The sequence below is a fragment of the Priestia sp. P1_B12_1 genome, assembly GCF_056406695.1.
This window is the reverse complement of sequence record NZ_JBFTZR010000001.1, coordinates 396,901-627,586: the sequence shown is the minus strand read 5'-3', so window position 1 is coordinate 627,586 and position 230,686 is coordinate 396,901. Positions and strand designations below refer to the sequence as shown.

The 230,686-nt window shown below is 39.2% G+C and carries 239 protein-coding genes, 1 riboswitch and 1 other annotated feature (2 of these 241 running past the window's edge); of the genes, 218 read left to right on the top strand and 21 right to left on the bottom strand.

Annotated elements, in window-relative coordinates:
- The 9 genes from AC1D0Y_RS03270 to rnz form a co-directional block, all read left to right on the top strand.
- Nucleotides 1–903 carry the 3' portion of an NAD(P)-dependent oxidoreductase gene (locus AC1D0Y_RS03270; RefSeq protein WP_028410679.1) on the top strand. The gene continues 459 nt to the left of window position 1, outside the view, so the window shows 903 of its 1,362 coding nt (coding positions 460–1,362); the start codon falls outside the window, past its left edge; the stop codon is at nt 901–903.
- 21 nt (nt 904–924) lie between these two features.
- Nucleotides 925–2,205 (top strand): NAD-dependent dihydropyrimidine dehydrogenase subunit PreA, encoded by a 1,281-nt coding sequence (preA, locus tag AC1D0Y_RS03265; protein ID WP_013084960.1) that lies wholly within the window; start codon nt 925–927, stop codon nt 2,203–2,205.
- A 19-nt stretch (nt 2,206–2,224) separates the two neighbouring features.
- Nucleotides 2,225–3,643: a dihydropyrimidinase gene (hydA, locus tag AC1D0Y_RS03260; RefSeq protein WP_028410681.1), complete on the top strand. Its 1,419-nt coding sequence runs from the start codon at nt 2,225–2,227 to the stop codon at nt 3,641–3,643.
- 33 nt (nt 3,644–3,676) lie between these two features.
- Entirely contained in the window at nt 3,677–3,889 is a 213-nt protein-coding gene (locus AC1D0Y_RS03255; protein WP_028410682.1) for a hypothetical protein, read from the top strand.
- Between the two features lie 395 nt (nt 3,890–4,284).
- Nucleotides 4,285–4,476 (top strand): hypothetical protein, encoded by a 192-nt coding sequence (locus AC1D0Y_RS03250; protein WP_013059103.1) that lies wholly within the window; start codon nt 4,285–4,287, stop codon nt 4,474–4,476.
- Nucleotides 4,477–4,615: 139 nt separating this feature from the next.
- Nucleotides 4,616–6,247, top strand: a complete 1,632-nt coding sequence (locus AC1D0Y_RS03245; RefSeq protein WP_221840783.1) for a PucR family transcriptional regulator — start codon at nt 4,616–4,618, stop codon at nt 6,245–6,247.
- A 207-nt stretch (nt 6,248–6,454) separates the two neighbouring features.
- Nucleotides 6,455–7,924 (top strand): CoA-acylating methylmalonate-semialdehyde dehydrogenase, encoded by a 1,470-nt coding sequence (locus tag AC1D0Y_RS03240; protein ID WP_028410684.1) that lies wholly within the window; start codon nt 6,455–6,457, stop codon nt 7,922–7,924.
- A gap of 93 nt (nt 7,925–8,017) precedes the next feature.
- Nucleotides 8,018–9,376, top strand: a complete 1,359-nt coding sequence (locus AC1D0Y_RS03235; protein WP_098331869.1) for an aspartate aminotransferase family protein — start codon at nt 8,018–8,020, stop codon at nt 9,374–9,376.
- A gap of 68 nt (nt 9,377–9,444) precedes the next feature.
- Entirely contained in the window at nt 9,445–10,374 is a 930-nt protein-coding gene (rnz, locus tag AC1D0Y_RS03230) for a ribonuclease Z (RefSeq protein WP_060746996.1), read from the top strand.
- A gap of 27 nt (nt 10,375–10,401) precedes the next feature.
- On the opposite strand, the gene namA is transcribed toward rnz, so the two are convergent.
- On the bottom strand, nt 10,402–11,418 hold the full coding sequence (namA, locus tag AC1D0Y_RS03225; RefSeq protein WP_028410687.1) for an NADPH dehydrogenase NamA: 1,017 nt from the start codon (nt 11,416–11,418) through the stop codon (nt 10,402–10,404).
- A gap of 136 nt (nt 11,419–11,554) precedes the next feature.
- On the bottom strand, nt 11,555–12,403 hold the full coding sequence (gene proI / locus AC1D0Y_RS03220) for a pyrroline-5-carboxylate reductase ProI (RefSeq protein ID WP_477707335.1): 849 nt from the start codon (nt 12,401–12,403) through the stop codon (nt 11,555–11,557).
- A 268-nt stretch (nt 12,404–12,671) separates the two neighbouring features.
- Between proI and AC1D0Y_RS03215 the strand changes: the two genes are divergently transcribed.
- Both AC1D0Y_RS03215 and AC1D0Y_RS03210 read left to right on the top strand, forming a co-directional pair.
- The gene (locus AC1D0Y_RS03215) at nt 12,672–13,628 is read left to right on the top strand and encodes an MBL fold metallo-hydrolase (RefSeq protein WP_477707334.1); all 957 of its coding nucleotides are present in this window, start codon (nt 12,672–12,674) and stop codon (nt 13,626–13,628) included.
- Between the two features lie 23 nt (nt 13,629–13,651).
- A complete protein-coding gene (locus tag AC1D0Y_RS03210; RefSeq protein WP_060746998.1) occupies nt 13,652–14,446 on the top strand; it encodes an SDR family NAD(P)-dependent oxidoreductase in 795 nt (264 codons plus the stop codon).
- A 73-nt stretch (nt 14,447–14,519) separates the two neighbouring features.
- Here AC1D0Y_RS03210 and AC1D0Y_RS03205 read toward each other — a convergent pair whose 3' ends face one another.
- The gene (locus AC1D0Y_RS03205; protein ID WP_028410691.1) at nt 14,520–14,735 is read right to left on the bottom strand and encodes a CDGSH iron-sulfur domain-containing protein; all 216 of its coding nucleotides are present in this window, start codon (nt 14,733–14,735) and stop codon (nt 14,520–14,522) included.
- A gap of 130 nt (nt 14,736–14,865) precedes the next feature.
- On the opposite strand from AC1D0Y_RS03205, the gene AC1D0Y_RS03200 reads away from it, so the two are divergent.
- Complete coding sequence (locus AC1D0Y_RS03200; RefSeq protein ID WP_028410692.1) at nt 14,866–15,204, top strand: iron-sulfur cluster biosynthesis family protein; 339 nt, start codon at nt 14,866–14,868, stop codon at nt 15,202–15,204.
- Here the strand turns inward: AC1D0Y_RS03200 and AC1D0Y_RS03195 are convergent.
- The gene (locus AC1D0Y_RS03195) at nt 15,201–16,112 is read right to left on the bottom strand and encodes an alpha/beta hydrolase (RefSeq protein WP_028410693.1); all 912 of its coding nucleotides are present in this window, start codon (nt 16,110–16,112) and stop codon (nt 15,201–15,203) included. The genes AC1D0Y_RS03200 and AC1D0Y_RS03195 overlap by 4 nt on opposite strands.
- 68 nt (nt 16,113–16,180) lie before the next feature.
- Nucleotides 16,181–17,077: a hydroxymethylglutaryl-CoA lyase gene (locus AC1D0Y_RS03190; protein ID WP_028410694.1), complete on the bottom strand. Its 897-nt coding sequence runs from the start codon at nt 17,075–17,077 to the stop codon at nt 16,181–16,183.
- Nucleotides 17,078–17,254: 177 nt separating this feature from the next.
- Here AC1D0Y_RS03190 and AC1D0Y_RS03185 point away from each other — a divergent pair, with 177 nt between their 5' ends.
- The 4 genes from AC1D0Y_RS03185 (at nt 17,255) to AC1D0Y_RS03170 (ending at nt 20,369) form a co-directional block, all read left to right on the top strand.
- The gene (locus AC1D0Y_RS03185) at nt 17,255–18,442 is read left to right on the top strand and encodes an acetyl-CoA C-acetyltransferase (RefSeq protein WP_028410695.1); all 1,188 of its coding nucleotides are present in this window, start codon (nt 17,255–17,257) and stop codon (nt 18,440–18,442) included.
- Between the two features lie 235 nt (nt 18,443–18,677).
- Complete coding sequence (locus AC1D0Y_RS03180; RefSeq protein ID WP_025750456.1) at nt 18,678–19,367, top strand: CoA transferase subunit A; 690 nt, start codon at nt 18,678–18,680, stop codon at nt 19,365–19,367.
- 20 nt (nt 19,368–19,387) lie between these two features.
- On the top strand, nt 19,388–20,056 hold the full coding sequence (locus AC1D0Y_RS03175) for a 3-oxoacid CoA-transferase subunit B (protein ID WP_098333967.1): 669 nt from the start codon (nt 19,388–19,390) through the stop codon (nt 20,054–20,056).
- A gap of 64 nt (nt 20,057–20,120) precedes the next feature.
- Complete coding sequence (locus AC1D0Y_RS03170; protein ID WP_016765509.1) at nt 20,121–20,369, top strand: YqkE family protein; 249 nt, start codon at nt 20,121–20,123, stop codon at nt 20,367–20,369.
- A gap of 27 nt (nt 20,370–20,396) precedes the next feature.
- Here the strand turns inward: AC1D0Y_RS03170 and AC1D0Y_RS03165 are convergent, their stop codons facing one another.
- Both AC1D0Y_RS03165 and mciZ read right to left on the bottom strand, forming a co-directional pair.
- Nucleotides 20,397–21,314: an aldo/keto reductase gene (locus AC1D0Y_RS03165; RefSeq protein WP_098433330.1), complete on the bottom strand. Its 918-nt coding sequence runs from the start codon at nt 21,312–21,314 to the stop codon at nt 20,397–20,399.
- 93 nt (nt 21,315–21,407) lie between these two features.
- Nucleotides 21,408–21,572, bottom strand: coding sequence for a Z-ring formation inhibitor MciZ (mciZ, locus tag AC1D0Y_RS03160; protein ID WP_013059085.1), 165 nt, complete (start codon nt 21,570–21,572; stop codon nt 21,408–21,410).
- A 71-nt stretch (nt 21,573–21,643) separates the two neighbouring features.
- Here mciZ and AC1D0Y_RS03155 point away from each other — a divergent pair, with 71 nt between their 5' ends.
- The 19 genes from AC1D0Y_RS03155 (at nt 21,644) to lysA (ending at nt 36,798) form a co-directional block, all read left to right on the top strand.
- Nucleotides 21,644–22,195, top strand: coding sequence for an NUDIX hydrolase (locus AC1D0Y_RS03155; protein ID WP_013059084.1), 552 nt, complete (start codon nt 21,644–21,646; stop codon nt 22,193–22,195).
- A gap of 327 nt (nt 22,196–22,522) precedes the next feature.
- A complete protein-coding gene (gene spoIIM / locus AC1D0Y_RS03150; RefSeq protein WP_477707333.1) occupies nt 22,523–23,167 on the top strand; it encodes a stage II sporulation protein M in 645 nt (214 codons plus the stop codon).
- A 112-nt stretch (nt 23,168–23,279) separates the two neighbouring features.
- Nucleotides 23,280–23,732, top strand: coding sequence for a ferric iron uptake transcriptional regulator (gene fur, locus AC1D0Y_RS03145; RefSeq protein ID WP_013059082.1), 453 nt, complete (start codon nt 23,280–23,282; stop codon nt 23,730–23,732).
- A gap of 196 nt (nt 23,733–23,928) precedes the next feature.
- Nucleotides 23,929–24,156 carry a YqzK family protein gene (locus AC1D0Y_RS03140; RefSeq protein ID WP_013059081.1) on the top strand — a complete coding sequence of 76 codons (228 nt, stop codon included), beginning with the start codon at nt 23,929–23,931 and terminating at the stop codon, nt 24,154–24,156.
- 6 nt (nt 24,157–24,162) lie between these two features.
- The gene (gene xerD, locus AC1D0Y_RS03135; protein ID WP_098331874.1) at nt 24,163–25,056 is read left to right on the top strand and encodes a site-specific tyrosine recombinase XerD; all 894 of its coding nucleotides are present in this window, start codon (nt 24,163–24,165) and stop codon (nt 25,054–25,056) included.
- Between the two features lie 197 nt (nt 25,057–25,253).
- Nucleotides 25,254–26,435 (top strand): phosphopentomutase, encoded by a 1,182-nt coding sequence (gene deoB, locus AC1D0Y_RS03130; RefSeq protein ID WP_098579253.1) that lies wholly within the window; start codon nt 25,254–25,256, stop codon nt 26,433–26,435.
- A gap of 16 nt (nt 26,436–26,451) precedes the next feature.
- Entirely contained in the window at nt 26,452–27,282 is an 831-nt protein-coding gene (locus AC1D0Y_RS03125) for a purine-nucleoside phosphorylase (RefSeq protein ID WP_098249277.1), read from the top strand.
- 116 nt (nt 27,283–27,398) lie between these two features.
- Nucleotides 27,399–28,565, top strand: a complete 1,167-nt coding sequence (locus AC1D0Y_RS03120; RefSeq protein WP_028410701.1) for a D-alanyl-D-alanine carboxypeptidase family protein — start codon at nt 27,399–27,401, stop codon at nt 28,563–28,565.
- A 102-nt stretch (nt 28,566–28,667) separates the two neighbouring features.
- The gene (spoIIAA, locus tag AC1D0Y_RS03115) at nt 28,668–29,018 is read left to right on the top strand and encodes an anti-sigma F factor antagonist (protein WP_028410702.1); all 351 of its coding nucleotides are present in this window, start codon (nt 28,668–28,670) and stop codon (nt 29,016–29,018) included.
- Nucleotides 29,018–29,461: an anti-sigma F factor gene (spoIIAB, locus tag AC1D0Y_RS03110; protein ID WP_013084935.1), complete on the top strand. Its 444-nt coding sequence runs from the start codon at nt 29,018–29,020 to the stop codon at nt 29,459–29,461. Before spoIIAA ends, spoIIAB begins: the two co-directional genes overlap by 1 nt.
- Before the next feature lie 12 nt (nt 29,462–29,473).
- Nucleotides 29,474–30,235 (top strand): RNA polymerase sporulation sigma factor SigF, encoded by a 762-nt coding sequence (gene sigF / locus AC1D0Y_RS03105; protein ID WP_013059074.1) that lies wholly within the window; start codon nt 29,474–29,476, stop codon nt 30,233–30,235.
- Nucleotides 30,236–30,397: 162 nt separating this feature from the next.
- Nucleotides 30,398–31,018, top strand: a complete 621-nt coding sequence (locus tag AC1D0Y_RS03100) for a stage V sporulation protein AA (protein ID WP_028410703.1) — start codon at nt 30,398–30,400, stop codon at nt 31,016–31,018.
- Nucleotides 31,008–31,430 (top strand): stage V sporulation protein AB, encoded by a 423-nt coding sequence (locus AC1D0Y_RS03095; protein ID WP_028410704.1) that lies wholly within the window; start codon nt 31,008–31,010, stop codon nt 31,428–31,430. The genes AC1D0Y_RS03100 and AC1D0Y_RS03095 overlap by 11 nt, the downstream gene beginning before the upstream one ends.
- 18 nt (nt 31,431–31,448) lie before the next feature.
- Nucleotides 31,449–31,910 (top strand): stage V sporulation protein AC, encoded by a 462-nt coding sequence (spoVAC, locus tag AC1D0Y_RS03090; RefSeq protein WP_025750442.1) that lies wholly within the window; start codon nt 31,449–31,451, stop codon nt 31,908–31,910.
- Between the two features lie 13 nt (nt 31,911–31,923).
- Nucleotides 31,924–32,955 carry a stage V sporulation protein AD gene (spoVAD, locus tag AC1D0Y_RS03085; protein WP_013084932.1) on the top strand — a complete coding sequence of 344 codons (1,032 nt, stop codon included), beginning with the start codon at nt 31,924–31,926 and terminating at the stop codon, nt 32,953–32,955.
- Nucleotides 32,943–33,293, top strand: a complete 351-nt coding sequence (gene spoVAE, locus AC1D0Y_RS03080) for a stage V sporulation protein AE (protein WP_028410706.1) — start codon at nt 32,943–32,945, stop codon at nt 33,291–33,293. Before spoVAD ends, spoVAE begins: the two co-directional genes overlap by 13 nt.
- A gap of 6 nt (nt 33,294–33,299) precedes the next feature.
- Nucleotides 33,300–33,866, top strand: coding sequence for a stage V sporulation protein SpoVABEA (spoVAEA, locus tag AC1D0Y_RS03075; protein ID WP_028410707.1), 567 nt, complete (start codon nt 33,300–33,302; stop codon nt 33,864–33,866).
- Complete coding sequence (locus tag AC1D0Y_RS03070) at nt 33,859–35,340, top strand: spore germination protein (protein ID WP_028410708.1); 1,482 nt, start codon at nt 33,859–33,861, stop codon at nt 35,338–35,340. Before spoVAEA ends, AC1D0Y_RS03070 begins: the two co-directional genes overlap by 8 nt.
- Nucleotides 35,341–35,478: 138 nt before the next feature.
- A complete protein-coding gene (lysA, locus tag AC1D0Y_RS03065) occupies nt 35,479–36,798 on the top strand; it encodes a diaminopimelate decarboxylase (protein WP_028410709.1) in 1,320 nt (439 codons plus the stop codon).
- A gap of 50 nt (nt 36,799–36,848) precedes the next feature.
- Here lysA and AC1D0Y_RS03060 read toward each other — a convergent pair whose 3' ends face one another.
- Nucleotides 36,849–37,724: a DUF1002 domain-containing protein gene (locus AC1D0Y_RS03060; protein ID WP_102812629.1), complete on the bottom strand. Its 876-nt coding sequence runs from the start codon at nt 37,722–37,724 to the stop codon at nt 36,849–36,851.
- Between the two features lie 388 nt (nt 37,725–38,112).
- Between AC1D0Y_RS03060 and AC1D0Y_RS03055 the strand changes: the two genes are divergently transcribed.
- Both AC1D0Y_RS03055 and AC1D0Y_RS03050 read left to right on the top strand, forming a co-directional pair.
- Complete coding sequence (locus tag AC1D0Y_RS03055) at nt 38,113–38,547, top strand: peptidylprolyl isomerase (protein ID WP_013059064.1); 435 nt, start codon at nt 38,113–38,115, stop codon at nt 38,545–38,547.
- Nucleotides 38,548–38,791: 244 nt separating this feature from the next.
- Entirely contained in the window at nt 38,792–39,145 is a 354-nt protein-coding gene (locus tag AC1D0Y_RS03050; RefSeq protein WP_013059063.1) for a GNAT family N-acetyltransferase, read from the top strand.
- 74 nt (nt 39,146–39,219) lie between these two features.
- On the opposite strand, the gene AC1D0Y_RS03045 is transcribed toward AC1D0Y_RS03050, so the two are convergent.
- A complete protein-coding gene (locus AC1D0Y_RS03045; protein ID WP_028410710.1) occupies nt 39,220–39,741 on the bottom strand; it encodes a DUF309 domain-containing protein in 522 nt (173 codons plus the stop codon).
- Between the two features lie 132 nt (nt 39,742–39,873).
- The gene (locus AC1D0Y_RS03040) at nt 39,874–39,972 is read right to left on the bottom strand and encodes a YjcZ family sporulation protein (RefSeq protein WP_170836726.1); all 99 of its coding nucleotides are present in this window, start codon (nt 39,970–39,972) and stop codon (nt 39,874–39,876) included.
- 198 nt (nt 39,973–40,170) lie between these two features.
- Here AC1D0Y_RS03040 and AC1D0Y_RS03035 point away from each other — a divergent pair, with 198 nt between their 5' ends.
- The 12 genes from AC1D0Y_RS03035 (at nt 40,171) to AC1D0Y_RS02980 (ending at nt 51,938) form a co-directional block, all read left to right on the top strand.
- Nucleotides 40,171–40,926, top strand: a complete 756-nt coding sequence (locus AC1D0Y_RS03035; protein ID WP_013059060.1) for a segregation/condensation protein A — start codon at nt 40,171–40,173, stop codon at nt 40,924–40,926.
- Nucleotides 40,923–41,495 (top strand): SMC-Scp complex subunit ScpB, encoded by a 573-nt coding sequence (gene scpB / locus AC1D0Y_RS03030; protein WP_013059059.1) that lies wholly within the window; start codon nt 40,923–40,925, stop codon nt 41,493–41,495. The genes AC1D0Y_RS03035 and scpB overlap by 4 nt, the downstream gene beginning before the upstream one ends.
- A gap of 118 nt (nt 41,496–41,613) precedes the next feature.
- Nucleotides 41,614–42,762: a D-alanyl-D-alanine carboxypeptidase family protein gene (locus AC1D0Y_RS03025; protein ID WP_477707332.1), complete on the top strand. Its 1,149-nt coding sequence runs from the start codon at nt 41,614–41,616 to the stop codon at nt 42,760–42,762.
- Complete coding sequence (locus AC1D0Y_RS03020) at nt 42,755–43,354, top strand: nucleoside recognition domain-containing protein (protein WP_043976337.1); 600 nt, start codon at nt 42,755–42,757, stop codon at nt 43,352–43,354. Before AC1D0Y_RS03025 ends, AC1D0Y_RS03020 begins: the two co-directional genes overlap by 8 nt.
- On the top strand, nt 43,351–43,884 hold the full coding sequence (locus AC1D0Y_RS03015; RefSeq protein ID WP_013084923.1) for a spore maturation protein: 534 nt from the start codon (nt 43,351–43,353) through the stop codon (nt 43,882–43,884). The genes AC1D0Y_RS03020 and AC1D0Y_RS03015 overlap by 4 nt, the downstream gene beginning before the upstream one ends.
- Nucleotides 43,885–43,970: 86 nt before the next feature.
- Complete coding sequence (locus AC1D0Y_RS03010) at nt 43,971–44,696, top strand: pseudouridine synthase (protein ID WP_286127732.1); 726 nt, start codon at nt 43,971–43,973, stop codon at nt 44,694–44,696.
- Between the two features lie 198 nt (nt 44,697–44,894).
- Nucleotides 44,895–45,416, top strand: a complete 522-nt coding sequence (gene resA / locus AC1D0Y_RS03005; RefSeq protein ID WP_028410712.1) for a thiol-disulfide oxidoreductase ResA — start codon at nt 44,895–44,897, stop codon at nt 45,414–45,416.
- 12 nt (nt 45,417–45,428) lie between these two features.
- Entirely contained in the window at nt 45,429–47,051 is a 1,623-nt protein-coding gene (gene resB, locus AC1D0Y_RS03000) for a cytochrome c biogenesis protein ResB (protein WP_136789626.1), read from the top strand.
- A gap of 11 nt (nt 47,052–47,062) precedes the next feature.
- A complete protein-coding gene (gene ccsB / locus AC1D0Y_RS02995; protein WP_028410714.1) occupies nt 47,063–48,241 on the top strand; it encodes a c-type cytochrome biogenesis protein CcsB in 1,179 nt (392 codons plus the stop codon).
- A 349-nt stretch (nt 48,242–48,590) separates the two neighbouring features.
- Nucleotides 48,591–49,307 carry a response regulator transcription factor gene (locus tag AC1D0Y_RS02990; protein ID WP_013059051.1) on the top strand — a complete coding sequence of 239 codons (717 nt, stop codon included), beginning with the start codon at nt 48,591–48,593 and terminating at the stop codon, nt 49,305–49,307.
- Complete coding sequence (locus tag AC1D0Y_RS02985) at nt 49,307–51,079, top strand: ATP-binding protein (protein ID WP_028410715.1); 1,773 nt, start codon at nt 49,307–49,309, stop codon at nt 51,077–51,079. The genes AC1D0Y_RS02990 and AC1D0Y_RS02985 overlap by 1 nt, the downstream gene beginning before the upstream one ends.
- 169 nt (nt 51,080–51,248) lie before the next feature.
- Complete coding sequence (locus AC1D0Y_RS02980) at nt 51,249–51,938, top strand: peptidoglycan DD-metalloendopeptidase family protein (RefSeq protein WP_477707331.1); 690 nt, start codon at nt 51,249–51,251, stop codon at nt 51,936–51,938.
- Between the two features lie 33 nt (nt 51,939–51,971).
- On the opposite strand, the gene serA is transcribed toward AC1D0Y_RS02980, so the two are convergent.
- Nucleotides 51,972–53,546: a phosphoglycerate dehydrogenase gene (serA, locus tag AC1D0Y_RS02975; RefSeq protein ID WP_060747010.1), complete on the bottom strand. Its 1,575-nt coding sequence runs from the start codon at nt 53,544–53,546 to the stop codon at nt 51,972–51,974.
- A gap of 299 nt (nt 53,547–53,845) precedes the next feature.
- Nucleotides 53,846–53,988, top strand: a riboswitch (FMN riboswitch).
- Nucleotides 53,989–54,142: 154 nt separating this feature from the next.
- Between serA and AC1D0Y_RS02970 the strand changes: the two genes are divergently transcribed.
- On the top strand, nt 54,143–54,718 hold the full coding sequence (locus AC1D0Y_RS02970) for an ECF transporter S component (protein ID WP_098331879.1): 576 nt from the start codon (nt 54,143–54,145) through the stop codon (nt 54,716–54,718).
- 78 nt (nt 54,719–54,796) lie between these two features.
- On the opposite strand, the gene AC1D0Y_RS02965 is transcribed toward AC1D0Y_RS02970, so the two are convergent.
- The gene (locus tag AC1D0Y_RS02965; protein ID WP_013059046.1) at nt 54,797–55,045 is read right to left on the bottom strand and encodes a ferredoxin; all 249 of its coding nucleotides are present in this window, start codon (nt 55,043–55,045) and stop codon (nt 54,797–54,799) included.
- 257 nt (nt 55,046–55,302) lie between these two features.
- Here AC1D0Y_RS02965 and AC1D0Y_RS02960 point away from each other — a divergent pair, with 257 nt between their 5' ends.
- The 10 genes from AC1D0Y_RS02960 to AC1D0Y_RS02915 all read left to right on the top strand — a co-directional run bounded on the left by AC1D0Y_RS02960 (nt 55,303) and on the right by AC1D0Y_RS02915 (nt 64,725).
- On the top strand, nt 55,303–56,352 hold the full coding sequence (locus AC1D0Y_RS02960) for a YpbB family protein (protein WP_098249266.1): 1,050 nt from the start codon (nt 55,303–55,305) through the stop codon (nt 56,350–56,352).
- A gap of 23 nt (nt 56,353–56,375) precedes the next feature.
- The gene (locus tag AC1D0Y_RS02955) at nt 56,376–57,893 is read left to right on the top strand and encodes a RecQ family ATP-dependent DNA helicase (RefSeq protein ID WP_028410720.1); all 1,518 of its coding nucleotides are present in this window, start codon (nt 56,376–56,378) and stop codon (nt 57,891–57,893) included.
- The gene (locus tag AC1D0Y_RS02950) at nt 57,893–58,498 is read left to right on the top strand and encodes a CPBP family intramembrane glutamic endopeptidase (protein WP_060747012.1); all 606 of its coding nucleotides are present in this window, start codon (nt 57,893–57,895) and stop codon (nt 58,496–58,498) included. Before AC1D0Y_RS02955 ends, AC1D0Y_RS02950 begins: the two co-directional genes overlap by 1 nt.
- A 90-nt stretch (nt 58,499–58,588) precedes the next feature.
- Nucleotides 58,589–59,041: a DUF2663 family protein gene (locus AC1D0Y_RS02945; protein WP_427596695.1), complete on the top strand. Its 453-nt coding sequence runs from the start codon at nt 58,589–58,591 to the stop codon at nt 59,039–59,041.
- Nucleotides 59,042–59,095: 54 nt separating this feature from the next.
- Nucleotides 59,096–59,470 (top strand): hypothetical protein, encoded by a 375-nt coding sequence (locus AC1D0Y_RS02940; RefSeq protein WP_060747014.1) that lies wholly within the window; start codon nt 59,096–59,098, stop codon nt 59,468–59,470.
- 20 nt (nt 59,471–59,490) lie between these two features.
- Nucleotides 59,491–60,258, top strand: a complete 768-nt coding sequence (locus AC1D0Y_RS02935; protein WP_477707330.1) for a metallophosphoesterase — start codon at nt 59,491–59,493, stop codon at nt 60,256–60,258.
- Between the two features lie 107 nt (nt 60,259–60,365).
- Nucleotides 60,366–61,277: a MerR family transcriptional regulator gene (locus AC1D0Y_RS02930; RefSeq protein ID WP_060747016.1), complete on the top strand. Its 912-nt coding sequence runs from the start codon at nt 60,366–60,368 to the stop codon at nt 61,275–61,277.
- Nucleotides 61,278–61,404: 127 nt separating this feature from the next.
- Nucleotides 61,405–62,007 carry a genetic competence negative regulator gene (locus AC1D0Y_RS02925; protein ID WP_013084906.1) on the top strand — a complete coding sequence of 201 codons (603 nt, stop codon included), beginning with the start codon at nt 61,405–61,407 and terminating at the stop codon, nt 62,005–62,007.
- A gap of 357 nt (nt 62,008–62,364) precedes the next feature.
- On the top strand, nt 62,365–63,630 hold the full coding sequence (locus tag AC1D0Y_RS02920; RefSeq protein WP_370506064.1) for a Glu/Leu/Phe/Val family dehydrogenase: 1,266 nt from the start codon (nt 62,365–62,367) through the stop codon (nt 63,628–63,630).
- Nucleotides 63,631–63,753: 123 nt separating this feature from the next.
- Entirely contained in the window at nt 63,754–64,725 is a 972-nt protein-coding gene (locus tag AC1D0Y_RS02915; RefSeq protein WP_028410725.1) for a YpdA family putative bacillithiol disulfide reductase, read from the top strand.
- 19 nt (nt 64,726–64,744) lie between these two features.
- Here the strand turns inward: AC1D0Y_RS02915 and AC1D0Y_RS02910 are convergent, their stop codons facing one another.
- Entirely contained in the window at nt 64,745–65,716 is a 972-nt protein-coding gene (locus tag AC1D0Y_RS02910) for an asparaginase (protein WP_028410726.1), read from the bottom strand.
- 198 nt (nt 65,717–65,914) lie between these two features.
- On the opposite strand from AC1D0Y_RS02910, the gene prsW reads away from it, so the two are divergent.
- The 10 genes from prsW (at nt 65,915) to AC1D0Y_RS02860 (ending at nt 75,257) form a co-directional block, all read left to right on the top strand.
- The gene (gene prsW / locus AC1D0Y_RS02905; protein ID WP_028410727.1) at nt 65,915–66,565 is read left to right on the top strand and encodes a glutamic-type intramembrane protease PrsW; all 651 of its coding nucleotides are present in this window, start codon (nt 65,915–65,917) and stop codon (nt 66,563–66,565) included.
- Nucleotides 66,566–66,711: 146 nt separating this feature from the next.
- A complete protein-coding gene (gene sleB / locus AC1D0Y_RS02900; protein WP_043976367.1) occupies nt 66,712–67,644 on the top strand; it encodes a spore cortex-lytic enzyme in 933 nt (310 codons plus the stop codon).
- A gap of 17 nt (nt 67,645–67,661) precedes the next feature.
- Nucleotides 67,662–69,011: a germination protein YpeB gene (gene ypeB, locus AC1D0Y_RS02895; RefSeq protein WP_028410729.1), complete on the top strand. Its 1,350-nt coding sequence runs from the start codon at nt 67,662–67,664 to the stop codon at nt 69,009–69,011.
- 155 nt (nt 69,012–69,166) lie between these two features.
- Nucleotides 69,167–69,832 carry a flagellar brake protein gene (locus AC1D0Y_RS02890; protein WP_060747017.1) on the top strand — a complete coding sequence of 222 codons (666 nt, stop codon included), beginning with the start codon at nt 69,167–69,169 and terminating at the stop codon, nt 69,830–69,832.
- A gap of 69 nt (nt 69,833–69,901) precedes the next feature.
- Complete coding sequence (locus tag AC1D0Y_RS02885; RefSeq protein WP_477707329.1) at nt 69,902–70,078, top strand: YpfB family protein; 177 nt, start codon at nt 69,902–69,904, stop codon at nt 70,076–70,078.
- 162 nt (nt 70,079–70,240) lie between these two features.
- Nucleotides 70,241–70,915 (top strand): (d)CMP kinase, encoded by a 675-nt coding sequence (gene cmk, locus AC1D0Y_RS02880; RefSeq protein WP_013059029.1) that lies wholly within the window; start codon nt 70,241–70,243, stop codon nt 70,913–70,915.
- Nucleotides 70,912–71,499, top strand: coding sequence for a lysophospholipid acyltransferase family protein (locus AC1D0Y_RS02875; RefSeq protein ID WP_034276893.1), 588 nt, complete (start codon nt 70,912–70,914; stop codon nt 71,497–71,499). The genes cmk and AC1D0Y_RS02875 overlap by 4 nt, the downstream gene beginning before the upstream one ends.
- Nucleotides 71,500–71,661: 162 nt before the next feature.
- Nucleotides 71,662–72,798: a 30S ribosomal protein S1 gene (rpsA, locus tag AC1D0Y_RS02870; RefSeq protein WP_477707328.1), complete on the top strand. Its 1,137-nt coding sequence runs from the start codon at nt 71,662–71,664 to the stop codon at nt 72,796–72,798.
- A gap of 16 nt (nt 72,799–72,814) precedes the next feature.
- Complete coding sequence (gene fni, locus AC1D0Y_RS02865) at nt 72,815–73,867, top strand: type 2 isopentenyl-diphosphate Delta-isomerase (protein ID WP_028410733.1); 1,053 nt, start codon at nt 72,815–72,817, stop codon at nt 73,865–73,867.
- Between the two features lie 175 nt (nt 73,868–74,042).
- On the top strand, nt 74,043–75,257 hold the full coding sequence (locus AC1D0Y_RS02860; protein ID WP_060745938.1) for an MFS transporter: 1,215 nt from the start codon (nt 74,043–74,045) through the stop codon (nt 75,255–75,257).
- Between the two features lie 30 nt (nt 75,258–75,287).
- On the opposite strand, the gene AC1D0Y_RS02855 is transcribed toward AC1D0Y_RS02860, so the two are convergent.
- Nucleotides 75,288–75,425: a YpzI family protein gene (locus AC1D0Y_RS02855; protein ID WP_016765475.1), complete on the bottom strand. Its 138-nt coding sequence runs from the start codon at nt 75,423–75,425 to the stop codon at nt 75,288–75,290.
- 120 nt (nt 75,426–75,545) lie between these two features.
- On the opposite strand from AC1D0Y_RS02855, the gene AC1D0Y_RS02850 reads away from it, so the two are divergent.
- The 36 genes from AC1D0Y_RS02850 to AC1D0Y_RS02675 all read left to right on the top strand — a co-directional run bounded on the left by AC1D0Y_RS02850 (nt 75,546) and on the right by AC1D0Y_RS02675 (nt 107,451).
- The gene (locus AC1D0Y_RS02850) at nt 75,546–76,151 is read left to right on the top strand and encodes a YphA family membrane protein (RefSeq protein ID WP_028410735.1); all 606 of its coding nucleotides are present in this window, start codon (nt 75,546–75,548) and stop codon (nt 76,149–76,151) included.
- A 297-nt stretch (nt 76,152–76,448) separates the two neighbouring features.
- Nucleotides 76,449–77,759 (top strand): ribosome biogenesis GTPase Der, encoded by a 1,311-nt coding sequence (der, locus tag AC1D0Y_RS02845; protein WP_014458340.1) that lies wholly within the window; start codon nt 76,449–76,451, stop codon nt 77,757–77,759.
- Between the two features lie 17 nt (nt 77,760–77,776).
- Nucleotides 77,777–78,808, top strand: coding sequence for an NAD(P)H-dependent glycerol-3-phosphate dehydrogenase (locus AC1D0Y_RS02840; protein ID WP_028410736.1), 1,032 nt, complete (start codon nt 77,777–77,779; stop codon nt 78,806–78,808).
- A gap of 314 nt (nt 78,809–79,122) precedes the next feature.
- On the top strand, nt 79,123–79,326 hold the full coding sequence (locus tag AC1D0Y_RS02835) for a DUF2768 domain-containing protein (protein ID WP_060745939.1): 204 nt from the start codon (nt 79,123–79,125) through the stop codon (nt 79,324–79,326).
- 24 nt (nt 79,327–79,350) lie between these two features.
- Nucleotides 79,351–80,073 carry a hypothetical protein gene (locus tag AC1D0Y_RS02830; protein ID WP_060745940.1) on the top strand — a complete coding sequence of 241 codons (723 nt, stop codon included), beginning with the start codon at nt 79,351–79,353 and terminating at the stop codon, nt 80,071–80,073.
- Nucleotides 80,074–80,302: 229 nt separating this feature from the next.
- A complete protein-coding gene (spoIVA, locus tag AC1D0Y_RS02825) occupies nt 80,303–81,781 on the top strand; it encodes a stage IV sporulation protein A (RefSeq protein WP_013059017.1) in 1,479 nt (492 codons plus the stop codon).
- 373 nt (nt 81,782–82,154) lie between these two features.
- The gene (locus AC1D0Y_RS02820) at nt 82,155–82,427 is read left to right on the top strand and encodes an HU family DNA-binding protein (RefSeq protein ID WP_013059016.1); all 273 of its coding nucleotides are present in this window, start codon (nt 82,155–82,157) and stop codon (nt 82,425–82,427) included.
- A gap of 148 nt (nt 82,428–82,575) precedes the next feature.
- Nucleotides 82,576–83,142 carry a GTP cyclohydrolase I FolE gene (gene folE, locus AC1D0Y_RS02815; protein ID WP_013059015.1) on the top strand — a complete coding sequence of 189 codons (567 nt, stop codon included), beginning with the start codon at nt 82,576–82,578 and terminating at the stop codon, nt 83,140–83,142.
- A gap of 25 nt (nt 83,143–83,167) precedes the next feature.
- Nucleotides 83,168–83,398, top strand: coding sequence for a trp RNA-binding attenuation protein MtrB (gene mtrB / locus AC1D0Y_RS02810; RefSeq protein WP_013059014.1), 231 nt, complete (start codon nt 83,168–83,170; stop codon nt 83,396–83,398).
- A 278-nt stretch (nt 83,399–83,676) separates the two neighbouring features.
- Entirely contained in the window at nt 83,677–84,471 is a 795-nt protein-coding gene (locus tag AC1D0Y_RS02805) for a heptaprenyl diphosphate synthase component 1 (RefSeq protein ID WP_060745941.1), read from the top strand.
- Between the two features lie 4 nt (nt 84,472–84,475).
- Nucleotides 84,476–85,180, top strand: coding sequence for a demethylmenaquinone methyltransferase (locus tag AC1D0Y_RS02800; RefSeq protein WP_013059012.1), 705 nt, complete (start codon nt 84,476–84,478; stop codon nt 85,178–85,180).
- Nucleotides 85,181–85,261: 81 nt separating this feature from the next.
- Nucleotides 85,262–86,227, top strand: coding sequence for a heptaprenyl diphosphate synthase component II (hepT, locus tag AC1D0Y_RS02795; RefSeq protein WP_028410738.1), 966 nt, complete (start codon nt 85,262–85,264; stop codon nt 86,225–86,227).
- Nucleotides 86,228–86,342: 115 nt separating this feature from the next.
- Nucleotides 86,343–86,792: a nucleoside-diphosphate kinase gene (gene ndk, locus AC1D0Y_RS02790; RefSeq protein ID WP_028410739.1), complete on the top strand. Its 450-nt coding sequence runs from the start codon at nt 86,343–86,345 to the stop codon at nt 86,790–86,792.
- A 206-nt stretch (nt 86,793–86,998) separates the two neighbouring features.
- Nucleotides 86,999–87,781, top strand: coding sequence for a CheR family methyltransferase (locus AC1D0Y_RS02785; RefSeq protein ID WP_060745942.1), 783 nt, complete (start codon nt 86,999–87,001; stop codon nt 87,779–87,781).
- A 134-nt stretch (nt 87,782–87,915) separates the two neighbouring features.
- Nucleotides 87,916–89,088 carry a chorismate synthase gene (gene aroC / locus AC1D0Y_RS02780; protein ID WP_013059008.1) on the top strand — a complete coding sequence of 391 codons (1,173 nt, stop codon included), beginning with the start codon at nt 87,916–87,918 and terminating at the stop codon, nt 89,086–89,088.
- Nucleotides 89,088–90,170, top strand: coding sequence for a 3-dehydroquinate synthase (aroB, locus tag AC1D0Y_RS02775; protein ID WP_477707327.1), 1,083 nt, complete (start codon nt 89,088–89,090; stop codon nt 90,168–90,170). Before aroC ends, aroB begins: the two co-directional genes overlap by 1 nt.
- Nucleotides 90,171–90,453: 283 nt before the next feature.
- Nucleotides 90,454–91,968 (top strand): anthranilate synthase component I, encoded by a 1,515-nt coding sequence (gene trpE / locus AC1D0Y_RS02770; protein WP_060745944.1) that lies wholly within the window; start codon nt 90,454–90,456, stop codon nt 91,966–91,968.
- Complete coding sequence (gene trpD, locus AC1D0Y_RS02765) at nt 91,961–92,986, top strand: anthranilate phosphoribosyltransferase (RefSeq protein WP_013059005.1); 1,026 nt, start codon at nt 91,961–91,963, stop codon at nt 92,984–92,986. Before trpE ends, trpD begins: the two co-directional genes overlap by 8 nt.
- Nucleotides 92,976–93,743 carry an indole-3-glycerol phosphate synthase TrpC gene (gene trpC / locus AC1D0Y_RS02760; RefSeq protein ID WP_013084885.1) on the top strand — a complete coding sequence of 256 codons (768 nt, stop codon included), beginning with the start codon at nt 92,976–92,978 and terminating at the stop codon, nt 93,741–93,743. Before trpD ends, trpC begins: the two co-directional genes overlap by 11 nt.
- Nucleotides 93,733–94,359, top strand: coding sequence for a phosphoribosylanthranilate isomerase (locus AC1D0Y_RS02755; protein WP_028410745.1), 627 nt, complete (start codon nt 93,733–93,735; stop codon nt 94,357–94,359). Before trpC ends, AC1D0Y_RS02755 begins: the two co-directional genes overlap by 11 nt.
- Nucleotides 94,356–95,570, top strand: coding sequence for a tryptophan synthase subunit beta (trpB, locus tag AC1D0Y_RS02750; protein WP_013059002.1), 1,215 nt, complete (start codon nt 94,356–94,358; stop codon nt 95,568–95,570). The genes AC1D0Y_RS02755 and trpB overlap by 4 nt, the downstream gene beginning before the upstream one ends.
- The gene (trpA, locus tag AC1D0Y_RS02745; RefSeq protein ID WP_013084883.1) at nt 95,557–96,372 is read left to right on the top strand and encodes a tryptophan synthase subunit alpha; all 816 of its coding nucleotides are present in this window, start codon (nt 95,557–95,559) and stop codon (nt 96,370–96,372) included. The genes trpB and trpA overlap by 14 nt, the downstream gene beginning before the upstream one ends.
- 4 nt (nt 96,373–96,376) lie before the next feature.
- Nucleotides 96,377–97,480 carry a histidinol-phosphate transaminase gene (gene hisC / locus AC1D0Y_RS02740; protein ID WP_025750397.1) on the top strand — a complete coding sequence of 368 codons (1,104 nt, stop codon included), beginning with the start codon at nt 96,377–96,379 and terminating at the stop codon, nt 97,478–97,480.
- A 72-nt stretch (nt 97,481–97,552) separates the two neighbouring features.
- Nucleotides 97,553–98,653 carry a prephenate dehydrogenase gene (locus AC1D0Y_RS02735; protein ID WP_060745945.1) on the top strand — a complete coding sequence of 367 codons (1,101 nt, stop codon included), beginning with the start codon at nt 97,553–97,555 and terminating at the stop codon, nt 98,651–98,653.
- A 21-nt stretch (nt 98,654–98,674) separates the two neighbouring features.
- Nucleotides 98,675–99,964: a 3-phosphoshikimate 1-carboxyvinyltransferase gene (gene aroA / locus AC1D0Y_RS02730; RefSeq protein WP_060745946.1), complete on the top strand. Its 1,290-nt coding sequence runs from the start codon at nt 98,675–98,677 to the stop codon at nt 99,962–99,964.
- Between the two features lie 253 nt (nt 99,965–100,217).
- Nucleotides 100,218–101,480 (top strand): tetratricopeptide repeat protein, encoded by a 1,263-nt coding sequence (locus AC1D0Y_RS02725; RefSeq protein ID WP_260505453.1) that lies wholly within the window; start codon nt 100,218–100,220, stop codon nt 101,478–101,480.
- A 97-nt stretch (nt 101,481–101,577) separates the two neighbouring features.
- Complete coding sequence (locus AC1D0Y_RS02720) at nt 101,578–102,123, top strand: ReoY family proteolytic degradation factor (RefSeq protein WP_013058996.1); 546 nt, start codon at nt 101,578–101,580, stop codon at nt 102,121–102,123.
- A 117-nt stretch (nt 102,124–102,240) separates the two neighbouring features.
- Nucleotides 102,241–102,699: a YpiF family protein gene (locus AC1D0Y_RS02715; protein ID WP_225049502.1), complete on the top strand. Its 459-nt coding sequence runs from the start codon at nt 102,241–102,243 to the stop codon at nt 102,697–102,699.
- 204 nt (nt 102,700–102,903) lie between these two features.
- On the top strand, nt 102,904–103,404 hold the full coding sequence (locus AC1D0Y_RS02710) for a QcrA and Rieske domain-containing protein (protein ID WP_013058993.1): 501 nt from the start codon (nt 102,904–102,906) through the stop codon (nt 103,402–103,404).
- Between the two features lie 3 nt (nt 103,405–103,407).
- A complete protein-coding gene (gene qcrB / locus AC1D0Y_RS02705) occupies nt 103,408–104,082 on the top strand; it encodes a menaquinol-cytochrome c reductase cytochrome b subunit (RefSeq protein WP_013058992.1) in 675 nt (224 codons plus the stop codon).
- 110 nt (nt 104,083–104,192) lie between these two features.
- Complete coding sequence (locus AC1D0Y_RS02700) at nt 104,193–104,960, top strand: menaquinol-cytochrome c reductase cytochrome b/c subunit (RefSeq protein WP_060745948.1); 768 nt, start codon at nt 104,193–104,195, stop codon at nt 104,958–104,960.
- Nucleotides 104,961–105,095: 135 nt separating this feature from the next.
- Nucleotides 105,096–105,683: a lipoprotein heptaprenylglyceryl N-acetyltransferase LhaT gene (gene lhaT, locus AC1D0Y_RS02695; protein WP_050689693.1), complete on the top strand. Its 588-nt coding sequence runs from the start codon at nt 105,096–105,098 to the stop codon at nt 105,681–105,683.
- 82 nt (nt 105,684–105,765) lie between these two features.
- On the top strand, nt 105,766–106,176 hold the full coding sequence (gene ylbD, locus AC1D0Y_RS02690) for a YlbD family protein (RefSeq protein ID WP_013058989.1): 411 nt from the start codon (nt 105,766–105,768) through the stop codon (nt 106,174–106,176).
- Between the two features lie 5 nt (nt 106,177–106,181).
- Nucleotides 106,182–106,418, top strand: coding sequence for a YlbE-like family protein (locus AC1D0Y_RS02685; protein ID WP_013058988.1), 237 nt, complete (start codon nt 106,182–106,184; stop codon nt 106,416–106,418).
- Nucleotides 106,419–106,517: 99 nt separating this feature from the next.
- On the top strand, nt 106,518–106,904 hold the full coding sequence (locus tag AC1D0Y_RS02680; RefSeq protein WP_028410751.1) for a carbohydrate-binding protein: 387 nt from the start codon (nt 106,518–106,520) through the stop codon (nt 106,902–106,904).
- Nucleotides 106,905–107,004: 100 nt separating this feature from the next.
- On the top strand, nt 107,005–107,451 hold the full coding sequence (locus AC1D0Y_RS02675) for a YlbF/YmcA family competence regulator (protein ID WP_060745949.1): 447 nt from the start codon (nt 107,005–107,007) through the stop codon (nt 107,449–107,451).
- A 5-nt stretch (nt 107,452–107,456) separates the two neighbouring features.
- Here AC1D0Y_RS02675 and AC1D0Y_RS02670 read toward each other — a convergent pair whose 3' ends face one another.
- Nucleotides 107,457–107,771: a hypothetical protein gene (locus AC1D0Y_RS02670; RefSeq protein ID WP_028410753.1), complete on the bottom strand. Its 315-nt coding sequence runs from the start codon at nt 107,769–107,771 to the stop codon at nt 107,457–107,459.
- 77 nt (nt 107,772–107,848) lie between these two features.
- On the opposite strand from AC1D0Y_RS02670, the gene AC1D0Y_RS02665 reads away from it, so the two are divergent.
- Nucleotides 107,849–108,124 carry a YlbG family protein gene (locus AC1D0Y_RS02665; protein WP_013058985.1) on the top strand — a complete coding sequence of 92 codons (276 nt, stop codon included), beginning with the start codon at nt 107,849–107,851 and terminating at the stop codon, nt 108,122–108,124.
- A gap of 74 nt (nt 108,125–108,198) precedes the next feature.
- Here AC1D0Y_RS02665 and AC1D0Y_RS02660 read toward each other — a convergent pair whose 3' ends face one another.
- Nucleotides 108,199–108,585 (bottom strand): DUF7147 family protein, encoded by a 387-nt coding sequence (locus AC1D0Y_RS02660; protein ID WP_060745950.1) that lies wholly within the window; start codon nt 108,583–108,585, stop codon nt 108,199–108,201.
- Between the two features lie 612 nt (nt 108,586–109,197).
- On the opposite strand from AC1D0Y_RS02660, the gene rsmD reads away from it, so the two are divergent.
- Both rsmD and coaD read left to right on the top strand, forming a co-directional pair.
- Nucleotides 109,198–109,767: a 16S rRNA (guanine(966)-N(2))-methyltransferase RsmD gene (gene rsmD / locus AC1D0Y_RS02655; RefSeq protein WP_013084870.1), complete on the top strand. Its 570-nt coding sequence runs from the start codon at nt 109,198–109,200 to the stop codon at nt 109,765–109,767.
- 35 nt (nt 109,768–109,802) lie between these two features.
- Nucleotides 109,803–110,297, top strand: a complete 495-nt coding sequence (coaD, locus tag AC1D0Y_RS02650; protein ID WP_013058982.1) for a pantetheine-phosphate adenylyltransferase — start codon at nt 109,803–109,805, stop codon at nt 110,295–110,297.
- Between the two features lie 58 nt (nt 110,298–110,355).
- Here coaD and ylbJ read toward each other — a convergent pair whose 3' ends face one another.
- Entirely contained in the window at nt 110,356–111,564 is a 1,209-nt protein-coding gene (ylbJ, locus tag AC1D0Y_RS02645) for a sporulation integral membrane protein YlbJ (protein WP_477707326.1), read from the bottom strand.
- Between the two features lie 466 nt (nt 111,565–112,030).
- Here ylbJ and AC1D0Y_RS02640 point away from each other — a divergent pair, with 466 nt between their 5' ends.
- Nucleotides 112,031–112,828 carry a patatin-like phospholipase family protein gene (locus tag AC1D0Y_RS02640; RefSeq protein ID WP_013058980.1) on the top strand — a complete coding sequence of 266 codons (798 nt, stop codon included), beginning with the start codon at nt 112,031–112,033 and terminating at the stop codon, nt 112,826–112,828.
- Nucleotides 112,818–113,834 (top strand): SepM family pheromone-processing serine protease, encoded by a 1,017-nt coding sequence (locus tag AC1D0Y_RS02635; protein WP_028410756.1) that lies wholly within the window; start codon nt 112,818–112,820, stop codon nt 113,832–113,834. The genes AC1D0Y_RS02640 and AC1D0Y_RS02635 overlap by 11 nt, the downstream gene beginning before the upstream one ends.
- A 27-nt stretch (nt 113,835–113,861) precedes the next feature.
- Here the strand turns inward: AC1D0Y_RS02635 and AC1D0Y_RS02630 are convergent, their stop codons facing one another.
- On the bottom strand, nt 113,862–115,061 hold the full coding sequence (locus AC1D0Y_RS02630) for a nucleotidyltransferase (RefSeq protein ID WP_060745951.1): 1,200 nt from the start codon (nt 115,059–115,061) through the stop codon (nt 113,862–113,864).
- 179 nt (nt 115,062–115,240) lie between these two features.
- On the opposite strand from AC1D0Y_RS02630, the gene AC1D0Y_RS02625 reads away from it, so the two are divergent.
- The 4 genes from AC1D0Y_RS02625 (at nt 115,241) to AC1D0Y_RS02610 (ending at nt 117,716) form a co-directional block, all read left to right on the top strand.
- Nucleotides 115,241–115,759, top strand: coding sequence for a YceD family protein (locus tag AC1D0Y_RS02625; protein WP_014458367.1), 519 nt, complete (start codon nt 115,241–115,243; stop codon nt 115,757–115,759).
- Between the two features lie 65 nt (nt 115,760–115,824).
- On the top strand, nt 115,825–115,998 hold the full coding sequence (rpmF, locus tag AC1D0Y_RS02620) for a 50S ribosomal protein L32 (RefSeq protein WP_013058976.1): 174 nt from the start codon (nt 115,825–115,827) through the stop codon (nt 115,996–115,998).
- 169 nt (nt 115,999–116,167) lie between these two features.
- Nucleotides 116,168–116,935, top strand: a complete 768-nt coding sequence (locus tag AC1D0Y_RS02615; RefSeq protein WP_028410758.1) for an enoyl-CoA hydratase/isomerase family protein — start codon at nt 116,168–116,170, stop codon at nt 116,933–116,935.
- Between the two features lie 178 nt (nt 116,936–117,113).
- Nucleotides 117,114–117,716: an RsfA family transcriptional regulator gene (locus tag AC1D0Y_RS02610; RefSeq protein WP_013058974.1), complete on the top strand. Its 603-nt coding sequence runs from the start codon at nt 117,114–117,116 to the stop codon at nt 117,714–117,716.
- Between the two features lie 81 nt (nt 117,717–117,797).
- Here the strand turns inward: AC1D0Y_RS02610 and AC1D0Y_RS02605 are convergent, their stop codons facing one another.
- Entirely contained in the window at nt 117,798–118,268 is a 471-nt protein-coding gene (locus AC1D0Y_RS02605) for an N-acetyltransferase (RefSeq protein WP_013058973.1), read from the bottom strand.
- 313 nt (nt 118,269–118,581) lie between these two features.
- On the opposite strand from AC1D0Y_RS02605, the gene AC1D0Y_RS02600 reads away from it, so the two are divergent.
- From AC1D0Y_RS02600 to pyrE, 42 genes are all read left to right on the top strand, one after another.
- On the top strand, nt 118,582–119,934 hold the full coding sequence (locus AC1D0Y_RS02600) for an acetyl-CoA carboxylase biotin carboxylase subunit (RefSeq protein WP_057243122.1): 1,353 nt from the start codon (nt 118,582–118,584) through the stop codon (nt 119,932–119,934).
- Nucleotides 119,931–120,143, top strand: coding sequence for a biotin/lipoyl-containing protein (locus AC1D0Y_RS02595; RefSeq protein ID WP_013058971.1), 213 nt, complete (start codon nt 119,931–119,933; stop codon nt 120,141–120,143). Before AC1D0Y_RS02600 ends, AC1D0Y_RS02595 begins: the two co-directional genes overlap by 4 nt.
- A 19-nt stretch (nt 120,144–120,162) precedes the next feature.
- Complete coding sequence (locus tag AC1D0Y_RS02590) at nt 120,163–121,704, top strand: acyl-CoA carboxylase subunit beta (RefSeq protein ID WP_013084862.1); 1,542 nt, start codon at nt 120,163–120,165, stop codon at nt 121,702–121,704.
- A gap of 158 nt (nt 121,705–121,862) precedes the next feature.
- Nucleotides 121,863–122,744, top strand: coding sequence for a 2-dehydropantoate 2-reductase (locus AC1D0Y_RS02585; protein WP_028410760.1), 882 nt, complete (start codon nt 121,863–121,865; stop codon nt 122,742–122,744).
- Between the two features lies 1 nt (nt 122,745).
- Nucleotides 122,746–123,129 (top strand): DUF3397 domain-containing protein, encoded by a 384-nt coding sequence (locus AC1D0Y_RS02580; RefSeq protein WP_028410761.1) that lies wholly within the window; start codon nt 122,746–122,748, stop codon nt 123,127–123,129.
- A 90-nt stretch (nt 123,130–123,219) separates the two neighbouring features.
- On the top strand, nt 123,220–124,845 hold the full coding sequence (gene bshC, locus AC1D0Y_RS02575) for a bacillithiol biosynthesis cysteine-adding enzyme BshC (protein WP_477707325.1): 1,626 nt from the start codon (nt 123,220–123,222) through the stop codon (nt 124,843–124,845).
- 334 nt (nt 124,846–125,179) lie between these two features.
- Nucleotides 125,180–126,115: a 16S rRNA (cytosine(1402)-N(4))-methyltransferase RsmH gene (rsmH, locus tag AC1D0Y_RS02570; protein WP_028411477.1), complete on the top strand. Its 936-nt coding sequence runs from the start codon at nt 125,180–125,182 to the stop codon at nt 126,113–126,115.
- Between the two features lie 33 nt (nt 126,116–126,148).
- The gene (gene ftsL / locus AC1D0Y_RS02565) at nt 126,149–126,508 is read left to right on the top strand and encodes a cell division protein FtsL (RefSeq protein ID WP_028410764.1); all 360 of its coding nucleotides are present in this window, start codon (nt 126,149–126,151) and stop codon (nt 126,506–126,508) included.
- Between the two features lie 5 nt (nt 126,509–126,513).
- Entirely contained in the window at nt 126,514–128,772 is a 2,259-nt protein-coding gene (locus tag AC1D0Y_RS02560; RefSeq protein WP_253351842.1) for a penicillin-binding protein, read from the top strand.
- 69 nt (nt 128,773–128,841) lie between these two features.
- Nucleotides 128,842–130,758: a stage V sporulation protein D gene (locus AC1D0Y_RS02555; RefSeq protein ID WP_013084856.1), complete on the top strand. Its 1,917-nt coding sequence runs from the start codon at nt 128,842–128,844 to the stop codon at nt 130,756–130,758.
- Nucleotides 130,759–130,969: 211 nt separating this feature from the next.
- The gene (locus AC1D0Y_RS02550; RefSeq protein WP_028410766.1) at nt 130,970–132,433 is read left to right on the top strand and encodes a UDP-N-acetylmuramoyl-L-alanyl-D-glutamate--2,6-diaminopimelate ligase; all 1,464 of its coding nucleotides are present in this window, start codon (nt 130,970–130,972) and stop codon (nt 132,431–132,433) included.
- A 61-nt stretch (nt 132,434–132,494) separates the two neighbouring features.
- Nucleotides 132,495–133,469: a phospho-N-acetylmuramoyl-pentapeptide-transferase gene (gene mraY / locus AC1D0Y_RS02545; protein ID WP_430044384.1), complete on the top strand. Its 975-nt coding sequence runs from the start codon at nt 132,495–132,497 to the stop codon at nt 133,467–133,469.
- Nucleotides 133,470–134,819, top strand: a complete 1,350-nt coding sequence (gene murD / locus AC1D0Y_RS02540; RefSeq protein ID WP_013058960.1) for a UDP-N-acetylmuramoyl-L-alanine--D-glutamate ligase — start codon at nt 133,470–133,472, stop codon at nt 134,817–134,819.
- A gap of 61 nt (nt 134,820–134,880) precedes the next feature.
- The gene (spoVE, locus tag AC1D0Y_RS02535) at nt 134,881–135,981 is read left to right on the top strand and encodes a stage V sporulation protein E (protein ID WP_013058959.1); all 1,101 of its coding nucleotides are present in this window, start codon (nt 134,881–134,883) and stop codon (nt 135,979–135,981) included.
- A gap of 540 nt (nt 135,982–136,521) precedes the next feature.
- The gene (murB, locus tag AC1D0Y_RS02530) at nt 136,522–137,427 is read left to right on the top strand and encodes a UDP-N-acetylmuramate dehydrogenase (protein WP_013058958.1); all 906 of its coding nucleotides are present in this window, start codon (nt 136,522–136,524) and stop codon (nt 137,425–137,427) included.
- Between the two features lie 153 nt (nt 137,428–137,580).
- Nucleotides 137,581–138,339 (top strand): cell division protein FtsQ/DivIB, encoded by a 759-nt coding sequence (locus AC1D0Y_RS02525; protein ID WP_016765445.1) that lies wholly within the window; start codon nt 137,581–137,583, stop codon nt 138,337–138,339.
- Between the two features lie 425 nt (nt 138,340–138,764).
- Nucleotides 138,765–140,060, top strand: a complete 1,296-nt coding sequence (gene ftsA, locus AC1D0Y_RS02520) for a cell division protein FtsA (RefSeq protein ID WP_013058956.1) — start codon at nt 138,765–138,767, stop codon at nt 140,058–140,060.
- A 41-nt stretch (nt 140,061–140,101) separates the two neighbouring features.
- Nucleotides 140,102–141,259 (top strand): cell division protein FtsZ, encoded by a 1,158-nt coding sequence (gene ftsZ / locus AC1D0Y_RS02515; protein WP_013058955.1) that lies wholly within the window; start codon nt 140,102–140,104, stop codon nt 141,257–141,259.
- Nucleotides 141,260–141,535: 276 nt separating this feature from the next.
- Nucleotides 141,536–142,459 carry a sigma-E processing peptidase SpoIIGA gene (spoIIGA, locus tag AC1D0Y_RS02510; RefSeq protein ID WP_013084851.1) on the top strand — a complete coding sequence of 308 codons (924 nt, stop codon included), beginning with the start codon at nt 141,536–141,538 and terminating at the stop codon, nt 142,457–142,459.
- Between the two features lie 30 nt (nt 142,460–142,489).
- Nucleotides 142,490–143,209, top strand: a complete 720-nt coding sequence (sigE, locus tag AC1D0Y_RS02505; RefSeq protein WP_013058953.1) for an RNA polymerase sporulation sigma factor SigE — start codon at nt 142,490–142,492, stop codon at nt 143,207–143,209.
- A 148-nt stretch (nt 143,210–143,357) separates the two neighbouring features.
- The gene (sigG, locus tag AC1D0Y_RS02500) at nt 143,358–144,137 is read left to right on the top strand and encodes an RNA polymerase sporulation sigma factor SigG (protein ID WP_013058952.1); all 780 of its coding nucleotides are present in this window, start codon (nt 143,358–143,360) and stop codon (nt 144,135–144,137) included.
- A 347-nt stretch (nt 144,138–144,484) separates the two neighbouring features.
- The gene (locus AC1D0Y_RS02495) at nt 144,485–144,739 is read left to right on the top strand and encodes a YlmC/YmxH family sporulation protein (RefSeq protein WP_013058951.1); all 255 of its coding nucleotides are present in this window, start codon (nt 144,485–144,487) and stop codon (nt 144,737–144,739) included.
- Between the two features lie 74 nt (nt 144,740–144,813).
- On the top strand, nt 144,814–145,635 hold the full coding sequence (pgeF, locus tag AC1D0Y_RS02490; protein ID WP_098331893.1) for a peptidoglycan editing factor PgeF: 822 nt from the start codon (nt 144,814–144,816) through the stop codon (nt 145,633–145,635).
- Nucleotides 145,636–145,642: 7 nt separating this feature from the next.
- The gene (locus AC1D0Y_RS02485) at nt 145,643–146,326 is read left to right on the top strand and encodes a YggS family pyridoxal phosphate-dependent enzyme (RefSeq protein ID WP_477707324.1); all 684 of its coding nucleotides are present in this window, start codon (nt 145,643–145,645) and stop codon (nt 146,324–146,326) included.
- A 16-nt stretch (nt 146,327–146,342) separates the two neighbouring features.
- Entirely contained in the window at nt 146,343–146,810 is a 468-nt protein-coding gene (locus tag AC1D0Y_RS02480) for a cell division protein SepF (RefSeq protein WP_028410770.1), read from the top strand.
- Nucleotides 146,811–146,813: 3 nt separating this feature from the next.
- Entirely contained in the window at nt 146,814–147,083 is a 270-nt protein-coding gene (locus AC1D0Y_RS02475) for a YggT family protein (protein WP_013058947.1), read from the top strand.
- Between the two features lie 51 nt (nt 147,084–147,134).
- Entirely contained in the window at nt 147,135–147,908 is a 774-nt protein-coding gene (locus tag AC1D0Y_RS02470; protein ID WP_028410771.1) for a YlmH family RNA-binding protein, read from the top strand.
- Nucleotides 147,909–147,992: 84 nt separating this feature from the next.
- Nucleotides 147,993–148,487: a DivIVA domain-containing protein gene (locus AC1D0Y_RS02465; protein ID WP_013058945.1), complete on the top strand. Its 495-nt coding sequence runs from the start codon at nt 147,993–147,995 to the stop codon at nt 148,485–148,487.
- A 69-nt stretch (nt 148,488–148,556) separates the two neighbouring features.
- Nucleotides 148,557–148,777: a binding site (T-box leader), on the top strand.
- Nucleotides 148,778–148,848: 71 nt separating this feature from the next.
- Entirely contained in the window at nt 148,849–151,614 is a 2,766-nt protein-coding gene (ileS, locus tag AC1D0Y_RS02460; protein ID WP_028410772.1) for an isoleucine--tRNA ligase, read from the top strand.
- A gap of 170 nt (nt 151,615–151,784) precedes the next feature.
- Entirely contained in the window at nt 151,785–152,072 is a 288-nt protein-coding gene (locus AC1D0Y_RS02455; protein ID WP_013084845.1) for a conjugal transfer protein TraR, read from the top strand.
- Nucleotides 152,073–152,152: 80 nt separating this feature from the next.
- On the top strand, nt 152,153–152,620 hold the full coding sequence (gene lspA / locus AC1D0Y_RS02450) for a signal peptidase II (RefSeq protein ID WP_013084844.1): 468 nt from the start codon (nt 152,153–152,155) through the stop codon (nt 152,618–152,620).
- Nucleotides 152,617–153,531: an RluA family pseudouridine synthase gene (locus tag AC1D0Y_RS02445; protein WP_028410773.1), complete on the top strand. Its 915-nt coding sequence runs from the start codon at nt 152,617–152,619 to the stop codon at nt 153,529–153,531. The genes lspA and AC1D0Y_RS02445 overlap by 4 nt, the downstream gene beginning before the upstream one ends.
- 191 nt (nt 153,532–153,722) lie before the next feature.
- Nucleotides 153,723–154,265 carry a bifunctional pyr operon transcriptional regulator/uracil phosphoribosyltransferase PyrR gene (pyrR, locus tag AC1D0Y_RS02440; RefSeq protein WP_013058940.1) on the top strand — a complete coding sequence of 181 codons (543 nt, stop codon included), beginning with the start codon at nt 153,723–153,725 and terminating at the stop codon, nt 154,263–154,265.
- 156 nt (nt 154,266–154,421) lie between these two features.
- Nucleotides 154,422–155,729 (top strand): uracil-xanthine permease family protein, encoded by a 1,308-nt coding sequence (locus AC1D0Y_RS02435; RefSeq protein ID WP_014458388.1) that lies wholly within the window; start codon nt 154,422–154,424, stop codon nt 155,727–155,729.
- 148 nt (nt 155,730–155,877) lie between these two features.
- Nucleotides 155,878–156,816 (top strand): aspartate carbamoyltransferase catalytic subunit, encoded by a 939-nt coding sequence (locus tag AC1D0Y_RS02430; protein ID WP_013058938.1) that lies wholly within the window; start codon nt 155,878–155,880, stop codon nt 156,814–156,816.
- Nucleotides 156,779–158,068, top strand: a complete 1,290-nt coding sequence (locus AC1D0Y_RS02425; protein ID WP_217598353.1) for a dihydroorotase — start codon at nt 156,779–156,781, stop codon at nt 158,066–158,068. The genes AC1D0Y_RS02430 and AC1D0Y_RS02425 overlap by 38 nt, the downstream gene beginning before the upstream one ends.
- Nucleotides 158,053–159,138, top strand: a complete 1,086-nt coding sequence (locus AC1D0Y_RS02420; protein WP_028410775.1) for a carbamoyl phosphate synthase small subunit — start codon at nt 158,053–158,055, stop codon at nt 159,136–159,138. The genes AC1D0Y_RS02425 and AC1D0Y_RS02420 overlap by 16 nt, the downstream gene beginning before the upstream one ends.
- Nucleotides 159,138–162,350, top strand: coding sequence for a carbamoyl-phosphate synthase large subunit (carB, locus tag AC1D0Y_RS02415; protein ID WP_028410776.1), 3,213 nt, complete (start codon nt 159,138–159,140; stop codon nt 162,348–162,350). Before AC1D0Y_RS02420 ends, carB begins: the two co-directional genes overlap by 1 nt.
- A complete protein-coding gene (locus AC1D0Y_RS02410) occupies nt 162,347–163,120 on the top strand; it encodes a dihydroorotate dehydrogenase electron transfer subunit (protein ID WP_013084838.1) in 774 nt (257 codons plus the stop codon). Before carB ends, AC1D0Y_RS02410 begins: the two co-directional genes overlap by 4 nt.
- The gene (locus AC1D0Y_RS02405; protein ID WP_016765435.1) at nt 163,117–164,058 is read left to right on the top strand and encodes a dihydroorotate dehydrogenase; all 942 of its coding nucleotides are present in this window, start codon (nt 163,117–163,119) and stop codon (nt 164,056–164,058) included. Before AC1D0Y_RS02410 ends, AC1D0Y_RS02405 begins: the two co-directional genes overlap by 4 nt.
- The gene (pyrF, locus tag AC1D0Y_RS02400) at nt 164,030–164,752 is read left to right on the top strand and encodes an orotidine-5'-phosphate decarboxylase (protein WP_028410778.1); all 723 of its coding nucleotides are present in this window, start codon (nt 164,030–164,032) and stop codon (nt 164,750–164,752) included. The genes AC1D0Y_RS02405 and pyrF overlap by 29 nt, the downstream gene beginning before the upstream one ends.
- Nucleotides 164,749–165,387: an orotate phosphoribosyltransferase gene (pyrE, locus tag AC1D0Y_RS02395; RefSeq protein ID WP_028410779.1), complete on the top strand. Its 639-nt coding sequence runs from the start codon at nt 164,749–164,751 to the stop codon at nt 165,385–165,387. Before pyrF ends, pyrE begins: the two co-directional genes overlap by 4 nt.
- Before the next feature lie 43 nt (nt 165,388–165,430).
- Here the strand turns inward: pyrE and AC1D0Y_RS02390 are convergent, their stop codons facing one another.
- On the bottom strand, nt 165,431–167,143 hold the full coding sequence (locus AC1D0Y_RS02390) for an Rqc2 family fibronectin-binding protein (protein ID WP_025750356.1): 1,713 nt from the start codon (nt 167,141–167,143) through the stop codon (nt 165,431–165,433).
- A gap of 141 nt (nt 167,144–167,284) precedes the next feature.
- Between AC1D0Y_RS02390 and AC1D0Y_RS02385 the strand changes: the two genes are divergently transcribed.
- The 17 genes from AC1D0Y_RS02385 (at nt 167,285) to spoVM (ending at nt 185,157) form a co-directional block, all read left to right on the top strand.
- Nucleotides 167,285–169,963: a calcium-translocating P-type ATPase, SERCA-type gene (locus tag AC1D0Y_RS02385; protein ID WP_477707323.1), complete on the top strand. Its 2,679-nt coding sequence runs from the start codon at nt 167,285–167,287 to the stop codon at nt 169,961–169,963.
- A gap of 153 nt (nt 169,964–170,116) precedes the next feature.
- Complete coding sequence (locus tag AC1D0Y_RS02380) at nt 170,117–170,992, top strand: YicC/YloC family endoribonuclease (RefSeq protein WP_028411458.1); 876 nt, start codon at nt 170,117–170,119, stop codon at nt 170,990–170,992.
- 46 nt (nt 170,993–171,038) lie between these two features.
- Nucleotides 171,039–171,299: a DUF370 domain-containing protein gene (locus AC1D0Y_RS02375; protein WP_013084831.1), complete on the top strand. Its 261-nt coding sequence runs from the start codon at nt 171,039–171,041 to the stop codon at nt 171,297–171,299.
- Between the two features lie 13 nt (nt 171,300–171,312).
- Nucleotides 171,313–171,927 carry a guanylate kinase gene (gene gmk / locus AC1D0Y_RS02370; protein WP_013058927.1) on the top strand — a complete coding sequence of 205 codons (615 nt, stop codon included), beginning with the start codon at nt 171,313–171,315 and terminating at the stop codon, nt 171,925–171,927.
- A gap of 2 nt (nt 171,928–171,929) precedes the next feature.
- Entirely contained in the window at nt 171,930–172,151 is a 222-nt protein-coding gene (rpoZ, locus tag AC1D0Y_RS02365; protein ID WP_013058926.1) for a DNA-directed RNA polymerase subunit omega, read from the top strand.
- Nucleotides 172,152–172,331: 180 nt separating this feature from the next.
- Nucleotides 172,332–173,549 (top strand): bifunctional phosphopantothenoylcysteine decarboxylase/phosphopantothenate--cysteine ligase CoaBC, encoded by a 1,218-nt coding sequence (gene coaBC / locus AC1D0Y_RS02360; RefSeq protein WP_477707322.1) that lies wholly within the window; start codon nt 172,332–172,334, stop codon nt 173,547–173,549.
- Nucleotides 173,546–175,960 (top strand): primosomal protein N', encoded by a 2,415-nt coding sequence (gene priA, locus AC1D0Y_RS02355; protein ID WP_477707321.1) that lies wholly within the window; start codon nt 173,546–173,548, stop codon nt 175,958–175,960. The genes coaBC and priA overlap by 4 nt, the downstream gene beginning before the upstream one ends.
- 70 nt (nt 175,961–176,030) lie before the next feature.
- Nucleotides 176,031–176,504: a peptide deformylase gene (def, locus tag AC1D0Y_RS02350; protein WP_013084828.1), complete on the top strand. Its 474-nt coding sequence runs from the start codon at nt 176,031–176,033 to the stop codon at nt 176,502–176,504.
- A gap of 10 nt (nt 176,505–176,514) precedes the next feature.
- Nucleotides 176,515–177,453 (top strand): methionyl-tRNA formyltransferase, encoded by a 939-nt coding sequence (fmt, locus tag AC1D0Y_RS02345; protein ID WP_050689665.1) that lies wholly within the window; start codon nt 176,515–176,517, stop codon nt 177,451–177,453.
- Entirely contained in the window at nt 177,446–178,786 is a 1,341-nt protein-coding gene (gene rsmB, locus AC1D0Y_RS02340; protein WP_098331899.1) for a 16S rRNA (cytosine(967)-C(5))-methyltransferase RsmB, read from the top strand. The genes fmt and rsmB overlap by 8 nt, the downstream gene beginning before the upstream one ends.
- Nucleotides 178,787–178,788: 2 nt before the next feature.
- A complete protein-coding gene (gene rlmN / locus AC1D0Y_RS02335; protein WP_028410787.1) occupies nt 178,789–179,880 on the top strand; it encodes a dual-specificity RNA methyltransferase RlmN in 1,092 nt (363 codons plus the stop codon).
- A 4-nt stretch (nt 179,881–179,884) separates the two neighbouring features.
- Nucleotides 179,885–180,628 carry a Stp1/IreP family PP2C-type Ser/Thr phosphatase gene (locus AC1D0Y_RS02330; protein ID WP_028410788.1) on the top strand — a complete coding sequence of 248 codons (744 nt, stop codon included), beginning with the start codon at nt 179,885–179,887 and terminating at the stop codon, nt 180,626–180,628.
- Between the two features lie 5 nt (nt 180,629–180,633).
- Nucleotides 180,634–182,679 carry a Stk1 family PASTA domain-containing Ser/Thr kinase gene (gene pknB, locus AC1D0Y_RS02325; RefSeq protein WP_028410789.1) on the top strand — a complete coding sequence of 682 codons (2,046 nt, stop codon included), beginning with the start codon at nt 180,634–180,636 and terminating at the stop codon, nt 182,677–182,679.
- Between the two features lie 13 nt (nt 182,680–182,692).
- Nucleotides 182,693–183,574, top strand: a complete 882-nt coding sequence (gene rsgA / locus AC1D0Y_RS02320) for a ribosome small subunit-dependent GTPase A (RefSeq protein ID WP_028410790.1) — start codon at nt 182,693–182,695, stop codon at nt 183,572–183,574.
- A 2-nt stretch (nt 183,575–183,576) separates the two neighbouring features.
- Nucleotides 183,577–184,233 (top strand): ribulose-phosphate 3-epimerase, encoded by a 657-nt coding sequence (gene rpe, locus AC1D0Y_RS02315; RefSeq protein ID WP_013084822.1) that lies wholly within the window; start codon nt 183,577–183,579, stop codon nt 184,231–184,233.
- Between the two features lie 116 nt (nt 184,234–184,349).
- Nucleotides 184,350–184,997 carry a thiamine diphosphokinase gene (locus tag AC1D0Y_RS02310; protein WP_028410791.1) on the top strand — a complete coding sequence of 216 codons (648 nt, stop codon included), beginning with the start codon at nt 184,350–184,352 and terminating at the stop codon, nt 184,995–184,997.
- Between the two features lie 79 nt (nt 184,998–185,076).
- The gene (gene spoVM, locus AC1D0Y_RS02305; RefSeq protein ID WP_016765421.1) at nt 185,077–185,157 is read left to right on the top strand and encodes a stage V sporulation protein SpoVM; all 81 of its coding nucleotides are present in this window, start codon (nt 185,077–185,079) and stop codon (nt 185,155–185,157) included.
- 57 nt (nt 185,158–185,214) lie between these two features.
- Here the strand turns inward: spoVM and rpmB are convergent, their stop codons facing one another.
- Complete coding sequence (rpmB, locus tag AC1D0Y_RS02300; protein WP_013058914.1) at nt 185,215–185,403, bottom strand: 50S ribosomal protein L28; 189 nt, start codon at nt 185,401–185,403, stop codon at nt 185,215–185,217.
- 314 nt (nt 185,404–185,717) lie between these two features.
- On the opposite strand from rpmB, the gene AC1D0Y_RS02295 reads away from it, so the two are divergent.
- The 44 genes from AC1D0Y_RS02295 to AC1D0Y_RS02080 all read left to right on the top strand — a co-directional run.
- A complete protein-coding gene (locus AC1D0Y_RS02295; RefSeq protein ID WP_013058913.1) occupies nt 185,718–186,080 on the top strand; it encodes an Asp23/Gls24 family envelope stress response protein in 363 nt (120 codons plus the stop codon).
- Nucleotides 186,081–186,096: 16 nt separating this feature from the next.
- Nucleotides 186,097–187,764, top strand: coding sequence for a DAK2 domain-containing protein (locus AC1D0Y_RS02290; protein ID WP_060745964.1), 1,668 nt, complete (start codon nt 186,097–186,099; stop codon nt 187,762–187,764).
- Nucleotides 187,765–187,960: 196 nt separating this feature from the next.
- Nucleotides 187,961–188,989, top strand: coding sequence for a PTS sugar transporter subunit IIC (locus AC1D0Y_RS02285; RefSeq protein ID WP_028410793.1), 1,029 nt, complete (start codon nt 187,961–187,963; stop codon nt 188,987–188,989).
- Nucleotides 188,990–189,201: 212 nt separating this feature from the next.
- Complete coding sequence (sdaAB, locus tag AC1D0Y_RS02280) at nt 189,202–189,864, top strand: L-serine ammonia-lyase, iron-sulfur-dependent subunit beta (protein WP_013058911.1); 663 nt, start codon at nt 189,202–189,204, stop codon at nt 189,862–189,864.
- Nucleotides 189,865–189,962: 98 nt separating this feature from the next.
- Nucleotides 189,963–190,850 carry an L-serine ammonia-lyase, iron-sulfur-dependent, subunit alpha gene (gene sdaAA / locus AC1D0Y_RS02275; protein ID WP_013084817.1) on the top strand — a complete coding sequence of 296 codons (888 nt, stop codon included), beginning with the start codon at nt 189,963–189,965 and terminating at the stop codon, nt 190,848–190,850.
- A complete protein-coding gene (gene recG / locus AC1D0Y_RS02270; protein WP_060745965.1) occupies nt 190,843–192,891 on the top strand; it encodes an ATP-dependent DNA helicase RecG in 2,049 nt (682 codons plus the stop codon). Before sdaAA ends, recG begins: the two co-directional genes overlap by 8 nt.
- Nucleotides 192,892–193,315: 424 nt before the next feature.
- Nucleotides 193,316–193,879 (top strand): transcription factor FapR, encoded by a 564-nt coding sequence (gene fapR, locus AC1D0Y_RS02265; RefSeq protein WP_013058909.1) that lies wholly within the window; start codon nt 193,316–193,318, stop codon nt 193,877–193,879.
- A gap of 20 nt (nt 193,880–193,899) precedes the next feature.
- A complete protein-coding gene (plsX, locus tag AC1D0Y_RS02260) occupies nt 193,900–194,904 on the top strand; it encodes a phosphate acyltransferase PlsX (protein WP_217598345.1) in 1,005 nt (334 codons plus the stop codon).
- Between the two features lie 3 nt (nt 194,905–194,907).
- Nucleotides 194,908–195,852: an ACP S-malonyltransferase gene (gene fabD, locus AC1D0Y_RS02255; RefSeq protein WP_098526077.1), complete on the top strand. Its 945-nt coding sequence runs from the start codon at nt 194,908–194,910 to the stop codon at nt 195,850–195,852.
- A gap of 1 nt (nt 195,853) precedes the next feature.
- A complete protein-coding gene (fabG, locus tag AC1D0Y_RS02250; RefSeq protein ID WP_013058906.1) occupies nt 195,854–196,594 on the top strand; it encodes a 3-oxoacyl-[acyl-carrier-protein] reductase in 741 nt (246 codons plus the stop codon).
- Between the two features lie 138 nt (nt 196,595–196,732).
- Nucleotides 196,733–196,966 carry an acyl carrier protein gene (gene acpP, locus AC1D0Y_RS02245; protein WP_013058905.1) on the top strand — a complete coding sequence of 78 codons (234 nt, stop codon included), beginning with the start codon at nt 196,733–196,735 and terminating at the stop codon, nt 196,964–196,966.
- A 181-nt stretch (nt 196,967–197,147) separates the two neighbouring features.
- Entirely contained in the window at nt 197,148–197,894 is a 747-nt protein-coding gene (rnc, locus tag AC1D0Y_RS02240; RefSeq protein ID WP_028410797.1) for a ribonuclease III, read from the top strand.
- Nucleotides 197,895–197,971: 77 nt separating this feature from the next.
- Nucleotides 197,972–201,532: a chromosome segregation protein SMC gene (gene smc, locus AC1D0Y_RS02235; protein ID WP_028410798.1), complete on the top strand. Its 3,561-nt coding sequence runs from the start codon at nt 197,972–197,974 to the stop codon at nt 201,530–201,532.
- Between the two features lie 25 nt (nt 201,533–201,557).
- Nucleotides 201,558–202,556 (top strand): signal recognition particle-docking protein FtsY, encoded by a 999-nt coding sequence (gene ftsY / locus AC1D0Y_RS02230; protein WP_013058902.1) that lies wholly within the window; start codon nt 201,558–201,560, stop codon nt 202,554–202,556.
- A 272-nt stretch (nt 202,557–202,828) separates the two neighbouring features.
- On the top strand, nt 202,829–203,161 hold the full coding sequence (locus AC1D0Y_RS02225; RefSeq protein WP_025750337.1) for a putative DNA-binding protein: 333 nt from the start codon (nt 202,829–202,831) through the stop codon (nt 203,159–203,161).
- A 12-nt stretch (nt 203,162–203,173) separates the two neighbouring features.
- A complete protein-coding gene (ffh, locus tag AC1D0Y_RS02220; RefSeq protein WP_013058900.1) occupies nt 203,174–204,517 on the top strand; it encodes a signal recognition particle protein in 1,344 nt (447 codons plus the stop codon).
- A 136-nt stretch (nt 204,518–204,653) separates the two neighbouring features.
- The gene (gene rpsP, locus AC1D0Y_RS02215; RefSeq protein ID WP_013058899.1) at nt 204,654–204,926 is read left to right on the top strand and encodes a 30S ribosomal protein S16; all 273 of its coding nucleotides are present in this window, start codon (nt 204,654–204,656) and stop codon (nt 204,924–204,926) included.
- An 11-nt stretch (nt 204,927–204,937) separates the two neighbouring features.
- On the top strand, nt 204,938–205,168 hold the full coding sequence (locus tag AC1D0Y_RS02210; protein ID WP_013058898.1) for a KH domain-containing protein: 231 nt from the start codon (nt 204,938–204,940) through the stop codon (nt 205,166–205,168).
- A 151-nt stretch (nt 205,169–205,319) separates the two neighbouring features.
- A complete protein-coding gene (locus AC1D0Y_RS02205; RefSeq protein WP_013058897.1) occupies nt 205,320–205,703 on the top strand; it encodes a YlqD family protein in 384 nt (127 codons plus the stop codon).
- A gap of 12 nt (nt 205,704–205,715) precedes the next feature.
- On the top strand, nt 205,716–206,228 hold the full coding sequence (gene rimM, locus AC1D0Y_RS02200; RefSeq protein WP_028410799.1) for a ribosome maturation factor RimM: 513 nt from the start codon (nt 205,716–205,718) through the stop codon (nt 206,226–206,228).
- Entirely contained in the window at nt 206,228–206,968 is a 741-nt protein-coding gene (gene trmD, locus AC1D0Y_RS02195; RefSeq protein ID WP_028410800.1) for a tRNA (guanosine(37)-N1)-methyltransferase TrmD, read from the top strand. Before rimM ends, trmD begins: the two co-directional genes overlap by 1 nt.
- Nucleotides 206,969–207,129: 161 nt before the next feature.
- A complete protein-coding gene (gene rplS, locus AC1D0Y_RS02190) occupies nt 207,130–207,474 on the top strand; it encodes a 50S ribosomal protein L19 (protein WP_013084808.1) in 345 nt (114 codons plus the stop codon).
- A 180-nt stretch (nt 207,475–207,654) separates the two neighbouring features.
- Complete coding sequence (gene lepB / locus AC1D0Y_RS02185; protein ID WP_013058893.1) at nt 207,655–208,206, top strand: signal peptidase I; 552 nt, start codon at nt 207,655–207,657, stop codon at nt 208,204–208,206.
- 21 nt (nt 208,207–208,227) lie between these two features.
- Nucleotides 208,228–209,094, top strand: coding sequence for a ribosome biogenesis GTPase YlqF (gene ylqF, locus AC1D0Y_RS02180; protein WP_028410801.1), 867 nt, complete (start codon nt 208,228–208,230; stop codon nt 209,092–209,094).
- A gap of 107 nt (nt 209,095–209,201) precedes the next feature.
- A complete protein-coding gene (locus AC1D0Y_RS02175) occupies nt 209,202–209,969 on the top strand; it encodes a ribonuclease HII (RefSeq protein ID WP_286127715.1) in 768 nt (255 codons plus the stop codon).
- Nucleotides 209,970–210,338: 369 nt separating this feature from the next.
- Nucleotides 210,339–211,499 carry an ADP-forming succinate--CoA ligase subunit beta gene (sucC, locus tag AC1D0Y_RS02170; RefSeq protein WP_013058890.1) on the top strand — a complete coding sequence of 387 codons (1,161 nt, stop codon included), beginning with the start codon at nt 210,339–210,341 and terminating at the stop codon, nt 211,497–211,499.
- A gap of 18 nt (nt 211,500–211,517) precedes the next feature.
- A complete protein-coding gene (sucD, locus tag AC1D0Y_RS02165; protein WP_013058889.1) occupies nt 211,518–212,420 on the top strand; it encodes a succinate--CoA ligase subunit alpha in 903 nt (300 codons plus the stop codon).
- Between the two features lie 63 nt (nt 212,421–212,483).
- A complete protein-coding gene (dprA, locus tag AC1D0Y_RS02160) occupies nt 212,484–213,365 on the top strand; it encodes a DNA-processing protein DprA (protein ID WP_043976470.1) in 882 nt (293 codons plus the stop codon).
- A 154-nt stretch (nt 213,366–213,519) separates the two neighbouring features.
- Complete coding sequence (gene topA, locus AC1D0Y_RS02155) at nt 213,520–215,595, top strand: type I DNA topoisomerase (RefSeq protein ID WP_028410804.1); 2,076 nt, start codon at nt 213,520–213,522, stop codon at nt 215,593–215,595.
- Nucleotides 215,596–215,801: 206 nt separating this feature from the next.
- On the top strand, nt 215,802–217,106 hold the full coding sequence (gene trmFO, locus AC1D0Y_RS02150) for an FADH(2)-oxidizing methylenetetrahydrofolate--tRNA-(uracil(54)-C(5))-methyltransferase TrmFO (protein WP_028411436.1): 1,305 nt from the start codon (nt 215,802–215,804) through the stop codon (nt 217,104–217,106).
- A 65-nt stretch (nt 217,107–217,171) separates the two neighbouring features.
- Entirely contained in the window at nt 217,172–218,074 is a 903-nt protein-coding gene (xerC, locus tag AC1D0Y_RS02145) for a tyrosine recombinase XerC (RefSeq protein WP_014458427.1), read from the top strand.
- A gap of 14 nt (nt 218,075–218,088) precedes the next feature.
- Nucleotides 218,089–218,631 carry an ATP-dependent protease subunit HslV gene (gene hslV, locus AC1D0Y_RS02140; RefSeq protein ID WP_013058884.1) on the top strand — a complete coding sequence of 181 codons (543 nt, stop codon included), beginning with the start codon at nt 218,089–218,091 and terminating at the stop codon, nt 218,629–218,631.
- 16 nt (nt 218,632–218,647) lie between these two features.
- Nucleotides 218,648–220,048: an HslU--HslV peptidase ATPase subunit gene (gene hslU / locus AC1D0Y_RS02135; RefSeq protein WP_013084801.1), complete on the top strand. Its 1,401-nt coding sequence runs from the start codon at nt 218,648–218,650 to the stop codon at nt 220,046–220,048.
- Nucleotides 220,049–220,076: 28 nt separating this feature from the next.
- Nucleotides 220,077–220,856 carry a GTP-sensing pleiotropic transcriptional regulator CodY gene (codY, locus tag AC1D0Y_RS02130; RefSeq protein ID WP_013058882.1) on the top strand — a complete coding sequence of 260 codons (780 nt, stop codon included), beginning with the start codon at nt 220,077–220,079 and terminating at the stop codon, nt 220,854–220,856.
- A 440-nt stretch (nt 220,857–221,296) separates the two neighbouring features.
- Complete coding sequence (gene flgB, locus AC1D0Y_RS02125; RefSeq protein WP_028410807.1) at nt 221,297–221,686, top strand: flagellar basal body rod protein FlgB; 390 nt, start codon at nt 221,297–221,299, stop codon at nt 221,684–221,686.
- A 2-nt stretch (nt 221,687–221,688) separates the two neighbouring features.
- Complete coding sequence (flgC, locus tag AC1D0Y_RS02120) at nt 221,689–222,138, top strand: flagellar basal body rod protein FlgC (RefSeq protein ID WP_028410808.1); 450 nt, start codon at nt 221,689–221,691, stop codon at nt 222,136–222,138.
- 12 nt (nt 222,139–222,150) lie between these two features.
- Complete coding sequence (fliE, locus tag AC1D0Y_RS02115) at nt 222,151–222,441, top strand: flagellar hook-basal body complex protein FliE (protein ID WP_477707320.1); 291 nt, start codon at nt 222,151–222,153, stop codon at nt 222,439–222,441.
- Between the two features lie 49 nt (nt 222,442–222,490).
- On the top strand, nt 222,491–224,083 hold the full coding sequence (gene fliF / locus AC1D0Y_RS02110) for a flagellar basal-body MS-ring/collar protein FliF (protein WP_028410810.1): 1,593 nt from the start codon (nt 222,491–222,493) through the stop codon (nt 224,081–224,083).
- An 11-nt stretch (nt 224,084–224,094) separates the two neighbouring features.
- A complete protein-coding gene (gene fliG / locus AC1D0Y_RS02105) occupies nt 224,095–225,114 on the top strand; it encodes a flagellar motor switch protein FliG (protein WP_477707319.1) in 1,020 nt (339 codons plus the stop codon).
- The gene (gene fliH, locus AC1D0Y_RS02100; protein WP_098331904.1) at nt 225,107–225,895 is read left to right on the top strand and encodes a flagellar assembly protein FliH; all 789 of its coding nucleotides are present in this window, start codon (nt 225,107–225,109) and stop codon (nt 225,893–225,895) included. Before fliG ends, fliH begins: the two co-directional genes overlap by 8 nt.
- On the top strand, nt 225,870–227,183 hold the full coding sequence (gene fliI, locus AC1D0Y_RS02095; RefSeq protein ID WP_028410813.1) for a flagellar protein export ATPase FliI: 1,314 nt from the start codon (nt 225,870–225,872) through the stop codon (nt 227,181–227,183). Before fliH ends, fliI begins: the two co-directional genes overlap by 26 nt.
- A gap of 2 nt (nt 227,184–227,185) precedes the next feature.
- Complete coding sequence (fliJ, locus tag AC1D0Y_RS02090) at nt 227,186–227,629, top strand: flagellar export protein FliJ (protein WP_013058874.1); 444 nt, start codon at nt 227,186–227,188, stop codon at nt 227,627–227,629.
- 9 nt (nt 227,630–227,638) lie between these two features.
- Nucleotides 227,639–228,271 carry a MotE family protein gene (locus AC1D0Y_RS02085; protein WP_060745975.1) on the top strand — a complete coding sequence of 211 codons (633 nt, stop codon included), beginning with the start codon at nt 227,639–227,641 and terminating at the stop codon, nt 228,269–228,271.
- 17 nt (nt 228,272–228,288) lie between these two features.
- Nucleotides 228,289–230,686: the 5' portion of a flagellar hook-length control protein FliK gene (locus AC1D0Y_RS02080; protein WP_477707318.1), read on the top strand. Its footprint extends 242 nt past the window's final position; only the first 2,398 of its 2,640 coding nucleotides appear in the window; its start codon is at nt 228,289–228,291; the stop codon falls past the right edge of the window.

The following is a 230,686-nucleotide window of genomic DNA, read 5'->3' as shown; positions in this document are numbered from 1 at the left end:
GGGTATGACGTAACCATTTTTGAAGCGGAAAAACAAGCAGGAGGGTTAAATACATATGGAATCGTGTCGTTTCGTCTTCCTCAAGCGATTTCATTCTGGGAAGTTGAACAAGTAAAAAGCTTAGATGTAAAAATTAAAACAAACGTAAGAATTGGAGAAGATATTCTTCCAAGCGAATTGCTGCAGTCGTATGACGCGGTTGTATTAGCTATTGGTATGAGCAAGGTGCCTTCTCTACATGTTGAAGGTGAAGAGCTAGACGGTGTGTATGATGCGATTGATTTTGTGAAAAAAACGAAGTCGGAAGCATTATCAACAGAATTTGTGGGTAAGCGTGTTGCCGTCATTGGTGCGGGAAATACTGCGATTGATGGTGCTACGTGTTCCGTGCGCTTGGGGGCTGAAAATGTTCAAATTTTATACCGTCGTACACGAGAAGAAATGACGGCTTATGATTTTGAATTTGAATTTGCGAAACAAGATGGTGTTGAATTCCGCTGGTTAACGGCTCCTATACGAATTATTGGAGATGAAAATGGTAAGGTGAGCGGGATTGAATGTGTAAAAATGACTCTAACAGATCCAGATGCAGACGGCCGAAGAAAGCCTGTTCCTGTTGAGGGTTCAACGTTTACCATTCCAGTCGATGCTGTTGTTAAAGCAATTGGTCAAGAACGGTACCTGTCTTTGATTCAACAATTTCAGGTGCATCATGAAGACGGAGTTGTCTTAATTAATCAAGAGACGTTTCAAACATCCAATCCAAAAGTATTTGCTTGCGGAGACGTTATTTTTGGTAAAGGGCAAGGAGAAGCAATGGTTGTGACCGCTGCTCAGCAAGGAAAACAAACGGCGTTAAATATTCATATGCAGTTAACAAAAGAAACAATGGAAACAGCTTAAAATCAGGAGGAGGAGAAATCTATGGCAGATTTAACAACAAATTTAGCAGGTATTCAATCACCAAATCCGTTTTGGCTGGCATCCGCACCGCCAACCAATTCAGGTTATCAAGTGCAGCGTGCATTTGAAGCAGGATGGGGAGGCGCAGTTTGGAAAACGCTTGGTGATCCGATTTTAAATGTTTCCTCTCGATTTGCTGCCGTTGGCTTCAACGGTCAGCGCGTAGCCGGCTTTAATAATATTGAGTTAATCACCGATCGTCCGCTTGAAGTTAATTTGAAGGAAATCTATGAAACGAAAAAGAAGTTTCCTAACCACGCAATTATTGCCTCTCTTATGGTAGAGCCTCAGCAAGAAAAATGGCATGAAATTGTCAAAAAAGTAGAAGACGTAGGAGTGGATGGATTAGAGCTGAACTTTGGCTGTCCTCATGGAATGGCAGAACGAGGAATGGGTGCTGCCTCTGGGCAAGTCCCTGATTTAGTTGAAAAACAAACGTATTGGGCTAAAGAAGTTGCCCAAACGCCGGTTATTGTTAAATTAACCCCAAATATCACAGATATCACCGTTACAGCAGAAGCAGCGGTTCGAGGCGGTGCTGACGCTGTGAGCATGATTAACACTATTAATAGTTTAGCAGGAGTAGACATTCATTCATGGAATACGATTCCACACGTAGCAGGAAAAGGCGCTCACGGAGGTTATTGCGGCCCGGCTGTTAAGCCGATTGCATTAAACATGGTTGCTGAATGTGCAAGAAGTCCGTTTATTAACGTTCCAATATCAGGTATGGGAGGCGTTTCGAACTGGCAGGAAGCCGTCGAATTTATGCTCATGGGTGCTACAGGTGTGCAAGTATGTACAGCGGCTATGCATCACGGGTTCCGCATTGTAGAGGATATGATTCAAGGTCTCAATTATTATTTGGATGAAAGAGGAATCGAAAAAGTAAGTGATATTGTAGGGAAAGCCGTTTCAAAATATTCCGACTGGGGCAACTTAGATCTCAATTATAAAGTAGTGGCCCGCATCGATCCGGATACGTGTATTAACTGCAACAAGTGTCATATTTCTTGTGAAGATACTTCTCACCAATGTATTGATATGCTGAAAGATCCTTCAGGGAAATCTTATTTAAAAGTACGAGAAGAAGATTGTGTAGGATGTAATTTATGTTCGATTGTATGTCCGGTGGACGGGGCTATATCCATGGTTGAATTACCAAATGAACAGCCTCCAATGACGTGGAATGAACGCCAAGCTGCTTTACAAGCGACGGCTGCACAGCGATTAGACGTATAAAGACAAAGGGGATGAAGAAATGAAGAAAATCGTTAAAAATGGTGTGGTAGTCACAGCAACAGATACGTATAAAGCCGATATTTTAATTGAAAATGGAGTTATTTCGGCAATTGGCTCGGCATTTGAAGAGCAAGGCTGTGAAGTGATTGATGCAAAAGGCAATTATGTTTTTCCAGGAGGGATCGATCCTCATACTCATTTAGATATGCCGTTTGGAGGCACCGTTACAAAAGATGATTTTGAAACAGGTACAAGAGCAGCAGCTTTTGGAGGTACGACAACTGTTATTGATTTTTGCTTAACCAATAAAGGCGAACCGCTGCAAAAAGCGATCGGCACATGGCATGGAAAATCAAAAGGGAAAGCGGCTATCGATTATAGCTTTCATCTAATGATTGGCGAAATCACGGAAGATGTATTAAATGAGCTTCCTACAATTATTGAAAAAGAAGGAATTACTTCTTTTAAAGTATTCATGGCCTATAAAAATGTTTTTCAAGCAGACGATGCTACCCTTTATCAAACGCTAGTGCAAGCTAAAAAACTAGGGGCGCTTGTGATGGTACATGCTGAAAATGGAGATGTGATTGAGTATTTAACGGCAAAAGCACTAGAACAAGGACAAACTGATCCTATCTATCATGCACTGACTCGCCCTCCAGAAATAGAAGGAGAAGCTACGGGAAGAGCCGCGGTGCTAACGGAACTGGCTGACTCACAGCTCTATGTTGTTCACGTGTCGTGCGCTGAAGCGGTTAAAAAGATTGCTGAAGCAAGGGAAAAAGGCGTAAATATCTGGGGTGAAACGTGTCCGCAGTATTTGACGCTTGACCAAACCTATTTAGAGAAACCGAATTTTGAAGGAGCAAAATACGTATGGTCACCGCCTTTACGTGAAAAATGGAACCAAGATGTTTTGTGGAATGCTTTGCGTAATGGCGACTTGCAAACGATTGGATCTGATCAGTGTTCATTTGATTTTAACGGTCAAAAAGATCTGGGGAAAGGAGATTTTACGAAAATTCCAAACGGAGGACCTATTATCGAGGATCGCATGAGTATTTTATTTTCAGAAGGAGTAGTGAAGAAACGAATTAATATCAATCAGTTTGTTGATATAACATCAACAAAAATTGCTAAGCTGTTCGGACTGTACCCGAAAAAAGGAACAATAGCGGTTGGCGCAGACGCGGATCTGCTTATATTTGATCCATCTGTTGAACGTACGATTTCAGCAAACACGCATCATATGGCAGTCGATTATAGCGCATTTGAGGGAATGAAAGTCACAGGTGAGCCGGTTTCAGTACTTTGCCGCGGGGAATTTGTCGTAAAAGATAAGCAGTTTGTCGGTCAAAAAGGCTACGGACAATTTACAAAACGAGCAAAGTTTAATGAGTTAAACACGGCTAACGAAGCTGAAAAATTAATGTTATAAAAACAGATGTAAAAATAGATCGGAGGCAGGGAAATGTCAAGTTACCATGAATATATGGCAGAGCGAGAAAAGATTGATTTTTTGCTGCAAAAAGGATTCAAAATAACGGCCGTAACAGAGAATCTAAGCGGGGCGTTTGTGACGTTTGAACGCAACGAAAATAACCAAACCGAACAAGAAACGCTTCATATATTGACGGCGGATGCTAGAAAATATTTTTCATCCGTACTGATTCAACAAGTATAAAAATGGAGGCTAGGACAAAATTATTTTAGCTGAAGGAAGATCCGAACGATGAATCGTTCGGATTTTTTTATTGGTAGAGTGAACGTAGATTCCATATATATAAGCGCTTTCAAATGTTGATTGGAGTAATTTAATTATGTTTCAATCTCTTTATTTGTTTACTAATACCTATAAGTTTTTTACTATATTGGCTGACAAAAGTGATCCGTTTGTGTGTTTTTTTCGTTTTGGATGTGAAACAAAATAACTAGATATTATCCATTCACTGTATTACAGTTGTTACATTTCGTTTACATCGAAAGAGAAAAGGTTTAGTTATCTAGTAAATTGTAGTAAATATTAGAGTAGAACGTTTTCAAACTAAATCTATTAAATACGAAAAGGGTGTGACACCGATGGATCAAGCTACGCAGTGTATGACACAAGAAGAAACAAAAATTATTGATAAATTAAAAATGGAAATGTTAAATGCAGTGTCACTACAAGATTTGCGTTTTTACAAAAAAGAAATTCACCGAATTAAAGAACAAGCGGTTAAACGCCACGGTTTTTTTAATAAATTACAGCAAACAGCTCAGAAGCTTTAACGATCCATTATCGTTACAGCTTTTTTCATTTCTTTCATTAAATATTTTATTTCTTCTAAATATTTAATATAATGTAAGAAGATATAGCTTTTGTTCTACACATATGCGAAATACGCGTTAATGATCCAGGAGACATGATGTGAAATTCGCTAGGGGCGGTGTTGACTTGAAATCATATTTAACAGTAACAGAGATTTTAACAAGGAAACATTTTGTAAACTGTGAAGTAATAGCTGGAGAGAAAGGGCTTACTAATTCTGTTAAGTGGGTGCACGTGATGGAAGTGACGCGCATTAATGAGCTGCTAAAAGGAAACGAGCTCATTTTATCGACAGGGGTAGGCTGGGGAGAAGATCCTCAATCTTGTTTATCATTTCTTCAGCAATTAATTTCTTGTAAGGCATCAGGACTGTGTATTGAACTTGGCACTTATACTTCTAAGATTCCGCAAGTTGTCATTGATAAAGCGAACGAATGTGATTTTCCGATTATTTTATTTCACGAGGAAGTTCCGTTCGTTGAAATTACGCAAGATGTTCACTCGCTTTTAATTAATCAGCACTATCAAATGATTTCCGATTTAGAACAGTATTCTCATAGGCTAAATCAGCTGCTGTTAACAGTTAATGATCCGGCCCTCATCTTACAGTGTTTATATGAATCTACGGGGCTTCTTGTCGGCCTTAAAGTTTCAAATGAATTACTTACCTTTGCTCCGGAGATGGACTTGCTCAAACAGCAGCTTCTACTTCATTATATAAGCAGGGAAAATGAAAGTCCGCATTTTACTGAGCAGCCTATTCATTTATTAGGACAAGATTATGCTCAGCTGTATGTTGCTTCTATAAATGAAGCGTTAACAGAACTTGAAGTGCTCACTGTTGACCGAACGGCGACTGCACTTGCTCAGCATTTTTTGAAGGACCTGTATGTCGAAGAGAAAAAAAGAGTAGATGAAACCGAATGGATGACAAAATGGATGAACGGAGAGTTAACTCTTGAACAAATAAAAGACTCTATGCACGAAGTGTGTTCAGATTCGCCTATTCGCGGAGGTGTCGTTGTTTGCTGTAAGTGGCAAAGGCGGGAGAAGTTTGATCGAACGTATTTTAAGCTGATCTTGCGAAGCATTTTTGAACAAGAAGGCTTTCACTTATTAGTCTCCGAGCGAAATCGCGAAGTATTATTTATTCTTTTGAACAAACGAATGGTTAGCACATGGAGAGAGAGATTAGAAAACAGCCTTCATCGCTGGATGAATCAATATGAATCGGATGAAAATTCAAAGAGGAACGCCATTAGCTTTATCGGAATTGGCCAATACTGTGAACAGCTTGACTGCATGCATAAAAGCTATGAAACGGCTAAAGAAACAATTTCGATTCAAGAAATGCTGCAAAAACAAACCATTATTCATTTTTATGATGATTTGCATATGTACCGGATTATTTCGCTTTTACATCAGCATGAAGACTTACAGGAAGTGGTGTTTGAATATCTGCAGCCCGTTATTACATATGATGAAACGTATAATGCAAAACTCATGGAAACATTAAAAATTTATTTAGCATGCAACGGATCTAAACAAGAGACGGCTAAGCGTTTATACATTGTCCGGCAAACGCTGTATCACCGTATCGAAAAACTAGAAAAGCTGCTGGGTGAAGACTTTATGGAGCCGGAAAAACGACTGGCAATTGAGTTTATGATTATGGCATATGAATATTTGTTTATGATGAAAAAGTCGCGCGCGGAATTTATAAACGGATAAGTAAGCAGCTGGAAACAGCTGTTTTTTTATGTTGAGGCTGATTTTACTATATGTTCATTTTAGTTCATGCTTTCTCCTAGTTCACTGCGCAAAATGTGAAACGAGAATCTAGAGTTGTTTCACATTTTGTCTAATGCAACCACCATTTATTTATTCAATAATAAAGGTAGATTTGTCATTTCTTATTTTTTGAGGAGGCCAAGCGATATGTCAGTTGTGAATAATGATACGCAAGTTTTAAAAAATTACGTGGGCGGAAAATGGGTTGATACGGCAGGGGGAAAATTTGGAGAGGTAATTAACCCATCGACGGGCGAAGTCATTGCAAAAGTACCGCTTTCTACAAAAGAAGACGTAGCCAATGCGGTGGAAACAGCTCAAAAAACATTTGAAACATGGCGTAACGTTCCTGCTCCAAAACGAGCAAGATTAATGTTTGCGTTTCAGCATTTACTAGTTAAGCATCATGAAGAGTTGGCTAAATTAGTTGTACAAGAAAACGGCAAGGCTTTCAAAGAAGCTTACGGTGAAGTACAGCGCGGTATTGAATGCGTGGAGTTTGCCGCGGGTGCTCCTACTTTATTAATGGGGGAATCATTAAATAACATAGCGGAAGAAATTGATTCTGAGATGTTCCGTTTTCCACTGGGTGTCGTTGGCGGCATCACACCTTTTAACTTTCCGATGATGGTACCGCTTTGGATGTTCCCTCTTGCCATTGTATGTGGAAATGCGTTTGTATTAAAACCGTCTGAGCGAACGCCGCTTTTAGCAACGCGACTTGCTGAACTTTTTACAGAAGCAGGAGCACCGGATGGATTATTAAATATTGTGCACGGGGCACACGATGTTGTGAACGGATTAATAGAGCATGAAAAAGTTAAAGCGATTTCATTCGTCGGATCGCAGCCGGTAGCAAAATATGTTTATGAACAAGCTGCTGCTCAAGGGAAACGAGTTCAGGCTTTATCTGGAGCTAAAAATCACCATGTTGTGATGCCAGACTGCGATATGGATAAAGCGGTATCACATATTATCAGCTCGGCTTATGGAAGTGCCGGCCAGCGTTGCATGGCGTGCAGCGCCGTGGTCGTCGTGGGTGAAAAAGGCGATGAATTCGTCGCAAAATTAAAGCAAAAAGCAGATGAATTAATTATGGGAAGCGGATTTGATGATGAAGTGCTTCTAACGCCTGTGATTCGAAAAGAGCACCGTGATAAGGTGCTGGATTATATTGAACTTGGCATGAAAGAAGGAGCGGAACTCATTCGTGACGGACGTAAAGAAATGGATGAACATACAGAAGGCAATTTCTTAGGAGCAACAATTTTTGACCGCGTAACTCCTGATATGACCATTGCTAAAGAAGAGATTTTTGCACCTGTACTCAGCTTGCTTCGCGCTGACACATTAGATGAAGCACTTCGCTATATGGAAAAATCCCGTTTTGGAAATGGAGCAACGATTTATACAAAAGATGCAAAAGCCGTGCGTCAATTTAGAGAAGAAGCAGATGCGGGTATGCTCGGTATTAACGTAGGAGTACCTGCTACAATGGCCTTCTTCCCATTCTCCGGTTGGAAAGACTCTTTTTACGGAGATTTGCATGTCAACGGCAAAGACGGTTTGAACTTCTTTACACGTAAAAAGATGGTTACATCACGCTTTGACTTTTAACATATAGATGAATATAGCAAGTGGCTTCGGCATTTTGTCGAAGTCTTTTCATACAGAAAAAAATACCGCGCTAGCGATTTGGGAGTGGATAAGATGGTACAGGTCAGTCAAAATGAAAAAGATCTGCGTGTAAAAGATGAGCAGTATGTATGGCATGGAATGAAACCATACAGTCCGGATGCAACAATGGTTGCTACAAAAGCAAAAGGTGCTTGGATTACAGATGAACAAGGAAATCGCTATTTAGATGCAATGGCAGGGCTTTGGTGTGTAAATACCGGGTATGGACGGGATGAGTTAGCGCTCGCAGCCTATGAGCAGCTAAAAGAACTGGCTTATTTTCCACTCACTCAATCTCACGTACCTGCTATCAAACTGGCAGAGAAGCTAAATGAAATGCTAGGTGATGACTATGTTATCTTCTTTTCAAATAGCGGATCTGAAGCAAATGAAACGGCTTTTAAAATTGTGCGTCAGTATCATCAGCAAAAAGGAGAGCATTCTCGCTACAAATTTATTTCGCGTTACCGAGGGTATCACGGAAATTCAATGGGCGCACTAGCAGCAACGGGTCAAGCTCAGCGTAAATATAAATATGAACCGCTTGCCCCTGGCTTTATTCACGTTGCCCCGCCTGATTCGTACCGAGGGCAAGATGACTACGATGCACCGAAAGAAAATCTTCAATCTGTAAAAGATATTGACAACGTTATGACGTGGGAGCTAAGTGAAACGATTGCCGCTGTTATTATGGAGCCAATTATTACAGGAGGAGGAATTCTTTTACCGCCTCAAAATTATATGAAAGGCGTAAAAGAAACGTGTGAAAAACACGGTGCACTTTTAATTGCAGATGAGGTTATTTGCGGCTTTGGACGTACAGGAGAAGCCTTTGGTTTTATGAATTACGATGTAAAACCAGATATCATTACCATGGCAAAAGGAATTACAAGCGCATATCTTCCGCTCTCTGCAACTGCTGTTAAAAAAGAAATTTATGAAGCGTTCAAAGATAGCGATCAGTACGAGTATTTTCGCCATGTTAATACATTTGGAGGAAGCCCGGCTGCGTGTGCACTGGCATTAAAGAATTTAGAAATTATGGAAAGAGAAAATCTTTTTGACCGTTCTAAACGGCTCGGAGCTTACGTATTAAGTGAGCTAAAGCCGCTTATCGATAGCCACCCATACGTTGGAGACGTAAGGGGTAAAGGGCTTTTAATTGGAATTGAACTTGTAGCTGATAAACAAACGAAGGAACCGTTAGACGTTAATCTTGTAAATGAAGTGATTGCTAAATGCAAAAGCAAAGGAGTGATTATTGGGAAAAATGGAGCAACGGTGGCCGGCTATAATAATGTTCTCACGCTCTCACCGCCGCTTAACATTGAGGAAAGTGATATTGAGCTGTTATTAGCTACTATTACGTATGCGCTTGACAGCATCAAATAGGTAAGTTTGCAAAAAGCCTGTATAATATACTTACAGGCTTTTTGTGCGTGTGAAGGAGGAAGTAGAAAATGGAATTGTTATTTTTAGGGACGGGTGCAGGAGTACCGGCGAAACAGCGGAATGTTTCATCTCTTGCGCTCGAACTTTTGCAAGAAAGAGGGGCGGTGTGGCTTTTTGATTGTGGAGAAGCAACACAGCATCAAATTTTACATACAACCGTTAAACCGAGGCGAATTGAGAAAATTTTTATTACGCACCTTCACGGTGATCATATTTACGGATTGCCTGGACTCCTTGGAAGCCGTTCGTTTCAAGGCGGAGAATCGCAGCTTACTGTATACGGGCCAAAAGGAATTAAAGAATTTATTGAAGTCACGCTGGCTGTAAGTCAAACTCATCTGCAATATCCTCTAGAGGTTGTTGAAATAGAAGAGGACAGTGAAAGTGGAACGATTTTTGAAGATGAAACTTTTTCAGTGGAGTTTGGCAAGCTTGAACATGGCATTTTATCTTATGGATATCGAGTTGTCGAAAAAGATTTGCCAGGATCACTGGACGTTCAGCGTTTAAAAGAGATGAATATTCCCCCAGGGCCTCATTATCAGCAGTTAAAAGAAGGGAAAGAAGTAGTATTAAAAGATGGGCGTATAATCAATGGTCAAGAATTTGTAGGAGAGGCTAAAAAAGGGAAGGTCATCACGGTTTTAGGAGATACAAGAAAGTGTATGCAAAGTGTTCAGCTTGCTATGGATGCGAATGTATTAGTCCATGAAGCTACTTTTTCAGCGGGAGACGAGGAGCTTGCTTACAACTATTTTCATTCTACTGCAAAAGAAGCTGCTGAAATTGCTAAAACAGCATCTGCCGAGCGTCTTATTTTATCTCATATTAGTTCGCGTTACCAAGGAGACGCAGTCAGCCAGCTAGCAGAAGGAGCAAAAGAAATTTTTCCGAATACCGACATAGCAGAAGACTTGAAGCGGTTTACGATTTCATAAAAAAGACGAGGATATCCTCGTCTTTTTTTACCATCCGCGTTCGTACTGAACGGGTGCTGAAATTGTTTCATTTAGCTCTTTTGCCGCCGTGCGCGGGAAGTACGGATCGCGCAGAAGTTCGCGCGCAACAAAAATTAAATCAGCGCGTTCGCTTTGTAAAATCTCTTCTGCTTGTCGTCCAGTTGTAATTAGCCCAACAGCGCCTGTATCAATATTAGCTTGCTGCTTGATTTTATCTGCAAACGGCACTTGATAGCCAGGGTATACGTTGATTGGAGCGTGTACTAGAGCACCGGAACTAACGTCAATTAAGTCGACGCCTTGTTCTTTCATCCATTTTGCAAATACAACGTGATCATCGACTGTTAATCCGCCTTCTGTATAGTCAGAAGCAGAAACACGGACAAATAAAGGGCCGTCCCACTCTGTTTTCACAGCTTCAATAATTTCCTTTAAGAAACGATAGCGGTTTTCAGCGCTGCCGCCATATTCGTCGCTGCGCTTATTGCTTAGCGGCGATAGAAATTGATGTACTAAATAACCGTGTGCCGCATGAAGCTCGATAATATCAAATCCAGCTTCTTTTGAACGTCGAGCGCTTTCTTTAAAGGCAGAAATCGTTTCATGAATTTGTTCTGTGGTCATTTCCACAGGTTTTTTACTTTTATCATCAAAAGCAATAGCGGAAGGAGCATAAATATCGCCTTCAACAGTTGCTTTACGTCCTGCGTGTGCAAGTTGAATAGCAGTTTTTGCACCGTTTTCTTTTAGCTGTGTCACAAGTTTCGTTAATCCATCTTTTTGTTCATCATTCCAAATTCCCAAGTCTTGAGCTGAAATACGACCTTGTGGCACGACAGCTGAGGCTTCAACCATAATGAGACCTACTTGTCCAACCGCACGAGTTGTGTAGTGAACCATATGAAAGTCAGTTATTACGCCGTCTTCCTTTTCGCATGAATACATGCACATTGGTGACATTACAATTCGGTTTTTTAATGTTACATCTTTCACTGTATAAGGTGAAAATAGTTTTGTTGTCATTTGGTTTAACCTCCAATTATTTCGATACTCTAAACAAAAGTTATTATATCACCGCATTGAATTTTCTTTCACATAATCTGCTTATCCATTTTTAATCATAAAAAAACCTCTTTCTTTTTTAGAAAGAGGTGAACCTTTACGAACGTTTACTCGAGATTTTTTCGTCAATCGTATCTCCTAAATATTTGGAGCGAATTGTAGCTTGTTCAATACACTGTATCATGGCTTCTTGGAAGTTATGAGAAATAAGCTGTTCGATTCCTGCTTCTGTTGTGCCACCCGGACTCATCACTTCTTTTCGAAGTACGGTTGGCGTTTTAGGTGACTGTTTCAGCATTTCTGCAGCACCGATAAGAGTTTGAAGAATTAGTTCATTTGACACTGACGTATCCAAGCCTTGTTTTTCAGCTGCTTTTTCCATTGCTTCTACTAGATAGTAGACATACGCTGGGCCGCTTCCAGATAGTCCTGTTACAGCGTGAAGCTGCTCTTCCTCTACAGTTGTAACCGTACCAATCGTTTCAAATAAAGCAGTAGTAACGTTCATATGCTCTGCTGTAGCAAACTTGCCGGGTGCAATGGCTGTAGCCGATAATCCAATAGAGGCCGATGTATTTGGCATAGCTCTTACAACCGCTACTTCTTGGTCAAACAAGTTTACAATTGTGGCAGTCGATACACCTGCTAAAACAGAGAGAACGAGGTGGTGGGGACGAATATAAGACTTAATCGTATCGATGCTTTCCGCTACGTCTTTTGGTTTAATAGCAAGCACGACGATATCGCTTTTTTCGATTAACAAGGCATGATTACGCGTAATGTTAATTTCATAGGCGTTTCGAAGTTCGTGAAGTCTTTTATCGTTGCTATGATTTGTTACGGTGATTTGATTGGGGCGAAGCTTTTTATCTGACAGCAGCCCTGAGATCATGGCTTCAGCCATTGATCCAGCTCCAATAAAGGCGATGTTTAGATCCGTTTTCATTAAAAGTTCCTCCAGTCATTTGCTATCCAATGAAAACAGATACTGAGATTTCAGTATCTGTTAAAGGCTTGTGTTTGTGTATCTCTTCTTTATAAAATGCATAGTTATCTAAAGATATGAATAAAACTTCACTATATTTCTGTCATTATGCAATGAAAAAGAGAGGGATGTCAATGTAATTTTCAGAAAACGAATGCAATTGTATAAATAACAGGGAAAATCGTGTAAACTTAAAAGAAAATGCGATGGTAAAGGAGCAAAAATACAGATGAATGAGCAATTATATAAAATTGTGCTGCCTACTCCTTTTGCGGTAGGAGATGTGAATGTTTTTGTTATAAAAGGTCAGACCGTTACGCTAATCGATGCTGGTATTAAAACGGAGGCAGCGTGGTCTGTATTTAAAGAAAAGCTTAATGAAATAGGATTAAAACCAGATGATATTAAGCAAGTTGTCCTAACTCATCACCATCCTGATCACGTAGGAATGCTTGATTTTTTTGATGAAGATATTGCTATAGTCGGTCATGCAAAAAATCAGCCTTGGATCTCCCGAAATCCAGATTTTTTTGAGTGGTACGATGCGTTTTTTGAAGACCACTTTATGAAAGCCGGCGTAGATGAAAGGTTTCGCCCTTATTTAAAACGTTTAAAAGCATCAATGAAGTATTCATGTCATCGTTCTCTTACAACTTCTGTGCAGGAAGGAGATTACATTCCGGGCCTAGAGAGTTGGAAAGTACTTGAAGTACCAGGTCATGCTCAAAGCCATATTGCATTATACAATGAAAGAACAGCGGTTATGATTGGAGGAGATTTATTGTTAAAGCATATTTCATCTAATCCGCTTATTGAACCTCCTATGAAACCAAGCGGCGAGCGACCTAAAACGCTTCTTCAATATAATCATTCATTAAGACGTCTGCTTAATTTAGAGATAAACTGTATCTATACAGGTCATGGAGATGAAGTGTTACGTGTTCGCGAACTTGTACAAGAGCGGTTACAAAAGCAGAGCGACCGAGCGGATAAAGTGCTTAGCATGATAAAAGAACGTCCTCAAACAGCGTTTGATATTTGCAAACAGCTATTTCCTACTATTTATGAAAAAGAACTAGGGCTAACTCTTTCTGAAACAATTGGTCAGCTCGATTTTTTAGAAGACGCAAATAAAATCAGTACACATGAAAAAGAAAGTACGCTTATTTATTCTGTGTGCTCTTAACTTATAAAAAAGGTGTGTTATATTTGAAATCCTCGTTAAAGAACCAACATGTCGTGATTACAGGCGCTTCAGGAGGTCTTGGAGAACATTTAGCTTACGAAGTGGCTAAAAGAGGGGGCGTCCCCGTTTTACTTGCACGTACAGAAGAAAAGCTGCACCGAGTAGCTGAGCAAATTAGTCAACAGTATGGGATTACCTCTTACATATACAAAGCTGACGTAGCGAACGTAGAGGAAGTCAAAAGAGTGGTTCAGAAAATGATGAGTGAAATTAAGCGTGTTGATGTCCTGATTAATAATGCAGGCTTTGGTGTATTTGAAGAAGTGAAAGAAGCATCGATTAAGACCATTGCCTCAATGTTTCAAGTCAATGTTATTGGATTAATTGCATGTACACAAGAAATTTTAGCTTATATGCTAAAAGAAAACAAAGGACATATTATTAACATTGCTTCTCAAGCAGGCAAACTTGCGACGCCTAAATCCAGTGGCTATTCAGCTTCTAAACATGCCGTGCTAGGGTTTACCAACAGCCTGCGAATGGAATTAGCGAAAACAGATATCTATGTAACGGCAGTGAATCCAGGTCCTATTCAAACCAACTTCTTTTCAATAGCAGATCAATCAGGAAACTATGAAAAAAGCGTAGAAAAGTTTATGTTAACCCCTCAATACGTAGCTGAAAAAACGGTCAATATTATTGGAAAACCAAAACGAGAAGTCAACTTGCCTAAGTGGATGAATATAGGCTCGAAGATGTATCAGCTTGCCCCGGGGATCGTAGAAAAATTGGCAGGGGATGCGTTTAATAGAAAATAACCTGTGCTTTAACCACAGGTTATCAAAGTTTTTTGTTAATGGTTTCGTTCAGTAAGGCTGTAATTCTATAAATCTACTGCTCGTCCAAAACTTTTGCAGCGCGCACACAAGAGTCGAATTTTCCTTTATGATTTCCGTCGCAAAAGGGCATCTTTTGCGACTGGCCACATCGGCATAGTGAAAATGTCGGCTTTGTTTCAAATTTGTTGCCGTCTGCATCAATTAATTCAACGTCTCCAGTGACACGGAAAGAACCGTTATCCATTACTTTAATTTGTACTTTTGACATAAAAAAACCTCCTTTTTGTACACATCTATATGAATCGCCAGAGTTTAATGAAAGCGAGATGTGTATTATACTCATTATATAAGCAATTTTCGTTTGTTTATACAATTAGTTTAAAAGGAGTTAAAGGAAAATGAATATTACCTTTACTGATAAAGCGATAGCAAAAGTACAAGAAAAGTACGGGAAAGATTCTTCACTATATTTAAAATTAAAATACGATACGGATGGATGCGGCTGTGTTGTGAGCGGCGTAACGACGCTATGGATTGTTGATGAAAAAGAGAGCGATGATGTAACCATTGAGACGAATTTTGTTCCTGTTCTTGTCGAAAAAACAAAGCAAGTATTTTTAGATGATAATATGACGATTGACTACAATGAAAGTGCATATGCGTTTATGCTAAAATGTCCTTCTCAAATTTTAAATCCGCGCATGTCATTTATCGATAAAACAAAAGAAGCGCTTTAAAGCGCTTCTTTTTGTATTTTTTCTAAAAATGATTCAATAACTTGTTCATATTCCTCTGGATTATCAGCATACGAGCGGGCATGAGTGCCTACAGGTGCTAAATACATCCGTTTTTCTCCCATTTTTTTGGCATGCAGCTGCTCCGTCATTTTAGGAAGAATATAGTCATCTTCTCTGCTGTGAATAAACAGAACAGGATGTTTGATTTGATTTACGACTGAAATAGGTGATACGTCTTTAAATGAGTAGCCTTCTCGCCATTTTAAAATAATATTAGCTGCTGGCATCACAAGCTGTTTTGGTAAGTGGAAATCTTGTTTTAAGCGATAGGCAAGAAGTTCTTCCAAGTCAGAAAAAGGGCAGTCGACAATATAAAAATCAGCTCCGTCTTCCATTCCAGCATACAAAAGAGTGGTCGCAGCTCCCATAGATTCCCCGTGAATCCCGAGGGAAATAGTTGAACCGAATTGTTCTTTTACCCAATGAACAACGGATTGAAGGTCTAGTTTTTCATAATAGCCGTAGCTCGTTGTTTTCCCTTCAGACTTGCCGTGGCGGCGGTGATCATAAAGAACGACGTTCCATCCAAGCTTTAGAAAAAGCCGAGCATATTTCATAGAGTTGAGTGAATGAACTGTAACTCCGTGCGAAAGAATCATAAATCGGTTGTTTTCGTGTTGTTTAATAACGGTCCCAGCTATGTTATAGCCTAGAGAAGAAGGAAGCACAAATGCTTCTTTAGGAAGAGTGCTATAGACTTTCTCATCATAAAAGCCATCTTCCGTATCGCGGTCAATAATAACTTTGTCGGTCTTTTTACGGATGTACATCATTTGATTTGTAAAAAAGATGCCAAGAGCGGCAAATGCTCCGAAAATACTTCCTATTAATAATAGCCATTTTTTCATGATTAGCGGCTCCTTTTGTTAATATAGCTATTATTTATTATAGCATCGCTCTCATAAAAACCTAATTTTTAACGCTGTGCAAACAAAGAGTATTGCTTGCTTTCAATCGGTCTTGAAATGTGAGGAGCGATAAAAGCGACCGCTTCGAGCAGCTTTTCTTCATTAATAGAAGTGGAAATACCCATTTCATGAAGCATAAAGACGAGATCTTCTGTAGCTACGTTTCCCGTTGCTCCCTTAGCGAATGGGCATCCACCTAACCCCCCAGCCGATGAATCGAACCTGTTAATACCGGCTTGCAAAGCTGCATAGATATTTGCAATGGCTAATCCTCTCGTATCGTGAAAGTGCGCAGCCAGTAGCGTGTGGGGAAAGTTTTGTTTCAATTTCGAGAAAAGTGAAAATACATCTTTAGGGTTTGCCATGCCAATTGTATCAGCAACGCTTAGCTCATTAACTCCAGCCTCCACAAAGCTTTCGCAAAGGGCCAGCACGTCGCGTTCATGTATTTTTCCTTCATACGGGCAATAAAAGGCGGTGGAAATGCAAGTTCGAATAAAACATTCTTGCTGCTTGAGCTGCTGAATGAGAGGAAGCAGCGTTTGTACAGCTTCTTTGGTGTTTTTGTTAATATTTTTTTGATTAAAGGTATTGCTTACGCCAATAAACAGCGCAACGGAGCGGCAATTAGCTTGCAGTGCTTTTTCCAAGCCTTTTTGGTTTGGCACAAGTACAATGTTTCGGCACGTATCAGACTGAAATGTATTTGCAACAGTAGAAGCATCTTTCATTTGAGGAACCCATTTTGGAGAAACAAAGGATGTAATTTCGATTTCGGATAGTCCAGCTTCTTTTAATTTTTTGATAAAATTAATTTTTTTTTCAGTTGGAACAAAATTTTTTTCATTTTGAAGTCCATCTCGTGGACCAACTTCTATAATTGTTACTTTTTCAGGAAATCCCATAAACCGCTCTCCTCCTACATTGTAAACGCTTACTAATATTTATTTTAATTCTAAAAAATTAAAATTCAATAAAAATTATAAATTTTTACAAAAAAAGAGGAATTTCGCAAGCGATGTCGAAATTAATACAGGTGACAGTTAATCACAGTAATCAAACAGTAAGGAGAGGTTTTCGACATGGGTCAAACAGAAGTAGTCATTGTAAGCGCTGTACGTACAGCAATCGGCAGCTTTGGGGGAAGCTTACAAAATGTATCCGCAACAACTTTAGGTGGTACTGTAATTAAAGAAGCTTTAAACAAAGTAGGGGTATCAGCAAACGAAGTAGATGAAGTTATCATGGGAAATGTCCTACAAGCAGGTTTAGGACAAAATCCAGCACGACAAGCAACTTTAGCAGCAGGTTTACCTGAAACTGTTTCAGCATTAACCATCAATAAAGTATGCGGATCAGGACTAAAAGCAGTACATCTCGCTACACAAGCGATTCTTGCTGGGGATGCTGATGTGATTGTTGCTGGTGGAATGGAAAACATGAGCCAAGCACCATACTTATTAAAAAATGCACGCAACGGGTTTAAAATGGGCGACCAAAAAGTAGTTGACAGCATGATTCAAGATGGATTATGGTGTGCATTTAACGACTACCATATGGGCGTTACAGCTGAAAATCTGTGTGATAAATATGAAATTACTCGTGACGAACAAGATGCGTTTGCAGCTTCAAGTCAGCAAAAAGCAGAAGCAGCTATTCAATCTGGTCGTTTCAAAGATGAAATCGTACCAGTAGAAGTGCCTGGAAGAAAAGGTCAAGTAACTGTTTTTGAACAAGATGAGTTCCCACGTGCAGGCACAACGGCTGAAAGCTTAGGGAAACTACGTCCAGCCTTCAAAAAAGACGGTTCTGTAACAGCTGGTAATGCATCTGGTATCAATGACGGTGCAGCGGCAGTAGTGGTAATGAGCCGTAAAAAAGCAGACGAGTTAGGCCTAACACCATTAGTGTCAATTAAAGGTAATGCAACTGCGGGAGTAGACCCAAGCATTATGGGAATCGGTCCTGTAAGCGCAGTGAAAAAGGCGCTTGAAAAAGCTGCTGTTTCATTAGAAGATGTTCAATTAGTAGAAGCAAACGAAGCATTCGCTGCACAGTCAATCGCTGTGGATCGTGAACTTCAATTTAATCATGATATTTTAAATGTAAACGGTGGAGCAATTGCGCTTGGACATCCTATTGGTGCAAGTGGTGCACGTGTCCTAGTTTCACTTATTCATGAAATGCAAAAACGCGACGCAAAACTTGGGTTAGCAACGTTATGTATTGGCGGAGGCCAAGGCGTTGCAACAATCGTTGAACGTCCTTAATTTGATATAGTTTTAACAAACATTAAAGCTATATCACAACGCCACAGATTCCAAACATACAGCTTTGGAACTCGTGGCGTTTTTGTTTTTCCTTTAATTTGTCTAGTAATATAACTTTTTTGACAAAAAAATGATTAAATTATAATTTTTAGTTATATATATATTTAAAAAGAAATAAAAATCTTTTATAATAGATTAGAAAGCGTTTTCAAAAATAACGAAGGGGTGGTTATGTATGAAACAAGTACATACGTCGTTTAAAGAAGCGGTGAAAGATATTCACGACGGTGCTACGATTATGGTCGGTGGTTTTGGTTTATGTGGAATTCCGGAGAATTTGATTTTAGCGTTAGTTGAAACAGGGGTAAAAGATTTAACCGTAATTTCAAATAACTGCGGCGTAGACGACTGGGGACTTGGACTGCTTCTGAAAAACAAACAAATTAAAAAGATGATTGGTTCTTACGTGGGAGAAAATAAAGAGTTTGAAAGACAAGTATTGTCAGGAGAAATTGAAGTAGAATTGCTGCCTCAAGGCACGCTAGCTGAAAAGATTCGCGCCGGCGGAGCGGGCATACCTGCATTTTATACACCAGCGGGAGTGGGAACACCCATTGCTGAAGGAAAAGAAGTTCGCGTGTTTGAAGGAAAAGAATATTTACTAGAAGAGGCGTTAAAAGCTGATTTTAGTTTGGTTAGAGCTTGGAAAGCCGATCATATGGGGAACTTGGTGTATAACAAGACAGCGCGCAATTTTAGCCCAATGATTGCAGCAGCAGGAAAAGTGACGATAGCAGAAGTCGAGGAACTTCATCCAACAGGCTCACTCGATCCAAATATTATTCACACACCTAGTGTGTATGTTCAATCGTTAATTATTGGTGAACAAGAAAAACGTATTGAGCGTTTAACCGTTCAAAAATAACAAAAGGGGAGAGATTTTTCATGATTGAAAACGGCGTGAACGTGAGAGAGCGAATTGCAAAACGTGCTGAGAAAGAAATTTTGGACGGATTTTATGTAAACCTTGGAATTGGTATTCCAACGCTTGTGGCTAATCATATCTCAGATAATAAAACGGTAGTACTTCAGTCCGAAAACGGTCTGTTAGGCATTGGACCATATCCGAAAGAAGGAGAAGTAGATCCTGATTTAATTAATGCAGGTAAAGAAACCGTAACGGCGACAAAAGGCGCCTCTTATTTCGATAGTGCTGAATCATTTGGAATGATTCGCGGAGGGCATATTAACATTGCGATTTTAGGAGGAATGGAAGTCTCAAAAACTGGTGACTTGGCAAACTGGATGATTCCTGGAAAAATGATTAAAGGAATGGGCGGTGCAATGGATTTAGTTCATGGAGCACAGCGCATCATTGTTATTATGGAACACGTGACGAGAAAAGATGAGCCTAAAATCTTAAATGAGTGCAGCCTCCCTCTGACAGGAAAAGAGGTAGTGGATCGTATTATTACAGATCGAGCGGTCATTGATATTACGGCAGAAGGTCTAAAGCTTGTTGAAGTAGCGAAAGGCTATACGATAGAAGATATTCAACAATCTACAGAGCCAACTTTAATCATTGATGAACATGTAAAACTAGATGCATTTTGATTTTTGGTAACAAAAGCAAGAATATGATACAATATCTCTCAATTAAAGTAGCGGGGGAATTGTGATGGCTAAAAAAAAGCAAAAACAATCAGCACAAAAACAAAATGATCAGCTTAGTATTAAAGATCAGCTAAATGATAGCTTATTAAAACAGCTTCAAGCTAAAAAACAGGCGCTTTCTTTAAAAGAAGAAGAGCAGAAAGAAACAGAACGTAAAGAAGCTGCTCGAATTCGAAAAGAAAAAGAAAAAAATAAGTCGTTTGAAGAACTGTTAAATGAAAGTGATTTGAACTGGTCTGAATTTAAAAAATAAAAGCGCCTTTATCGGCGCTTTTATTTTTTAACGGTGAGCTTCGTATTGATTTGCTTTAAAGATCGATTGCAGCTTGCTGATTTCAGTAGGCTGAAGCGGGGAAGCCTCGACAGCTTTGATGTTTTCACGAAGCTGTGAAGAAGAGCTTGCTCCTGCTACAACCGAGGCTACCGTAGGATTAGCTAAACAGTATTGAAGTGCCGTTGAGTTTAGCGAGTGAGTTGGTCGTACGTGACGAAATTCTTCTATCGTTTTTGCTAATTCCGTACCACTATAATCTAAGTAGCCCTTGCCCTCGAATGCAGCAAGCTTTTGCTCTCCTTTTTCGGTTAGCAGCCCTTTGGCTACTGGACCTCTCGCTACAACGCTAATGCCGTTATCATGTAAAAGCGGAAGTGCACTTTCTTCAGGACGTCTGTCTAACAAGCTGTATTGCATCATGACGCTGACAATAGAAGAATTTTGCACATACTCTCGAATCACATTTGGGCGAATAGATGAAATACCATAGTAGCGAATGACGCCTTCTTGTTTTAATTCTTCAAATGCTTCAATCGTTTCCTCAATATTGTCTTCAACAGTTCCTCCGTGCAGTTGATATAAATCGATGTAATCTGTTTGAAGACGGCGCAGGCTTTCTTTTACTTCGTCTTTTATGTAAGCTTTAGACGGATCCCACGTCCAGCTGTCTTTTGCATCATTCCAGCGATTCCCCACTTTTGTGGCTAAAATAATATCATTTCTGCGTTTTTTTAGGGCTTGTCCCACAAACTCCTCGTTTAAGCCAAAATCATATAAATCTGCTGTATCGAAATAATTAATGCCATATTCGAGAGCTTCATCAATCATATTGACAGCGTGTTTTTGTTCCGTTCCAAGAGACATGCACCCTAAACCTAATGTACTGACAAGCAAGTCTGAAGTACCTAAGCGTCTTTTTTTCATCTATGTCACTCCTTATTTTTTACTTGTTTCTATCTATTGTAGCGCTATGATAGAGGGAAACTCAAATAAGAAGATTAGAAAACTGCAGCACAATTAGTGTCTGCAGTCTGCTTGTTTGTAAGAATTGAAATTTTGAGAGATAGCGTTCGTCCATTCATCAACATACTGAAATTGTTCACCGTATTCTTTTAACTTTTGTTTGATTTCCCATGCTTTACCAACCAAAATGATTTGCTTCTCGTGAACATAAACTTTCATTTTTTCTACCTCCCAAGATTCGTATGATAGAATATATGTAAGAGTCAAAAAAATAGAACGAGGTGTAGAAAATGGATCATTTAACAGAAAAAATGCTGTCTTCTGAAAAGCTGTTTGGAGGCAGAGTGATTGATTTGTACTTAGAAGAAGTAGAGCTTCCAAACGGAAAAACGAGTACAAGAGAAGTAGTTAAGCATCCTGGAGCCGTAGCTGTCATTGCATTAACAAGCGATCATAAAATGGTTATGGTCAAACAGTATCGCAGGCCGATGGATCGTATTTTAGTCGAAATTCCAGCCGGCAAGCTAGAAAAAGGAGAAGAGCCGATTGTGACAGCAAAACGTGAGTTAGAAGAAGAAACGGGCTATACGACAGATTCGCTTAGCCATATTATTTCTTTTTATACATCGCCAGGTTTTGCGGATGAGTTGGTGCACCTTTATTTAGCGGAAGATTTAAAAGTGATGACCACCAAAGCAGAATTAGACGAAGATGAATTTGTTGAAGTAATGGAAGTTACGGTAGATGAGGCCCTTACTCTTATTCAAAACAAGGAAATTTATGATGCAAAAACAGCCTATGCTGTGCAGTACTTACAGTTAAAAAGCGGATTAGGAGAGTAAGAGAGTTTTTTCTTTTACATACGAACGGCAATCTAGCAATTTAGAGGTTTACATTGAAACGTCATTTGATGTGAGAAAAAACAGGCATGCGTATATCTCTAACTTAAAAAAATGTGTGACAACCATACCTTAGTTTAAGGAACATCCGAACGATGAATAGAGATTCTTGATGGAGAATCAAATTCGTTCGGATTTTTTTAAGGTGATGGTGAATGCAGATTTCATTATGTCTCATTCTCTTTTTTTATTTGATAGATTCAAAAGATTCTTGGCATAGTTTTTGTACTCTATCATACACTCTATTAAGCGATTAATAGGAGGAAGACGATGAGAAAAAAACAATTGCCATTATCGTATGCAAGACATTTTCAAGAAAACAGTTCTATTTATTTGTTTGTGACCGTGCTGTTTTTAATGGGAATCATTTTTGGGGCTATTGTTGTAAATAGTTTGACGCTTGATCAAAAAGAAGACCTGTATTTTTATTTAAACCGGTTTTTCGGACAGGTAAAGAGTGGAGAAGTAGCAAGCAGCGTTGAAATGTTTCAGCAAAGTTTTTTTCATAATGTTAAATACTTAGGGCTCATTTGGATATTAGGAATCGCCATTATTGGTTTGCCTGTAGTGTTAATTCTGCTGTTTTTAAAAGGAATGGTGATTGGTTTTACCGTAGGCTTTTTAGTCAATCAAATGGGAATCTCTGGTTTTGCGCTATCTTTTGTATCTGTTATGCCGCAAAATATCTTTCTCATCCCGGCGTTTCTAATCTTGTCTGCAGCTTCCGTTGCCTTTTCTTTGAAGCTTGTGCGGCAGCAATTCTTTAAAAAAGCAGCGGAGCCAATTTCCGCATCCTTTTTACGCTATGGCGGCACGATGATTGCAATGATATGTTTGGTTGCCTGTGCGGCTACAGTTGAAGCCTACGTATCACCTACTTTAATGAAAAGTGTAATGGCTCTATTAAATAAATAAGAATAAGTATTAAGTAAAAAGAATTCTTTTTTCTTATTAATAATAACTTTATTTTGACACCCTCGACACATCTGATATAATGGATTAGTGAATGGCGAGGGAGGGAATAATTATGGAAAGTCGAATTGAGCGAATTAAGCAGCAGTTGCACTCAGCTAGCTATAAATTGACACCTCAACGTGAGGCGACTGTAAGAGTACTTCTTGAACATGAAGAGGATCATTTAAGTGCCGAAGATGTATATCTCCTCGTCAAGGAAAAGTCTCCGGAAATTGGATTGGCAACTGTTTATCGTACGTTAGAATTGTTAACTGAACTTAAAATTGTTGATAAAATAAACTTTGGCGATGGCGTTTCTCGCTACGATTTAAGACAAGAAGGAGCCGCACACTTTCATCATCACCTTGTGTGTATGGAATGTGGATCTGTGGACGAAATTCAAGAAGATTTGCTTGAAGACGTTGAAGAAATTGTGGAAAAGCAATGGAATTTTAAAATTAAAGATCACCGCTTGACATTTCATGGCATTTGCCATCGCTGTCAGGATAAAGAAGACAAGCAGTAAAAGCCTTTTCCCTAATGGAGAAGGTTTTTTGTTGTACATAAATAGAAAAAAATAACGAGGTTACAAGCTACATGGTTTTATAGAAAGAAAGGAAATGACCAGGAGAGCACTCAGCGTGTAAAGGCAAGAAACATGTATAAAACCTGTCCCAATTGGCATATCTTCTAATAGAATCAAAAATTGGAGGAATTGTTTCATGAAATCATGGGCTGAAATGGTATATAATACATGTAAAGTATTTATCTTATTTACCGGGTTTACTCTTTTGTTTTATTTTGGAATGATATGGGTATCTCAAGAGTATCAAAATTATAAACGTTATGATGAGCCCTCGGGTTCAGCAGTTAAGGTCATGCAAGCAAGTGTGAACAAAGATCAGACGTGGCTAGAGCGTTTATTTATGTTTTATCAAAACGGGGAGTAGAGGCTATTGAATGATCAAATTCAAGATTTTATTCATTATTTAGTAGTAGAGCGGGGACTGGCGAAAAATACGATTGATTCATATGAACGAGACTTAAAAAAGTATGCTCAATATTTAGAGCATGTAGAGCAGCTGAAATCATTTAATGAAGTAACAAGACTTCACATCGTTAATTTTCTGAAATATTTAAGTGATCAGCAAAAGTCATCTAAAACGATTGCGAGACATGTGGCTTCAACTAGATCTTTTCATCAATTCTTACTAAGAGAAAAAGCAGCGGATACAGATCCATCCGTTCACATTGATACTCCGCAGCTTGAGCGCAAGCTGCCAAAAGTGCTAAATGCAGAGGAAGTAGAGGCGCTGTTAAATGTGTTTGATACTTCGACGCCTTTTGGCGTACGAGACAAAGCGATGCTTGAGTTGCTTTATGCTACTGGAATTCGTGTGTCTGAACTCGTTAACTTAAATATTGATGATGCACATTTGACGATGGGATTTATTCGTTGTATCGGAAAAGGGAATAAAGAAAGAATTGTCCCTATCGGAAGGTTGGCAACGGAAGCGATTGAAGAGTATTTACAGCATAGCCGGAGTATTTTAACAAAGCAAAAGGAACAGGACAAAGCACTCTTTGTTAATCATCACGGAAGGCGTTTAACAAGGCAGGGGTTTTGGAAAATATTAAAAAAATTAGCTTCTGAAGCAAAAATTGAAAAAGAATTAACTCCTCATACGTTACGGCATTCGTTTGCTACTCATTTGTTAGAGAACGGCGCGGACTTGAGAGCCGTTCAAGAAATGCTCGGGCATGCGGATATTTCGACCACTCAAATTTATACACATGTTACAAAAGCACGTTTAAAAGATGTATACAATCAGTTTCATCCGCGAGCGTAGGAAGATTCCAATGTCCAGTGATTTCATAGACATTGGTTTTTTTGATTGAAAACACTTTCATTCATGTGTACAAAAAAATAAAAAGCGTCTATACTAATAGAGAGGTCAGACTTCTGACCAATAAGAGAAGATGGTTAAATTATTTCCAAACGGGAATTTTATAGAGAATAAATAAATTGATATTTGGAGGGAATAAAATGGCGCATACATATAAACGCGTATTTTTAATTGTCATGGATTCAGTAGGTATCGGTGAATCGCCGGATGCTGAAAAATACAATGATAAAGGTGCTGATACGTTTGGTCATATTGCAGAGCACTGCAGCGGTCTTCATATGCCCAATATGGCTAAGCTTGGCCTAAGCAATATCCGTGAAATTAAAGGAATCGATAAAGCCGAAAAACCGTTGGCTTACTATACAAAAATGCAGGAAGCTTCTGCAGGAAAAGATACAATGACAGGCCATTGGGAGATTATGGGTCTTAATATTGATACGCCTTTTAATGTATTTCCAGACGGATTTCCAGAAGAGCTGATTTCACAATTAGAAGAAAAAACAGGTCGGAAAATCATTGGGAACAAACCAGCGTCTGGTACAGAAATTTTGGATGAGCTAGGAAAACAACATATGGAAACAGGTGACTTAATCGTCTATACATCAGCAGATTCTGTTTTGCAGATTGCTGCTCATGAAGAAATTGTTCCAATTGATGAATTGTACAAAATTTGTGAGATTGCTCGTGAATTAACGCTTGATGATCCATATATGATTGGACGTGTTATTGCTCGCCCGTTTTTAGGTGAACCAGGTAACTTTACACGTACATCCAATCGTCATGACTATGCATTAAAGCCTTTTGGACGTACAGTAATGAATGAATTAAAAGACAATAACATCGATGTTATTGCTATCGGTAAAATTTCTGATATTTACGACGGAGAAGGGGTAACAAAATCTCTTCGTACCAAATCGAATATGGACGGCATGGATAAGCTAGTTGATACATTAAACATGGACTTCACAGGCTTAAGCTTCTTAAATTTAGTTGATTTTGATGCTCTCTATGGTCATCGCCGTGATCCACAAGGATACGGGCAGGCGCTTGAAGAATATGATGCACGCTTAGAAGAAGTATTTGATTTATTAAAAGAAGATGATTTATTGATTATTACAGCTGATCATGGAAATGACCCAGTTCATCATGGGACAGACCATACGCGTGAATACGTGCCGCTTCTTGTGTACAATAAAGGCATGCAAGAAGGAAAAGAACTTTCTATTCGTCAAACGTTTGCGGATATTGGCGCAACGGTAGCAGAAAATTTTGGCGTAGCAATGCCTAAGCATGGAAAAAGTTTTTTAAAAGAGCTGAATTAAGCAGGGGGAATGGAGTATGAAAAAAGAATATATCGAAAAAGCAGCAGCATATATTAAAAATCAATCAGCTGTTACACCAACAATTGGACTTATTTTAGGTTCTGGGCTAGGGGTATTAGCTGACGAAATTGAAGGCGCGGTAAAAATTCCGTATAACGACATTCCTGAGTTCCCGGTTTCAACAGTTGAAGGTCACGCAGGTCAATTAGTAATAGGTACTATTCATGACGTACCGGTTGTAGCTATGCAAGGACGTTTTCACTTTTATGAAGGGTATGCCCTTGATAAAGTAACATTTCCAGTGCGCGTAATGAAAGAAATCGGTGTAGAAACGTTGATTGTAACGAATGCAGCGGGCGGAGTGAACGAATCCTTTAATCCAGGAGACTTAATGATTATCTCTGATCATATTAATAACTTTGGAACCAACCCTTTGATTGGACCTAATGACTCTGATTTTGGAGTAAGGTTCCCGGATATGTCAACTGCTTACTGCAAGGATCTTCGTCAATTAGCGAAGAAAGTAGGAGCTGATTTAAATATCGCCTTACAAGAAGGTGTATATGTAGGAAATACAGGTCCAACATATGAAACGCCTGCTGAAGTACGCATGCTTCGCATTATCGGGGGAGACGCGGTCGGCATGTCTACAGTGCCGGAAGTTATTGTCGCACGCCATGCAGGTATGAAAGTACTAGGTATTTCTTGTATTTCTAATATGGCAGCTGGCATTTTAGATCAGCCGTTAAATCATGAAGAAGTGATTGAAACGACTGAAAAAGTAAAGCAGCAGTTTTTATCTCTTGTAAAAGAAGTAGTAAAGCAGCTTCCAGCTTATCAACAATAAGAAGAAAATATGACTTCAAGCATCGAGAATTTCTCGATGCTTTTTTTATTTGGTTTAGTATAAATCGATTATACCTTGGAAAAAATAGGTTGTATAAAGAATGGAGGTTTGTGGAGATGAAGCGAACTATTGTAAAGTTACTCGTTGTCATATTTTTATTTCCACTTATGACGCAACCTGTTTTAGCCGCAGAAAAAAAGAATTCTGAGCTTGCTGACAGTGCTAGGTCAGCTATTTTAATTGAACGGGATACAGGAAAAATTCTATACGAAAAAAATAGTAATCAAGAACTTCCCCCTGCCAGTATGACTAAAATTATGACAATGATTTTAATTATGGAGGCTTTGGATAAAGGGAAAATTACCTTAAAAGATAAAGTGCGGGCAAGTGAATATGCCGCTTCAATGGGGGGCTCACAAATCTTTTTAGAGCCCGGAGAAGAAATGACGGTAAATGATTTGCTAAAAGGGATTGCGATAGGTTCCGGTAACGATGCTTCTATGGCAATGGCTGAATATTTAGCTGGATCAGAAGAAAAATTTGTAGCAAAGATGAACCAAAAAGCGAAAGAGCTTGGTTTGACTCATACAAAATTTCAAAATCCGACAGGCCTGCCCGTAGAAAATCACTATAGTACAGCTCATGATATGGCCATGATGGGCAGAGAGCTGCTAAAGTATGAAAAAATTATTAACTATACAAGTAAATATGAAGCTTATTTACGCACGGATACAGATAAGAAGTTTTGGTTAGTAAATACAAATCGCTTAGTGAAGTTTTATCCCGGCGTTGATGGACTCAAAACCGGATTTACAGGTCAAGCTAAATATTGCCTAACAGCTACCGCTAAAAAGGGAAATATGCGTGTGTTAGCGGTTGTATTCGGTGCAAGCACGCCAAAAGATCGCAATAATCAAGTAACCAAAATGTTAGATTACGCGTTCAGTCAATATACAACGAAGCCTTTATACAAAAAAGGAGACGTTATTACCAAGATAGATGTAAACAAGGGTAGCGAAGATCAGGTAACAGCTGTTACGTCCGAGCCTATTTCTGTTTTATTGAAAAAAGGAAATGCAGCCAAAGATGTTAAAACAGAAGTGAAAATGAACGAGAAGTTAAATGCGCCTATTCAAAAAGGCGACAAAATTGGAACGTTGACCATTAAGAAGGATAACAAAGTAGTTAGTTCTTCACCACTTCTTGCAAAAGAAGATATCGATGCTGCTTCTTGGTGGAAGATATTCAAACGTACATTCTCTATTTTCTCTCAAACATCTTAAACAGCTAAATGTGACGAAATAGAACTAGTTTTGTCGGTGAGAAGGATTCTATTCTGTCGGCAGCGAAAGACTGACTATAAGATTTCCGAGGAGGTTTGTATAGTGAGTCTTTCGATTGAATTGGAATTCAAACAAGATGTCTTGTTGGTTCGATTAACTGGAGAATTAGATCATCATGCGGCAGAAGAGCTAAGAAGCAAAATCACCGAAGCGATAGAGAAGGAATCTATCAGCCATTTGATTTTAAATTTACAGCATTTAACCTTTATGGACAGCTCTGGCTTGGGGGTTATTTTAGGGAGATACAAACAGGTTCATAATAACGGCGGGGAAATGGTTGTATGTGCTATTTCTCCTGCCGTAGAACGTTTGTTTAATATGTCAGGCTTATTTAAAATTATTCGTTTTGAACCTAATGAAGAAAACGCGCTTCAAAAATTGGGGGTGGCATAATGAAAAATCAAATGAACCTCCAATTTTCCGCGCTTAGTCAAAATGAATCGTTTGCCCGCGTCACGGTAGCATCATTTATTACGCAGTTAGATCCAACAATGGATGAGCTAACAGAAATTAAAACAGTCGTATCTGAAGCAGTAACAAATGCTATTATTCACGGCTACGAAAGCAATCCGGATGGTGTGGTATACATTTCTGTGACGCTTCATGAAGATGGTGTAGTCGAGCTGATGATTCGTGATGAAGGAATTGGTATCGATAACGTGGATGAAGCCAAACAGCCTTTATACACAACGAAGCCAGATCTAGAACGTTCTGGAATGGGTTTCACCATAATGGAAAACTTTATGGACGAAATTCGAGTGGAATCAACTGTATTAGAAGGTACGACCTTATATTTAAAAAAGCACTTAACAAATAGTAAAGCGCTATGTAATTAAGGAGACTTGCCAATGGATGTGGAGGTCAAAAAAAATAAAAACGAACCGTATTTAAAGGATCATGAAGTTAAAGACCTCATCAAGCGCAGTCAGCAAGGTGATCAAATTGCACGAGATACAATCGTCCAAAAAAATATGCGGCTCGTTTGGTCGGTTGTTCAACGTTTTATTAACCGCGGTTATGAGCCCGATGATTTATTTCAAATTGGATGTATAGGGCTATTAAAGTCCGTTGATAAATTTGACTTATCGTATGATGTTAAATTTTCAACATATGCTGTTCCAATGATTATTGGTGAAATTCAGCGATTTATTCGTGATGATGGCACGGTAAAGGTTAGCCGTTCTCTGAAAGAAATGAGCAATAAAATACGTAAAGCAAAAGACGAGCTTTCCAAGTTACTTGGACGCGTCCCTACAGTCGCTGAGGTTGCAGAACATTTGGATCTCACTCCTGAAGAAGTAGTGCTAGCTCAAGAAGCTAATCGTGCTCCTTCGTCTATTCACGAGACCGTCTATGAAAATGATGGGGATCCAATTACCCTTCTTGACCAAATTGCTGATCATACGGAAGCGAAGTGGTTTGATAAAATTGCCTTAAAAGAAGCAATTGAAGAACTTGATGAGCGTGAAAAGCTCATTGTCTATTTGAGGTATTACAAAGATCAAACTCAGTCTGAAGTGGCGGCAAGGCTGGGAATTTCTCAAGTTCAGGTATCGAGGCTTGAGAAGAAAATCTTAAAACAAATGAAGCTGCATATGAATGATACGTAATACTTAAGAAGCAATCCGTTTTGCTATTCAAAGAAGAATAGTGAAACGGATTGCTTTTTTTTATTTGGTAATTAATGGTCTGTTCAGAAACGTGAATTAGAAAATTTAAGAAAATCCATACTACTCGTACAGGGAGATAATGAATCGTAAGGTGTGATATGAATGGAAAACGTTCTTTATCTTAAAATGAGGCATCGTATTCAAGTAAAACCTGATGAGGCTGTAAATATTGGACAATTAGCAATGGTTATAGCAGGAGATTCTGTTCAAAAGCAAATTGAAACGCTAGTTGTATATCAAGTAAGTATGAGTGATCGAAATATTATCATTGTTGATTTAATGAAGGTAATTGAAAAAGTTACCTCTCAGTATCCGCATTTAGACATTCAGACGATTGGACCCGCTCAAACGATTGTAGAGGTCGTGTATAAAAAGAAACAATATTCCTTTTTGTTTTTTCTAGCTGTTTGGTTTCTTCTCTTCATCGGAGCTGCTTTGGCAATTATGAACTTTCACGAAGATGTGAGTATGAAACAAGTACATCAAAAATTGTTCTATATGCTGACCGGTCTGAGAGACAAGCAGCCTTTGCTGATTCAAGTGCCTTACTCTATCGGTTTAGGCTTGGGAATGATTCTGTTTTTTAACCATGTCTTTAGAAAACGAATTAATGAAGAGCCTAGTCCTCTCGAAGTCGAAATGTTTAATTACCAGCAAGACTTAGATCAATACGTCATTATGCACGAGAATAAAGAAAGTATGAAAAAAATTGATGATCATTAACATTGTGATGACCATTGTAATTGGGCTTGCGGGAGGACTGGCTGCAGGTGCTGGGTTTGTAGCATTTTTAACGGTGTTGGGCATTATTCCGCGTTTGATGCAGCTGACCAAAACCATGAAATATATTCAAGCATATGAATGGGGAGTAGTGGGGGGTGCTGTTACAGGCGGTTGGTGCAGTCTTCATCAATACACGTGGCAGTTTCCTGCGGTGTTCATTATGATCATAGGTCTAACGAGCGGTATTTTTATTGGAATGTTGGCAGCGGCGTTAACAGAAGTGCTTAATGTATTGCCGACGTTAACGAAACGAATAGGAATGGAAGGCAAGCTTATTTTATTGTTAATGGCCATTGTACTAGGCAAAGTATGCGGATCATTATTTCATTGGATTTATTTTGTTAATCAATAAGAAAAGGATGTATGTAACATGGCAAATAATCAAAAATTAAAAGATAACTATCAAGAAAGCATTAAACCATTTCAGCCTAAACCTTCATATGTGGCAAATTGCCTAAAAGCCTTTTTGGTAGGGGGAATCATTTGTACACTAGGACAGGCAATTCAAAATTTCTATATTGCATTTTTTGACTTTAATGAAAAAAATGCAGGTAATCCTACCGTTGCAACCCTTATTTTAATATCTGCGCTCTTAACCGGGTTTGGGATATACGATCGTATTGGTCAATTCGCAGGTGCAGGTTCAGCCGTTCCTGTTACGGGTTTTGCCAATTCCATGACGAGTGCAGCGCTTGAACATCGAAGTGAAGGGATTGTTCTTGGAATTGCGACGAACATGTTCAAACTGGCTGGAAACGTCATTGTATTTGGAACGGTTTCGGCTTACGTTGTAGGAATCATTCGCTACCTTTTTAAAACTTATTTGCTATGAAAAGAGGGGGATTATGAGAAAAACTGGGAAGCAAACGTGGGTTTATGAAAATCCTATTTATATTAACGCTACGGGAACAGCTGTAGGACCAAAAGAAGCAGATGGACCGTTAGGAGAAACATTTGATATTACACATAAAGATTTGCACTGTGAAGAAGACAACTGGGAGTTGGCTGAAAGAAGGCTAATGACGGAGTCCATTGATTCCTGCTTGCAAAAAATAAATTTATCCTATGAAGACGTTGATTTGTTTTTGGCTGGAGATTTATTAAATCAAAACGTAACGGCTAATTTTGTAGCCCGGCATAACCAAATTCCATTTCTATGCATGTTTGGCGCTTGCTCCACATCGATGGAAACACTTGCAACAGGAGCAGCTCTTGTAGATGCAGGGTTTGCTAATCGTGTTATTGCATCAGCGAGCAGTCACAACGCAACGGCTGAGCGCCAATTTCGAAATCCTACCGAGTACGGAGGACAAAAACCAGATACAGCAACGGCAACCATTACGGGAGCAGGGGCAGCGCTGGTCTCGAAAGAAAAAGGTATTGTGCGTCTGACGTCTGCAACGATTGGTCGGGTAATGGATTACGGGATTAAAAATGCAAACGACATGGGTTCTGCTATGGCACCAGCTGCTGCAGATACCATTCAAAGACATTTGGAAGACTTAAACGTTGCTCCAAGCGAGTATGATCTTATTTTAACAGGAGATTTATCTGGTGTAGGAAGTCCAATCTTAAAACAGCTGCTCAAGGATGAAGGCTACGATATATCAACCAATCATAATGATTGCGGATTAATGGTATACCGCCCTGATCAAAATGTATTTGCAGGAGGAAGCGGCTGCGGCTGCTCGGCCATTGTCACGTATGGGCATATTTTAAATGAATTAAAATCAGGAAACTTAAAAAAAGTGTTTATGGTAGCAACAGGAGCTCTTTTAAGTCCAACGATGATTCAGCAAAAAGAGTCAATTCCAACAATTGCTCATGGCGTCGTCTTAGAACATATTGGGGAGGGGGATGATCAATGGAGTATGTAATAGCTTTTGCTGTAGGAGGAATCATTTGCGTTATTGGGCAGCTGCTGCTAGATCTTGCTAAGCTTACTCCAGCACATGTTATGAGTTCATTTGTAGTTGCAGGAGCGATTTTAGATGGATTTGGTCTTTATGATAAGTTAATTGAATTTGCTGGCGCCGGAGCGACGGTTCCAATTACAAGCTTTGGTCATTCTTTGCTGCACGGAGCGATGAAGCAAGCGGATGACCATGGACTTATTGGAATTGGGATTGGGATTTTTGAACTTACCTCCGCTGGAATTTCAGCAGCTATTTTATTTGCTTTTATTATTGCGTTAATCTTTAAACCGAAAGGATAAAAGATTATGAAAAAAAGAAGGGTCATTATTGTAACCGATGGGGACGAATATGCACGCAAAGCAATTGAGCATGTAGCTAAATCGGTTGGTGGCAGATGCATTTCGAGGTCATATGGAAACCCTACTACGTTAACAGGCAGTCAAACGGTAGAGTTAATTCTTCAAGCACCATATGATCCCGTCTTTGTGATGTTTGACGATAGCGGTTTCTTAGAGGAAGGGCCTGGGGAAGTTGCTTTGCTCCATGTAGCAAAGCATCCTCAAGTAGAAGTTCTTGGAGTGATTGCCGTTGCATCACGTACTCATCAAAGCGAATGGACAAGAGTGGATGTGACCATTGATCGTTTTGGGGAAATATCGCATTACGGAGTGGATAAAAGCGGAATTCAAGAGTTAGAAGTCGGACGAATTAATGGAGATACAGTTTACTGCTTGGATCAGCTTGATATTCCCTTAGTTGTAGGAATAGGGGATATCGGCAAAATGGCTAGGATGGATGATGTTAAACTGGGATGTCCTATTACAGAAAAAGCAGCAAGACTTATTTTAGAAAGGAGTGGTTCGTTTGGATAAGCTAGCAGAGCAGAAAACAGCTATTTTCTCGAAAGTACAAAAAAACGATCAGTGGTTCAAAGAAAATGCTAGTATGAACACAAGTTTTGATGTGGGCGTGCGTAAACTGCTTATTTTGGATCGAGAAGTTCACGTTTACTATGTAACAGGACTGTGCGATAGTTCATTTATTATTGAAATTACAAAAGTGCTCGTTCAAATTAATGATAATGAAGTTGAACGAGCAAAGCTGAAGGATATTGTTGAAAACCGTCTTATTCATCAGCAAGTCAAGCCTCTAAAGACGCTGGATGATGGAATGGTGTCGGTTTTATCAGGACTGCTATTCGTTTTAATTGACGGTGAAGAAGTTGGCTTTGAAGTCGATGTGCGTACATATCCTGGCAGATCCCCTGAAGAAGCTGATACAGAGAAAGTAATTCGCGGAGCAAGAGATGGATACACTGAAAACATCATTATCAATACAGCGTTAACAAGAAGACGAATTCGTGACGGAAGATTTCGTTTTGAAATTATGAAGGTAGGCGAACGATCAAAACTGGACGTAGCGATTGGGTACATAAATGGCGTAGCTGATCCAGGGCTGGTTAAACTGATAAAAGATGAACTTGAAGCAATTGATATAGATGGTTTGCCGATGGCTGACAAATCAATTGAAGAGTTTTTAGTCAAACAAGGAATTAATCCTTTTCCAATGGTACGCTATACAGAACGTCCGGACACAGCAGCAGCTCATGTACTAGAAGGGCATGTAATCATTATTACCGATACGTCTCCAAGCGTTATTATTACGCCAACTACGCTGTTTCATCACGTACAGCATGCAGAAGAATACAGGCAGTCTCCTTCTGTAGGAACGTTTATTCGCTGGATACGTTTTTTAGGAATTCTAGCTTCTCTTTTCTTATTACCGCTATGGCTATTATTTGTACTTGAGCCAGACTTGCTGCCGTCAAAACTGCAGTTTATTGGACCAAACGAAGCAACAAATATTCCAACTGTTGTTCAAATTTTCTTAGCTGATTTTGGGATTGAATTTCTGAGGATGGCGGCGATTCATACGCCGACGCCGCTTGCCACGGCGATGGGCTTGATTGCCGCCGCGCTTATTGGGCAAATTGCTATTGATGTAGGTCTCTTTGTTCCGGAGGTTATTTTGTATGTGGCTATTGCAGCAATTGGTTCGTTTGCAACGCCAAGCTATGAGTTAGCAGTAGCAAATAAAATGCTGCGATTGTTTCTGTTAATTTTTGTGGCGGCCTTTCATACTCCAGGGTTTCTTATTGCAACAACGTGTATCATTCTCTATATGGCGCGATTAAAATCGTTGAATACGCCTTATTTGTGGCCGTTTCTTCCATTCAACCCGCAGGCTTTATGGCAGATTATCATTCGCACACCGGTTCCTGGAGCAAATCCGCGTCCTAGTATTGTACATCCGCAGGACAAAGACCGCCAGCCTGCAAAACCTTAAACAAAATATGTGGTTGAAACCTGTATGAAGATGTGATAGATTTGTTTTAAATATGGAAAATAATAAATATTTAGACAGTTAGCAGCGAATTGCCGTTAACTGTCTTTTTTACACTATACACAGGAACGGGGTCTAAACATGTTTTTACACGGAACAAGTCGCATAAATAAGCAGGGTCATCTTGAAATTGGTGGAGTTGATACGGTTGAATTAGCATCAAATTTTGGGACACCCCTTTACGTATATGACGTGGCTTTAATTCGGCAGCGTGCTAGAGGATTTAAAGAAACATTTGAAAAGCATGGGGTAAAAGCACAGGTCGCTTATGCAAGCAAAGCTTTTTCTACAATTGCCATGGTCCAAGTCGTTCATGAAGAAGGTCTTTCGTTAGACGTTGTTTCGGGAGGAGAACTGTACACGGCTTTAGCAGCTGACTTTCCGAAAGAACGGATTCATTTTCATGGAAACAATAAAAGCCGAGCAGAACTAGAAATGGCTATCAAAGAAGATGTAGGATGTATTGTAGTTGACAATTTTTATGAGATTTCATTACTTCAGGAAATAACGGAACAGTATCAAAAAAAGATGCCTGTTCTTCTCAGATTAACACCCGGAATTGAAGCTCATACACATGATTATATCTTGACAGGGCAGGAAGACTCGAAGTTTGGGTTTGATCTTCAAAACGGTCAAGCAGACGAAGCTGTGCGTCTTGTACAAAATAGCAAGGGGCTAGAACTTTTGGGTATTCACTGTCATATAGGATCTCAAATTTTTGAAACAACCGGATTTATTATGGCGACTCAAAAGCTTTTTGCAAAAATGAAAGAGTGGAAACAACGTATAGAATTTGTTCCGCAAGTATTAAATTTAGGCGGGGGCTTTGGTATTCGTTATACGGAAGAAGATCAGCCTATTCCTGTTTCGCAGTATGTGGAAGTTATTATAGAAGAGGTCAAAAAGCAGTCCAAACAGTTAGAGGTAGAAATTCCTGAAATTTGGATTGAACCCGGCCGCTCTCTTGTAGGAGATGCTGGAACGACCCTGTATTCAATTGGTTCTCGTAAACATGTGCCTAATGTACGTGAATATGTAGCGATTGATGGAGGAATGAACGACAATATCCGTCCGGCGCTGTATCAAGCGAAATATGAAGCGGTCATTGCCAATCGAATGAATGATGAGAGTGATGAGCTTGTATCTATTGCGGGTAAGTGCTGCGAATCGGGGGATATGCTGATGTGGGATGTACATCTTCCAAAAGCAAACCCAGATGATTTATTAGCGATGTTTTGTACAGGCGCATACGGTTATTCTATGGCAAGTCACTATAACCGTTTGCCAAAGCCAGCTGTCGTGTTCGTAGAAGATGGAGAAGCACAGCTAGTCGTAAAACGCGAAACGTATGAAGACATTGTAAAAAATGACGTGAAATACAAAGTGACGGTAAAAAAGTAACGAGTGATTAACGTAAAAAAAAAGAGCCTCTTGTTCAAGAGGCTCTTTTTTTATGAGAATAACGATTTAATAGCATTAATAATATCAACAAAGAATTGCTTTAATTTATCAAGAAATGATTGGCCTTCTTCTGACTGAAGAAAGGTTGTTACTTTTTCCTTTGTCGCGGAAAGCTGGTCTTTTACTTGATTCCAATCGATGTTCATATCTTTTAAACGATTGAAAAAATCAACAAGTGTATTAAGCTCTGAATCTGTTAATTTAATACCTAAATCATCAGCCACTCGCTGAATTAACGTGCGTAAATCATCCTTTGTTTGAGGATTTTCTTTGGCAATTTCTTCTTTAATCGTTGCCATAAACTGCGCTGCTTTTTCTTTACCGATTTTTTCACCAAGCTGAGATGTCTGGACCATCTCTTCATTGGCTGCTTTTTTTACTTCTTCTGGGATTTTTTGATCTGTTTGAACTTCATATGCTTTCATAATACCTGTTAAAGCAGCTGTACCAGATACTTCAAATGGAGCGGTAATCTGGATTTTTGCATCTTTAACGCCGGCGGTCATCAAAGCATTAATATACATGTCGTCTGTAATACCATTAATATTTTGAGTTGATACGCTTAAACCTGAATCTTTTGAACCAAGGGTAATACTAGAAGATGAAATAGCACGAGATCCAATAGTAGCCTTTGGAATAAAGTCACCTAAATATTCATGCTCTTCTTGGTTTGTCACGGTTACTGTTTGAGCATTGCTTGGTGCATCGAGGTCATTTAATACCTGTTGCTTCTGAGAGCTGGTTAAGTCCTGACCTAATGTAATAATAACATCGCCCGGCGCAGCATCTGCAAAACTTTTTAAGGGTGCGGTTAGGAATAGAAGAAGACCTAATGTCACCATCATTGCTTTTATCGTTAATTTCAAACCTTTTTCCTCCTTTAATCCCATACTTGCCCTATTATAATACGGGCAGGTCTGAAGTAACAGAGTCAATTCATCATTTTCCCATAAATCAGTCTAGAGGCGTAGATTTCTATATGAAATGAAATCTATGTATCTCTATCACTGTATTAGACGGATGATACTATAAAAAGTTTCATCTCACAACTACTATTTTTTATTTAGAGCCCTACGAGAAGAAAGTGAAGAAGTGCATTCATTGAATTCATGAGCTTGTTTGTAGTAGAATAGAGTGAGTTTATAAATGTAAGTGTTCTACTCTAGGTGGCACTTACAACTTTTACGTTTTGCCGCTTTGATAGGGAAAACAGAGCCTATAGCGGTACTAATACATATATTGGAGGTCATTTATATGAAAAAAGCAAGTATTCTAATGGAAAATGGCGAAAAAATTCTAATCGATTTATTTCCGAACGAAGCACCAGGAACAGTAGAAAACTTTGAAAAGTTAGCTAATGAAGGATTCTACAACGGCGTAACGTTCCACCGCGTTATCCCTGGATTTGTTTCTCAAGGAGGAGACCCAACTGGTACAGGTGCTGGCGGCCCTGGCTACTCAATTAAATGTGAAACAGAAGGAAACCCTCACAAACATGAAGCGGGTTCTCTATCAATGGCACATGCTGGTAAAGACACAGGCGGCAGTCAGTTCTTTCTTGTTCATGAGCCACAGCCTCATTTGAACGGTGTTCACACTGTATTTGGGAAAGTAACAGAAGGACTTGATACAGTGTTAAAAATGAAAAATGGCGACGTAATGAAAGAAGTAAAAGTCTGGGAAGAATAAGAGCATATTGCTATAAATGGATATTAGCTGATAAAACGTCATAACAACCTTTTACAGGGGGTTACGGCGTTTTTTCTTCGCGCAACAGCTCAAAAAGCGTAATAGATTAGGTTTCTCATACACGCATGACATAGGACAAGCTTTTGTGTAATATTGCTATTTACTTATAAATTTTGTATGATAAAAGCAGTAAAAAACGCAGCGCATTAATTTGTAGGAAAGTTTGAGGACGAGGGAGAATCGTATGCTTATTCGCTATAAACGAAACTATGAAAAAATTGCCATGGGTCTTCTATCGTTTGTACCTACGGAAAAAGATTTAAAAAAACTTCAACAAACGATGAAAGAATATGAGCAAAACGAACATTGGCAGCTGTATCTTTGGAAGCAAGAAGAAGATATTATTGGGATTGTTGGCATTTCCATGCTCGATAAAAGTTTGATTGAGGTTCAACACGTCAGTGTAAACCCTTCACACCGCCAACAGGGTATTGGCAAAAAAATGATTAAAGCTCTTAAAGAAATGTATACGACTGCACAAATTAAGCCGAGTGAAATCATCGCTCCGTTTTATGAAAAGTGTCAGGCGGATGAATAAAAAAAGCATGATTAGGCGAGGTGTGAAAGCTTCTTTCACATCTTAGTCATCATAAAACAACAGGTAGCTTCTAGCTACCTGTTGTTTTGTTTTGCCAATAAGTTCGCTTGTCTTTCCGCAATCACATCTGACCGATCTCGCGTGCTGTGACGATGAACAATCGCATCATTTTGCAGATTAGAAGCTGATAACCAGACAAGCTGTTTATCAGTGCTTCTTTGTTTGCAAGCCCGTAATAATGCTGGATCTTCAATGGGCAAGTTAATACTTTTATATGGCTGATAGGTATCGGTTAAAGCTAATTGTTTGCGAAGAAGTTTAAGCAGTGAAGGATAATTAAGTCCAAGCTGTGCAATATTTTCTTCTTCCTTCGTTAAAATTGCCAGCGCCTTTTGCATCGTTCTTTTGGCTCCAGCGAAATTTTGGCGTCGATGATGATAGAGTGAAACAGCAATTTGAATAAGGCCAACCCAAATAATATTGCGGCGTCCTCTTTCGTCTTTTTTCCAGTGTTCTTCTAGCAGTTCATGACATTCAAAGTAATCCCGGTCGCCATGAAAATGAACTAAATAATCAATATAGGCTTGTGAATACAATCTTGTTCCCTCCTGGTAAGACTCTATATGTAGTGTATCACAAAAATTAGCTATTCATCAGCGCGGTGCCTTTAAAGAGACAAACGTGCTCAAGGTATGGCGAACACGTTTGTTTTTATTCAATATGTGTGGTTAGAAGCGTAAGCAAGAACAACCAACAATAATTAATAAAATAAACAGTACAACAATTAAAGCGAAACCGCTACCGTATCCACAAGATTTTTCACCCATGCGAGTTCCTCCTTCAGCCATTTCAAAATCTTATTACCTTGACATCATATGTATGTTTAAACTTTTTGTATGGGCAAATGACCTATTTTTACGTTAATTTGTATTGGACATGTGTCTATAATCCTCTATACTAATGATAGTAACGTTATATAAAGCAGCAGAAATGATAAGCAATTGAAAAGTGTTGGTGAGATAAAAGTGGAGTATAGTGTAAAAGTAGATGCGTTTGAAGGACCTTTAGATCTTCTTCTGCATTTGATTAACCGATTTGAAATTGATATTTACGATATCCCAGTAGCGACAATTACTGAGCAATATATGATGTTTATACATACAATGAATGAGCTTCAGCTAGACGTTGCCAGTGAATATCTAGTCATGGCAGCAACTTTGCTTCAAATTAAAAGTAAAATGCTTCTGCCTACGTATGAAGAAGATATGGATGAAATTGAAATGGTCGATGAAGAAGATCCGCGTGAAGAATTGATGCAGCGCTTAATTGAATATCGAAAGTTTAAAGAAGCGGCTGTAGAGCTTCAAAAGCTGGAAGAAGACCAAAGTCATGTGTATACAAAACCTCCAAGTAATGTGCAAATAAATGCAGAAGAACGTACGCAGCCTCAGGATGAAGGATTGGATATATCACTGTATGATATGCTAAGTGCTTTTCAAAAGTTGATGAAGCGAAAGCAAAACAAAAAGCCTATGCAGACGAAAATAGCAAGGCAAGACATTCCAATTGATAAGCGCATGAGTGAAATTGTGAATGAATTAAAAGCCTTTAAAGGGAAAAAAAGTTTTTATCAGCTGTTTCCTTATCAAGAGCGTGATCATATTGTTGTAACGTTTTTAGCTGTGCTGGAATTAATGAAAGAAAATGAAATCGTTGTGGAACAGCAGCACAATCTAGACGAGCTTTATGTATCGTATCGAGAAAGGAATGAAGAGGAATGACAACGAATAATCTACAGGCTATTATTGAGAGCTTACTTTTTGTTTCTGGTGATGAAGGTCTATCCATTAGCCGGTTAGCTGAGATTATAGAAAAGCCTCATGAAGACATTCAAGGTGCTTTGGAGAGCTTAGAGCAAGAGTGTAAGTTCAGAGGAGTTACACTTGTTGAAATAGGAGGGGCCTATCAGCTTGTTACAAAAAAAGAGTATGCACCATATATTGAGAAGCTCGTAGAAGCTCCCGCTAATCAATCGTTATCACAAGCAGCGCTTGAAACGTTAGCAATTGTAGCGTATAAGCAGCCAATTACAAGAGCTGAAATCGAAGAGATTCGTGGAGTGAAAACGGAAAGACCTCTTCAAACTTTAATTGGAAAGGTTTTATTAAAAGAAGTGGGACGAGCAGAAGGCGCAGGTCGGGCCATCTTATACGGAACGACAAAAGAATTTTTAGGCTATTTTGGGCTTAAAAGTATCGAAGAGCTGCCGCCGCTTCCAGAAGATTTATTACAAGAAGGAACCGATCAAGAAGCAGATTTGTTTTTCCAATCGTTTCAAGAAATGAAGTGAAAATGTAAAAGAACATAGAGTTTTTTCTATGTTCTTTTTTGTATGGACAAATCTTTTCATTCATAACCAAAAAAGACGAGCATAAACTTGTACAAACAGGTAGAGGGACGGGGATGACATGAAAAGAAGCAAAAAAAGTATCATCTATCTATTTATTGTATTGCTATGTCTCAGCGGTTGGCCTTCCACATCATCTGCAGCGGGGAGCGTAAGTGCTCATAGTGCTATTTTGATGGAACAGAAATCAGGGAGAGTATTATATGCTAAAAATGCAGATCAAGTTAGCCGAATTGCTAGCATTACAAAAATTATGACAGCAATACTGGCGATTGAATCTGGCAAAATAAATAAAACAGTTACCGTTAGCCACAGCGCAGTTGGTGTTGAAGGTTCTTCTGTGTATTTAGTTGAAGGTGAAAAAATAAAATTAAAAGATTTAGTATATGGCCTGATGCTTCGTTCAGGTAATGATGCTGCTGTAGCTATCGCAGAAGCCGTTGGAGGAAGCGAAGATGGATTTGTTTATTTGATGAATAAAAAAGCAGAAGAAATTGGCATGACAAATACAACATTTAAAAATCCGCATGGATTAGACGATCATGAAAATCATCGCTCAACAGCGCACGATATGGCTCTGCTCATGCGCTATGCAATGAATAATAAAATTTTCAAAGAGATTTCAGGAACAAAAGTCTATCGAATGAAGCATCCTGAAGAGAAATGGGATCGAGTGTGGAAAAACAAAAATAAACTGCTGACAACACTATATGCATACTGTACTGGCGGAAAAACAGGGTATACAAAATTAGCAAAACGAACGCTTGTGACAACTGCTACAAAAGATGGAATGGATTTAATCGCCGTAACGATTAATGCCCCAGATGATTGGAACGATCATATTTCCATGTATGAAAATGCATTTGATAAATATGATATGACCAGTTTAGCTGCAAAAGGCGAGTTGGCAGATATAAAGGATTCTTTTTATAAAGATCAGCTGTATATTAAACGAAATGTCGTCTATCCGCTCACAAAGAAAGAACAAAGCTCTATAGAAGTAAAAACAACGTTAATTCAGCCTAAAAAGCAGTGGAAAGAAACAGGGGAAGTTCCAAATGTGGTAGGAAAGCTCGATATTTATAGAAGTGGAGAGACGATTGACAGTGTTCCAATTTATTTCGAAAAGCAGTCCGAGCAGCAAAAAGGTTTTTTTGATAAAGTGAAGCGATTAATGTTTATTCAGTCTGGAGCCAAAACAGATGGTTAATGTTATTTGGATGCTGCTGACCATTATCGGAATTGTTTTTGCGATTATAAATGGAAAAATTGGTGATGTAAACAAAGCAATTTTTCAAGGAGCAGGCGAAGCAGTGACCATCAGCATTGGGTTAATCAGCGTGCTGGTCTTTTGGTTAGGGATGATGAATATTGCTCAAAGTGCAGGGCTTCTCGACAAGTTAGCGAAACTGTTTCGACCCATCATTACAAGACTTTTTCCTGATGTTCCAAAAGATCATCCGGCCCTAGGGTACATATTGTCCAATATGATGGCGAATATGTTTGGACTCGGGAATGCGGCAACTCCTCTTGGCATTAAAGCGATGGAGCAGCTTAAAAAGCTAAACGGCGATAGAGACGAAGCAAGCCGTTCTATGATCACACTTTTAGCACTTAACACCACCAGTTTAACACTTATACCAACCACAGTTATTGCCATTCGGATTACGTATAACTCGGCTAATCCTACTGAAATTGTCGGTACCACGCTTTTAGCAACTGTTGTAGCTACGATAGGAGCTATCATCATTGATCGCTTCTTTTATTATCGACGTACACGAAAAGGAGGAAAACGAAAATGACGATGCTTAATCAAGTATCATTGATGTTTATTCCTCTTATTGTAGGATGCATTTTACTTTATGGGACCTATAAAAAAATTCCTACGTATGAAAAGTTTGTAGAGGGAGGGAAAGACGGATTACAAATTGCTTTTTCCATCATTCCTTACTTAGTCGGCATGTTAGTGAGCATCTCTATTTTTCGAGCTTCAGGAGCCCTTGATTTTTTCTTATCTGTTTTAAAACCTATGCTGCAAGCAGTCGGCGTTCCGGCTGAAATTGTACCTTTAGCTCTTATCAAACCGATATCTGGAACGGCTGCTCTTGGTATCACGACGGATTTAATTTCTACATACGGACCTGATTCTTTTATCGGTCGTTTGGCATCGACCATGCAGGGAAGTACAGATACCACATTTTATATTTTAACGGTTTATTTCGGAGCGGTTGGCATTAAAAAAATGGGAGATGCGCTGAAGGTTGGTTTACTGGCAGATTTGGTAGGAATTATTGCCTCAGTTGTCATTGTAATCCTTGTGTTTGGCCGGTAAGAAATCGAAAATTCTACCTCTGAGTGGCAAATAGACTTGTGTATTACTTCGTAAACAAGTAAGATGTTACAAGAGGTGAAGTGTTAATGGAACGATTACAAAAAGTGATTGCTCACGCAGGTGTAGCATCAAGACGTAAAGCTGAAGAATTAATCGGCCAAGGCCGAGTGAAAGTAAATGGAAAAGTTGTAAGAGAATTGGGCACGAAAGTAGGTCCTAACGATAAAATTGAAGTAGACGAAGTGCCGGTAGAAAGCGAAGCGCCCGTTTATTTTATGCTATACAAACCAAGAGGCGTGATTTCAGCTGCTAACGACGACAAAGGAAGAAAAACAGTCGTTGACTTCTTTCCGCATGTAGAAGAAAGAATTTACCCGATTGGACGTCTGGACTATGATACGTCGGGTCTACTTCTTTTAACAAATGATGGTGAATTTGCTAATCAGCTAATGCACCCGAAATTTGAAGTGGATAAAGTGTATGTAGCTAAAATTAAAGGAATCCCAAGTCGTGAAAGCATCAGACAGCTGCAGCGCGGTGTGATGCTTGAGGACGGAAAAACAGCACCAGCTCGTGCGAAAGTTCTTTCTATTGATAAAAGCAAGCAGACGGCAATTGTGGAATTGACGATTCACGAAGGGAAAAATCGTCAAGTACGTCGTATGTTCGATGCAATCGGACATTCTGTCTTAAAATTAAAACGTGAGCGCTACGGACCTTTAGATTTACGCGGATTAAATGCAGGAGAAGCTCGTGAGCTTACAGCGCATGAAGTCAAACAATTATATTCAATGTCTCAAACAGGTAAGTAATTTTCACTTACCTGTTTTTTTTATGAAAAATGTCGTGAATTAGAAAAACAAGCAAGGTTTTTTGAAAAAATGTCGAACTTGTAGAATGAGAGGAAGACTTCACAGAAACGTCGAAATATTATCGGAAAGCCACTACCAAAAAAATGATATAATGGTAGAAAAAAAGCGTATTGAAAGCGGTTAAAAGGAGTTCGTGCCATGAAAAAAAAGCGCTTGATTATTCGAACAGTGATATTAGCAGTTTTGCTGTGCGCGGTTGGATATACCCTTTATGCTCAATTTTTTGCTGATAAACAAAAGGTATCAGTAGGAGATAAGGCACCTGACTTTATATTAAGAGATGTTAATGGAGAAACTCATCAGCTATCAGATTACAAAGGTAAAGGAGTTTTTTTGAATTTTTGGGGAACGTGGTGCAAGCCCTGTAAACAAGAGATGCCGGCTATGGAAAAGCAGTATGCAGCATATAAAAAGCAAGGCGTTGAAATTTTAGCTGTTAACGTTGCAGAAACGAATATAGCGGTAGAGCAGTTTGCTAAACAATACGGGCTATCGTTTCCAATTTTGATGGATAAAGATTCACAAGTTTTGGGTGCGTACGGAATAGATCCTCTTCCGACTACATTTTTAATTGATAAAAACGGAAAGATTGTAGACAGCTTTATTGGCGGGTTGGAAGAATCTAAAATAAAAGAATACATGGAAGAAATTAAACCATAGGGAGTGTTGACAATGAAACACGTGAAATGTGAGTGTGGACACGTTAACCCGCATGGTACGATTTTGTGTGAAGCCTGTGGTAAACCAATTGCAGAAGAAACAACTGATAAATTAGTAGATATGCGTTATGAAGGAAGCGCAAGGCGATCGCAAACGTACAATAAAACAGTTATCGATAAAGTATGGAATTTTTTCTCTTCTGTAAAGGTAGGCATTTGGATCATTATTGTGACGCTTGTTGCGTCTGCAGTCGGAACCATTTATCCTCAAGAAGCTTACATACCACCTAATGTGACAGCCGATGAGTATTATCAAAAGGAATATGGATGGACAGGAGAGCTTTATTATAAGTTAGGTTTTCATCATTTATATGAATCATGGTGGTACTTGCTTTTAATTGCTGCTTTAGGAATGTCGTTAGTCATTTGCAGTTTAGATCGAGTAGTGCCTTTGTACCGAGCTCTAAAAAAGCAGAGTGTAACAAAACATCCAAACTTCTTAAAAAGACAGCGTTTATATAGCATTTCATCATCGTGGACGGATCAAGATTATGAACATGTAAAAAGCATGCTCAAAAAAAGAAGATACTCTATTCGTGAAGAAAACGGCAATCTGCTGGCTGAAAAAGGACGCTTCTCAAGATGGGGTCCATACGTTAATCATATCGGTCTCATTATCTTTTTACTAGGTGCTATGCTTAGATTTGTACCAGGTATGTATATAGATGAAGTTCTTTGGATCCGTGAAGGTGAAACAAAAGTTATTCCTGGGACGAACGGAGAGTATTTTTTGAAAAACCATCGTTTTACTGTTGAAACGTATGATAAAGATAGCGAAAGCGCCGTGTTTCAAGAAGCAATCGATCGTGCAGGGAATAATAAAGTAGCCAAAAAATATGAAGCGGATGTTAGTTTGTATAAGCGCGAAGGAAAGCTTATACCGGGAGCAGATCCAAAGTTAAAGAAAATAAAAGATTCAGAGATTCGTGTGAATCAGCCGCTTAAGTTTGAAGGATATGCCATGTACCAAGTGGATTTTAAGTTAAATGAATTTAGCTCTATGTCTTTCCATTTAACAGATAAAAATGCAAATAGAAACGTTGGTTCACTTACAGTAGATTTACATAATCCAAAAGAAACATATGATTTAAAAAACGGATATAAAGTCAAGCTCATGAGCTACTTTCCAGACTTTTTCTTTGATGATGAAGGAAATCCAAATACAAAGACCAGAGTGCCTAACAATCCTGCTTTTGTATTTAAAATGATTACGCCTCAGCATAAAAAAGGGGAAGTTGCTTTTGTTGGAATTAGAGAGAACTTGGAGCCGCTAGGAAATAACGATTATAAAATGACCTTTGCTGGTGTGGAAACGAAAAATGTAACAGGGTTAACCGTTCGCAGAGACTATACGCTTTGGTTTTTAGGAATTGGCGGAGCCATCTTTATGATTGGTGTAATTCAAGGGATGTATTGGAATCATCGCCGCATGTGGATTCAAAAAGTCAATAATGAGATATGGTTGGCCGCACATACAAATAAAAACTGGTATGGGCTTAAAAAAGAACTAAATGGTTTATTAGAATCAACATCTCTTACACAGCTGAAGGACCAAAATGATAAAGAAACAAAATAGGAGGAAAAAGCATGGATTACGCGAGTATAAGTAGTAATTTACTGTATGTGGCGTTTATTGCTTATTTAGTTGCAACCTTTTTTTTCGGAGGAGCTATTCGAGATAAGCGAGCAGCTCAAAAGAAAACAAAGTGGGCAACGTTTGGAATTGCGGTTACCATCATCGGATTTATTGCACAGATTGGCTACTTTATTACAAGGTGGATTGCATCAGGCCACGCTCCTGTTAGTAATTTATTTGAATTTACGACGTTTTTTGGCATGATGCTTGTTGGCGCATTTATTGTTATTTACTTTATTTATCGTCTTAGCATGCTTGGACTTTTTGCATTGCCGGTGGCTCTTTTAATCATTGCCTATGCAAGCATGTTTCCAACTGAAATTACGCCGCTGATACCGGCTCTCCAAACGAATTGGCTGCATATCCACGTTACAACCGCAGCTACCGGTGAAGCCGTGCTTTCCATTAGCTTTGTTGCAGGATTGATTTATTTAATCAAAACGATTGACCAATCCAAGCGAAATAAAAAAGCATTTTGGCTGGAATTCATCCTGTATACGCTTATTAGTACGCTCGGGTTTGTAGCGGTGACGCTGGCTTTTAATGCGGCTCACTACGAGTCATCATTTAATTGGGTTAATAAAAGTGGAGAACAAGAGCAAGTCGTATATCATATGGTTCCGCTAGTGGGACCGCATCAAAGTGAGTGGACAGATGGGAACGATATACAGCCACTTATTGATATGCCCGCTATTATCAATGCTAAAAAATTAAATACGGTTATTTGGTCGTTAGGCGGTGGCTTTGTATTATATTGGCTGATTCGTCTTATTTTACGGAAGCGAATTGGAGCCGCGCTGCAGCCGCTTGTGAAGCAGGTAAACAGCGACTTGCTTGATGAAGTAAGCTACAGAGCAGTGGCGATTGGATTTCCTATTTTTACACTAGGAGCACTTATTTTTGCTATGATTTGGGCTCAGATGGCCTGGACGCGCTTTTGGGGGTGGGACCCTAAAGAGGTGTGGGCGCTGATCACCTTTTTATTTTACGCCGCTTTTCTTCATCTTCGGCTGTCGAAAGGGTGGCACGGTGAAAAATCAGCTTGGCTGGCAGTTGGCGGGTTTGCCATCATTATGTTCAACTTAGTGGCTGTGAACCTAATTATTGCAGGTTTACATTCATATGCGTAACCTTTAATAATAGAATAGAGGCTGAAATGAAGATATTTTAGTTGAAGGAAGATCCGAACGAATGAGATTCTTGATGGAGAATCTCATTCGTTCGGATTTTTTCATTGAGATGGTGAACGCAAGGTTCGTGTATGTAGGTGCTTATAGCCTTGAAACAAGCGATCCCTACTAGCTTCTTTATTTTATTTATTCAGCTGTAGATTGCATGGATTTCGTTGCGTCTCAGCCTCTTTTTGGTAAAAAAAGCTGTTTTTCGTAAAGGTGTTCACGAATTGTCACATTGTTTGGGTATCATAAGTAGAACTCGCCGGTTTTTTTTTGTACACTAAGACTAGGAGGTTGAAAATACATGCAAAACGAACAAAGATTACTGCTAGTAGACGATGAAGATCGCATTAGACGATTGTTAAAAATGTACTTAGAAAAAGAAGGATACATCATTGAAGAAGCAGCCGATGGGCATGAAGCAATCGAAAAAGCGTTACACATAGATTATGATTTGATTGTATTAGATTTAATGATGCCCGGCATAGATGGTATTGAGGTTTGTAAACAAATTCGGGAGAAAAAAGCAACTCCTATTATCATGCTTACAGCTAAAGGGGAAGAAGTAAACAGAGTCCAAGGATTTGAAGTAGGTACAGATGATTATATCGTTAAGCCATTTAGCCCAAGAGAAGTGGTTCTTCGCGTAAAAGCACTGCTTCGACGTTCTTCTCAAGCAACGTTTATTCAGCCAGAAACGAGCGTGAAAAATCTTATTGTCTTTGATCACTTAACGATTGATAATGATGCACATCGCGTTACAGCAGACGGAAAAGAAGTTAACTTAACTCCAAAAGAATATGAATTATTATGCTACCTTGCAAAAACGCCAGATAAAGTATATGACAGAGAGCAGCTGCTGCGTGAAGTATGGCATTATGATTTCTTTGGAGATCTTCGTACGGTAGATACGCACGTCAAGCGTTTGCGTGAAAAGTTAAATCGTGTATCGTCACAAGCGGCGAAAATGATTGTAACCGTATGGGGAGTAGGGTATAAATTTGAGGTTGAAAATAACTGATGTTTTGGAGAAGTGTAGTTGGTAAACTATGGTTTACTATCCTATTGCTCGTCACGCTTGTTTTATTTATTTTGACTATTTTATTGCTTCAGTTTTTTGAAAATTATCATGTTGTAGATGCAGAAAACCGTTTAACTAAAACGGCTGCTAAAATCTCTACCATTGTGCAGGAAACGGACGATGAAAAACTAGGACTATCCATTGCTCGTGAACTTGCAGACCAAGCAAGTGTAGTTATTGTTCAAGACAAAGATTTTTATTGGCATTCCACACATCCTGATAAAGAAAATAAGAAAGCTATTTCGGCCATTGTTAAACAAAACGATCAGCTAAATCAAGTGGTTGAAAAAGGTAAAGTAATACGGGAAAAAATGTACATGACCACAAAGAAAGACACGAGTGATGAACCTTTAATGTTTGTTGTCGGTGTACCTTTAATGAAAGATAACAAACCGACAGGCGGCGTTTATTTGTATCAATCTCTTTCTGAAATTGAAGAACCCGCTCAATATACGACTAAGTTCATTTTATTGGCTGCAGGTATTGCTATTATTTTAACTACTATCTTTGCTTTTTTCTTATCCACTCGAATTACAGCGCCTCTTAGAAAAATGAGGCAGGCGGCATTTGAAGTAACAAAAGGCAACTTTGATACAAAAGTACCTATTTTAACTCACGATGAAATTGGAGAGTTAGCGATTGCTTTTAATCAAATGGGCAGGCAGTTAAAGTTTAACCTCAATGCGCTTAATCAGGAAAAAGAGCAGCTTTCAAGTATTTTAAGCAGTATGGCAGACGGTGTTATTACGTTTAGTAGAGACGGATCGATTTTAATTACCAATCCCCCAGCGGAGCATTTTCTTCAGACTTGGTATTACGAGCAGGATGTCAACAATCAGCAGGTGCCTGAGCTTCCAGCAAACGTTGTCCATTTGTTTCAAACGGTAGTAGAGACTGAAACGGAGCGAAGTGCAGAATTGAAAATTCAAGGGAAAACGTGGGTCATTTTAATGTCACCGCTCTATAATCAAACGAAAATTCGCGGTGCTGTAGCCGTACTACGGGATATGTCTGAAGAGCGTAAACTTGATAAATCGAGAAAAGATTTTATTGCAAACGTGTCTCATGAATTGCGTACACCTATTTCTATGCTTCAAGGTTATAGTGAAGCTATTATTGACGACATTGCAAGTACGGATGAAGAAAAGAAAGAAATTGCACAGGTGATTTATGATGAATCACTCCGTATGGGCCGGCTTGTAAATGAACTTTTAGATTTGGCGCGAATGGAAGCGGGACATGTGCAGCTTCACTTAGAATCTGTAGCAATGGTTGAATTTACAGAACGTGTTTTGCGTAAGTTTCAAGGGTTAGCTAAGGAAAAACATATTAAACTGTCTCTTAATGGAAAAATAGAAGATGAATTTGAAGCGATGATTGATTCAGACCGTATGGAACAAGTGCTGACAAACTTAATTGATAATGCTATTCGTCATACGGATGACTACGGAGAAGTAAAGCTGCATCTTGATAAAAGTCAATCCGAAATCCATCTTTCTGTTCAAGATACAGGAGCAGGCATTCCGAAAGAAGATCTTCCATTTGTATTTGAACGATTTTATAAAGCGGATAAAGCCAGAACGAGAGGGAAGTCAGGAACTGGTCTTGGGCTTGCAATCGCCAAAAATATCGTGGAGGCACATCAAGGGATCATTGCGGTTGAAAGTGAATTAAATGAAGGAACAACTTTCTTTATCAAATTGCCAAAGTAAAAACATGCTAAATAACAGTTTGTTCGGCTGAAATAATAAGAATAACAAAGAGATGTGATTCTCCACTGAATCACATCTCTTTATTTTTTCTATAAACAAGTCTAAAAGAGAAGGAATTGGCATATAGTATGTTTTGTGTGCAATGATCTACATAGGAGGTTCTTTCTTCATGATTGACGTGTTAAGAAGAATATTGGTTGTATTAGTAATGGGATTGTGTATAGGTCTTTTATTTTTGGGCGGGCAAATGGTAAAAGCAGAAGAGAAGCAGTGGGAGTGGCCGGTTGAAGGAGTCTTAACTGATATATTTGGTTCACGTCACGCCAAACACTTTGGAATTGATATAGCAGCACCTGTTGGTACACAGGTGTATGCTGTTGCAAAAGGAGTGGTGAGCCGCTCTTATTATTCAAATACATACGGACAGGTTGTTTTTATCAAACAAACAAATGGATACGAAACGGTCTATGCTCATCTAGAGGAACGTTTTGTTACAGAAGGAAATCGTGTAGCCGCAGGTCAAAACATTGGACGAGTTGGCAATACAGGGCGATCTTCAGGTGCACATTTGCATTTTGAAGTTCATCAAGGAAGTTGGAATCCGGATAAAACCAATGCAGTAAACCCACTTGCCAAATTGGACAATCAAAAACTATCGGTATACGTAAAAAGCGATTTAGCTGCCACGGTTTTTCAGCAGTTACATCAGACTTCTGATAACTGTATTCTTATCCATCAAGGAGATACATTATCTGAGCTCGCAGTCAAATATGAAGTAGATATGGATCAGCTAAGGAAGTGGAATCATTTAGAAAATACGATGTTAAATGCAGGACAAGTATTAAAAATAAGTCCATAAAAAAAGAGCCGCTCAGGCTCTTTTTTCTCAATGTCACAATTCAATACGCTGTATGGTCACAATTTCGCTTGTTTGTTTTAACGAAGCAATGACAGAATCATCTAAAAGTTTATCAAACGTAAGCATCATAATGGCTTCTCCGCCTTTTTGCTTACGGCCCACTTGCATGGTAGCAATGTTAATACGTAAATCTCCAAGTACTTTCCCTACATTTCCAATAACTCCGGGCTGATCACTGTGACGGATATAAAGAAGATGTCCTTCCGGATAAAAATCAATATCAAACGAATCAATATTAACAATTCGAGGTCCATAGCCGGCTATATAGGTACCCGTAATGGTAAATGTACGCTGTTCGCCTGTTACGGTAACGTCAATCATATTCGAATATCCTTGCGTATCTTCCGATGTTTTTTCACCAAATGTAATTCCTCGTTCTTTGGCAATCATAGAAGCATTGACTTCGTTAACAGGTGAGTCGATACGATGAGTTAAAAAGCCTGATAATAAGCTCCGTGTAATATAAGTGGTTTCTAAATCCGTCACTGTACCTCCGTAGGAGATAGAGATATGCTGAACAGGTTCTCGCATGCATTGAGATAAAATAGCTCCCATTTGTTTAGTAAGGCTCGTAAACGGCTGAATTTTTTCAAAAACTTCTTTAGAAAGCGTCGGTAAATTAATGGATGAGCTTACAGGATTACCTTCTAGAAAACGCAAAACGTCATGTGCCACATCTTCAGCAACGTTAAGCTGGGCTTCTTTTGTAGAAGCTCCTAAATGGGGAGTTGTAATAACTTGATCAAAATGTAACAAAGGGTTATCAATCGGCGGCTCAACTTCAAATACGTCAATAGCTGCACCTTGAACATGGCCAATTTCTAAATAATGAACTAAGGCTTTTTCATCAATGATCCCGCCGCGTGCGCAGTTTAATAAAAACACGCCCTTCTTTGTTTTGGCTAACGTGTCATGATTGAGCAATCCCTTTGTTTCTCTCGTAAGCGGAGTGTGCACGGTAATAACATCCGCTGCTGCTAGTAATTCATCCAGGGATAATAGTTCTACGCCTAGCTTTTCAGCTCGGGAAGATGTTAAAAAAGGATCGTAAACGTGAACGCTCATATTGAAGGCTTTTGCGCGTTTGGCAAGCTCTGAGCCAATTCGTCCAAATCCTATAATGCCCAGGTGTTTGCGATTAAGCTCTGTTCCAACAAATGCTGAGCGGTTCCATTCGCGCGCTTTAACTGAAGCATTACCTTGGGGAATATGCCGAAACAAGCTAGCCATCATAGCAAATGTATGTTCCGCCGTTGAAATGGTATTTCCGTTCGGCGCATTAATAACGACAACCCCTCGTTTGGTTGAGGCTTCAATATCAATATTATCGACACCTACTCCAGCCCGGGCAACAATTTTTAAATTCGGCATTTTTGCCAGCAAATCCTCTGTAACCGTCGTAGCACTCCGTACTAAAAGCGCATCGTACGTATGCAAATCATTCTCAACTTCTTCAACTTTTTTTCGCGTAAGATTCACATGAGGAGCTTCAAGCAGTGGAGCAAGACCTTCATTGCTAATTGAATCAGCTACTAATACATTATACATGACGTGAACATCTCCCTTGGATTTTACTATCATCAAATATTTGATAATTTACCATGTTAAAAAAATTCTGTCAATTATATTTTTCAAACTTTACGATTAGTTATCAAATACACTATTATAAACGTAAAATTGAAACTATAAATATGTCATAATGCTGTTGGTTATGCACTTATTTCCTTATTTTTCATATAAAAACAGTAATGAAGTTTATAAAATACATCAATTTAATAGGAATTAAAGAACTTCTTTATTTACTTTTAATTCGAGATAACATATAATAAATTCATAATTAAATATTGGTCTATCTTCGGGGCAGGGTGAAATTCCCGACCGGCGGTAAAAAACAAATTGTTTTGAGCCCGCGAGCTTATATGTAATACATACGAGCAGATTTGGTGAAATTCCAAAGCCGACAGTACAGTCTGGATGGGAGAAGGTGGAGGTTCAGCGTTCAAAACCTAATGTGATGAACGTTTATTAAATATGCCTGCCATGTCTCCTCTCAACGAATCATTTGTTGGGAGGTTTTTGCGTGGGGATATAAAGTTGAACCTTTCTTCTTTGAAGAGTGGATCACAAAGAAGGAGAGAGGCAAGATGCAACAAAGTAAGAAAACTCAAAAGCTGGTTGTACTAGGAATGTTAAGTAGTATTGCTTATATTTTAATGATGATTAATTTTCCAATTCCTGGATTACCTCCGTTTTTAACAATTGATTTTAGCGAAATTCCTGCACTCGTAGCAGCACTTGTATTTGGACCGATGGCTGCTGTTATAGTAGAAGGAATAAAAAATTTATTGAATTATTTAATTCAAGGAAGTGCTACAGGGGTTCCAGTTGGTCAAGCGGCGAACTTTGTGGCTGGTTTACTGTTCGTTCTTCCTGTATCATACATGTTCAACCGATTTAAAACGGCTAAAGGCGTAACGATAGGTTTGGTTACGGGTACGGTGGTAATGACGGTACTCATGGCTGTCTTAAATTATTATGTCTTCTTACCAGCGTATACAATCTTCTTACAATCGCCAGAAATGTCTAGTGAACAAGCACGTCAATATATCGTTGCAGGTATTTTGCCGTTTAACTTAATAAAAGGAGCAGCAACAGGGGTTATCTTTGTCTTATTGTTTTCAAAAATGAAGCAATGGATCACGCGTCGCATTGCTGTTTAATTCAATCGCTCTCCCGGGGAGAGCGATTTTTATATATAAAAAAACCTGCAGCATGTACACTACAGGTTTGCTCCACACTTATTCGAATTTATTAGCATCGCCTTCGAATTTTTCATCCGCTACGCGAATTGAATCCGTAGGGCAGCCTTCCATTGCATCCATCATATCATCTTCTAGATCTTCTGGAATTTCTACTACACCTTGGTTATCATCTAATGTTACGAATGCAATACCTTCATCATCATAATCATAAATGTCTGGTGCTGCTGCTCCGCAAGCGCCGCATGCGATGCAAGTATCTTTATCAACAATTGTATATTTTGGCATAACAAGACCTCCTGTAAAGTGTTCGAAAATTTCTCATTATATAATCTCTTCGCGAATCAAGAGTGAAATTTCTCCTTATTCATTGTAAAATGATTTATAAAACTTTTCAATAGAAAAGTCACTGAGAATGCTTATCAAATCAAGGTTTCTTCACTTACCCAAACGTTTTGATACATAAAGGAAAGAGCTGAAAAGCCTTTATCTCACATGCTATTGGTCACTTTTGGTACAATGAATGAGAAAGGAAGTTGACACCTTTGAATTATATTCAAGTTAGCATTTTATTTTGTATAAAACAGTTAAAAGGTGAGCGAACCGCCTATGGTATTTATCATTTATTAACAGGTAAAAAGTCAGCTCAAACGATTCAAGATGGAAAAATTTTTGGAATTTCGTTTCTTTTTCAGTCATTTGTTTACTTAGATAAACGGTCTTTTGAAACCTGCGTTGCATATTTAAAAGAACAGCAGTATATTGAAGAAACTGAAAATCAAAAGTATGTGATGACAGATAAAGGACAAGCACGCCTTGAAGATGAACTGACGGCTCGACCCTTTCATCCAGCTTTAGACGGATGGAAATTTGCAAGCAGTACTCAATTATTTTTAGCAAGAATCACTTTGTTCATTCAGACCTTATCAAACCTACAGTATTTTCAAAAAGGGTTTTTACCCATTTCCAAAAATCCTGAGGTCATTCAATGGGTCAAAACGTATATTATGTCTCAAAAGCAAACGCGTCAAGAGTTAGCCGCCGAGCTATTCGAAGAGCTCCGAACGTGCTTGAAAGGTTGTACGGAACGGGACGCGTCTCTTTTTGTTTTGCAGCTGACTGGATACCAAAGAGTAGGCTTTACAAAAAATCAGTTAGCATATCAATATGAACTCGATGAGCATTATGTTCATATTCAACTGTTAGGGGTTATTCACCATATCATTGAAAAAGTGAGTAAAAATAATGAACGCTTTCATGTACTTTCTTCTTTTTTACGTGATCTATATTTAGAATTGCCTTTGACAAGCTCGACGTTAAAAACGTATAGCTGGCTTCAAAAAGGCAAGACGCTTGAAGAAATTGCTTATATAAGGCGTTTAAAAGAAAGTACCATTGAAGATCATATTGCAGAATTAGCTCTATTTGTTCCATCTTTTTCAATCGATGCATACGTATCGCCTAAGCAGCAGGAAAAAATTATCGCAGCCTTTGAAGGTTTGCGGACAAATAAATTAAAGGTGATAAAAGAAGAAGTAAAAGACGACGTTACCTATTTTCAGATTCGTCTCGTATTAGCAAAACATTTTACCTGATACTAAAAAAAGTGGTGTTTGATGTGAAGATAGAACAACTTCTACAGAAACAATTCGGCTATAGCCAATTTCGACTAGGACAAAAAGAGATTATTCAAGATATTTTAACAGGTCATAATGTGTTAGCGGTTCTTCCTACAGGAACAGGGAAATCATTGTGCTATCAGCTCCCAGCTTATTTGTTGAACCGACCGGTGCTGATTGTATCTCCTTTAATTTCACTGATGGAAGATCAAGTTCAACAACTAAAGGCAAGCGGAGAAAAGCGAGTTATTGCCTTAAATAGTTTCCTACAACAAGAAGAAAAACAACGAGCGCTAAAAAATTTAGCTTTTTATCGTTTTATTTATGCATCTCCTGAAATTTTGCAAAATGGTTTTGTAGTAGAAGCATTAAAGCAGGCAAAGGTAGGCCTTTTCGTTGTGGACGAGGCGCACTGTATTTCTCAGTGGGGACATGATTTTCGTTTAGATTATCTACAGCTAGGAGATATATGGAAGGAACTTGGCAGTCCGCTATGTCTGGCACTAACGGGAACTGCGACTAGGGAAGTAGTGGAAGATATTAAGCGCTACTTATCGCTTCCTGCTGTCAACGAGCACATCTATTCCATGAATCGAAGTAATATTGCGATGAAAGTTGATTTTGTTGCAAGTATTGAAGAAAAAAAAGAGAAGTTACTGATGTACGTTAGTGAACTGCAAGGTCCGGGAATTATCTATTGTTCCAGCCGATCTTGGACAGAAGCATTAACACAGCTTCTAAAGGAAAATGGGATACAGCGAGTGCAGTATTACCACGGAGGAATGGAACCGAATGAAAGAATGCTTGTTCAACAGCAATTTTTAGAAAATCAGCTTGATATCATTTGCTGCACAAGTGCATTTGGAATGGGGGTTAACAAATCGAATGTTCGGTTTGTTATTCATTTTCATACACCTACGCAGCTAGAAGCATATGTACAGGAAATTGGAAGAAGTGGACGCGATCAGCGAAACAGTATTGCGATCTTGCTTTATGCTGAAGGAGACGATGATTTTGCTCATTCTTTACTTGAAATTGAGCTTCCTTCTTCAGATAGCATCTTATACTGCTTGTCGTATTTACGAAACCATGATCAGGCCATTCCTTTAAAACAAGTAGAGTCTCACTTTCTTTATACAGTGGGTGTTCAAGAAACACATTGGCGATTTATTCGTTATTATTTGTACAGAGAAAATGTAGTGAAAAATGAACATGTTGAACCCTGGAAAATTCCTGAATCGCTGCATGAAACGATTGTTGCAGCTGTAAATAAACGTCTTCGAAACAAACATGACAAGTATCGTGCGATGAAGGGGTTTATTGAGACAAAAGAATGCCGTCGTCACGTGCTGCTTGGCTATTTCGATGAAACGGGAAAATCAGAGCTTGAGAACTGTTGCGATTGCTGCGGCCTGGATTTAGAAAACTATAAAGAAACAAATGGTGAGCAGGAGCAATGGACATTTCAAGGCTGGGAATTAGAATTAGCTCGTTTGCTTCGTCAAGGAGAGATATAATGGCAAAATCACAGCAAGAGCTTATTTCATCTATGACAGATGCAGAGCTAGTTAAAAATTTATATGTAACACAGCTGCTCATCTGCTTCATTGCTTTAGGCATCGGTTTTTTCACATTCGATTCATGGAATTCCTTTTTGCAGTTTTTTCAGCTGGATTGGTCTTCTATTTTATTGTACGGGGGAGGAACAGCTCTCTTGGTAGTAGGAGGAGATATACTTCTAATGAAATGCGTACCTGAGCATTTATACGATGACGGAGGGATCAATGAACGTTTATTTGCTAATCGTTCTGTTCCTCATCTGATCCTTATTTGCCTAATCGTTGCATGTTCAGAAGAAATATTATTTCGAGGGGTTATACAAGTTCAGTTTGGCCTCTTTTGGGCGAGTATTGTATTTGCACTCGTTCACATTCGATATTTAAAAAAGTGGTTTCTTTTTATTTCGGTTGTGTTTTTAAGCTTTTTAATAGGGTTGCTTTTTTGGTGGACTGAAAATTTGTATGTCACGATTTTTGCTCATTTTCTCATTGATTTTTTATTGGGCCTGCAGATACGAAAATCAAAAGGGGAATCTGCACAGCCAGAAGAACTAATTCAGTAAAGTTAAGGAAACAGCCATTATTTTCAGTGCTATCCACATAATCTTTTATGTTCCCTCATATGTTGTACTAGCATACGAGGGGGTGGAATGATGGAAAACAAAGTGATAGACTTTGAAAGCGATGAAACACTTCAATATATATTAGCGAGCGTTATTAAAAGAAAAGAGACAGTCAATAAGCTGAAAGCTAAAGAGAAAAAATGGAAGCTTTTGTTTTTAGCCAGTGTAACGGTTGTTATTAGCTACTTTTTTTTCCTATTTCAAGGCGATTTTTTTACGACGTTTAGCGAATTTTTTTCATTTTTGTTAGGCAACATGGGACATTTGATGTTTCTATTGCTTACCGTCTCACTTTACTTTTATACTGTACAGCTGCAGAAAAAAAGCGAGAAAGCAGAAAAGACTTTCCAAGATTTGCGCTGTGAGATTATTAAAAGAAGCAAAGAGCTATGGGCGACGCCTGAAACATGGGAGCACCGAAAAGAAACGTTCCGCTGGATGCAGTCAACCTATGGAATTAATTTATATCATGAAAACAAATAGAATCGCATGAAAAAGCCTCTTTTTACATAGAAGTTTAGTGAAGGGGGTTTTTTTGTGAGGGATTGGTTTAACTTGCTGGCTGCGTGGTTATGCAGTTATTATATCAGCAGTTTAACGGCTGTAGGCTCAAAAGCTTCGTTAACCTATTTACTTATTCAAATGATTTTACATCCGTTAGATGTGTTTAGTGTTATAATCTTGTTTTTCACGGCTCTTTTTTGTCTGTCGACGGCAGTTCGTAAAGTGTTTCTGCAAAGTCGGTTGCTTCTAAAAGGCTATAAGGTAAAATGGCATGAATACCTTGTTTCATGTCTATGTGTGATAGGAATTTTATGGTTAAGTGCAATTGCGCTTTATCAAGTAGTAGGTTTGTTAACAATTGCGATAATTTATGCCCTTTCTTCTTTAAGAGAAACACATCGGGTATAAAATGAAAAGAAGGAGAATATATGGTTATTCTTTTAATGGTTTTAGCGTTAGGCATAGGGTTGCTGATTTTTATGTTTTCAGAAGCCCATCGTACACATGTGGAAGAAAGAACGATTCATTTATCAAGATTTCCTGAAAATCAGCAGCCTTTGCGCCTGTTTTTTATATCAGATATACATAAGCGAACAGTTTCGTCGAAGCTGTTGGAAAAAATACCGTGCGAAGTAGATTTTGTGATCATAGGCGGTGATTTACTAGAAGGAGGAGTCCCTTTATTGCGGGCTCGTCAAAATATTCAACATCTTAAAACGCTAGGACCCGTCTATTTTGTGTGGGGAAATAATGATTACGAAGTAAGTCAAATGCAATTGAAGCAGATGCTTAGAGATGAAGGAGTTATTGCCCTTAAAAATGAGCATGTCTTTGCCGTTTCTAAAGATGGTACTACATGCCACTTTGCGGGGGTAGATGATTTATCAGAAGGTCAGATGAATCTAAAGAGAGCTGTTTCTTCCATTGAACCTGAGCAGCTTACCATTCTTCTAAGCCATAATCCTGATGTTATCTATTATGTAGATGAGGAATCAAAAGTAGATTTAATTTTGAGCGGGCATACACACGGGGGACAGATACGCTTATTTAATTTGGGTATGTATGAATTAGGAGGACTGAAAGAAAAAAGAAAGATTCCTCTTTTTGTCAGTAACGGATATGGTACAACCTCTTTGCCTCTCCGTTTACAAGCTAGAGCTCAAACGCATTATATCACTTTAAAAAGGAAAGAATAGCCTTGAACAAACTCTTTACATAGCATATACAAATTTTACACAAAGGATAACTTATCCTATAATTCAATTAATAGATACAGTTCACGAAGAGTAGTTGGAGGTTACGTATGGCTCACGAAGGGAAGTATAATATTAAAGCCATCTCAAATATGGTCGGAATCCAGCCGGGAACTTTGCGTGCATGGGAACGACGCTATCAAATTTTAAATCCTGTCCGCAATGAATCCGGGCATCGGTTATATACAGAAGAAGACTTGCGGAAATTAAAATGGCTCACGGAAAAAGTGAGCGGAGGTTTTACCATCAGTCAAGCGGTTTCGCTATTAGAAACGGAAAGCAGTACAGTAGGAACGTTTGAAGAAGAAGGAGAAGTAGATTCCCCTCAAAAAATTAGGGATGAGCTGTTAACGATGCTTTTATCTTTTGAAGAAGGAAAAGCACAGGATTTAATTAATCATGCTTTTAGCCTGTATTCGGTAGAAAAAGTGGTTATTGATATTTTGGGTTCTCTACTCGTGACGGTTGGAGACATGTGGGAAAAAGGGCAAATCACAAGTGCTCATGAGCATTATACGACTCAAGTATTAAAAACGCGTATCAGCATGATTTTTTATTCGCTGCCTTCAAATGGCTTATTGCCTAAAGCGATTGCTGTATGCGGACCTAATGAGACACATGAAGTGGGACTCCTAGTTTTTACGCTATTTTTACGCCGTAAAGGGTTTGAGGTTATTTATTTAGGAAGCAGCATTGAAGATAAAGATGTTGAGTTAATTGTTAAAGAAGTAGACCCAACGTTTTTATTTATGTCATGTACAATGATGGAAAATGCCGAGAAAACACTAAATTTGACGAACCAAATGATAAAGAAATTCCCGCATCTCAAAGTAGGATTAGGCGGTTATGTGTTTGATGGTTTAGATAGCAAAAGAAAAGGCGAGGCTCAGCCGTTTATTTTAGGAAATACAAAAGAAGAGTGGAACAGCTGGCTAACAAAAAAATTAGCAGAAATTGATTGAGAATAGCTTGTCTTTCCTATCATAAACCTGTAAACTCGTAAGTAAACATCACGAACCGTTTTCCAAAAAATACATATACTGCATTATCGAACCATGTGGTTATGAGTGCAAGCGGGGAGGGACGCTAATGAGGCTTGAACGACTAAACTATAATAAGCTAAAAGTTTTTTTGACCTACGATGATTTAAAAGAAAGAGGGTTAACAAAAGAAGATCTATGGACAGATACATTCAAAGTAAAACAGCTTTTTCGTGAGATGATAGAGCAAGCTTCTCAAGAACTGAACTTTGAACCTACAAATTCTCTTTCTGTAGAAGTTTTTTCACTTCAAGCACAGGGAATGGTTGTATTTGTGACAAAGCAGTATGAAGAAGAAACCAGCTACGGTGAGTTCGATGAAGACGAGTTCGAAGACTTCATTGAAATGCAGGTCATGCTAGATGAAAGCGAAGACATGTTTTTTGAGTTTGATTCATTTGAAGATGTCATTCAGCTGACCAAACGCATGTCAAACTTTTACGATACGGATAGCGTGCTCTATTCATTTGAAAAACGTTTTTACGTGCTGTTGGATTATCACATGCTGTCACCGGCTGAAGTTGGGAATATGATTGCGGTTTTGGCGGAGTATGGAAATCCCTCTACAATTACAAAGCACCGCGTAAATGAATATGGAAAAATGTTAGTAGAAAAGAGAGCTTTGGAGTATATTAATTCTGTCTTTTCTTAACTGTTTAATTGAAATAATTACACCCGTGAAGGATAAAGCACTTTTATTAAAATAAGAGTGGCAGCACTTTCAGCTTGTACAAAGTTGTTGAAAGTGTTCTTTATCACCGGGTGTTTTTTATTTTTTTAAAACGATTAAAGCATACTAGAAAAGAGGCAGACTTAAAACATTGTAGCATACCTTGCAAAGTTATTGGAAGCGTTTTCTTAGAAGAACACAAAAAATACTAAAAGTTCGATATTTTCCTTTGCAATGTAAAACTAAGGGTGTATACTATGTCATGAAAGAAGCACCATTCAATTAAAAACGAATAATTTTCGATACATTTTAGGAGGTTTACAGATGGTAGCCGACAAGATGCAAGACAGTAAAAATAGTCAAGAAGAGAAGCATGATGTTTTAAAATCTACACAAACAGTGATACATAAAGCGTTAGAAAAACTAGGCTATCCTGATGAAGTGTATGAACTATTAAAAGAGCCATTACGAATGATGACAGTAAAAATTCCTGTTCGTATGGATGACGGATCAGTTAAGATTTTTACAGGTCACCGAGCGCAGCATAACGATGCAGTTGGTCCTACGAAAGGCGGAATTCGTTTTCACCCAAACGTAACTGAAAAAGAAGTAAAAGCTCTATCTATATGGATGAGTTTAAAATGTGGAATCGTTGACCTTCCTTACGGTGGAGGAAAAGGTGGAATTGTTTGTGATCCTCGAAATATGTCTTTTGGAGAATTAGAGCGTTTAAGCCGCGGATATGTTCGTGCGATTAGCCAAATTGTTGGACCAACAAAGGATATTCCAGCGCCGGATGTGTTTACAAATTCACAAATTATGGCTTGGATGATGGATGAATACAGCCGGATTGATGAATTTAACTCACCGGGCTTTATTACTGGAAAGCCCCTTGTCTTAGGTGGTTCACACGGCCGTGAAACAGCGACTGCAAAAGGAGTAACTATTTGTATTCGTGAAGCAGCGAAAAAACGAGGCATTGAATTACAAGGTGCACGGGTAGTAGTACAAGGGTTTGGAAATGCAGGAAGCTTTTTAGCTAAGTTTATGCACGACGCTGGCGCTAAAATTGTAGGGATATCCGATGCGTACGGAGCGCTGCATGATCCTAACGGTTTAGACATTGATTATTTATTAGATCGACGCGATAGCTTTGGTACAGTAACGAAATTATTCAATAATACAATCAGCAATAAAGAGCTGCTTGAACTTGACTGTGACATCCTAGTTCCAGCTGCGATTGAAAATCAAATTACAGAAGAAAATGCCCATAACATTCAAGCGAGTATTGTAGTAGAAGCAGCAAATGGACCAACAACTCTTGAAGCGACGCGCATCTTGTCAGAGAGAGGAATTTTATTAGTTCCAGACGTTTTGGCCAGTGCCGGCGGTGTAACAGTCTCTTATTTTGAATGGGTGCAAAATAACCAAGGTTATTATTGGACGGAAGAAGAAGTAGAAGAAAAGCTTGAAAAAGTAATGGTTAAATCATTTAATAACATCTACGAAACCTCTACAACTCGAAAAGTCGACATGCGTCTAGCTGCTTATATGATAGGCGTAAGAAAAATGGCAGAAGGCTCTCGTTTCAGAGGCTGGATTTAAAAACAGAACAGCAGAACAATTGCGTAAATAGAAAAAATCTCCTATCATTAATGAGGAGATTTTTTTGTTTTACACTGCGTTAAAATAAAAAAAGGTGCGTTTACAACTGAAGGAGTGACAGGCATGAAGAAAGAAAAAGTAATTATTGTTGGGGGAGGACCATGCGGCCTTTCAGCGGCTATTGAGCTTCAACATACAGGTATTGATGCCCTTGTAATTGAAAAAGGAAATATCGTGAATGCCATTTATAACTATCCGACCCACCAAACGTTTTTTAGTTCGAGTGAAAAACTAGAAATTGGGGATGTCCCTTTTATTACGGAAAATCGTAAGCCTGTGCGCAACCAAGCTCTTGCTTACTACCGAGAAGTGGTGAAGCGCAGGCAAATTCGAATTCAGCCGTTTGAACGTGTCTTGCAAGTAGACAAACAAGCGGAAAACCAATTTATTGTCACAACATCTAAAGAGACGTATGAAGCGGAGAATGTCATTATAGCTACGGGCTATTACGATCATCCTAATTATATGAATGTTCCTGGTGAAGAGTTATCAAAGGTATTTCATTATTTCAAAGAAGCGCATCCGTACTTTGATAAAGATGTAGTCGTTATAGGCGGAAAAAACTCTAGCGTCGATGCAGCTCTGGAATTGGTGAAGTGTGATGCAAGGGTGACGGTTATTTATCGTGGCTCAGATTACTCCCCTAGCGTAAAACCTTGGATATTGCCTGAATTTGAGGCACTGGTTCGAAATGGAACAATTGGGATGCATTTTAATGCTCATGTAACGAAAATAACGGATGAAACGGTAACATATGAGCAGGAAGGGAAAGAATCTACGATTCGTAACGACTTCGTTTTTGCGATGACTGGCTATCATCCTGATCATTCGTTCTTAACAAAAATGGGTGTGGAATTAGATGCTGAAACAGGCCGCCCTTCTTTCAACGAAGAGACAATGGAAACAAACGTGGAAGGAATTTATATCGCTGGTGTGATTGCTGCAGGAAACAATGCTAATGAGATTTTTATCGAAAATGGACGTTTTCATGGAAAATCCATTGCTTCTCATATTATCAACAAAAACAACGCATAGGCTTCTATGCGTTGTTTTACTAATGATTAAATAGCTGCTGCAGCTCATCATGATTCGTTGTTACTTGGAGAGCAACTAACAGTTTAATGCGTGCTTTAGGACCATTTAAGCCATTTGAAAAAATAACGCCCATCTCTTTCAACTGCTTGCCGCCGCCTTCATATCCATATACATCTTGAGCAATTCCATTAAAACAGCGAGAAACGAGCACGATGGGTATCTTTCGCTTCAAAAGCAATTGAATGCCTGGAATTGTGAGAGGAGGTAGATTTCCTTGACCGAGGGCTTCAATTACAAGTCCATCAACATTCATTGAAGCCACTGCTTGAAACAAGTGGTCGTCCATACCTGCATAAGCTTTTAATAAGGTGATTTGTTTATCTATTTGATTAACAGGATAAAATTCATGTTCTGTAGGCATGTGGTGAAAAGATACGCCGCGTTTTGTAATTAATCCTATTGGTCCATACTGAGGACTTTGAAATGTCGCCACGTTGCTTGTGTGGGTCTTGGTCACATTTTCAGCGGTATGAATTTCATCGTTCATCACAACTAAGACACCTTTTCCTTTTGCACCGTCACTAATAGCCACCCGAACCGCAGATATAAAATTATAAGGACCGTCTGAACCAATTTCATTGCTTGATCTCATGGCTCCAGTTAAGACAATTGGAATATCTGTATGCACTGTTAAATCTAAAAAATAAGCGGTTTCTTCCAGGGTGTCCGTACCGTGAGTTAACACGACTGCATCAATTTTGCCTTCATTAATTTTATCGCGTATTTTCTTTGAAAGTATAAGCATTTCCTTAGGAGTAATGTGAGGAGAAGGCAGATGAAATGCTTCTTCTACGATTACATTGGCCATACCTGAAACAGATGATGTTGAGCGGTGAAGCGGGTTTTGAATATCTGGTGTTACCGATCCAGTTGCCATGTCTTCTTTCATAGAGATTGTGCCGCCGGTGTGAAGAATATAAACAGTTTTCATAGAGAGCTCCTTTCAATTTTTCATATAAGTATGATACATTTTTTGGTATACTTGTTTAAGGTCTTTGTTAGGCTTTGTAAATCGACAGCAAGTTATGTGAGCATTTACATATAAAGGTAAGGACATTATAGACGGAGATTTTCATCCTAAAGATAACATGTTACTATTAAAAAAAATAGAGGAGATGAGGCGCTATTTATGTTGGCGATTGTATCTGCAGGCATTGCGCCAGGATTGGCATTGTTAAGTTTTTTTTATTTGAAAGATGAATATGAAACTGAGCCTATTTCAATGGTATTAAAAACATTTATTTTTGGAGCAATGCTTGTTTTGCCAATTATGTTTATTCAATATGTATTTGGTGAAGAACACGTTTTTCAATCACCTTTTCTTCAAGCATTTTTTACGACAAGCTTTTTAGAAGAATTTTTCAAATGGTTCATTTTATATTTCACGATTTATCAGCATGTGGAATTTGATGAGCATTATGATGGAATTGTTTACGGAGCAGCTGTTTCATTAGGTTTTGCTACCGTTGAAAATATTTTATATTTATTTGCAAATGGTTTAGAATCAGCGCTAGGAAGAGCCTTTTTACCTGTATCTAGTCATGCTTTATTCGGCGTCATTATGGGGTATTATTTAGGGAAAGCAAAGTTTTCTGAAGGAAAGGAAAAAACGAAGTGGACGCTGTACTCCGTATTTGTGCCGCTCATTTTACATGGAACATATGATTATATTTTAAAAACAATGGATCATTGGGTATTTATTATTATTCCATTTATGATTTATTTATGGTGGCTGGCATTAAGAAAAGTAAAAAAGGCCAAACAGCCATCGATTGTCTAGGCTCAGCTTGTAAATCTTTTTTGAGAGATTTATGAGCTGAGTTTTTTTCATTTCGGTAAATTTTGCGCATCTTGTATAAAAAAACAACCTTTACAAAAAATACTCCTATCATCTTATCAGTTACATACGATGTAGGAGGTTTTGTCATGTTATCATTTCGATGTTTTAAAAAGTATGCATGTCTCATATGCATATGTTCATTTATTGCAGCGTCCGTGGTGAGTCCAAAGGCCGCTCACGCGTTTTCAAATCAAGTCATTCAACACGGAGCAGTTGGAGATGATGTTATTGAGCTGCAGTCGAGACTTCAGTATTTAGGTTATTATAACGGGAAAATTGACGGTGTATTTGGATGGAGCACATACTGGGCACTGCGCAATTTTCAATATGAATTTGGCATTAAAAAGATTGACGGTTTAGCAGGCTGGCAAACAAAGATTAAATTAGCCAACGCAACAAAATATCACGAAAACTATGTGAAAAATCAAATTAGAAAAGGGAATAAGTTTACGCACTATGGCGGTCAGCCTCTTGATCAACAGTCTAAAGGAAGCGGTAGCAGTGGGAAAAGCAGGGGGAACAATGGTCAGCAAAAAGCACAAAGCGGATCTTCTCAAGCAAAAAAACCTGCCAGTCAGCCGCAGCGTAATACGTCTAAAGGAAATTCTGAACAACAGAAAGAAAAAGCACAAAAGCCAACAGCGGTGAATGTACCAAGCGGCTTTTCACAAAATGATATTCAGCTCATGGCAAATGCCGTGCATGGTGAAGCACGGGGTGAACCATATAATGGCCAAGTAGCCGTAGCGGCCGTTATTTTGAACCGAGTTAACAGTCCGTCATTTCCAAATACAGTCGCTGGAGTTATTTTTGAACCGCGTGCATTTACTGCCGTAGCAGATGGACAAATCTGGCTTGAACCCAATCCAACATCTAAAAAAGCGGTTATGGATGCGATTAACGGATGGGATCCTACTGGGAATGCGATTTATTACTTTAATCCGGATACAGCAACAAGCGCATGGATTTGGTCACGTCCTCAAATTAAGCAAATCGGGAAACACATTTTCTGTCGATAAAGAGAGGTGAAGGAAACATGATTCGCACAATTTTAATTGTATTATTAGCTATTGGTGTTGTAGGTGTAGGGTATTGGGGGTACAGCGAACATCAAGAAAAAGATGCTGTGCTGCTTCAAGCCGAGAATACGTATCAACGAGCATTTCATGATTTGTCATATCAGCTAGATTTATTAAATGATAAAATCGGTGGCACGCTCGCCATGAGTTCGAGAGATCAGCTTTCGCCCGCGCTTGCAGAAGTATGGCGTTTAACTTCTGAAGCTCATAACAATGTAGGACAGCTGCCTTTATCGCTTTTACCGTTCAATAAAACAGAAGAGTTTCTCTCAGATGTTGGTGACTTTACGTATAAAGTGGCGGTAAGGGATTTAAGCAAATCCCCCTTAACAGATAAAGAGTATAAAACGTTAAATTCGCTTTATGATCAGTCAGGCGAAATTCAAAATGAAATGCGCCAAGTACAGCATCTAGTCATTGATAATAACTTGCGCTGGATGGATGTTGAGCTAGCCTTAGCGACAAAAGAAAAGCAAGGGGACAATACGATTATTGACGGATTAAAAACCGTTGAAAAAAGTATGGATTCTTTTGCCGAAACAGATTTAGGCGTTATGAATGCAACGAATGAGCAGGAAAAAAACGCTTTTCACCAATTAAAAGGTAGAGAAGTTAGTGAAGATGTTGCAAAACAAGTGGCGCGTTCGTTTTTGAATTTAAAAGGAAATGAACAAATTCATATTGTAAAGAGCGGAAAAGACGCTGATTATGAGGCGTACAGCTTAACCATTACAGATCCAAAGACTAAACAAGAGACGTATATGGATATTACACAAAAAGGCGGATATCCGCTTTGGGTGCTCGAAGATCGAGATATTAAAAAACAAAATATTAGTTTAAACGATGCTATGAACAAAGCGAATAAGTTTTTAAAAGATCATCGTTTTGAAAGCCTAGTGATGGCTGAAAGTGCTCAATACGATAACATGGGAGTCTTTACATTCGTAGAGCAAACGGAAAGCGGAGTTCGGATTTATCCGGATTCAGTTAAAATGAAAATGTCTTTAGAAGATGGATCTGTGATTGGTTTCTCAGCTAAAGACTTCTTATTAAAACATCGTACGAGAGATATTCCAAAACCTAAAATTTCGAAAGAACAGGCAAAAACCAAGCTGAACTCGAACGTAAAAGTGATGGAAGACCGCTTGGCAATTATTACGAATGATTTAAACGAAGAAGTGCTATGCTATGAGTTTTTAGGGACAATAAAAAATGACACGTATCGAATCTTTATCAATGCCGATACGGGTTTTGAAGAAAAAGTCGAAAAACTGCAAAACTCAGAACCTTTATATAATGAAGTGTAAAGTTGATAAAAACCGGTGTCTATAGACACCGGTTTTTGTGTTTTTTAATATTTTATTGAGTCTAAATAACTAATTTTTATTTACAAAATAAACATATTTGACTATGTTTGAATAAAGGGAAAAAGTGTATATAGTGGAACTGAAGAAGAGAGAAGATGATAAAAGCGGGAATGAGGTTGACGTTAGAGAGCGGGCACAGAGAGTCTACATTACAAAAAACATATCGATGTAAGGTAGTTGAGTTTACGGAAGAAGTGATTTATATTAGCTATCCGCTAAATGAAGAAACGCAGCGAAGTGCTTTTTTACTAAAAGGTACAAAATTGTTTGCCACGTTTATTGGATACGATCAAAATGTATATACCTTTCCAACTGAAGTAACAGGGCGTGAAATAAAAGGCATGCCTGTTGTGAAGCTCTTTTACCCGGGCGATAAAAAGTTAAAATCGATCCAAAGAAGAAATTTTTTCCGTGTGCCGCTTACAGTGAAGGCGGTGGTAGAAAGTGAACAAGAACAGCAGAACGTAATGGAAATCATGACTAAAAACATCAGTGCGGGTGGAATAGCCGGCTCCTTCCATCACTCGCTGCTTTTTAATGAGAAAGATTCGGTTGTTGTACGATTAAGTCTTCCTAATCGTGAGGGAGCTTTGCTGCATCTTGAATTAAAAGGGGAAGTTGTACGAATTACCGCCCCGACTTCTTGTAAAGTAGGTCAGCTATCTATTAAATTTATGGGTATGGAAAAACAAACGAAAGAAATGATGATTCGTTATACCTTAAAGCGTCAGCTCGACCTAAGAAGAAAAGGACTTCTTTAGCGTATAAAAAAAACTTCTCTTTCCTAAACTGTAAGCAAAGGTATTACTTCTTACAAAAGGAGAAAAAAGGTGAATCGAGTAGAACGAATTTTAATTAAATTAGTGGTTATTCAATTTGTATTTTTAATAATTGCTCAATGTATTTTACTATCTAGCAGTCACAGTACATATTTCTCAAAGGTTATTCAGTATGAGGGAGTGAGCAAAAATAATTTTAATGAAATTATTGAAACATTCGACCAGTAGTCGGACGTATGGTAGAATAACTAGGAAAGAAACATGCAGTGAACACCAGGCAGGAGAAGACCCCCTGCTCTTTTTTTCGTTTATAAACGTTTCATATAAAATGGCTCATTGTATAAAAGATGAAAGTGGTTTGTTCCTGTTTTGAAATTAAGGGAGGCACTTATGGAAAAACAAATTTCAATCGCAATTGACGGTCCTGCAGCTGCTGGGAAAAGTACAGTGGCAAAGATTATAGCAGAAACCTTATCATATATTTATGTTGATACAGGAGCGATGTATCGTGCTCTAACGTATCAAGCGCAGAAAAACCAGGTAGATTTACAAAATGAAGAAGAGCTATTGCATTTACTTAACGAAACAGTAATCGATTTAAAGCCGTCTGAATCTGGACAGGTAGTCATCTTAAATGGACAGAATGTTACAAGTGAAATTCGTTCCGCAGAAGTAACTAACTCTGTATCCATCGTAGCGAAACATCGTGCAGTTCGTGAAGAGATGGTAGCGAGACAGCAGGGCCTTGCTAAAGATGGAGGCGTTGTAATGGATGGACGTGATATCGGTACACACGTGCTTCCTCACGCAGAAGTTAAAATCTTTTTATTAGCGTCTGTGGATGAAAGAGCACAGCGACGCCATGACGAAAACATAAAAAAAGGTTTTGAATCAAATTTAGAACGTTTAAAAGAAGAAATTGCCCGCAGAGACAAGCTGGATTCTGAGCGCGAAGTAGCACCTCTTAAAAAAGCTGAAGATGCAATTGAAATCGATACAACTTCCCTATCGATTGAAGGAGTTGTAGAAAAAATACTTTCTATTACAAAAGAAAGGATTGGATGATTTTGAGCTTTTATATGTTTGCACGTGCCATTGTAAAAGGCATTTTAACACCAGTTTATCGTTATGAAGTAATCGGTGCAGAAAATATCCCTTCAGAAGGCGGAGTTTTGCTTTGTTCAAATCATATTGACAACTTAGATCCGCCTACTGTAGGTGTGACATGTCCAAGGCCTATTTCGTTTATGGCAAAAGCAGAGCTGTTTAAAGCACCTTTTCTGAAGACGGTTCTGCCAAAGTTAGAAACATTCCCCGTAAAGCGCGGGATGGCAGATCGTGAAGCTTTGCGCCAAGGGTTAAAGATTTTAAAAGAAGGAAAAGTGCTTGGATTATTTCCAGAAGGAACAAGAAGTAAAGATGGAAAATTAGGAAAAGGAATGGCTGGAGTAGGCTTTTTTGCTTTGCGTTCAAAAGCAGCTGTTGTTCCTTGTGCTGTTATTGGTCCATATAAGCGTTTTGCAAGGTTAAAAGTAGTGTACGGACCGCCAATTCAGATGGATGAACTTCGTGAACGAAAGGCATCAGCCGAGGAAGTAACCGAAGTTATTATGAAAAGCATTGGTGAATTAATTGAAAAATATCAATAGTTTGTAACCTTATGACTTGACAAAAGATTCTATTTATTAGAAGTTAGTAACAAAGAGAGTTTTTTCTATACAGAGCTATATACAATAATGATGAGCTAAAAGAGTGAAGAACTCTTACAAGGGAATACATATTGTAGATGGATATTGGAGGAGGAAAAGACGATGACAGAAGATATGAATCAAGTAGAGGTAACGTCATTAGAAGTAGGGGAAACAGTAAAAGGTACTATTACAAAAGTAGAAGAAAAGCAAGTGTATGTAGATGTACCTAACAGCAAACTAGACGGTATTATTCCAATTAGTGAATTAGCGAGCTTACATATTGAAAAAGCAGGGGATGTAATCCAAGAAGGTGCCGAAGTCGAAGCGAAAGTAATTAAAGTGGAAGACGATGTGCTTGTGCTATCTAAACGGGCTGTAGATGCTGAAAAAGCATGGGACGGTTTAGAAGCAAAACTTTCTTCAGGTGAAGTGTTTGAAGCGGTAGTCAAAGAAATTGTCAAAGGCGGATTAGTAGTAGATATTGGTGTAAGAGGGTTCATTCCAGCTTCTCTTGTTGAAACTCATTTCGTTGATGATTTCGCAGAATATCAAGATCAAACTCTTACAGTCAAAGTAGTGGAATTAGATAAAGACAAAAATCGCGTGATCCTTTCGCATCGTGCAGTTGTAGAAGAAGAGCTTGTACAACAAAAAGAAAATGTTCTTGAGTCATTAAAAGAAGGTCAGGTTTTAGAAGGAACCGTTCAGCGCTTAACAGACTTTGGTGCGTTTGTAGATGTAGGCGGAGTAGATGGGCTAGTGCATATCTCTCAGCTTTCACATACGCGTGTAGAAAAGCCTTCAGACGTAGTAGCTGAGGGAGATACTGTGAAAGTCAAAGTATTATCTGTTGACAAATCAACGGGTCGTGTTTCATTATCTATTAAAGATACGTTAGAAGGTCCATGGTCCAACATTTCTACGAAGCTTCGCCAAGGTGATGTAGTAGATGGAACCGTTAAAAGACTTGTATCTTTTGGAGCTTTTGTGGAAGTTCTACCTGGAGTAGAAGGACTTGTACACATTTCTCAAATTTCACATAAGCATATCGGGACACCGCATGAAGTGCTTTCTGAAGGCGAAAAAGTGACGGTGAAAGTACTTGATGTGAATGAACAAGAACGACGCGTTTCGTTAAGCATTCGTGACCTTGAGGAAGAAGAGCAAGAAGATTACGGTGACTATGAATTACAAGAAGAGTCAAAAGGCTTCCAATTAGGTGATATGATTGGAGATCAATTAAAAAAATTAAGATAAGTAATGGTGATGATTTGTGAGCAGAGCAAAACGTAAAATTGATCACATTCATCATGCGATTCAAACGGGACAGCATCGGCTGCATGGGCTAGATGATATTCGCTTCGTTCATAATAGCTTACCAAATACAGGCGTGCACGATGTTCATATTGATACAAAAATTGGCGAACTTTTGTTAAGTTCGCCAATTTTTATAAATGCTATGACGGGCGGAGGCGGACAAGAAACGGAACGGATTAACCGTTCGTTTGCTCAAATTGCTCATCATGGTCAATTAGCAATGGCCGTTGGATCGCAGATGGCTGCGATTAAAGATGAAAAGGAAGAACAATCATACAGAGTAGTGCGTCAAGAAAACCCTAACGGAATTATTTTTGCCAACCTAGGCAGTGAAGCTACAGTTGAACAAGCTAAAAAAGCGGTTGATATGCTTGAAGCAAATGGACTTCAAATTCATTTAAATGTTATACAAGAACTGGTCATGCCAGAGGGAGATCGTGATTTTACCGATGCATTACGTCGTATTGAACGCATTGTCCGAGAAGTAACCGTTCCTGTAATTGTCAAAGAAGTAGGTTTTGGGATGAGCGCTCAAGCAGTGCAAAAACTTAAAGATGTTGGTGTTGAAATCGTTGATATTGGTGGGTACGGTGGTACCAATTTTTCGAAAATCGAAAATGAAAGACGAGCAAAACATTTTCACTTCTTTAATGATTGGGGAATTTCCACAGCAGCTTCTTTAGCGGAAGTATCTCAGCACGTAGAGGGTATGTCCATTATTGGTTCAGGAGGTATTCAAACTTCTATGGATATTGCTAAGTCTATTGCGTTAGGAGCTTCTGCAACGGGAATGGCAGGATATTTTTTATCCATTTTAATGAAGTCAGGTTTAGAAGCAGTTGTAGAAGAGATAGCGGAGCTGCATGAGGAGTTAACGTTTATCATGGCTGCGCTAGGAGCAACTTCTATTGCTAAACTTCAGCAAATGCCTCTAGTTATTACAGGAGATACCCATAGCTGGCTGACTCAGCGAAATGTATCTATAGAAACATTTAATAACAGATCATAAAAAAGCATGCAGTTAACTGCATGCTTTTTTATTTCTTTAGAAGATGAATGATCGCGTTTTTATTTAAAAAAACAAAAAAGGTGGGCAGAAGAAGTGACAAAAAGCATGAAATCCCAAACGTTAGCCCCTTATAATAGGTTAAATAAACAGAAAAATCAGAAAAAGAGGTGGCGTAATGAAAAAGGGACATCCTATATTTACAATTTTTCTTTTCTTTTTAGGCTGGGTTTTCATGTATGCAGATCGTAATATTTTATCTCCGGTTATGGGAGATATCGGTGTGCAGTGGGGCCTTAATAAAGCGGAACTTGGCCTAATGTCTACCGTATTTTTTGCAGCGTATGCAGCTATGCAAATTCCAACGGGTTTTTTGGCAGATCGATTTGGTCGCGTTAAGATCTTAGTAGCTGGATACATCTTGTTTGGAGTTGCCACATTTTTTACAGGACTTACAACTACTTTCGGTATGTTCTTACTCATGCGGGCGCTGACAGGACTTGGAGAAGGAACGTATTATGGTTCACAATACGGAATTTCTTCAAGCATCACGTCTGAACGATACCGAGGTCTAGTGTCGGCGCTCATCAATAGTGGAATGGCTTTTGGTATATCGCTTGGTTTTATCGGTTCTACATACATTACATATACGTTAGAAAAAGACTGGCAGTTTACTTTTTACTTATTTGCTATTCCGACTATAGTAATAGCTGTTTTAATAGCTTTCTTTGTAAAAGATAAGCAAAGGGATCAAGAAAAAAATTCGCCAAATAAAGAAACAAAGCAGTCGCTAAAAGTATTATTTACAAAAAATCATATTTTCGTATACATTTTAATCTTCTGCTCTCTTTACGGATTTTTTGGGATGCTGACGTGGCTTCCTTATTATTTGCAGCACTCGCGTGGCTTAGAAGGGTCTCAAACAGGCATCATAGCATCTTTAGTACCGTGGGCGTCTATTCCAGGAGCAATCTTCTTTGGATATATATCTGATCGAATTGCAAATAAAAAAGCATTAATTGTGAGTTTGTCAGTAGCGGGCGCTTTATGTCAATTTTTTATTCCCTATACAGAGAGTTATTCTTGGCTATTAATCGGCTTAAGTGTGTACGGTCTGATAGGGAAATTAGCATTAGATCCCATTTTGATTTCGTATATGGCGGATATTACTCCATCGTCCATGTACTCTAAAGTGTACGGTTTTTTCAACTTCAGCGGCATGCTGTCATCGATCTTTGCACCTTACATTACCGGATATTTTGCAGATAAACTTGGAAGTATGGAATTTGGATTTTATTTGTCAGGAGCACTATTGTTAGTGGGAGGAGTTCTCTTTTTGTTTACAGGAAAGAAAGAACGTTCCTATCCTGTTTCACATCCAGTTTTAAAATAAAAAATGCGCTGACTTAGTCAGCGCATTTTTTTATTTATGATCATTTAACTCGCGCGCTTCTTCAGGACTTTGCAAGCTGGTGGCTCCCGGATAGTGAAGTCCTTGATCACGGTCAGATTCAACTCGTTTTGATTCCTTTAATTTTTTCTCTTGACGATCTTTTCCCATTTTATATTCCCTCCTTTTTTCTGATAGGTTGTCCAAAATAAGGGGTTCTATTCTAAAACTCCGATTAAGTTTGCCAAAATTGATACATACTGATGACAGGTAGAGGAGGTGCCATATTCAGTGGACGGAATTTTCTTTTATTGGCTTTCGTGGATGGGATGGATTGTTGCGACTTTTCTTATGCCCAAAACACCTAGGCGTTGGAAGGTAGCAGCCATTATATTAATCAGTATACTCCTAAGCGGAATGAACATGCATACGGCTCAGTTTTCATGTAGCTACACCGCTTTGTTTTTAGTGGGGGTAGCGTGTATTTATGCTTCAGGCTACAGCAGGTTTCAGCAGTTATATTATGTTATTGTATGCGGCATTATAATAATTGCCTATGCTGGTTTTTGTTTACTTGAGCTCTATGATCCTGTGTGGATTTTTATTGATCGTAAGTGGATTTTGACTGGACTTATCTTATATATTTGCTTTATGGTGATTAAAGATGCTGAAAAAAGATTCGCAGCGATCATTTTAGGTGTAGTTGGAGGAGATTTTTTATACGCAGTTGTCATTCGAGATATTGCATCTTATGAAGTAGGGTCTCTTCGGACGCTCGACGTTTTAGCAACAGCAGTAGGAGCTATGTTTATTTGGGAGATGCTGGTTTATTTCTCTGCTTATTTAGATTTGTACGTGCTGAAGTCTCACAGGCAAAAGCAAAGTACTTACAAATAGAAGAAGAGATTTCGTAAAATTATATTGTTGTTACCGGTGATTTTTGATAAAATTGTTTGATTGAAAGAGTAATGCTTATTCAGCGGATAGGCAGTTAATCAGCTTGGTGTAAAATAGAGCTGATAAAAAGCCTGCTTTATCGCTTATGATCGATTAGTAGAGGTCATGCCACGCTGCATGGCCTCAATTTTTGAAAAACGAATGATCTTATTTATTTGTACATGTAGATAAATACCTTTAGTCGATTAAAGACTGGTTGCCTATACATAAAAAAGATCAAGGAAAGGGAAGAATCGTATGCCAAAACCAATTATTGCGATTGTTGGTCGTCCCAACGTAGGAAAATCAACAATTTTCAACCGAATTGTAGGAGAGCGAGTATCTATTGTAGAAGATATTCCGGGTGTAACTCGTGATCGTATCTATAGTTCAGGTGAGTGGCTGAATTTGGACTTTAACATTATTGATACTGGCGGTATTGATATTGGAGATGAGCCATTTTTAGAACAGATCAAACAGCAGGCAGAAATTGCAATTGATGAAGCGGACGTAATCATTTTTCTAGTGAATGGACGCGATGGAATTACTGCAGCTGATGAAGAAGTAGCGAAAATTTTATATAAATCCAAAAAGCCCGTTGTCCTAGCTGTTAATAAAGTAGATAATCCTGAAATGAGAGAATTAATCTATGATTTCTACGCACTAGGATATGGAGAACCGTTCCCAATCTCAGGAACGCATGGTTTAGGTTTAGGTGACCTGCTAGACGAGGCAGCTAAGCACTTTCCAAAAGAAAAAGACGAAGATTACGGAGAAGAAGTCATTAAATTTTCATTGATTGGTCGTCCTAACGTAGGAAAATCTTCATTAGTTAATGCTCTTCTAGGTGAAGACCGTGTTATTGTCAGTGATCTTGCCGGCACGACACGCGATGCCATTGATACAAAGTTTACAAAAGAAGATCAAGAATATGTTGTTATTGATACAGCTGGAATGAGAAAACGTGGAAAAGTGTACGAGAGTACTGAAAAATACAGCGTACTGCGCGCATTAAAGGCAATTGAACGCTCAGATGTTGTCTTAATTGTATTAAATGCTGAAGAAGGTATTATTGAACAAGATAAGAAAATTGCTGGTTATGCACAAGAAGCTGGAAAAGCTGTTGTCATCGTTGTGAACAAATGGGATACAGTAGAAAAAGATGAGAAAACAATGAAAAAATTTGAAGAAAATATACGTGAGCATTTTCAGTTCTTAACATATGCTCCAATTGTATTCCTTTCAGCTAAAACGAAAAAACGTACGCATACGCTATTGCCAATGATTGATCTTGCAAGCGAAAGCCATGCGGTGCGTGTAGAAACAAGCATCTTAAACGATGTGATTATGGATGCAGTAGCAATGAACCCTACGCCTACTCACAACGGCAACCGCTTAAAAATCTATTACACAACTCAAGTAGCGATCAAGCCGCCAACTTTTGTTGTGTTTGTAAATGATCCTGAGCTAATGCATTTTTCATATAAGCGTTTCTTAGAAAATAAGCTTCGTGAAGCTTTTGGATTCGAAGGAACTCCAATTAAAATTATTGCAAGACCAAGAAAATAACAGAGGATGTGATCGGCGTGGAAAGAATAGCTGTACTAGGAGCAGGAAGCTGGGGAACTGCATTAGCTTTCGTATTGGCGGAAAATGGACACGATGTTCGCATTTGGGGACATAGACAACAAGTCATTGATCAAATCAACGAGACGCATCAGAATGAAAAATATTTGCCTGGTGTAGAGCTTCCTCATCAGATTAAAGGTTTTACGTCATTAGAAAAGGCAATAGAAGGTGTTGAAACCCTTATTTTAGCTGTTCCAACGAAGGCCATTCGTGAAGTGTTGCAGCAGCTAAAATCCCTTACCGATGAACTATTTACAATTGTTCACGTAAGTAAAGGGATTGAACCGGATTCTCTTTTACGTATATCTCAAATGATTCAACAAGAAATTGATACAAAAGACATCGTTGTCTTATCAGGTCCGAGTCATGCTGAAGAAGTAAGTAGAAGGCAGCCGACAACCGTGACGTCAGCTTCAGCAAATATACAAGCAGCAGAAAAAGTGCAGGATTTATTTAATAATCAGCAGTACTTCCGTGTTTACACAAATCCTGATGTGATTGGTGTGGAAATTGGGGGAGCGTTAAAAAATATTATTGCTCTTGCTGCTGGTATCACGGATGGACTTGGATATGGTGACAATGCGAAGGCCGCTCTTATGACTCGTGGCTTAGCTGAAATCGCTCGTTTAGGTACTGTGCTTGGTGCCAATCCTCTGACGTTCTCAGGTTTAACCGGGATTGGAGACTTGATTGTAACGTGTACAAGCGTTCATTCTCGAAATTGGCGCGCTGGTAATCTTCTTGGAAAAGGCAAAAATTTAGACGAAGTATTAGAAAATATGGGAATGGTTGTAGAAGGTGTACGCACGACGAAAGCAGCTTACCAGCTATCTCAAAAATATGACGTAAAAATGCCGATTGCTGATGCTTTATATAATGTACTGTTTAATGATGTGAAGGCAAAAGATGCAGTAGACGCCCTTATGTCTCGTACTAAAACACATGAAATGGAAGATTTAGCGAATGTTTTAGGAGAAAAATTAAATTAAGTGCAAAGAAATATGAAAAATAGGCAATTGGTGATACCCAAAATCATTTACTTGCATAAAATAACGTGTAAATAAAGATGAGTAGAACTGTTAGTATGGGAATATTTAGTTATGATCGAAGCGAAGAGCCCCCTTCGCTTCGATTTTTTTTATGTAAAAAAGCAGGAATTTGTTAATTTAATAGGAAAGTAATTACTATAGAGCTTGAATTACTGGAAGGTAAATAAATAGTGAATTTAGAAAGTTCTATCAATATCCATCTTAACTATAAGTCCTTATGTTATAATAACGGTGAAAAAAGGAGTGGATGCAATTTGTCACCAGGTTTGTTAAAGATGTGGATTTCATTGGGTTCCATTGTATTTATGTTTATTTCGGTATTTTCTATTTACTTTAGTCGTTATAAAATTACGAACCGCATTGGTAAAATTGTACTCGCTTTCATTGCCTATTCGCTTATGATTGTATCGGGTCTTATTATGGTAATTGTTGTATTCAGCGGTCCGACAGATGCTTAATGTACATATGGTAGGGTGAGGGAAATGAAAAAAATCATGCTAACGTCTATTGTTGGGTTAACCATTTTTGTATTATCCGGTTGTTTGTACCCGGCGGAAAGAATGTCTCAAAATCAAGTTCCTTATAAAGATCAAGTTGCTTCCGTGCAAACGGCGGTTGATCAATTTAAACAAGAAAGCGGAGGCTTATTGCCAATAAAAACGAAAGATATGGACACGCCGATTTATCAAAAATATCCAATTGACTTTACGAAAATTGTTCCTAGATACATGCAAGACGCACCTGGGAATTCGTATGAAAGCGGAGGGATATTTGCGTACGTACTTGTGGATGCAGAAACAAACCCCACGGTTAAATTATTAGACTTACGGATGGCGGATACGATTCAAGATGTTAACGTACATTTGAATATATACCGTCAAAATCATAAAGGGTACGTACCGTTTAAAGACGTCATCGCTCCCGGCGTATTCTCTATTAATTATAAAAAATTGAATATGAAAGAGCCTCCTGTCGTTACTAGCCCATATACAGGGAATAGTCTTTCTTTAATTGTTAATGGACAGGGAGATGTATTTGTAGATTATCGTCCTGATTTGTATGATGCCATTCAAAAGCATAAAAGCTCCTACAAACCTGGTGAAGATATACGAAAGCTCCTTGTGGAAAACAGTGATTTTGTACCTGCTTACTCTCTTCCTTATACAGTCAACGATAAGAATGAACCAATATTTTTTAAAAAATAAGTCATGAACCCCTTCTCCTTGAATAATATTCAGAGAGAAGGGGTTTTCTCTTTCTTGTACACCAATAATGATAATCAGAATGACTAAGTCAGCATGTGCATGAAAAAAATCATAAATTTTTCTATCAAAAGTCATATTTTAATAGGACAACGTCATAACTATATAGTGTCCTAATTTACTCTCGCAATGGATGTCATATTCCATGAACTCATAGATCGGAGGGGATCTTTTGGAAAAGGTGGATGTATTTAAAGATATCGCTGAACGTACAGGAGGCGATATATATTTAGGTGTGGTGGGAGCAGTTCGAACAGGAAAATCTACATTTATTAAAAAATTTATGGAGCTGGTGGTCCTGCCTCACATCGAGAACGAGGCAGAAAGAGCTCGCACACAAGATGAACTACCACAAAGTGCAGCTGGAAAAACGATTATGACAACTGAGCCGAAATTCGTACCGAATCAAGCAGTTAATGTTTTGGTAGATGACGGGCTAGAAGTTAACATACGGTTAGTAGATTGTGTAGGATATACGGTGCCTGGGGCTAAAGGGTACGAAGATGAAAACGGACCTCGAATGATCAATACACCTTGGTATGAAGAACCAATTCCATTTCACGAAGCGGCTGAAATTGGAACGAGAAAGGTAATTCAAGAACACTCAACGATTGGTGTCGTCATTACAACTGATGGTTCAATTGGAGATATACCTCGTCAAGATTACGTCGAAGCAGAAGAGCGCGTCATTAATGAGCTAAAAGAAGTAGGTAAACCATTTATCATGGTTATTAATACCGTACAGCCATATCATCCTGATACAGAAAAGCTTCGTGCAAAACTTAATGAAAAATATGATATTCCAGTATTAGCGATGAGTGTGGAAAGCATGCGCGATACTGATGTGATGAACGTATTAAGAGAAGCACTCTATGAGTTCCCTGTATTAGAAGTTAACGTTAATCTACCAAGCTGGGTAATGGTTTTAAAAGATAAACATTGGCTGCGTGAAAGCTATCAAGAAGCCGTTAAAGAAACGGTAAAAGATATTAAGAGGCTGAGAGACGTTGAACGGGTAGTAGAGCAATTTAGTCAGTTTGAGTTCATCGATCAGGCTCGATTAGCCGGAATTGAGATGGGGCAGGGAATTGCCGAAATTGACTTATACGCTCCAGATGACTTATACGACCAGATTTTGAAAGAAATCGTGGGAGTAGAAATTCGCGGAAGAGATCATTTGCTGCAGTTAATGCAAGACTTTGTTCATGCAAAAACCGAGTATGATCAAGTCTCTGATGCCCTTCGTATGGTTAAACAAACGGGTTATGGTGTAGCTGCACCTTCGCTTTCGGATATGAGCCTTGATGAACCTGAAATTATTCGCCAAGGATCGCGTTTTGGAGTTCGTTTAAAAGCAGTGGCACCTTCTATACACATGATTAAAGTGGATGTAGAATCAGAATTTGCGCCGATTATCGGAACGGAGAAGCAAAGCGAAGAATTAGTTCGTTATTTGATGCAAGACTTTGAAGATGATCCGCTTTCAATTTGGAATTCAGATATATTTGGCCGCTCTCTAAGTTCAATCGTAAGAGAAGGGATTCAAGGAAAGCTGTCGCTGATGCCTGAAAATGCGCGATATAAGTTAAAAGAAACGCTAGAACGGATTATTAACGAAGGATCCGGAGGTTTAATCGCGATTATTCTATAAGCATGTAACGTTAGGCTCCTCATAAAGGAGCCTCTTCTTTTTGGATAGATCATACAAAACTTTACATATATTGTGATAGATCGCGTGGTTATCCTATTCCTGCGTTATTTTCTGCTTGCTATGCCTTGTTCAATATGTTAATCTTTTAACAGAAATCGATCGATCATACTGTTTTCACTACATACATACGGCAGATGAATGAAAAACATTGAATTATTTAGTTCAATCGTTTATGATTAGGCTTGTCGATACATAGGTTATGTATAATATCCATTTGTTTTGTTAAAGAATGAGATATAACGAATTACTAGATTCCTTTTCTAACAAGGTTTTTAGTTATTATATGATCCGATTTTGGGAGGAGGTGAATGGCATGAACAAGACAGAATTAATTAATGCTGTTGCAGAAGCAAGTGAGCTTTCAAAAAAGGATGCTACAAAAGCAGTTGATGCTGTTTTCGATACAATCTTAGAAGCTTTAAAAGCTGAGGACAAAGTTCAACTTATCGGTTTTGGTAACTTCGAAGTACGTGAACGTGCTGCTCGTAAAGGACGCAATCCACAAACTGGCGAAGAAATCGAAATTCCTGCTAGCAAAGTTCCTGCATTCAAACCAGGTAAAGCTCTTAAAGATGCTGTAAAATAATATCTACATAAAATGGCTTTATTCATAGCCGTTGATGAAGAGCTTTGAAAGGTCGCACATTTGCGACCTTTCTTTTTTGCCTTTGGTATATACATATGCTAGAATTTTTTTCATAAAGTCGTAATGCAACGAATTGGAGGGCAACAACATGTCATCTGTAAATAAACCACAGATCGAACAAGCCGTGAGACTAATTTTAGAAGCAATTGGCGAAGATCCAAACCGTGAAGGATTATTAGATACACCAAAGCGAGTAGCTAAAATGTATGAGGAAGTCTTTTCCGGGTTGAATGAAGATCCAAAAGAGCATTTTAAAACAGTTTTTGGAGAAGACCATGAAGAGCTAGTGCTTGTAAAAGATATTCCTTTTTACTCTATGTGTGAACACCACTTAGTGCCTTTTTACGGAAAAGCTCATGTTGCGTATATTCCAAAAGGCGGACGAGTGACCGGTTTAAGTAAGCTGGCAAGAGCGGTAGAAGCTGTTGCGAAACGTCCTCAGCTTCAGGAGAGAATTACATCTACAGTGGCGGATTCTATTGTAGAAACATTAGAGCCGCACGGGGTAATGGTAGTAGTGGAAGCAGAGCACATGTGTATGACCATGCGAGGCATTAAAAAGCCTGGAGCTATGACAATCACTTCTGCTGTACGCGGAGTGTTAGAACACGATGCAAGTTCTAGAGCTGAAGTTTTATCACTGATTAAATCATAATGTGGATGATGAAGGAGAAGAGAATATGACACAAAAAGGAACGCCGGAGTATATTGTCATTAAAGCGGTCGAAGATGGAGTTAACGTAATTGGCTTAACGCGAGGAGCAGATACGCGATTTCATCATTCAGAAAAACTAGATAAAGGCGAAGTAATGATTGCGCAGTTTACTGAGCATACATCCGCAATTAAAATTCGTGGCAAAGCCGTCATTCAGACTGTTCACGGAGAAATTGAATCCGATACGAAAAAATAAGCAGGGATTTTCCTGCTTTTATTTATATTTAAAATAAATGAATAAGAACAGGAAAAACATGGTGAAACTAAAAGCAATATCTTAAATTACTGTCTAAGGAATCCAGATGGTATGTAGATGAACGGTGTTCAAGCGGATGAGCAGCTAAATGATTTAAACCGTGAAAAAGCTTCAAAAGAATTTAAAGGATATTTTATAATGTAATTATGTTATAATTGACACTATCGATTTGGAGTTAAAAGAACTTTAAACAAATAGTGATGGAAAGGGAGACAAGGATGATGAGCGTAAAAACCATCTATGATATTGTGGCCAACATGAAAGAACAGCTTCATGTTGAATTAAGTCATCCATATGTAAAAAAATATATTCATCATCCGCGTATTGATGAAAATAGATTACTGTACATGTGTTCGTTCTTAGATACTCTTTCAATGGAAGAAGAAAAAAAGAACAGCTCTGTGCTATCTGTGATGCTCGTTCAAACCGCACTTGATACCCACGATCTAGTCTCCACTCAAAATGTTAGCGGAAATGAAGGAAAGCTGCATGAGCGGCAGCTGGTAGTTTTGGCCGGAGATTATTACAGCGGCCTGTACTATTACTATTTAGCTCAAAGCAACCAGCTGAATTTAATGAAAGTTATAGCATCTGCTATTAAAGAAATTAATATCGCTAAGATACACATTTATAACAATCGCTCTACTAATCCACACGACGTTATGAATAGTTTTTTAGCAGCAGAATCATCGTTTGTAAGATGCTTATGTGACTATTTTGAACGTGAAGAGTGGAAAGAACTTTTAAAACATGCAGCGTATTTGAACGGGATATTAAAGCAATTAAAGTCATTACAGCATAAAGAGCCTACTCTCTTGCTAAACTATTGCAAACAAATTGGTATGAATCAAGAACAAATAAAAGAATACCTTTATTCGTATACTCAACAGTCTGTAAACATTGTTAGAGGATACTTACGAAGTGAATTTGTGATGAATAAGTTTTTAAGAGAGCACTTAGATGAACTTACATCTAGCTTAGAAGTGCTGAAAAATGTCGTAGGAGAAGGATAGAGATATGCAGCAATCAAAAGAACAGCGTGTCCATGGCGTATTTGAAAAAATATACAAAAATTATGATCAAATGAATTCTGTTATTAGTTTTCAGCGTCATAAGGCATGGCGCAAAGATACGATGAAGCGAATGAATGTTCAAAAAGGAACAAAAGCTTTAGATGTTTGTTGCGGAACTGCGGATTGGACGCTAGCTATGGCGGAAGCAGTTGGAGAAACAGGAGAGGCAGTTGGCCTGGATTTTAGTCAGAATATGCTAAAGATTGGTGAAGAGAAAGTAAAAAACTCACCTTTTTCAAATATTACCTTACTACATGGCAATGCAATGGAACTTCCTTTTGAAGATAATTCATTTGACTATGTAACGATTGGATTCGGACTGCGCAACGTGCCCGATTACCTTCAAGTGTTAAAGGAAATGCAGCGCGTCGTGAAACCTGGCGGAAAAGTGGTTTGCCTTGAAACGTCTCAGCCCACGATGATCGGCTACCGACAAATGTACTTGCTTTATTTTAAGTATATTATGCCTGCGCTTGGAAAGATGGTCGCTAAAAGCTATGATGAATATTCATGGCTTCAAGAGTCAGCTAGGGACTTTCCGGGTCAAAAGCAATTGGCTGATATGTTCCGTGAAGCCGGTTTGACAGATGTTGAAGTGAAATCTTACACAGGTGGAGTAGCAGCGATGCATCTAGGGTACAAACGATAAAAGAGAAAAAGCTTGTCCTACAGGTGCAACAGCCTGTAGGATAAGGAGTAAAGAATGAATATATAATGCAAGGTGAGTCCAATGAAACTAAAAATGATGTACGCTTTTTTGAATACGGATATTACCCTTATTGAGAAAGAACTTGAACAAACTGTTCATACCGATGAAACACTTATCACAGATGCTTCTCTTCACCTTTTACAAGCAGGGGGGAAACGAATTCGCCCTGTATTTGTTTTGTTGGCAGCTAAATTTGGGGATTACAACATCGACCAAATCAAACACGTGGCAGTAGCGCTTGAGCTGATTCATATGGCGTCCCTTGTTCATGATGATGTTATTGATGACGCTGATAAGAGACGCGGAAAACCAACAATTAAGGCAAAATGGGACAATCGTATTGCTATGTATACAGGGGATTACATCTTTGCTCGTGCGCTTGAAGTTATGAGTGAGGTTAAAGATGTGGAAGCACATAAAATTTTATCTAATACGATGGTGGAATTAACGCTCGGTGAAATTGAACAGATTAAGGACAAATACAACCTAAACCAAAACTTACGCGTGTATCTGCGTAGAATTAAACGTAAAACGGCACTGCTAATTGCTGCAAGCTGTCAGTTAGGTGCAATTGCAGCGGGAGCTCCTGAAGATATACATAAACGTTTATTTTGGTTTGGATATTACGTGGGAATGTCATTTCAAATTACCGATGACATTTTAGATTTTATCTCATCAGAAGAACAGCTTGGGAAACCAGTTGGCAGCGACTTACTGCAAGGAAATATTACGCTGCCAGTTTTGTATGCCATTGAAAATGCTGAGTTTCGAGATAAAGTAGAACAGCTTTTCGAGAGGGAATATGAGCAAGAGCTGATCAATGAAATTATTTCTGATATTAAATCTTCTAACGCCATTGAACGTTCATTTGAGATGAGCGATCGTTATCTGCAAAAAGCGATGAGCATTTTAGAAGAACTGCCGCCAAACAAGGCGAAAAAAACGCTGCATCAAATTGCGAAGTACATTGGAAAACGGAAATTTTGATTTATTTACTTTCATAAGTTGTAAACTGCTCGAAACAATGTTAATATCTTCATGAGGTGTGATTGCGCTTTCAAAACTTGTTTACATATCATGAACTTCAGGGGTGGAGAGTAAAATGATACAAAAAACGTTTTTAATGGTCAAACCAGATGGGGTACAAAGAAGCATTATTGGTGAGGTTATTTCTCGCTTTGAGAAAAAAGGTTTTCAATTAGTCGGAGCTAAGCTTATGCATATTTCGCAGGAATTAGCTGAAACACACTACGGTGAACATAAAGAGAAAGCTTTTTTCGGTGAGTTAGTGAAATTTATCACATCAGGTCCAGTTTTTGCTATGGTATGGGAAGGTGAAAACGTGATTTCAGTATCACGTCAAATGGTGGGGAAAACTAACCCTCAAGAAGCCCTTCCTGGAACTATTCGAGGTGATTATGGACTGATTGTCGATAAGAATATTATTCACGGCTCAGATTCACCAGAAAGTGCGGAGCGTGAAATCAGCTTATTCTTTGAAAGTGAAGAGCTGACTTTCTATAAAAAAGACGCAGACGCTTGGATTTACTAATTTAGATAGCGCAAGGAGACGAATGAATTTTCATTCGTCTTTTTTATTGTTTTTATAAATAGGTCCTAGGCTATAGATTGCGAATATCTCTCTACATAAACATTTTCACAATGTATTCCGATATATTAGTAAGAAGATAAGCATATATAAAGGTTTTATTTCTTTATATAGCATCAACGTATAGAAATAAGAAAGGAGAGTCAAAAATGATAGATGAATACGGCGCGTTTGTGGAGAAAATAAAAATAAAAACAGGCATTGATTTATCACTATATAAGCAGTCTCAAATGCAACGCCGCCTTACCTCCCTATATGAAAAAAAAGGTTTTTCTAGTTTTTTTGAATATTATCGAGCAATGAGCAGTAATAACGAACTGCTTGAGGAGTTTTTAGATCGGATGACGATTAACGTGTCAGAGTTTTATCGCAACTATCAGCGGTGGGATATATTGGAGCAAAAAATTTTACCGGCTCTTGTAAAAGGAAAAACAGACCTGAAAGTGTGGAGCGCTGCCTGTTCAACAGGGGAAGAGCCATATACACTAGCGATGGTTTTATCAACATTTTTTCCTCTTTCGCGTATTTCTATATTGGCGACTGATTTGGATGAAAAAGTGATCGAAAAAGCAAAAATAGGCTTTTATGATGAACGTTCACTTCAGGAAATGCCTGTTTCGATGAAAAATAAGTACTTTCAACAAAGAGGAACCGGGTACTTATTAGATGAAAAAATCAAAAAAACAGTTGTTTTTCAGAAACATAACTTACTGTCAGACTCTTTTCCAAAAAACGTTGACTTGATTGTTTGTCGAAATGTGCTTATTTATTTTACAGATGAAGCAAAGCATGCTTTATATGAAAAATTCAGCAGATCTTTAGCACCTGGCGGCATCTTATTTGTAGGTAGCACAGAACAGGTTTTTACTCCGCAAAAGTATGGATTTGAAACGGCTGATACGTTTTTTTACAGAAAAGTAAAGACCATTTAATCGAGACAACCAGAAGCGGTTTCTTAAAAGCTGAGGTGAAACTTTTTGTACATTCTTATGTTATAGTATGGTATAGTCATATTTAAAAATGGAAAAATTCTGACGAATAATACATATTAAGCGGAGGTACGATTATGCGATATTTAACAGCAGGAGAATCACATGGTCCACAATTGACTACTATTTTAGAGGGTGTTCCGGCAGGGCTTCCTTTAACAGCCGAAGACATCAATACAGATTTAGCGCGAAGACAAAAAGGTCATGGTCGCGGAAGACGTATGCAAATTGAAAAAGATCAAGCGGAAATTTTAAGCGGTGTCCGCCACGGCTATACGCTAGGATCTCCTATTACGTTAGCGGTAGAAAATAACGACTGGAAACACTGGACAAAAATTATGGGCATCGAGCCAATTTCTGAAGAAGAGTCAGAAGAAGTAAAGCGTAAAATCTCAAGACCAAGACCAGGGCATGCCGATTTAAACGGCGCTATTAAATATGGTCATCGCGATATGAGAAATGTATTAGAACGTTCTTCAGCTCGCGAAACAACTGTAAGGGTAGCAGCAGGTGCTGTGGCTCGTCAAATTCTTGCTCAGTTCGGGATTTCTGTAGCTGGACATGTATTAGAAATTGGCGGCGTACAGGCAAATCCGCCTCAATACAAAAGTTTAGAGGAACTTCAAGAAGTCACTGAAGCTTCTCCAGTAAGATGTTTTGACTCAGCTGTTGAGAAAGACATGATGCAAGCAATCGATGATGCTAAGAAAAACGGCGATTCTATCGGAGGCGTAGTAGAAGTTATTATTGAAGGCGTGCCAGCAGGAGTAGGTAGCTATGTCCATTACGATCGTAAATTAGATGCGAAGATTGCTGCAGCCGTTATGAGCATTAATGCATTTAAAGGCGTTGAGTTTGGGATTGGATTTGAAGCGGCTCGCAGACCAGGAAGCGAAGTTCATGACGAAATTCTATGGGATGAAAAGAATGGATATACCCGTAAAACAAACAACTTAGGCGGCTTTGAAGGCGGCATGACAACAGGTATGCCAATTGTAGTACGCGGTGTAATGAAACCTATTCCAACGCTTTACAAGCCGTTAAAAAGTGTTGATATTGAAACAAAAGAAGCCTTCGAGGCAAGCATCGAACGTTCAGACAGCTGCGCTGTGCCGGCAGCAAGCGTTGTCGCAGAAGCCGTTGTAGCTTGGGAATTGGCTGATGCACTAATCGAACAGTTTGGACAAGACCGAATTGATTTAATTGCTGAAAATATTGAGAAAATGCGTGCACATGCGAGGGAGTTTTAATGTTGCAAATTGATATTCAAACTTTATCGAAAACATATCCTCTTTATTTAGGAAATGGATTAATTGAAAAGTTGCCTTCTATTATTGAGAGTGTAAAACCCAATCTGTCGTCGGTGTTAATCATCACTGATTCAGCCGTAGATTCATATTATGGAGAAGCGGTTGTAAAAGCGGTTGAGACGCAGTTTAAAGTGGCTAAATACGTAGTGCCAAGCGGTGAACATGCAAAGTCATTTCAACATTACTACGATTGTCAGACATTTGCGCTCGAGCAGCAGCTTGACCGCAATGCGCTCGTTATTGCTTTCGGCGGAGGGGTAGTTGGCGATTTAGCTGGATTTGTAGCCGCTACATATATGAGAGGAATTTCTTTTATTCAAGTGCCAACGACGCTTCTTGCTCACGATAGTGCTGTAGGTGGTAAAGTAGCCATTAATCATGAGCTTGGAAAAAATATGATTGGCGCTTTTTATCAGCCTGAAGCGGTTGTTTATGACATTGATCTTCTTAAAACGCTTCCTGAAAGAGAGTGGCGTTCCGGTTTTGCAGAAGTGATTAAACACGCTTTTATTCACGATGAAGCATTTTATGAATGGCTTCAGCAAAATATACAATCGCTGACTGATTTACAAGATGAAAAATTAATTTATGCTATCCAAAGCGGTATTTTAGTCAAAGCATCTGTTGTAAAAGAAGATGAGACAGAAGCTGGCGTTCGCGCTCATCTGAACTTTGGACATACGTTAGGTCATGCGATCGAAGCAGAGTGCGGCTATGGACAAATCAGTCACGGAGAAGGCGTAGCCATTGGGATGCTGTTTGCTATGAAAGTCAGCAATACGCTTGAGAAAAGCGAGTTCCCTGTAGCTGAAATTGCGAAATGGTTTGAAAAATTTGGCTATGAGACGTCTGTTCCAAACCACCTTTCAGCTGAAAAGCTGCTCGTGAGAATGAAAGCAGACAAGAAGTCCAAATCAAGCAATGTTCATATGGTACTGCTTGAAGGTATAGGAAAACCTTTTGTTCAACAAGTAGAAGATGAAGTAATTCTTAAGCTGCTGAATGAAGAGCTTCAAGCGTAGTTTCTTCAAAAGCCAAGTAGATAGTAGTTGACAAATGAATTTGAAACGTACTACAATTGGTAACAAGTTAGTTTAGAGATTTTAGTTATGAGAAAACAATAGACAGTTTAGTTGAGATTAGGGTAGACGAGAATGAGACAGTTGAGCAGAGTTTAGTTGAGTGAATTTTACCATTCGTATACCCAAAGGCCCATTTTTGATGTGTCTTTGGGTTTATTTATTATATCCTCTTTTATATCACCTCATCTATTCTCATTCTCCATGAAATGGAGGATTGAAAGATATGACGAACACGTATACTTCTTTTTTAGAAGACTCTACAAAGTATTTAACCATTCCAATCATAAAAAAAATATTTATCGATAGCATGACACCTGTTGATCTTTTTCAACAGGTAAAAGATGAAGCTGTATATTTACTTGAAAGTAATGATGAATCATCACCATGGTCCAATTATTCTTTTATTGGCTTGAATCCATTTTTGTATGTAGAAGAAGAGAACGGAACCTATCTAGCAAAAAACAAGCAGCTTCAACCTGTGCTGCAAGGAGACAGCTTTAAAGAGGTATTTTGTAAAATTCAGCAAGAGCTGAAAGTGAAAGTACCAGACCTTGCACTTCCTTTTAAAGGAGGAGCAGTAGGGTTTATCAGCTACGACGCAGTATCGCAAATTGAAAAAGTAAACGTACATGCTCAAAACGATTTGAACATGCCTACTTTTCACTTTATCTATTGTCAAACGATGCTTGCGTACAATCATCAAACAAAAGAGCTTATGGTGATTCACTACATTCAGCTTAATGAGCAAGACAAAGAGCAGCAGAAAAAAGAAAAATACGGTGAAGCTTTAGCAGAGATCAATCGATATGTTGAAAGAATAGCGCAGACGGTGAAAGAAAAGCCAATGATGTTTGAAAGCGAGCAGCGCGAAGTTAGCTTTGAAGGCGTGACATCGTCATACCAAAAAGATAAATTTGTGCAAGATGTGGAAAAAATTAAGGAATACATTAAAAGCGGAGATGTTTTTCAAGCCGTATTGTCGCAGAGATTTCAAATTGATACGACCGTAGCTGGATTTGATATTTACAGAGTATTGCGATTAGTTAATCCGTCTCCTTATTTATTTTACGTGAAAGTAAAAGGCGTGGAGCTAATTGGAAGTTCTCCTGAGCGGTTGATTCAAATTGAAAACGGCCATTTAGAAATTCATCCGATTGCAGGAACGAGAAGACGTGGCAGGGATGCAGAAGAAGATGCGCGCTTATACGAAGACTTAATTAACGATGAAAAAGAGCGGGCAGAACACTATATGCTCGTGGACTTAGCAAGAAATGACATCGGCCGAGTTGCACAGTATGGAAGTGTCCAAACACCAGTATTAATGCAGCAGGCTAACTTTTCGCACGTCATGCACTTGATTTCTAAAGTGACAGGGCGCCTTAACGAAAAAGTACATCCCATTGATGCGCTGCTTTCTGCATTTCCAGCGGGTACCGTATCTGGCGCTCCAAAAGTGCGAGCGATGCAAATCTTAAATGAAATTGAACCAGTTGCGCGAAATGTATATGCAGGAACCGTAGCATATCTCGGATTTGATGGAAACATTGATTCGTGCATTGCGATTCGGACCATTCTTTTGAAAGACCAGACCGCTTATATCCAGGCTGGAGCAGGAGTGGTTGCTGACTCAAAACCGGAGCTTGAGTGGAAAGAAACTCGCAATAAAGCCAGCGCTTTAATCAAAACAATTCAATTGGCCCAAGACATCTATGATAAAAAGGAGGATGTATATGTTTAAAGAATTGTTAAAAAAGTGTTTGCGCGGTGAGTCACTTTCAGCGGAAGAAGCAGAAAAAATTATGAATGATATTATGAACGGAAAAGTCCCGGCAGCTCAAATCGCTAGCGTGCTAACCATCTTAACGTACCGAGGAGAAACCGTCGATGAAATTGTCGGTTTTGTCCGAGGTATGAAAAATAATATGAATGCTATTTCTCTAGAAGAATTAAACGTAGTAGATACATGCGGTACGGGGGGAGACGGCGCCTCTACGTTTAATATCTCGACGGCTAGTGCGATTGTGGCATCTGCTGCCGGAGTAAAGGTTGCGAAACACGGGAACCGCGCCGTATCTTCTAAAAGCGGAAGTGCCGACGTGTTAGAACATCTGGATATATGGATTCAAGGAAATGAAAAAGAAGTGAAAAATGCGGTGGCTGACCTCAACATGTCCTTTTTGTTTGCGCCGCTTTATCATCCAGCTATGAAGCACGTTGCTGCTACTCGAAAGGAATTAGGATTTAGAACGGTTTTTAATGCATTAGGTCCATTAGCAAACCCTACTAACTGCACAAAGCAAGTAATTGGCGTTTATTCCATTGAGCTTGCACGAAAATTAGCAGAAGCGCTTGTTGTACTTGGAGCTAACCACGTCCTTCTGGTTGCGGGCAGAGACGGTTTGGATGAAATCAGTGCCACTGATGTAACGGACGTTGTAGAAGTACAGGGCAATGTCATTACAGAATATACGCTTGCACCAGAGGATGTACACTTACAGAGAGGGAAGCTTGAAGACTTAGTGGTAGAAGATGCAAAATCGAGTGCCGAGCTTATTGAATCGCTATTTTTAAATAAAAGCAATGTAACTGCTAAAAACGCAGTCGTGTTGAACTCTGCTGCAGCTATTTACGTTAGCGGAAACGTTTCTACTTTTGAAGAAGGAGTAGCTGTAGCTTTGGAAACAATTGAATCAGGTGCTGCATACACACAATTACAACGATTGAAATCGAAAAAGGTGGTTGAACATGCTCAATAAAATTATTGAAACAAAAAAAGAAGAAATTCAAAACTTACAGTTACCCGAACAGCAAAATGTTGCAAAACGATCATTTTTAGACGCTTTATCAAATCCGAATCGAGAGCTGGCTCTTATTGCAGAAGTGAAAAAAGCTTCTCCTTCCAAAGGATTAATAAAAGAGAATTTTCAGCCTGTGGAAATTGCTAAAGCCTACGAGAAAGGGAAAGCAGATGCTTTGTCTGTGTTAACAGATCAGCACTATTTTCAAGGAAATCGAACGTTTTTAAGTGACATTAAACAGCATGTCTCTATCCCTGTGCTTCGCAAGGATTTCATCATTGATTCCATTCAAGTGGAAGAAAGTGCAAGAATCGGTGCTGATGCTATTTTACTCATTGGAGAAGCACTTGAACCGTTAAAATTGCAAGAGCTTTATCTTCAAGCTGCTGAAAAAGAGTTAGATTGTTTAGTAGAAGTGCATTCTCTAGAAACGCTTGAAAAGCTGCTAGCTGTATTTACCCCGAAGATTATTGGCATTAATAATCGAAATCTTCACACGTTTGAAACCAGCGTGCAGCAGACCAAAGAAATCGCTAAGCACGTTCCGAAAAATCAGCTGTTAGTGAGTGAAAGCGGAATTTACTTATACGATGATGTTTCCTACGTAAAAGAAGCGGGAGCAAAAGCTATTTTAGTAGGGGAATCGCTTATGAGGCAGGATAATCAAACCAAAGCGATTGAAAAGCTGTTTGGGGAAAGTGAATATGCTCATTAAGTACTGTGGTATTCGATCAAAACAAGATATAGCTTTAATCGAAAGTTCGGCTGCTACTCACATTGGCTTTATTTTCTATCCAAGAAGTAAACGATATGTAAAGCCTGAACAAGTAAATGAGTTTGTAACGGATGAAATAAAAAAACAAGTCTCGCTAGTAGGGGTATTTGTTAATACACCGGTTGATCAAATACTTGAAATTGCCTCCCTAACAAATTTAGATGTAATTCAGTGCCATGGGCAAGAAACAGCTGCGGACGTACGTCAGTTAAAGCAGCGTGGATATGAAGTGTGGAAAGCACTCCCTCACAATAAAGAAACGCTGCAGCAAATGCATGTATATGAAGAAGCTGACGGGTATGTAATTGATAGCAAGGTTAAAGAACAATTTGGAGGAACGGGCGTTGCTTTTGATTGGAGCTTCGTTCCTCAGTATGAATCAGCTGCCCAAAGATTAGGTAAAAAATGTTTTATTGCTGGAGGAATCAATGCTTGTAACATTGAGAACTTGTTACCCTACAAGCCTGGGGCGATTGATATTTCTGGCGGTATTGAAACAAATGGAACGAAGGACTATACAAAAATTATAGAAATTGAAAGGAAGATCATACTATGACATACAATCATCCTGATGAATTTGGCCGCTTTGGTGAATTTGGCGGAAAATACGTACCTGAAACATTAATGAAACCACTTGAAGAAGTAGAAGCAGCTTTGAATCAAGCAATGAAAGATCCGGCATTTAAAGATGAGTATCTGTCTTTACTCGTCAACTACTCTGGGCGACCAACGGCTTTAACATACGCTGATAATATTACCGAAACGCTCGGCGGAGCAAAAATTTATTTAAAACGTGAAGACTTAAATCATACGGGTGCTCACAAAATCAATAATGCCATTGGACAGATTTTACTTGCTAAACGGATGGGGAAAACAAAAATTATTGCTGAAACAGGAGCGGGTCAGCACGGGGTAGCTACAGCTACAGTAGCTGCAAAGTTCGGAATGGAATGTAAAGTATTCATGGGAGAAGAAGATATTGAACGTCAGGCGTTGAACGTCTTTCGCATGAAGCTTCTAGGAGCGGAAGTCATTCCTGCAACTTCTGGAACAAAAACGCTAAAAGATGCAACAAATGAAGCAATTCGCTACTGGGTTCAACATTGTGAAGATCATTTTTACTTAATTGGTTCGGCCATTGGACCGCATCCTTATCCTAAAATGGTTCGAGATTTCCAAAAAATTATTGGAGAAGAAGCAAAAGAACAGTTTACAGCGGTAGAAGGCAAACTTCCAAATGCTGTCGTGGCATGCGTTGGAGGCGGTAGTAATGCAATCGGAATGTTTTATGATTTTATTAAAGAAGAAAATGTACGCTTGATCGGCGTAGAAGCAGGAGGGAAAGGACTAAATACAGCCCTCCATGCTGCTAAAATGGCTAAAGGCACAAAAGGTGTTATTCACGGAACGCTCACGTATTTACTTCAAGATGAAAATGGTCAAATTACAGAGCCTTATTCTATTTCAGCAGGTTTGGATTATCCAGGTATCGGTCCAGAGCATTCTCACCTTTCATCTATTGGACGAGTAGAATATGAAAGTGTAACGGATGATGAGTCAATCGAAGCTCTTCAGCTGCTGGCGAAAACAGAGGGAATCATCCCGGCTATTGAGTCCGCCCATGCGCTGGCAAAAGCATTTGAACTGGCTAAAAGCATGACGAAAGAAGAAACCATTTTAATTTGCTTGTCAGGTCGAGGAGATAAGGACGTTCATACATTAGTAAACTTGCTAGAAGGGAAGGAAGAAGAACATGAATACGTTTGAAGCGAGACTACCTAAACATGAAACATTGTTTATTCCATTTATTACAGCAGGAGATCCTCATGAAGATGCAACGGTGGAAATTGCTTTGTCTTTGCAAAAGCAAGGTGCCTCTATTTTAGAGCTGGGCGTACCATATTCTGACCCTTTAGCAGATGGTCCAATTATTCAAGAGGCGTCTAAAAGAGCTTTATCTGGCGGTATGTCTATTTCAAAAGCCATTAAGCTTGTATCGGTGATGAGAAAAAAAGGTGTGAAAATACCGGTAATTCTCTTTACCTATTTTAATCCTGTGTTACAATTAGGTTTAGAATCCTTTTTCGCGTTAATGCGAGAAAATGAAATAGATGGAGTGCTAATTCCGGATTTACCGTACGAAGAGAGTGGCCGTATCCGGGAGCTTGCCGCTGAAAATGAAGTTGCGTACATTTCAATGGTTGCTCCTACATCTAAAGAGCGTATTCAAAAAATCGCTGCAGATGCAACGGGCTTCTTATACTGCGTGTCGTCTTTAGGCGTTACTGGGGTTCGCTCTACGTTGCCAGCTGATATTGGCACCTTTTTAGAAGATGTGAAAGCAGCAGCTTCTATACCGGTGGCCGTCGGTTTTGGGATTTCAACAAGTGAACAAGTAGAGGTGTTAAAAGAACATAGCGACGGCATTGTAATTGGAAGTGCAATTGTTAATAAAATTGGCCAGCTTGAACAAGTTCTTTTAAATAAGGATACACGCCGAGACGGATTAAATCAAATTGAGGAGTATGTTGCATCCATCGTTTCGCCTATACAAAAATGCGAGGTGTAACACGTTGAAGGTAAAAGAACAATTACTAACTTTATCTCCATATAAACCAGGTAAGCCAATTGAAGAAGTAAAGCGTGAATTTAATTTAGATCGCGTTGTAAAATTAGCTTCTAATGAAAATCCTTACGGCAGTTCTGCTTTAGTAAAAGAAGCGATTGCTGCAGAAATCGAAAATATGGCGCTTTATCCAGACGGCTATGCAGCTGAACTGCGTGCAGCAGTAGCAAAGCACGTAGGCGTAGAGCAAGATCAGCTGATTTTTGGAAATGGGTCTGATGAAGTCATTCAAATTATTTGCCGAGCTTTGCTATCGGCTGATACAAATACTGTCATGCCGACGCCGTCATTTCCTCAATATAAGCACAATGCCGTAATTGAAGGTGCAGAAATTCGTGAAGTACCGCTGCGCGGCGGAGATCATGATTTAGATGCTATGCTTCGTGCAATTGATGAAAATACGACAATTGTGTGGGTATGCAGTCCTAATAACCCAACGGGAACGTATGTGAAGGGCGATGAGTTAATTTCTTTTATGAAACAAGTTCCTAAGCATACATTAATCGTTATGGATGAAGCCTATTTTGAGTATGCAGCAGATCAAGCCGACTATCCGGATACGGTAGAGTTTTTGAATGAATACGAAAACTTAATTGTACTTCGCACATTTTCAAAAGCATACGGCTTAGCTTCTTTGCGCATTGGTTACGGTATTGCAAACGAATCATTACTACAAAAAATTGAGCCGGCTCGTGAACCTTTTAATACAAGCCGCATGGCTCAAAAAGCAGCAATCGTTGCTCTTGAAGACCAAGCGTTCATTGAAGAGTGTAAAAAGAAAAATGAAGAAGGCTTGCAGCAATATTATGCTTTCTGTGATAAGAACGGTTTAAACTATTATCCTTCTTTCACTAACTTTGTTCTAATTGATTTTGGCCGTCAAGGCGATGAAGTGTTTCAATTTTTATTGCAGCGCGGATTTATCGTTCGTTCAGGGAATGCATTAGGCTTCCCAACTTCCGTTCGTATTACGGTGGGAACGAAAGAACAAAATGAACAAATTATTGAATTGCTTCAGCAGTTTGTTAATCAAGCAGCAGCGAAAGCTTAATACCTAATATAGTAAAAGATGAGAGTGTGATTTCACACTCTCATCTTCATATGCACAATGAGGTGAAGGAAAGTGACAGAAAATGTTTTTGTTATAGGTTTGGGGTTAATTGGAGGATCGCTGGCGCTTAATATAAAAAAGACGCATCATCATCTTGATGTAATAGGTTTTGACATTAATCAAGAGCAGCTGGAGCTTGCCAAAACCCTAGGTGTAATTGACCAAGCGGCTTCTTCTTTGCAACAAGGCGCGGAGCAAGCGAATTATATTGTTATTGCCATTCCGGTTACTCAAGCAGCGGAAGTGCTAAAACAGTTAGAACATTTTACGCTCAAACAGTCTGTTATCGTCACAGACGTAGGAAGTACAAAAGAAGAGGTAGTGAAGACAGCGGAGGCTCTTATTGCTAAAGGCATTGAGTTTATCGGCGGCCACCCAATGGCTGGGTCTCATAAAAGCGGAGTAGCTGCTTCTAAAGCTCATTTGTTTGAAAATGCCATGTATGTATTAACACCTTCATCTTCTACTTCTTCGGAGGCTTTGGACAGTTTAAAGGAATTGCTAAGTGGTACAAAAGCTAAAATTATTGTGATGTCACCAAAAGAACATGATAAATTAGCGGGTGTCATCAGCCATTTTCCTCATATTATTGCTGCAAGCCTTGTTCATCAAGCAGAATATTACCAACAAGACAACCAGCTAGTTTCGCAGCTTGCAGCTGGAGGGTTTCGTGATATTACACGTATTGCTTCAAGCAGTCCAGCGATGTGGAGAGATATTTTGCTTCATAACCAGGATGCGCTTCTTTCAATGTTTGACCACTGGCTTGAAGAAATGAACGACGTGCGAAATATGATCGAACGAAAAGACGCGAACGATATCTATACATATTTTTCACAAGCAAAACAATTTAGAGATCAGCTTCCTGTACGAACAAAAGGAGCGATTCCATCCTTTTATGATCTCTATGTGGATGTTCCTGACTATCCGGGGATTATTTCAGAAGTAACGGGTTATTTAGCAGAAGATGAAATCAGTATTACAAACATTCGAATTTTAGAAACACGAGAAGACATATACGGAGTATTACGTTTGAGCTTTCAAACAGAGGAAGATAGAAAGCGGGCAAGAGCGTGTCTCCATCAGCATCAATATCAGACGTTTATTTCTTAATGTATGAAAGGCGTGAATGAAATGAGTGGAAAACAATTAAAAACGAATCTTTCATCTCTCCAAGGAGAAATTTCTATTCCTGGAGATAAATCGATTTCTCACAGAGCTGTGATGTTCGGAGCGATGGCAGAAGGGAAAACAACGATTAATCATTTTTTAGCAGGGGAAGATTGCTTAAGTACGATTTCGTGTTTTGAAAAGATGGGCGTATCGATTAAAAGAGAAGGCGAGTATGTCAAAATCGAAGGTAAAGGTATCGAAGGGTTAAGTGAACCTGCTTCCATCCTAGATGTAGGAAATTCAGGAACGACTACTCGTTTAATGCTTGGGATTCTCGCAGGTGTGCCATTTCATACGTCTCTAATTGGAGATGAGTCGATTGCCAAGCGTCCTATGAGCCGCGTTACGGTGCCCCTGCGCTCTATGGGTGCAAAGATTGATGGGCGTGAGCACGGCCAATATACGCCTTTATCGACTCGAGGAGGAGCTTTAAAAGCAATTCATTACCATTCTCCTGTAGCAAGTGCACAAGTAAAATCAGCGATTTTACTAGCGGGACTTCATGCAGAAGGCACAACAAAAGTAACTGAGCCTTTTACATCACGTGACCATACAGAGCGTATGCTTCGCGCCTTTGGAGTAGACGTAGAGGTAGATGGAACGACTGTAAGCATTGAAGGAGGACAATCTCTGCGCGGAACGGATGTCTACGTACCTGGTGACATTTCTTCAGCGGCGTTCTTTCTTGTTGCAGGAGCCATTGTTCCAAACAGCCGAATCGTTTTGAAAAACGTCGGACTCAATCCTACAAGAACAGGTATTATTGATGTGCTTCAGCAAATGGGTGCACGTCTTACAATTTCTAATGAACGTATTCAAAATGGAGAGCCAATTGGCGATTTGACTATTGAAACGTCTCAGTTGAAAGGGATTGAACTTGGGGGGGATTTAATTCCTCGTTTAATTGATGAAATTCCAGTGATTGCTCTTTTGGCGACTCAGGCGAATGGGAAAACGGTTATTAAAGATGCCGAAGAATTAAAAGTAAAAGAAACGAACCGTATCGATACGGTTGCAACGGAGTTAAGCAAGCTCGGTGCCTCTGTTACTCCAACAGCTGATGGCCTCATCATTGAAGGCAAGACTGCTCTAAAAAGCGGTGAAGTAGACAGCTATGGAGATCATCGAATTGGAATGATGCTTGCGGTCGCAGCAGCCATTGCAACGGGAGAGGTAACACTAATGAGAAGTGAAGCTATTCACGTCTCCTATCCTACTTTCTTTGAAGATCTTGATAAACTAAGCGAATAAGAAAAAGACCGGGACAAACGTATTTTGGTTGAAGGGAAATCCGAACGATGAACTGATATTCTTGATAGAGAATCAAACTCGTTCGGATTTTTATTCGAAAAATGTAAGCGTATTCAAATTGATTTGTTGAACAAACGCTCAAACTATTTTATCATGGTGTATAGAAGCATGTGTGCTTGCTTTGGTTTGGAAAAAATAGAAAATTAATTCGTTTTATTTGTATATAAAAAGTGAATGTAATAATAAAGGAGAATTGTGTGTGAAAGAACTAGACCGCGCGATAGGTTACGTAGAATCCAATGAAATTGAAAAAGGTCTTGCCCTTATTCATGAATTGAAAGATAAAGCTACAGACGAAGAAAAATTTTTAATGGCTGAACAGCTTCAAGAGTGGGGACTAGTAAATGATGCGCTGCCTTTAATAGACGAGCTCATCGCTAAATACCCAGAAGAAGGCGAGCTGTATTTATTAAAAGCTGAAATGCTTATTGATTTAGAAGAAGAAGAAGAAGCAATTCATATTTTAAATCAAATTAGCAGCGAAGATGATAACTACGTGCCAGCTCTGCTTCTTGTAGCTGATTTATATCAAATGCAAGGCCTTAGTGAAGTAAGTGAGCAAAAGTTAATGGAAGCGAAAAAAATGCTTCCAAATGAGCCGGTTATAGATTTTGGGCTCGGTGAATTTTACAGCAGTCAAGGAATTTATCAAAAGGCGATTCCTTTTTATCAAACGCTGCTAAAAACAGAAAAAGAATTTAACGGCACGGATCTTCGTCAGCGATTAGCTGAAAGTTTAGCAGGTATCGGCCAGTTCGAAGAAGCTCTTCCTTACTTTGATCAAGCGCTAAAAGATAAGCTTGAGATTAACACATTATTTGAATATGCGATTTCAGCGTATCAAGCAGGTCATTATCAGACTGCTATTGAAAAGTTCACAGAACTAAAAGAGCTAGACCGTGAGTACCATTCTCTTTATTTATATTTAGCAAAATCATATGAACATGAAGAGATGCTAGAAGAGGCTGCGGTGGCTGTCAACGAAGGTATTGCGCAGGATGAATTTCAAAAAGAACTTTACTTTTTTAAAGGGAAGATAGCATTAAAGCGCGGTCTAGAAGAAGAGGCTGAATCGGCATTTCAACAAGCGATTGCACTAGATCCAGGGTATATTGAAGCCATTTTAACTCTCTCTAAACTTTATATGAGTCAAGAGAGATATGAAGATGTAGTAGAGAATATCGAGCACGCCAAAGAATATAATGAGCATGACCCTCATTTTGAATGGGATTTAGCAAAAGCTCACCAGGAATTAGAAAATTATGAAGAAGCGCTAAAATACTACGAATCTGCATACACTGTTTTTAAAGAAGAGTATGCGTTTTTAGAAGAGTATGGCTACTTCTTATTAGAAGAAGGACAGCGCTCGAAAGCGAAGGAGATTTTCCAAGCCTTATTAGCAATAGATCCAACAGTAGATGAAATTCAAGACATATTATTTCAATTAGAAGAATAAATAATAGTTCAGAGGATTTTATTGCTGCCGTGTGGAATAAATAACTGTAAAAGGTGTTTTAACTGAGAGTTTAAACACAGAGGAGGGAAGTGAGAATATGACGACCCCTGTTACTGTCAACGAGAAAAAAGAATTTGTTCGCTGGTTTTTAACGAATTATCAGCTGAAGCGAAGAGAATGTGTATGGATTTTAAATTATTTGATGAGCCATGATCAATTGATGAAACGAGTTCACTTCGTTGAGCAAGCACAGTTTTGTCCTCGCGGGATGGTGATGTCTACGCACTGTGTGGAAGACCCTCCATTTCGTTTTTATAAAGAAAATATCATGACAACCGATGCAGAAAAATCATTTCATGATATTCGTTTGAATCGAGAAGAAGACATTTATATTCAATTAAACTTCCGATCGTTGTATTCATCGCCTCAATATGTGGCTGTACTGGAAGACAATCCGTATATGCCAAAAGCTAATCAAACAAATGAAAAAGACAGAGTATTAGCTGAGCAAATATTGGAAGAATCTATTCAGAAGTTTCAGCGATCAAAAATCATGGAACTAATTGATAAAGCATTAGATGAAAACGATAAAGAAGAATTTCAGCGCTTAAGCGAATATTTAAATAACCATTATGTACAGTAGATAAACGAGGGATTGGCTAGCTTCTTAGGAAAAGGTCAATCTCTTTTTTTATCTCCTTATTCATTTTGGAAAATAAATAAGACAAGCTTTAGCGGGCTTGCTGAGAGGAGAAGGAAGTTGAAGCTTCAGGCCAAGGAAATGGATGTGTACCTACAATCCAAAAGTTATGTTGATACCGTATTGGTTCCGCTTATTCCGATTGATTTCGGAGAAGATTTAAAGCTTACTGCATCTATGAGTGAATATACGACTGCTCTTACTGAAGAGTTAGAAAGGCAATTTAAAGGAAGAGTGATTTTAACACCTAGTTTTACATACTTAAAAAAAGATGGAGTAGCTGCTGTTTATGAAACATTACTTCGTTGGAATGAGCATATAAATGACAATGAAGTCAAACATCTTTTTGTGCTTACTAGCGACCGAGACTGGCTGCAGTTTGAAAAAGAAATAGGGGCGCACTGCATTTGGATACCTGCTTTACCTCTTGAGCATATAGATGAGTCGCATAAGTATACGCTCATCCATGAACAAGTTCAACAGCTCTTACCGATTTTTGTAGAGAAATGGAGTGTTTAAAAAGACTGTAGAATAAGTAATGGAAGCGCACGCAAAATAATGACAAAAAATTTAGAAAAATAAAGATTATTTCCATGTTTTAGGTTTTTATTGTATTGACCTTCCAGAAATATTAATATATCATGATTATGTCCTAGTTTAATAGAATGGTCCATCATGTGTCCAAAATTCTCTGGACTGAACTTTTTTAAAGGGGGGAAAAGCATGGGTGATCGGGTATCAAGACGACAGTTTTTAAACTATACGCTCACTGGTGTAGGGGGATTCATGGCTGCTGGAATGTTAATGCCAATGGTGCGCTTTGCAGTAGATCCAATTTTAGAAAAAGAAGCGGGTCAGGATTTAGTAGCTGTAGCGCAGGTTAAAGACATTACAAAAGAGCCGAAACGTGTCGATTTTAAAATCAAGCAAGTGGATGCGTGGCATAAATCAGAAGAGCCAAGATCGGCTTGGGTGTACAAAACTGATAAAGGTGAAATCGTCGCGCTGTCACCAATTTGTAAGCATTTAGGCTGTACGGTTAACTGGGCTGGTGACAAAAACTATCCACACCGTTTCTACTGCCCTTGTCATGGGGGAATGTATGAAAAAAGCGGTAAAAATGTACCGGGGACACCACCGATGGGACCGTTAGATGTATACGTTCAAAAAGTAAAAGGCGGTACGTTATATCTAGGAAAAGCCAAACCACAAGGAGGGGCATAGAAAATGTTGAATAAAATCTATGACTGGGTGGATGAACGGCTAGATATTACTCCTTTATGGCGAGATGTGGCCGATCATGAAGTGCCAGAGCACGTAAATCCTGCACATCACTTTTCAGCATTTGTGTATTGTTTTGGTGGATTAACGTTTTTTGTTACCGTTATTCAAATTTTATCAGGCATGTTTTTAACCATGTATTATGTACCAGATATAAAAAATGCATGGGAATCCGTTTATTATCTGCAAAATGAAGTCGCTTTCGGACAAATTGTTCGAGGTATGCATCACTGGGGAGCAAGTTTGGTTATCGTCATGATGTTTTTACATACACTTCGTGTTTTCTTCCAAGGAGCATACAAAAAACCCCGCGAGTTAAACTGGATTGTGGGTGTGTTAATTTTCTTTGTTATGTTAGGTTTAGGTTTTACAGGTTATTTGTTGCCGTGGGATATGAAAGCGCTATTTGCAACGAAAGTAGGTTTGCAAATTGCCGAATCCACACCAATTATAGGCCAGCAAGTGAAGACATTACTCTCAGGACATCCAGACATCGTTGGTGCTCAAACACTAACTCGCTTTTTCGCCATTCACGTATTCTTTTTACCCGGAGCTCTACTTGGCTTAATGGGTGCCCACTTCTTAATGATTCGTAAACAAGGAATTTCAGGACCACTATAAAATTTTATACGCTTTATTCAATTAGTCAATCACACTAGTCATCATATGCATCAAGCACATACTCCGTTGTTAGTACTTTCACTAGAACAGTGAGAAAAAGGAGGGAGAACATGCATCGTGGTAAAGGGATGAAGTTTGTTGGAGATTCACGTGTTCCTGCAGAACGAAAACCCAATATTCCAAAAGATTACTCTGAATTTCCAGGGAAAACAGAAGCATTCTGGCCAAACTTTTTACTAAAAGAATGGATGGTAGGGGCAGTTTTTTTAATCGGTTATCTATGTTTAACCATCGCTCATCCATCTCCTCTTGAACGTATTGCCGATCCGACTGATACGGGGTACTTGCCTCTTCCTGACTGGTATTTTTTGTTCCTATATCAATTGCTTAAATATTCATTTGCTTCTGGTCCATATAATATTATAGGTGCATTTATTATTCCAGGGATTGCATTTGGCGCATTAATGCTTGCTCCGTTCATTGATCGAGGGCCAGAAAGAAGACCAGCTAAGAGGCCGCTTGCAACAGGATTCATGCTTTTGGCTATAGCAGCAGTCTTTTTCCTAACGTGGCAGTCAGCGACACAGGTGGATTGGAAAGCGCGTGAAGAGCAAGGGAAAATTAGAGAAGAAGTAGCAATTGACAAAAATTCAGAAGGCTACAAAATCATGCAAGAACAAACGTGCTTGACCTGTCATGGTGATAACTTACAGGGAGGCCCTGCGGCCCCGGCTTTAACAGGCATTGATTTATCTCCTGAAGAAATCGCCAATATCGCAAAAAATGGTAAAGGCAATATGCCAAAAGGTGTTTTCAAAGGTTCAGATAAAGAATTGAAAACGCTCTCGGAATTTGTCGGCAACTTAGGGAAAGAATAGTGAAAATCAGCCAAAGGGCTGGTTTTTTTTTGAATTTATTTAATGCTGTGGTTTACATCAATGAGATAGGTGCTTGCTATTGTTCAAAAACTGTACATAATAAAGAAGAGATTAAATGTAAAGGAGACTTTCTAAATGGCTTGGTTATGGTATACCTTAAAAGATAAGCGTTTTTTAACGCTTCTGCTGATCGTGAATATACTAGGAACAATCTACGGATATATTTGGTATGGAAGCCAATTAGCGGAAACGCCTAAGAAGTTTTTATTATTTGTGCCTGATAGTCCAACGGCAAGCTTGTTTTTTGTTATTGTACTTATCGGTCTTTTACTTGGAAAGCATTTTTCATTGTTTGAAGCTTTAGCAATGATCACGCTGTTTAAATACGGGATTTGGGCCGTCGTAATGAATGTATTGGTCTATGTGTTAACAGGATACATTGATTGGATGATGCTTATGTTAATGGCTTCTCATGCAGCAATGGCTTTTCAAGGGCTTTTATACGTACCGTTTTACCGGATTAAATTATGGCATATAGCTGTTGCCGCTGTATGGGCCGTACATAATGATATCATTGATTACGTTTTTTCTATGATGCCAAGATACAGCATGCTCAATGCGTATATGTCTGAAATTGGTTATTTTACATTTTGGCTAAGCATTTTATCTATTTTCATTACATACTGGTTCACAGTTCGTGCTTCTTCAAAAAAACAGCTATAAAAAATTTTTGAAATAGGCGCACGAAACGAGCTCTCTTTTTCTAAGATATAGTAGGCTATATTTAAGTATGAGGTGAGTGACTGTGAAGGAAACCAAACGAGAGCTTCATCCGTCCGTTGTGGAATTTAAACAATTTGTAAAATCACATCCCAAATTAGTAGAACAGGTTCGAAAGCAGCAAAAAACGTGGAAAGAGCTTTATGAAGATTGGTATTTATTCGGTGCAGAAGATCCAATGTGGGAGGCATATCGTTCAGAAGAAAGTGCAAAGGCTGAACCAGCTGCTGCAACAGAGGAGAAAAAAGATATTATGGGTACAATTGTATCCTCGCTGAAAAACATGGACTTGAATCAAATGCAAAATCATATCACAAATGTAAATTCAGCTATTTCGAATATTCAACAAGTACTGCAGCAATTTCAGCCATCTAAGCCATCCGGTGGAGGAGCAGCTTCCGGGCCAGGGAATCCATTTGGCTTTAGGAAAGATTAAACGCAATGAGAAAAGATATATACGAGTATATGCAGTCTCGTCCTAAACTCAACGACTTCGTTCGTGAACAGCCAATGTGGTACCGGCGTTTATCTAGAAATCCTGAAGAACTCGAGAAATTTGAATTAGAATCCAAGCACTACTACAAACAAACGATTCCTCATAAAGTCGAAAAGTTTTCGAATTCGATTCAAATGGCAAACATGATGTTTCATATGTTTCAGTCCATGAAAAATCAATGATCTCTGCATACATAGCGATGCAGAGATTTTTGCATGTCATGAGTAAAAACAAAGAGTTTGTAAACACTATGGAGAAACGAATGATAAAGGAATGGTATTATGCGCTTACTATTAACGACGGCCTTATGTGTAGTTTCTCTGCTAGGATGCAACCATGATAAACCAAAACCTGAAACTAAAATTCCCTCTCAACCGCGTGCAGCTGAAACGTTTGGTGCAATGAATACAAAACCTTCACTGATGGTACACCAGCATGTGAAAGGACAAAACGTATACGTCGAATGTATTCTAAGCGGGTTTTCATTTTCAACAGAGAGTGGATTCCTTCAAATCACAGTAGATGGAAAACCATTTAAAGAAATGAAGCAAGCAGCCTTTGTTTTAAGTGATCTTCCAAAAGGATCTCATACTGTTACGATTGAACTGATGAAATCTAAAGAAGAAAGTTATCAAGTGAGGAATACCTTTACGGTTGAAATTATATAGTTAAAAAGTAGAACTTGTAGTAAATCAGTGTAAGCTGTTTTAGCAAGTTCTTTTTCTTTAGATCCAAAACGTGATAAGATAAAAACGGAGGTGCACAGCCATGCTGACAACAATGAGAACTGTTGAATTACTCGATGAGTCTGATCACGTAGCGAACATGGTGTTACAATCAGACGTAGCCGAGAACTATCGTCAATGTTTATATAGATTAAATAAAGATTCACATGCACAGGCATTAATTGCTGAATTTGTGAAAATAAAGGAACAGTATGAGGATGTTCAGCGATTTGGAAAATATCATCCTGATTATAAAACCATTACGAGACAAGTACGTGATGTAAAGCGTCAAGTTGATTTACACGTGACAATCGCTGCGTTCAAAAAAGCAGAAAATGAATTACAAAAGCTGCTTGATGAAATTAGCGTTATCCTTGGTCAAGCTGTTTCAGAGCACGTGAAAGTACCGACGGGAAATCCGTTTTTTGATACGGGAAGCAGCTGCGGCGGTGGCTGCGGATCTGGTGGAAGCTGTGGGTGCAGCGCATAAGCCGTTCACTGTATAAATCGAACGCAATCAGCACAGGAATTTCCGCAGCAGGCCATTTTACGCTGTGGAACGTAAAACCTGTGCTGATAAACATAAGTAAGGTGCTGACTTCTGACAAAAGTTGAGCGCCACGTAGCATTTGTATTGGATGTAGCAAAAATAGATGAAGCTTCTAGAAGCTCATCTATTTTTCTACGCTCAATTGATGTGTTTATATACAAAAAGGGTATATTTGTGATTTTTTTGAAAATGACTTGTTCAATAGCTCTCTGCTCGTTAAAATGAGTAAGAAAGAGCATCCAGATATCATCTAAATTCATACATAAAGCACCTACTTCATATAAAAGAATTTATGATAAAGAAAACCAATATAACGTATGCAAAAGGGGAACTAAATATGTTTGTTGAACGTCAAGGAATTGTGGCGTATGTGCATTCTGTTAAGCAAGCAAAAGCATTGCGAAAGTACGGAAATGTACATTACGTATCTAAAGAATTAAAGTATGTTGTCTTATATTGCAACCAAGATGGCATTGAAAAAACAATCCATAAACTTCAGTCTCTACCTTTTGTGAAGAAAGTAGATCCTTCTTATCGGCCGTTTTTAAAAACAGAATTCGAAAATTCAAAGCCGGATAAGGCGAAGGAATATGACTATAAGATAGGAATTTAAACAAAAAAGGAATGTGATGTACATTCCTTTTTTTATTTTACTTGCCCTTGGCAAATGAATAGGCAGGGATGAGATTATTGCATTGGCGGAATAAAGCGGTTCATTCGCAAAATGCCAATAAGGTGCTGATAGTATAGTGCTGTTTCTGGAAATGTAGTAGATGGTTTGACATCGAGTACCACAATTTCTTTTCCCGCTTCCTCAGCAGCTTGTTTAAATAACTCAACGCGCTTGCTGTCGTTTTGTTTTAAAACAATTCCTTCTCGGCAAACGTAAAGCGGTTGGAAATTCCCTTCAGCTGTTGGATGCAAGACAGCGACAAAAGAAGCTACTGGTCGATCTTCTTTTACTGTTCGCAGCATAATAAGATGAGCAAGACGGTGTTTGTTACTTTTGACAATCTCTAACAGCTCATAAATATCTGAATACCCTTCTCCGAGCTCAATAAAACGCTGAATCATATGTATTTCCCCCTTTATGTATTAAAAAAGCAAACTCACGTAGTTTAATGTATCATTGAATATTTTAAGAGTAAATAAAAAAATCCCTACAACTACTCATTGTAGGGCCCTTCAATAAAGGGGTGTAATCACCTCTGCGATTACAAGCACCTTGATGAAGGCAAAGGGAGAGGAGAAACCGGAGGAAGAACTTATGGGGAAACGTAAGTCTTCTCCGCGGTTGGCAACAACATCGGTTAGATGATGTTGTTACTAGTCAGTATGTCCGTTTTAGACGTTCATATACCTGTGTTGTGAAATTCACTTTTTCATACATAAAAGACTGATAACATGACAGAGAAAAAGGGTAAATTTACGTTTATTATGACATATTAAAGTAAAGGAAATCTTCTATGAACGAAATGCCGAATGATCTTCATAGGTGTATCTTCTAGAAAAGAATCAGTGTATCTAAGGACACGGTCATAAAAGTCCAGCATAAAAGCAAGCTGCTGGGTTATTGCACAGAATGTATACAGCATTGAATAAATTGAGGATTTTTGCTAGTCTTTGTAATTCAAAATATGTTAGGATAATGAAGAATAAGGAAGTAAAAGTAAGGTAGTGATAAGGATGAGAGTAGTAGCAGGTTTATATAAAGGCCATGCGTTAAAGGCGGTTCCAGGATACTCAACCCGCCCTACAACAGATAAGGTGAAAGAAGCTATTTTTAATATGATTGGACCGTTTTTTGAAGGTGGAACAGCTCTTGATTTGTTCGGTGGAAGCGGTGGCTTGGGAATTGAAGCTCTAAGCCGAGGAATAGATAAAGTCATTTTTGTGGATCGGGATGGCAAAGCGATTCAGACGATTAAAGCAAACTTAGCATCTTGCCGGTTAGAAGACCGCGCTGAAGTGTATCGAAATGATGCAGAACGTGCACTGAAAGCGATAAAGAAAAGGGAGCTGACTGTCGATTTACTTTTGCTTGATCCACCGTATAAAGCACAAAAGTTGAAAGCGCTTATCGAAACGGTAAGTGAAGAAAACCTTCTAGCAAAAACAGGAATTATTGTAGCGGAGCATTCTCATGATGTACATTTAGATAATGAGATTGGTTTATTTGAAAAAATAAAAAGCGAAACGTACGGTATCATTGGTGTTTCTATTTATACATACAAAAAAGAAGAATCAGTTGAATAAATCAATGAGCTGTTAGATGTAGAAAGGGGATACGTATGGGCAGTATAGCTGTTTGTCCAGGAAGCTTTGATCCAGTTACAAATGGACATTTTGATATTATTAAACGAGGCGCAAATGTATTTGATACGATTTATGTGGTTGTTTTAAATAACTCTTCAAAAAGTCCTCTATTTACAGGGGAAGAGCGAGTAGCTTTGCTGAAAGAAGTAACAAAATCACTTCCTAATGTGGTAGTCGAGTCGTACAGCGGATTATTAATGGAATATGCAAAAGAAAAGCAGGCAAAGACCATTTTAAGAGGTTTGCGTGCGGTATCGGATTTTGAGTACGAAATGCAAATCACATCTGTAAATCGCGTATTAGATAAAGAGATCGAAACGTTATTTATGATGACAAATAATCAATACTCGTTTTTAAGTTCTAGTATTGTAAAAGAAGTAGCTAAATATGGCGGGAATATTTCTGAATTAGTTCCTCCCCCTGTTAGAGAAGCGCTTGCGGAAAAATTTGAACAGCTGTCTCAAAAATAAGATAAAAAAGAACGTGACGTTTTCTTTGCCGATAAGAAAACGTCACGTTCTTTTTTTACTAGGAACGATGAAGAAACGTTCGTTTTGAATATATATAAATATAGCAGCATAGCGTAAAAATCGTTAAGAGCGGACCGTACACGTTTAGCCACTGCGATAGAATCGTAATGGACTCCAAGTGAGAAAAAACCGGCAGTGCTCCTTCTGATGCTTGAAAAGTAGTAATGGATTCTCGAAGAGGACCCCATAGAAAGGTAGTGAATACTACCGCAAAAAAGCCGTGAAAAATGCGTGCAATAAAAAACGGAAAAAATCGAATATCTGTTTCTGCGAGTATACTAGCCACTTGTGCTTGAACGGAGAAACCGCTGAAGCCTAATACAAAGCTAACGATGATAATTTGATGAAACAGCAGCGTGTCAGGCGCTTCACTTGCTAGACGGCTTCCTAGCGTGATTTCAAAAAGCCCTGAAATAAAGGGGAGGCTCAGTTCAGTCCCTATATGACAGAGGGAAAATAAATAAGCTAGACCGCTGCTTAAAACGGCCGTGATATGAGTAACATATAAAAGTTTGTTTAATACAGAAAATAAAATGATAAAACCGCCAATCATTAAGAGAGATTGAACAGCAGAAGTAACCGCATCTCCTAGAAGCTTCCCGATAGGACGCTTATCTTTTAAACGCGTTTTATGCATTTCATGAAAAGCTAACGATAAAGAAGGTTTTTGAGTTACTTGTCCTTTCGGTTTTGCTGATCCATAAAAACGCATCACCAATCCTACACAAATATTCCCTATGTAATGTGAGAGAGCTAATATGATACCGACAGCTGGATTGTGGAAAAAGCCAACTGCCACAGCTCCAAAAATAAAAATAGGGTTAGATGAGTTAGTAAATGATACGAGTCTTTCAGCTTCGATAGCTGTTAGCTGCTTTTCTTGACGCAGCCGGGAAGTGATTTTTGCACCTGAAGGAAACCCAGAAGCCATGCCCATTGCTAAAGCAAAACCCCCTACTCCAGGTACTCGAAATAAAGGCCTCATAAACGGCTCTAATAAGATCCCAATGAACTTCACTACGCCAAACCCAATAAGCATTTCTGAAACAATAAAAAAGGGCAGCAGAGAAGGAAAGACGACCTTCCACCATGTGTTGAGACCTCTTACTGAACCTTCTAGCGCTTCTTTTGGATATACAATAAGCGCAATAGCGAGAAGCGTTACGCTCGTCCCGAGCAGAAGTGTTTTCACCATCGATTTATTCAATGAACGATTCATCTCCTTTTCTAAGCTCACGTCATTTTGATATGAATGAAATGAGGAGTTTTAGGCAAATGTACAAGTTCTTCTATATATCAATATACGAAGCTATGCATCGACTTTATGCCTGTGAGTAAGGAGAAAATAAATTCATACTGAATAAAAAGGCGTCTTGTCACATTTGGAAATACAATTCATATACATAAATCAGTGCACTTCTAAGATAGTCAAGGAGTAAAAAAACGTATACGCAGCAAGCGAAGAGCAAGAATTTCTTAAAACAACCTTCAGTATAGTATAATGCTTAATAACCACTGTGCATTGAGCAAAACATATCTTTAGCTTCATACTAAATGAACAAATTCAAAATGAAGAATAGTCCTACCGAAGACAGGGCAACAATGATAGAGAAGCTCATCAAATGTTTTTACATTTTTAGAAGTCTATAAGGTAAAACGAGGGGGCAGGTAAAGTGGAAAGCCCAAAAATAGGAGTTGCGTTAGGCTCAGGTGGAGCTAGAGGTTTTGCACATTTAGGAGTAATCAAAACGCTAACAGAAAATAACATTCCTATTGATTTTCTAGCTGGCAGCAGCATGGGAGCTTTAGTTGGTGCACTATATGCGTCAGGTATTGAACTGGCAACTCTTTATAAAATGGCGCTAACGTTCAAACGAAAGTATTATTTGGATTTTACCGTGCCTAAAATGGGATTTATTACGGGCAACAGAGTAAAATCGTTGGTTCGCACCTTTACGCAAAATAGAACCATTGAACAGCTATCTATACCGTTTGCCATTGTAGCGACAGATTTGAAAACAGGAGAGAAAGTGGTGTTTAAAAAAGGACCTATCGCTGAAGCGGTGAGAGCAAGCATTTCAATTCCAGGAATCTTTGCTCCCGAAGTAATTGATGGACGATTGCTTGTAGACGGCGGGGTAGTAGACCGTATTCCTGTGTCGGTTGTAAAAGAAATGGGATCTGATATTGTCATTGGAGTCGATGTATCAAAAGCGAAAGTGAATGCAGAAATTAGCTCTATTTTTGATGTCATTATGCAAAGTCTAGATATTTTGCAAGATGAGCTAGTAGCTCATCGGACCATTGCTTCAGACATTATGATTCGTCCTAATCTCGATACTTTTAGTTCCAGAGCGTTTACAAACATTCAAGAAATGATTTCAATTGGTGAACAAGCAGCACATGAGCAGTTGCCTTCTATCCTGCAAGCAATTGATCATTGGAAGGAGAACAAAAAAAGTGAAATCTAGAATTAGAATTTTGGTATATTTGGCTGTTATTGCAGTGGTGGCAATGCTTTGTTTTTATCCTTTGCCGTACTACATTACAAAGCCTGGAATGGCAGAAGAACTTGCGCCTATTATTAAAGTAGAAGATGGATACCATGAAAAAGGGACGTTTATGCTGACAACTGTAAGAATGGGCAGAGCAACTCCTCTTTCATATGGTCTTGCGAAAATACAGGACTTTCATGAAATTTTCCCTACAAAGCAAATTTTGCAGCAAGGTGAAAGCGATGAAGATTACTCGACAAGGCAATTACATATGATGGATACGTCAAAAAATGCCGCTATTTCAGTCGCATACGAAAAAGCTGGAAAGAGCGTTTCTTATCTCAATAAAGGCGTATATGTTACATATGTCGTAGAAAATATGCCTGCACATGGAAAACTCCATGTTGGAGATGTAGTGACGAAAGTAGACGAGAAAAAAATTCAAACTGCTGAGGACTTAATCAACTACGTATCGACTAAAAAAGCAGGAGATTCAGTATCAATCTATGTAAAAAGAGATGGCAAAGAAAGCAAACATACTCTAAAAGTTAAAGCATTCCCTGACGAGCCGAAACGAGTAGGCTTAGGAATTGCCTTAGAAACGAACCAAGAACTAAAAGTTAAGCCCGATATACATATTGATACTGAAAAAATAGGAGGGCCTTCAGCTGGACTGATGTTCTCGCTTGAAATTTATAATCAGCTTGTTAAAGAGGACATGACAAAAGGCCATCGCGTTGCAGGTACAGGGACTATCAATGATAAAGGAGAGGTAGGACCAATCGGAGGTATTTCGCAAAAAATTGTAGCCGCAGATAAAGAAGGAGCAGAAATTTTCTTTGCACCAAATGAAAAAGGGGCTGCGGGCTCTAACTACCGAGAAGCAGTGAAGACAGCTAAAAAAATAGACAGTGATATGAAAATTGTACCCGTAGATTCATTTTCGGATGCCGTCACGTATTTAGAAAAGCTGAAACCATAAAAAAATCGTCTCTTGCAGACGATTTTTTTATGGCCAAATGATAGGAGGCTGCGTGTATTCTTGTTTCATAAATTGAGAGCGCAGAGGCTCTTGAAACGGCATACTATAAACATGTGTTGCTTTAATATCGATATCAATTTCTTTTAGTTTACATTGCGAGACAGTGGATACAATAGGAAGGGACAGCTTTTTCTTAATTGTTTTTAAATAGTCTTGTCCGGTCTTTGACATTCCCAATAAGCGAATGTAAGGATCAGCTTGTTGCATCTCACTTTTTGTTGTATTGGTTAAAAGGTGAAGGCACATGCGCTGTAACCGGGTTCTCGTATATCGCTTCGTTTTAACCTTTGTTAAAAAATCTTCAAATGAAGTAGCTGAAGAAATATAAGATAGCAGCCGATGTTCAATACCTTCTTCTATTTCATAAATACGCTGTAAGTCATAAAGCGGAGTAGTTAATAATTTGTATTTCAAAAATGGGAAATAATGCTCCCAATGATGAAACTGTCCGTGTGCTTGCTTGTAAGCTGCTAATTCATTTGCTGTACTAACTGGCATGTGCTTGCTCAGATCCTCATGGCTGCTGCTGTCAAAAATAGCTTTACGTATGCTTGTAGCGCTTGAAATAAAAGAAGAAGATAGGGAATCATCGTGATAATGTGATTGAATTCGAGTGATTGTATATGGTTTAATAGATGCATGCTGTTTTTTAATGGCAGCTACATAGCTCATTCCAAGCACATTATTTGGCTGAGATAAATCAATAGGAGCCTCCGTGAAAAGCTGTAAGAAAGCGTTGGAAGCTGCTTTTGGATAACTGTTCCCTTTTTTCATCTCTTGTTGAATTAAAGCGGATAGTTCTGATTCATGAGCTTCGAGCAAATCAGCGGTGCGGGTAAATGAGTCAATATTGCCATTTTCGCTGCCAAAGCATACAAAGTCAGCGCGAAGGGATTCTAAAATAGAAATAGCGCCGCTTGCGAATGTTTCAGCTTTTTGAGTAGAAAAAGCATAGGGTAATTCAACGACTAAGTCTGCACCAGCGGCTAAAGCCATTCTTGTGCGGGACCATTTTGATACAAGAGCAGGCTCTCCGCGCTGCAAAAAGTGCCCGCTCATCACAGCAATCACACAATCTGCTCTGGTTTGTTGTTTGGCTTGCTGCAAATGATAAGCGTGTCCATTATGAAAAGGATTATATTCGACAATTATTCCAACTGCTTGCATAATGTCTCCTTTTAATTTATTATTTTTAGTCTAGCTCTTTGTTTTAAAAACATTTTTTTATGAGAGTAAGAAATATTTACAAAAAAGCATATTTAAGTACATTATAGTGTAAAGAAAAAATATTGACAAATAATCTTGTGAAAGCTATAATAACCTTTGTTGCCTTGAGGTGATTAACAATGAAATGGACAATACATCAATTGTATCAGTTGCAAAATAAAGGTCTAACATTTGACGAAGTGATTGACGGCAAAGAGTTTATGAATGCTGATCCTCAAATTCGTAGAATGTCAGATGTAAATGTGAAAGGAAGAGCCGACATTAGCTCTTCGAAAGTAACATTTCACCTTAAAATCTCAGGAGAAATGACGTTGCCTTGTGCTCGTACATTAGTTGACGTTCCGTATCCGTTTGAAATTAACGCAACTGAAACGTTTTTATTGAATGTGAATGCTGATTATGAAGAAGATGCTGAAGTACGCATTGTAGAGGGAGAAACGGTTGATTTACAACCTTTGATTCAAGAGTTAATTATTGTTGAAATTCCTCTGCAGGTATTTAGTGAAAATCAGCAAGCGGCAGGAGCAGCTCCACAGTCAGGAAAAGACTGGGAAGTTGTTACCGAAGAAGAACAGCAGGAAAAAGTAGATCCCCGCTTAGCCGTACTCGAAAATTTCTTTAAAGACAAAAAGAAATAAAAATGCGAAGATCCGGCTTTCGGGCCTTCATATGATTTTAAAATTCTTTTAAGGAGGTGGGAATAATGGCTGTACCTTTTAGAAGAACATCTAAAATGAAGAAAAGAACGCGTCGTACGCACTTTAAATTACAAGTTCCTGGTATGGTAGAGTGCCCAAATTGTGGTGAAATGAAACTATCACACCGCGTATGTAAAGCTTGTGGTACTTACAAAGGAAATGACGTAGTAAGCAAATAATTGCTTATTTAAATAAAAGACCCTCTTAAAGGGTCTTTTATTTTTTTTGCCTTTTTTCCTTCTCTGCCCTTTGGAAGAGAAGGATTTTTCTTATAGAACAAGAACTCTTTTTAAATAAACAATTACTGTTGTAAAAGGATTCATACCTTGTCTATAAGGAGGAAAAAGCATGAAAAAAAGCGAGTTGTTTACTACAAGCCAAGGCATTGCTACGTTTGTGATTAATCGTCCTGAAAAGCGTAATGCTATTGATTATGATGTTATGAATGAACTGCAGCAAGCTGTAGATTATGTGAAACATGATCAGTTAGTAAAAGCTTTCGTAATTACAGGTGCTGGTTCAGATGCATTTTGCAGTGGAGGAGATTTAAGCGTATTTCATGAGCTAAAGACTTCGAAAGAGGCATCTCAAATGTTAACGAAAATGGGGAAAATTCTTTATGAGATTTTAACACTCCCAAAACCCACAGTTGCCCTTTTGAATGGAACATCGGTTGGAGGAGGATGTGAGCTTGCGATTGCATGTGACTTCCGTATAAGTGCAACACATAGCGAAATGGGATTTATTCAAGGGAATTTAGGAATTACAACAGGCTGGGGAGGAGGAACCATTCTTCTTGAAAAGCTGCGTTATCAAGAAGCGATGGAAATGATCTACAGTGCTCAGCTGTATGGAGTAGAACGAGCAAAGCAAATTGGATTTCTTTCCTATGTCACGTCGTTTAAAGAGCTAACTATGAGGTGTGAGGAGTGGTTAGCGCCTATCACTCATAAACCGACCCATGTATTGCAAGCTTACAAAGAAATCGCTATTGAGAAATGGGAGCAAAGCCGGGTTTGGAATCGGATGGAACAAGAAATTCATCGCTGCTCGATATTGTGGGAGTCGCCTGAGCATGAAGAAGCGGTTCAAAAGGTCATCGTTAAAAAAGCATAGTTATGAACTGCATTTCCATAGCAATATAGTGAATAAGCGAAAGATGAAAGAATCACAGGTTTCCCATTTTGCTTCAAAGTATATGAAAGATTTTCTTGATTGAGAAGAGGAACAATAGTCTATCTTATCTAGTAGGTGCATATTCATTTAATAAGTACGGATAAGGAGGGATAGAAAAATGACTTCTTCTCGTCAAGATGCATGGACTCATGATGAAGATTTATTACTCGCAGAAATTGTACTGCGTCATATACGTGAAGGTGGCACTCAGCTAGCTGCATTTGAAGAAGTGGGGAAGAAACTTACACGAACATCAGCAGCTTGTGGCTTCCGCTGGAATTCTTTTGTGCGCAAACAATACAAGACTGGTATTGATCTTGCGAAAAAACAGAGAAAAGAATTAAAAGCAAGAACTGTTTCAAAAGATGACGAGCAGCCTGCACGCTTATCATATATGGAAGCAGAGAAACATATTTCGCTTAATGAGGTAATTAAATATTTAGAAAATGTAGATCAAGGGCAAAGGCACTCGTCAGAGCTTCTCGAAGCTAATGAAGAACTGCAGCAAAAGATTGAACGTTTACAAGAGAAAGTAACGATTTTGGAAAAAGAAAAAAAAGCTTTGCAAAACAACTTGTTAATTGTGGAAGATGACTATAAAGCTCTTATTGAAATTATGGAGAGGGCTCGTAAAATGGTTGTATTAAAAGAGGATGAAAAAAGTAGAAAAGTGAAATTTCAAGTGGATAAAAATTTAAATTTAGAAAAGGTTCAAAAGTAAAGGGACAGTTTGAAGGCTCCCTACTTCATGTTGATCACATATACCACATAGATATAAAATAAACAGCTGGAAATCAGCTGTTTATTTTTGTTCGCTTACACCGTTTGGTAGCCAAATAAGAGGGTTTTCTCCCAAATCACGATCGATATCATATGTTACAGGTACAAACCCCATTTTTGACCAAAAATCACTCGATTTTACTCGTGGGCTTGTTTTGATAGGTAATTGAAAGGATTTGGCGTATTCAACGAGGGTTTGACCCAATCCTTTGCGCTGAAAATCGCTGAGCACTTCGAGTTTCCACACTTCAATATACGTTTGGGGCGGCTCGAAATATTGATCGTACTGTTTGTTTCGCTTATAGAGACTCATCCGAGCCACTAAGCTATTTCCGAAATAAATACCGTAAAACGGAGAATTTATTTCATTATCGGAAATTTTGGCATGTAATTCTTCTAGCATTGAAAGTTCTTGAATGCCATATTCTTTGAATTTCTTGAACTCTTCTAGTGTTTTAAAATTAATTTTTAAATGCTTCACTTCGTAATTCATCCCATATCCCCCTTGTTATGTCTCCTTGCTAGACAAACGAACTGGCTTGGTTCGTTCATCTAATATTATATAACAAAAATACAAAATATTCTGTTTTCATGATTGGTGAACGAATATTCAATGCGCATAAGGAAAAATGAATTCTTTCAGTTACATACGAAGAATACATTACTATAAGCATCACTTTTTAGAAAGGAAGCAAAAGGAAAGTGAGATTCAAATAGAAAGCGTTTTCAAAAATTGTAGAGGAGTTTTAAAATTATTGTAGAATTATATGGGGGAAAGTAGAAATTTGAGGAAAGGGGAGAGAAAGGTGAAAAAAATACTGATTGCAAATCGAGGAGAAATTGCTCTTCGTATTATTCATACATGCAAACAAATGGGCATTGAAACGGTGGCTGTCTATTCCGATGCAGATGCAGAGCTTCCTTATGTTCAAGCAGCTACAAAAGCACGTCGAATTGGAGAGCCTCCTGTGCAAAAGTCATATTTGAATGTAGAAGAATTGCTGCGAATTAGTCATGAAGAAAAAGTAGATGCCATTCATCCTGGGTATGGATTTTTATCGGAAAATAGTGCATTTGCTAAAAGAGCGATTGATGAAGGTTTTTGTTTTATCGGCCCTTCTCCCGAAATCATTTCGATGATGGGCGACAAAATTGCTGCTCGTGCCGCGATGAAAGAAGCGGGTGTACCTGTTGTCCCCGGCAGCGAAGGCGATGTGACGTCAGTTGAAGAGGCTTGTAAAGTAGCGAGTCTAATTGGATATCCCGTTATGTTAAAAGCAAGCGGAGGTGGCGGCGGAATTGGGATGGTGCGCTGCGATAACGAAGAAGCAGTAAAACAAGTGTATGCCTCCACAAAAGCAAGAGCCAAAGCATATTTTGGTCAAGAAGGAATGTTTATTGAAAAACTTATCACAAACGCAAAACATATCGAAGTACAGGTGTTTGGAGATCAGCATGGTAATGTCGTTCATCTTTTTGAACGCGATTGTTCCGTACAAAGAAGAAATCAAAAAGTGATTGAAGAAGCCCCTGCGCTTTCTTTAAAAGAAAGTACGCGACAAGCCATGCAAAACCAAGCCGTTCAAGCGGCTAAAGCAATCGGATATTATAATGCAGGTACGGTGGAGTTTATTGTGGATGAAGACGAAAATTTTTATTTTCTTGAAATGAACACGCGGCTGCAAGTTGAGCATCCGATCACCGAGCAAATTGCAGGGGTCGATTTAGTTAAGTGGCAGATCTTAGCTGCGCGCGGAGAAAAGCTTCCACGTGTGCAAGAGGAAATAGCAGCAAATAACTATGCCATTGAATTTCGAATTTATGCAGAAGATCCGTTTACTTTTTTACCGGCTCCGGGAAAAATTACGGGTTATCACTTGCCGGAGCGAACCTATGCGCGCGTAGACAGCGGCTACAGTGATATGAATGCGGTTACACCTTTTTATGATCCAATGATTGCAAAAGTTATTATTACTGGTCGTACGCGTTCAAATGCAATTGAACTAGCTAAATCATATTTTACAGAAGCTGTTGTAGAGGGAATCAAAACGAATATTCCTCTATTTAAGCAGCTGTTAAATGAAGAGTTATATGAAAAAGGCACCTATAACACATCGTTGTTATCAACCGTATTAAATAAAGGAGGAGCACCACAATGAGTGAAATCAAAGCGACAATGGCAGGCATGGTATTTAATGTGTTTGTTCAGCAAGGTGCAAGTGTAGCCAAAGGAGAAGTTGTTGTTGTATTAGAATCTATGAAAATGGAAATTCCTATTGAAAGCGATCAAGCTGGTATTGCAGAGACTGTCCATATAGCCGTGGGGGATTTTGTGAACGAAGGCGACGTTTTGGTGACTATTTCATAACTCATAAAGGAGAGATATCATGATACATACAGGTGAATCTCAGAAAAAATATGATGAAAATCGTCAAAAAGTAGAGCGTGGCAACGCGGAGAAGTACAAAGAGAAACTTGCAAAACAACAGAAGCTTTTTGTAAGAGATCGTTTAGCCCTTTTATTTGATGACGGGAAATATGAAGAAGACGGCATGTTTGCAAATAATAAAGCCGAAGGGTTGCCGGCAGACGGTGTTGTAACTGCAATTGGGAAAGTAAACGGTGAAACGGTTTGTGTAATGGCTAATGACTCTACTGTAAAAGCAGGGTCTTGGGGGGCCAGAACAGTAGAGAAAATTATTCGGATTCAGGAAGTAGCAGAAAAACTGCATGTGCCTTTGCTGTACCTAGTGGATTCTGCAGGAGCGCGTATTACGGATCAATTAGATATGTTTCCAAACCGCCGAGGCGCTGGACGGATCTTTCACAATCAAGTAAAACTTTCCGGCGTCATTCCTCAAATTTGTTTGCTCTTCGGTCCGTCAGCAGCTGGAGGGGCATATATCCCTGCATTTTGTGATATTGTTGTGATGGTAGATGGAAACGCTTCTATGTACTTAGGTTCGCCGCGTATGGCCGAAGCTGTTATTGGAGAAAAGGTTACGCTAGAAGAAATGGGAGGAGCACATATGCACTGCAGCGTTAGCGGATGTGGAGATGTGTTAGCTTATTCTGAAGAAGAAGCTATTTCGTATGCCAAATCTTATTTAACCTACTTTCCACAAAACTATCAAGAGAAGCCTAAAGTACAAAAAGCTAAAGAGCCTAAGCAGACAAAGGATTTAGTAGAATTAATTCCAGAGAATCAAAATGTTCCATTTGATATCTATGAAGCAATTGATACCCTTATTGACGAAGGGAGCTTCTTTGAAGTGAAAAAACTGTTTGCCGCCGAATTGGTAACAGGGCTTGCACGAATAGATGGAAAAGTAGTAGGGATTATTGCCAATCAGCCGAAGGTCAAAGGAGGAGTGCTGTTTGTAGATTCAGCAGATAAAGGCGCAAAATTTATTCAACTGTGCGATGCATTCCATATTCCTTTGCTATTTTTAGCGGATGTACCTGGATTTATGATTGGAACCAAAGTAGAAAGAGCAGGCATCATTAGACATGGAGCAAAATTGATTGCAGCGATGAGTTCAGCTACAGTTCCTAAAATTTCCGTAGTTATGCGCAAAGCTTATGGCGCAGGGCTTTACGCTATGGCTGGTCCAGCTTTTGAACCGGATTGCTGCCTTGCATTACCTACTGCTCAAATTGCCGTAATGGGTCCTGAAGCGGCAGTAAATGCCGTCTATTCTAATAAAATTAATGAAATTGAAGATCCGAAAGAGCGGTTTATGTTTGTTAAACAGAAACAGCAGGAGTATAAAGAACACATCGATATCTATACGCTGGCTTCTGAACTTATTATTGACGACATCGTTCCTGCTAATGAACTGCGTCGAACTTTAATTGACCGCTTTCGATTATATGAAACAAAGAATGTGACCTTTAGCCGTCGTAAACATCCGGTGTATCCCGTATAATAGAAAAAAACGGGATCACTCTAAATAATTTACAATAAGCCCGGTGATTTTTAATCACACGGGCTATATGAATAGGTAAAATTTTAAGAATGCATTTAATTCAAAGCATTTTTTTGCTAAAATGAAACTCAATAATGGAAAGAGGAACAAAAAATACGATGAAAACTATAGGTATTATTGGAGGCGGATCATTAGGTCTGTTGTTTAGCGCGTATTTATCAGATTGTTATGATGTAACCTTGTATACGAAAACAAAAACTCAAGCAAAGTGCATTAACGATAATGGAATTACCTTACATAGACAAGGGGAACATCACACTAAAAAAGTCAGTGCTATCCCTCTGGAAAAAAACATAAAAGAAGCAGATTTAATCATTATTACTGTAAAACAGTATCATTTAAAAGAGATTATTCCTTTTATCAAAACCCTTACTATACATACTCCCCTTTTGTTTATCCAAAACGGTATGAGCCATATTGAAATTCTTAAAAATCTCCCGCAGCGCACTCTCTATTTGGGTACAGTTGAACACGGGGCAATGCGTACAAATATGGATAGCGTCCATCATACAGGAATAGGAACAACCCGTATTGCTTCGTACAGAGGAGAAATGGAGTCTATCTTGCCAATTGTGAATTTTCCTTGGGTGATTGAAACAGATTGGTATGCGATGCTGGTGAAGAAATTAGTTGTAAATGCGCTCATCAATCCTCTTACGGCGCTGTATCGGGTAAAAAATGGGCAGCTGATTCATAACGGCTACTTTTATAAAACGATGCGTCTATTGTTTGAAGAGATTGCCGCTGTGTTAAAACTGGATTCAGCTTTTAATTATTGGGAAAATGCACTGGGGGTTTGTTCGCGCACGAGTACAAATCAATCTTCTATGCTAAAAGATATACAGGAGGGGCGGCAAACAGAAATTGATGCTATTTTAGGCTATATTCAAACACAAGCTGCTGAAAAAAGAACGTCGACGCCTATTGTTGACTTTTTATATGGGTCAATAAAAGGAATCGAAGAAGAAAAGGGTGATTAACATGGGAAGTTTTATTGCTGGAGTTTTTGCGACGTTTGTCACTCTGCCGCTCGTTGGTTTTTTTATTCTATACATGCTTTTACGCAAACTGACGAAAAATAAAAGGAAATCTGTCCACATAGCAACGTACATTACTACGGTTTTTCTTATTTTGTCCGTGCATTATGCAGCTGTAGAAATTTTCGGGCACTCTTTTTTGTGGTTGATTGTGCTAGTCCTTTTAGTTGTAGCAATGATTATGATGTTTGTACATTGGAAAGTCAAACATGACTTAGAAATGAAGCTTATTGCGAAAGGGTTCTTTCGGATGAATTTCGTTTTGTTTCTTATTGCACATATTGTATTAAATATAGGTGGGATCGCTTTTCGCATTTCCTCTCTGTAAAGCATGTTACTAGACGTGAGCAGTTACATTATGGATAATGAAGCTATATGTAGAGAATATAAGTATTAGGAAAAGAAAGGAAGTTCTTTCATGGAGATTACAGACGTCTCTTTAAAGGCGGGAAACAAACTAACGAACGATTACATAAAAGGTGAAAAGCAAGCACTTTCCTTTTTTCATTATAATATACACGAAAAAGACGTATATGAAAAACGTTTAGCGGATGTTCAAAAGCAGTCTTATCCAAGAGAACAGCTTGCTGAGTATCTGCTTAATTTTAATAAGCGCTACGGAGCATCTTCTAAGACGATTGAAAATATTGAAAAGCTAAAAGATCCTAACAGCGTAGTAGTCGTTGGCGGTCAGCAAGCGGGGCTGCTTACAGGTCCTTTGTACACCATTCATAAAGTGATTTCAATTGTGCTGCTAGCTAAACAACAAGAGGAAGCTTTAAACGTGCCCGTGCTTCCGGTATTTTGGATTGCTGGAGAAGATCATGATTTTGCTGAGATCAACCATGTATACACAGAGCATAAAAACCAGCTTTTAAAGAAAACGTTAAAGCATTCTTTAAAGAAAAAGCAAATGGTTTCTCAAATCGAGCTAGACCATGAAGCCTGTAGAAGCTGGGTTCGTGATGTTTTTCAAACGTTTAACGAAACGGCGCATACAAACCAGGTATTACACTTTGTTTTAGAGGCGTTAGATAAATCACGTACCTATGTCGATTTCTTTGCTCATTTGGTTACCACAATGTTCGCAGAGTCAGGTCTTATTTTAATGGATGCAGCTTCTAAAGAAGTGCGCAGCATTGAATCTTCTTTCTTTGTGACGTTAATTGAACAAAATGACAAATTATCGTCAGCCGTTATGGAACAGCAAACAGAGCTTCAAAAACAGTACAAACGAATGATTGAAGTGGGAGAAGAAACGGCCCATCTCTTTTATTCACACAACGAAAACAGAGTACTTTTAGAAAGAGATGCAGAGCAAGAGCAGTTTGTTGGAAAGCAAAATGAACTCGCGCTGTCTAAAGAAGAGCTGGTTCAAATTGCTAAACAAACGCCAGAGCTTCTTAGTAACAACGTTGTGACTAGACCTCTTATGCAGGAGTACTTACTTCCTACCCTTGCGTTTATTGCAGGTCCCGGGGAAGTAGCGTATTGGGCAGAGCTTGAAAAAGCATTTTCTTTATTTAGCTTTAAAATGCCTCCCGTGGTTCCGAGGTTATCCTATGCAATCGTAGAAAGACATATCGAAAAGTATATGGATGAACTTCAGTTAGACCTTTCGAACGTAATAAACGAAGGCGTAGATTCAGAGAGGGAGCACTGGCTTAAGACAGAAGTTCACAACCCATACGAAATGTATTTTGAAAAAGCGAAAGAAGATTTTGAAAAAATTCATAAAACTCTTCGTGAAAATATTCAAAAAGAAGACAAAACATTTGATGAAGTCATGCTTAAAAATCGAGGGATTATTCAAAAGCAGTTTGAAACCATTCAAAAGATTGTCGAATCCAAACAGCTAATTAAGCACGATGTGAAGCATTCAAAATATGCTCAAGTTGAACTTGCTCTTCGTCCCTACAACGCTCCACAAGAACGCATGTGGAATATTATGTATTATTTAAATGGCTATGGCATGCAATTTGTGTCAGATTTACTAAGTGCTGAAGTCGAATTAAATCACCAGTTAAAAGTCTGTTATGTCTAATAAAATCCTGCTGAAAAGCAGGATTTTTATTTTGGAAAAGAGAAAAAGTCTACAAGGTGAATGTCAACCAATTGAATCCTTATAAGGTATTTATTTCTAATTGTGCAAAAAAACCTTATATTCCTTACATTTTATTCTACGAATATGTCCTACTTTTAACAAAATGACACTATTTGTGACAAAAAGACAAAATTCTACTTAATTCTTATATAAATAGCTGAAATAATGTTGAACTTTGATATATAATATAAACGTGTATATATATCAAAGAAAAACACCGTTTTTTGCTTTTTGTATACATAACTAAGTAGTTTAGAAAGAAGTAGGTGTCATAATGTTTAATCACACAACTGTTTTGCTTAAAGAAGCAGCGGAAGGCTTAAATATTAAGCCGGATGGAGTATATGTTGACTGCACGCTTGGCGGAGCAGGTCATAGTGAATATATCGTAAAACAGCTATCAGAAAAAGGGAAATTAATTGCGTTTGATCAAGACGATGTTGCTCTTGAAAATGCAAAAGAAAAATTAGCCCCGTATCTAGACAGAGTTATTCTAATCAAAAGTAATTTTCGCTATTTAAAAGAGCAGCTAATGAAACATGGAATTGAAGAAGTAGATGGAGTATTGTTTGACCTAGGCGTCTCGTCTCCTCAGTTGGATACACCAGAGCGAGGGTTCAGCTTTCATCATGAGGCCCCGCTCGATATGCGCATGGATCAAAACTCAAAGTTTTCTGCGTACAACGTAGTAAATGAATGGCCTTATGAAAAACTTGTGAAAATCTTTTTCCAATACGGAGAAGAAAAGTTTTCCAAACAAATTGCCCGCAAAATTGAGGCATATCGAGAGTCTAAACCAATTGAAACAACGCTAGAGCTGGTTGATCTTATTAAAGATGGTATTCCAGCGCCAGCTAGACGAACGGGTGGACATCCGGCAAAACGGATTTTCCAGGCTATTCGAATTGCTGTAAATGATGAGCTTCAAGTATTTGAAGATGCAATTGAACAGGCTATGGATGTGATCAAAAAAGGTGGACGTGTAAGTGTTATTACCTTCCATTCACTTGAAGACCGAATTTGTAAAGTAGCGTTTAAAAATGCAAGTACGGTTCCGCAGCTTCCTCATGGACTGCCGGTTATTCCAGAAGAATTTAAGCCTAAAATGAAAGTCATTACAAGAAAACCTATTTTACCTTCAGAAGAAGAGGTAGAAGAAAATAAGCGAGCGCGTTCGGCAAAGCTTCGAATTGTTGAGAAATTAGTCTAATAAAAGGGTTTAAACAAAGAGGAGGGGACGAGAATGAACAATGCAGCATACAAAGTAAGAGAGCAAGATCAGCAGCAGAAGCAGCAAAAGACGGTACGTCAAGTTGTTCGAAAGACAAAAAGAAAAATCACGGTTGGTGAAAAAATTGTGTATTCTGGGTTTGTCGCACTCATGCTGTTTGGGTCTGTGCAAATCATTTCAAATCAATCTTCGCTTTATAGCATCAGTGAAGAGGTGCAATCACTCGATGGAAAGATTGACAAGCAAGAAGCAAAAAACAATGAGTTAAAATTACAGGTAACAGAGTTAAGTGCATACGATCGTATTTGGACAAAAGCAAAAGAACTTGGACTAAAATTGAATGAAAATAACGTAAAAGTCGTTAACGATTAATTGCGATGACTACGTCGAGAAAAAATAGCAATATTAGTACAGGAGCAGCAATATTAATTTTAATATTTGCATTGCTCTTTTTTGTATTAGCCATCAGGTTCTTTTACATCCAAGCGACGGGTAAAGCAAATGGAGAAGTTTTAGCCGAAATTGCACAAAAACAGCACACGCGAACGTCTAAAATTGAAGGACAGCGCGGTACGATTTACGATCGAAACGGAGAAGCGATCGCCCAAGACACGGGTGCTTATACGGTTGTGGCGATTTTGAAGGAGTCGCAGTCAGAAGATAAAAAACACCCACAGCACGTGGTAGACCCTGAAAAGACAGCTGAAAAGCTAGCGCCGCTATTGAATATGGACGAATCAAAAATTGAAAGCATGTTAACGAGAGGAATTAAAAGAGAGGCATTCCAAGTCGAACTTGGCCCCGGAGGCCGTGACATTGATAACGTGCTGAAGCAAAAAATTGAAAAACTAAATCTTCCGGGCATCACGTTTTTACGCGATTCGAAGCGTTTCTATCCAAACGGTGTATTCGCTTCAAGTATTTTAGGATACGCACAAAAAGATGATAAGGGTAAAATCGTAGGGAAAATGGGGATTGAAAAAGTATTTGATAAGCAGCTTTCTGAAGAAGATGGATATGTGAAATACGAAGCTGCTAAAAACGGAATTAAGCTTCCGGATCCAAAAGAGTCAATTGTAGCTCCTAAAAACGGAGACAGCGTCACGCTTACGATTGATGAAAAAATTCAGACGTTCTTAGAGGATGCGATGACAACAGCAGCTAAAGAATATAAACCAGAAGAGCTAATGGCAACGGTAGTGAATCCAAAAACCGGTGAAATTTTGGCGATGTCAAACCGTCCTTCATTTGACCCGAATATTCGTGATATCACTTCTTATCGTAATCCGTTTGTTGAAAACAGCTATGAACTTGGTTCAACGATGAAAATTTTTACGCTAGCAGCCGCAATTGATGCAGGCGTTTATAACGGCGAAGATCGCTATCAGTCGGGATCTTATAAAGTAACGAAAAACAGCGTTCCCATTAACGATCACAACGCCGGGGTCGGCTGGGGGGCTATTACATTTAATGAAGGAATTCAAAGGTCTTCAAACGTAGCGGTGGCTATTTTAGCCAATGAAAAACTGGGCACCGATCGTTTGTATAAATACTTGGACAAGTTTGGCTTTATGGATAAGACGGGAATTGACTTGCCAAACGAAGCTTCTAGCAAGTTAGTGACGAAGTACCCGAGAGACCGCGTAACCACTGCGTTTGGGCAGGCGTCTGCTTTTACGCCTATTCAAGAAATTCAAGCGGCTACTGCGATTGCAAATGACGGCAAGATGATGAAGCCTTACGTAATTAAACAAGTAGTCGATGAAACAAATAAAAAGACGATTAAAAAATCGAAACCTACCGTGGTGGGGCAGCCAATTTCTAAAAAAGCAGCGAACGAGACGTTAAATATTTTAGAAACCGTTGTTTCTTCAGAAAATGGAACAGGGAAACCATACGCGATTGAGGGGTATGATGTTGCTGGAAAAACTGGTACAGCTCAAATTCCCGCTCCAAATGGAGGTTACCTGCATGGGCACGGAAAAAACCTTATTTCCTTTATGGGCTTTGCGCCTGCAAACGATCCAAAGCTGCTTGTCTATGTAGCCGTTAAAAACCCGACTCTCAAGCCTCAAGAGGGAGGAAGTGAACCCCTTGTTGCCGTATTTAATCCAGTTATGAAGAATAGTTTACAGTACTTGGGTGTAGAGCCTACTAAGAAGGATAAAGACGGGAAAGAAACGAAAGAAAAGAAAGTGGATTCAGAAATTAAGCTTAAATCTTACGTTAATGAATCAGTTGACAGTACCGTGAAAGACTTAAAACATAAGGGGCTTATTCCTGTTGTAATAGGTAAAGGAGATACGGTAGAAAGCCAATTACCGACTGCTGATACAATTATTACTGGACAGCGCGTGTTCATTAAGACAACTGGACAAGCGACAATGCCTGATTTAACAGGTTTTTCACATCGCGACGTGATTCGCTTTAGCGAATTTGTCAACGTTCGACCTAGCGCACTTGAAAATGGTTATGTTGTAAGTCAAAGTATTAAAGCAGGCGATCCGTTAAAAGCAGGAACGTATCTGAAAGTGGAACTTGAAACGCCTAAAGAATTTTCAAGCACGTTAAATAAGTTAAAAGAAACGGAAAAAAGTGAGTCTGATAGTAAAAAAGACGATAAGCAACTTGACTAGAAATTAAGTTCTAGTGAATCCTGTACAAGCATATATTGGAACGAGCCGATTCAGAGGAGGTTCTAATATATGCGGGTATCAGGAGTCACAGTTCGTAAAAGGCTAGCCATTGTTTTGTTTGTCGGTTTTATTGTGTTTTTGATTATTGATACAAGGCTTGGATATGTACAGTTGCTGACTGGGGATACGCTAACTGAAAAAGCCAAAGACTTATGGAGTCGGAATATTCCTTTTGAACCTGAAAGAGGAAAGATACTAGATCGCAATGATGTGGCACTTGCTACAAATAAAAGCGCACCGACCGTTTTAGTTATGCCAAGACAAGTTGAAAATCCAGCTGTTACGGCTGAAAAGTTAGCAAAAGTGCTGGGAGCATCAAAAGAAAAAGTATATGAACAAATAACAAAAGCTTCTTCTAGCGTATATTTGCGTCCTGAAGGAAGAAAAATTTCACATGCGAAAGCAAATGAAGTGCGAAATTTAAATTTAAAAGGCGTATATATAGCTGAGGATTCGAAGCGGTACTATCCGTTTGGAAGTTATTTGTCGCATGTATTAGGCTTTGCGGGAGTAGATAATCAAGGGTTAACGGGCCTTGAATTATATTATGATAAAGAGCTAAAAGGACAAAAAGGTTCAGTTAAATTGTATTCTGATGCTAAAGGTAAAAAGATGCCCAATATAGCCGATGACTACACAGCACCTGTGGACGGGCTGGATTTGAGATTGACCATTGATTCACGTGTGCAAACGATCATGGAGCGTGAGTTGGATAATGCTCAGACAGCTTATAATCCAGATGGTATGATTGCCATTGCCATGAATCCTAAAAACGGTGAAATTTTAGGTATGTCAAGTCGTCCGGGCTTTGATCCGACGGATTTTAAAAATGTGAAGCCTGAGGTGTATAATCGCAATCTTCCAATCTGGAGCGTATATGAGCCCGGATCAACGTTTAAGATTATTACACTGGCAGCTGCTCTTGAAGAAAAGAAAGTGGATTTACTAAAAGATCAATTTTACGATGATGGAGCCGCGGAAGTTGGCGGAGCGAGACTTCGCTGCTGGAAAAAAGGCGGACATGGACAGCAGTCTTTTTTAGAAGTTGTACAGAACTCATGTAACCCTGGTTTTGTGGAGCTTGGGGAACGTTTAGGAAAAGAGAAATTGTTCAAATACATTAAAGAATTTGGCTTTGGTCAAAAAACAGGTATTGATTTACAAGGGGAAGCAAAAGGGATATTGTTCCCGCTTGAGCGCGTAGGTCCGGTTGAACAAGCTACAACAGCTTTTGGGCAAGGGGTTGCTGTTACGCCTATTCAACAAGTAGCTGCTGTTTCAGCAGCCGTAAACGGTGGAACGCTTTATGAACCTTATATTGCCAAAGAGTGGGTAGATCCAACTACCGGAAAAGTTGTAAGCAGTCATAAGCCGGTTGCTAAGCGAAAAGTTATTTCCGAGGAAACGTCTAAGCAAGTGCGTTTTGCTCTTGAAAGTGTAGTAGCACAAGGAAGCGGAAAAGGAGCTTTTGTGGAAGGGTACCGCGTTGGAGGAAAGACGGGTACTGCGCAGAAAGCTCAAAATGGAAAGTATTTGAAAAATAATCACATCGTTTCTTTTATCGGTGTTGCACCAGCAGATAACCCTGAAATTGTCGTGTATGTTGCGGTTGATAACCCAAAAGGCACTATTCAGTTTGGTGGAGTTGTAGCAGCTCCGATTGTAGGTAAAATGATTGAAGACAGTTTGCGTGTGATGGACGTTAAACCGCGTAAAGGACAAATTGAAAAAGAGTTAACGTGGCTGGACACACCAATGATAAAAGTACCAAATGTCGTAGGAATGTCAAAAAAAGAGTTACAAGAACAGCTACTTAATTTAAAATTAGATGTGAGTGGCGAAGGAGATAAAGTGGTCAAGCAGTCTCCTGCAGCCGGAACGAAAGTTAAAGAAGGCGAAACGGTTAGAATTTATATGGGAAAATAAAAATCTCTATAAATCACTATTCTTCCTTGCATGATAATCAGCAGGTTACTCTGCGTGTGAACATGAAATCAACAAATAAGCCTTGGGGGTGTTCCCTCCGGGCTTCTTTTTCTGTAAAATGTAATAGGTTAGGTGCTAGAAAAAGAAGAATAGTTGCCATAGCGTCTTATAACAAACGTTTCACTTTACAAATAGAGAGGACATGGTAGGAATGGATTTACGAGAACTACTAACACATTTACATGATTTTGTTCAGCTTCCTGAACAGAATATTGATATTACGTCAATTGAAATGGATTCAAGAGAAGTTAAGCCCGGAGCACTGTTCATTTGTATAGACGGCTATACGGTTGATGGTCATAACTTTGCACAGATGGCTGTGGAAAAAGGAGCAGTAGCAATCTTAGCAGAAAAGCCTGTGGATGTAGAAGTGCCCGTTGTACGCGTGAAGAGTACAAAGCGAGCAATGGCAGTGCTAGCGGATGCTTTCTACAATCAGCCCACACAAAAAATGCATTTAATTGGTGTAACGGGCACAAACGGAAAAACAACGATTACACATTTAATTGAGCATATCTTTAAATCACAACGTAAAAAGACGGGTCTGATTGGAACGATTGAAATTCGTATTGGTGATACGTCTTATGATGTGAAAAACACAACGCCTGAATCGCTGACGCTTCAAAAAACATTTAATCAAATGGTGGAGGAGAATGTAGAAGTAGCGATGATGGAAGTGTCATCTCATGCGCTTGACTTAGGACGCGTACACGGGTGCGACTTTGACGTGGCGGTATTTAGTAACTTAACGCAAGATCATCTGGATTATCATCATACAATGGAAGATTATCGTCGTGCGAAAGGGTTGCTATTTGCACAGTTAGGAAACGCTTATAACCATAATCGTCCTAAGTTTGCTGTTCTTAATGCTGATGATGCGGCAACTGAGGAATATATTAAAAACACGGCTGCTACAGTGATTACCTATGGCATTGACCGTGACAGTGATATTCGTGCAACCAATATTCAAATTACAAACAGCGGCACAACGTTCGACTTGACAACACCGACAGAAACGGTTCGTGTAGAAATGAAGCTTATTGGAAAATTCAGCGTCTACAACGTATTAGCGGCTACGGCTTCATGTTTAGTGTCAGGTATTCCTCTGTCAGTTATTGTCGAGGAAATAAAAGTGTTAGAAGGCGTGTCTGGGCGTTTTGAAGTGGTTGATGCGGAGCAAGATTTTACGGTTATCGTTGATTATGCTCACACGCCGGACAGCTTAGAGAACGTGTTAAAAACTGTAAAAGAATTCGCAAAACGCAATATATATGTTATTGTTGGTTGTGGCGGAGATCGAGATCGTACAAAACGACCAATCATGGCTCGGATTGCAGCTGAATACAGTACACAAGCTATTTTGACATCTGATAATCCACGAAGTGAAGATCCATTGGCTATTTTAAAAGATATGGAAGAAGGTTTGGATACAGATAACTATGTGACGATTGCTGATCGTGCAGAAGCGATTCGCTATGCAGTGGAAGCAGCGCATGCAGATGATGTTATTGTCATTGCTGGAAAAGGGCACGAGACCTATCAAATTATTGGTAAAAAAGTATTTGATTTTGACGATCGAGAAGTAGCACGCAAAATGATTGAGGAGCGAAAGTAGTAATGAAATGGGTAGAGAACAAAATGAGTCGGAATGAGTTGGAAGTTAAGGAGGGAACATCGTGCTAGAACAATCAATTTTATTGACAATCGGCATAGCCTTTTTGATTACAGTTGTATTGTCGCCGATTTTTATTCCCTTCTTAAGAAGATTAAAGTTTGGTCAAAGTATTCGTGATGAAGGCCCGAAATCTCACCAGAAAAAATCAGGTACACCTACAATGGGCGGTATCATGATTTTATTATCTATTATTGTGGCAACTCTTATTATGGTCAATCAGTATGCAGAACTTACATATAAGACGTTTCTATTATTATTTGTCACAATCGGATTTGGTTTATTAGGATTTTTAGATGATTTTATAAAAGTAGTGTTAAAGCGTAACCTTGGATTAACATCTAAACAAAAGTTTTTAGGTCAGGTTGTCATTTCAATTATTTTTTACTTTATTGCAAGACAGTTTGAGTTCTCAACTGAAGTGACGATTCCAGGAATTAAAGACCCAATCGATTTAGGTTGGTTTTATGTTGTTTTCCTTATCATCTGGCTTGTTGGTTTTTCAAATGCGGTTAACTTAACGGATGGATTAGACGGACTTGTATCTGGTACAAGTGCGATTGCTTTTGGTGCATTTGCAGTTCTTGCCTGGAATGCAGAGCAGTTTGAACTATCTATTTTCTCAGTTGCTGTAGTAGGAGCTGTGTTAGGATTTTTAGTGTTTAATGCCCATCCTGCAAAAGTATTTATGGGAGATACGGGTTCTTTAGCGCTAGGAGGAGCTATCGCTACGGTGGCTGTCTTAATGAAAATGGAATTCTTGCTTGTTATTATCGGTGGTGTGTTTGTTATTGAAACACTATCTGTTATTATTCAAGTCGCATCTTTCAAAACAACAGGAAAACGTGTGTTTAAAATGAGCCCGCTTCATCACCATTACGAGCTAAGCGGCTGGTCGGAATGGCGCGTAGTTATGACTTTTTGGGCTGTAGGACTATTATTTGCAATGCTTGGAATTTATATCGAGGTGTGGATTTAAATGAAATCAGTCAATACGTATCAAGGTAAACAAGTACTTATTTTAGGATTAGCCAAGAGCGGTTTAGCAGCCGCTCAGCTAGTTAAACAGCTTGGTGCTAAAGTAGTCGTTAATGATCAAAAACCGTACGAAGAGAACGTAGCAGCACAGGAATTAGAAAAAACGGGCATTGAAGTTGTCTGTGGACATCATCCGCTTGAGCTTTTAGACAAAGCGGATGTTATTGTAAAAAACCCTGGGATTCCGTATTCAAATGTTCTATTGCAAGAAGCATTAAAGCGAAATATTCCGATTTTAACAGAGGTAGAATTGGCTTATGAAATTAGCGAAGCGCCTTTTATCGGAATTACCGGAAGCAATGGAAAGACAACAACAACAACGCTAATTTATAAAATGTTAGAAGAAGATCAAAAGCAGCCGTTGATTGCTGGAAATATTGGAACAGTAGCTTGTGAAGTGGCACAAAAAGCAACAAAGGACAATGTAATTGTAACGGAGCTTTCTTCTTTTCAGCTGATGGGAATTGAAAAATTCCGTCCGAAAATCTCTTTATTATTGAATTTGTTTGATGCTCACTTAGACTATCATGGCACAAAAGAGGAATATATCAAAGCGAAAGCAAATCTCTTTAACAATCAAACAAGTGAAGACTTTGCCGTTATTAATGCGGATGATGAGCTAGTGATGAAAGCTAGTGCAGACGTTAAAGCGACAAAAGTACCTTTTTCTGTTACAGCTCAAACGACAGAAGGAGCGTATATTAAAAACGAAACGATTTTCTTTAAAGATGAAGAAGTGATGTCCTTAAAAGATGTGGTGCTGCCAGGCAAACATAATCAAGAAAACATTTTAGCAGCTGTATCCGTTGTGAAGCTGTACGGCTGTTCAAATGAAGCTATCTACCGCGTGCTCACAACGTTTGCTGGTGTTAAACACCGCGTTCAATATGTCACGACAATCAACAAACGTAAGTTTTATAATGACTCTAAAGCTACGAATATGCTTGCTACAAAAGTAGCTCTTTCCGCTTTTTCGCAGCCGACGATTCTACTTGCAGGTGGACTCGATCGCGGCAATGAGTTTGATGATTTAAAAGAAGAGTTTAAAAATGTGAAAGCTGTGATTACATTTGGTGAAACGGCTCCTAAAATTGAACGCGTAGCAAAAGAAGCGGGAATACAAATTGTAAAACGTGTCGATAATGTTAAACAAGCAGTTTCAGAAGCATATGCTTGTTCAGATGAAGAAGATGTTATTTTATTATCTCCTGCTTGTGCAAGCTGGGATCAATTTAAAACTTTTGAAGAACGTGGTGACATCTTTATTGAATCTGTGCATAAACTGAAATAAGGGCTTGTCTAAACACCTAGAAAATACACTAGCCCTAATCTATTTTTAGAGGTGTGTGACAGTGTCGACAAAAAGGTCTACCCCAGATTTTTTTCTCATAATCGTTACGCTTTCCTTGCTAACCATCGGCCTTATCATGGTATACAGCGCAAGTGCGGTATGGGCTACATACAAGTTTAATGATTCTTTTTTCTTTGCTAAACGCCAGCTCTTATTTGCAGGGCTTGGAGTATGCGCGATGTTTGTCATCATGAATATTGATTATTGGATGTGGCGTACGTGGGCAAAGCCAATTGTAATCATTTGCTTTGTTATGCTGGTACTTGTATTAATTCCGGGAGTAGGGCTAGTACGGAATGGGTCGCAAAGTTGGATAGGAGTTGGAGCGTTTTCGATTCAGCCTTCAGAATTTATGAAGTTTGCTATGATTATATTTTTAGCGAAATATTTATCAGAAAACCAGAAGAAAATTACATCCTTTAGAAAAGGAATGTTACCGGCGTTATTACTGGTTTTCTTACCGTTTGGCATTATTATGATGCAGCCGGATTTAGGAACGGGAACGGTGCTTGTTGGAACTTGTTTAGTCATGATTTTTGTTTCAGGAGCAAAAGTAAGTCACTTTGCAGGTCTTGGTTTGCTTGGCGTTGCCGGTTTTGTAGGGCTTGTTTTATCGGCTCCTTATCGGATTAAACGCATCACCTCATTTTTAAATCCTTGGGAAGATCCGCTTGGAAGCGGGTTTCAAATCATTCAATCTCTTTATGCAATTGGGCCGGGGGGATTGCTTGGATTAGGGTTAGGGCAAAGTAGACAAAAGTTCTTTTATCTGCCGGAGCCTCAAACTGATTTTATTTTTGCTATTCTGGCAGAAGAGCTCGGTTTCATCGGCGGAACACTTGTTCTTCTTTTGTTTAGCTTATTGCTTTGGAGAGGAATTAAAGTAGCGCTCGGAGCACCTGATCTTTACGGAACGTTTTTAGCCTTAGGAATTATTTCAATGGTGGCGATTCAAGTCATGATTAATATAGGCGTGGTAACAGGTCTTATGCCTGTTACGGGAATTACGCTTCCATTTTTAAGTTACGGCGGATCATCGCTGACGCTCATGCTGGCAGCAGTTGGAGTTTTGTTAAATGTTAGTAGATATTCTCGCTATTAATTCAAAAAAATTGTATAATGTCAAGTAGGCAATGGTCTACTGAAGTAAACCGTCATCTTAAATCCAAGTGCACGCCGGATTTTGTTGGCGGTTTATTTTCGATTTTTTACAGGTAGATGATATTTTTGTATGAAATGTTTTTAAAATGTAATGTTGTGATAACCAATTTTGAGTCCAACTATGGTATGATGTGTAAGGTTAAATGTTTTATCTTAGTGAGTAGGTGAACGTATGTGCACTTATGAGCGTAGCGTTTTTTTATGACTGTCAGCATGTGTTTAACTTCTAAATGAAAAACGATAAAAAAACAATTAAAATTACTTTATATAGCAGATGAACGTACATTCTATGGGTGAATGTCATACGATAAATAAAAATGATGAAATTGACAACAGAATAGAGTGCCTTCGTAGAAAAAACGTATCTTACAAGGTGCTGCTGCTTAGTTATGAATCTGTTCTTATTATTCTTATGCATTAGAAGTAAGGGCGCATTGACATGAAAGTTTTATAACAGCAAAGAGGGTTTTAGGAGGTTCTTATGGAAGCGTTAGTAAAAGAGTTAGTCGAAGCGAATATTGGAAAGGTTCGTGAAAATGAACCGCTAGCAAAACATACAACAATGAAAATTGGTGGTCCAGCAGATGTGCTTGTAGAACCTGATTCTGTTGATCACTTAAAAGTTACAATGGATATTATTAAAAAACACGGCGTGAAATGGAGAGCGATTGGTCGAGGATCTAATCTTCTTGTTTCTGATAAGGGAATTGAAGGTGTGGTCATTAAGCTCGGAGCCGGATTAGATGATTTAACAGTAGATGGAGAGACGGTTACTGTAGGTGGGGGATACCCTAGCATCAAGCTTGCAACGGTTATTACAAAACAAGGCCTGTCTGGGCTGGAGTTTTCAAGTGGAATTCCTGGATCTGTGGGAGGAGCTGTTTATATGAATGCAGGTGCCCATGGTTCTGATATGTCTCATGTAGTCGAAAAAGCGCTGATTTTATTTGAAGATGGCACTCTTGAGTGGCTGACAAATGAAGAACTTCAATTTTCGTATCGTCATTCAATTCTACAAAAAGACCGTCCCGGAGTATGTGTAGAAGCCGTGCTGCGTTTGAAAAAGGGAACGAAAGATGATATTGTGGCGGTCATGCAGAAAAATAAAGACTATCGCCGCGAAACACAGCCTTGGAATTTCCCTTGTGCAGGCAGTATTTTTAGAAATCCGCTTCCAAATTATGCAGGAGACTTAATTGAAAAGTCCAACTTAAAAGGTTTTTCAGTAGGCGGGGCGCAAATTAGTGAACAGCATGCGAACTTCATTGTCAACACAGGAGATGCAACGGCTTCAGACGTGCTGAATTTAATTGCTCATGTTAAGAAAACAATTAAAGAGAAATTCGATATTGATATTCATACAGAAGTTGAGATTATCGGCCGCTAATTACTCAGCCTGTCGCTGTATGGTTATGCGTGAAAAGGTAGCTTTTATGTGTTTATTCTATGCTATAATGGGGATATTCTCATGAAGCAAAGATTGGAAATAAATAGATGGTAATTCCTCGTTTATTTTCTCAAATGGATAAGGGTGAAAAAAATGGAAAAAGGTAAGTTAATTGTTTTAGAAGATCGGGTACCGAAGCTGCAAGAACAGCGAAAGCAAAAAGCAAATAGACGGCTGATTTTGTATTTATCACTCTTTTTCATCCTTATTTTATTTATTGTATATTCTCAATCTTCTCTGAGTAATGTTTCTAACATTGAAGTACAAGGGAATAAACATGTAAGTGATAAGGATATTGTCAAAGCGAGTGGTCTGTCCAAAAAAACCAGCTACTGGAAAGCTGATGCTGATCAAATTCAAGAAAAAGTCGAAAAAAACCCTGAGGTAAAGGAAGCTGTCATTCACAAAACATTTCCTAATAAGGTCGTAATCGACGTAAAAGAGTACGCAAGAATTGCATATGTAACCTCGGGGAATAAATATTTCCCTGTGAATGAAAATGGAAAAGTTCTAAAAGAAGTAAGTGCTAAGAAAGTGTCATCCGACGCTCCGCTGCTAATTGACTGGAAAGACGGAGACGCTATACAAAGCATGGTTCAAGAATTAGCTAAAACGCCTAAGAGCATAAAAGGGGCTATTTCTGAGATTTACTACGCGCCTACAAAATCAGAACCTCTTCACATCGAGGTGTTTATGAATGATACGCGTGAAGTAAGCGGGAAAATTAGCAACTTCTCTGATAAAATTGTTCATTACCCAGCTATTGCAAGTAAATTGAGTGATGATCAAAAAGGTATTATTGATTTAGAAGAAGGATATGCATTTAAACCTTATAAAAAGAGCAAGCAGTAATTATTTTTTATAAGTGTTAATTAAAGGAAATAGATGAGTTGAGACTGGCAAACTAGCCCTCGTACATTGTATAATCACATGCAAGTATTCTGCATACATATGATTTTCTTCTCCGTTGCTGTGAAATGGAAATGTAATATTTGTTCTAGGTAAGTTTCGCTTTTCTCAGTGTACATCTTAGTGTAGACTTGTAGTTAAATAGCTTTTTTCAGTGGATTTTAGGCTTAAATCTAAAAAAAAGTCAAAACCAGAACGTTTTGTTCTTTGAAAGAGATAAAGTCTGTGAAAAACTTGAAAAAAATTGATTTTACAAAAGGGAAACAGATGTATTTGTTGAATATTTTCATATAATAAAAAATTAATATTGTTGTTCTTCTTAATTTATTAAGATGACATGTGCAGAAAGAAAAAGGAGGTGCCAAAGAATGAACAGCAATGAAATATACGTTAGTTTAGACATCGGTACATCCAGTGTGAAAGTAATCATCGGAGAGATGAGTAACGATTCATTGAATATCATTGGTGTAGGGAATGTTAAATCACACGGACTAAAAAAAGGTTCTATCGTTGATATAGATGCAACAGTTCAATCTATTAGAAAAGCAGTAGAACAAGCTGAACGAATGGTAGGCATTACAATTAAAAAGGTTGTAGTGGGCATAAGCGGAAATCATGTATTTTTACAGGATTGTCACGGAGTAGTAGCCGTGTCAAGCGAGAATCGTGAAATTACAAACGAAGATATTCATCGAGTAATTGATGCTGCTCAAGTCATGTCTATCCCGCCAGATCGTGAAATCATTGATGTTATTCCAAAGCAATTTATTGTAGATGGCTTAGAAGGTATTAATGATCCTAGAGGTATGATTGGGGTACGTTTAGAAATGGAAGGCACAATCATAACGGGATCTAGAACGGTTTTACATAACTTATTACGCTGTGTAGAAAGAGCTGGTTTAGAAATCAGTGATATTTGTTTACAGCCTCTAGCCGCTGGTTCAATTGCATTATCTCGTGATGAAAAAAACTTAGGTGTCGCACTGGTAGATATCGGTGGAGGTTCAACAACGGTTGCGATCTTTGACCAAGGACATTTGAAAGTAACAAATGTACTAGCTGTTGGCGGAGAGCACATTACCAAGGATTTATCGATTGGCCTTCGCACATCGACTGAAGATGCGGAAAATATTAAGATAAAGCATGGACATGCTTTCTACGATCATGCTTCTGAAGAAGAAGTATTTAGTGTACCGATCATTGGAAGCGATCAGCATCAGCAGTTTAATCAGCTCGAAATCTCTGATATTATTGAAGCTAGACTAGAAGAGATTTTAGATATGATTACGCAGGAGGTAAATCGCCTAGGATACAAAGATATTCCAGGAGGATTTGTTTTAACAGGCGGAGTAGTAGCGATGCCTGGTATCCTTGAGCTAGCTCAAGTGATTTTAAAGAATAACGTGCGCATAGCAGTGCCTGATTATATTGGAGTACGTGAGCCGCATTATACAACAGGCGTAGGATTAATAAAATTTGCATACAAAAATGCTAAAATACAAGGCCGGGAAATTGGAGCGCCAGTTGTGGAAGAAGAGCCGATTGAGCAAGAAATGATCAAACCTAGCCCGAAACCACAGCAGCCGCAACAATCAGCTGAGCAGCCGAAAAAGAAAAATGACCAAAATTTAATGAAGAAGTTTTTTGGATACTTCTTTGATTAACGTTACGGATTGGTAATTTCGAAGAATTAGGAGGAACTATCATGTTGGAGTTTGATACAAGTGTAGACCAATTAGCGACGATTAAAGTAATCGGTGTCGGAGGCGGCGGTAACAACGCGGTTAACCGAATGATTGAACATGGCGTCCAAGGTGTAGAATTTATTGCAGTTAATACAGATGCACAAGCATTAAATTTATCAAAAGCTGAAACAAAAATGCAAATCGGCGCTAAATTAACAAGAGGATTAGGTGCAGGTGCTAATCCAGAAGTTGGTAAAAAAGCAGCTGAAGAAAGTAAGGAACAAATCCAAGAAGCCCTAAAAGGTGCAGACATGGTTTTCGTAACGGCTGGTATGGGTGGAGGAACTGGAACTGGTGCAGCTCCAGTCATTGCCCAAATTGCTCGTGAGCTAGGAGCACTAACGGTAGGTGTTGTTACTCGTCCGTTTACGTTTGAAGGTCGTAAGCGTTCTACTCAAGCAGCAGGCGGCATTGCGTCAATGAAAGAAGCAGTGGATACGCTGATTGTTATCCCAAATGATCGCTTATTGGAAATCGTTGACAAAAACACGCCAATGCTAGAAGCGTTCCGTGAAGCGGATAACGTATTGCGACAGGGTGTGCAAGGTATTTCAGATTTAATCGCAGTTCCTGGATTAATTAACTTAGACTTCGCTGACGTGAAAACAATTATGTCTAACAAAGGATCTGCGCTTATGGGTATCGGTATTGCAACTGGTGAAAACCGCGCTGCTGAAGCGGCTAAAAAAGCTATTTCAAGTCCACTTCTTGAAACATCTATCGATGGAGCTCAAGGTGTATTAATGAACATCACAGGCGGTACAAACCTAAGTCTTTACGAAGTACAAGAAGCTGCAGATATCGTTGCTTCGGCTTCTGACCAAGAAGTGAACATGATCTTTGGATCTGTTATTAACGAAAACCTAAAAGACGAGATTGTTGTTACAGTTATTGCAACTGGCTTTAGTGACCAAGATTTATCACAGCCAAAACCAGGTCGTCCTTCGTTATCGGCGAATCGCATGCAGCAATCGACACAGCAGCCGGCTCCACAGCCGAAGCGTGAAGTAAAGCGTGAAGAACCTGTACAGCAAGAATATACGCGTCCATCTCAGCCACAGTCTGAAGATGCGCTAGATATTCCAACATTCTTACGAAACCGTAATCGTAGACGCTAAGAAAATAAAAAACCAAGACCTCTGTTTTATACAGAGGTCTTTTTTTATGCAATGAATCTAGAAAACTCAAAAAGAATATAAAAAACATTCGACATGGTCAATATGATGCCTTTAAAGGGTTTATGTTTTCTTTCTAAAAGTGGTGTGACAAATATCGAATGATTTCCTCAAAAATACTGCTTGTTTCTCGGCATGAACTGACAGACTTTCTAATAGGATGTACTATATACTAATTTTTAACAGAAAAATTCAGAAAGAATGGAGAGGTTATAAACATTGCCAATCTATTTAGATTTAATATGGATGCTGAATTTTGGGTTAGATACGATTTTACTAATGTTATGTGCAGTTGTACTTAAACGGAATTACAAGTGGTGGCGGCTTTTGCTTGGCGGCTTTATCGGTTCATTAATTGTCCTTCTTATGTTTACGCCTTTTTCTCATCTTATGGTTCACCCTGCCATTAAAATTTTATTCTCTTTTTTTATGGTATTGATGACGTTTGGTTATAAACGACTGCGCTTTTTCTTTGAGAATTTATTAACGTTTTATTTTGCAACCTTTGTTGTTGGTGGAGGATTAATGGGCGTTCACTTTTTATTTCAAGATCAGTTTCTTGTTCTTAATCAAATGGTTGATACAAAATCTCCACAGTTTGGTGATCCTATTAGCTGGATATTTGTTCTTATCGGTTTTCCGCTATTATCTTATTTTTCAAAAGCACGAGTTGATGATTTGCGAATGAAAAACATTACATTTGATCAGCTGGTAGATGTAGAAGTTATTTTAAACGAACAGACGCTGTCGATGAAAGGACTTATTGATAGTGGAAACCAGCTTGTAGATCCGCTGACGAAAACCCCGGTTATGATTGTTACAGCAGATTCTTTAAAAGAAATATTGCCTGAAGGCTTAATGGAATTAAGCAAAAATGTCCAATCCTTTTCACACAGCGAAGATATTGATCAAGAGTGGTATTCAAAAGTCCGCTTTGTCCCTTATCGAAGCGTGGGCCAAGCCAATCAGCTGCTTCTTGCTCTAAAGCCAGATATGGTAAGGCTGGTGCATCAGTCCAATACGATTGAAGTCACTAAAGTATTAGTAGGTATTAGTCATACAACGCTTTCAGTGGAGAAGCAATATGAATGTATTGTTCATCCGAAGCTCATTGTTATTGGAGAAGTAAGTTCCGCATCGTAAAAGGTGTGAACAAATAAAGGAGGATACAGAATGGCTACATATCGAATTCGATTTCAATTATGGTGGTACAAATTATTAATTAAACTTAAGCTGAAAACAGATGAAGTGTATTATATAGGAGGAAGTGAAGCTCTTCCACCGCCTTTAACAAAAGATGAAGAAGAAGTACTCCTGAAAAAACTCCCATCAGGAGATGAAGCAGCACGTTCACTGTTGATTGAGCGTAATTTGCGACTAGTTGTTTATATTGCCCGCAAGTTTGAAAATACGGGAATCAATATTGAGGATTTAATTAGCATCGGCACCATCGGTTTAATTAAAGCAGTAAACACATTTAATCCTGAAAAGAAAATTAAGCTAGCGACGTACGCCTCCCGCTGTATTGAAAATGAAATTTTAATGTATTTGCGCCGCAACAATAAAATTCGATCTGAAGTTTCATTTGATGAGCCGTTAAATATTGATTGGGATGGAAACGAACTGCTATTATCTGACGTGATGGGAACCGAAGAAGATATCATCACAAAAGACCTGGAAGCCAATGTAGATCGAAAACTTTTGTTGAAAGCACTGCACCAATTAAATGATCGTGAAAAGCAAATTATGGAGCTGCGCTTTGGGCTAGCCGGCGGAGAAGAAAAAACGCAAAAAGATGTAGCTGATATGCTAGGCATTTCTCAGTCTTATATTTCAAGGCTTGAAAAACGAATTATTAAACGGCTGCGAAAAGAATTTAATAAAATGGTTTAAGTAAAAAAGCTGATTGTATAAGGGCTGAGAAGCATCTTATACAATCAGCTTTTTTAGCGTGGAATTGTCAGAATTGTAAAAGTGCATATTTTTTCCTTCGGAGGAGATACTGAATTCAGAACATCATCTCCTGTTAGGAGGGAAAGAGTTGACAAGAAATAAAGTAGAAATTTGTGGAGTAGATACTTCGAAACTTCCCGTATTAAAAAATGAAGAAATGCGAAAGTTGTTTAAACAAATGCAGGCTGGAGATGGAACAGCAAGAGAAAAGCTAGTAAGCGGAAATTTACGTCTCGTACTCAGCGTGATTCAACGTTTTAACAATCGTGGAGAATTTGTTGATGACTTATTTCAGGTTGGGTGTATTGGATTAATGAAATCCATTGACAATTTTGATTTAAGTCAAAACGTGAAGTTTTCTACATATGCTGTCCCAATGATTATAGGGGAAATTCGCCGCTATTTACGTGACAATAATCCAATCCGTGTTTCTCGTTCCCTTCGTGATATTGCTTATAAAGCTCTTCAAGTTCGTGAAAGGCTTATGAGTGAAACATCCAAGGAACCTACAGCTGAGGAAATTTCAAAAGTCCTAGAAGTGCCGCATGAAGAAATTGTGTTTGCTTTAGATGCTATCCAAGATCCGGTTTCTCTATTTGAACCTATTTACAATGATGGTGGAGACCCAATCTATGTCATGGATCAGCTAAGCGATGAACGCAACCGTGATTCAACTTGGATTGAAGAAATTGCTTTGCAAGAAGGTATGAGAAGATTGAACGAGCGAGAAAAACTAATTTTACGAAAGCGCTTCTTTCAAGGTAAAACACAGATGGAAGTGGCTGAAGAAATTGGTATTTCTCAAGCGCAGGTTTCTCGTTTAGAAAAAGCTGCTATTAAACAGATGAATAAAAATATTCAAAGTTAACAAAAGCTATCTAAACTGGCAGCTGCTCGTGTTCATATAATTAATACCATTCACTTTATTTGATGTTCAACTTAATAAGCATCGTGTCTATAAAAACAGACGCGGTGCTTATTTTGTATGTATCAATGAATACATGACCAAAAGATATTCATATCCTGTTTCCTATTGCTGTGAGGACTTCTAGCTACTTGTTGAGAATGTCTCTTGATGAAAAGCTGTGTAATTAGTAAACAAAATCCCTATAGAAAGAGAATGACAGAGAAAAAATAAGCTTTTCCTTCATGAAATGAAAATTTGAAAATATATATAGGCTAAGGAATAAAGTTGGCTATAGGAGGAGAGAGAGCATGTTAAAGATTTCAGAATTTCAGCTGAAAGATGTAGTGAATGTAGCTGATGGCAAAAAACTTGGAAATGTAGGGGATATTGATATTGACTTAACAACGGGAAAAATACAGGCCGTCATTATCGGAGGCTCTCGTGTATTAGGCTTCTTTGGAAAAGATGATGAAATTGTGATTCCGTGGAAAAATATTGTGAAAATTGGTTCTGATGTCATTTTAGTACGTTATAAAGACGCATTTCAGCCTGAAGAGAATTAGTTTTTTGTCAACAGCACCTAGCAATCTGTGGTACAATATGTGAGAACAAATGAAACAAGGGATGTGTCACATACATGAATCCTGAGCCATTAAAAAAAAGTCATCACGACTCGTTTATGTGGCTGAGCCCTTGGGTAGAAAAGAATGATATGCTTGTTGCTGGTTTCACCACAAAAAATGGTGGTGTGAGTAAACCTCCATTTGCTTCTTTTAACCTAGGGCTTCACGTAAACGATAACGTAGAAGATGTTATTACAAATAGAAAAATTTTAGCAGCCGAACTAGACATGTCTTTTGAAAGCTTTGTATGTGCTGAACAAGTACATGAAGCAACTGTTCAAAAAGTAACAAAAGCCGACTGTACAAAAGGAATCTACAAGTACGAAGAGGGCATAAAAGCAGCGGATGGCATTTATACAAATGAATCTGATATTTTGTTAGCTTTATGTTATGCAGATTGTGTTCCCCTGTACTTCTATGCGCCTGATCACCATTTAGTTGGTCTAGCTCATGCCGGTTGGAAGGGAACAGTGAAAGATATTGCAGGAAATATGATTCGACGTTGGGTAGAGCAAGAAAATGTCCCGATTGAAGATATTTACGTGGCGATTGGCCCTTCGATTGAAGATTGCTGTTATGTTGTCGATAACCGCGTCATTACACAAGTAAACGAAGCAGTTGGCCAAAATGGATATCAAGAAGTAAGCCCTGGACAATACGCGCTTAATTTAAAAAAAGTCAATAAGCTGCTGATTCAAAACGCAGGCGTATTGCCGGAACGAATTTTAACATCGTCGTATTGTACAAGCTGTGAAGATGACCTGTTCTTTTCACATCGCCGCGATCAAGGGAAAACAGGACGCATGTTTAACTTCATAGGCTTTAAGGAGGAGTAATTACATAGTGACAGCTAGCGTAAGTGAAAATCTAGAAGCAGTTCAACAAACAATTGCTGAAGCGTGTAAAAAAGTTAATCGAAATCAAAAAGATGTAGAGCTGATTGCTGTAACAAAATACGTTTCCACAAAACGAGCAGCAGAAGCAGTGGATGCAGGCATTTTACATCTCGGAGAAAACAGGGATGAAGGTCTTCTAGAAAAGTATGAATCAATCGGTGAGAAAGCGACCTGGCATTTTATCGGAAGCTTACAAACAAGAAAAGTAAAAAATGTGATTGATAAAGTTGACTATATTCATTCACTAGACCGATTATCTTTAGCAAAAGAAATTGATAAACGCGCAGGACATCGTATAAAATGTTTTGTACAAGTTAATATTGCCGAAGAACAATCCAAGCATGGCCTTGCTGTAGAAGACGTAATTCCATTTATTCAATCTCTTGAAGAATTTGCAAATATCCAAGTGGTCGGATTGATGACAATGGCTCCTCAAACAGATGACGAGTCTACGCTTCGCAGCTGTTTTCAAGGTCTAAAAAAATTGCAGAGTCGTATACAAGAACTAAACTTACCATATGCACCGTGTACAGAGCTATCAATGGGAATGTCAAACGATTATGCAATTGCAATTGAAGAAGGAGCAACATTCATTCGACTAGGAACCACGTTAGTTGGGAATGAACGTTAAGGAGGTGTAATTCAAGATGAGTATGAAAAATCGCTTTAGAAGTTTTTTTGCTCTTGATGACGATACTGAATATGTAGAAGAACATTACGAACAAGAAGAGTCGGTAGAAGAGCCTGTACAGCAGTCGAGACCAGCAGCGAAAGCTAGTCAGCAGCCGAATCAGCAGCAAAATGTGATTAGCTTGCAAAGCGTTCAAAAATCATCAAAAATGATGCTTTGCGAACCTCGCGTCTATGCCGAAGCACAAGAAATTACGGATCATTTAAAAAATCGTAAAGTCGTAGTTGTTAATTTACAGCGCATTCAACGAGATCAAGCAGTGAGAATTGTCGACTTTTTAAGTGGTACAGTTTATGCTTTAGGCGGGGACATTCAAAAAATTGGAACCGACATCTTTTTATGTACACCTGATAATGTAGACGTAAGCGGAAGCATTTCAGATATGATGGGAGAACACGATACAACAAACGTAAAGAGGTGGTAGTTTTTGGACATCGTTTTTGGGATTCTTGGAAAATTAATTGGGCTTTACTCATGGGCACTGATTATTTACATTTTGATGTCTTGGGTACCCGATGTAAGGGCGTCTAAGTTTGGTCAGCTGCTTGGCAGTATTTGTGAGCCTTACTTAGAGCCTTTTCGTAAAATCATTCCACCTATTGGCATGATTGATATTTCACCTCTTGTCGCAATCTTTTTATTGCGATTTGCTGAAAGAGGCGTGTATTCACTTAATAATGTGGTGGGTTTTATTTAAAAAAGGAATCGCTGGATTCCTTTTTTACATACCAATAGTAGGAGTAATAATATGTCTATTTATGAACATTTTAGGCAAGAAGAACATGGATTTATTGACCAGGTTCTTCAGTGGAAAGAAGATGTCCTACATCAATACAGCCCAAAATTAACGGACTTTTTAGATCCAAGAGAGCAGCAGATTGTGACGGCTATTGTCGGAACTGAAGGAGAGGTTCAAGTTTCATTTGATGGTGGACAACCGTTTGCTGAACGCAAGCGTGCGCTGCTATATCCGGATTACTATGTACCTCAAAGCGAAGATTTTCAGTTGCATATGTATGAGCTCAATTATCCTAAAAAGTTTGTGACGATTGAACATCCTCAAGTTCTTGGTTCGGCGATGTCCTTAGGACTGCGCCGTTCAAAATTTGGCGATATTTTGGTCGCGGGAGACGATATTCAGCTTGTAGCTGCAGAGGAAATTTCTTCTTATATTGAGATGAATTTAACATCAATTGGAAAAGCCAAAGTTTCACTTTCTTCTATTCAAAGAGAGCAGCTGCATGTCGTAAAAGAAGAGCTGATTGAACACGTTTATACAGTTTCTTCAATGAGGCTTGATGTTTTGCTGTCGACCATTCACAATTTATCAAGACAAAAAGTCCAGCCGTTTATTGCAAATGGAGCGGTAAAAGTAAATTTTAAAGTCATTGAACACCCTTCTTTTGAATGTCATGAAGGTGATGTTTTGTCGCTTCGTGGTCACGGCAGAAGTCGTATCGTTTCACTTGAAGGCAAAACTAAAAAAGAAAAATGGCGGATTGTTGTAGGAAAGCAGAAATAAAGAAATCTACTAGCAGGAAATTTTAAAAATATGTCGAATAAACCATTACTAATGACGTAATGAGACAACACGGAGGTGGCCTAGATGCCTTTAACCCCTTTGGATATTCATAACAAAGAGTTTAATCGCGGGTTTCGCGGATATGATGAAGATGAAGTAAATGAGTTTCTTGACCAAGTAATTAAAGACTATGAGCTGGTCATGCGTGATAAAAAGGAGTTAGAAGGAAGAGTATCTGAATTAACAGATCGTCTTGGACATTTTACTAACATTGAAGAAACGTTAAATAAATCAATTTTAATTGCTCAAGAAGCAGCGGAAGATGTGAAGCGAAACGCTGAAAAAGAAGCGAAGCTCATTATAAAAGAAGCAGAAAAAAATGCGGACCGTATTATTAACGAAGCACTGTCTAAGTCTCGTAAAATTGCGATGGACATTGAGGAGACGAAAAAGCAGTCTAAAGTATTTAGAACTCGTTTCAAAATGTTAATCGAAGCACAGCTTGAAATGTTAAACAGCGACGACTGGGATCAGCTGATGGATTATGAGATGCCAGCGCTAGAAGAAAAAATTGACTAGTCAAGACATCATCTTGACTTCTCACGTTTTGTTGTCATATAATTTGGTAACAGATGAAATTTCATATCAAACAGTACGGAGACAGGGACAGTAGCTTTTTTAGTTTGTCAAAGCGAATCGAGGATGGTGCGAGCTCGATAACAAGCAAAAAAGTGAAAATCACCCTAGAGTACCATTGCTGAACCGATGATAGTAAGCAGTGGCGGTTTATTCACGTTACGAATGCAAAGAGGATTTGCGTGCAGCAAATCTACTAGGGTGGTACCGCGGGAGGCCTTCTCGTCCCTTTTTGGGATGAGGAGGTCTTTTTGTTATGGTACAAAAAGATATGAAATTTACGTTTTTTTTTGGAGGGTAAAACATGGAATATAAAGATACATTATTGATGCCAAAAACTGAATTTCCGATGCGTGGAAATTTACCGAACCGCGAGCCTAAAATGCAAGAACAGTGGGCTGAAATGAATATTTATGAAAAAGTACAAAAACGTACGGAAGGCCGTCCGCTATTTGTCCTGCATGACGGACCTCCATATGCGAATGGCGATATTCACATGGGACATGCACTAAATAAAATTTTAAAAGATTTTATCGTTCGCTATAAGTCGATGTCAGGCTTCTGCGCACCTTATGTACCAGGCTGGGATACACACGGTTTGCCAATTGAAACAGCTTTAACAAAAAATAAAAAAGTAAACCGCAAAGAAATGACGGTAGCTGAGTTCCGTAAGCTTTGCGAACAGTATGCTTGGGAACAAGTAAACGGCCAGCGTGAGCAGTTCAAGCGTTTAGGCGTACGCGGAGATTGGGATAATCCATATGTAACGCTTCAGCCGCAGTACGAAGCGCAGCAAATCAAAGTGTTTGGTGACATGGCGAAAAAAGGCTACATCTACAAAGGGTTAAAACCTGTGTACTGGTCCCCTTCAAGTGAATCTGCTTTAGCAGAAGCGGAGATTGAGTACTATGACAAACGTTCAGCTTCTATTTACGTAGCGTTTAACGTAAAAGATGGTAAAGGTGTGCTTGAACAAGATGAAAAATTCATCATTTGGACGACAACACCATGGACAATGCCAGCTAACCAAGGGATTGCTGTCAATCCTGAGCTTCAGTACAGCGTAGTTGAAGCAGATGGAGCAAAATATGTAGTGGCAACTGAACTGATTGAAACAGTTGCTAAAGAAATTGAATGGGCTGACTATAAGACGGTTCGTACGGTAAAAGGTTCAGAACTTGAGCGTGTAGTAGCTGAGCATCCAATCTACAAGCGTGATTCATTAGTTGTTCTTGGCGATCATGTAACAACGGATGCTGGTACTGGGTGTGTTCATACAGCACCGGGACACGGGGAAGACGACTTTATCGTTGGTCAAAAATACGGTTTGGAAGTTCTTTGTCCAGTCGACAGTAAGGGTCATATGACGAATGAAGCACCAGGATTTGAAGGATTATTCTATGATAAAGCGAATAAGCCAATTACAGACAAACTAGAAGAAGAAGGCGCGCTGTTAAAATTAAGTTTCATTACCCACTCATACCCACATGACTGGCGTACAAAGAAACCAACAATTTTCCGTGCAACGGCACAGTGGTTTGCGTCTATTAAAGATTTCCGTGAAGATTTATTAAAAGCAGTAGAAAAAACAAAATGGGTGCCTACTTGGGGTGAAACGCGACTTTATAACATGGTGCGTGACCGCGGCGACTGGTGTATTTCTCGCCAACGTGCATGGGGCGTTCCGATTCCGGTATTTTATGCTGAAAATGATGAGCCAATCATTACGGACGAAACAATCGAACACGTATCAAATCTATTTAGAGAACATGGATCAAACGTATGGTTTGAGCGTGAAGCAAAAGACTTGCTTCCGGAAGGCTTTACTCATGAAGGAAGCCCAAATGGCCGCTTCACAAAAGAAACAGACATCATGGACGTATGGTTTGACTCTGGTTCTTCACATCAAGCTGTTCTGGAAGAACGTGAAGACTTACAGCGTCCGGCTGATTTGTATTTAGAAGGTTCTGACCAATACCGCGGCTGGTTTAATTCAAGTCTTTCTACAAGCGTAGCTGTAACGGGTGAAGCACCTTATAAAGGGGTACTTAGCCACGGATTTGCTTTAGACGGTGAAGGTCGCAAAATGAGTAAGTCATTAGGAAACGTTGTAATACCAGAAAAAGTAATGAAACAACTAGGTGCAGATATTTTACGTTTATGGGTAGCTTCTGTAGATTACCAAGCTGATGTTCGTGTATCTGATAACATTTTAAAACAAGTAGCAGAAGTATATCGTAAAATCCGCAACACGTTCCGTTTCTTACTAGGAAACTTAGCGGACTTTAATCCAACAACTGATGCTGTAGCTGTTGAAGACCTTCGTGAAGTAGACCGCTACATGCTTGTGAAGCTGAACAAATTAATTGATAAAGTGAAAAAATCTTATGATTCATATGAATTCTCAAGCATTTATCACGCAGTGCATAATTTCTGTACAATTGATATGAGTTCATTCTACTTAGACTTTGCAAAAGATGTATTGTACATCGAAGCAGAAAATAATGTAGAGCGTCGCAGCATTCAAACGGTCCTTTATGAAACGTTATTATCGTTAACGAAATTAGTGTCGCCAATTCTTTCTCATACAGCAGACGAAGTATGGGTTCACATTCCAAATGTAACGGAAGAAAGCGTGCAGCTAGTTGATATGCCAGAGGTTCAAGAAATCGAGGGAGCAGATCAATTAGTAGAGAAATGGGATGCATTTATGGAGCTTCGTGATGAAGTATTAAAAGCGCTAGAACAGGCTCGTAATGAAAAAGTAATCGGTAAGTCTTTAGAAGCAAAATTAACGCTGTATCCAACAGCAGATACGAAAGAACTGTTAGCATCTATTTCTGAAAATGTAGGTCAACTCTTCATCGTTTCAGATCTTGAGGTAGCAGAAGGTGAAGCACCTGCTGAAGCACAAAAATTCAGCTATGCTTCAATTGTTGTAAGTAAAGCAGAAGGTGAGAAGTGTGAGCGCTGCTGGGTTGTATCACCAACAGTTGGCGAAGATCAAGATCACCCGACTTTATGTACACGCTGTGCGGATGTTGTAAAAAATCACTACGTTCAGCAGTAATTAACAAAAACACGTCCTTTTTGGGCGTGTTTTTTGCTGTACGAAATTCCCAAATACAATGGTATAAAGCATTTAAAGCCTTAGGAAAAACTTGTGTTGTAGATTCGATGGAAAACTCGGTAAACCTAACATCATTAATACTTCATCTTATCAGCACAGGAGGCGTTTGCATGTATGAAAATTATCTTTCCATTGGACAGGAATTAGCTCTTATTAAAGAAGAATTACAAGATCGCCTATTGAGATATGCTACAGAACAATCTGGTTATATAGATGAAAAGGAACGTTACGTAATAGAAATGATTAAAGCCGATTTAAAAGATGTAGAACATGCGTTAGCAAAGCTTGACGTTGGTGCGTTTGGAATTGATGAACTAACTGGCGAAGTGATGTCTATTCATAAATTAAAAGTAATGCCGACGGCCCGCACAAATGAAGATTTATTTGTTTTATGGTGAGAAGCGAGAAAAAAAATGAATTATGTGCTAAAATGCTTTAGTATGGATTCGTTTGATTTTATTGCGGGAGGAAAACGTTTGTGTTTTATTATCTTATCGCTTTAGCTGTTATACTTATTGATCAGGTAACAAAATGGATGATTGTAAAAGAAATGTATTATGGACAAAGCATCACCGTAATTGAAAACTTTCTTTACATTACCTCTCATCGTAACAGAGGAGCCGCGTGGGGGATTTTACAAGGACAGATGTGGTTCTTTTATCTCATTACGGTGGTTGTGGTAGTCGGTTTAATAATTTATATTCAAAAGCTCAAAAAACAAGATAAATGGTTCGGTATTGCGCTAGCATTAATGTTAGGCGGCGCCATTGGAAACTTTATTGATCGAGTGGTCCGTAAAGAAGTAGTTGATTTCGTAAATACATACATCTTTACGTATGATTTTCCGATTTTTAACGTAGCTGATTCGGCACTTGTCGTCGGAGTAATCATCATGTTTATTATGACGCTGTTTGAAGGGAAAATGAAGAAGGAGCACAAAGAATGAATGTAATTGAAACAGTTATAAATGAAGAACAAGCGGGAGAACGTATTGATAAAGTACTTTCGACTGTAAATGCAGAATGGTCACGTTCACAAGTGCAGCAATGGATTAAAGAAGGTCACGCAAAAGTGAACGATAAAACCGTTAAAGGAAACTATAAATGTAAAACAGGAGACGCTATTATTATCGAAGTGCCGGAACTAGAAGAGCTTGATGTGGTAGCGGAAGAAATGAATTTAGATATTTATTATGAAGATCAAGATGTACTTGTTGTAAATAAACCTCGCGGTATGGTTGTACATCCAGCTCCTGGTCATCATAGCGGTACGCTTGTAAATGGCCTAATGGCTCACTGTAAAGATTTATCCGGTATTAACGGCGTTATGCGCCCTGGTATCGTTCATCGAATTGATAAAGATACATCTGGTTTACTTATGATCGCAAAAAATGATTTAGCTCATGAATCACTAGTTAGTCAGCTTGTAGCTAAAACAGTGACGCGTCGTTATAAAGCTATCGTTCACGGAGTAATTGCGCACGATCACGGTACAATTGATGCGCCAATCGGCCGAGATAAGCAAGATCGTCAAAGCATGACGGTGACTGATGAAAACAGTCGTGATGCAGTGACGCACTTTACTGTATTGCAGCGTTTTAAAGATTTTTCACTAGTCGAATGTAAGCTAGAAACAGGGCGAACACACCAAATTCGCGTTCATATGAAGTATATTGGCTTTCCGCTTGCCGGGGATCCGAAGTACGGACCGAAAAAAACGCTTCCGATTGACGGACAAGCGCTTCATGCAGGTGTATTAGGCTTTATTCACCCTCGTACAAATGAATATATGGAATTTGAAGCACCGGCTCCAAAAGAGTTTAATGAGATGCTAGAGCTTATTGAAAAAAGAAGTTGACAACTGCCATAAGTGATGGCATACTTGTATTAACTTAATAAGAACCTTTAAGAACAGTCCAGAGAGGCTGAGAAGGAAACGGTGCAGAAAAGGCATACTTATAGCCTTTTTGAAGAAATATGTCTAAAACCAAATCCTCTTGCCTCAAGGCAAGAGGATTTTTTTATGTCAACAACTTGAGGTGAAAAACAGTGAACGTAAAAGCTACCGTACTTGACGAACAGGCTATTCGCCGCGCTTTAACTCGAATTGCACATGAGATTATTGAAAAGAATAAAGGAATCGAAAATTGTGTGCTAGTGGGGATTAAAACGCGAGGTATTTATATCGCAAAACGTTTAGCAGAACGAATTGCACAAATTGAAGGAAATACATTGCCAGTCGGAGAACTAGACATCACGCTTTACCGAGATGATTTATCGAAAGTAACAAGCAATGATGAGCCTCTCGTAAAAGGATCAGATATTCCGACAGATATTGCAAATAAGAACGTCATCTTAGTAGACGATGTGTTATATACGGGCCGTACGGTTCGAGCAGCACTTGATGCACTGATTGATATCGGCCGACCTGAACTCATTCAGCTGGCTGTTTTAGTGGATAGAGGGCACCGCGAGCTGCCGATTCGAGCAGACTATGTTGGCAAAAATGTACCGACAGCTAAAAGTGAAAAAATTGCGGTGCATTTAATGGAAGTAGACGAAAAAGACCACGTGTCTATTTACGAAAAATAAATTATATACCCTTTTAAATGGTAGTCCCGTGAGGCTGCAAAAGGGGGGTCACTATACAAGGAAAACTATACTGGGGTATAGCGTCTTCCTTGTATGCTGAAAACCTCTTTGCCTCTGCGTAAAGAGGTTTTTTAATAGTGATAGGAGGAAAAACATATGAGTCAACAACGAGATTTTGTACTTGATATACATGATAAACCAAAAGCAGTAAATTGGTTAACATTGAGTCTACAGCATTTGTTTGCAATGTTTGGGTCGACGGTGTTAGTGCCGTTCCTAGTCGGGTTCAGCCCGGCAATTGCTTTGATTTCAAGCGGGGTAGGAACGCTTGCTTTCCTGCTCATTACAAGAGGTCAAATTCCTTCTTATCTTGGTTCATCGTTCGCGTTCATCACGCCAATCATTTTCGCAAAAGCTTCGTTTGGACCTGAAGAAACGATGGTTGGCTGTTTCTTAGCTGGACTTGTTTATGGAATCGTTGCTTTGATTATAAAAGGAACAGGAATCAATTGGATTATGAAGCTGCTTCCTCCGGTTGTAGTAGGGCCAGTTATTATGGTTATAGGCTTGGGACTAGCTAATACAGCAGTAGGCATGGCTATGAACGATGCAAAAGGAAATTACAGCTTAACTTACCTGATGGTTGCGCTTGTGACACTAGCGATAACAGTTGCTTGCTCAATCTTCTTTAAAAACATTATCAGCCTGATTCCGGTACTGATGGGAATTATCGGCGGATACATCTTTGCTTATACACAAGGATTGGTAGACTTTTCAAAGGTAGTGAAAGCAGAGTGGATTGAAGTACCTCACTTCTACGTGCCGTTCGTCACATACACGCCGTCCATTTCACTGGGGATTGTACTTATCATGGTACCTGTAGCAGTCGTAACACTTTCAGAACATATCGGACACATTCTCGTCTTAAATAAGATTGTGGATCGAAACTATATTGAAAAGCCAGGGCTGCACAGATCGATTTTAGGAGACGGAGTAGCAACTATGCTTGCTGCACTGATCGGCGGACCGCCAAATACAACATACGGTGAGAACATCGGAGTGTTAGCCATCACAAAGGTGCTTAGCGTATTTGTGATAGCAGGAGCAGCAGTCTTCGCGATTTTGTTCGGGTTTGTCGGAAAAATCAACGCTCTTATTTCAAGTATACCAACCCCGGTCATGGGCGGGATTTCAATTCTCTTATTCGGAATCATTGCTTCATCAGGCTTGCGCATGATGGTGGATGCAAAGGTAGACCTTGGATCAAAACGAAACTTAATGATTGCTTCGATTATCTTAGTGTTAGGAATCGGAGGAGCACACTTAGATATCTCAGAACATGTAAAGATTGATAGCATGGCACTGTCTGCCATCATGGGAGTTCTGCTGAATCTAGTTCTGCCGAAAGAGAAGATAAAAGAAGTAGAAAATGTTCAACAAACGTCAGCACGAAAAATTTCATAGAACGCCTTTTAATTGAAATCCAGAGAGGTTTCTAAGGGTGTGTGAAAAGCGCGTTATAGACGAAGCTTGTTTTCTTACACCCTTTCTAAGTTAGAAAGGGTGTTTTTTATAAAGAAATGCGAGGAAAGCAAAAATGGAGGGAATCGATATGAAACATTTAGTGACAGTCTCAACACTAGAAACAAATGAAATTCTAGAGATTTTAGACAGCGCTGAAAACTATCGAACGAATAAACAAGGATGGAAACCGGAAGAGAAAATGTTTGTTGCCAACTTATTTTTCGAAGCGAGCACGCGTACTCGATGCAGCTTTGAAATGGCAGAACAGCAGCTAGGATTAACAACAATTCCGTTTGAAGTAACAACTTCAAGCGTCCAAAAAGGAGAAACGCTTTATGACACGATTGAAACATTAGCTTCAATCGGCGTTCAGTCAGTTGTTATTCGCCACCCGCAAGATCGTTATTATGAAGCACTGCAGGAAAAAGTATCGATTCCCATCATTAATGCAGGAGACGGATGCGGTCAGCATCCAACTCAGTGTCTGCTTGATCTACTGACGATTCGCCAAGAGTTCGGCTCGTTTAAAGGATTAAAAGTCGCAATAGTCGGAGATTTGCGACATAGCCGCGTAGCGAGATCGAATGCTGAAATGCTGACAAAACTAGGGGCGACCGTATATTTTGCGGGACCTGAAGAATGGAAAGATGAAGAGAACAGACACGGTACATATCTTGATATCGATGAAGCAATCGAAACGGTCGATGTTGTGATGCTGCTGCGTATTCAATTTGAAAGGCATGAAGAGAACACTTCAGAGCTTGCACAGAACTACCACAGCCGCTTCGGATTAACCGTTGAACGAGAGCGGAAAATGAAATCACATAGCATTATCCTTCATCCAGCTCCTGTAAACAGAGGAGTCGAAATTGCAGATGAGCTCGTTGAATGTGAACGCTCAAGAATTTTTAAACAAATGCAAAATGGCGTGTACATTCGCATGGCAGTATTAGCAAGAGCGCTACAACCAATTGAAAGGGGACTTAATAATGACAACAATTATCAAAAATGCTACATGGTTAAATAAAGGGAAAATTGAAAAAGTCGAACTGAAAATTGAAAATGGTGTAATTGCTGAAATAGCTTCACACATCGACGTACAGAATGAAGAAGTCATTGATGCAGGCGGGAACTTCTTATCACCGGGTTTAATCGATGTCCACGTTCACTTGCGGGAGCCAGGGGGAGAAAAGAAAGAAACGATTGAAACGGGTACTTTAGCAGCGGCAAAGGGCGGTTTTACAGCAATTGCTGCAATGCCAAACACGCGTCCAGTTCCGGATACTGTTGAACAAATGGAGTGGGTAAACAAGCGTATTGAAGAAACAGCACATGTTCGCGTATTGCCATACGCATCGATTACCACTCGCCAATTAGGAAAAGAACTAACGGACTTTGAAGGCTTAAAAGAAGCAGGCGCATTTGCTTTTACAGATGATGGAGTAGGCGTTCAGTCAACAGGAATGATGCTGGAAGCGATGAAGAAAGCCGCTTCATTAAATAAAGCAATCGTTGCACACTGTGAAGATAATGATTTAATCAACAAAGGCTGCGTCCACGACGGAAACTTTGCAAAAGAACATGGATTAAACGGTATTCCTTCTATCTGCGAAGCCGTTCAAATTGCACGAGATGTCCTGCTTGCTGAAGCAGCAAATTGTCACTACCATGTGTGTCACGTAAGTACAAAAGAATCCATTCGCGCCATTCGGGATGCGAAAAAAGCAGGCATTCGCGTAACCGCAGAAGTAACGCCTCATCATTTACTGCTAAATGAGGAAGACATCCCTGGGCTTGATTCAAACTTTAAAATGAATCCGCCGCTTCGAGGAAAAGATGATCAACAGGCATTAATTGAAGCTTTATTAGACGGAACGCTTGATTTTATCGCCACTGATCATGCACCGCATACAGCGGACGAAAAAGCAGAAGGCATGGAGCTTGCGCCGTTTGGAATTGTAGGACTTGAAACAGCTTTCCCGCTTCTTTATACAAACTTGGTATTAAAAGAAGTAATAACGCTAGAGCAGCTAGTATCATATTTAACAAACAAGCCTGCTGACACGTTCAACCTTCCTTATGGCACCATCGAAGTAGGGAAACCAGCAGATTTAACTATCATTGATCTTGAAACAGAAAAAACAATTAATCCAGAAGAATTTGTATCAAAAGGTAAAAATACGCCGTTTGCTAACTGGGTATGCAAAGGTTGGCCGGTAATGACATTAGTAGAAGGTAAACGAGTATGGGAGGATGTTAAAGCATGCAACGTCAACTAATTTTAGAAGATGGAACAGTATTTATCGGAAAAGGATTCGGCAGCGACAGAGAAATGACAGGAGAAGTTGTTTTCAACACGGGAATGACAGGATATCAAGAAATTCTATCTGATCCATCATACTGTGCACAAATTGTGACATTAACATATCCTTTAATCGGAAACTACGGTATTAACCGCGATGACTTTGAGTCGATTGAACCAGCTGTACACGGTTTGATTGTAAAAGAAGTTTGTGATGCTCCTTCAAACTTCAGAAGCGAACTATCAGTAGATGAATTTTTAAAACAAAAAGATATTCCAGGATTAGCTGGAATCGACACGAGAAAATTAACGCGAAAAATTCGTCAGCACGGTGCGCTTCGCGGACGCGTGTGCAACATGGAAGTCAATGTAGAAGAAGTGGTAGCACAGCTTCAAAATCATGAACTTCCGACTGATTCAGTTAAAAAAGTATCAACAGTGAAGCCTTACCCAAGCCCAGGCAGAGGTAAAAAAGTGGTACTCGTTGACTTTGGAATGAAACACGGAATTTTACGCGAATTAACAGCTCGTCAATGCGACGTGATTGTGGTTCCTTATAACGTAACTGCGCAAGAAATTCTTCAATTAAATCCAGATGGTATCATGTTGAGCAACGGACCTGGAGACCCAAAAGACGTACCTGAAGCAATCGAGATGATTCAAGGGGTTTTAGGAAAGGTTCCTCTTTTCGGAATTTGTTTAGGACATCAGCTGTTTGCGCTAGCATGCGGAGCAGATACAGAAAAAATGAAATTTGGTCATCGTGGATCCAACCATCCTGTAAAGGATCTAAAAACCAATAAAGTAGCTCTTACATCTCAAAACCACGGCTATACAGTATGTGAGCCATCTCTTGTCAACACGCCATTAGAAGTGACGCACGTTGCGCTTAACGATGGAACAGTTGAAGGAGTAAAGCATAAAGAATATCCGGCATTTACGGTTCAATATCACCCTGAAGCATCACCGGGACCTGAAGATGCAAACGGATTGTTCAACGAATTTATGGATCTTATGAAAAACAATCAGAAAGTAGGTAATTGCTAATGCCAAAACGTCAAGATATTAACACAATTCTCGTAATCGGATCAGGACCAATCGTCATCGGACAGGCGGCAGAGTTTGACTATGCAGGAGCGCAAGCGTGTATTGCGCTAAAAGAAGAAGGATACAAAGTTATTCTTGTGAACTCCAATCCTGCAACAATCATGACAGACTCAGAAATGGCAGATAAAGTATATATTGAACCTCTAACGGTTGAATTTGTAAGCTCAATTATTCGTAAAGAACGCCCGGATGCACTGCTTCCAACGCTTGGCGGTCAAACGGGACTGAACTTAGCGGTAGAATTACACGAAACGGGTATTTTAGAAGAATTGAATGTAGAAATTCTCGGGACAAAATTATCGGCGATTGAACAAGCTGAAGACCGTGAGCAGTTCCGTTCACTAATGAATGAACTAAATCAGCCTGTCCCAGCAAGTGAAATCATTCATTCGCTAGACGAAGCGTATGCGTTTGTTGAACAAGTAAACTATCCCGTAATCGTGCGTCCTGCTTATACGCTTGGCGGTACGGGAGGCGGAATTTGTAACAACGAGCAAGAGTTGATTGAAATTGTAACAAGTGGATTAAAACACAGTCCTGTAACACAGTGCTTACTTGAGAAAAGCATTGCAGGCTTTAAAGAAATTGAATATGAAGTAATGCGCGATGCAAACGATAATGCGATTGTAGTATGTAATATGGAAAACTTTGATCCGGTCGGTATTCATACGGGAGATTCAATTGTTGTAGCACCAAGCCAAACGCTAAGCGACCGTGAGTATCAGCTGCTTAGAAATGCGTCACTAACAATTATCCGAGCGCTTAAAATCGAAGGCGGATGTAACGTTCAGCTAGCACTAGATCCAGAAAGCTTCCAGTATTACGTAATTGAAGTAAACCCTCGCGTAAGCCGCTCATCGGCTTTAGCATCAAAAGCAACAGGGTATCCAATTGCAAAATTAGCAGCAAAAATTGCGGTAGGCTTAACATTAGATGAAATGATGAACCCGGTAACTGGGAAGACATACGCATGTTTCGAACCGGCACTAGATTACATCGTATCTAAAATTCCACGCTGGCCGTTTGATAAATTTGAATCAGCTAATCGTAAACTAGGTACACAGATGAAAGCAACAGGTGAAGTAATGGCAATTGGCCGCACGTTCGAAGAGTCAATTTTAAAAGCCGTACGCTCACTTGAGTCAAACGTTCATCACTTAGAACTGAAAGATGCGCATGAATTTGATGATGCCATTATTGAAAAACGTATTCGCAAAGCTGGTGATGAGCGATTATTCTACATCGCAGAAGCCATTCGCCGCGGCGTAACAATTCAACAAATTCATGACTGGAGCAAAATCGATCTCTTCTTCTTAGTAAAACTTGAAAAAGTGATTGCTTTTGAAAATGTGTTAAAAGAAGAGATTCATAACGTAGAAGTTTTACAGGAAGCAAAAGAAATGGGATTTGCAGACTGCACGATTGCTAAGCTATGGAATCAAACAGAGCGTGAAGTATATGACTTCCGCAAACAAAATGGCGTGATGCCAGTGTACAAAACAGTAGATACATGTGCAGCAGAATTTGAATCTACAACACCATATTTTTACGGTACGTTTGAAGATGAAAACGAATCGATTGTTACAGATCGTAAAAGCGTTGTGGTGTTAGGGTCAGGACCAATCCGCATCGGGCAAGGAATTGAGTTTGACTATGCAACAGTTCACTCCGTGTGGGCGATTAAAGAAGCTGGATACGAGGCGATTATTGTCAATAACAATCCAGAAACAGTATCAACTGACTTCAGTATTTCAGATAAATTATACTTCGAGCCGCTGACGATTGAAGATGTGATGCATATCATCGATTTAGAAAAACCAGAAGGTGTGGTTGTACAGTTCGGTGGTCAAACAGCAATCAACTTAGCAGACGAGCTAGAAGCAAGAGGGGTCAAGATTTTAGGAACGTCGCTTGAAAGCTTAGATGCAGCGGAAGACCGTAAAAAATTCGAAGCGACGCTAGCGCGCTTAGAAGTACCTCAGCCGCTTGGAAAGACGGTTACATCCGTAGAAGAAGCAGTGGTTGTGGCAAAAGAAATTGGTTATCCGGTGCTTGTACGACCTTCATATGTACTAGGCGGACGCGCAATGGAAATTGTGTATAAAGAAGAAGAACTGCTTCACTATATGAAACACGCGGTAAAAGTACACGCAGATCACCCTGTGTTAATCGACCGCTACTTAACTGGAAAAGAAATTGAAGTCGATGCCATTTCAGACGGTGAAACAGTGGTTATTCCAGGGATTATGGAACATGTAGAGCGCGCCGGTGTACACTCAGGTGACTCCATTGCTGTATATCCACCGCAAACTCTGTCACAGGATGTAAAAGATACAATCATTGATTACACAACACGTATTGCAAAAGGCTTAAACATTATTGGACTGCTCAACATTCAGTTCGTCTTATCAAAAGGAGAAGTGTTTGTTCTTGAAGTAAATCCTCGTTCAAGCCGTACGGTGCCGTTCTTAAGTAAAATTACGCGTATTCCGATGGCGAATGTCGCAACAAAAGTTATTTTAGGAACAAGTTTGCAAGAGCTTGGCTATGAATCAGGCATGCACCCTGAAGAAGAAGGCGTCTACGTAAAAGTGCCGGTCTTCTCATTTGCAAAGCTGCGTCGCGTAGATATTACGCTTGGACCTGAAATGAAATCTACTGGAGAAGTAATGGGGCAAGATTCAACGTACGAAAAAGCATTATATAAAGGACTAATTGCGTCAGGTATGTCCATTAAGCCGTACGGTTCAGTACTTATGACAGTAGCGGATAAAGACAAAGAAGAGGCAACAGCGCTGGCGAAGCGTTTTGCTAACATCGGCTACCAGGTGATTGCAACGGAAGGAACAGCTTCAACGTTTACAAAAGAAGACATTCGCGTAAAAGTAGTAAATAAAATTCATCATGAAGATCACAATCTTTTAGATGTGATACGAAAAGGTGAAGCGCAGCTTGTCATCAACACGCTAACAAAAGGAAAACAGCCTGCGCGTGACGGATTTAAAATTCGCCGTGAAGCAGTTGAAAATGGTGTACCTTGCTTAACATCACTTGATACAGCAGAAGCGATTTTACGAGTGCTTGAAACGATCAGCTTCCATACAACACCAATGAAAAAAGTTCGTCCAACTAAAGAGGTGACAACCGTATGATCAAACATGAAATGATGCAAGTCGTCAGTCAGCGACCGTTAACACACAATGTATATGAATTAACCCTTCAAGGCGAGCTTGTTCGTTTCATGAATGAGCCGGGGCAGTTTGTGCATATCCGCGTTAACAACGACTATTTGCCTCTGCTTCGCAGACCAATCAGTATTGCAGAAATTGACCAAACGCACGAACAGTTTACGATGATTTACCGTGCAGAAGGGGCGGGAACATCGCTGCTTGCCGAAAAACAAGCCGGACAGTCGATTGACGTGTTAGGTCCGCTTGGCCACGGTTTTCCATTGGAAGCGATAGAGTCAGGTCAAACGGCTTTATTAGTAGGGGGAGGCATTGGAGTGCCTCCGCTCTATGAGCTTTCAAAAAGACTTCGTGAAAAAGGCGTGCAGGTTATTCACGTCTTAGGCTTTCAATCAAAGGCAGACGTATTTTACGAGCGAGAGTTTTTAGCTTTAGGAGAAACATATATTGCAACGGTAGACGGCTCTTACGGAACAAAAGGTTTTGTCACAACGGTGATTGACGAGCAGCAGTTTTCATATGACGTTATGTTTTCATGCGGTCCAACTCCGATGTTAAAAGCACTAGAAAATAATTATACAAACAAGCCGCTTTATATTTCTTTAGAAGAAAGAATGGGCTGTGGAATCGGCGCTTGTTTTGCATGTGTATGCAGAGAAAGTGAAGATTCTACGGCGTATAAAAAAATCTGCAGCGACGGTCCCGTCTTTCAAGCAGGGGAGGTGCTTCTATGAGTATGCTAAAAACGACATTGCCAGGATTAGATTTGAAAAATCCAATTATGCCCGCATCCGGCTGTTTTGGATTTGGGCGTGAGTATGCTCAATTTTATTCACTTGATGCACTTGGAGCCATTATGATTAAAGCGACTACTGCGGACACTCGTTTTGGCAATCCAACTCCTCGCGTAGCGGAAACATCTGCAGGAATGTTAAATGCGATTGGATTACAAAATCCTGGGTTAGAAAAAGTAATGAACGAAGAGCTCGTTTGGCTTCAGCAATATGACGTGCCGATTATCGCGAACGTAGCCGGTGCTTCAATTGAAGAATATGTGCACGTGGCAAAAGAAATTTCAACCGTATCAAATGTAAAAGCACTTGAATTGAATATTTCATGTCCTAACGTAAAAGAAGGCGGAATTGCGTTTGGCGTAGATCCTGTCATTGCTGCTCGTTTAACGAAAGCGGTAAAAGATGTTTCAAATGTTCCAGTTTATGTTAAACTATCACCAAACGTATCCAATATTGTAGACATGGCGATGGCTGTTGAAGAAGCCGGCGCGGATGGCTTAACGATGATCAATACGCTTCTCGGGATGCGTCTGGATTTGAAAACAGCTCAGCCGGTTTTAGCGAACGGCACAGGCGGACTGTCAGGCCCATCCATTAAACCTGTAGCGATTCGAATGGTATATGAAGTGAGTCAAAAAGTGAACATTCCAATTATCGGTATGGGCGGAGTGACAACTGCTGAAGATGCACTCGAGTTCCTATATGCAGGTGCAAGTGCAGTGGCGGTTGGTACAGCAAACTTTGTTGACCCGTATGTATGTCCAACCATCATTGACGAACTGCCAAGGCTATTAACATCATTAGGATACGAGCATGTTTCAGAATGTATCGGAAGGAGCTGGAAAAAGCGTGAAGCAACCGTTAATCATTGCTCTTGATTTTTCATCAATTAACGATGTACAGCAGTTTTTAATGCCTTTTCAACAAGAGTCATTGTTTGTGAAAGTAGGCATGGAACTGTTTTATAAAGAAGGGTTATCCATTATTTCTGCATTAAAAGAGCAAAACCACCAAATCTTTTTAGACTTAAAGCTTCATGATATTCCCAATACGGTAAAGCAAGGGATGAAGTCTTTAGCTTCTCTTGAAGTGGATTTGGTTAACGTTCACGCAGCGGGCGGAATGAACATGATGCAAGCAGCCGTTGAAGGACTTGACTTAGGAACCGCTGCGGGCAAAAAACGCCCGGATTGTATTGCGGTTACTCAGCTAACGAGTACATCTGATGAAATGCTAAAAGAGCAGCAGCTCATCACACATTCGATGCAAGAAGTGGTTACGCATTATGCAGCGCTTGCTAAAAAAAGTGGACTTGACGGCGTTGTATGTTCTACTCATGAGGTGCCTTCGATTCGAAACGCAGCAGGAGAGGACTTTTTGACCGTAACGCCGGGTATTCGTATGGGCACAGATTCAGTAGATGACCAAGTCCGTGTGGCAACACCTCAGCTAGCGAGAGAATATGGCTCAAGTGCCATTGTCGTTGGACGTTCTATTACTAAAGCAAAAGACCCGCTTAAAGCATATTATGAGATGTTACAGCAGTGGAAAGGGGAGCGTATTACGCGATGACAAAACTACGAAAAGAAATTGCAAAACAATTAATTGATATTGAGGCAGTAAGCCTTCAACCAAACGCGCCGTTTACGTGGGCCTCTGGAATTAAGTCACCTATTTATTGTGACAACCGTCTAACGCTTAGCTACCCGAAAGTGCGAAAAGAAATTGCAAAAGGTCTGCAGCATTTAATTAAAACGTATTTTTCCAATGCAGAAGTGATTGCTGGTACCGCTACAGCTGGTATCCCTCATGCAGCGTGGGTAAGTGAAGCGCTAGAGCTTCCAATGTGCTATGTGCGAAGCAAAGCAAAAGAACATGGCCAAGGAAATCAAATCGAAGGAAAAGTAACAAAAGGTCAAAAAGTAGTTGTGATTGAAGATTTGATTTCAACTGGCGGAAGTGTGTTTACAGCAGTGGATGCATTAAAAGCGCAGGGATGTGAAGTGCTGGGAGTTGTGTCTATCTTTACATATGAGCTGGAAAAAGCGCGTCAGCTGTTTAAAGAAAAAGAACTTCAAGTTTATTCGCTAACAGACTACTCTACGCTAGTAGAAGCGGCAAACGAAGCGGGATACATTGAAGAAGAAGCGATGGACAAGCTATTTAAATGGCGTGAAAACCCTTCAGACCCTTCATGGATGAACTAAACTCAATAAAAACCCCCTTTTCTATATAGAAAGGGGGTTTTTATTATGACTGACGCAGCTTCAGTACAAGTTCTTCGCTAGGCGTTACGTACACCGTTTGCTGGTTATCGTACGTCACAAAACCAGGCTTGGCACCGCTTGGTTTTTTTACGTGGCGAATTTTTGTATAGTCCACGGGTACCGAACTTGAATTTTTAGCTTTACTAAAGTAAGCAGCAAGGTGAGCCGCTTCTAAAATGGTTTCTTCTGAAGGCTCTTGGCTGCGGATAACAACGTGAGAACCCGGTATATCTTTTGTATGAAACCAAACGTCATCACGAGCAGCAAGGCGATTTGTTAAATACTCATTTTGCTTATTGTTTTTGCCAACTAAAATCGTCGTGCCGTCGCTTGAAACGTATTGTTCAAGTGTAGGCGTGGTGTTTTTTTGTTTTTTTGCTTGTTTTTGCTGACGGTTGCGCAAATATCCTTCTTCCACAAGCTCTTCACGAATCTCGGCAATGTCTTTGTGAGTAGCAGTATCCATTTGCTGAATAAGTGATTCAAAATACTGTACTTCTTCGTTTGCTTTTTCAATTTGTTCGATTACAATCGAAACGGAATTTTTCGCTTTTTGATACTTTGTGAAATAGCTTTGAGCATTTTGAGACGGTGATTTTTGCGGATCTAATGAAATCGTAAGTGTACCGCTATTTTCATCATAATAATTAATAACGTCCACTTTCGCATCTCCTTTTTTGACAAGGTGTAAATTTGCGGTAAGGAGTTCACCGGCTAGCTGGTAATCAGATGCTTTTTCTGCATTTTGCAGCGTTTGCTCAAGCTTTTTTATTTTTTTCTCATTTTTCTTTTTCTCGGTAGAGATAAACTGTACTAAATCATGCGCTTGCTGCTTTACACGATCTCGCTCTGCTTTCCCGTAGTAATAGCGGTCAAGAAGCTCACTGATGGTTGCATACGTTTTTTTCGTACCCTCTAAATGCGTTAATTCCAGTAAATAAAAATAGTCTTTTTGATTAACGGTTGTCAGAGTCGGTGTAAACTGACCTTCTTTGATCAGCGTCATCGTTTCGACGAATGATTTTGGAAGGGTAGAACGATTCGCTAAGCCAGAGCGAAACACCACTTCATTTGCAATTAAAGGAGAAAGCCCCGAGAAGGTTTGCACTAGCTGGGTGGCTAACTTTCCGCTATTAAAATCAATTTTTTTAACCACGGTTTCCTCATCCGCTTCAAATGGGTGAAGCTTATCTTGGCTAGGAGGCAGTACGTAAGGTGCTCCGGGCAGAAGTGTACGGTGCCTGTTCAAGGCCATTGGAACATGCTTAATGCTGTCGATAATCGTTTGTTTTTCTTTATCTACAAGCACAACATTACTATGTCTTCCCATGATTTCAATAATAAGCTGCTTGTACGTCACGTCGCCAATTTCATTTCGTCCTTTTGTTTCAATGACTAAAATGCGGTCTAATCCAAGCTGATACACTTGTTCAATAATGCTTCCTTCTAAATGTTTGCGAAGAAGCATACAAAACATAGGAGGCTCAGATGGATTTTCATAGGGCTCATTTGTAAAATGAACGCGTGAATAGTTAGGGTGAGCTGAGATTAAAAGTTTGCGGTTTTCACCTTTAGCGCGTACTTGTAAAATCAACTCGTTTGGAAACGGCTGATATATTTTTGAAATTCGTCCTGAAACCAAGGTCTCAGATAATTCTTGTAAAATGCCATATGTAAAAATACCATCAAATGACATAGTGCTCACATCCTTAAGTAATTGAAAATTGTCCTATAGAAAAGTATAGCATTTTTTAGGACGAGTCTGAATAAGCATACGATATAAGATTGTAACAATCTAATAGGTGCATTTACAAATAAAAGGGTGTGAAAAGATGCAATGAGATGGTATGAATTAGGTGAAAAAGCAATAGTAGAAGTAACAAAAACAGACAGACAGCATGGTCTTACACACAAAGAAGTAAAAGTACGTCAGCAGCAGCAAGGATTTAATGAATTGACTGAAGGAGAGAAAAAACCGGCCATTCTTGTGTTTCTAGAGCAGTTTAAAGATTTTATGGTGCTGGTTTTACTAGCTGCTACGCTTATTTCAGGTCTTTTAGGCGAATACATCGATGCGATTGCTATTATTGCCATTGTAGTAATTAATGGATTTCTAGGTTTTTTTCAAGAAAGAAAAGCAGAGAAATCTCTTCATGCATTAAAAGAGCTTTCTGCTCCTCAAGTAGCAGCTATGCGTGAAGGGAAATGGGTTAAGTTGCCATCTAAAGAGCTGGTAGTAGGAGACATTGTAAAGTTTTCGAGCGGAGACCGCATCGGGGCTGACCTTCGGATTATGGAAGCCAAAAGTCTAGAAATTGAAGAATCAGCGCTTACGGGAGAGTCTTTGCCAGTTGCCAAGCAAATAAAAGCTTTGCCCGGAGATGAAGTGCCGCTTGGAGATCAGGACAATATGGCGTTTATGGGTACGCTTGTGACGCGAGGAAGCGGAACAGGTATCGTTGTAGGGATTGGAATGAAAACAGCGATGGGACAAATTGCTGATTTGCTTCAAAATGCTGAAGCCATGATTACTCCTCTTCAACGGAAGTTAGAGCAATTAGGTAAAATTTTAATCGTTGTAGCCCTTGCACTTACTGTATTAGTTGTCGGGATTGGCGTGCTGCAAGGCCATGATTTATATAGTATGTTCTTAGCGGGAGTTTCGTTAGCTGTTGCTGCCATACCCGAAGGTCTTCCTGCCATCGTAACCGTGGCGCTATCTCTTGGTGTACAGCGCATGATTAAGCAAAGATCCATTGTTCGCAAACTTCCTGCTGTTGAGACACTAGGATGCGCATCAGTCATTTGCTCAGACAAAACAGGCACATTAACGCAAAATAAAATGACGGTTACTCACCTCTGGTCAGGAGGAATGACGTGGAGGGTATCAGGGACAGGGTATGAACCTACGGGTGTATTTTCGCGAGAGGAAAGAGAAGTTGATACACGGAATGAAAAACCGCTTCAGCAGCTTTTAGTGTTTGGTCTGCTTTGCAATCAAACGTCCATTTCGAGAAAAGATAAAGAATATGTCATCGACGGAGATCCTACTGAAGCGGCTTTGCTTGTTGCCGCAATGAAAGCGGGGCTGACAAAAGAAAACATTCAAAAGCAGTTTACGATTATTGAAGAGTTTCCATTTGATTCAACACGTAAAATGATGAGTGTAGTCATTGAAGACGCATCTAATAAGCGCTATGTTATAACAAAAGGTGCTCCGGATGTGCTGCTTGTAAACAGCAAAAATATTTTGTGGGAAAGCAGACAACAAACGCTGTCGGTAACAGTTCATAATGAAGTAAAAGGAGCGATTGATCAGTTAGCTAGCCAAGCGCTTCGAACAATTGCGATTGCTTATCGGCCGTTAGAAGACCATGAGAGCGTCCATACAGAGAACGAAGCGGAAAAAGACCTGACTTTCCTCGGGCTTCAAGGAATGATTGATCCGCCAAGACCAGAAGTCAAGCAAGCGGTCAAAGAATGCCGAGACGCAGGAATCAAAACCGTTATGATTACAGGTGATCACGTCATTACAGCACAGGCGATTGCAAAACAGCTAGGCATTCTACCGAAAAACGGTCAAGTCTTGGAAGGAACGGATTTATCCAAAATGACGCAGGAAGAGCTAGAAGAAGTAGTGGATGATGTTTACGTATATGCCAGGGTATCACCTGAGCATAAGCTTAAAATTGTTAAGGCTCTTCAAGCAAAAGATCACATTGTAGCCATGACGGGCGACGGCGTAAATGATGCACCGGCTATTAAAGCAGCAGACATAGGCATTGCAATGGGCATCACCGGGACAGACGTAGCAAAAGAAGCGTCTTCACTCGTTTTGCTTGATGATAATTTTGCTACTATTAAATCAGCAATCAAAGAAGGACGAAACATCTATGAAAATATTCGAAAGTTTATCCGTTACTTGCTTGCATCAAATGTAGGAGAAATCTTAGTTATGCTCTTTGCGATGATTTTAGCACTTCCGCTACCGCTAGTACCCATTCAAATACTATGGGTAAACTTAGTAACAGACGGTTTGCCTGCGATGGCTCTTGGCTTAGACCAGCCAGAGGATAACGTGATGAAGCGCCATCCGAGGCATCCACGCGAAGGTATCTTTGCAAGAGGATTAGGGTGGAAAGTAGTCAGCCGCGGATTTTTAATTGGAGCTGCTACACTTGCTGCGTTCATGATTGTCTACGACAATGACCCAGATCGGCTGCAGTATGCTCAGACGATTGCATTTGCCACGCTTGTCATGGCACAGCTTATTCACGTATTTGACTGCCGAAGTGAAAAATCAATTTTTGATCGGAATCCATTTCAGAATTTATATCTTGTAGGAGCTGTTATTTCATCTATTATCCTTATGCTGGTGGCTATCTACTATCCGCCCCTGCAGCCTATTTTCCATACAATGGCCATTGCACCGCGTGAATGGCTCGTTATTTTAGGACTTGCAAGCCTTCCAACTTTTTTACTTGCCGGTTCACTTTTAACAAGAAAACCTTCATAAATTGTGCTATACTTTAATACAGGCTGTCCCAAATGAGAAAACTCATGAAGGCAGCCTTTACAGGTTGAATAAAGAAGAGAGATTTCTTTTTTTTGCTAACACTTTCTTTTATGATACTTTTTATGTAAGATGTACATAGTGGATGTGATGATAATGATAAAAAGTATGACTGGTTTTGGCCGCGGAAAAGCGGAAGTGGAAAATCGATCAGTAACAGTGGAAATGAAGTCTGTTAATCATCGTTTTTGTGAAATTGTTATCCGTATGCCAAGACAATTAATTGAAATTGAAGATAAAATAAAAAAAATCGTTCAAACATACATAAAACGTGGTAGAGTAGAAGTATTTGTTACTATTTCAGGTGAAGAAATGGCAAAAAAGAAACTGCAGACGGATTGGCAGCTGCTTGATGAATACATGAATGCGTTGCAGCAAGTAAAAGAAAAGCACGGGCTATCACAATCTGTTCAAATTCAAGACATTTTACACATGCCTGAAGTGATGACAACTTATGAAGAAGAAGCTGATCAGACGAGTATTCATGGTGCAATCTTTGAAGCTGTTGAAGCTGCTGTTCATCAGTTAGTGGATATGCGGAAACGAGAGGGATCAGAGCTGTATCACGATTTAATGGGATACTTACAGGACATTCAAGACATTCGCGAAAAAATTACACAGCTTGCTCCTGAAGTTGCTGAACAATATCGCGAGCGTATTAAAAGAAAGCTGAGCGACTATTTAGAAGGTACTTTCGATGAGCAGCGAGTGCTGACTGAAGTAGCTATTTTTGCTGAAAAAGCAGATATTAGCGAAGAACTTACGCGAATTCAAAGTCATGTTTCACAATTTATTCAAGCATTAAATACACCTGATTCAGTAGGACGCAAGCTGGATTTTCTTGTTCAAGAGCTGAATCGTGAAATGAATACAATCGGTGCGAAGGCAAATAATGGTACTATTGCTCAGTATGTTATTAGTATGAAAGCACAATTAGAACGCATAAAAGAGCAGGTTCAAAATATTGAATAGCCTTCGTGTAAGATAAAGATTATATTGGTATAGCGGGAGGCTTCTTATGAGCGGTAAATTAGTGAACGTTGGATTTGGAAATTTTATTTCTTCTAATCGTATAATCTCTGTCGTTCATCCTGAATCAGCTCCAATCAAACGCATTATTCAAGATGCAAAAGATCGAGGCTCTTTAATAGATGCAACGCAAGGACGTAAAACACGATCTGTTATTGTTATGGATAGCGATCATGTTATTTTAGCTCCTGTACAGCCAGAAACTGTGTCACAGCGACTTATAAACAAAGAAGAATTATTAGAAGGGTAGGTCACTTGAACCGATGATTGAAAGAGGTTTATTAATTGTTCTTTCCGGACCATCAGGTGTTGGAAAAGGAACGGTACGAAAAGCATTGTTTGAGCAAGAAGACATTAAATTGCAGTATTCTATCTCTGCAACAACAAGAAAGCCCCGCGAAGGTGAAGTAGATGGTGTTGACTATTTCTTCAAACCACGCGAAGAGTTTGAGCGCATGATTGAAAATAAGAAATTATTAGAGTGGGCTGAATACGTAGGCAACTACTACGGCACCCCGGTTGATTATGTAGAACAAACGTTATCTGAAGGCAAAGATGTATTTCTAGAAATTGAAGTGCAAGGTGCTCTTCAAGTGAAAGAAGCGTTTCCAGAAGGTTTGTTCATCTTCTTGGCACCGCCGAGTTTGTCAGAGCTTAAAAGTCGTATCGTAAACCGCGGTACTGAAACAGAAGATTTAATCAATAACCGTATGCGCGTGGCAAAAGAAGAAATTGAACTTATGGACGCCTACGATTATGTTGTAGAAAATGACAAAGTAGAAAATGCTTGTGCTCGCATCCGTGCTATCGTAACGGCTGAACACTGCCGTCGTGATCGTATTTCTGCGCGCTATAAAAGAATGCTGGAGGTAGAATAAACATGCTTTATCCATCAATTGATTCCCTAATGGAAAAATTAGATTCTAAGTACACGCTTGTGACAGTAGCTGCAAAACGTGCACGTCAATTACAGCTTCACAATGATACGCCGATTGAAAAGCCGGTTTCTTATAAATTTGTAGGCTGTGCTTTAGAAGAAATTAATGCTGAACAATTAAGCTATAAGCAAGGTGTAGCAGAAGAAGATTCTAAACATCAGTAAGTGAAAAAATAACAACCTACTTTATAGGTTGTTATTTTTTTGATGCTTTTGTTTGTATTCAAGCAGGATAGTGAATGTCTCATTACAAAAATGGTATAATAATTAAATTGAAAAGCTTTAGATAGTTACCCGAGTAAACAAGCGGATGCTGGTTGAGCGGGATAAATAGATGGGGGCATAATGATGAAGGGAAAACGAATTTTATTATGTGTTAGCGGCGGGATCGCCGTATATAAAGCCGCAGCTTTAACAAGTAAATTAGTACAAGCGGGAGCGGAAGTTAAAGTAATGATGACTGCTTCGGCATGCGAGTTCGTAACGCCGCTTACGTTTCAAGCTCTGTCTCGAAACCCAGTTTATACAGATACGTTTGATGAAAAAGATCCATCTGTGATTGCACATATTGATTTAGCAGATTGGCCTGATTTAATTTTAGTAGCTCCTGCTACCGCTAACATGATAGGGAAAATAGCAAATGGTCTTGCAGATGATATGATTTCCACAACGCTGCTCGCTGCTACTGCACCTGTGTGGATTGCACCTGCAATGAATGTTCATATGTACGATCATCCAGCTGTTAAAAAAAATATGAGCACTCTTTCATCATTTGGTTACTCTTTTGTAGAGCCTGGAGAAGGGTATTTGGCATGCGGTTATGTAGGAAAAGGCCGTCTTGAAGAGCCAGAAACAATTGTTTCACTAATCGGATCTTATTTCTCACAAGCATCAGATGCACAAAAGATCCTTGAAGGTGTGAATGTATTGGTTACAGCAGGACCTACGGTAGAACGCATTGATCCCGTCCGATTTTTCACTAATCGTTCTACCGGGAAAATGGGCTATGCTCTTGCAGAACAAGCTGCTAAGTTAGGTGCATCGGTAACACTTGTAACGGGACCGACGAATTTAGAGTATCCAAAAGGAGTACAGGTTGTTCAAATTGAAAGTGCGCAGCAGATGCTTGAAGCTGTTATGCAGCGCTATCATGAAGCAGATGTTATTATCAAATCAGCCGCAGTGGCAGATTACCGACCAAAGCATGTGTTTGATCAAAAGATGAAAAAGCAGCCTGGTGCAGCAGTATTAGAGCTAGAGAGAACAACAGATATTTTACGCACGCTTGGAGAGCAAAAAGAACACCAGCTTTTAGTCGGCTTTGCAGCAGAAACAGAACAAGTGGATGAATATGCACAAAAGAAACTTTTATCTAAAAACTTGGATATGATTGTAGCCAATAACGTAACGACAGAGGGAGCAGGTTTTGGGACGGACACAAATATTGTAACGCTCTATAAGCGAAGCGGAGAGTCTAGGAAACTTCCCATTCTTTCAAAACACGATGTAGCTACCGAGGTGTTAAAAGAAGTGAAGGAAATGTTAGAAGGGCTGAAAAAATGAGTGTAGCTAGTGTAATTGTGGACGTGGCTGCTAAGCAAACAGATCGAGCTTTTGACTACGCTGTTCCTGACAAATGGAAAGGAATTATTGTTCCGGGTATGCGAGTTGTCGTTCCGTTTGGTCCTAGAAAAGTTCAAGGGTTTGTGGTGGCTCTTAAAGAAGAGGCCGAAGTTAAGCGTGTTAAACCAATTGCTGACCTGCTTGATTTAACGCCGGTTCTGACTCCCGAACTGTTAGAGATTGGGCACTGGCTAACCGAAAAAACGCTTTGTTTTATGATATCGGCTTTTCAAGTCATGCTGCCTGCGGCGATGAAAGCAAAATATGATAAAGAACTGTCACTCCTTTCAAAAGAGGCATACGAACAGCTTCATGAGAAAGTAAAGCCGTTTTTTCAGTCAAGATCCTCACTGAAGTGGAGTGAAGTAGAAAAGACAGCCGCTGCTCCTGCTTTTCACCGTGATATTCAAAAAGGTCTAATCGAAGTTGTCTACGTTGTGAAAAACAAAGGAAACAAAAAAACGGCAAAAGGCGTAAAACTGAATCAAAGTCTTGAAGAAATTCAGCAGTTTATGAGCGAGTTAAATAAGCAGGCAGAAAAGCAAAAACAAGTGCTGTCTTTTATGCTCGAGCGAAATGAAGAAGTAGTCATAAAAGAAATAGCGGAAGATTTGCAGATTACCTCCGCTCCTATAAAAGCGCTGATTAACAAAGGACTCTTAGCGGAAACGGAAATTGAAATATACCGTGATCCTTATCAAGATCGATATTTTACACCATCAAAGCCATTTCAATTGACGGATGAACAAGCTGAGGCAATTGCACCGATTCTGCGGGACATCGAAGAAAATCTTCACGATGTGTTTTTAATGTACGGAGTAACCGGAAGCGGAAAAACAGAAGTGTATCTCCAATCAATTGATCAAGTGCTGAAAAAAGGAAAAGAAGCGATTATGCTTGTTCCGGAGATTTCACTTACCCCTCAGATGGTCAAGCGGTTTAAAGAGCGGTTCGGCTCAAAAGTTGCTGTGCTTCATAGCGGCTTGTCTACTGGTGAGAAATACGATGAATGGCGAAAAATTCAGCGAAAAGAAGTATCCGTTGTAGTAGGGGCCCGCTCTGCTGTATTTGCTCCATTTGAAAATTTGGGCCTTCTTATTATCGATGAAGAACATGAGACGAGTTATAAACAAGAAGAAAACCCCCGTTATCATGCCAGAGATGTAGCTATTTACCGAGGGCAGCATCATCAGTGTCCTGTCATTTTAGGAAGTGCAACACCAACGCTTGAGTCCTTTGCAAGAGCGCAAAAAGGTGTGTATAAGCTGCTGACGTTAAAGCAAAGAATGAATAAGTCATCAATGCCGTCGGTGGATATCGTTGATATGAGAGAAGAGCTTCGCAGCGGCAATCGCTCTATGTTTTCAACTCTGCTGTTTGAAAAGATGAAAGACCGTTTGGAAAAAGGGGAGCAAATCGTTTTATTTTTAAATAAAAGAGGTCATTCTTCTTTTGTCATGTGCAGGGACTGCGGTTACGTTCCGACATGTGAGCACTGTGAAATTTCACTAACGTATCACCGCTATCAAAATAAATTAAAATGCCATTACTGCGGACACGAAGAACATGTGCACACTGAGTGCCCAGAATGCCACAGCGAACATATCCGCTTTTTCGGATCTGGTACACAAAAAGTGGAAGAAGAATTAACAAAAGTGCTGCCTGAGGCTAGAGTCGTTCGAATGGATGTTGATACGACAAGCAGAAAAGGCGCGCATGAAAAGCTCCTGAACAAGTTTGCAAGTGGAGAAGCGCAAATTTTACTAGGGACGCAGATGATTGCGAAAGGGCTGGACTTTCCAAACGTCACGCTTGTAGGCGTTTTAACAGCAGATACGATGCTGAATTTACCTGACTTTCGTGCATCTGAAAAAACGTTTCAGCTTTTAACGCAAGTAAGCGGAAGAGCAGGACGCCACAAACTTCCAGGAGAAGTAGTGATTCAGACGTACACGCCTGAACACTACAGTATTCAACTTGCGAGTCAGCATGATTACGATGCGTTTTATATGCAGGAGATGGAAATTCGTAAAATGCATAAATATCCGCCTTTCTTTTACTTGGCGCTTGTAACGGTATCTCATGAAAATATTGCAAAAGTGGTGTCTGTTACGGACAAAATTTCGCAGTATCTGCGTCAGAAACTTTCGCCGCAAACAACGATCTTGGGGCCAGTCGCATCTCCGATTGCTAAGATAAAAGATAGATATCGCTATCAATGCATGTTAAAATACAAGCTGGAACCAAGCCTGATTCCGCTGTTGAAATATATATTAGAACGTTATCAAGCGGAAATGCAGAAGGAGAATTTAACGATCACTATTGATTTGAATCCATACTCGATGATGTAACCAGTCGTCTTGATGGCGTTAAATAAGAAGGTTTTTGGATATAAATAGAAAGAATAAAGGAGGTGCCTATTTGGCTAAGCTTAAGCTTGTTTACCATCCTAATGAAGTACTTGAACAAGAGTGTGAAGTCGTTAAAAACTTTGATAATAAATTAGCGAAATTACTAAACGGCATGTATGATTTAATGCTTGAAGCAGACGGTGTGGGTTTAGCTGCTCCTCAAGTAGGAGTTCTGCAGCAAGTGGCAGTGGTAGACGTGGATGACCGACACGGTAAAATTGAGTTAATTAATCCGGTAATTATTGAGCAACGAGGCGAACAAATCGGTCCAGAAGGCTGCCTAAGTTTTCCGGGCCTTTTTGGTGACGTGGCTCGAGCTGATTATGTGAAAGTACGTGCGCAAAATCGTAAAGGAAAACCTTATTTTATAGAAGCAAAAGGTTTTTTAGCACGAGCAATTCAACATGAAATTGATCATTTACACGGTGTATTGTTCACGGAAAAAGTAACAAAGTATTACGAAGAGGATGAACTAGAAGGGTAGGTTTTACACGATGAAAGTCGTATTTATGGGAACGCCGGATTTTTCAGTGCCGGTTTTACAAACATTACTTAAAGATGGATATGAAGTGGTCGCAGTGGTTACACAGCCGGACCGACCAAAAGGGCGCAAGCGCGTATTAACACCTCCTCCAGTAAAAGTTGAGGCGTTAAAGCATGAAATACCCGTACTGCAGCCAGAAAAGATTCGTTTAGAAGAAGAATATCAGAAAGTATTAGCGTATGAGCCTGACCTAATTGTAACAGCGGCTTTTGGTCAAATTTTACCAACCCCTATTTTAGAAGCGCCTAAATACGGCTGTATTAACGTGCATGCTTCTCTGTTACCTGAACTGCGCGGAGGCGCGCCGATTCATTATTCAATTCTACAAGGTAAGCCGAAAACTGGTGTTACAATTATGTATATGGTAGAAAAATTAGATGCAGGTGATATCTTAACACAGGTAGAAGTTCCGATTGAAGAACGTGATCACGTTGGCACGCTTCATGATAAACTCAGCGCTGCTGGTGCAAAACTGCTTTCAGAAACCATTCCTTCTCTTGTAAAAGGTGAAATTACGCCGGTTAAACAAAACGATGACGAAGCGACATTTGCTTCTAACATTAAGCGGGAACAAGAGAAAATTGATTGGGCCCGTACAGGAGAAGAAATTTATAACCATATCCGCGGACTTCATCCTTGGCCCGTTGCTTATACAACAGCAGACGGTCAGGTCATGAAAATTTGGTGGGGAGAGAAAGTATCTGCATCAGGAAAACCGGGTACCGTTTTATCACTTGAAGAGGATGGATTTATAGTAGCAACTGGAAATGAAACAGCTATTAAAGTGACGGAACTTCAGCCGGCTGGAAAAAAACGTATGGATGCAGCGCAGTATTTACGAGGTACATCCGTTGAAGTCGGAACAGTATTAGGGGATGTCAATGAGTAAGTACAACGTTCGAGACATAGCTTTAGATATTTTACTAGCTATTGAAAAAAATCAGGCATTCAGCAATCTATTGTTAAATAACAGTATACAAAAACGCGGTATTCAAGGAAAAGATGCAGGGCTGTTAACGGAAATTGTGTATGGAACGATTCAAAGACGTGATACGTTAGATTACGGGTTAGCGCCTTTCTTGAAAAATCCAAAAAAACTGCAGCCTTGGGTGCGAGTGCTGCTTCGTTTGTCTCTTTACCAAATGGTATATTTAGACCGAGTGCCGGACCGGGCAATCCTTCATGAAGCAGTAGAAATTGCCAAAAAACGCGGCCACAAAGGAATTGCCTCAATGGTAAACGGCGTTTTACGAAATATTCAGCGCAGCGGCACGCCTTCTTTAGAAGAAATACAAAATCCTGTGGAGCGGTTGGCAATTGAAACGAGTCATCCATTGTGGCTTGTAAAACGCTGGGTGGAACAATATGGATTGGACAAAACACGCGGAATCTGTTTAGCTAATTTAATGGCCCCTAAACAAACAATCCGAGTAAACAGTGCACGCTTTACGCAAAATGAAGTAAAAGAAGCGCTTGAAAAAGAAGGTATTGTTGTAGAACCAGGCCATTTTGTAGAAGAAGCGCTAGAAGTTCAAAAAGGAAATGCAGCTCATACACAAGCATTTCGTGAAGGAATGTTTACCGTTCAAGATGAAAGCTCTATGTTAGTGGCTCATGCGCTCGGTGCGGAGGCAGAAGAGCTAATTTTAGATAGCTGTGCTGCACCGGGAGGAAAATCAACTCATATTGCAGAGCAGCTTAAAAATAGTGGTAAAGTTATTTCCTTGGACATTCATGACCATAAAGTAAAGCTGATTGCCCAGCAGGCAGAGCGTCTGCATCTTACCAATATTGAGCCGACGGTTCAAGACAGCCGCAAAGCGGGCGAACAGTTTGATAAAGAAATGTTTGACCGTATCTTAGTAGATGCTCCGTGCTCAGGTTTTGGTGTAATGAGACGTAAACCTGATTTGAAATATACAAAAACTGAGCAAGATGTAAAGCAGCTGGCGCGTATTCAACAAGATATTTTAAATGCGGTTGCGCCTTTATTAAAAAAAGGTGGGACCCTTGTATATAGTACATGTACAATTGACCGGGATGAAAATGGGGATGTTGTAGCAGCATTTTTAGCAGATCATGCTGATTTTCAAAAAGATGAAACACTCGCTGCACGCATGCCGCAAAAGCTTAAACAAAACGTAAAACATGGTGAAATTCAATTGCTGCCAGATGCACAAAGCGATGGGTTTTATATTGCATGTTTACAGAAGAAGGTGTAAAAATGGAAGAAGTAGCTAAAAGAAAAGCAAAAGCAGAAGAAAAAGCGCAAAAACCATCTATTTATTCATTAGAAATGCACGACCTAGAAAATTGGTTAGTGGAACACGGAGATAAGAAGTTCCGTGCTAAACAAATTTTTGACTGGTTATATATTAAACGCGTAACGGACTTTGACGATATGTCAAACTTATCTAAAGGATTACGTGAACAATTAAAAGACAAATTTGCATTAACGACATTAAAAACAGTTGTTCAGCAAACGTCTGGGGACGGCACGATGAAGTTTTTATTCGAACTCCATGACGGTTATACGATTGAAACGGTGCTTATGCGTCATGAATACGGAAATTCTGTCTGTGTAACAACTCAAGTTGGCTGTCGCATCGGCTGTACATTCTGTGCGTCTACTCTTGGAGGTTTAAAGCGTAACTTAGAAGCTGGAGAAATCGTAGCGCAAGTAGTAAAAGTACAAAAAGCGCTAGATGAACAAGGAGAACGCGTGAGCTCTGTCGTAATTATGGGTATTGGGGAGCCATTTGATAACTACGATGAAATGATGCGCTTCTTAAAAACAATTAACAGTGATGATGGATTAAATATTGGTGCACGTCATATCACAGTATCGACAAGTGGAATCATTCCGAAAATCTATAAGTTTGCTGATGAAAAAATGCAAATCAATTTTGCGATTTCACTTCACGCTCCAAACAATGACATCCGCTCACGCTTAATGCCGATTAACCGTGCGTACAAACTTCCTGATTTGATGGAAGCCATTAAATATTATACGGATAAAACGGGAAGACGTATTAGCTTTGAGTATGGTCTATTCGGAGGAGTAAACGATCAAGTAGAGCATGCCGAGGAATTAGCGGATTTGATTAAAGACGTTAAATGTCACGTGAACTTGATTCCCGTAAACTATGTGCCTGAGCGTGATTATGTTCGTACACCGCGTGAACAGATTTTTGCATTTGAACGTACGCTTAAAAAGCGTGGCGTTAACGTGACTATTCGACGTGAGCAAGGTCATGACATCGATGCAGCTTGTGGCCAATTACGTGCGAAGGAGCGTAAAGAAGAGACGAGGTGATTGTATGGCAACTGTCTTCATGACAGACCGAGGGAGAGTTAGACAACACAATGAAGATAACGGAGGGGTATTTTTGAACCAATACAATCAGCTGCTTGCAATTGTGGCTGATGGTATGGGAGGTCATCGAGCTGGCGACGTCGCCAGTGAGATGGCGGTTCAAAAATTGCAAATAGCGTGGGAAGAAGCGGACAAGGTAACGTCTCCTGATGAGGCAACGCAGTGGATTCGTACGCATGTTTCGCAAATTAATCAAGATATTTATCAGTATGCTCAGGAGCATGAAGAGTGTAAAGGGATGGGTACAACAGTTGTACTTGCTTTATGCGCCGATACGTTTTGTGCGATTGGTAATATAGGAGACAGCAGATGCTATATTTCAAATGAATATGGATTTCAACAAGTAACAGAAGATCATTCTCTTGTGAATGAACTCGTAAAAAATGGTCAAATCACCAAAGAAGATGCCGAGCATCATCCGCGAAAAAATATCTTATTGCGAGCACTAGGTACCGAAGAAAATGTTAGTTTAGATGTAAAAACAATTGAAGTGGAAAAAGAAGATCGATTATTATTATGTTCAGATGGACTGACAAATAAGGTAACGGAACAAAAGCTGAACGAAACGTTATCAACAAGTTCATCACTTCACGAAAAGGGTACGAGCCTGATTCAATTAGCAAATGAGCTTGGTGGAGAAGACAATATTACACTTGCAATTGTGGACTTTACATCTGAAAGTGGGTGAGAGTGTTGCTAATAGGTAGACGGCTAAACGACCGTTATAAGGTATTGCAAGTAATTGGTGGAGGCGGAATGGCAAACGTCTATTTAGGTCGCGACATGATTTTGGATCGTGATGTGGCAATTAAAGTGCTTCGTTTAGACTTTGCAAGTGACGATGCATTTATAAAGCGTTTCCATCGAGAAGCACAATCTGCTACGAGTATTGCTCATCCTAATATTGTCAGCATTTATGATGTTGGAGAAGAAGAAGATATTTACTATATCATCATGGAATATGTACCGGGTATGACATTAAAGCAATACATTCTGCAAGAATCACCACTATCTCTTGATAAAGCCATACATATTATGACGCAGATTACATCAGCTATTGCCCATGCTCATCAGTACGGAATTATTCACCGGGATATTAAGCCTCAAAATATTTTAATTGATCATGATGATACCATTAAAGTTACTGACTTCGGCATTGCCGTAGCACTAAGTTCTACAACCATTACGCATACTAATTCTGTTTTGGGCTCTGTTCATTATTTATCTCCTGAACAGGCAAGGGGAGGGCTTGCGAATAAGCGTTCTGATATTTATTCGCTTGGCATCGTCCTATTTGAATTGCTAACGGGTCGAGTCCCTTTTTCTGGGGAATCGGCTGTGTCAATTGCATTAAAACATTTACAGACAGAAACACCTTCTCCTAAAAGATGGAATCCGTCTATCCCTCAAAGCGTGGAGAATGTTGTATTAAAAGCAACAACTAAAGATCCATTTTACCGATACAGTTCCGTCGAAGAACTCGAAGCGGATTTACAGTCTGCTGTTCATCCAAATCGTTATAATGAACAAAGGTTTACGGTGCCTGATGATGAAGAAGTGACAAAAGCCATTCCAGTTATTAAGGAGGATTTTGTTGAATCCGAAGAAACGCACGTACCTGTGAGAAAACCGCCTCACTTAGAGCGCGAAGAACAAGAGGAAGAAGAGTTAAAGCCGAAGAAAAAAAAGAAGAAAAAGAAAAAAGGCAAAAGCAAGCTGATTGTAACGCTTGTTTTAATTTTTTTGCTGCTGGCAGCTGCTAGCGTAGCCGCCGTTACATTTATTCCGGCTTTATTACTGCCAAAAGACGTAAAGGTTCCTGATTTACATAATCAAGATTATGAATCAGCAGTAACCGATTTAGTTTCTTTAGGCTTTAAAGTGAAGAATCCTAAAGATATATCTGATAATGAGGTGGAAGAAGGCGACGTGGTTAAAACGATGCCAGAAGCGGGAGACGTTATCAAAGAAGGATCTAATGTCATTATTTATCGAAGTACAGGAAAGAAAAAAGAAGCATTTAACCGATACATTGGAAGAAGCTTTACGGAAGTAAAAAGTCTGTTAGAAAAGCAGAATTATAAAGATATCCAATCCATCGAAGTTGAAAGCACAGAACCAAAAGGCAATATTACAGATCAGACGCCTAAAGAAACCGAACAAGTGGTGCCGGAAGATACAACGGTTACGCTATGGGTAAGTAAGGGTCCGCCGAAGATTACATTAAAGGATTTCTCGGGCTGGACGGAAAAAAGCGTAAAAGATTATGCGTCAGATGAAGATATTGAAGTGGACGTAAAAACAGCGTATTCCGACACTGTTGAAAAAGGTCTTGTGATGTCTCAAAAGCCTGCAGCGGAGCAGAGTATCGAGCAAGGTGATAAGCTCACCATTACGGTCTCAATGGGCAAGGAGCCAAAAGCTCCTCAAACGGTGTCAGTGGATGTGACTATCCCGTATAAAGAAGAGACTGACACCGAAGCAAGCACGGAACAAGGCGACGCAACGGAAACAGGCGATGCCACCGGAACAGAAGAGGAAAAGCCAAAGCCGCAAAAAGTACAAATTTATATCGAAGATGCAGATAACGATATGTCCGTTCCTGCTAAAGAACTAACGATTACTGAAACAACAAAAGAATCGTTCGATGTTTTAGTTGATGAAAATGAAAAAGCGTCTTATAAAATTGTCCGAGACGGGGAAGTTATTGAAGAAAAAGACGTTGAATATCCAGAGTGATAGGAGTGAGGTTATGCCAGAAGGAAGAATTATTAAATCCCTTAGCGGATTTTATTATGTTCTTCATGACGGACAAGTAACGCAATGTCGAGGACGAGGTGTTTTTCGTAAAAAGAAGGTAACACCTTTAGTCGGTGACAATGTAGTATTTCAGGCGGAAAATAAGCTTGAAGGATATATACTTGAAATTAAAGAACGTAAAAATGAATTAGTTCGTCCCCCTATTTCAAATGTTGATCAGGCGCTGCTTGTTTTTTCAGCGATTGAACCTGATTTTAGCACAATGCTTCTTGACCGATTTTTAGTGTTAGTGGAGTCTAATCATATTGAACCTATTATTTGTATTTCAAAAGTAGATCTTTTATCACAGCAGCAAAAGCAAGAAATCGAGCAATATGCCGAAGAATATCGTAAAATAGGATATGAGGTCATTTTAACGTCGACAGTCACAGAAAAAGGCATGGAACAAATTCAGCCGTTATTTGAAGATCGCGTAACGGTTATTGCCGGACAGTCAGGTGTAGGTAAATCTTCACTGTTAAATACACTTAAACCAGAGCTTGAGTTAAAGACAAATGATATTTCAATGTCTCTTGGAAGAGGGAAGCATACAACACGTCATGTAGAACTGATTTCGTTTGGTGAAGGGTTAGTAGCCGATACGCCAGGCTTTAGCTCACTGGAATTTTTAACGTTAGAAGTAGAAGAGTTAGCCGATTGTTTTCCTGAAATGTCGCGTTTGAGTGAACAGTGTAAATTTCGAGGTTGTTTGCATGTGAAAGAACCAAAATGTGCGGTGAAAGAAGCATACGAACAAAAAGAAATTCCGAGTTATCGCTACGAACATTACTTGCAATTTATTGAGGAAATTAAGCAAAGAAAGCCGAGGTATTAAAAATGACAAAAATCGCACCTTCCATTTTATCTGCCAATTTTTCAAAGCTTGCTGAAGAAATTCGTGAAGTTGAAGCAGGTGGAGCAGACTACATCCATATAGACGTTATGGATGGCCATTTTGTTCCTAATATTACAATTGGGCCGCTTATCGTTGAGGCTGTACGTCCTGTCACAACACTGCCATTAGATGTGCATTTAATGATTGAAAACCCAGATCAATACGTTCCAATGTTTGCAAAGGCAGGTGCTGATATTTTAACGGTGCATGCTGAAGCGTGTACTCATTTGCACCGCACCATTCAATTAATTAAAGAGCACGGCATGAAAGCAGGCGTTGCTTTAAATCCTGCAACGCCAATTGACGTGGTGAAGCATATCTTAGAAGATATCGATCTTATTTTATTAATGACGGTGAACCCAGGCTTTGGAGGGCAAAACTTCATTCCAAATGTACTGCCGAAAATTGAGCAAATCTCTCAGCTTATTGAAATTCGTCACCTTTCTATTGAAGTAGAGGTTGATGGAGGAATTAATGAAGAAACAGCAAGAAAATGTGTGGAAGCAGGAGCAAATGTCTTAGTGGCTGGCTCAGCTATTTATAATCAAGAAGACCGAGCTGGTGCAATTAGTCAAATTCGCACAACTGTTCAAGCGTAAGTAATAAAAGCTGCTGTGTACAACGAGTAGAACTTGTACACAGCAGCTTTTTCTTTTAGGATAAAGAAAACATAGTTATTTCGTTCATTTTTTAATAGAAAAGGAGCATATACATAATGAAAATTCATATTCTAGCAGGGGGACCGGATGAACATATGCCGCCCCTGCACCAATCAAATGATGTAAAGTGGGTAGGAGTAGACCGCGGCGTATTCCTTCTTCTTCAGCAAGACATTTTGCCCGTAAAAGCATTCGGAGATTTTGATTCCATTACAAATGCGCAGCTTAAGCTAGTGAGAGAAGCATTACAAGATGTTGAACTGTATCCTGCGGAAAAAGATGCAACGGATTTGGAGCTTGCTTTTGAGTGGGCAATAGAGCAAAAACCGGACAGTATTTGTATCTTTGGAGCAACAGGTGGAAGGCTTGACCACATGTTTGGAAGCATTCAGCTCCTGTACAAAGGGTTAAAAAAGAAAGCGAATGTACAAATGATTGACAATCAAAATATCATTCAATTGTTTGAACCAGGCACTTATCATGTAGATCGGTTAAAGGAGTTTCACTATATTTCATTCGTTCCATTTTCAGGCAGTGTAAAAGAACTTACGCTAGAAGGTTTCAAATATCCGCTCAATAAGCATGAAGTAGAACTCGGCTCAACTTTATGTATTAGCAATGAACTTATTCAACAAAGAGGTACTTTTTCATTTACAAAAGGCATATTAATGATGGTAAGAAGCAATGATAAACGTTGCTTGTGATGAAGTATGGAAAATGAGAGCAGGACATAGGGCTTTCTTTAAAAGGAGATAAAGTGTGGAGACGGTTAGGAGGGACAGTATGAAATTCTATACAATCAAACTTCCAAAGTTTTTAGGTGGGATCGTAAAGGTCATGCTTAATTCGTTCAAAAAAGATTAACAACGCCAGAATAATAAAAGAAGCACCATAAAATATGGTGCTTTTTCATTATAAAGATTAAACGCGTTGAACTTTACCAGACTTAAGGGCTCTAGCTGAAACGTACACACGTTTTGGTTTACCGTTCACTAAGATACGTACTTTTTGAACGTTAGCACCCCATTTACGCTTAGTAGCGTTCATTGCGTGAGAACGTGCGTTACCTGAACGAGCTTTTCTACCAGTTACTACACATTTGCGTGCCATGATTTTCCCTCCTAACACCAAAAAAACTACTCAATTCTGTTTTGAGAAATACTATATTAATTTATCACAGCCTTACAGAGAATGCAATAGTTCTGGAGAAAAGCTTTCAAGAAATTTTCCTTGACATATAAAATGAATCTATGTTCAATAATATAGAGAGTAGAAATAGGTATAACTTGGGCTATTACTTATTTTAAGACAAGTTGATACCTAATACTGTCATCTTTAAAAGAGACAAGCTGGACGCCTCTTTTAAAACGAGATTGATTATAGTAGAATATTTATAACCTATGAAAGTAGAAAGGGGAACGAGTATGTCCATCGAAATGAAAACGAAGTATGGTCAAATTGATATCTCTACAGATGTAATTGCAACAATTGCTGGAGGAGCAGCTGTTGATTGTTACGGGATTGTCGGAATGGCTTCAAAAAATCAGCTTAAAGATGGTCTTACAGAAATTCTTCGCAAAGAAAACTTTACACGAGGTATTGTGGTAAGACAAGAAGAGGATGACGTACATATCGATATGTACATTATCGTAAGCTATGGAACAAAAATTTCTGAAATTGCTCATAATGTGCAAACAAAAGTAAAATACACACTGGAACAAACCGTTGGTTTAACGGTTGATTCAGTAAATATTTATGTGCAGGGTGTTCGTGTAACGAACGTTTAATTAAGGAGGAAGATTCGTGTCAATGACAACGTTGGACGGAAAGCGGTTTAGAGAAATGGTGCTTCAAGGAGCCCAGCATCTATCTAACAATGCAGATTATGTAGATGCGCTGAACGTTTTTCCCGTACCAGATGGCGATACTGGAACAAATATGAACTTATCGATTACGTCTGGTGCTAAAGAAGTAAAAAATAAACTATCTGATCACATCGGCCAAGTGAGTCAAGCTTTGTCTAAAGGCTTATTGATGGGCGCGCGCGGTAATTCAGGAGTTATTTTATCTCAATTATTCCGCGGTTTTGCGAAATCGGTTGAGCAAAAGTCAGCGATTACAACAGTAGAGTTTGCTGAAGCTCTTGAGCTTGGTGTAGAAACGGCTTATAAAGCTGTTATGAAACCAATCGAAGGAACCATTTTAACAGTAGCTAAGGATACTGCTAAAAAAGCAGCGGCTGTTGCTAAAAAGCAATCTGATATGATTCTGTTCATGGAAGAAGTACTTAAGGAAGCTAATGCTTCATTAAATCGCACGCCAGATCTTTTACCCGTGTTAAAAGAAGTAGGCGTAGTGGATAGCGGAGGTCAAGGGCTTGTTTTAATTTATGAAGGCTTTTTAGCTGAATTAAAAGGTGAAAAACTTCCCGGTGTACCCATGTCAGCTCCTTCAATGAATGAACTCGTAAATGCTGAGCATCATAAGCATGCGCAAAGCCATATGAATACAGAAGATATTGAATTTGGCTATTGTACAGAATTTATGGTAAGGCTGGAAGAGGATAAGCCTGCAGCTAAAACATTTTCTGAAGAAACGTTTCGTCAAGACTTAAGTAAATGGGGCGACTCATTGCTTGTAGTATCCGATGATGAAATCGTGAAAGTTCATATTCACGCCGAGCATCCTGGAGAAGTGTTAAACTACGGGCAGCAGTACGGAAGTTTAATTAAAATGAAGATTGAAAACATGAGAGAACAGCATAGCAGCATTGTTTCAGGTGAAGAAAAGCCTGCAGTAAAAAATGCTGAAAAACAGCCCTTTGGCATTGTTACTGTGTCAATGGGAAAAGGAATTGCTGAATTGTTCAAGAGCCTTGGGGCAACGGTTGTCATTGAAGGCGGACAAACAATGAATCCAAGTACGGAGGATATTGTCAAAGCGATTGAAGAAACAAATGCTGAACAGGTACTGATTTTACCTAATAACGGAAATATTGTGATGGCTGCTAACCAAGCGGCTGCTGTTGCCGGCAGTCACGTTTCGGTTGTCCCGTCTAAAACGGTTCCTCAAGGAATGACAGCGCTACTATCATTTAATCCTCAGCAAAGCTTAAAAGAAAACGAGGAAGTAATGACAGAAGCTCTGCAGCACGTGAAAACAGGACAAGTAACGTATGCAGTTCGCGATACAAATATTGATGGTCTTGAATTAGCTAAAGGCGATTTTATGGGTATTGCCGAAAAGAAAATCGTTGTAAAAGATTCAGAGAAATTAGAAGCAGCGAAAAAGCTGTTGACTTATATGATTGATGACGAAGCGGAAATCCTTACGATTCTTCAAGGACAGGATGTCTCGGACGATGAAGCTGAAGCGCTAACATCGTTTGTAGAAGAAACGTTTGAAGAAGTTGAGGTAGAGCTTCATAAAGGAGATCAACCTTTATATTCTTACATTTTTGCAATTGAATAACCAAAAAAGAAGCGTCCCTCCCGAGGGGCGCTTCTTTTTTTGTGTTTTTTAAGTTAAATACGAACTATTTTATTTTTAATTGTTGTAATTGTTCGGTATATTAGGTATATTAGTTGAAAAGAACACGTTTATATGGTAGTTTTGAAAACTGATTAAGTCAAATGTGAAAGAAAACAGCATGAGAGGAGAGACAACAGTGGATATTTTAAAAGGAACAGGTTTATTATTATTAGTTTTATTTTTATTTTGGTTGTTTAGCAACAAGGCACCTTATGGCATGAAAGCAATGGGGGCTCTCGCAAGCGGAGCGGTAGCTGCGTTTCTCGTAGAGGCCTTTCAGTCATATGTAGGAGGAGATTTACTAGGTATTTCATTCTTGGGTGAAGTTGGAAAGGCTGCAGGAGGAATGGGAGGAGTTGCGGCGGCAGCACTAGTTGCTTTGGCGTTAGGAGTATCTCCTGTATATGCTCTTATGATGGGAGTGGTGTGTTCAGGGCTAGGCTTGCTCCCTGGATTTTTTGCGGGATACCTCATGGCATTTGTAGTGAAATTTATTGAGAAAAAGGCACCTGCTGGTCTAGACTTATTAGGCAACATCTTAATTGCGGCACCTTTAACAAGATTAATTGGTAATGCATTCTCACCTATTGTAGATGCGACTCTTTTAAATATTGGAGGAATTATCAAAGATACAACAAGTGCTAGCCCTATTTTGATGGGAATTATTTTAGGGGGAGTTATTACAGTAGTAGCAACGGCTCCGCTTAGCTCAATGGCTTTAACGGCTATGCTAGGGTTAACGGGATTGCCTATGGCGATTGGAGCTCTTGCTGTGTTTGGTTCTTCTTTTATGAACTATGTGCTGTTTGATCGATTAAAAATTGGGGATCGTCGTACAACCATTTCAGTTGCAGTTGAACCTTTAACGCAAGCGAATATTATTTCAGCAAATCCAATTCCTATTTACATTACAAACTTTGTTGGAGGTGCAATGGCCGGTGTGGTTGTGGCTCTGTTCGGATTGGTAAATGATGCTGCAGGCACGGCAACGCCAATCGCAGGACTTGCAGTGATGTTTGGGTTTAATGACCCTATGAAGGTCACAATTTGTGCAGTGCTTTGCGCACTAGCGGGAGCATTAGCTGGATTTATAGGTTCGGTTGTTTTTAAAAACTTTAAAATTAAAACAGTAGACGATGTAGCTTCCGAGCAAGAAGCAGCTTAAGTAATTCATCTTTTCCTGCATAATATAGTAAAAAAAGCGGTGTGCTTATCTTATTTTCATAGATAAATACACTGCTTTTTTTGTGCGTGAACCCCTAATAAAAATGAGAATTTTTAAATTTTTTAAGAGCGTGAAACAAAGCTTCCAAAAAGTCAAAAGCTCAAGTAACATATAAGTAATAACAATGTCTAAATAGCAGGGGGAAAATCCTTATGAAATATAAATCTGTCTTTGATATTATTGGTCCGGTAATGATTGGACCATCTAGCTCACATACAGCTGGTGCAGCGCGTATTGGACGCGTTGCCCGAACGCTTTTTGGCAAGCAGCCCACAAAAGTTGTGGTTTCACTGTACGGTTCTTTTGCTCAAACGTATAAAGGGCACGGAACAGACGTAGCGCTGATTGGCGGTATTTTAGATTTTGATACGTTCGACCAGCGTATTCCGCAATCTTTGGACTTAGCTAAAAAGGAAGGGATGGACGTCACGTTTGTTGAGGAAGCAGCAATCACAGATCATCCGAATACTGCTCGCATTAAAATGAGCGACGGATTAAAGGAAATTGAAGTTGTTGGAATTTCAATTGGCGGAGGGAAAATTCAAATTACGGAGCTGAACGGATTTGAATTAAATTTATCAGGCATGAATCCAGCTATTCTCGTTGTGCATAATGACCGATTTGGTGCCATTGCGACCGTTACGAATATTTTGATGAAACACTCAATTAATATCGGACATATGGAAGTATCTCGCAAAGAGCGCGGAGAAGTAGCGCTCATGGCAATTGAAATGGATACCAATATTGAAGATGATGTAATTGAAGAGTTAAAAACATTGCCTCACATTATTCAAGTAACAAGAATGGTGGAGTAGGATAGAGCCAATAGGAACGGTTTGAGAGAATAACTGGAGCCGAGTGGTTATAGATGATTCTGAAGTGAAAATAAGACAGAATAATAGCGGAGGTTACTATGTTTCGAAACGTAGCAGAACTAGTAGAATTAGCAGAAAGTCAAAATGTAAAAATTGCAGAGATTATGATTCAACAGGAAATAGATATCACGGGAGTTACTCGTGAAGAAATCATGGAAAAAATGGACCGGAACTTAACGGTTATGGAAGAAGCGGTTGAACGCGGTTTAAAAGGGGTACAGTCTGTTACAGGTTTAACAGGCGGAGATGCAGTGCTGCTTCAAAACTATATTCAAAGTGGAAAATCTTTATCTGGAAATTTAATTTTAGATGCAGTCAGCAAAGCTGTAGCGACAAACGAAGTAAATGCGGCAATGGGGACAATCTGTGCAACCCCTACTGCTGGATCTGCGGGGGTAGTGCCAGGAACGCTGTTTGCAGTGCAACATAAGCTAAACCCAACTCGTAAAGAAATGATTGAATTTTTATTTACATCAGGTGCTTTTGGGTTTGTTGTAGCCAATAATGCGTCTATTTCAGGAGCAGCAGGCGGATGTCAAGCAGAAGTTGGTTCAGCTTCAGGTATGGCAGCTGCAGCGATTGTTGAAATGGCAGGAGGTACACCTAGTCAGGCAGCTGAAGCAATGGCAATTACTCTCAAAAATATGCTAGGATTAGTATGTGACCCAGTAGCGGGGCTAGTAGAAGTTCCATGTGTGAAACGAAACGCAATGGGAGCGGCGAATGCAATGATTGCAGCAGATATGGCCTTAGCAGGCATTACAAGTCGTATTCCATGTGATGAAGTCATTGATGCTATGTATAAAATTGGTCAAACAATGCCGGTTGCATTACGAGAAACTGCACAAGGAGGCTTAGCGGCAACACCAACAGGTCGCGAGCTTGAAGCGAAGATCTTTGGTATTGCATTAAATAAAAGTGAATGAACTAACAACTATTTCAATTAAAACCATTAAAGGTATTGGAGAGGAAACAGCACAAGCATTAGAGGATATGCATATTCACAGTGTGCATGACTTGTTAGAACATTTCCCATACCGCTATGAAGATTATGAGTTAAAAGATTTGGCTGAAGCAAAGCACGACGAAAAGGTCACCGTAGAAGGAAAGGTTCACAGCGTCCCCTCGCTTACGTATTACGGAAAAAAACGTTCGCGCCTGACGTTTCGGCTGCTAGTAAACCGCTATTTGATTACGGTTACTTGTTTTAATCGCCCTTACTATAAATCAAAGTTAGAAATCGATCAAACTGTTACGGTTACGGGGAAATGGGATCAGCATCGGCAAACGATTAACTTGCAGGAGCTTCAATTTTCTCCGTTTGTTAAAAATCAAACGATTGAGCCTGTTTACTCGGTTAAAGGCAGCTTAACGGTCAAAGGAATGCGGAAATTCGTCTCTCTTGCGTTGAAGAATTATGGCAGCAGCATTCAGGATATGCTCCCGGCTTCTATTCGTTCTAGATACAAACTAGTAACGCGTGAAGAAGCGGTTAGAAGTATTCACTTACCTCGTGATCATGAAGATTTAAAACAAGCAAGACGTCGATTTGTCTATGAAGAATTTCTACTTTTTCAATTAAAAATGCAGGCGCTTAGAAAGCGCGAAAGAGAAGAAACGCCTGGAATGAAGCAAGCGTTTGATTCAACTGAGCTGGTAAACTTCACGAACTTGCTGCCGTTTCCGTTAACAAACGCTCAAAAACGTGTAGTAAACGAAATTACGCACGATATGAAATCGCCTTATCGCATGAATCGCTTGCTGCAAGGTGATGTAGGGTCAGGTAAAACAGTCGTAGCAGCGGTTGCTTTATACGCCACTGTTTTAGCAGGGCATCAAGGTGCTTTAATGGTACCGACTGAAATTTTAGCTGAACAGCATGCTGAGTCATTGACTACGATGCTTGAAAAGGTAGGAATCAGCGTAGGCTTGCTAACAGGGTCTGTTAAAGGAAAAGCAAGAAGAGAGCTGCTTCAGCGAGTGAAAGACGGAGATGTTCATGTATTAGTAGGTACACATGCCTTAATTCAAGACGAAGTTATATATAATAGCTTAGGGCTCGTCATTACGGATGAACAGCACCGCTTTGGAGTTGGGCAGCGCCGGGTTTTACGTGAAAAAGGAGAGAGTCCGGATGTACTGTTTATGACGGCGACTCCTATTCCAAGAACTCTTGCTATTACGGTGTTTGGAGAAATGGATGTGTCCATTATTGATGAAATGCCAGCAGGACGTAAGGCAATTGAAACATACTGGGTAAAACATGATATGCTTGAACGTATTTTACATTTCGTTGAAAAAGAAATACATGACGGCAGACAAGCTTACGTTATTTGTCCGTTGATTGAAGAATCGGACAAGCTGGATGTTCAAAATGCAATTGATGTACATGCAACACTCACTCACTATTTTAATGGAAAAGCAAGCGTTGGTCTCATGCACGGAAGATTGTCACCTGATGAAAAAGAAGAAGTGATGAAACAGTTTAGCGTAAATGACGTGCAGATTTTAGTATCAACAACGGTTGTAGAAGTAGGAGTGAACGTTCCGAATGCAACCGTGATGGTCATTTATGATGCAGAGCGCTTTGGGTTATCTCAGCTTCATCAGCTAAGAGGACGCGTAGGACGAGGAGATGCACAGTCGTATTGTATTCTGCTGGCGGATCCGAAATCAGAAGTTGGAAAAGAACGAATGACCATTATGACGGAAACAAACGATGGATTTGTATTATCAGAAAGAGACTTAGAGCTTCGTGGACCTGGTGATTTCTTTGGCAGAAAACAAAGCGGGATGCCTGAGTTTAAAGTAGCCGATATGGTGCACGATTACCGTGCGCTTGAAGTAGCTCGAGAAGATGCTGCTAAGCTTGTAAATTCCGACAGCTTTTGGACAGAAGATCAGTTTGCACTGCTGAGAATACAACTAGAAGCAACGGGCGTATTGACTGGAGAAAAATTTGATTAGTAAAAGAGACTGAAACAAAGTAGTTTAGTTGAAGGAAAATCCGAACGATCAATCGTTCGGATTTTTTTCATTGTGGTGATGAACGTAGATTTCATGTATGTGATGGGTATGTAGGTGCTTCTAACTGTTAAGTAAAGGGCATGGCACTCCTGCGGGGAAAGCGAAGTCTTGCACGGAAATCAGCAGCGGTGTAACAAGCAATTTATACGAGCTCCTTTATCCCATTTGTTCATCTTTAGATTGAAGTGACAATCTCTTTTCGTCTATAAAGATAAAAAGCGGCTTAGAGTGAAAGAGTTAGCGGCTGGTGGCCATTACTACGACGTCAATGCACAGAATACAGCATGTGAAAAATGTTGCAATTAGAAGGCAATGATTATATACTGCTATTAGTACCTAGTATTAAAAGTTCGGATGGTGGACAATGAAGCGCAGTAAAAAAGAAAGACAGCAGCTATTAAAAACGACAATTGAAGAAAACCCATTTATTACGGATGAAGAACTAGCAGACCGTTTTTCAGTGAGCGTTCAAACAATTCGATTAGACCGCCTAGAGTTGTCGATTCCTGAACTGCGAGAACGTATTAAGCATGTAGCTTCAAAACAACTAGACGAGGAAGTGCGTTCGCTTCCGATTGAAGAAGTAATTGGAGAAGTTATCGACATTGAACTAGATCAATCAGCGATATCTATTTTTGATGTGAAAACAGAGCATGTGTTTCAGCGTAATCAAATTGCTCGTGGTCACCACCTTTTTGCGCAAGCTAATTCGTTAGCTGTCGCTGTTATTAACAATGAACTAGCGCTCACAGCAGATGCGTCGATCCGTTATCATCGCCCTGTTAAGCTTCATGAACGAGTGATAGCAAAAGCGAAAGTTCTGTCAACTAGTGAAGTGCGAACCACCGTTGAGGTAAACAGCTATGTAGGGCAAGAGCAAGTATTCTCTGGCACTTTTAAAATGTATCGTTCTACAAAGGATAAATAATAAAAAGGATGAGACGCAACATGAAACTAGCTATTGATGCAATGGGCGGAGATCATGCACCGAAAGCCATTATTGAAGGTGTAGAAAAAGCTACTGCTCAATTTAAAGAATTACATATTACGTTAATTGGAAACGAATCAGAAATAAAAAAGTATTTAACAAATTCAGATCGTATTTCAATTATTCATACAGAAGAAACCATTGATGCAACTGATGAGCCAGTGCGAGCTGTGCGCCGTAAAAAACAAGCATCTATGGTATTAATGGCAAATGAAGTGTCCGAAGGTCGTGCGGATGCCTGTATTTCAGCAGGAAACACAGGTGCGCTAATGACAGCGGGACTTTTTATTGTAGGTCGTATCAAAGGCATTGAACGTCCAGCACTTGCTCCGACGCTTCCGACACTAGATGGAAAAGGCTTTTTAATGCTAGACGTTGGTGCAAACGTTGATGCCAAGCCTGAACATTTGCTCCAGTACGCTGTGATGGGGTCTGTGTATGCCGAAAAAGTACGCGGCATTCAAGCTCCTAGAGTGGGGCTGCTGAACATTGGAACTGAGGATAAAAAAGGAAATGATTTAACAAAGCAAGCCTTTCAGCTGCTAAAAAATGCTGATCTCAATTTTGTAGGCAACGTGGAATCCCGTGATTTGCTAAACGGCGTAGCGGATGTGGTTGTAACAGATGGTTTTACAGGGAATATGACTCTTAAGAGCATTGAAGGAACGGCGCTTTCCTTGTTTTCTATGATTAAACAAGAATTAATGAGCACGTTAAAAAGCAAGTTAGCCGCAGCGGTGCTAAAGCCTCAGCTGCAGGGGTTAAAAGCGAAAATGGATTACAGTGAATATGGAGGCGCAGGGCTGTTTGGATTGCATGCGCCTGTTATCAAAGCGCACGGTTCGTCGGATGCGAATGCAGTATTTAGCGCGATTAAGCAAGCTGTGAATATGGTGGAAAACAATGTGTCTTCCACTATTCAAAAAGCAATCGAACAAACTGCTAATGAAGAAAAGGAGAGATAAGAAATGGGGAAAATTGCTTTTATCTTTCCAGGCCAAGGGTCACAAACTGTTGGTATGGGAAAAGATTTATATGATGGAACCGAGGAAGCGAAAAAGCTGATTCATACAGCTGACGAAGCTTTAGGGTTCAGTCTTTCAAACATTATTTTTGAAGGGCCTCAAGAAGAATTGACGTTAACTTATCATGCTCAACCTGCTCTTTTAACAACGAGTACAATGCTGCTTGAAGCATTTAAAACGAGCGGAATTACACCCGATTTTGTTGCGGGTCACAGTCTAGGAGAATACAGTGCGCTTGTGGCTGCTGAGGTTTTATCGTTTGAAGATGCCGTTGCTGCTGTTCACAAAAGAGGTCGCTATATGGACGAAGCTGTACCAGCAGGTCAAGGTACAATGGCAGCAGTGCTTGGCATGTCAGCAGAAGATCTAGAAGCTGTTACCGCTCAAATTACAAGCGAAGGCGACGCTGTTCAGCTTGCAAATATTAACTGTCCGGGTCAAATTGTTATTTCAGGTACGGTAAATGGCGTAGAAAAAGCTGGAGCTCTTGCCAAAGAAAAAGGCGCAAAACGCGTGATTCCTCTAGTGGTAAGCGGTCCGTTCCACTCTAGTTTAATGAAGCCAGCTGCTGAAAAACTACGTGATACGCTAGAAACAGTGGGCTTTAGCGATGCGAAAGTTCCAGTCGTAGCAAACGTAACAGCAAAGCCGGTTACTGACAGTCAAGATATTCAAAACAAGCTAGTGGAACAGCTGTATTCTCCAGTGAGATGGGAAGAAACAGTTGAGACACTTCTTGCAGAAGGTGTAGATACATTTGTTGAAATTGGACCAGGAAAAGTATTATCAGGTCTTGTGAAAAAAGTAAATCGCCGTGCGGCTGTTTATGCTGTTAATGATCTTACATCATTAAAATCAACGATTGAAGCACTAAAAGGGGGAGAATAACATGTTACAAGGGAAAGTTGCGGTTGTAACAGGCGCTTCTCGCGGAATTGGTCGTGCCGTTGCAATTGAGCTCGGAAAGCTTGGTGCTAAAGTAGTTGTAAACTATTCTGGCAGTGAAGCGAAAGCTCTTGAAGTAGTGGATGAAATTAAAGGATTAGGAACGGATGCAATTGCTGTACAAGCGAATGTGGCGGAAAGTGATTCTGTACAAGCAATGATAAAAGAAGCGATTTCTACATTTGGTTCAGTAGATATTTTAGTGAACAACGCGGGCATCACACGTGATAATCTTCTTATGCGTATGAAAGAAGACGAATGGGATGATGTTATTAATACAAACTTAAAAGGCGTATTTTTGTGTACAAAAGCGGTTACTCGTCAAATGATGAAGCAACGCGCAGGACGCATCATTAATATTTCATCAATTGTCGGCGTCAGCGGTAATGCTGGACAAGCAAATTATGTAGCAGCAAAATCAGGAGTGATTGGTTTAACAAAAACAACTGCCAAAGAATTAGCAAGCCGCAATATTACAGTGAATGCAGTTGCTCCTGGTTTCATTGCAACAGACATGACGGATAAATTGAATGAAGAAGTGCAGGCGGAAATGTTAAAGCAAATTCCTCTTGCAAGCTTCGGCCAGCCTGAGGATGTTGCGAACGCAGTTGCGTTTTTAGCATCAGATGCAAGCCGCTATATTACGGGTCAAACGATTCACGTTGACGGCGGAATGGTGATGTAAAAAAGGCACTTTACGAAAAGTGTAATTTGGTGATAAAGTACAAAGGGACGTTTACTAGGCGACCGATAAACTTTATTATTCAACCATAGTATTTTAGATGGAAATCATCTATAATGACTTGAGGGGAGGTGAAGAACAATGGCAGAGGTACTAGAACGCGTAACAACAATCATTGTTGATCGTCTTGGTGTAGACAAAAGTGAAGTGAAACTAGAATCTAGTTTCAAAGAAGACTTAGGTGCTGACTCTCTAGACGTAGTTGAATTTGTAATGGAGCTTGAAGAGGAATTCGATATCGAAATTTCTGACGAAGAAGCTGAAAAAATTTCAACTGTAGGAGATGCAGTTAATTACATACAGAGCCAAATTTAATCTGTAGTATATGTATGAAAAGCCCCGTTAAACAGCGGGGCTTTCTCTTCTTTTTAAGAATTTCAAAAAAAGACCTCTTTTTTTTGAAAAGGTAGTGTATCTTTTAGGATACCTCGTTTTATAATGAGAGATGTTAGGAAAAAACTACGAAACAATTGAAGCAGGTAAGCGGAGGTATTTTATGCCTAAACAATATTCAAATCGAGATCGAAAGATAAACGTGAAATTCAAGCAAAATTTTGCAGAGTTTCAAAAGGAAATTGGTATTCAGTTTACAAATGAAGCGCTTCTTTTTCAAGCATTTACACATTCATCCTATGTGAATGAGCATCGCAGAAGACCGTATGAAGACAACGAGCGTCTTGAGTTTTTAGGAGATGCCGTATTAGAGCTAACCGTATCGCAATTTCTATTTAAAAAATATCCAACGATGAGTGAAGGTGAGTTAACGAAGCTTCGTGCAGCAGTTGTGTGCGAACCGTCGCTTGTTACTTTTGCAAATGAAATGGATTTTGGTAAACTAGTGTTACTTGGAAAAGGTGAAGAGATGACAGGCGGCCGATCTAGACCGGCTTTACTGGCCGATGTGTTTGAAGCATTTATCGGAGCTCTTTATTTAGACCAAGGGCTTGATACGGTAGTAACGATTCTAAAAAAAGTTGTCTTTCCAAAAATTAATGAAGGTGCTTTTTCTCATGTGATGGATTTCAAAAGCCAGCTTCAAGAAGTGATTCAACGTGATGGAGTTGGACACTTAGAATACAAAGTTTTGCAAGAAAAAGGTCCAGCGCATAATCGCGAATTCTTATCTCGCGTATCGTTAAATGGTGAAGAGCTCGGCGTTGGTGTAGGGCGTTCGAAAAAAGAAGCAGAGCAAAAAGCAGCTCAAGTAGCTATTACGAAAATTAGAGCAAGTCAAACGAAATAAAATGATCCCCCTCTTAACGTATTCGTTATAAAGGGGGATTTGCTATGAAAAAATTACATGTGTGAGGGGGGATTTCTATGTTCCTCAAACGATTAGATATTGCAGGGTTCAAATCGTTTGCAGAAAAAGTATCGATAGATTTTGTGCCAGGTGTAACGGCGGTAGTAGGACCGAATGGAAGCGGAAAAAGCAACATTACGGATGCCATACGCTGGGTGCTTGGAGAACAGTCAGCCAAATCGCTTCGTGGAGGGAAAATGGAGGACATTATTTTTGCAGGAAGCGAATCGCGCCGTGCAGTAAATGTTGCTGACGTAACGCTTACGTTAGAAAATGATGACCAGTTTCTCCCGCTTGACTACCATGAAGTTAGTATTACAAGGCGCGTGTACCGCTCAGGAGACAGTGAATTTTTTATTAACAACCAGCCGTGCCGCTTGAAAGATATTGTCGATTTATTTATGGATTCAGGACTTGGAAGAGAAGCTTTTTCGATTATTAGTCAAGGAAAAGTAGAAGAAGTACTAAGCAGTAAATCTGACGAGCGCCGTAAAATTTTTGAAGAAGCAGCAGGTGTATTAAAATACAAAACGCGTAAACGAAAAGCGGAGCTTCGACTTCTCGAAACGCAAGAAAATTTAAATCGAGTGGTAGATATTCTTCATGAAATTGAAGGTCAGTTAGAGCCTTTACAGATTCAATCGTCTATTGCCAAAGATTATTTGCAGAAAAAAGAAGAATTAGAGCACATTGATGTGGCTGTTACGGTATTTGAAGTTGAAGATCTTCATCAGAAATGGGAAAAATTAAAAGCTGAAATGGCTCAGCACGAGCAGCTCGAAGAATCTCTCGCGACGAATATTCGCACGCGTGAAGGAGAAATCCAGACCCTTCGTTTGCACATTCAGCAAATAGATGAACAACTAGACTCTTTACATAAAAAACTACTATATGTAAGTGAAGAAGTAGAAAAGCTAGAAGGCAAAAAAGAAGTATTAAAAGAGCGTAAGAAAAACGCCTTTCAAAATAAAGAGCAGCTGGAACGTTTAGTAAAAGAGTATACTCATAAGCATCAAGAGCTAAGTAAAGCAAAAGACAGCGAAGGAAAAGATCTTGAGCAATCTCAAAAAGAAGTACAAGAGATACGTCTAAAGCTTACTGAGCAGGAACAGCTGTTCAGGCAGTACAGCGAGAATCTAGAAGAAAAACTTGAACAGATGAAAAGCGAGTATTTTGAATTAGCGAACGCTCAAACATCCGCTCGAAATGAAATTTCATTTTTAGAGCAGCAAAAAATGCAAACGTTTGAAAAAGAGCAGCGTTTAACAAAATCCAACGAGCAATACGTAGAACAGCGCCGTGAATTAACGCAGCGAAAAGAAGCGGCGATCAAAAGGCTTGCTCAGTTTCGTCAAGAGCTTCAGCAGGCTGTACACGTGTATAAGCAGCAAGGAGAGAAGCTTGAGTCATTAAGGCAAGCCTATCGTAAACAAGAGTCTACGCTTTATCAAGCTTATCAGTACGTGCAGCAGACAAAATCACGAAAAGAAATGCTTGAAGAGATGCAAGAAGACTATGAAGGTTATTTTCACGGTGTAAAAGAAGTGTTAAAAGCGCGTGATGAGAAGCTTGCAGGTATCAAAGGCGCCATTGCTGAGTTAATCAATGTTCCAAAAGAGTATGAAACAGCGCTTGAAATTGCGCTTGGAGGAGCAGCTCAGCATATTGTCGTTCAAGACGAACAAAGTGCACGTCAGGCAATTGGCTTTTTGAAACAAAATGGTTACGGGAGAGCTACATTTTTACCACTGACGTCTGTAAAAGACCGTTATGTTCCGGCTCAAACTATTTCTATGCTAGAGAGTCACGAAGCGTATGTAGGGATCGCTTCATCTCTTGTTAAATACGAAGCTACCTATGACCGAGTTATTAAAAATTTGCTTGGAACCGTTATTGTTGTCAATGATTTAAAAGGTGCAAATGAACTTGCCCGTCTTGTGCAGCATCGCTATCGTTTTGTGACCGTTAAAGGAGATGTCGTCAACCCCGGTGGTTCGATGACAGGGGGTTCCATGAAGCAAAAGTCCAACTCTTTACTAGGCCGTCAGCGTGAAGTGGAAGCCATTACGGCAAAAATAGAAGAGATGGAACAAAAGACGCTTGTGCTCGAGCAAGATGTAAAAGATAAAAAGTCACAGATTGAAGAGCTTCAACAGGAAATTAATAAACAGCAGGCATTTGTGGAACGCTTGAAAGACAAAGAGCAGGAATCTGATCGAGAAGTAAAGCAAATTGACATCGAAGAAAAAGCAGTGAATGACCGTTTAACCATGTACGATCATGATATTGCTAGCTTTAGACAAGATCAAACAAGCTTGTCCGCTCGAATTGATGAGCTGCATACGAGTTTGCAAGGAAATCAGCAGCAGGCAAATGTGTTAGAGAAAAACATTGAAGAGTTAGCTGCACGCAAGCATACACAGCAAACGTCTAAAGAAACGGTTCAACATGAGCTTACAGAAGTAAAAGTGCTTCTTGCGAAAAAAGAACAGTTCCTCACAAATCAGCAAGAAAAATATGAAAGAGTGTGCTTTGAGCTTGATCAAACCATTCAGCGTTTGTCTGAAGCTACAGATGATCTTTCTCTTTTAACGAGTGAAATCACGAGCAATGACTCGGGTGAACTTAAGCTTGAAGAAGCGGCGCATGAGCGAATAAAAGAAAAGACAGAAACGTTACAATTAATGGATGACTGCAGATCAGAGCGGTTGAAAGCCCAGAATAAACTTGAAGACGAAGAGAGGGTTGTAAAAGAGCTGCAGCGTCAGTACAAACAAATTACGGATGCTTTAAAAGATGAAGAAGTCAAAATCAATCGAATTGACGTAGAGCTAGACAGCCGTCTGCAGCAGCTGACAGAAGAGTACGAAATTAGCTTTGAAGCAGCAAAAGAAAAATATCCTTTAACATTAGATATTCAAGAAGCGAGGAAAAAAATCAAGCTCATTAAGCTGGCAATTGATGAATTAGGAACCGTAAACTTAGGTTCTATTGAACAATACGAACGCGTTTCAGAGCGCTATGAATTTTTAAATACGCAGCGAGCGGACCTTGACGAAGCGAAAAATACGCTGTATCAAGTGATTGAAGAAATGGACGAGGAAATGAAGAAACGTTTTTCTGATACGTTCACTCGTATCCGCAATGAATTTGGTACAGTGTTCTCTTCCCTATTCGGAGGAGGAAAGGCGGATTTGAAATTAACAGATCCGAAAGATTTATTAAATACAGGTGTAGAAATTGTTGCCCAGCCTCCTGGGAAAAAACTGCAGAATCTAGGGTTGCTGTCAGGCGGCGAGCGTTCGTTAACAGCCATTGCCCTCCTGTTTTCTATTTTGAAAGTACGTCCGGTGCCGTTTTGTGTGCTAGATGAGGTGGAAGCGGCGCTTGATGAAGCAAACGTTCATCGCTTCGCTACGTATTTACGCAAATTTAGTAATCAAACACAGTTCATTGTTATTACTCACCGAAAAGGTACAATGGAAGAAGCTGATGTACTGTACGGTGTGACAATGCAAGAATCTGGCGTATCGAAATTAGTCTCTGTTCGTTTAGAAGAATCAAAGCAATATGTTTAACTCATAGAATGAAAGGGTGGTACGAATGAGCTTTTTTAAGAAACTAAAAGAAAAAATTACAATGCAAACCGATTCTGTTACACAAAAATTTAAAGATGGACTATCAAAAACGCGCAATTCTTTTTCAGAACGCGTGAATGATCTAGTGTCTCGCTATCGTCAAGTAGACGAAGAGTTTTTTGAGGAATTAGAAGAAATTTTAATTAGTGCTGATGTCGGTGTGGCTACCGTGTTGGATTTAATTGATGACTTAAAATCGGAAGTGAAACGCCGTAATATTAAGGATCCTCAAGATGTGCAGGCTGTTATCTCTGAGAAATTAATTGACATTTATGAGTCTGGTGAAGAGCAGATTGGTGAACTGAATATGCAGCAAAATGATTTAACAGTGATCTTGTTTGTAGGGGTAAACGGCGTTGGGAAAACAACAACAATTGGGAAAATTGCGCATAAATTCAAACAAGAAGGCAAAAAAGTTGTAATGGCAGCAGGTGATACGTTCCGTGCTGGTGCGATTGAGCAGTTAGAAGTATGGGGAGAACGCGTTGGTGTTGATGTTATTAAGCAATCTGCAGGTTCTGACCCTGCCGCTGTCATGTATGACGCTGTTCAGTCAGCCAAGGCTCGAAAAGCAGATGTTTTACTATGTGATACAGCAGGCCGCCTTCAAAATAAAGTGAATTTAATGAAAGAATTAGAGAAAGTAAAGCGTGTTATTGAGCGAGAAATTCCTGGTGCTCCTCATGAAGTACTGCTTGTACTTGATGCGACGACGGGTCAAAACGCTTTAAGTCAGGCTAAAACATTCTCAGAAGCAACGAACGTGACGGGAATTGTGTTGACAAAACTAGATGGTACGGCTAAAGGTGGAATTGTTCTTGCCATTCGAAACGAACTGAAGCTTCCTGTTAAATTCGTTGGACTTGGAGAAAAAGTGGACGATCTTCAGCCGTTTGACACGGAGCAATATATTTATGGATTATTTGCCAATGCTGTAGAAGAAGAAACAGAAAAAGAGGCGTAATCTAAAAAGAGGCTAGGATATAAGTATCTTAGTTGAAGGAAGATCCGAACGGTTCATCGTTCGGATTTTTTATTAGTAGGATGGACGCAGGTTTCATATTTATTCGTCTTTAAATTGAAGTAATTTAGTTATGTCTCCATCTCTTTTAAGTGGGAAAATGTGAGGTGTTAAGGAAAAAACTTGACATTCAAACCTCGCCTAGTTAAACTAATAACATGTAAAGGCTTTTCACTTAACAAGGGGGCGGTCAGATGGTTGAAAAGAGCGTGCATATGCTCGAAAAAACAACAAGAATGAATTACTTATTTGACTTCTATCAGGCGCTGTTGACGCCCAAACAAAGAAGTTATATGTCACTTTATTACTTGGATGATTATTCCCTCGGTGAAATAGCGGAAGAATTTGATGTGAGTCGTCAAGCAGTTTATGATAATATAAAACGTACAGAGCAAATGCTTGAACAATATGAGGAAAAGCTATTGTTATTTCAACGGTTTCAAGAGCGTCAATCAATTGTTCAACAACTGAAAGACGAACTTGCAGCCGACTTACACAAGAATAGTAAGCTTTCTTCTCTTCTTGATTCGCTCGAGAAATTAGATTAGGGGGCGGCGTATATGGCATTTGAAGGATTAGCCGACCGTTTGCAAAGCACACTGCAAAAGTTAAAAGGAAAAGGAAAAGTTAACGAAGCTGACGTTAAAGAAATGATGCGTGAAGTTAGACTTGCCCTTTTAGAAGCCGATGTAAACTTTAAAGTAGTAAAAGACTTTGTTAAGCGCGTAAGCGAACGTGCTGTAGGTCAAGACGTTCTTAAGAGCTTAACGCCTGGACAACAAGTTATTAAGGTTGTACAAGAAGAATTAACTGCACTTATGGGCGGAGAGCAAAGCAAGATTGCAGTAGCTCCGAAAGCTCCAACTGTAATTATGATGGTTGGACTTCAAGGTGCAGGTAAAACAACAACAACCGGTAAACTTGCCAATTTATTACGTAAAAAATATAACCGTAATCCATTGCTTGTAGCAGCAGATATTTATCGTCCGGCAGCTATTAAACAGCTTGAAACACTAGGAAAACAGCTTAGCATGTCTGTTTTTTCATTAGGTGATCAAGTAAGTCCTGTGGAGATTGCGAAACAAGCTATTGCTCATGCGAAAGAAGAGCATCACGATTATGTATTAATTGATACAGCGGGACGTTTGCATGTTGATGAAAATCTAATGGAGGAGTTAGAACAGATCAAAGAGCTTTCTAACCCAGACGAAATTTTCCTTGTTGTCGATGCGATGACGGGTCAAGATGCAGTAAACGTTGCGGATAGCTTTAATAAGCAATTAGGATTAACTGGAGTTGTATTAACGAAACTAGACGGCGATACGCGCGGTGGTGCAGCGCTTTCTATTCGTGCAGTAACCGATACACCAATTAAATTTGTCGGTCTTGGAGAAAAAATGGATGCTATTGAAGCATTCCATCCAGAGCGTATGGCTTCCCGTATCTTAGGTATGGGTGATGTGCTGACGCTTATCGAAAAGGCTCAGGCCAATGTAGATGCTGAAAAAGCAAAAGAGCTTGAAGCTAAGCTGCGCACGCAGTCATTTACATTTGATGACTTTTTAGATCAACTTGCTCAGGTGCGTCAAATGGGACCGCTTGATGAGCTGATTGGTATGCTTCCGGGCGCCAATAAAGTAAAGGGGCTCAAAAACCTGCAGGTTGATGAAAAGCAAATTAATCATGTAGAAGCAATTATTCGTTCTATGACGAAAGCGGAAAAAACAAACCCTGAAATCATTAATGCAAGTCGAAGAAAGCGTATTGCAAAAGGAAGCGGACGTTCTGTACAAGAAGTTAACCGTTTGCTTAAACAATTTGAAGACATGAAAAAAATGATGAAACAAATGACAAATATGTCAAAAGGCAAGAAAAAGGGTATGAAACTTCCATTCTTTTCATGATAAAACGCTTGATTTGGACTGAAAAACCAAAGAAAATAAAATATTTTTCTAGTGTTAAGAAAAAAACCTTTACAAACATTTTACCTATTTGATATTATATTATCTTGTTGAAACATATTCGGAGGTGCTTTATAAAATGGCAGTAAAAATTCGTTTAAAACGTATGGGAGCTAAAAAATCTCCTTTCTATCGTATCGTAGCAGCAGACTCTCGTTCACCACGTGATGGACGTTACATCGAAGTAGTTGGAACTTACAATCCTGTAGTTCAACCAGCTGAAGTTAAAATCGATGAAGAGCTAGCTCTTAAATGGTTACAAAATGGTGCTAAACCATCTGATACAGTTCGTAACCTTTTCTCTAACGAAGGCATCATGGAAAAATTCCATAATGCTAAATTAGGAAAATAATTTCACTCGAGATGACATCACTAATCGAAACAATTGTAAAGCCGCTTGTTGATTACCCAGCTGATGTTAAAGTGGAGGAACAAGAAGATGAACGTCAAGTGACGTACATCCTTACTGTTCACCAAGAAGATGTCGGCAAAGTAATTGGCAAACAAGGCCGCGTTGCAAAAGCGATTCGAACTGTTGTGAATGCAGCAGCATCACAGCAAGGTAAAAAAGTGTATGTGAAAATTCAAGAGTAATCAAAAAGGGAGAGGGATAACCTCGCCCTTTTTTTATGTTATGATAAGATGAACGTTTTGATCACAGTAAGTCTTTTGCGAGCAAGAAGCAGCTATTTCAATATGCATGTAAAAAGCACAAGGTCACTATCTTGAGAGCGGAGGGAACGTTTTGAACATTATTCAAAAAGTGGTTGTGAAACAAGTGTTAACTGAAGCAAGCAAACAAGATCTTGAAAATCGTTTTATAAACCGCAAGCAGGCGCTTGAAAAAGAGATGGAACAGCTGAAATTTCAGTTAAAGCACATGGAAAAAGCCAATAAAGGTTCTTCTTTATTACATAGTCAGTTTGAAAAAGAAAAATCCGCTCGCCTTGAAAAAATTGAAGTGTTGAACTTTCAGCTGACGCAATTAGAAAAGCTTCCTTTAGGGAGCGAACTCGTTGAAACGGAACTGGATGCCTTGGTAGAGGTAAAAATCGGCGATGATTGGGAAAAGATAAAAGAAAGTAAAACAATTATTATAAAAGATAGCAAAGTTGTTGAGATTAGATAGAGGTGAAGAAGCATGGAATGGTTTAAGGTTGGAAAAATTGTGAATACCCACGGTGTAAAAGGAGAAGTTCGTATTGTATCAACTACGGATTTTGCTGATGAGCGCTATGAAAAAGGAAATAAACTTTATATCTTCAAAGAAAAGCAAAGCGAGCCGGTAGAAGTAACGGTAGCAAGCCACCGCAGGCATAAAAATTTTGATCTGCTTACATTCGAAGGCTACCACAACGTAAATGATGTTGAGCAGTATAAAAACTGTGAAGTGAAAATCCCTGAGGAGCAGCTAACGGATTTAGAAGACGGTGAATTCTATTTCCACGAAATTATTGGGTGTACAGTAAAAACAGAAGACGGGGTAGAGGTAGGAACGGTCAAAGAAATTTTAACGCCGGGAGCTAATGATGTGTGGGTTGTTAAAAAAGGCGGAAAAGAAGTTCTTATTCCTTACATCGACGACGTTGTACAATCTATTGATATAGATGAAAAAGAGATTGTTATTACGGTAATGGAAGGGTTATTGGACTAATGAAAATTGATGTACTGTCGCTATTTCCTTCTATGTTTGACGGTGTTTTTGGTGAATCAATTTTGAAAAAAGCACAGGAAAAAAATGCGGTTGAACTGAATGTAGTTAATTTCCGAGAATACTCTACGAACAAACATCAAAATGTGGACGATTATCCTTACGGCGGAGGTGCTGGAATGGTATTGACACCTCAGCCTATTTTTGACGCTGTAGAAAAGCTGACTGAAACAGCTAAGAAGCCCCGGGTAGTTTTGCTTTGTCCCCAGGGCGAACGCTATACGCAGGCAAAAGCAGAAGAGCTAGCAGCGGAAGAGCATTTAATTTTTATTTGCGGTCATTACGAAGGGTATGATGAACGGATTCGTGAGCAGCTGGTAACTGATGAAATTTCAATTGGTGACTATGTATTAACTGGAGGAGAGCTTGGTGCAATGGTTGTGATCGATAGCGTTGTTCGCCTGCTTCCTGATGTGCTTGGCAATAATCATTCAGCTGTACAAGACTCACACAGTACAGGTTTACTAGAGCACCCGCACTATACGCGTCCTGCTGATTTTAGAGGCTTAACAGTTCCTGAAGTACTTATGTCAGGAAATCATAAAAAAATTGAACAGTGGCGCCAAAAAGAGTCTTTAAAGCGCACGTTGCTTCGAAGACCGGATATGCTTGAAAAAATGGAGCTAACGGAAGAGCAAAAGAAAGTAGTAGCTCAATTAAAAGAGGAAAACAACCTTTCATAAATCCATAAAATTTATGCATAAACTCTGTTGCATACGGTATAAGAGTGTGCTAAGATAGATTTTGTGGCTTGGGCAGATGTCTGGTCACCTATAACGATGTTCCGCTGCAATGATTGAAAAGCATTGGTATGAGCGTCTGTTGGAAGGAGTTGAAACACGCGATGCAAAAATTAATCGAAGAGATTACAAAAGAACAATTAAAAACAGATCTTCCTACGTTCCGTCCTGGTGATACTGTACGTGTACACGTAAATATCGTTGAGGGTACTCGTGAACGTGTTCAGGTATTTGAAGGTGTTGTTATTAAGCGTCGTGGCGGTGGTATCAGCGAAACATTTACAGTACGTAAGATTTCTTACGGTGTAGGTGTAGAGCGTACATTCCCACTTCATACGCCAAAAATTGCAAAAATCGAAGTAATGCGCCGCGGTAAAGTACGCCGTGCGAAACTTTATTACCTACGTGAATTACGTGGTAAAGCTGCGCGTATTAAAGAAATTCGATAATAGTAAAGGGGAGCTTGTTTATACAAGCTCCTTTTTTCAAATGTTTTTTTAGAACGATTCGTTCTCTGACAGGAAAAAATAGACGTACAAGTCATCATTTTTTTATTCTATTTATTTATTAGGCGTTTCAAACATTATCGTTTAAAATAAAGGTATGACATAAGAGTTGGAGGACTGAAGATGGCTCGAAAGAAAAATGAACTGTGGGAATGGATAAAAGCAATCGCCATTGCCGTACTGTTAGCTGTTGTAATTCGCTATTTTTTGTTTGCACCGATTGTAGTAGATGGCCTTTCTATGATGCCTACGCTGCATGACCAAAATCGAATGATTGTAAATAAGTTCTCCTATAAGATTGGTGATCCTGATCGCTTTGATATTATTGTTTTTCATGCTACAGCGGAAAAAGATTACATAAAACGTATTATCGGACTGCCGGGTGATCATATTGAGTATCGAAATGATACGCTATATGTAAATGGAAAAGCTTATAAAGAGCCCTATTTAGATCAGTATAAAAAAGAAGTGATTGACGGTAATTTAACCGAAGATTTTAAACTAGAAGACGTAACGGGTAAAAAGACCGTGCCAGAAGGCTATTTGTTCGTGATGGGAGACAATCGACGCTACAGTAAAGACAGCCGTCAGATTGGCTTTGTCAGCATGGACAAGGTGCTTGGTAAAACGAGTGCCGTATACTGGCCGATTAAAGAAGCGCGTTTTGCAAAGTAAAATATAAAAGGTGAGTAAAATATGACAATTCAATGGTTTCCTGGCCACATGGCCAAGGCCAGAAGACAAGTAACTGAAAAGCTAAAATTGATTGATATTGTATACGAACTGGTTGATGCACGCATTCCGCAATCATCGCGAAATCCAATGATTGATGAGATTATTGTGAACAAGCCGAGAATCGTATTGCTGAATAAAGTGGACAAAGCTGATCCGCGCGTTACTCAGCAGTGGCTAGATTATTACAAAGCACAAGGTATTTATGCCTTAGCTATTGACGCACAAGCAGGTAAAGGAATGAAACAAATTGTTTCGTCTTCCAAAGAACTTCTTCAAGAGAAGTTTGACCGTATGCGCGCAAAAGGAGTCAAAAAACCCCGCGCTATTCGAGCGATGATTGTAGGGATTCCTAACGTTGGTAAATCAACGCTGATTAATCGCCTTGCCAGTAAAAAAATCGCCAAGACCGGAGATCGTCCAGGTGTGACGCAAGCACAGCAGTGGATTAAGGTAGGAAATGAGCTGGAGCTACTTGATACGCCAGGTATTTTGTGGCCTAAGTTTGAAGATGAAACAGTTGGATATAAGCTTGCGACAACGGGTGCTATTAAAGATACCATTTTAAATATGCAAGATGTTGCTGTTTATGCGCTGCGCTTCTTAACTAGCCATTACCCAGAACAATTAAAGCAGCGTTATGATTTAAATGAAATCCCTGAAGACATTGTAGAGCTTTTTGATGCAATTGGGTCGCGCCGCGGCTGTTTAATGGGTGGCGGCATGGTGGATTACGATAAAACGGCTGAGCTTGTTCTTCGAGAAATTCGAACGGATAAAATCGGCACCTTTACATTTGATGATCCAAGTGAAGCTGAACAGCAGCTGTAAGCAATACATTGCGAACTGAAACAAAAAACGCCTCTGCCTTTTTAGCATGAGGCGTTTTTTATGTAAAAGTGCCGCATGAAAATGTTGATATAAAGAAGGTGGAGCTAATGAAAAAGAGTATTAAGGAAATAAAAGAAGAACTAAAGCAAGTGAGAAGCCCGGAAGATGCTTTATTTAAGGCATATGCGCAAGATGAGCGTAAAGGTGTGCAGCAGATTATTATTCAAAAACAGAGGCAATTTGAAGCCGCTGAGGGCTTGAAGAAACAGTTTGATGAAATGATGGCATATGAAAACGAATTATACAATCAAGGAGCAACCTATATTGCCGGAGTAGATGAAGTAGGAAGAGGACCGTTAGCAGGACCGGTAGTAGCTGCTGCTGTTATTTTGCCGCCGGATTTTTTTCTCCCTGGTTTGACGGATTCAAAGAAGTTATCAGAAGCAAAGCGAGAAGCGTTTTATGAAGAAATTTGTAAAAGCGCTGTCGCTATCGGTATAGGTATTATAGACGCAGAGGTCATTGATTCTATTAATATTTATGAAGCAACAAAAAAGGCAATGACTGAAGCAATTGAACTTCTAGCTGTCCAGCCTGATGAACTGCTTATTGATGCGATGAAGCTGCCGGTGCCTATTTCGCAGCAGTCAATCATCAAAGGCGATGCTACAAGCATTTCCATTGCTGCAAGTTCTGTTATTGCAAAAGTGACGCGAGATCAAATGATGAAAGAACTTGGTGAACGCTATCCTGCATACGGATTCGAAAAACATATGGGATATGGAACAAAACAACATTTAGAAGCAATCGAACAATATGGAATTTTGCCAGAACACCGCCGATCTTTTGCACCAATAAAAAACCAAGTAAACTAGAACATGATACCCAAGCATATCTCTGCTTTTTAGCGCATGTTTCACATGCGGGATTTTAGGTTCAAAAAGGATATAGCTTATTTAAGTGGAGATATTGCAGAGGGTGAAGTTCGTAAATTATTTTCCTCTCAGTTCGCTTCAGTTGTGAAGGTTGATTTACATGATCAACCGTACGTTTAACGTCCGCAGAGTCTCATTGACCTCATAAGGTATGGTTAAGTACTATCTCCATAAAAATATCAATTTTCTTATTATTTCAATATTTTTCACTAGAATAGTAGACAATTAGACAATTATTTTTATACAATGAAAGCGCAGTCTATTTTGTGCAGTATAGTTTTGTGGTTGATTATGTTAGGAGGATGGGAAATGAATATCCATGAGTATCAAGGAAAAGAACTACTCAGAAAATATGGGGTTGCAGTACCAAACGGTCGAGTAGCTTTTACTGTTGAAGAAGCAGTTGAAGCAGCAAAGGAATTAGGTTCACAAGTATCAGTGGTGAAAGCACAAATCCATGCTGGTGGACGCGGTAAAGCGGGCGGTGTCAAAGTAGCAAAAAACTTAGATGAAGTTCGTACATATGCACAAGATATTTTAGGAAAGACCCTCGTAACACACCAAACAGGCCCTGAAGGAAAAGAAGTTAAGCGCTTGTTAGTTGAAGAGGGATGCGATATTAAGAAAGAATACTACATCGGTTTAGTTCTTGATCGTGCAACATCTCAAGTTGTATTGATGGGTTCTGAAGAAGGTGGAACTGAAATTGAAGAAGTGGCGGAAAAAACGCCTGAAAAAATCTTTAAAGAATATGTGGATCCTGCGATTGGTTTACAAGCATTCCAAGCTCGCAGACTTGCATTTAATATTAATATTCCAAAAGAACTAGTTGGAAAAGCAGTTAAGTTCATGACAGGTTTATATACAGTATTTGTTGAAAAAGACTGCTCAATTGCAGAGATTAATCCTCTAGTTGTAACAGGTGACGGAGACGTTATGGCATTGGATGCGAAGTTAAACTTTGATTCAAATGCGCTGTATCGTCAAAAAGATATTCTTGAATATCGTGACCTTGAAGAGGAAGATGCTAAAGAAATTGAAGCATCTAAATACGACTTAAGCTACATTTCACTAGATGGTAATATCGGTTGTATGGTAAACGGTGCAGGTTTAGCAATGGCAACGATGGATATTATTAAACATTACGGAGGCGACCCTGCTAACTTCCTGGATGTTGGGGGCGGCGCAACTGCTGAAAAAGTAACAGAAGCATTCAAAATTATTTTATCTGACCAAAATGTAAAAGGTATTTTCGTTAATATTTTCGGCGGGATTATGAAATGTGATGTTATTGCAACAGGTGTTGTTGAAGCAACGAAACAAGTTGGATTAAGCCTTCCATTAGTTGTTCGCTTAGAAGGAACAAACGTTGAACTTGGAAAAGAAATTTTACAAAAATCAGGCTTAAATATCACAGCTGCTGAATCTATGGCAGACGGCGCACAAAAAATCGTTTCACTAGTGAAATAGAAAGGCTGGGGGATAGGAATGAGCGTATTTATTAATCAAGATACAAAAGTAATTGTACAAGGAATTACAGGCGGAGTTGGCCTTTTTCATACACAGCAAATGTTAGAATATGGAACGAAAATTGTTGGTGGCGTAACACCAGGTAAAGGCGGCTTAGAAGTAGAAGGTGTTCCGGTATTTAATACGGTTGCCGAGGCAAAAGAAAAAACAGGCGCAACGGCTTCTGTTGTATATGTTCCGCCAGCATTCGCAGCTGACTCCATTATTGAAGCAGTTGACGCAGATTTAGATTTAGTTATTTGTATTACGGAAGGTATTCCAGTATTAGATATGGTAAAAGTAAAGCGTTATATGGAAGGAAAACGTACGCGCCTTGTGGGACCTAACTGCCCAGGTGTTATTACACCGGAAGAATGTAAAATTGGAATTATGCCAGGGTACATTCACAAAAAAGGTCATGTAGGTGTAGTTTCACGTTCTGGTACATTAACATATGAAGCTGTTCATCAACTTTCTGAAGCTGGCATTGGCCAATCAACAGCTGTTGGTATCGGTGGTGACCCAGTGAACGGCACGAACTTTATCGATGTATTAAAAGCGTTTAATGAAGATGAAGATACGTATGCAGTAATTATGATTGGTGAAATCGGCGGTACGGCAGAAGAAGAAGCGGCAGAATGGGTAAAAGCAAACATGACAAAACCTGTGGTTGGCTTCATTGGCGGTCAAACAGCACCTCCAGGAAAACGTATGGGCCATGCTGGTGCTATTATTTCAGGTGGTAAAGGGACAGCATCTGAAAAAATTAAAACAATGAATGAGTGCGGTATCCAAGTAGCTGAAACACCATCTGTTATGGGAGAAACACTTATTAAAGTGTTAAAAGAACAAGGCATTTACGAGCAGTGTAAGACTCATTAATAGAAGACATATAGCCTCCTTTGACTGGGGGCTATTTTGTCCATTTAAAAAGGAGATTGTAGAATGTCTGATTTACGGGAAAAATTAATTCATTTAGCACATTGTCCATCTGTTAATTGGAAACAAATTTTTACGCTACTTCAACAGAATTCTTCATTACAAAATCTCTACGAGTACTCTCCATCACAGCTTCAAAAACTATTGACTCTCTCGATTGAACGTGCTAATCAAATAAAAAAAGATTTGCAAACTATTCCAATACGAGATATTCTAGATAAATATGACGCTGAGAATATTCAATGTGTCACCATCCTAGATGATGAATATCCTGAACTTTTGCGCCATATTTATGATCCGCCTTGGGTATTATTTGCAAGAGGAAAGATTTCTCTCCTACACGCTACGGCAAGCTTAAGCGTTGTAGGAACAAGGAATCCCACTTCATATGGAACTGCAGCTCTGACTCATATTGTTAAGCCGATGCTGCATGAAGAATTTGTCGTTGTAAGTGGACTGGCCTTAGGGATTGACCAGGCTGCTCATGAACTGGCTATCGCTGAAAAAGCTAAAACGATTGCAGTTTTAGGCGGAGGGTTTTATAATATTTACCCAAGAGGAAACCAAAATTTAGCAAGAGAAATTGCGCAGCATCATTTGCTGCTTTCTGAATATGCCCCGTTTATGAAGCCGACAAAATGGTTTTTCCCTCGCAGAAACAGAATCATTAGCGGATTAACAGGAGGCACGTTGGTGGTGCAAGCAAAAGAAAGAAGTGGATCTTTTATTACCGCCGACCAGGCGCTTCAGCAAGGAAGAGAAGTATTTGCCATACCGGGTTCTATTTTTGAAGAAACATCATGTGGAACGAATAAGTTAATCCAATTAGGGGCAAAACTTGTGCAAAGCGCTGCTGATATTACAGATGAAATGATGTATATAAGATGAATGTTTCAAAGTAGTCATATTCTTGCATGGTATGAAATACTAGTGAGATACGTAGTAAAATCGTATGACTTATCTTTTGGACATTTGACAAACAAGAACCAAATATTTAATAATAATGAAGATTTTATTCTACCTCTTGAGGAGGAACAAATAGATGTCTGACTACCTAGTAATTGTAGAATCGCCTGCAAAGGCTAAAACAATTGAACGTTATTTAGGAAAGAAATATAAAGTAAAAGCATCGATGGGACATGTTCGCGATTTACCTAAAAGTCAAATGGGAATTGATATTGAACAGGATTACAATCCGAAATATATTACAATTCGCGGGAAAGGCCCGGTTTTAAAAGAACTAAAAACAGCGGCTAAAAAAGCAAAGAAGATTTACCTAGCAGCCGATCCAGACCGTGAAGGAGAAGCGATTGCATGGCACTTGGCGCACAGTTTGGATGTAGACATTGCATCGGACTGCCGCGTAGTATTTAATGAGATTACAAAAGAAGCGATTAAAGAATCTTTTAAACATCCACGAGCAATTAATATGGATTTAGTAGATGCTCAACAAGCACGCCGTATTCTTGACAGGCTGGTTGGCTACAACATCAGTCCATTGCTGTGGAAAAAAGTGAAAAAAGGATTAAGTGCCGGAAGGGTTCAATCAATTGCAGTGCGGTTAATTATTGATCGTGAAAAAGAAATTGCAAAGTTTATCCCAGAAGAATACTGGACGGTAAAAGCAACTTTTCAAAAAGGGAACGACCAATTTGAAGGCCAGTTGATCGAATATCAAGGAAAAAAAGTAGAGCTATCGAATGAAAATGATGTAACCAACATTGTTAAACAATTAGATGGAAATGAATTTTCAATTTCTAAAGTAACAAAACGTGAGCGAAAGCGTAATGCGGCTCCTTCTTTTACCACGTCTTCATTACAGCAAGAGGCAGCGCGGAAACTGAACTTCCGAGCGAAAAAAACAATGATGATTGCGCAGCAATTATATGAAGGAATTGATTTAGGAAAAGAAGGCACAGTAGGTCTTATCACGTATATGCGTACCGATTCTACTCGTATTTCAGAAACAGCTCAAACGGAAGCTAGAGATTACATTACGAACGCATACGGAAATCAGTTTGTGGCAACGGAAAAGCGTAAAGAAAAGAAAAATTCGAACGCGCAAGATGCCCACGAAGCGATTCGTCCAACTTCAGCTCTTCGTAAACCAGGAGAGGTAAAAGAGTTCTTATCGCGTGATCAGTATCGACTGTATAAGCTAGTATGGGAGCGCTTCGTTGCTAGTCAAATGGCACCTGCAATTATGGATACAATGGCTGTAGATTTGAAAAATGGAGACGTAACATTTAGAGCAAACGGCTCCAAAGTTAAATTTCCAGGCTTTATGAAAGTGTATGTTGAAGGCAATGATGATCAAGTGGAGGAAAAAGAAAATCTTCTTCCAGATTTAGAAGAAGGAGAAGTAGCTTATTCTAAAGACATCGATGAAAAGCAGCACTTCACACAGCCGCCGCCAAGATATACTGAAGCTCGTTTAGTCAAGACATTAGAAGAGCTAGGCATTGGCCGACCGTCTACATATGCTCCAACACTTGACACGATTCAAAAGCGCGGGTACGTAGCGCTCGATAACAAGCGTTTTGTTCCAACAGAACTTGGAGAAATTGTACTAGAGCTTGTATTGGAGTTTTTCCCGGAAATTTTAGATGTAGAGTTTACAGCTAAAATGGAAAACGATTTGGATGAAGTGGAAGATGGTAATGTTCAATGGGTGCGTGTTATTGACGAATTTTACAGTGATTTTGAAAAACGCTTAGAACATGCTGAAAAAGAAATGCGCGAAGTGGAGATTAAAGATGAACCTGCCGGAGAAGATTGCGGAGAATGCGGTTCACCTATGGTATACAAAATGGGACGCTACGGAAAATTTATGGCATGCTCTAATTTCCCTGACTGTCGCAACACGAAGCCAATTGTAAAAGAGATTGGCGTAAAGTGTCCGAAATGTGAAGAAGGAAATATCGTTGAGCGAAAATCGAAGAAAAAGCGTACATTTTATGGCTGTGATCGATTCCCGGGCTGTGACTTCGTATCTTGGGATAAACCGATTGCAAGAAAATGTCCGAAATGTGAAAATCTGCTTGTAGAGAAGAAACAGAAAAAAGGAACTCAAGTCGTCTGTACAAGTTGTGATTATAAAGAGGAAGCTCAGCAGTAAAAGAGAATGGGATGAATTCCCACACTTTAAATTTAAAAATAGCAGTTATATAAGATGCGGCGACATTGCTTCATGTGCTAAAATGGAAACGTTATTAGCGACATTGAGTAATGTCGCATTTTCTTTGTCCCGTCAAAAAAGGAAAAGACAAGTGAATGAATAAGCAAAATGATAGAAAAGATAGAAATGAAGTTGGAGGATTTACAATGAATGAACAAGTAATTAATGTTATTGGAGCAGGTCTTGCTGGAAGTGAAGCAGCTTGGCAAATCGCAAAGCGCGGTTTGAAAGTCCGTCTTTATGAGATGAGACCAGTAAAGCAAACACCTGCTCATCATACGGACAAATTTGCTGAATTAGTATGTAGTAATTCACTGCGTGCGAATACATTAACAAATGCAGTGGGTGTGTTAAAAGAAGAAATGCGATTATTAGACTCTGTCATTATTCGTTCAGCAGACGAGTGTGCGGTTCCAGCAGGTGGAGCACTGGCTGTTGATCGTCACGAATTTGCCTCTCGTGTGACAGAAAGCGTTAAAAACCATCCGAACGTAACGGTTGTTAATGAAGAGATTACGGAAATTCCACAGGGACCAACTGTTATTGCAACAGGTCCGCTAACGTCAAAAGATTTATCGGAACAGCTGCGCGCGTTAACAAGTGAAGATTATTTATATTTTTACGATGCGGCTGCACCTATTATTGAAAAAGACAGCATTGATATGGATAAAGTATATCTTAAATCTCGCTATGACAAAGGGGAAGCTGCCTATTTAAACTGTCCGATGACAAAAGAAGAATTCCAGCGCTTTCATGAAGCATTAATCAATGCAGAGACGGTTCCTTTAAAAGAATTTGAGAAGGAAATTTATTTTGAAGGATGTATGCCAATTGAAGTAATGGCTTCACGCGGAGAAAAAACAATGCTCTTTGGACCAATGAAACCAGTTGGGTTAGAAGATCCGAAAACAGGAAAGCGACCTTATGCAGTTGTTCAGCTTCGTCAAGATGATGCAGCAGGTACACTATATAATATTGTAGGTTTCCAAACACATTTAAAATGGGGAGCACAAAAAGAAGTATTAAGCTTAATCCCAGGTTTAGAAAATGCAGAAGTAGTACGCTACGGAGTTATGCATAGAAATACGTTTATTAATTCTCCTAAATTGTTAAAGCCTACGTATCAATATCGCGAGCGTGATGACTTATTCTTTGCTGGACAAATGACGGGAGTAGAAGGATATGTAGAATCAGCTGCGAGCGGATTAATGGCAGGAATGAACGCGGCTCGACTTGTGCTTGGTGAAGAATTGGTTGTATTGCCGCAGGAAACAGCGATTGGCAGTATGGCTCACTATATCACACATACAAACGCCAAAAACTTTCAGCCGATGAATGCCAACTTTGGCTTATTCAAAGAATTGGAAGTGCGAATCAAAAACAAACAAGAACGAAATGAAACGCTGGCTAAACGAGCATTGGAAACTATTCAGAATTTTACAACAAAATAATCAAAATTGTTTGCAAGGGCTACTTAATTGTGATAATATTTAGTAGCCCTTGTGAGGTGATAACATTGGAATTTGTTAAAGATGTATTAAATTCCTTTCTAGAATATTTACAAATTGAGAAAAATTATTCAAAATATACAGTTGACTGCTATGAAAAAGACATAGGTATCTTCATGTCTTTTATGCAGGAAGAGCAAATACAAAACCTACAAAGTGTTACATATGCTGATGCAAGGCTGTTTTTAACACGCCTATATGAAAAGCAGTATTCAAAAAGATCGATGTCACGCAAAATTTCTTGTTTGAGAACGTTTTATCGTTACTTAAATAGAGAAGAATTAGTAGAAGATAATCCATTTGCGCTCGTTACCCTTCCTAAAAAGGAAGAGAGAAATCCTCGCTTCCTGTATGAAGAGGAGATTGTGAAATTATTTCAAATGAATGACTTAACAACTCCGTTAGGGCAGCGTAATCAGTCTCTCTTAGAATTGCTGTATGCCACCGGAATACGAGTGAGTGAATGTGCATCTATTAAGCTTAGCGATATAGATTTTTCACTTCAAACTTTGCTCGTATATGGCAAAGGGAAAAAACAACGGTACGTGCCATTTGGCTGTTATGCCAAGGACGCTCTTAGAGTATATATAGATAATGGAAGAAAGCTTCTTTTAAAAAAGGCTCCTTCTGATACTCATTCGCTCTTTTTAAATTATAAGGGGACACCGTTGACAGACCGAGGCATACGCTTAGTCATTGATCAGTTAGTAAAGAAAACCGCTGAGAATATACATATTAGTCCACACGTTTTGCGGCATACTTTTGCGACTCATATGTTAAATGAAGGGGCAGATTTACGTACAGTTCAAGAAATGCTAGGTCATGAACATTTATCAACCACTCAAATATACACACATGTGACGAAGGATCGTTTAAAGGCAGTTTATATGAATCACCATCCTCGCGCATAAAAGGAGGAGTTAATTTGTCTACTTTCCATGCTACTACGATTTTTGCAGTTCAGCATAACGGTCAATGTGCCATGTCTGGGGACGGACAAGTAACGTTTGGAAATGCTGTTGTGATGAAACATACTGCTCGAAAAGTAAGACGTCTATTTCAAGGGCAAGTTCTTGCCGGCTTTGCAGGTTCAGTAGCTGATGCATTCACTCTTTTTGAATTATTTGAAACGAAGCTTGAAGAGTATAACGGAAATCTTCAGCGTGCGGCCGTGGAGCTTGCTAAACAATGGAGAAGTGACAAAGTATTGCGAAAGTTAGAAGCAATGCTTATTGTTATGAACAAAGATAACTTACTGTTAGTATCAGGAACGGGTGAAGTTATTGAACCGGACGACGGCATTTTAGCAATTGGATCAGGCGGAAATTATGCTTTATCAGCGGGACGTGCATTAAAACAACATGCAGGCGAACATTTAACAGCTAAAGAAATTGCAAAAGCAGCTTTAGATGTAGCAAGTGAGATATGTGTTTATACAAATGATCATATTATTGTAGAAGAACTGTAGGAAAGGGGATTTTTTTATGAATTCTCATTTAACACCTCGACAAATTGTAGAAAAGCTCGATCAGTATATTATTGGTCAAACGAAGGCAAAGAAAGCGGTCGCTGTTGCGCTGCGAAATCGCTATCGCCGCGGTCTGCTAGACGAATCTTTACGTGATGAAGTTGTGCCGAAAAACATTTTAATGATTGGTCCTACAGGTGTGGGTAAAACCGAGATTGCACGCCGCTTAGCTAAGCTTGTCGGTGCACCTTTTATTAAGGTTGAGGCAACAAAATTTACGGAAGTTGGATATGTAGGACGCGATGTGGAATCAATGGTTCGTGATTTAGTGGAAACGTCAGTTCGACTTGTGAAAGAAGAAAAAATGAACGGCGTGCGTGATCGTGCAGAAGAAAATGCAAACAAGCGGATAGTGGAGCTTCTTGTTCCAAGCAAAAAGAAGCAGCAATCGTTTAAAAATCCGTTTGAAATGATTTTTTCAAACGGTACACAGTCAAGCGATGCGGATCCTGATCAAGATGAGGAAACGAATATTGCAACGAAGCGCAAGCAGATTGCTCATCAGCTTGCTTTAGGAGAGCTTGAAAATCATTATGTCACAATTGAAGTAGAAGAGCAACAGCCTTCTATGTTTGATATGTTACAAGGTTCGGGTATGGAACAAATGGGCATGAACATGCAGGATGCCTTAAGCAATTTTATGCCTAAAAAACAAAAAAAGCGCAAACTTACTGTTAAAGATGCACGAAAAGTATTAACAAATGAAGAAGCGCAAAAATTGATTGATATGGATGAAGTGACGCAAGAAGCTGTGAATCGTGCAGAACAATACGGAATTATTTTCATTGACGAAATTGATAAAATTGCTCAAAAAAGTGGTAATTCATCTTCCGCTGATGTTTCACGTGAAGGCGTGCAGCGAGATATTTTACCAATTGTAGAAGGATCAACGATTGTTACCAAATATGGTGCAGTCAAAACTGATCATGTTTTATTTGTAGCAGCCGGTGCTTTCCATGTATCAAAACCGTCGGATTTAATTCCAGAATTGCAAGGTCGATTCCCAATTCGCGTTGAATTAACGAAGCTAACCGTTGAAGATTTTATAAACATTTTAGTAGAGCCAGATAATGCGTTATTAAAGCAATATGCGGCATTATTGGAAACTGAAGGTATACAAATTGAATTTTCTGACGATGCTATACGTAAGATTGCAGAAATTGCATATCAGGTAAATCAAGATACAGACAATATTGGTGCAAGAAGGCTTCATACGATTTTAGAACGTTTGCTAGAGGATTTATCGTTTGAAGCACCAGAAGTAACATTAGAGAAAATTGTGATTACTCCGCAGTATGTGGAAGAAAAATTAGAAAAAATCGCTAAAAACAAAGATTTGAGTCAATTTATTTTATAGAACTGAAATCGCAGGAGGAAGAGTACTAATGGATTTATTAGGGAAAACTAGAAAGATTAATGCAATGCTACAAAAAGCAGCTGGTAAACCAGTAAACTTTAAAGAAATGGCTGAAACACTTTGCGAAGTGATCGAATCAAACGTATTCGTAGTAAGCCGTCGCGGTAAATTATTAGGAATCGCTGTTAAGCAGCAAATTGAGAATGCGCGTATGAAAGATATGTTAGAAGCACGCCAGTTTCCAGAAGAATATACTCAAAGCCTATTTAACATTCAAGAAACATCTTCTAACTTAAACATTGAAAGTCAATATACAGCTTTTCCAGTTGAAAATAAAGACTTATTTGATGCAGGACTAACAACAATCGTTCCAATTATCGGAGGCGGAGAGCGTCTAGGTACGCTTGTACTATCTCGTTTAGACCGTCAGTTCGAAGACGATGATTTAATCCTTGCTGAATACGGTGCAACGGTAGTAGGTATGGAAATTCTTCGTGAAAAAGCAGAAGAGATTGAAGAAGAAGCGCGTAGCAAAGCTGTTGTACAAATGGCAATTAGCTCATTATCATACAGTGAGTTAGAAGCTATTGAGCATATCTTTGAAGAGTTAAATGGAAATGAAGGACTATTAGTCGCAAGTAAAATTGCTGACCGCGTTGGAATTACACGTTCAGTAATCGTAAATGCGCTACGTAAATTAGAAAGTGCTGGCGTTATCGAATCACGTTCTTTAGGAATGAAAGGAACTTACATTAAAGTTCTTAACAACAAATTCTTAGTAGAGCTTGAAAAATTAAAATCTAACTAAGTTTATGAACCAAAAAGCACACGGGCAAAGCCCGTGTGCTTTTTTTGTATGCTCATACGAAAAGATTCGCTGTGGGTTAAGACGATTCGTTCACTATTTTTATAAATCTTTAACAAACTTCATATAAAAATCTAAAAATTATATTATAGAATCTTTAAATAGTAAAAAGATACTAGTTGATTACAAATCGTTACTTTTATTACATATTGTTCAGGACTTATGGTATATATTTTGATTTTAAATTGAAAAAATAGAGCTAAAGTACAACATTGATGTTAAAATATGCTTGGAAATCGAATGAAAATTTTGGTTTATAGTCCAAAAGTTCTTAAAAAAGGATAGACATTGCATGAAGTTTTTCTTACAATAAGTTCTATGGTACTAAAGTCGAAATTTGTCTCATTTTTGAGAAAAATAGAATAGATAAGCAGGTGTAAGAATTGAGTTTGTTTTCAACTACTTTTCAAACAATTGAAAATGGAATTAGCTACGCGTCCCAAAAGCAGCAGACGATTGCACAAAATATCGCCAACGTTGATACTCCAAATTATAAATCGAAAACAGTATCGCGTACGAGTGAATTTCGAGATTTATTACATAACGAGTTAGAAGCATATCAGACTGATTCAAAACATATCCCATTTTCCGGTTCATCCCAGCGAGTGATTACCCAGCAACGAAACACTTCCTATCAAGCAAACGGAAACAATGTGGATATGGATAAAGAGATGGCGGATATGGCTGAAAATCAAATTTACTATGAGGCGCTAGTAGATCGTTTAAATGGAAAATTTAATTCTCTTCAAACAGTCATTAGAGGAGGTAAATAAGTTTGACTATTTTTCAAAATATGAATATTACATCTTCAGCTTTAACTGCTAATCGTTTAAGGATGGACGTTGTTTCATCTAACATGGCGAATGCTGAAACGACAAGAGGGACGTACGTTAATGGTGAGTGGCAGCCTTACAAAAGAAAAATGGTTGTCATGCAGTCTGATCGTTCGCCTTCTTTTTCGTCCCTCTTACACTCCGAAATCAATAAAAGTCAAAACAATGGTGTAAAAGTCACAGATATCGCAGAAGATAATACTCCTTTTAATTTAGTGTATAACCCGACGCATCCAGATGCGAATGACCAAGGGTACGTGCAGATGCCGAACGTAGATCCTTTAAAGGAAATGACAGATTTAATTAGTGCTACTCGATCTTATGAAGCAAACGTGACGGTCTTTAATACAAACAAAAGTATATTAACAAAGACGTTAGAAATTGGGAAATAAAGGAGCGATAAAATGATTAATGGTATCAGCAATCAAATAGCAATGGCAAAAACAGCAGCTTCTACTAGCACTGGACAAACAACTCAACAGTTTTCAACGTTTTTAAAAGACTCAATCAATGAGTTAAACAATGCTCAACGCGCTTCGGATATAGCGACTGAAAAGCTTGCTAAAGGAGAAAACGTCGAACTCCAAGATGTAATGATTACTGCTCAAAAAGCAAGTATTACGATGCAAACGGCTCTTGAAATACGCAATAAAGCTGTTGAAGCCTATCAGGAAATGATGAGAATGCAAATGTAATTGAGCGGTTATTAAACAAAATGAAAATAGTAATAACCGGAGGAATACCATGAATGAAAGAATAGCTCTTTATCGAGATAAGATGAAAGTCTTTTGGAATAACCGCAAAAAAGGACAGAAAATAGCCCTTATCGCTGCTCCTCTTGCGGCTATTCTAGTCATTAGTTTAGCATCTGTTTTTTTAAACAAGGATAAATTTGTCCCTCTTTATAGCAATCTATCGGCTCAGGAAACAGGACAAATCAAAGCAGAGCTTGATGCTAGAAGCGTTCCTTCAGAAATCTCTGATAACGGAACAACCATTTCGGTGCCTGAACAAAGCGTTGACTCGCTAAAAGTTGATTTAGCTGCACAAGGAATTCCTGATAGCGGAAGTATCGACTATTCATTTTTTGGGAAAAATGCGAGCTTTGGTATGACAGATAATGAATTTGATGTGTTAAAACTCGATGCGATGCAAACTGAATTGGCTAATTTAATGAAAAACATTCAAGGAGTCAACGATGCAAAAGTGATGATTACCCTTCCCAATGAAAGCGTATGGGCGAATGAAAAGCAGGGAGAAGCATCAGCATCGATTGTGCTTAATACAAAGGCTGGTTATAAATTTGATGATCAGCAAATTAAATCTCTTTATCATTTAGTATCCAAAAGTGTGCCAAACCTTCCTACAGATAATATCGTCATCATGAACCAATATTTTGAGTACTTTGATTTAAAAGGTAACGAAACGAATTCAGCTTCTAGCTCATTTGCTTCGCAGAACGAAGCGAAAAAAGAAGTTGAGAGAGATATTCAGCGTCAAGTACAGCAAATGCTAGGAAGACTGGTCGGTCAAGACAAAGTAATGGTCTCTGTTACAGCAGATCTTGATTTTACACAGGAAAATCGCGAAGAAAAGCTAGTAGAGCCTGTTGATAAAGATAATATGCAAGGAATTGCCGTTAGCGCTGAAAAAATTAATGAAACATTTTCTGGTAAAAATGCTCAAGATGGAGGCGTTGCTGGAACAGGAGAAGAAGATACAACAAATTACTCATCTAGTACAACAAGTGGAGACGGAGACTACGAAAAAAACGAAGAACGAATTAATTATGAAGTGAACCGAATTCATAAAGAAATCGTCGAAAGTCCATACAAAATTCAAGACCTTGGCATTCAAGTAATGATAGATCCGTCCAATGCAAAAGGGAAATCACAGGTTTCCGATACGCTTGAGTCAGATGTTCAAAAAATGTTAGGTACAATTGTCCGTACTTCTATTTCAAAAGATGCAAATACGAAAGCTCTCTCGGATAACGCGGTCAGCGATAAGATTACCGTTTCCGTTCAGCCGTTTAATGGACAAGAAACAGCTGACAACACAGCAAGTTCAATTCCATTGTGGATGTATATAATCGGAGGTGCACTGCTGCTTATTATTGTTGTTCTTATTGTGCTGTTGGTTAGGAAAAGACGTCAAGACTTAGATGAAGAGGAATATGATGAAGAGTATGATGAAACTTTTGAAGCATATGAAGCGGCACAAAAAGCCCCTGTTTTAAATGCTGAACAGCAAACAAAAAGCAATCTTGAAACGTTAGCGAAGCAAGACCCGGAAGAGTTTGCAAAACTGCTGCGAACATGGATTAGTGAGGATTAGGAGGAAAGCTAATGGTAAAGGCTATGCAAAAAAATGAGTTAACTGGAAAGCAAAAAGCAGCAATTTTGTTAATTTCTCTCGGTCCTGATGTATCAGCTTCTATCTATAAACATCTCAGTGAAGATGAAATTGAGCAACTAACGCTTGAAATTTCTTCAGTGAGAAAAATAGAGCCGTCTCTAAAAGAAGCTGTTCTTCATGAGTTTGAACAAATAACGCTTGCTCAAAACTACCTTGAAAAAGGAGGAGTAAGCTATGCGAAACAGGTGTTAGAAAAAGCACTTGGACCAGAGCAGGCTATGATGATTATCAATCGATTAACTTGTTCTTTGCAAGTTCGTCCGTTTGACTTTGCCAGAAAAGCTGATCCTATGCAGCTGTTAAATTTCATTCAGCATGAGCATCCTCAGACGATTGCCCTTATTTTATCTTACTTAGAGCCGCCGCAGGCAGGACAAATCTTATCATCACTGCCTCAGGAAAGGCAAGCGGATATTGCAAGACGGATTGCAACGATGGGAAGTACGTCTCCGGAAGTCATTAATGAAGTAGAGCAAATTTTAGAGAGAAAGCTTTCTGCTACTGTTACCCAAGACTATACCCAAACAGGTGGTTTAGAAGCAGTAGTTGAAGTATTAAATGGAGTAGACCGAGCAACTGAAAAAATTATTATTGATACGCTTGAAATTCAAGATCCGGCATTAGCAGAAGAAATTAAACAGCGAATGTTTGTATTTGAGGATATCGTAACGCTCGATAACCGTTCTATTCAGCGTGTGATACGAGATGTAGAAAATGATGATTTATTGTTGAGCTTAAAAGTAGCAAGTGAAGAAGTGAAATCTATTATTTTTAAAAATATGTCTAGCCGTATGGTGGAAACGTTTAAAGAAGAAATGGAATTTATGGGTCCTGTGCGTTTGAAAGATGTAGAGGAAGCTCAGTCACGTATCGTTGCTGGAATTAGACGTTTAGAAGATGCTGGTGAAATTGTACTAGCTCGAGGTGGAGGAGACGATATTATTGTCTAATATCATTAAATCAACTTATACAAATAAACTTTCAGACGAAAATGCAAAGCATATTCAAGTTATTCCATTTGGTTTTCCGATACAAGATGAGCCCACAGAAGAACATCTTCAGCAAGAAAACGCACAGCACGTTATTGAACAAGCGCACAGTGAAGCTGAAATAATAAAGGCCGAGGCAGACGCTTACCGAAAACAAGCTCAAAACGAAATTGAACGTTTGAAAAAGCAGTGGGAAGAAGAGAAGGTGCTGCTGTTTCAACAAGAACAAAAGCGAGGCTATGAAGAAGGATACGAAGAAGGGCTGCTTCAAGGAAAACAAGAGTATGAGCATGTATTAGCCATGTCGCGAAACATTGTTGACGAAACAAAGAATCAGTACTACGAATATATAAATCAATCTGAAGAAGTCATCTTTGAATTAGGTTTCACCCTAGCTGAAACGATTTTAAATGAGCAGCTTCAAAGAGATGAATCATTTTTACCACTTGTTGCAAGGTCTTTAAAAGAAGTTAGAGAACATAAAGAAATCCAGCTTTTTGTTTCCCCGAAAAAATATGCATATGTATGTGAACATAAACGAGAACTGTTCGATTTATTAAACGGAGAAACCGGGCTATTTATTTATGCGGATGAAAATCTTCAGGAAATGGATTGTGTCATCGATTCCTCTTATGGGCGTCTTGTTGCGTCTTTTGATAGCCAGTTAACGGAAATGAAGAAAAAATTAAAAGAACGTTTGTTAGAGGAGAGTAAAAATGAAAGTCGCACAACTCATTCATGAAATCCCGCGCACATCTTCTTTTAAACGGTACGGGAAAGTCAGCCGAGTAGTAGGAATGATGATTGAATCTAAAGGACCTAGAACGTCAATAGGAGATGTTTGCTTTATTCATCTTAGTGAACGAGGAGATAAAATTCGTGCAGAAGTTGTTGGTTTTAACGGCGAGCACGTCGTTTTAATGCCTTATACGTCTGTTCGATATATCGGACCTGGCTGCCTAGTGGAAACGACAGAAAAACCTCTGCAGGTAAGCGTGGGGAAAGAGTTAATAGGTCAAGTGCTTGATTCGTTAGGGAACCCTTTAGACGGGTCTGAACTTTCTCAATATTTGCCGTTTGTTTTAACCGATCAAGATCCCCCTAATCCCTTAGAGCGTCCGCCTATTGAACAGCCAATTGAAGTAGGGGTACGAACAATTGATAGTTTGCTAACAGTAGGTCAAGGGCAGCGCATAGGTATTTTTGCAGGAAGCGGTGTTGGTAAAAGTACGCTGCTCGGGATGATTGCACGCAATACAAAAGCAGATATCAATGTCATTGCCCTTGTAGGCGAGCGAGGAAGAGAAGTTAGAGAGTTTATTGAACGAGATCTTGGAGAGGAAGGGTTAAAGCGCTCCGTTGTAGTAGTTGCTACCTCGGATCAGCCTGCTCTGCTTCGAATGAAAGCAGCATATACAGCTACTTCTATTGCTGAATACTTTCGAGATGAGGGGATGAGCGTCATGATGATGATGGATTCTGTTACCCGTGTAGCAATGGCTCAAAGAGAAATTGGATTAGCCGTAGGTGAACCTCCGACTACCAAAGGTTATACACCATCTGTTTTTGCTAGCTTGCCAAGGCTGCTTGAACGTACAGGAACTAATCAGCATGGATCTATTACTGCTTTTTACACTGTATTAGTAGACGGTGATGATATGAACGAACCTATTTCGGATACGGTGCGAGGCATTATAGACGGACATATTGTACTAGACCGGGAGCTGGCCAATAAAGGTCAATATCCCGCCATCAATGTCTTAAAAAGCGTTAGTCGCGTGATGAACCATATCGTAAGTGAACGGCATAAAGAAGCAGCTGAAAAACTGCGTTCATTAATGGCTACCTATGCTAATTCTGAAGACTTAATTAACATAGGTGCCTACAAAAGAGGATCTTCTGCTTACATTGATGAGGCCATCCACTATCATCCCGTCATTGATGCATTTTTAAAGCAAAAAACGAACGAACATCCATCATTTGAAACAAGTGTAACAAAGCTCTGTGAACTGTTTGTGAAAGGTGAGTAAATATGGCATATGAATTTAGGTTATCTAAAATAATGGCAATCAAGTCAAATGAAAAGGATGAACTGCTATCTCAATATAATCAATCTCTGCAGCAGTTTGAAACAGCGGGTGAAAAGCTTTATAAAAAGCTAAAAGAAAAAGAAACGCTGATTGAACAGCATACGGGCAAAATGAAGCAAGGGCTTTCTATTTTAGAAATTACATCGTTTCAGCAGTTTTTAACAAGTGCCGAACGAGTGATTGAGAGGCTGCAACAAGAGGTCATGTTTGCAAGACAGCAAATGAACTTAAAGAAACTGAAGCTAGAAGAAAAGAACATAGAAGTAAAGAAGTATGAAAAGTTAAAAAAGAGAGACTACGATTCTTATATAACCGCGGAAAAACAGTTAGAAGCGAAGCAAATGGATGAGCTGTCGCTACAGCAGTATATGCTGCATAGGAATTAGGTGGAAAACATGGCTAATCAAAAAGAGTTAAGAGAAGAGTACGAAGAAGAAAACTATGAAGATGGGAAATCTTACAGTAAAAGCCAAGTGTTTTTATTTTTAATCTTTATTCCAGCGGTGTTCCTCATCTTGGCAGCTTATATTGTCCTGACACTTTTAGGCGTCAATGTAAATGATAAAGTTTCGGCTATTACACACGCCATTCCATTTGTATCAAGTGAACAGTCGCAAAAAAATGAAAATATTCAAGAAAGCAATGAAGAGATACAAAAGCAGGTTGAAAGCCTTCAAAAGAAGCTGAGCACAAAAGAAAAGCAAATCGCAGTTTACGAGAAAACGATCACTACAAAAGACCGTCAAATGGATGAACTAAAAATTGAAATGCGCGATATGGAAGAAAAAGCCGACGATGAAGCGAAAAAACAAAAGAACAGTCAGCTGGCAAAAAAAGATGTCATTGCTACCTATGAAAACATGTCTCCTAAAAATGCAGCGCTCATCTTTGCCGAATTAAAAGAAGACAAAGCGGTCGCGATGCTTAAGCAGTTCAAAGCGAGTACAAGAACGGCAATCTTAGAAAAAATGGATCCGAAAGTAGCTGCACGCTATACGACATTGTTAACAGATCAGATTGATGAATAAAAGCAGAGGTGAAAACAGTGGAAATTTCACTACGTCCAGCAGCTGCATCAAAGGTAAACTGCGATGAAAAAGCAGCTGCTAGTCAGACTCAGGGTTTTTTTGAAGAAATTGTTCAGCAGCTTAAGCAGCTAGATGTGCAGCCTTTAGCGCGCGGGGAGAAATCATCAGATGAACAAGCGATAGATCAAGACGTCTTCAAGGCGGTCGGGTTAATGGCGATTCAGTTAAGCGAAGCAGAAGATGAAGAAGATGAATCGTCTGTCTTGTACAAACATCTAGCCGAGATGATCGGTAGTATTCCAAGTAATCTAGATTTGGAACAGCCGCTTCTAAAGCTGCAGCACGCGTTAACAGAAATGCAGCGGGCACCTGTTTCATTTGAAACAGACAGTCAAGAACAATATTTGTCTTCTATTTCTACCTTGTTAACCATTTGTAAAAATACATCATCTGCGTTTCAAACAGAATTCGCTCAGCTGATGGAAGAACTACAAAAACCGCAGCTGCAGTCAGTGAAGCTTTCGGATTCGCAGCTTCAAGGCTTGCAGAAAGCTGCTGCTGAAAAAATAGAGAAAATTCATAAACAACCACGTGTATTAACCGATACCTTACATGAAAAGCGCTCTGCTGGTTTCTTCGCCGTTGTCCATGCGGCTCCAACAAGTTCTGTAAGAGATATGGACGCTGTTCATAAAGAGGAAAAAGTGCCACTTTTGAATCAGCTTTCTTGGAAAAAAGATGTGATTTTACGTAACGAAAGTATGAATAGGAATAGTTCAAAAAAGGATAGTGAAATTTCTTTCACTGCTAACACGGCCGGGGCGACGTTAGAAAATAATCCATCATCTTTTAAATCTAAAGAAGTATCTAAGGTCCAAGAATTTTCTATTGATCTAGGGCAAGTAAAATCTGATCATCAACAGTCTGACAATCTGTTAAATGAGCTGCAAAAAATATGGAGTAAAGCTTCGCTCAGTGCTGAAGAGGGAACATCCAAGCTTTCCATTAAATTGTTTCCAAAGCAGCTAGGGACGATTTCAATTGAAGTCCTTCAACAAGACAATGAAACAATTGCGCAGGTTGTGGTATCGTCAGCGAAAATAAAAGAGCTATTAGACACCAACCTTTTGACTTTACGGCGAGTTTTAAATTCTCAGCATGTATCCGTTGATGAAGTCGATGTGGCCGCTGTTGGAGCAGCTCCAGAAAGTTCTATAACAGATATGAACGCTTTTGGTAAAGAAGAAAAAGGGTCGCAGTTTTCTATTGATTTAAGGCAAGCAAAATCAGACTATCAGCAGTCTAGGGATTTGGTGAATAATCTGGAAAAAATATGGAGTGAAGCTTCCATCAGTATTGAAGAAGGAGCATCCAAGCTTTCCATTAAGTTGTTTCCAAAGCAGCTAGGGACGATTTCAATTGAAGTGTTTCAACAAGACAATGAAACGGTTGCACAAGTAGCTGTATCATCAGCGAAAACAAAGGAGCTGTTAAATGCCAACCTTTTTAGATTAAGACAAGCTCTCACGTCTCAGCATGTATCGGTTGAACAAGTGGGTTCGGTGGGCGTTCAAGCAGCTCCAAAAAGTTCAGTAACAGATATGACTGCTTTTGGTAAAGAAGAAAAAGAGCTGCAGTTTTCTATGGATTTAGGGAAAGCGAAATCAGATTATGAACAGTCTAGCGATCTGGTAAACGAGCTGGAAAAAATATGGAGTAAAGCTTCGATTGGTTCTAAAGAAGGAGTATCCAAGCTTTCCATTCAGCTATTTCCAAAGCAGCTAGAGAAAATATCAATTGAAGTGCTTCAACAAGACGATGAAACGATTGCGCAGATTGTAGTATCGTCAGCAAAAACAAAAGAGCTGTTAGATGCCAATCTTTTCAGATTACGGCAGGCTCTTGGGTTTCAGCATGTATCGGTTGTACAAGTGGATATGGACGCTGTTCATACAGCTTCAGAAAGTTCTGTGAAAAATATGAATGCTTTTCCTAAAGAAGAAAAAGTACCGTTTTTGAATCAGCTTTCATGGAAAAAAGATGTGGTTGTACCCAGCGGAAGTGTAGATACCAATAGCTTTTTAAAAAATAGCGAAAGTCCGGCAGGTACACACACAACCGGGGCGACAGTAGAGAATCAGCCATCATCCTTTGGAAGTGGAGAAATGCCTAAGCTTCAGCAGTTCTCTATTTATCTAGGGCAAGCAAAATCTGACTATCAGCAGTCTAGCAATTTGGTAAACGAGCTGCAAAAAATATGGAGTAAAGCTTCGTTTAGTACCGAAGAGGGAACATCTAAGCTTCTCATTAAGTTATTTCCAAAACAGCTAGGTGCGATTTCAATTGAAATGCTTCAGAAAGACAGCGAAACGGTTGCGCGAATTGTCGTATCGTCAGTAAAAACAAAAGAGTTAT

Bases quoted from the DNA above. Each gene is read 5' to 3' on its own strand.
- fapR (WP_013058909.1), top strand. From the start codon at position 193,316: ATGAAGCGCAGTAAAAAAGAAAGACAGCAGCTATTAAAAACGACAATT.
- trpA (WP_013084883.1), top strand. From the start codon at position 95,557: ATGAATACGTTTGAAGCGAGACTACCTAAACATGAAACATTGTTTATT.
- folE (WP_013059015.1), top strand. From the start codon at position 82,576: ATGTCATCTGTAAATAAACCACAGATCGAACAAGCCGTGAGACTAATT.
- trpD (WP_013059005.1), top strand. From the start codon at position 91,961: ATGTTTAAAGAATTGTTAAAAAAGTGTTTGCGCGGTGAGTCACTTTCA.
- AC1D0Y_RS02385 (WP_477707323.1), top strand. From the start codon at position 167,285: ATGAGATGGTATGAATTAGGTGAAAAAGCAATAGTAGAAGTAACAAAA.
- AC1D0Y_RS03205 (WP_028410691.1), bottom strand. From the start codon at position 14,735: ATGTCAAAAGTACAAATTAAAGTAATGGATAACGGTTCTTTCCGTGTC.
- AC1D0Y_RS02405 (WP_016765435.1), top strand. From the start codon at position 163,117: ATGAGTATGCTAAAAACGACATTGCCAGGATTAGATTTGAAAAATCCA.
- ffh (WP_013058900.1), top strand. From the start codon at position 203,174: ATGGCATTTGAAGGATTAGCCGACCGTTTGCAAAGCACACTGCAAAAG.
- spoIIAB (WP_013084935.1), top strand. From the start codon at position 29,018: ATGAAAAATCAAATGAACCTCCAATTTTCCGCGCTTAGTCAAAATGAA.
- ileS (WP_028410772.1), top strand. From the start codon at position 148,849: ATGGAATATAAAGATACATTATTGATGCCAAAAACTGAATTTCCGATG.
- AC1D0Y_RS03125 (WP_098249277.1), top strand. From the start codon at position 26,452: ATGAAAAAAGAATATATCGAAAAAGCAGCAGCATATATTAAAAATCAA.
- fabD (WP_098526077.1), top strand. From the start codon at position 194,908: ATGGGGAAAATTGCTTTTATCTTTCCAGGCCAAGGGTCACAAACTGTT.
- AC1D0Y_RS02210 (WP_013058898.1), top strand. From the start codon at position 204,938: ATGACATCACTAATCGAAACAATTGTAAAGCCGCTTGTTGATTACCCA.
- AC1D0Y_RS02525 (WP_016765445.1), top strand. From the start codon at position 137,581: ATGGAAAAAGGTAAGTTAATTGTTTTAGAAGATCGGGTACCGAAGCTG.
- AC1D0Y_RS03120 (WP_028410701.1), top strand. From the start codon at position 27,399: ATGAAGCGAACTATTGTAAAGTTACTCGTTGTCATATTTTTATTTCCA.
- rpmF (WP_013058976.1), top strand. From the start codon at position 115,825: ATGGCTGTACCTTTTAGAAGAACATCTAAAATGAAGAAAAGAACGCGT.
- bshC (WP_477707325.1), top strand. From the start codon at position 123,220: ATGGAGATTACAGACGTCTCTTTAAAGGCGGGAAACAAACTAACGAAC.
- rsmH (WP_028411477.1), top strand. From the start codon at position 125,180: ATGTTTAATCACACAACTGTTTTGCTTAAAGAAGCAGCGGAAGGCTTA.
- fmt (WP_050689665.1), top strand. From the start codon at position 176,515: ATGAAAGTCGTATTTATGGGAACGCCGGATTTTTCAGTGCCGGTTTTA.
- AC1D0Y_RS02380 (WP_028411458.1), top strand. From the start codon at position 170,117: ATGATAAAAAGTATGACTGGTTTTGGCCGCGGAAAAGCGGAAGTGGAA.
- aroB (WP_477707327.1), top strand. From the start codon at position 89,088: ATGTTGCAAATTGATATTCAAACTTTATCGAAAACATATCCTCTTTAT.
- AC1D0Y_RS02670 (WP_028410753.1), bottom strand. From the start codon at position 107,771: ATGAATTTAGATGATATCTGGATGCTCTTTCTTACTCATTTTAACGAG.
- priA (WP_477707321.1), top strand. From the start codon at position 173,546: ATGAGTGTAGCTAGTGTAATTGTGGACGTGGCTGCTAAGCAAACAGAT.
- ypeB (WP_028410729.1), top strand. From the start codon at position 67,662: ATGATTCGCACAATTTTAATTGTATTATTAGCTATTGGTGTTGTAGGT.
- AC1D0Y_RS02950 (WP_060747012.1), top strand. From the start codon at position 57,893: ATGGCAAAATCACAGCAAGAGCTTATTTCATCTATGACAGATGCAGAG.
- AC1D0Y_RS02470 (WP_028410771.1), top strand. From the start codon at position 147,135: ATGTCTATTTATGAACATTTTAGGCAAGAAGAACATGGATTTATTGAC.
- AC1D0Y_RS03215 (WP_477707334.1), top strand. From the start codon at position 12,672: ATGAATGAGCAATTATATAAAATTGTGCTGCCTACTCCTTTTGCGGTA.
- lepB (WP_013058893.1), top strand. From the start codon at position 207,655: ATGGCTCGAAAGAAAAATGAACTGTGGGAATGGATAAAAGCAATCGCC.
- mciZ (WP_013059085.1), bottom strand. From the start codon at position 21,572: ATGAAAGTTTATGTTCACGAGAAGCAAATCATTTTGGTTGGTAAAGCA.
- AC1D0Y_RS03050 (WP_013059063.1), top strand. From the start codon at position 38,792: ATGCTTATTCGCTATAAACGAAACTATGAAAAAATTGCCATGGGTCTT.
- trpB (WP_013059002.1), top strand. From the start codon at position 94,356: ATGACATACAATCATCCTGATGAATTTGGCCGCTTTGGTGAATTTGGC.
- AC1D0Y_RS02615 (WP_028410758.1), top strand. From the start codon at position 116,168: ATGAAAAAAAGCGAGTTGTTTACTACAAGCCAAGGCATTGCTACGTTT.
- AC1D0Y_RS02445 (WP_028410773.1), top strand. From the start codon at position 152,617: ATGAATGTAATTGAAACAGTTATAAATGAAGAACAAGCGGGAGAACGT.
- scpB (WP_013059059.1), top strand. From the start codon at position 40,923: ATGACAACGAATAATCTACAGGCTATTATTGAGAGCTTACTTTTTGTT.
- smc (WP_028410798.1), top strand. From the start codon at position 197,972: ATGTTCCTCAAACGATTAGATATTGCAGGGTTCAAATCGTTTGCAGAA.
- fabG (WP_013058906.1), top strand. From the start codon at position 195,854: ATGTTACAAGGGAAAGTTGCGGTTGTAACAGGCGCTTCTCGCGGAATT.
- AC1D0Y_RS02585 (WP_028410760.1), top strand. From the start codon at position 121,863: ATGAAAACTATAGGTATTATTGGAGGCGGATCATTAGGTCTGTTGTTT.
- AC1D0Y_RS02800 (WP_013059012.1), top strand. From the start codon at position 84,476: ATGCAGCAATCAAAAGAACAGCGTGTCCATGGCGTATTTGAAAAAATA.
- AC1D0Y_RS03095 (WP_028410704.1), top strand. From the start codon at position 31,008: ATGATCATTAACATTGTGATGACCATTGTAATTGGGCTTGCGGGAGGA.
- sucC (WP_013058890.1), top strand. From the start codon at position 210,339: ATGAATATCCATGAGTATCAAGGAAAAGAACTACTCAGAAAATATGGG.
- AC1D0Y_RS03195 (WP_028410693.1), bottom strand. From the start codon at position 16,112: ATGAAAAAATGGCTATTATTAATAGGAAGTATTTTCGGAGCATTTGCC.
- AC1D0Y_RS02890 (WP_060747017.1), top strand. From the start codon at position 69,167: ATGATAAAAGCGGGAATGAGGTTGACGTTAGAGAGCGGGCACAGAGAG.
- AC1D0Y_RS02785 (WP_060745942.1), top strand. From the start codon at position 86,999: ATGATAGATGAATACGGCGCGTTTGTGGAGAAAATAAAAATAAAAACA.
- AC1D0Y_RS02085 (WP_060745975.1), top strand. From the start codon at position 227,639: ATGGCTAATCAAAAAGAGTTAAGAGAAGAGTACGAAGAAGAAAACTAT.
- AC1D0Y_RS02455 (WP_013084845.1), top strand. From the start codon at position 151,785: ATGTATGAAAATTATCTTTCCATTGGACAGGAATTAGCTCTTATTAAA.
- AC1D0Y_RS02805 (WP_060745941.1), top strand. From the start codon at position 83,677: ATGATGAGCGTAAAAACCATCTATGATATTGTGGCCAACATGAAAGAA.
- gmk (WP_013058927.1), top strand. From the start codon at position 171,313: ATGATTGAAAGAGGTTTATTAATTGTTCTTTCCGGACCATCAGGTGTT.
- AC1D0Y_RS02830 (WP_060745940.1), top strand. From the start codon at position 79,351: ATGAAAAAAATCATGCTAACGTCTATTGTTGGGTTAACCATTTTTGTA.
- AC1D0Y_RS02430 (WP_013058938.1), top strand. From the start codon at position 155,878: ATGAAACATTTAGTGACAGTCTCAACACTAGAAACAAATGAAATTCTA.
- rsgA (WP_028410790.1), top strand. From the start codon at position 182,693: ATGCCAGAAGGAAGAATTATTAAATCCCTTAGCGGATTTTATTATGTT.
- AC1D0Y_RS02625 (WP_014458367.1), top strand. From the start codon at position 115,241: ATGAAATGGACAATACATCAATTGTATCAGTTGCAAAATAAAGGTCTA.
- rnz (WP_060746996.1), top strand. From the start codon at position 9,445: ATGGAATTGTTATTTTTAGGGACGGGTGCAGGAGTACCGGCGAAACAG.
- rpsA (WP_477707328.1), top strand. From the start codon at position 71,662: ATGACAGAAGATATGAATCAAGTAGAGGTAACGTCATTAGAAGTAGGG.
- spoIIM (WP_477707333.1), top strand. From the start codon at position 22,523: ATGAGAAAAAAACAATTGCCATTATCGTATGCAAGACATTTTCAAGAA.
- dprA (WP_043976470.1), top strand. From the start codon at position 212,484: ATGTCTGATTTACGGGAAAAATTAATTCATTTAGCACATTGTCCATCT.
- AC1D0Y_RS02820 (WP_013059016.1), top strand. From the start codon at position 82,155: ATGAACAAGACAGAATTAATTAATGCTGTTGCAGAAGCAAGTGAGCTT.
- AC1D0Y_RS02860 (WP_060745938.1), top strand. From the start codon at position 74,043: ATGAAAAAGGGACATCCTATATTTACAATTTTTCTTTTCTTTTTAGGC.
- pgeF (WP_098331893.1), top strand. From the start codon at position 144,814: ATGAATCCTGAGCCATTAAAAAAAAGTCATCACGACTCGTTTATGTGG.
- AC1D0Y_RS03180 (WP_025750456.1), top strand. From the start codon at position 18,678: ATGAAACAAGTACATACGTCGTTTAAAGAAGCGGTGAAAGATATTCAC.
- AC1D0Y_RS02910 (WP_028410726.1), bottom strand. From the start codon at position 65,716: ATGAAAACTGTTTATATTCTTCACACCGGCGGCACAATCTCTATGAAA.
- AC1D0Y_RS02675 (WP_060745949.1), top strand. From the start codon at position 107,005: ATGCTGACAACAATGAGAACTGTTGAATTACTCGATGAGTCTGATCAC.
- AC1D0Y_RS02970 (WP_098331879.1), top strand. From the start codon at position 54,143: ATGCAACAAAGTAAGAAAACTCAAAAGCTGGTTGTACTAGGAATGTTA.
- rplS (WP_013084808.1), top strand. From the start codon at position 207,130: ATGCAAAAATTAATCGAAGAGATTACAAAAGAACAATTAAAAACAGAT.
- proI (WP_477707335.1), bottom strand. From the start codon at position 12,403: ATGAAAACGGATCTAAACATCGCCTTTATTGGAGCTGGATCAATGGCT.
- preA (WP_013084960.1), top strand. From the start codon at position 925: ATGGCAGATTTAACAACAAATTTAGCAGGTATTCAATCACCAAATCCG.
- qcrB (WP_013058992.1), top strand. From the start codon at position 103,408: ATGTTGAATAAAATCTATGACTGGGTGGATGAACGGCTAGATATTACT.
- ftsL (WP_028410764.1), top strand. From the start codon at position 126,149: ATGAACAATGCAGCATACAAAGTAAGAGAGCAAGATCAGCAGCAGAAG.
- trpC (WP_013084885.1), top strand. From the start codon at position 92,976: ATGCTCAATAAAATTATTGAAACAAAAAAAGAAGAAATTCAAAACTTA.
- sucD (WP_013058889.1), top strand. From the start codon at position 211,518: ATGAGCGTATTTATTAATCAAGATACAAAAGTAATTGTACAAGGAATT.
- AC1D0Y_RS03250 (WP_013059103.1), top strand. From the start codon at position 4,285: ATGGATCAAGCTACGCAGTGTATGACACAAGAAGAAACAAAAATTATT.
- topA (WP_028410804.1), top strand. From the start codon at position 213,520: ATGTCTGACTACCTAGTAATTGTAGAATCGCCTGCAAAGGCTAAAACA.
- sdaAB (WP_013058911.1), top strand. From the start codon at position 189,202: ATGAAATATAAATCTGTCTTTGATATTATTGGTCCGGTAATGATTGGA.
- AC1D0Y_RS03055 (WP_013059064.1), top strand. From the start codon at position 38,113: ATGAAAAAAGCAAGTATTCTAATGGAAAATGGCGAAAAAATTCTAATC.
- AC1D0Y_RS02175 (WP_286127715.1), top strand. From the start codon at position 209,202: ATGAAAAAGAGTATTAAGGAAATAAAAGAAGAACTAAAGCAAGTGAGA.
- rsmD (WP_013084870.1), top strand. From the start codon at position 109,198: ATGAGAGTAGTAGCAGGTTTATATAAAGGCCATGCGTTAAAGGCGGTT.
- AC1D0Y_RS03100 (WP_028410703.1), top strand. From the start codon at position 30,398: ATGGAAAACGTTCTTTATCTTAAAATGAGGCATCGTATTCAAGTAAAA.
- namA (WP_028410687.1), bottom strand. From the start codon at position 11,418: ATGACAACAAAACTATTTTCACCTTATACAGTGAAAGATGTAACATTA.
- AC1D0Y_RS02605 (WP_013058973.1), bottom strand. From the start codon at position 118,268: ATGAATTACGAAGTGAAGCATTTAAAAATTAATTTTAAAACACTAGAA.
- AC1D0Y_RS02920 (WP_370506064.1), top strand. From the start codon at position 62,365: ATGCAAGACAGTAAAAATAGTCAAGAAGAGAAGCATGATGTTTTAAAA.
- AC1D0Y_RS02465 (WP_013058945.1), top strand. From the start codon at position 147,993: ATGCCTTTAACCCCTTTGGATATTCATAACAAAGAGTTTAATCGCGGG.
- spoVAEA (WP_028410707.1), top strand. From the start codon at position 33,300: ATGAAAAAAAGAAGGGTCATTATTGTAACCGATGGGGACGAATATGCA.
- AC1D0Y_RS02980 (WP_477707331.1), top strand. From the start codon at position 51,249: ATGATTGACGTGTTAAGAAGAATATTGGTTGTATTAGTAATGGGATTG.
- ndk (WP_028410739.1), top strand. From the start codon at position 86,343: ATGATACAAAAAACGTTTTTAATGGTCAAACCAGATGGGGTACAAAGA.
- AC1D0Y_RS02580 (WP_028410761.1), top strand. From the start codon at position 122,746: ATGGGAAGTTTTATTGCTGGAGTTTTTGCGACGTTTGTCACTCTGCCG.
- aroC (WP_013059008.1), top strand. From the start codon at position 87,916: ATGCGATATTTAACAGCAGGAGAATCACATGGTCCACAATTGACTACT.
- spoVAE (WP_028410706.1), top strand. From the start codon at position 32,943: ATGGAGTATGTAATAGCTTTTGCTGTAGGAGGAATCATTTGCGTTATT.
- AC1D0Y_RS03165 (WP_098433330.1), bottom strand. From the start codon at position 21,314: ATGAAAAAAAGACGCTTAGGTACTTCAGACTTGCTTGTCAGTACATTA.
- sleB (WP_043976367.1), top strand. From the start codon at position 66,712: ATGTTATCATTTCGATGTTTTAAAAAGTATGCATGTCTCATATGCATA.
- AC1D0Y_RS02700 (WP_060745948.1), top strand. From the start codon at position 104,193: ATGCATCGTGGTAAAGGGATGAAGTTTGTTGGAGATTCACGTGTTCCT.
- deoB (WP_098579253.1), top strand. From the start codon at position 25,254: ATGGCGCATACATATAAACGCGTATTTTTAATTGTCATGGATTCAGTA.
- AC1D0Y_RS02665 (WP_013058985.1), top strand. From the start codon at position 107,849: ATGTTTGTTGAACGTCAAGGAATTGTGGCGTATGTGCATTCTGTTAAG.
- trmD (WP_028410800.1), top strand. From the start codon at position 206,228: ATGAAAATTGATGTACTGTCGCTATTTCCTTCTATGTTTGACGGTGTT.
- ccsB (WP_028410714.1), top strand. From the start codon at position 47,063: ATGGATTACGCGAGTATAAGTAGTAATTTACTGTATGTGGCGTTTATT.
- rpe (WP_013084822.1), top strand. From the start codon at position 183,577: ATGACAAAAATCGCACCTTCCATTTTATCTGCCAATTTTTCAAAGCTT.
- rnc (WP_028410797.1), top strand. From the start codon at position 197,148: ATGCCTAAACAATATTCAAATCGAGATCGAAAGATAAACGTGAAATTC.
- ftsY (WP_013058902.1), top strand. From the start codon at position 201,558: ATGAGCTTTTTTAAGAAACTAAAAGAAAAAATTACAATGCAAACCGAT.
- AC1D0Y_RS02555 (WP_013084856.1), top strand. From the start codon at position 128,842: ATGCGGGTATCAGGAGTCACAGTTCGTAAAAGGCTAGCCATTGTTTTG.
- AC1D0Y_RS02375 (WP_013084831.1), top strand. From the start codon at position 171,039: ATGAGCGGTAAATTAGTGAACGTTGGATTTGGAAATTTTATTTCTTCT.
- fliJ (WP_013058874.1), top strand. From the start codon at position 227,186: ATGGCATATGAATTTAGGTTATCTAAAATAATGGCAATCAAGTCAAAT.
- rlmN (WP_028410787.1), top strand. From the start codon at position 178,789: ATGGAAGAAGTAGCTAAAAGAAAAGCAAAAGCAGAAGAAAAAGCGCAA.
- trpE (WP_060745944.1), top strand. From the start codon at position 90,454: ATGACGAACACGTATACTTCTTTTTTAGAAGACTCTACAAAGTATTTA.
- AC1D0Y_RS02630 (WP_060745951.1), bottom strand. From the start codon at position 115,061: ATGCAAGCAGTTGGAATAATTGTCGAATATAATCCTTTTCATAATGGA.
- hslU (WP_013084801.1), top strand. From the start codon at position 218,648: ATGAATTCTCATTTAACACCTCGACAAATTGTAGAAAAGCTCGATCAG.
- AC1D0Y_RS02710 (WP_013058993.1), top strand. From the start codon at position 102,904: ATGGGTGATCGGGTATCAAGACGACAGTTTTTAAACTATACGCTCACT.
- coaBC (WP_477707322.1), top strand. From the start codon at position 172,332: ATGATGAAGGGAAAACGAATTTTATTATGTGTTAGCGGCGGGATCGCC.
- AC1D0Y_RS02965 (WP_013059046.1), bottom strand. From the start codon at position 55,045: ATGCCAAAATATACAATTGTTGATAAAGATACTTGCATCGCATGCGGC.
- rpoZ (WP_013058926.1), top strand. From the start codon at position 171,930: ATGCTTTATCCATCAATTGATTCCCTAATGGAAAAATTAGATTCTAAG.
- ylqF (WP_028410801.1), top strand. From the start codon at position 208,228: ATGACAATTCAATGGTTTCCTGGCCACATGGCCAAGGCCAGAAGACAA.
- AC1D0Y_RS03015 (WP_013084923.1), top strand. From the start codon at position 43,351: ATGACGATGCTTAATCAAGTATCATTGATGTTTATTCCTCTTATTGTA.
- fliE (WP_477707320.1), top strand. From the start codon at position 222,151: ATGATTAATGGTATCAGCAATCAAATAGCAATGGCAAAAACAGCAGCT.
- cmk (WP_013059029.1), top strand. From the start codon at position 70,241: ATGGAAAAACAAATTTCAATCGCAATTGACGGTCCTGCAGCTGCTGGG.
- AC1D0Y_RS02935 (WP_477707330.1), top strand. From the start codon at position 59,491: ATGGTTATTCTTTTAATGGTTTTAGCGTTAGGCATAGGGTTGCTGATT.
- AC1D0Y_RS02720 (WP_013058996.1), top strand. From the start codon at position 101,578: ATGACGACCCCTGTTACTGTCAACGAGAAAAAAGAATTTGTTCGCTGG.
- rpmB (WP_013058914.1), bottom strand. From the start codon at position 185,403: ATGGCACGCAAATGTGTAGTAACTGGTAGAAAAGCTCGTTCAGGTAAC.
- sigF (WP_013059074.1), top strand. From the start codon at position 29,474: ATGGATGTGGAGGTCAAAAAAAATAAAAACGAACCGTATTTAAAGGAT.
- ftsA (WP_013058956.1), top strand. From the start codon at position 138,765: ATGAACAGCAATGAAATATACGTTAGTTTAGACATCGGTACATCCAGT.
- AC1D0Y_RS02295 (WP_013058913.1), top strand. From the start codon at position 185,718: ATGTCCATCGAAATGAAAACGAAGTATGGTCAAATTGATATCTCTACA.
- AC1D0Y_RS02390 (WP_025750356.1), bottom strand. From the start codon at position 167,143: ATGTCATTTGATGGTATTTTTACATATGGCATTTTACAAGAATTATCT.
- fliI (WP_028410813.1), top strand. From the start codon at position 225,870: ATGAAAGTCGCACAACTCATTCATGAAATCCCGCGCACATCTTCTTTT.
- AC1D0Y_RS02495 (WP_013058951.1), top strand. From the start codon at position 144,485: ATGTTAAAGATTTCAGAATTTCAGCTGAAAGATGTAGTGAATGTAGCT.
- fur (WP_013059082.1), top strand. From the start codon at position 23,280: ATGGAAAGTCGAATTGAGCGAATTAAGCAGCAGTTGCACTCAGCTAGC.
- codY (WP_013058882.1), top strand. From the start codon at position 220,077: ATGGATTTATTAGGGAAAACTAGAAAGATTAATGCAATGCTACAAAAA.
- AC1D0Y_RS02990 (WP_013059051.1), top strand. From the start codon at position 48,591: ATGCAAAACGAACAAAGATTACTGCTAGTAGACGATGAAGATCGCATT.
- AC1D0Y_RS02930 (WP_060747016.1), top strand. From the start codon at position 60,366: ATGGCTCACGAAGGGAAGTATAATATTAAAGCCATCTCAAATATGGTC.
- spoVAD (WP_013084932.1), top strand. From the start codon at position 31,924: ATGAGAAAAACTGGGAAGCAAACGTGGGTTTATGAAAATCCTATTTAT.
- rsmB (WP_098331899.1), top strand. From the start codon at position 177,446: ATGAGTAAGTACAACGTTCGAGACATAGCTTTAGATATTTTACTAGCT.
- AC1D0Y_RS02480 (WP_028410770.1), top strand. From the start codon at position 146,343: ATGAGTATGAAAAATCGCTTTAGAAGTTTTTTTGCTCTTGATGACGAT.
- rpsP (WP_013058899.1), top strand. From the start codon at position 204,654: ATGGCAGTAAAAATTCGTTTAAAACGTATGGGAGCTAAAAAATCTCCT.
- serA (WP_060747010.1), bottom strand. From the start codon at position 53,546: ATGTATAATGTATTAGTAGCTGATTCAATTAGCAATGAAGGTCTTGCT.
- hydA (WP_028410681.1), top strand. From the start codon at position 2,225: ATGAAGAAAATCGTTAAAAATGGTGTGGTAGTCACAGCAACAGATACG.
- lhaT (WP_050689693.1), top strand. From the start codon at position 105,096: ATGGCTTGGTTATGGTATACCTTAAAAGATAAGCGTTTTTTAACGCTT.
- AC1D0Y_RS02945 (WP_427596695.1), top strand. From the start codon at position 58,589: ATGGAAAACAAAGTGATAGACTTTGAAAGCGATGAAACACTTCAATAT.
- AC1D0Y_RS02680 (WP_028410751.1), top strand. From the start codon at position 106,518: ATGCGCTTACTATTAACGACGGCCTTATGTGTAGTTTCTCTGCTAGGA.
- AC1D0Y_RS02915 (WP_028410725.1), top strand. From the start codon at position 63,754: ATGAAGAAAGAAAAAGTAATTATTGTTGGGGGAGGACCATGCGGCCTT.
- sdaAA (WP_013084817.1), top strand. From the start codon at position 189,963: ATGTTTCGAAACGTAGCAGAACTAGTAGAATTAGCAGAAAGTCAAAAT.
- der (WP_014458340.1), top strand. From the start codon at position 76,449: ATGCCAAAACCAATTATTGCGATTGTTGGTCGTCCCAACGTAGGAAAA.
- AC1D0Y_RS02420 (WP_028410775.1), top strand. From the start codon at position 158,053: ATGCAACGTCAACTAATTTTAGAAGATGGAACAGTATTTATCGGAAAA.
- AC1D0Y_RS03140 (WP_013059081.1), top strand. From the start codon at position 23,929: ATGAAATCATGGGCTGAAATGGTATATAATACATGTAAAGTATTTATC.
- AC1D0Y_RS02985 (WP_028410715.1), top strand. From the start codon at position 49,307: ATGTTTTGGAGAAGTGTAGTTGGTAAACTATGGTTTACTATCCTATTG.
- AC1D0Y_RS03175 (WP_098333967.1), top strand. From the start codon at position 19,388: ATGATTGAAAACGGCGTGAACGTGAGAGAGCGAATTGCAAAACGTGCT.
- AC1D0Y_RS03255 (WP_028410682.1), top strand. From the start codon at position 3,677: ATGTCAAGTTACCATGAATATATGGCAGAGCGAGAAAAGATTGATTTT.
- AC1D0Y_RS02435 (WP_014458388.1), top strand. From the start codon at position 154,422: ATGAGTCAACAACGAGATTTTGTACTTGATATACATGATAAACCAAAA.
- carB (WP_028410776.1), top strand. From the start codon at position 159,138: ATGCCAAAACGTCAAGATATTAACACAATTCTCGTAATCGGATCAGGA.
- AC1D0Y_RS02755 (WP_028410745.1), top strand. From the start codon at position 93,733: ATGCTCATTAAGTACTGTGGTATTCGATCAAAACAAGATATAGCTTTA.
- AC1D0Y_RS03190 (WP_028410694.1), bottom strand. From the start codon at position 17,077: ATGGGATTTCCTGAAAAAGTAACAATTATAGAAGTTGGTCCACGAGAT.
- mtrB (WP_013059014.1), top strand. From the start codon at position 83,168: ATGACACAAAAAGGAACGCCGGAGTATATTGTCATTAAAGCGGTCGAA.
- AC1D0Y_RS02875 (WP_034276893.1), top strand. From the start codon at position 70,912: ATGATTTTGAGCTTTTATATGTTTGCACGTGCCATTGTAAAAGGCATT.
- murD (WP_013058960.1), top strand. From the start codon at position 133,470: ATGAAATCAGTCAATACGTATCAAGGTAAACAAGTACTTATTTTAGGA.
- coaD (WP_013058982.1), top strand. From the start codon at position 109,803: ATGGGCAGTATAGCTGTTTGTCCAGGAAGCTTTGATCCAGTTACAAAT.
- AC1D0Y_RS02425 (WP_217598353.1), top strand. From the start codon at position 156,779: ATGACAACAATTATCAAAAATGCTACATGGTTAAATAAAGGGAAAATT.
- fliG (WP_477707319.1), top strand. From the start codon at position 224,095: ATGGTAAAGGCTATGCAAAAAAATGAGTTAACTGGAAAGCAAAAAGCA.
- spoVM (WP_016765421.1), top strand. From the start codon at position 185,077: ATGAAATTCTATACAATCAAACTTCCAAAGTTTTTAGGTGGGATCGTA.
- plsX (WP_217598345.1), top strand. From the start codon at position 193,900: ATGAAACTAGCTATTGATGCAATGGGCGGAGATCATGCACCGAAAGCC.
- prsW (WP_028410727.1), top strand. From the start codon at position 65,915: ATGTTGGCGATTGTATCTGCAGGCATTGCGCCAGGATTGGCATTGTTA.
- AC1D0Y_RS02310 (WP_028410791.1), top strand. From the start codon at position 184,350: ATGAAAATTCATATTCTAGCAGGGGGACCGGATGAACATATGCCGCCC.
- AC1D0Y_RS02330 (WP_028410788.1), top strand. From the start codon at position 179,885: ATGGCAACTGTCTTCATGACAGACCGAGGGAGAGTTAGACAACACAAT.
- fliF (WP_028410810.1), top strand. From the start codon at position 222,491: ATGAATGAAAGAATAGCTCTTTATCGAGATAAGATGAAAGTCTTTTGG.
- AC1D0Y_RS02410 (WP_013084838.1), top strand. From the start codon at position 162,347: ATGATCAAACATGAAATGATGCAAGTCGTCAGTCAGCGACCGTTAACA.
- AC1D0Y_RS03200 (WP_028410692.1), top strand. From the start codon at position 14,866: ATGAATATTACCTTTACTGATAAAGCGATAGCAAAAGTACAAGAAAAG.
- trmFO (WP_028411436.1), top strand. From the start codon at position 215,802: ATGAATGAACAAGTAATTAATGTTATTGGAGCAGGTCTTGCTGGAAGT.
- AC1D0Y_RS03025 (WP_477707332.1), top strand. From the start codon at position 41,614: ATGAAAAGAAGCAAAAAAAGTATCATCTATCTATTTATTGTATTGCTA.
- AC1D0Y_RS03155 (WP_013059084.1), top strand. From the start codon at position 21,644: ATGGATCATTTAACAGAAAAAATGCTGTCTTCTGAAAAGCTGTTTGGA.
- AC1D0Y_RS02610 (WP_013058974.1), top strand. From the start codon at position 117,114: ATGACTTCTTCTCGTCAAGATGCATGGACTCATGATGAAGATTTATTA.
- AC1D0Y_RS03010 (WP_286127732.1), top strand. From the start codon at position 43,971: ATGGAACGATTACAAAAAGTGATTGCTCACGCAGGTGTAGCATCAAGA.
- AC1D0Y_RS03020 (WP_043976337.1), top strand. From the start codon at position 42,755: ATGGTTAATGTTATTTGGATGCTGCTGACCATTATCGGAATTGTTTTT.
- hepT (WP_028410738.1), top strand. From the start codon at position 85,262: ATGAAACTAAAAATGATGTACGCTTTTTTGAATACGGATATTACCCTT.
- rimM (WP_028410799.1), top strand. From the start codon at position 205,716: ATGGAATGGTTTAAGGTTGGAAAAATTGTGAATACCCACGGTGTAAAA.
- AC1D0Y_RS02590 (WP_013084862.1), top strand. From the start codon at position 120,163: ATGATACATACAGGTGAATCTCAGAAAAAATATGATGAAAATCGTCAA.
- AC1D0Y_RS03040 (WP_170836726.1), bottom strand. From the start codon at position 39,972: ATGGGTGAAAAATCTTGTGGATACGGTAGCGGTTTCGCTTTAATTGTT.
- AC1D0Y_RS02550 (WP_028410766.1), top strand. From the start codon at position 130,970: ATGGATTTACGAGAACTACTAACACATTTACATGATTTTGTTCAGCTT.
- aroA (WP_060745946.1), top strand. From the start codon at position 98,675: ATGAGTGGAAAACAATTAAAAACGAATCTTTCATCTCTCCAAGGAGAA.
- AC1D0Y_RS02225 (WP_025750337.1), top strand. From the start codon at position 202,829: ATGCTCGAAAAAACAACAAGAATGAATTACTTATTTGACTTCTATCAG.
- AC1D0Y_RS03170 (WP_016765509.1), top strand. From the start codon at position 20,121: ATGGCTAAAAAAAAGCAAAAACAATCAGCACAAAAACAAAATGATCAG.
- AC1D0Y_RS02660 (WP_060745950.1), bottom strand. From the start codon at position 108,585: ATGATTCAGCGTTTTATTGAGCTCGGAGAAGGGTATTCAGATATTTAT.
- AC1D0Y_RS03185 (WP_028410695.1), top strand. From the start codon at position 17,255: ATGGGTCAAACAGAAGTAGTCATTGTAAGCGCTGTACGTACAGCAATC.
- lysA (WP_028410709.1), top strand. From the start codon at position 35,479: ATGTTTTTACACGGAACAAGTCGCATAAATAAGCAGGGTCATCTTGAA.
- AC1D0Y_RS02595 (WP_013058971.1), top strand. From the start codon at position 119,931: ATGAGTGAAATCAAAGCGACAATGGCAGGCATGGTATTTAATGTGTTT.
- AC1D0Y_RS02855 (WP_016765475.1), bottom strand. From the start codon at position 75,425: ATGGGAAAAGATCGTCAAGAGAAAAAATTAAAGGAATCAAAACGAGTT.
- spoVAC (WP_025750442.1), top strand. From the start codon at position 31,449: ATGGCAAATAATCAAAAATTAAAAGATAACTATCAAGAAAGCATTAAA.
- sigE (WP_013058953.1), top strand. From the start codon at position 142,490: ATGGCTACATATCGAATTCGATTTCAATTATGGTGGTACAAATTATTA.
- AC1D0Y_RS02560 (WP_253351842.1), top strand. From the start codon at position 126,514: ATGACTACGTCGAGAAAAAATAGCAATATTAGTACAGGAGCAGCAATA.
- ftsZ (WP_013058955.1), top strand. From the start codon at position 140,102: ATGTTGGAGTTTGATACAAGTGTAGACCAATTAGCGACGATTAAAGTA.
- resA (WP_028410712.1), top strand. From the start codon at position 44,895: ATGAAAAAAAAGCGCTTGATTATTCGAACAGTGATATTAGCAGTTTTG.
- pyrE (WP_028410779.1), top strand. From the start codon at position 164,749: ATGACAAAACTACGAAAAGAAATTGCAAAACAATTAATTGATATTGAG.
- murB (WP_013058958.1), top strand. From the start codon at position 136,522: ATGGAAGCGTTAGTAAAAGAGTTAGTCGAAGCGAATATTGGAAAGGTT.
- resB (WP_136789626.1), top strand. From the start codon at position 45,429: ATGAAACACGTGAAATGTGAGTGTGGACACGTTAACCCGCATGGTACG.
- AC1D0Y_RS02925 (WP_013084906.1), top strand. From the start codon at position 61,405: ATGAGGCTTGAACGACTAAACTATAATAAGCTAAAAGTTTTTTTGACC.
- AC1D0Y_RS03235 (WP_098331869.1), top strand. From the start codon at position 8,018: ATGGTACAGGTCAGTCAAAATGAAAAAGATCTGCGTGTAAAAGATGAG.
- AC1D0Y_RS03240 (WP_028410684.1), top strand. From the start codon at position 6,455: ATGTCAGTTGTGAATAATGATACGCAAGTTTTAAAAAATTACGTGGGC.
- acpP (WP_013058905.1), top strand. From the start codon at position 196,733: ATGGCAGAGGTACTAGAACGCGTAACAACAATCATTGTTGATCGTCTT.
- AC1D0Y_RS02685 (WP_013058988.1), top strand. From the start codon at position 106,182: ATGAGAAAAGATATATACGAGTATATGCAGTCTCGTCCTAAACTCAAC.